Origin of the sequence: Mangrovimonas sp. DI 80, from assembly GCF_001975575.1 — a bacterium.
GTDB classification, from domain to species: domain Bacteria; phylum Bacteroidota; class Bacteroidia; order Flavobacteriales; family Flavobacteriaceae; genus Mangrovimonas_A; species Mangrovimonas_A xylaniphaga.
On the sequence record NZ_MSDT01000003.1, the window covers coordinates 57,672 to 288,357 of the forward strand.

A 230,686-nucleotide genomic window follows, 5' to 3' on the forward strand; every position below is an offset into this window, starting at 1 on the left:
ACATGCTGCTTTGAGTGTCATAAAAATGATCTAGGGCATAATTGGAAAAATCCCTAGCCGAGTTGAGCCATTGATCTTCTAATGTGTTTTCGTATAAACTGATAAAGGCATCTATGGTAAGGGCGTAATCTTCCAAAAAGCCATTGATGGAACTATGGCCATTTTTGTAGTTGTGAAACAAGCCTCCATCTTCTTTTAATTGTTGCTGAAGAATGAAATTGGCATTAGCCTTTGCTATTTCAAGGCACTTTTGGTCTTTTAAAACTCTATAGGCATCTACATAACCCTTGAGCATGATGGCATTCCAAGACGTGAGTGTTTTGTCGTCCAATCGGGGACGTTCTCTCAAAGTCCTTGCTTTCAGTAAGGCTTGCTTCCAATGAAGTTTTTTTGAGTGAAGGTCTGCTTGGCTTAATTCATGTTTTGTGCAGAACTGTACCTCATCAAGTTTTCTTATCAATACATAATTGTCACCTTCCCAATGACCGTAATTGTTTACATTATAATACTCAGAAAATAAAGGAAAGTCCTCATTCAAAAGGTTTTTCAATTCTTCTTTGGTCCAAACATAGTAAGCACCTTCCTCCAAATGCCCTTGGGTATTATTGCTATCGGCATCCAAAGCAGACATAAACGCTCCCTCAGGCGTGGTGAGTTCTGTTTCAATAAAGTTTAGAGTTTCAATTATAATGTCTTTGTAGAGGTCGTTTTTGGTGAGTAGGTAAGCATCGGAATAGAGACTTACCAATTGGCCATTGTCATAAAGCATTTTTTCAAAGTGGGGGACATGCCATTTGTCGTCCACCGAATATCTGGAAAAGCCGCCACCTATTTGGTCAAAGATGCCACCATAGGCCATTTGCGTTAAAGTAAGGTTGACAAAATCAAGGAGAGATGTATTATTGGTTTGATGGGCGTATCGCAACAAAAAATGATAGTTATTGGGCATCATGAATTTTGGAGCTCTTTTCAGGCCTCCATTTTCATAATCGAAAGACTGGGACCATTCCGAAACAATACTGTCAATGTGTGTTAACTTGAAATTAGGAGTCTCTTTATTGATTGCCACTAGATTCATGGATTTGAGCCCTTTTTCCAATTGATCTGCATAATTGTAGAGTTGCTCTGGCTGTTCCTGGAATAGTTTGGAAATTTGTGAAAGGGCACTCATCCATTGTTCCTTTTTAAAATAGGTGCCTCCCCAAACAGGTCTGCCATCGGGAAGCGTAACCACATTCATGGGCCATCCGCCGCTTCCGGTCATTAGTTGTACCGCATCCATATACACTTGATCCACATCGGGACGCTCTTCGCGGTCTACCTTTATGCTGATGTAGTTGGCATTCATCACTTCGGCAACTTTTTCGTCTTCAAAACTTTCGTGTTCCATGACATGGCACCAATGGCAGGCTGAATAACCTACGCTTATGATCATTAGTTTGTTGCCATCTTTGGCTAGTTGAAGGGTTTTGTCATTCCAAGGTTTCCAATCAACAGGATTGTGGGCGTGCTGAAGAAGGTAGGGACTTGTTTCGTGAATGAGATCGTTGGTGAATTGGTGTGTCATGGTTTTGGGAGATTGACCGTTGCAGCTGATTAATGAAATAAAAAGAATGGTGATCAGGTACCTCATATTTCAAAAGTAATGAAATTGCCACAAAAAAAAAGCGCTCCTAAAATGAGCGCCTTTTGTTCGGGATGTAAGCGTTAATCAACTTCAAAGGTAATTTTTACATTCACTCTGTATTCGGTGATTTCATCGCCTTCTACAACAGCACTGTGCGAATGCACAAATACAGATTTGATATTTTTAATGGTTTTGGCAGCATGTTTCACTGCTGATTTTGCTGCGGCTTCCCAACCTTTATCAGAGTTGGCTAAAACTTCTATAACTTTTAAAACGGCCATAATGAGTAACTTTAAATGGTTAAAAATAAACGATGTATAAAGTTACAAATTATATAGGCGAATTTTTGCGTTTTGGATACTGAAAATCAATTTAAATAAATGGTTTTCAGTGTGTTGCATATGCTATCCGTTAATTGCTTCAACTGTTTGAACTTTGTCTTTAAGCATTTCCCTTAACATGTTTTCTATACCATTTTTTAAGGTGAATGTTGAAGACGGGCAGCCGCTGCAAGCCCCTTGAAGGATAACTTTAACCGTTTTTGTATCTGAATTATAAGATTCAAATTGGATATTACCTCCGTCACTAGCCACTGCGGGTTTTACATATTCTTCTAAAATATTGATGATTTCCTTGGAAGTATCATCAAGAGCTTCAAAATTGGCATCCAATTGTTCCTGTGTTTTTTCTAAAACCACATTGGCATTTGAAGCAACAATTTCTTTTCCATTTTCAATATAAGATCTAATGAATTCCCTTAGTTCCATGGTAATGTCATTCCATTCGGCAATGTCGTATTTGCTGATGGATACATAATTTTCATCAATGAACACATTTTTTACAAATGGGAAATGGAACAGTTCTGAAGCCAAAGGAGAAAGTTTGGCCTCATCAATTGAAGAGAATTCAAAAGTTGCAGTTACCAATTTTTTGTTGGCAACAAATTTCATCACCGATGGGTTTGGGGTGCTTTCAGCATACACAGTTACTGGAACTTTTTTTGAAGGGGTCGCTTCTTCAATGACTATGCCGTCAGCGTTGAGATAGTCTTGAATTTGTGTGGCAACTTCTTCTTGAACATCGGCCCATTCTACAATGTTGTAGCGTTCCACTGCAATAAAATTACCAGAGATGTAAACCTTTTTTACAAATGGTAAATAGAATAATTGTTGCGCCAACGGAGAAGGTTTGGCTTCATCAATATTATTAAATTCAAAGCTTTGATGTTGGGTTAAAAACGTATCGGCTTCAAATTTGATAATGGATGGGTTGCTAGTAGCTTGTATTTTGATTGTTATATTTTTCACGGGAATTATTTTTTGCAAAAATACTAAAAGCATTTGGTACGATAATGAAAATGTCTAGTATATAAGTGGTTATTTTTAAACCGCCCATAGTTTGACTTTATTTCAAATTAGTCCCGCCTTTTAATCAATTTTTCTTATTTTTCGCATTTATTAAAAAGCCCTTTTCATGAACCAAAGCCTCATTATTTTTTTTTTGTATTTTTCTGAAAATTAGTGGTTTTCGTTCTTTGTGTATGTTAGATTGTTTTTTAATAAGTTTCCAATTGTTAATTAAGGAAAGTATTTTAAAGATTTCGTTAGTGGATATTTGCAACATTATGAAGAAAATTTACTTAGCTCTAACATTATTGGTGTCACCTAGTGTTTTTTCCGAAAATGTTTGTGAGGTAAATCAGCATTTTGACCTTGATGAGTCTGTATTTTTTTCCGAAAAAGACACAGAAACTACTTATAACTGGATTTTTGAAAAAGGGAACACTCTGGAAGGTGAAGATTTTACTTGTGCAAATCCTGGTTTGGCAACCTTTGCTTCTGTGATAAGTGTAAAGAATGTTTCTGCTGAACAATGTTATAAAATTCAGGAAGTTCCTCTAAATGTTACTAGTACTAATTTAATTGTAGACAAGACAACTTACACTGTTGAAGAATTGGTTACAGATGTTCTGATTGATAATCCTTGTGTAGAAGTATTCAATGTCTCTTATTCTACGGGGACTAATTTTAATAATCCTAATGGTATTGGCTATTTTTCAGGCGGGCAAGGCTTCCCTTTTTCGGAAGGAATTCTTCTAATGTCAGGTGATGTGAGTTTGGCGGAAGGTCCAAATAATAAGCAAATAGCTAGTGGGGGGTATGATTGGCTTGGGGATGTTGATTTAGATGACGTTGCAGGAATCAGTTCTCATAATGCAAGCATTATTGAATTTGATTTTATTCCAATTGCAGATACCATTAGTTTTAACTTTTTAATGGCTTCAGAAGAATATGGGAGTAACCATGGATATGAATGTGATTATTCAGACGCATTTGCTTTTTTATTAACGGATTCTAGTGGAACAACTGAAAATTTAGCTGTAATACCAGGAACTTCTACACCGGTTTCAGTGACTAATGTTCGTCCAGCTAGTGAAAATTGCCCTGCCGTTAACGAAGAGTATTTTGGCGGTCTTACTGGTGTAAACGAGCCTCCAATTGCTTTTGATGGAAGAACAAAGGTATTTACTGCACAGTCTATGGTAAATTCAGGAGAAGTATATCATATTAAATTAGTAATTGCAGATGGAGCGGATACCTCATTGGATTCTGGGGTATTCTTACAGGCTGGAAGTTTTAACTTAGGAGGGGATTTAGGAGAAGACATTACAATTGAAGCTAGAAATACAGTTTGTGAGGGTGAGATTATTACTTTGGATACAAATGTTTCGTCTGTAATTCACACTTGGTATAGGAATGGAGAGGTTATTGAAGGAGAAACATCATCAAATTTAAATGTTACGGAAAATGCTGAATATTCGGTAGATATTAAATTCTCGACTAGTTGTGTAGTCACAGATTCTATTATTGTAGAATTTTACCCTTTCCCAGAGGTTCAGGGGGTCCAAAATCTAAGAGATTGTGCTGCTACTTCAATCGCTGATTTTGATTTAACGATAAATACTCCCTTGATTTTGGGAACCCAAAATACTGACGATTTTAATATAGAATACTATACTAAAGTTGAAGATGCATATAACGGTGAGGGGCTCATTGAAAATCCTGAAAAATATACAGCAGTAGATGGACAAACTATTTTTGTTAGGATTGAAGATGTGTATTCTGAAACTTGTTTTATTGTAAGTGAGTTTTCAATTTCAATAGGGAAACCGGTGGCAAATCAAGTTTTGGATATAGAGATTTGCGATGATAATGCTAATGATGGTTTTGAACTATTTAATTTGGAAGAGCAAACAGGTGGTATATTAGGAGAACAATCGAATGAATTATCGGTTACCTATTATGCAAGCAATTCTGACGCAGATGAAGGTGTGAGACAATTAACCAGTCCATATCTAAATGTGAGTAATCCCCAAATAATTTATGCTAAGATTGAAGATGAAAGCTATCAAGGATGTTTTGATGTGACTAGTTTTCAGTTGATAGTTACATCTATTCCAAATGATATAGAGCCAATATTTTATGAACTATGTGATGATAATTTGGAAGAGGATGGTGATCCTTCAAATGATAAGATTCAGTTTGATTTATCCTTTTTAGATTCTCAGATATTGAATGGGCAGAGTCCTGTAGATTTCGAGGTCACTTATTATGAAACAGAGGAAAAAGCAGAGAATGGTTTAGAATCCTTACCAAATTTATATGAAAATAGGGCCAATCCACAAGTGATTTATGCTAGGGTAAAGAGTAGAATAGCTGAAGCAAATTCAATTTGTTATGAAATTGGAGAGATTACTATCCAAGTAAATTCATTACCAAATTCAGGCCTTAAAGATCGTTATGTATTGTGTTCTCAAACTGATGATTCTGAATATATAGAACAGCCAATTCTAGATACAGGGCTTTCGGAATCAGAGTATCTTTTTGTTTGGTATTTTAATGACCAGGAGATTTTAGGAGCTACCAGTCCTTACTATGTGCCTAATGAAGAAGGGAAATTTAGTGTAACAGTGATTAATATTGCCGACTCAGATGAGACAATGTGTGAGTATACTTATACTGCGGAAGTTGTTGAAAGTGCTCCTCCTGTATTGAATGCGAAGGTAATCACTGAAGCTTTCGCAGAGAATTCTGTTGTTCAAGCGATAGCCTATGGAATAGGTAATTATGAGTATAGCTTGGATGATGGTTCCTGGCAGACAACAGGGGTATTTTATAATGTTTCTTGGGGTGAGCACACTGTAATAGCTAGAGATGTACTTGGCTGTGGAGAAGCTAGTGTAACAATAAATATACTGGATTATCCGTTGTTTTTTACACCTAACGGAGACGGATATAATGACACTTGGAACATTGTTGGATTTAGTGGTCAAACTACCACTAAAATTTATATATTTGACGGGTTTGGAAAATTGATCAAGCAAATTAGTCCTTCGGGAGACGGATGGGATGGTACCTACAATGGATCTCCTATGCCGACAAACGATTATTGGTTCTTAGTAGAGTACCTAGAGTCATCAACAGGACAAAACAAGAAGTTTAAAGCCCATTTTACCTTGAAAAGATAGAATTTATGAATTTAAAAAAGTATTGTTTAATAGCATTTTTAGCATTATTTACAAAATTAGGAACAGCTCAGGAAGGTCTTCCAATCTATTCAGACTACTTAACCGATAATTATTATTTGATTCATCCCTCTATGGCGGGAGTTGCAAATTGTGCAAAAGTAAGATTGACTGCCCGTATGCAGTGGTTTGGGCAGGACGATGCGCCAGCATTACAAACTATGAGTGTTAATAGTAGAATAGGTGAGTCACAATCTGCAATAGGAGCGATTGTATATAATGATAAGAACGGTTACCATTCCCAAACAGGTGCTTACGTGACTTATGCGCATCATTTAATGTTCTCAAGGAATGAAATCGACTTAAACATGTTATCTTTTGGTTTAAGTGTCGGGGCTATTCAATATAGATTAGATGAAACCGCATTTATCAATGAACCTTTTGATCCTATAATAGGGAACAGGAAACAGAGTGCTACTAATTTTAATGTAGATTTTGGGTTTTCATATCACTTTTTGGATTTGTATGCCCATGCAACTGTTAAAAACCTTTTGAATAATGATGGAATTAATTTTAATGAACAAGGGTTGAGCTATGATAATTTAAGAACCTATTTGTTATCTGTTGGAAATGTATTCCATCGATATGGAAGTGAATGGAGTTTCGAGCCTTCAATTTTGTTTATGTATCGCGATGCTACAGAAGAATCTTCATTCGATTTAAATGCTAAGGCTTACAGAGAAATGGATTTTGGTAAAATTTGGGGAGGATTGTCATATAGAAGAAGCTTGGATGGTGCTGAATACTTAGACGGATCTGGAGTTAGCAATCAAAAATTGCAATATTTTACACCATTTGTGGGTGTAGACTATAATAATTTTGTATTCGCCTATACTTATTCTTATCAAGCAAATTCAGTAGTGTTTGATAATGGAGGGTACCATCAAATTACACTTGGTTACAATTTCAATTGTAGAAGAGAAAGATATGAGTGTAACTGTCCTGCGATCAATTAATAATTTCCATAATCACCATAAGAAAACGTCCCGAATTTGGGACGTTTTTTATTTTAGGGCAGCTTATACTCTACCATTGGTAGTTTTTCTTTTTGGCTTGTGTTTTAATGGCAGTGACCATGGCTTCCTCCAAATTTTGACCTTCTTCAGTTTTGTTTGCTTCAATGAATTGCAGTCGCTTTTTGTTGAGTTGCTGTATTTGTTCTTGTATAGCTTTACGCTCCTTTTCCTTTGCAGCAACATAGGCCTTGATTTCTAATGTAGATTTACCTTTTAATTCTTCTGGTAATTCGGAGGATTCTAAATCATCAAGTTTTAATTCTTCATTTGAGACAGCGTCCACCAAATCCCAGTTGGAATTTGTGTAGAGGTGAGTGCTTTTACTCACCATTCGACTTACGCGACTTGCTTCCCCTAAAACAGCTGCATTTGTGTCTTGAATCTTCTGCTCCATTATTTTCTCTTTGCCAATATTGCCATAAGCCACATAAGTTCCATTCAGTTTTTGATTGAGTTGAAGGATTTCACTATCAAATGGAGTGGCTACATACACAGTTTGTCGGTTATGGTCAATAGCCATATAATTGCCATGGCCAACATCGGCGCCCGATTTCCAGTAGGTATTTATTCCTAGGTTATAATCACCACAAAAAATGGTGTTCACCGTAATGTGTTTTTCTATGGCTAATTCAGACGCTTTCTTGTAACTGATAGGGCCTTGGGTAAAGGGTTCGTTTCCTGCAATAAAAATGAGCTTTAAATCATCTTGATTATTGCCCCATTGCAGTTCGCTAAGCGACGTTTGGATAACTTGACCACAATATTCTTGACCTCCATTAGTGCTGAGTGAAAACAGTTGCTTAGAGATGTCATCCAAATCGTCACTGAAGGGAAGAATTTGTCTTATATATCCATTATTAGCATCCAGGTTGTCATTACCATATTCATATAGGGCAATTTGAAGTTTTGGGCTGTTGCCATTGCATTTTGCATAGGAGAGTTCGTTGACAATTTTCCACAATTGTGCTTTGGCCTGGTCGATGAGTCCATCCATGCTGTTACTTGTATCCAGTAACAAGGCCACTTTGATATATTGTTCTTGGTTGAGGGGGGCGGGGTTGTGAAAAGAGACGCTTAAATTATTTGAAATTGGTTTTGAATTTTTGGCATTACAGGAGCACATCACAGCAACACTTGTAGCCAATAGGAAAGGCTTCAGAAATGGTTTCATAATTTTGTTGTTTTTTGATTTGAACTTTAAATCTATGCCCAACTTTTTTCTTATTCAATCTAGAATTAGGGAATTGTATTGTTGGTTGAGTGAGAAGGAACCTTAGGTGAGCAAGTCAATCTAAAAGATGTGTTTTGAATCTTCAATTGGAAGTTTTCAGTTTTAAAAGGCCAATTAAAGTGAGTATGTTTATACATTGAATATTTTTAAATGGCCGCAATTTTTAAATACATTTTTATACTGCTATTTTGTTTGATTTCTTTGTTCACAATTGGTCAAAATCAATTACTACAGGATACACAAACTTTTACTGTTAAAGGGAAAGTGGAAGAAAAGGATACTTACCAACCCATTCCAAAGGTGAATATTGAGGTAAATGGAGGGGGCTATACTAAAACTGACAGTAACGGTGAGTTTAGAATCCAAGTTAAAATTGGCGATGAATTGGCCATTCGGCACAAAGATTTTGAAACGGTCTATTACACCATCGTGAGTCAAGATCGCATCTTGGTACAGGTGGAGCCTGTAAGTCCGTCACTTGTCAGCAGTCGATATCAAAAAAAGGATTCCAAGGCCTTTAAGCAGTTAATTGATTCTGCTAATGTATATGCCAAACAAGATGCCGAAAAGGCCATTCAGTTTGTCGCCGAGGCGCTCAAGGAAAGTTATTCTATAAACCAAAGTGCCGAAGCCTATGAAACCTTGGCAGATATTTACAAAGTTTGGAAGCAATATGATTTAGCTGTGAGTAATTATAGGATTAGTCTTCAAAATTACAAATCGAATGAGGTTCAGTTAAAATTGGCAGATGCCTATCGATTGAATAAGAATTATCAGGAAAGTTTGGAGGTTTATGGAACTATCGATTTTGGCAGTTTACAGGCCTTTCAGAAAGTAGTTTATTATGAAGGATTGGGAGATACTTATTACAACACAAAATCCTATTCCATAGCGATAGAGAATTATAAAAAGGGACTTCAGGTTGCTCAAGAGCATTTAATCACTCCAAAGGTTACGGACTTGAGTTCCAAAATTGCACAGGCTTATAATTCGCAAGGGGAAGTGCAAAAGGCCAAAAAATTATTTGATAATTCATTAAATCTGGCTTCGAAGGAGAATAAGAAAAGAGCGGTGGAAGAGAAAATCACCGTAGCGGAATTCAATAGTGAAAACCAAAACTATTCCGATGAAATTAAGTTGAGAAAAGAGGCTCTCGACGATATTTCGGATATTCAACTTCAAGATTCCATAATAGACAATGAAAGTGCGCTTACACCGCAAAAGCAGAATTATAAGATAGGAAATGCCTATTTTCTTCAGAAGGATTTTGACAGTGCCATTTCCTATTTGGAAAGAAGTATCAAGGAAGCTGATGACAAGGAAGATTTGGTAGTGAAAAAGGATGCTACTCGTAAATTGTCTGATGTATATGCCGATGCGGGAGATTTTGACAAAGCAAGGAAAACTTTTGAAGAGTACACCGCAGCGGTAGATGAGCTTTACATTAAAAAGGAACAGGAGATTTCACAGTTGGCGCGTTTCAACAGGAGTATTATTGAAAAGCAAAATAGGATTAATAGTTTGGAAAGTGACCGACAATTATCTGAAAGTAAATACCAGCTTTCCAACGAGCGCAACAAGCGCCAACAATTGATCATTTATTCCTTGGTGTTTGGAGTTGTATTGCTTTTGGTGACTGCCTATTTCATGTTTAAATATATCAAGCAACAACGTTTGGCCAATAATTTGCTGGCATTAAAATCTTTGAGGAGTCAAATGAATCCACATTTTATTTTCAATGCATTGAACTCGGTAAACAGTTTTATTGCCCTAAATGATGAGCGTACCGCCAACAAGTATTTAAGTGATTTTTCCTATTTGATGAGAGCCGTTTTGGAAAACAGTGAGGAAGACTTTATTCCACTTCAAAAGGAAATTGAATTATTGGAGCTATACACCAAATTGGAGCATTTTAGGTTCAAGGACAAGTTTGATTATAGCATTACTGTGGATGACCAAATTAATGTTGGGGATTATAAAATTCCTCCCATGTTGTTGCAGCCTTATATTGAAAATGCAGTGTGGCACGGTTTGCGCTATAAAAATGAAAAGGGACATTTGTCCATTGCCATAGACAAGGTAAGCGAGGACGAAATATGTATTACCATTGCAGATGATGGCATTGGGAGGGAGCGTTCCAAAGCACTGAAAACGGAAAGACAACAGCAGCAAAAGAGTAAAGGGATGGACAATATCAAAAAGCGAATTTCCATTCTAAACGACATGTACAAGGATAAAATTGATGTAAGGATTGAGGACTTTCAGCAGGAAGAAGATTCAGGGACTAAAGTGGTAGTTACCCTGAAAAAGGATTAAGACGATTAAAGTACATTTCATAAGATATAAAAACAACCAAATTCTAGCATTATGAAACTAAGAGCCATTATTGTTGAGGACGAAGAGACCAGCAGAGAGATTTTAAAGAATTATCTAAAAAAGTATTGTCCTAATGTGGAAGTTTTAGGTGAAGCAGTAAATGTTGAGGAAGCGCTGGTGTTGATAAGAAATCAAGCTTTGGACTTGGTGTTTTTGGATGTTGAAATGCCGTATGGAAATGCCTTCGATTTATTGGATAGGGTAGGAGATATTAATTTTGAAACGGTATTTGTGACCGCTTATAACCATTATGCCATCGACGCCTTAAATGCCCATGCGTCTTATTATTTGATGAAACCGGTTTCTATAGACGAACTCATCAAAGCGGTAGACTATGTTACCGAAGTAAAAACGAAGGAAAATGCACTACAAGATCAGGTGTTGGTTCCTAAAACCAATGGGGTTAATGGGAAGATTACAATACCCCAACAAGATGGGTTTGAAGTTTTAAATACAGCCAATATTTTGTACTGCAAAGCCGATGACAATTACACTGAAATTTACCTTGATAACAACCGAAAAAAACTGGTAAGTAAAACGCTAAAATACTTTGAGGATGCCCTAATAGGTAGTAGTTTTGTAAGAGTCCATAAAAGCTATTTAGTGAATATAAATGAAGTCACTAAATATGTAAAAGGGAAGGGAGGAAGTGTTGTGTTGAGCAATGGTAAGGAAATCATGGTTTCGGCCTCCAAAAAATCAGATCTGCTATCTTATTTCAAATAATTCTACGTTTTTAAACGTCATCAAATAAAAAATTATGCCAGTTATAAAACCCGTAAACGGAAAGTTTCCTCAGATTCCTGAGGATTGTTTTGTGGCCGAAAATGCCACAATTGTTGGAGAGGTGAGCATGGGCTCGCAATGTAGTGTTTGGTTCAATGCCGTAATTCGAGGAGATGTCCATTTTATAAAAATGGGGGATAAGGTGAACATTCAGGATGGCGCCGTAATTCACGCCACGTATAAAAAGTCACCTACAACTATCGGAAACAATGTGTCCATTGGGCATAACGCCATTGTACATGGTTGTACTGTTCACGATAATGTGTTGATTGGTATGGGAAGCATTGTGATGGATGATTGTGTGATTGAAAGTAACAGTATCATTGCTGCTGGTGCTGTGGTGACCAAAAATACGGTAGTTGAATCGGGGAGTATTTATGCCGGTGTTCCGGCTAAAAAAGTTAAGGATATCAGCGAAGAATTAATTTCAGGAGAAATCGATAGAATTGCCAATAACTACGTGAAATACTCTAGCTGGTTTCAAGAAGCCTAAAGTGAAATGTGCTGGACTTTGTAATTCTCTCCTAACAGCGATTCCATGACTTGCGGTGTCCCTGTAGTATAGAAATCGTAGGACGTTTTTGTAGGTTCAGTATTTAATAAATGGTGCTGTTGCAGGATGGCTTTGGTTTGTCTTGCGACAGCTGCACCCGAATCGATGATTTTAACCGATTTAGGAAGGATTTGAAGCAACAAAGGCATCAAATAGGGGTAATGGGTGCAACCTAGCACCAAATAGTCTATATTGGCATCTATCATAGGTTGCAAGTATCCTTTCAATAAGGCTTCCATTTCTTCAGAATCCATCTTTCCACTTTCAATCAATTCAACAATGCCATCTCCAACTTGTTCAATAACATTAATACCATTGCTGTATAGATTGGTAGTGGTATGAAAAAGTTCGCTTGAAAGTGTTCCCTTGGTTGCCAAAATACCAACAGCTTTGGTATGGGTATTTAGCGAAGCAGGTTTGATGGCAGGTTCAATTCCTATAAATGGCACATCAAAAGCACTGCGAAGCAATTTGATGGCATTTGTCGTAGCGGTGTTGCAGGCCACTACAATGAGTTTACTTCCTTTGTTTAATAAGAATTCAGTGTTTTTGATACTTAGATCTATGATCTGTTGTTTGGTTTTGGTGCCATAGGGAGCATTGCTGCTATCAGCCAAATAGATGGTGTTTTCATTGGGCAAGAGCAATTGGATCTCTTTCCAAATAGAAGTTCCGCCAACACCGGAATCGAATATACCAATAGGTTGTTTACTCATCGATACAAAAATAAAAAAGCCGCTTAGGTAAAGCGGCTTTTTTTAATTTTTTTGTGAATGGATTAGAAACCTAATTCTTTCTTAACGTCTGGTAAAAGGTCTTTACCATCAGCAACCAATACGCCTCCACCTTGAGTGGAATCCAACACGTAGTTGAAACCTTGAGCTTTTGCTACTTTTTGGATAGCGGCTTTAGCTTTATCGAAAATTGGCTTCAATAATTCAGCTTCTTTCTTTTGAAGGTCTTGTTGTGCTTGCGCTTGATATTGACGAATGCTTTGCTCCATAGTTTGTACTTCTTGGGCTCTTTTAGCATTCTCTTCGTCTGTTTTGGTATCTACTTCAGCTTGGTATTGCTTCATTTTGTTTTGAAGCTCTGTAGCCATGGTTTTAATTTCAGCCTCGTAAGTCTTAGTTAGCTTTTCAATTTCTGCTTGAGCAGTTTTCATTTCCGGCATTGCTTCAACTAAGTCAGTTGTGTTAATATGAGCAACTTTACTTTGTGCAACTGAGAAACTCGTAGCTCCAACAAAAAGTACGGCTGCAAATAAAAGGGTCTTAAATTGTTTCATTTTTAAAGTATTACGTGTTTAAATATTAATGTTATAGTGGTTAATTTCCTGTACTATCTTTTGCTTTGGTTTGTTCTTCCCGTTCTTTCTTGGCTTTTTCACGTTCAGCCAGAATGCGTTGACGGCGTTCTTCAAGCTCTTTTTGACGAGCTTCTCTTTCGGTTAATTTTTGTTGTCTTTTTTCTTCAGCAATTTGTTCTGCGGTTTTTTCTCCCGTTTCACTTTGCTCACTTCCATTTTCATCTACATTGTCGCTGCCTTCTTTTTGGGCATCACTGTCCTTTTCGGCAGGTTTCCCAGTTTTTGCAGCTCTTATACTATCTCTCTCAGCTTTGGCTTTGGCTCTTTCTTCCAAGATTTTTTGTCTTCTGGCTTCGGCAGCGGCTTCTAGAGAGTCGCGTCTTTTTTGTTGCGCAGCTTTTCGGTCTTCAATTTCTTTTGCTTTTGCGGCCTGTTTGGCTTCCAAGGCTGCTTCACGCTCTTCCAATTCTTCATTGATTTCCGGTACCACCTCTTCATCTTCTGCAGCTCTACGCTCTGCTCTGTTTTGAGCTTGGGTACGTTTGGATGCTCTCGTGATGCTTCGGATGACCAATTCACTGATGTCATACCTTTCGGCAGAGTACAGCATTACCAAATCGGCTGACTTATCAAATACGAAATCGTACTTTTTATTGGCTGCAATTTCCTGAACCGCGGCAAATATCTGGTCTTGGATAGGCTGGATCAATTGGCGCTTTTGCGTAATTAAATCGCCTTCCGGTCCAAAACGTTTTTGTTGATAATCTAAGATTTCCTGTTCTTCAAATGAAATGTCTTCCAAACGTTCTTCGTAAAGTTCTTTGGTAAGAAGGACACGCTCATTGTCGAGTTGTTTCTTTTTTTGATCCACCACATTCAAACGTTGCTCGATTTCGGCTTTCCACTCCTGAGCCTTTTTTTCCAATTGATTTGAAGCTTCTTGATATTCGGGAACGTTTTCCAAGATGTATTCGGTATCTATGTAGGCAACTCTCACACCTCTCTGGGCGTTGGAGACCAAGCTACTTAGACCTATCATTATCATTAAAAAAAGAACTCTATACTTCATCTGTTGTTGTTTTGTGATTTATTGATCTTTTCTCTAAACCTTTAAAATGACAGATTTTGTGTTGATTCCGCCATTTGAATTTAGCTTTTCCAAATTAACGAAATATATTCTGAAAAATTTTAACAGTCATGCTAAATCCTTCTGACAGATATTAGAAAATATCATGCCAAAGTTAAAATTGTTGACCAATAATAAAATGCGTTTCCCAACCATTGCTTCCAGTGGAACCAGGTACTGGATCAAATCCGTAACCGAAATCAATTCCCAACAATCCGAAAGCAGGCATAAAGATACGCAATCCTGCACCAGCAGAACGTTTAAGTTCAAACGGGTTGTAGCTTTGGAATTCACTAAACGCAGCTCCACCTTCGGCAAACATAAGAGCATAGATTTTTGCCTGTGCACCTAAAGTGATGGGGTAACGTAATTCCAAAGAAAACTTGTTATAGATAGAAGCTCCATCATCTGTAATGGAACCATCTTCTTCAACTGGTCTGATAGATTGGTTAGGATATCCTCTTAACTGGATAATTTCTCTACCGTCCAAAGAGTAGTTTCCTAAACCATCTCCACCAAGGAAGAAACGCTCAAAAGGAATAATTCCTCTGTCTTGGTTGTAGGCTCCTAGGAAACCAAATTCCAACCCTGAACGCAATACCAATTTGTCAACGATACGCGTATACCAATCTCCTTTAAACTTGATTTTGTAGTACTCCAACCAATTGAAACGTTGTTGGTCGATTTCAGCAATTCTAGCAGCGTCATCTGAATCTGTTGGATCCAAAGAATCGCGCTCATCTTTAAGTTCTGCATAGTCTACTTTGCTGAATAATGAATACGGAGGAGATAATTTTGCAGTAATGGCAAAACTAGAACCTCCCATTGGGTAGATTGGGTCGGTATAAGTGTTGTTTCGGCTCAAACCAATAGTGTAGGCAAAACCGTTTGAATATCCGTCTCCAAAGGTAAATAACCCCGTGTTGTAATTCTTTAAGTCGTAATGTTGGAAACTTAAAGCTTGAGACAAGTGGAAATAGTCATCCGGAACAGATAAACGCTTAGAAAGTCCTACAGAAACCCCTGTAATGTTAAAACGTTTGTTCTTATCGGCATCTCTTGTTTCATAGTTATACAAGAATTGTTTTGTATGCGAAATAGAGGTGGAGAACTGTAATGGACGTTTTCCTCCTAACCATGGCTCGGAAAATGAGAAGCTATAGGTTTGGTAAAATCTACTGGCTTGTAAACGCAAAGCCAAACTTTGGCCATCTCCCATTGGAACCGGCTTATACGCATCTTTGTTAAAGATGTTTCTCATGGAGAAGTTGTTGAACGATAATCCTAAGGTTCCAATGAAACCTCCACCACCATAACCTCCTTGAAGTTCAATTTGGCTGGATCCTTTTTCTACAACTTGGTATTCTATATCCACCGTACCATCTACGGTATTGAAGTTTTTCATGTTTGGGGTAATCTGCTGCGCATCGAAGAAGCCCAACTGCCCAAGTTCACGGATGGTTCTGATCACATTTTCCTTACTGTACAATTGCCCCGGTTTGGTACGCAATTCACGGTAGATAACGCGGTCATTGGTTTTGTCATTTCCAGATACGGAAACTTCATTGAAATAAGCTGGTTTTCCTTCGGAAATTCTTATTTCCATATCGATGATGTTTCCGTCGGCACTTACTTCAACAGGGTTGATCGTAGAGAACAAATACCCTGTGTTTTGATATTGGTTTGTAATATCCAAACCGTCTGGTTTAGTATCATCGGCAATACGCTTTCTTAATTCCACACCGTTGTAGGTATCTCCTTCTTTAATTCTAAGGATGCTGTGCAATTGCTCATCGGTGTACACACTGTTTCCAACAAAAGTGATTTTTCCGAATTTGTACTGTTCACCTTCTTCCAAATCGATCAATAAGGAAATGGTTTTGTCGTTGTTGTAGATGATGGAATCTGAGATGATTCTTGCATCTCTATATCCATTTTCCTTGTATTTGTCGATTACGCTTACAAGGTCTTCTTTATAATCGGCATCGATAAATTTTGAACGTTTTAACACCCTAACAAAGTTCTTTTGTTTGGTGTTTTTCATTGCTTTTCTAAGCTTTTCGTCCGCAATTTTGTCATTGCCAGTAAACTCAATGCTCTTAACTTTTACTTTTTGGCCCTTGTCGATGTTAACCAACATATCGACACGGCTTTTTTGGATTGAATCCTGAACTTCCTTAGTGATCACGTTCACTTTGGTGTTCAAAAATCCGTCCTTTTTATATTTGGAAGTCAGGTAGTTTCTTGTGGTAGTAATAAGGTTTTCGGTAACCTTAACACCTTTGGTCAACTTGTTTTCGTTGATAACCTCTTCTTTTTTGGATTTCTTGATACCGTTGATAGTAACTTCATTAAGTTCTGGTAAATCCACTAAGTGGATCTCCAAATAGGCTAAATTACCTTCGGTTTTTACTAAATAAATATCAATGCTGCTGAAAAGGTTGGAGTCCCATAGCTTTTTTATGGCTTTAGAGATATTTTCACCAGGAATGGTAACTTCTTCACCTTTTCTTAAGCCAGAATAAGAGATTACGGTATTGGCACTAAAGTTAGTATCGCCGGTTACGGAAATGTCTTCAATGATGTAGGATGTACCAGTGTTGAAATTGTTTTGAGCTGTGTTTACACTTGAACAGAAAAGAAATAGTGCAATAAAAATTGAATGTAGGTATGTTTTCAAAAGTAGTTTCTTAGCTAAGTTGTTCACTGGTTTTTCCAAATCGTCGTTCTCTGTTTTGATAATTGATCAAAGCCTCATATAAATCTTCCTTGCTGAAATCAGGCCACAATATATCGGTAAAATATAATTCGGCATAAGCAATTTGCCACAATAGGAAATTGCTTATTCTCTGCTCTCCACTAGTCCTAATAAGCAGGTCTACATCAGGCAAATTTTGCGTGTAAAGATGCTTATTTATAATTGATTCGTCAATAGTTTCGGGAGAAATTATATTATTTTTAACGTTATCTGCTATTTTTTTTACCACACTCACCAATTCTTCCCTAGAGCCATAGCTTAAAGCCAAGGTAAGGGTCATTCTTGAATTTTCTTTGGTTTTGTCAATAACTTCCAAAAGTTCCGCTTTGGCATTGGTTGGTAGGTCATCCAAATTTCCAATGGCATTAAGGCGTATGTTGTTGTTTTGTAGGGTGTTTATTTCCTTCTTGAGGGACTTAACCAAAAGCTTCATCAGGGTTTGTACTTCCAGTTTTGGTCGGTTCCAATTTTCGGTAGAAAATGCATACAGTGTTAGGTTTTCAATGCCAAGTTCGGCACTAGCCTCTACAACCTGTCGTACCGCTTTTGTGCCGTTTTCATGCCCCACGGCTCTTAAAAATCCTTGTTGTTTTGCCCATCGGCCATTACCATCCATGATAATAGCGACATGTTTGGGAAGTTTGTTGGTGTTTATTTGGTCTTTTCTACTCATTTTAAAAATTACAATAACAAGGTTTTTGCCCAAACGTATAGGTAAGGGTTATTCCTGAAAATACATACCAATCGTTACTGTTTGTATTTCCAAATCCTAGATTGCTGTCATTGTCAAAGTCTGGAACACTACCATCCAATTCATCGGAAAAGGTATAGCGTGCGCCAACTTCCAGGGCTAATACAAAGCTGCTGGTAATGTTGGTTTTTATACCAAGGGTGATTGGGATTCCAAAAGCCCAACTGCTGGTGCCCTCTTCAACAAGGTCGCCGTTGGACAAGAAATAAAAATTATCGTGTTTTGCCACACTCATCCCTGTAAAAAGGTAAGGTGTAATATGTGTGCCACTTTCGTGAAGGTTGAAATCGAAAAAGGTGAATTCCATTCCACCAGCTATTTCCAAAAGTCCGTTGGAGAAAGCAAAACCTCTTTCCTTACGTCTTGGGTCATCCGATTTATTGTCGTCGGCTTCCAAATCGGTATAGATTAATGATAGTCTAAAGGAATGCCTAGGGCTGCGGTTCCACTTTACAATACCCCCAAAAGCAGGTGAATTTGGAGAGATGTAATTGGTTGCGCCAACATCGCCAATAAAGTTGCTGCCTCCCGCAAATACCCCAACCTCATAAATTTGAGCACTTAGGGACTGTGAAAGAAACATGCTTAAAAAAAGGAGAATTAAATACCTCATAGGTTTTTCAAAGTTTGCAAATATAATAAATATGATTAGCCTATAACAATTTGAAACAAATTGTCTTACAGTTAAACAGTATTTACGGGGATTTATTGCCTAATTTCTTTTGTCTTCACCCCAAAGTAATTTTTTCCTTAGGGTGGTTATAAAGCTTTCGTGTACAAGCTCTACCATTTTAATGGTGAAGGGCGCTTTTTTAATGGTTACCACGGTGGAATTATGCAAGGTGGTAATGCGGGAATCCAAGGAAATTAAATAATGATCTTCTCGTCCGTCTACCTTTAATTGGATCTTGGTGTCGTCTGAAATTACCAAGGGCCTTGCGTTAAGATTGTGGGGAGCGATAGGAGTGATTACTAAATTGTGGGCTTCGGGCATGATTACTGGCCCCCCACAACTTAAAGAATATCCTGTGGATCCTGTAGGTGTGGAAATGATCAAGCCGTCAGACCAATAAGAAGTAAGGTACTCATCATCCAAATGTGTTTCCACGGTGATCATGGAAGTGGTATTTTTTCTGCTTACCGCAACCTCATTCAAGGCAAAATTGGTTTCAATTAAATCCTTGTTTTCGGGCTCGGTAGTGACGCTTAACAAAATGCGTTCGGAAATCTTGTAGTTACCTATTAAAATGTTGTTGAGTGCATTTTCTATTTCATCGGTTTGAATGGTTGCCAAAAATCCTAGTCGACCGGTATTGATACCTACAATGGGTATATTGCAATCACGAACATGGGTAATTGCTCTTAGTATAGTGCCATCTCCACCTATGCTGATCAATAAATCGTAGCTATTGTCAAGTGTGGTAAAGGTGTCGAAATTGTAAAGGTTGATATTGTGTTCATTTTGCAACATCTCAAAAAAAGAGTACTCTACATAGACCTCGGCTTTTTTACTTTTTAAAAAATCGAGGAGGGTAGCAATGCAAAATGTGGTGTTGCTATTATAAAACTGACCGTAAATGGCTATTTTCATGCCTTAAATGTTAAGGTATTTGTTTAGGTATTCAGAACGATCCTTAAGGTTTTCGAGGTAGGAGTCTTGTTCGTGTCCTGAAATAATGTTGTAACTGTATCTTCTAAAAGTGTGCATGATGTCGTTAAGACCACCGTGCCCAACTTTTAGCGTTACCTGAACCAAGTCGTTGTCCATTTTAGAGATGAAAGCTCCCAGAAGTTTGCCATCGTTGGACTCTACAATCTGACTGATTTCACTAAAGGAATAATCGTGAATCCCTTTTTCTATAATTAAAATGTTACCAGCTTCAGAAAAAAATGGGGTTTCGTTGAAAAGGTTGATGATGTCATTAAGTTCGTAATAGCCTAAATAGGTATTGTTCTCATTTAAAACAGGCATGATGTTGCTGTCATGTTTGGCAAAAGCCTCAAGGACGTCCAACCAATTGGTACTGGTGCGAACAAAAAAGCCTTCAATGGCATATCTCACTTCCGAAACCAATTTGGAACCTTCAAAACAATGTGCATCCGTTTCAGAAACACATCCTAAATACACGGTGTTATCTTCAATAGGAATATGCGAATAGGTAAGCTCTTTAAATAATAATTTAAGATCGCTGATCTTGTTCTTAAGACTTAAAGGTTTAATATCATTGATTATGTACTGTTCTAAAGACATGGCTCCAAAGTATACTACTGCAAATTAATTAAAAATAACTACAAAAAGCGTTAAGGACTTTGTATTTTTGTTGGTCAAATAAAAAGTAGATGACTAAGTTAAGTGTAAACATAAACAAGATTGCCACCTTAAGGAATTCTAGAGGGGGTGATGTGCCCAATGTAGTGCAATTTGCAAAAGATGTTCAAGAGTTTGGAGCCCAGGGGGTCACTATCCATCCACGACCAGATGAGAGGCATATTCGTTATCAGGATGTGTATGATTTGAAGCCTGTTGTTTATACTGAATATAATATTGAAGGAAATCCCATCAAAGAGTTTATGGATATGGTTTTGGAAGTAAAACCAACCCAAGTGACTTTGGTGCCAGATGCCGAAGATGCCATTACCTCCAATGCTGGGTGGGATACAATAAAGCACAAGGATTTTTTAGTGGATATTATTTCTGAATTCCAACGAAACGGTATTAGAACTTCCATCTTCGTAGATCCAGTGATGGCGCAAATTGAAGGAGCCAAAGCTACGGGGACCGATAGAATAGAGCTTTACACTGAAGCTTATGCGCACCAATATGGATTGGGAAATAAAGACGCAATCAAACCTTATAATGAATGTGCAGTATTGGCCCATGAACTTGGTTTGGGCATCAATGCCGGTCATGATTTGTCGTTGGATAACATTAAGTTTTTTAAAGAGAACATTCCAGGGCTGTTGGAGGTGTCTATTGGTCACGCATTGATTTCGGAGAGTTTGTATTTGGGTATTGAAAATGTAATTCAAATGTATTTACAGCGCTTAAAATAATTCCGGGTAATAATCAAGAAACATTCAAGATGCAGTTACACTCAAATATTATAGGAAGCGGAAGTCCATTTATCATTTTGCACGGTTTTTTAGGGATGGGAGACAACTGGAAAACCCTAGGAAAGAAATTTAGTGACGAAGGCTATGAGGTCCATTTGGTAGACCAACGCAACCACGGCCGTAGTCCTCATGCCGATGCGTTTGACTATGAAATCCTCACTGAAGATTTAAAAGAATATATCACTTCCCACCATCTCTCGGAGGTTGTCTTGTTGGGGCATTCCATGGGAGGGAAAACAGCTATGATGTTTGCCTCAAAATATCCCGAATTGGTATCTAAATTGATTGTTGCCGATATTTCTCCACGTTTTTATCCTGTACACCACGACACTATTTTGGAAGGTTTGAGCCAATTGGATTTTTCTGTGATTTCCAATAGGGGAGAAGCCGATGAAGCTTTGTCTCGTTATATAACTGATTTTGGTATACGTCAGTTTTTGTTGAAGAACCTGTATTGGAAGGAAAAAGGGCAGTTGGCCTTAAGGTTGAATTTGGAGGCGTTGAAAGCTAATGTAGGTGAAGTGGGTGAAGCGCTGCCAGTACATGCTAAATTTGAAAAGGACACCTTGTTCTTGAGAGGTGACAGATCTGAATATATTTCACTTCAGGATGAAGCTTTGATCAAGGCGCATTTTCCTAAGGCCCAAATAGAAACGGTATCCAATGCCGGGCATTGGCTGCATGCTGAAAATCCAAAAGAGTTTTTTGATGACGTTGTTAATTTCGTAGGATAATATTCGTATTTTTAGTAAAAATACGATCTTATGAAACTAGTTCTCAGAATTTTATTGTCGGCGGTTGCCGTTGTGATTTTGGCAAAATTATTGCCGGGAGTTGAGGTTGTTGGCTTCACTTCTGCAATTATTGTCGCCATTGTATTGGCATTGCTCAATGCTATTGTAAAGCCCATCTTGGTAATTTTAACCCTTCCTATTACCGTTATTACACTTGGTTTGTTTTTGTTGATAATCAATGCGTTGATTGTGCTTATGGCAAGCAGCTTTATTGATGGTTTTGGAGTGAGCAGTATTTGGACGGCCATTTTGTTCAGTATCCTTTTGTCTATCTTGGAATCTATATTGTACTCTGTTTTAAATGAGGATAAAAAATAGACTGAATTTCAAGGTCTTAAAACTTTGTTGAGTTGCAAAAAATATGTACTTTTGCAACCCAATTTTTATACGATTCAAGAATGAATATTACAAGAGAAAACATTGACGCATTAAATGCTGTTGTAAAAGTAGACATCTCTAAAGATGACTACAGCGATAAAGTGGAGAAAATCCTTTCAGATTACCGTAAGTCGGCTAACATTCCTGGTTTCAGAAAAGGACATGTGCCAATGACCATGGTAAAGAGACAATATGGTAAAGCTGTCTTGGTGGATGAGGTTAACAAATTGTTGCAGGACACATTGAACAAATACCTTACGGAAGAGAAGCTAGATGTTTTAGGAAATCCATTACCTAAGCCACAGGATGATTTGGATTGGGATGCTGACAATTTTTCTTTTGAATTCGAATTAGGTCTAGCGCCTCAGTTTGACGTAGAATTGAAATCTAAAAAAGCAATTACTCAATACAATATTGTTGCCGACGAGAAAATGTTGGACAACCAAGTGGAATACATCCGTAAGCAATACGGTAAATTGGTATCTAAGGAGGAAGCTTCTAAAGATGATGAAATTACTGGGGTATTCGCTAACGAAGAAAAAGAAATCAACAACACTGCTACCATCACTTTAGATAAAGTAAAAGGTAAAACCAACGAGAAGAAATTTGTTGGCGCTAAAGTTGGAGATGTCATTACATTAAACACTAAAGGATTGTTTAATGACGATCACGATTTAATGCACTTCTTGAAAGTATCTCACGATGACGCTCATGGATTGGATGTTGAAGTAACTTTCACTGTTACTGAAATCAACACTAGAGAATTGGCTGATTTGGATCAAGAATTGTTCGATAAATTATTTGGTAAAGGAGTAGTAACTTCGGTAACTGAGTTGAAAGAAAAAATCAAAGTAGATTCTGAAAAGCAATTTGCTCAGCAAGGTGACCAAAAATTGTTGAACGATGTAACTGAGTATCTTGTAGAGAATACGAAGTTTGATTTGCCAGCTGCCTTCTTACAAAAGTGGATCCAAACTGCTGGTGAAGAGCAATTGGATGCAGACCAAGCTAAAGAAGAGTATGAGAAGTCTGAAAAGAGCATGCGTTACCAATTGATCGAAGGTAAATTGATCCAAGATCACAACCTTCAGGTAACTTTTGAAGATTTGAAAGCTCATGCCAAGGAAATGATCAAGGTGCAAATGGCACAGTTTGGACAAATGGATCCTGCTGATGAAGAATTGGAAAACATTTCAGCGAGAATTTTGTCTAACCAAGATGAAGTGAAGCGTTTGTCAGAGCAATTGATGAGCCAAAAACTATTGGATCTTTACAAAACTGAAGGAAATCTTAAAGTAAAAGAGATTACTTATGACGATTTTGTAAAAGAGTTTTACTCTTAATTGTTACAGAATAAATGATTATATTTAGAGCGTAAAACTGATCGGTTTTACGCTTTTTTTTGACCTTCAAAAATCCAGGTCAATTTCCACCTGTACAGCCTCAGGTTTTATCAATTATTAACAACAATTAGACATATGAATTTCGGAACAGAATTTGAAAAGTTTGCAATAAAAGATCAGGGAGTTAGCAGTACTTACTACAATAAAATTATCAGCAGTATGTACCCAACAAACTTAACTCCAAACATTATAGAAGAACGCCAAATGAATGCCGTGGCTATGGATGTGTTCTCACGTTTAATGATGGATCGCATCATTTTTATGGGAACTGGTATTAATGATCAAGTGGCAAATATCATTCAGGCGCAGTTGTTGTTTTTGGAAAGTACCGATGCTTCCAAGGACATTCAAATATATATCAATTCTCCAGGAGGTAGCGTGTACGCCGGATTGGGAATTTACGATACCATGCAATTGATTAAGCCAGATGTTGCTACCATCTGTACAGGAATGGCGGCGTCAATGGCAGCGGTACTGTTGTGTGCTGGAGCAAAAGGAAAGCGTAGCGGATTGACCCACTCAAGAGTCATGATCCACCAGCCATTGGGAGGTGCGCAAGGGCAAGCTAGTGATATTGAAATCACCGCTCGCGAAATTTTGACCTTGAAAGAAGAACTTTATAAAATAATTAGTAAACATTCGGGACAGGACTACGACAAAGTGTATAACGACAGTGATAGAGATTACTGGATGAAAGCCGATAAAGCTTTGGAGTATGGAATGATTGATGAGGTTTTGGCCCGTAACGTATAAATATCACATTGATATTTAAATTGAATTTTTGAATTTATGGCAAAGGAAGAATTAGAATGTTCGTTTTGTGGTAGGAAAAAGCCAGAAACCAATCTGCTGATTGCAGGATTGGATGCTCATATTTGTGACCGTTGTATCGAACAGGCTCATGGTATTGTTTTGGAAGAGTCCAAGCAAAGTGACAATTCCGAATTATCTACAGAGTTAATGCTAAGAAAGCCTCAGCAGATCAAAGGCTTTTTAGACGAGTATATCATTGGGCAGGAATACACCAAAAAGGTGATGTCTGTTGCGGTATACAATCACTATAAACGTTTATTGCAACCAGCTAGTGAAGATGATATTGAAATCCAGAAAAGTAATATCATCATGGTTGGGCAAACCGGTACAGGAAAAACCTTGATGGCCAAAACCATCGCCAAAATGCTCAACGTGCCCTTGGCTATTGTGGATGCTACGGTGTTGACGGAGGCAGGATATGTTGGAGAAGATGTAGAAAGCATCTTGACGCGTTTGTTGCAAGCGGCCGATTACAATTTGGAGAAAGCTGAAAAGGGCATCGTGTTTATTGATGAAATAGACAAGATTGCCAGAAAGAGTGATAACCCTTCAATTACCAGAGATGTTTCTGGTGAAGGGGTGCAACAGGCCTTGTTGAAACTGTTGGAAGGTACTGTGGTAAATGTTCCGCCAAAAGGAGGACGTAAACATCCAGACCAGAAGTTTATTGAAGTGAATACAGAGCACATTCTGTTTATTGCAGGTGGTGCTTTTGATGGTATTGAGCGCATTATTTCAAAACGTCTCAATATGGCGGCTATTGGTTATAAGGCAGCTCATGACGATGATCAGGTTGATGCCAACAATTTGCTTCAATACATCATCCCAAAAGACTTAAAGGATTTTGGATTGATACCTGAAATCATTGGGCGTTTACCGGTGCTTACCTATATGGATCCGTTGGATGCTGCAACTCTGCGCGCTATTTTAACAGAACCTAAAAATGCCATTATCAAGCAGTATAAGAAATTGTTTGAGATGGATGATATAGACTTCACAATCACTGATGAGGCTCTTGATTATATTGTTGAAAAGGCTATTGAGTACAAACTTGGAGCTAGAGGATTACGTTCTTTATGTGAAGAAATCCTAACGGATGCCATGTTTGAAATGCCTAGCAGCGATGATAACAAGCTAGATGTAACCAGAAGTTATGCTGAGGATAAGTTGAACAAGACGGCTCTTAAAAAGCTTAAGGCCGTATCTTAATCATTATTATAAAATTGAAATAAAAAAGCCGCTCATTATGAGCGGCTTTTTTGCTATTTGGATCAATAATTAATATTCTGCAATACTATTTTTTAAAAAAGGTTCGCCCTTTTGTGAGTTCTAAAATTGCATTGGAATTATGACAATTTTAAGGGAGAATTGTCAACATTATTACTGTAAATATAGTAGCATTTGTGTAAGATAAAAATGACGATACGTTTTATTGGACAAATGCAATTAAATAATCGTTATGCGGATTTTTGAACTGGCGTTAATCGGATTTTTAAGCAAGTTTTAATTTTTAAAAATTCAATTTCAACAATTCATCCATATACTCCCTGTTGTTGGATAACCTTGGCACCTTATGCTGGCCTCCCAATTTGTTGTGCTGTTTTAGCCAATCGTAAAATAAATGCTCTCTCGCAATATTGATTTTGGGCATGTTTAGGGTGATATTATTAAAGCGTTTCGCTTCATAGTCGGAGTTTAGTGATTTAAGGGCACAGTCAAAAAGTTCTCCAAATCGGTTCAGATCTTTCGGGGGTGTTTTAAATTCTATCAACCATTCATGAGAGCCTTTTTCGTGGCCGTTCATGAAAATTGGAGCAGCGGTATATTCCACAATTTCAGAAGCGGTTTGTCGGCAAACATCCTTAAGGGCGTCTTCGGCATTTTCAATAATCAATTCTTCTCCAAAAACATTGATATGGTGTTTGGTGCGCCCAGAAACTTTCACGCGGTATGGTTTAAGAGAGGTAAACCTAATGGTGTCTCCAATTTTATAGCGCCACAAACCGGCGTTGGTAGTAATAACAACGGCGTAATTTTTGTCCTTTTCAACTTCGCTTAAGGGAATGACTTTTTCTTCAGGAGTCCCATAGGTGTCCATAGGAATGAATTCATAGAAAATACCGTAATCCAACATTAGCAATAATTCGTTGGAATTGTTTTGGTCCTGAATGGCAAAAAAGCCTTCAGAGGCATTATAGATTTCATAATACCTGAAATCCTTTTTAGGGAGGATAGCTTGGTACTGGTCTATATAAGGCACAAAGCTCACGCCTCCGTGAAAATACACTTCCAAGTTCGGCCATACATCGGTGATGCTTTTCTTGCCGGTGGTGTCCAATACATTATTTAAAAGTACCAGCATCCAAGAGGGGACGCCGGCCAAACTCGTTACATTTTCATTGATGGTTTCATCTACAATGGCCTGCATTTTATGCTCCCAGTCACTCATTAGCGACACCTTGCTGCTAGGAGTGCTACTGAACTCGGCCCAAAAAGGCATGTTGTCAATCAAAATTGCCGATAGGTCTCCAAACACGGTGCCGTTTTCCTTGTAAAGTTCCTTGCTGCCACCTAATCGAAGGCTTTTTCCTGTGAATAGTTGCGAGTCTTCATTGTTGTTGAGGTACATGCACAGCAAGTCCTTGCTGGCCGCATAATGGCAATCTTCCAAGGATTCATAACTTACAGGAATGAACTTGCTTTTGGCATTGGTAGTACCACTGGATTTGGCAAACCATTTGATTGGGCTGGGCCAAAATATATTGTGTTCTCCCAAACGGGAACGCTCTATCACGTTTTGATAATCCTCATAACAAGAAATGGGAATTCGGTCAGCAAACGTTTGATAGCTTTTTATGGAGTCGAAATCATATTTTTTGCCAAATTCGGTGTCTTTGGCAATGGTAATAAGATCCAATAACAATTCGTTTTGTACTTCGTTGGGGTATTTTAAAAACAGCTCAATTTGATGAAATCGTTTTTTTAAAAACCACGAGGCAATGGAATTTACTAAAGGAATTGGCATATTTGCAGTATCTTTAAAAAAAGTAACTAAAAATAACATTTTTTTTTATGACCTACCAAGGAGTTCTCACAAAAATGGAGACCGAGTATGGCCATCCCATACAATATTATTTGGTGTTTAAAAATGACTTTTTACACCTAAACCAACTGCTAAATAGAACGATAAGCATTCAGTTTGTGAAATATGAATGTTTAAATTGTGGCTTGGATAAGCCAATTTATAGACAGGGGTTTTGTAAAAGTTGCTTTTTTGAAGTGCCTCAGGCTGCAGATTGGATAATGAGACCAGAATTGAGTACAGCTCATTTAGATAAGGAAGACCGCGATTTGGAATACGAAAAGAAAGTGCAGTTGCAACCGCATATTGTGTACCTGGCCAATTCCAGTAGCGTGAAAGTAGGGGTGACCCGCAAAACGCAAGTGCCTACCAGATGGATTGATCAAGGGGCGCATGAAGCCATTGAAATTGTAGAAGTGCCTAACCGATATTTGGCGGGAATTACTGAGGTGGCCTTAAAAGAACATGTGTCTGATAAAACCAACTGGCGTACCATGTTGAAAAATGAAGTGGTAGATGAAAATTTGGTAGAATGGCGGGAACGTCTGTTGCCTTTTGTGCCAGAGGAAGCTAGGGAATACATCATAGAATCCAATACCGAAACAGATTTGGAGTTTCCTGTGTTGCAATATCCTTTAAAACCGAAAAGCTTGAATTTGGAAAAAACACCATCTTATACTGGGAAACTTTCAGGCATCAAAGGGCAGTATCTCATCTTCGAAGATCAAACCGTATTTAACGTACGAGGCAATGAGGGGCTAGTCGTGGACATCACGGTAAGCTAACTTAAAATACATACAGAAAAGATAGGGCTACCATATGGTAGCCCTTTGTATATTAAATGTCTTCTTGGTCTCTTAAGCCTTGGATGTAAGATGCTTTTTGGATTTCACGTCGTCTTCTTACGGACGGCTTCGTGAAAAATTGCCCCTCTCTTAAGTTTTGCATCACTTTGACATTTCGGTGCTTACGCTTGTAGCGTTTTAAAGCACGTTCAATACTTTCCCCTTCTTTAATTACAATTTTTATCATAGGTATTTGAATTTGTTAACCCTCAATGTAATTTTTTAATTGAACTGTGCAAGTAAATCAAGAAAACTTTACATAATTTATATTGAAACTATTTTATAGTGTTTGAATTCAATGGGTTAGATTAGTTGTCTGATTTCTCTTTTTTCTTACCAAACAAGCCGCCCAATACGTCTTTTACGCCTTCGGTAATGGCCTCTTCCGTTTTGTTGCTATCACCAGTAGCATTGCTGGAAGTATCCGGAGTTTCTTCTTTGGAATTGCTTCCCATCAAACCGCCTAATAGGTCTTTTACTTGATCAGACCCTGAATTGATGAGTTTGTTCTTTTGCATTTCCACCAATTGTTTTGTCAAATTGGAAGCGGCACTGGTCAAATCTGTTGAGATTTTGGGACTTGTATAAGTCCCTCCAATATTAGCCGAAACAGGAACGGTCATGTTTTTAACATCCTTGTCATCCATTTTGGTAAGCAATTTGTTCACGTCGCTTCCCAAATATTTCGCAGGGACATTAAAGACCGTGTTGTAGGCTAAAGACATGTCAAATCCATGCGATCCGGAAACTTCAATGTCAATGTCTTCATATTTAATATGGAAAGGTTTTACGTTTACTTTTCCATCGGCAAACTCCAATTTGGTTTTAAGATCCTTTAAATCCAGTTTGTCAAAATCTATAAAGGACATTTCGTTTTTCAGCTTGTTCAGTACAGGGCCTTCTTTTGGCTCTATTTTAGAGGTCAAAAGTTCCATGGCGGCATTTCCCGTTACGGAATTCAGGTCAGGAGCCAAGTCGCTGTTAAGCGCTCCAGAAAGATTGATACTAGAATTCATCTGGCCTTGTAATGCTTTTGCAATTGGAGCCAATGCCTGGAACAATTGCAGGTCATTAAAGGATTGGGCAATGTCAAAATTGGAAGCGCCCAATTTGAAATCGAAGGTCGGGGTCTCCGCTTTGGTAGAAACCGTTCCATCAATTGCCAATTTACCTTGGAAAATATCACTGCTCATATCAGACAAGATGGCCTGTTGGTCCTTTATGGTCAAGGTTCCTTTAACGTTTTTAAGGTTCAGGTTGTCATACACTACAGTATTGGCCTGGGCTGAAATTTTACAATCCAAAAAGTCTGGGATTTTTAAGGTTTCCGTAGTTTGTGGCTCTGTTTGGGTTTCCGTTTCAACAGAAGTGTCTTCTGTCATAAAATCGTTTACCACAAATTTGTTGGAACTCAAATTGAAATTTCCTTGAAGTGTCTTATCGCTAAATACAAATCCCATAAAATTATTTAGAGTTCCAGAGGCCTTGAAATCGGAATTGCCGGTCTTGGCATCAAAGGTATTTAAGGAAACGCTTTGAGGCGAAAATGACAGGTCCGCCTTTGCAATTTCTACAGGGTTCAGCATACTTTTCGAAGAAAATATAACATCCGTGATGTTTAAGTTTCCATTGGCCTTAATGCGTTCGTAGGCATTTGTTTCCAAAGCATTCATATCGAAAGCCGTTTGAATGTTGGCTTTTAGGATCCCGCTTAATTCCTCTTCCAATTGCAGTGGATAAGCCTTGGAGATATTTCCTAAATTCAAGGTGCCCTCTGCTTTGGCATTTACAGCCATGTTTTTGGTCAAGTTTTTAATGGTAGCCGACGATTTGAAGACGTCTTGGTCAATCTTAAAATTCAAAGCATCGATGGCAACATACGTGTCGTCTGGATTACCAGTGCTGTTTTTAACCGTGGTATTTATTTGAATGTTTTCAACCCTTTTTGGTAGGTCAGGATATTTAAAGGACGCATTGTTGGAAATCATGGTAATATCCAAAGTTGGAATCGTGGTTTCGGAAAACTGACCTTTTACAATTCCTGATAATTTGAAATCTCCATTGGTTTCTACACCATTTAAGTCTTTAGCATAAGCTTCAGGAACCAAAGCCAACAAATCCTTGAATGATGAACCTGGATTTTCAAAAGTAATGTCTAATTCCTGAGCATTTTCCAACAGTTTTACATAGCCGTCAAATTGTAATGGTAAAGCGTTGATGTAGCCTTTGTTGTCCTTAAACGTGTACATGTTCTGTTCCAAATCTAGACCAATAACAGCATCAAGTTTCAAATGCATGTTAGACAGGTATTGGGTGCTGTCCATAGCGAAGTTGATGAATAAGTCTGTATTGGTGTCCAGTTGTGAGCGTTCTGCTGAGAACTGCCCTTTTCCTGAGTGGTTAAGGTTGGCAACACGTACTTCTATGTTTGAAGAGGCATTCATATAGTTCAAGTTGGTATTACTGATACTGTAATCCTGAATGTCGATTGTGAAATTTCCGCTGCTTTCTGTGGAAGGGTCTTCGTTTGAAGGGGTGTCGCTTTCTTTGGCAATGTCGTAATTGCTGTTCCCTTCTTTATCGGTTAGAATATTCACCAAAGCGTCATCAATACTAAAACTGCTAATGGCAAGTGGCTCGGTTTCGAAATCCTTAAAAAGTTCCATGATGGACATGTTCAAGGCAATAGATTTTACCGAAGCTAAGGTTTCGCCTTCAAACGGTGCCAAATTGGTAATGGATAAATTGTCAATGGTGACATGAGCCTTCGGAAAGTTGCTGATGAGACTCAGGTTAACATCCTCGAATTCAACCTTGGCATTCAGATTGTCATTTAAGGTTGTTTTGATCATGTCCTTGATTTGGGACTGAAACAGTAAAGGGATGGCAACTAGCAATGCAATGATTACAACAATGATAATTCCAATAATTTTAAATACTTTTTTCATAGGTGTTGAGTAGGTTTGTGTAAAGATATACGTATCTGCTTATAGATTGGTTGGGGATTGAAATGTTTAATAAAACTTTAGGAATTTAAACAAGTTGGAGTTCTTCGTTTAGCTCCAATTGGAACCGTCTTTTCATGATGTAAACGCCTAGATACAAAAATGGGGTGTCGCACAGTGCTACAATGACTTTGAATAAAACGCCTGACACCAATAGGCCTGTAAAATTGGTCCATTCAATGATGTGAAAGGAGCACAAGAGGAATACAATGGTAAAGGTGTCTATGAACTGCGAGAACCAAGTTGAAAAATTGTTGCGCAGCCAAAGATGCTTGCCTTTGGTAAGCCGTTTCCAAAAATGGTACACCTGAATGTCAATAAATTGGGCAAATAAATAGGCGAGCATGCTAGCGCAAACGGCAATGGCCGAATTCCCAAACACATGGGCAAACGTATCATCTTTTACATGCGACCAAGACGTGGCGGGCACTGCATTGGCCACCAAAATAATCAGTAACGAAAATACCGAAGCAAAAATCCCGGTAAGTACCACTTGGTTCGCTCTTTTTTTACCATAAATCTCGCTAATTAGGTCGGTAATCAAAAAGGTGATTGGGTAGGGAAGAATGCCCACCGATATTTCAAAAAGTTTGGTGTTGAACACTTCAATATGGAGTGGATACCAGTAAAAAAACTTCTGAAAAATGAGGTTGGAAACTACCAATGACGTGATAAATAAAGCTGCCAATATCAGATAAATGCGTTGTGCCGCGAGTTTGTCTTTTAAAGTCATATTTTATTTGTGGATAAATACGTTTTGTAAATATAAAGGATTAATATTTCTTTTAGTTACTTTGACCCTGATTATGGATAAAGCGCACACATTTTACATTGCATTGGGCAGTAATACCGGAGACCGTTTTCAACATCTTCAAAAGGCTATTAATGTCATTTTTGAACGTATTGGAAGGGTAGACCGCATTGCCAAAGTGTACAATACACCTGCTTTGGGATTTGAGGGAGACGATTTTTTAAATACCTGTATTTCGGTGGTGTCTAAGATGGCTCCAAAGGAAGTCATGCAAGAATTATTGAGTATTGAAAAAGAGCTGGGACGCACCCGTTTTGAGCAATCGGGGTATGCATCCAGGCCGATAGATTTGGATGTGATTTTAATTGATGATTTAGTTCTGGATTCGGAAAGTTTGATCATTCCACATCCGCGCATGCAGTCACGCCAATTTGTATTGCAACCCTTGAATGATATTGCTTCGGAAGTAATCCATCCAGTTTTGCAACAAAGTGTTGGAACTTTGACTCGTTTATGTGAAGATGATAGTGACGTTCAGTCTATTGACGCTGTTTTGCAGAATCCGATGGAGGCTTATGGATTTTCGTCTAAAAACTATATTGCTATTGAAGGAAATATAGGGGCTGGTAAAACCAGTTTGGCAACCATGATCTCTGAAGATTTTAATGCGAAGCTTATTTTGGAGCGCTTTGCAGACAATCCGTTTTTACCGAAGTTCTATCAAGAACCACAACGCTATGCCTTTGCCTTGGAGATGTCGTTTTTGGCCGATCGCTATCAGCAGATCAGTGATGATTTGTCGCAGTTGGATTTGTTTAGGGATTTTATTGTGAGCGATTACGATGTATTTAAATCTTTGATATTTTCAAAAGTGACTTTGGTGGAGGATGAATTTAAACTGTACCGAAAGCTTTTTTACTTGATGTATAAGGATATTGCCAAGCCTGAACTATATGTTTATTTGTATCAAAAAATAGACAGACTTCAGCAAAATATTCGCAAACGTGGCCGAGATTATGAGCAGCAGATTGAGGATGCATACTTGGAGAAAATCAATGCGGGGTATTTGGAGTTTTTGCGAAATCAAAATGAACTCAACGTTAAGATTATTGATATTACCGATCGGGATTTTGTGGCCAATAGGGCCGATTATCTTTGGTTGTTAAAAGAAATAAACGATGGTATTTAGGATTGTACAACAACCGGACCTAAAGTTGGTAGGGATGCGTACCAAGGTGTCCTTTGAAACCATGGGGCCAGAAACCGCAAGGTTAGGTAGGGAGTTGATGCCAAGGCTGGCTGAAATTTCATCTCGAATTGGCGATTACATGTTGTCGGTTCAGGTTTATGAGTCTTTTAATTTTAAAATCCTGAGTCCTCAAACCCAATTTGAAAAATGGATAGGTGTTGAGGTGGATAATTTTGATAACGTGCCAGAAGGTTTGGAATCTTTAGCAATTAAGGGCGGCAAATACTTTGTGTTCGATTACAAAGGAAGTATAGCCAATTACCCACCCGTTTGGACATCGGTGTTTGAGAAATGGCTGCCCCAATTGGGATATGACGTGGATGACCGGCCGCATTTTGAAAAATTGCCGGCATCTTATAATCCTAGGCAGGAGGTAAATGAAGAGGAAATTTGGATTCCTATTGGATAGTTTTCTTGCGCTTATTTCAGTGCTTTCAGCTTACTAAACACATCCCAAACCACCACACCGCAACTCACGGAAATATTCAAGGAATGTTTGGTGCCGTATTGCGGAATTTCCAATACCATGTCGCTGGCAGAAACTACTTTTTGAGCAACGCCTTTTACTTCGTTACCGAATACCAAAGCATATCTAGTGTTGGCTTCAGGAGTAAAATCATTCAGCATCACAGCATTTTCAGCTTGTTCTATGGAAACCACTTTCACGTTTTTAGCTTGTAGTTTTTCCATGACTTCCATAGTGTCTTTGGCATATTCCCAAGTTACTGTATCGGTACTGCCCAAAGCCGTTTTGTGAATGTCCTTATGAGGTGGGGTAGCCGTAATGCCGCAGAGGTAAATTTTTTCAACCAAAAAGGCATCGCTGGTTCTAAATACCGAGCCAATATTGTTCAAGCTTCTAATGTTGTCCAAGACGATGATGAGCGGTGTTTTTTCTGAGGTTTTAAATTCTTCAACACTCAGGCGGTCCAATTCGCTGTTTTTTAACTTTCGCATGTGCTTACTTTAGGGTCAAAAATCTGTAGGATGAGACTGTTTTTTGTAGGTTCCAAGCAGGGTTTGTTGCATGGAAATTATCAACAGGATGTAAATAACTTCTAAGGGTTCCATTTTAAAAACCATCAAAATATAAGTACATTAGCCATCCTTAATTCTACTTGTTTTCGGTACATTTTCAAGGATGAAAAGACAGGAGATATCTGGTGTTTTCATTGTAATTCAAAATGTATCGAGGATTATGGAGCAAAAATAATACTTATAAATCAATTTACACTTGGCAAAAAAAGCTAAAAAAGAAACCCCGTTAATGAAGCAGTACAACAGTATTAAGGCTAAATACCCTGATGCCCTGTTGTTGTTTAGAGTTGGAGATTTTTATGAGACCTTCGGGGAGGATGCCGTTAAGGCAGCTAAAATTTTGGACATTATTTTGACCAAACGTGGAGCGGGAAGTGAGAGTGAAACAGAGCTGGCTGGATTTCCGCACCATTCTATGAATACCTATTTGCCCAAGTTGGTAAAGGCGGGGGAACGTGTGGCCATCTGCGACCAATTGGAAGATCCCAAACAAACGAAGACCATTGTAAAACGTGGAGTTACCGAACTGGTAACGCCAGGGGTTGCGCTTAACGATGATATTTTGCATTCCAAAACCAATAACTTTTTGGCGGCGGTGTGTTTTGGTAGAAATGTAATGGGCGTGTCGTTTTTGGATGTGTCTACGGGAGAGTTTTTAATCTCGCAGGGAAATGCCGAATATGTAGATAAGTTGCTTCAAAATTTTAGTCCAAGTGAGGTATTGGTGTCCAAGCCAAAACGCAACGAATTCAAAAGTGTGTTTGGAGAAGATTTCCATACGTTCTATTTGGAGGATTGGGTGTTTAAGGATGATTATGCCAATGAAACCCTATTGAAACATTTCAATACAAAATCCTTAAAAGGGTTTGGAGTGGAAGATCTCTATGAAGGCATTGTGGCTTCGGGAGCTATTTTGCATTATTTGGGAGAAACCCAGCACCATAAATTACAACATATCACCTCCATTCAGCGTGTGACACAAAAGGAACATGTATGGATGGATCGATTTACTATTAAGAATCTGGAACTCTACCATTCCACGAACCAAAATGCAGTGACCTTGGTTGAGGTAATTGATAAAACCATTTCCCCTATGGGAGGGCGTTTGCTCAAACGCTGGTTGGCATTGCCGTTGGTGGATTTGGGGAAAATACAGGAACGACATGAGGTGGTGGAACACCTTAAAGACGAGTCGGTGTTACTAGGAAAAGTTCAGGGGCACATTAAGCATATTGGCGATTTGGAGCGTTTGATTTCCAAAGTAGCTACGGGTAAGATCAATCCCCGTGAGGTCATTCAACTAAAAAATGCCTTGGAAGCTGTTGTGCCTATTAGGGCCATGCTTTCTGGAAGTAGTAATGCAGCGCTTGAAAAACTAGGCAATGCCTTGCAGATGTGTGAAGAGTTGCGCCAACGTATTAAAGCGACTTTAAATGAAGAAGCGCCTGTAAATATTTTGAAGGGAAATTCCATTTCCTCGGATTATTCAGCGGAATTGAAAGAGCTGCGAGAGTTGTCCACTTCAGGGAAGGATTATTTGGATAACATGTTGGAGCGTGAAAGCGAGCGTACAGGAATTACATCTTTGAAGATTGCTTCCAACAATGTGTTTGGTTATTATATAGAGGTAAGAAATACACATAAAGATAAAGTTCCTGCGGAATGGATAAGAAAGCAAACGCTGGTAAATGCCGAGCGTTATATTACCGAGGAACTCAAGGAATACGAAGCCAAAATTTTAGGCGCTGAAGAGCGTATTTTGGCCATAGAGCAGCAATTGTTCGCGGAATTGGTAAGTTGGATTGGTTTGTTTATTCAGCCTGTGCAAAAGAATGCCTCGTTGATTGCCCAATTGGATTGCTTGTGCGGATTCGCCCAATTGGCCTTGGAACGCAACTATACACGTCCCGAGGTGAACGATACCCATGTTTTGGATATTAAAAATGGAAGGCACCCAGTTATTGAGCAACAGTTGCCTCACGGCGAAGCTTATATTGCCAATGATGTGTTTTTGGATAGAGACCAACAGCAAATCATCATGATTACGGGGCCTAACATGTCCGGTAAGTCGGCTATTTTAAGGCAAACCGCCCTCATCGTGCTTTTGGCGCAAATAGGAAGTTTTGTGCCGGCCGAAGCGGCCAGTATTGGGCTTACAGATAAGATTTTTACCAGGGTAGGTGCCAGTGATAACATTTCTATGGGAGAATCGACCTTTATGGTAGAGATGAACGAAACCGCTTCTATTTTGAACAATGTGTCCGATCGTAGTTTAGTGCTCTTGGATGAGATTGGCCGTGGAACCAGTACCTATGACGGTATTTCCATTGCTTGGGCAATTAGTGAGTATTTGCACGAACATCCAAGTCGCGCCAAGACCTTATTTGCTACCCATTACCACGAGCTGAACGAAATGGCAGAAACCTTCGAACGCATTAAAAACTTCAACGTTTCTGTAAAGGAATTAAAGGACAATGTGCTGTTCTTGAGGAAGCTTGTAGAAGGAGGAAGTGCTCATAGTTTCGGTATCCACGTAGCCAAAATGGCGGGGATGCCTCAGCAGGTGATCCACAGAGCCAATAAAATTCTGAAACAATTGGAGAAATCGCATTCCAGTGAAGAGCTTACAGACAAGGTGAAAAACCTCAATGACGAGATGCAATTGAGCTTTTTTAATCTTGATGATCCTTTGTTGGAGCAGATCAGGGAGGAGATTGTAACTACCGATATTGATACCTTAACACCAGTAGAAGCCCTAATGAAGCTGAACGATATAAAACGTATGTTGCTGAAAAAGAAACAGGCGTAAAAAAAATAAATATTTTTATTGAAAAAGGCTTTGCATTTCTAAGAATTGTATTAAATTTGCCCTCGCAATTGAGATAGACGTTCTTTTAAATAAATTGCTTTATTGCGAAAGTAGCTCAGGGGTAGAGCATCACCTTGCCAAGGTGAGGGTCGCGGGTTCAAATCCCGTCTTTCGCTCTGAACTATAATGGTAATACGCTGAAGTGGTGGAATTGGTAGACACGTTGGACTTAAAATCCAATGAACATTAGTTCGTGCGGGTTCAAGTCCCGCCTTCAGTACTGCAAAAATCCGTAACATGCTTGTTTGTCAAGAAGTTGCGGATTTTTTGTTTTTGTGTGTTTTTTCAAGTAGCGTGGAATCTGTATTGCTACTATTTATTTATTGGAAAGTTTTTATTTAAGTATCTGTTTTTGCTTGTTGTTTTTTAGGCGGCATGGTGCCAAAAACAATGTCCCAAAGTGGCGAGCTTACCCCATAGGCTTTATCGTCGAATTTGTGATGGTGTAAATGATGGTGTTTCCATAAATACCGAAACCAATTTTTTGGAGGCCTTCGAGCATGGATGATGTAGTGGATATATAGGTAAGCAGCGTATCCAAAAAAGAATCCAGGCCAAAATAAATAGGTGTATTCTCCCATAATTACATAAAATAGAGCAAAGAAGAGTGCTCCAAGAAGTATGGCAAGTGGAATGGGCATGGCCAGTAAGCCTTCGTCTTTAGGGTAGGCATGATGTACGCCATGAACCGTGTATTGCCAATTGGCTTCATTTTTATAATCTTCGCCAGAGTGGTATAAAAATCGATGGGCCAAGTATTCAATAAGGGTAAACAGCAGGAGCCCTAAGATCAAGAGTAAAAGTTTGTTTGCAAAAAATAAGTCAATCTTAAAAAAGCCATAGATTAAAACGGCAAGGGATAATAGCAGGTAAACGCCCACTGCTAACATAGAGTTGGTTTTTACAACTTTGTAAGTCCTATTTTCATTCATGCTACGACATTTTATTTCTTAAAAATAAAACACAAGGGAAGTGGCAAACCTTTGGCTAATTCCCTTTATGTCTAAATGCAAGGCGCATTATTTTGGGGCTAGGTGCTATGGTTTAGCATACAATTTACAAAATTCTTGGATAAGGAGCTTGTTGAGACTTCTTTTGAATGTAAGTGTTCATTTGAAGAGGCGTAAATTTTCAATTTTGAGAAATGGTCTCATTTATTGTTTCTTCAGTAGAATGTTTGTAAAGGAATAGGAATGCTATTGGGTTAATTGGAGCTTGCTTGTTGAGGATGTAGTAAATTATAACCGTAATTTTTTTCTACCTTTCACAGAAACAATTTATTTTTGAGAATATTTCAAAAACCTAAGAACTTTAGGATTCAGTTTAAATTTATGAAATTACGTTGTTTCAAGCTTTCTTTACTATTTTTTGTGGTAGCTATGGCTTCTTCATTTGCGCAATATGCTCCCTATTTTCAAAATTTTTCATTAGCAGAATATAAGGCAGGTAATCAGAACTGGGATGTTTCAAGAGCCGAAGGAGGAAAGGTGTATGTGGCCAACAGTAACGGTCTTTTAGAGTTTGACGGCTTAACTTGGACTCTAAATGAATTGCCCAACAAAACAACGGTACGTTCTGTTTTGGCATACAGGGATGTGGTATATACGGGATCTTACGAAGAATTTGGGTATTGGAAGGCCAATGGAGATGGCAGGTTGCACTATACTTCCCTTTCGGATAATATCAAATCCCAGATATCCAACAATGAGGAAATTTGGCAGATCATTGCCTTTAAGGACCGCGTCATTTTTAAATCCTTTCTTAATTTATATGTCTTGCTTCCTGATGGTGCAATTGATAAAATTAATCCCAGCTCCACCGTTATTTCTTGTAGCGTAGTGGGGGATCAACTGTTTGTAGCCACCCTTAACGATGGTATTTTCGTTTTGGAGGATGACGTGTTGAGACCCTTTTTGAGAGATGACAGGTTATTGGACACCAAAGTAATTAAAATGGAGGCTTACCAAAATGGCGTTTTAATTGCAACTTCATTGAAAGGTTGTTTTCTGTATCGTAACAACCATCTGTTCAAAACCTCATTTGCCATTAACGAAACCCTTATTAAGCATCAATTGAATGACTTTAGCATGCTCAAAGATGGAGGAATGGTGTTTGGAACCATACAGGATGGCGTATATATGACTAATGACAAAGGGAATGTGCTTTTTCATATCAACAAGGAAAATGGCTTGGAGAACAATACTATTCTTAGGCAGCACGTAGATATGGAACAAATGTTATGGTTGGGGCTAGACAATGGATTGGCATCGGTAGATTTGAGTAGCCATAACTATTTTTTCAATGATGTTTCTGGAAGGTTAGGTAGCGTGTATGATGTTATCAATTATCAAAATGTCATTTATATAGGAAGTAATACAGGGTTATTTTATTTAGATGCTCAAAACAAGTTACAATTTATTGAAGGGTCTCAAGGACAGGTTTGGAATTTGGAAGAAGTTGACGGTGAGCTTTTTTGTGGCCACAACGACGGCACCTATATTGTGGAAAACAAACAACTATTTCCTGTTTCTACCTTTACGGGGGGCTATACGATAAAAAAGGTGCCTGAAGCGGAAGATACCTATGTTCAGGGATCCTATACGGGATTGATAAGGTATCATAAGAAATCTGGCGAATGGCAGGTGAAGCACTTGGGCAGAACGACCATGCCTATTCGATTTTTGGTGTTCGAAGATGAGCATACAGCTTGGGCGGCGCATGCCTATAAAGGATTGTATAAAGTGAAATTTGACAATGTATATGACACCATTACAAGTATAGAAAATTACGATGGCAAGGGAATTTGGTCCAATTTTAATGTGAGGGTTTACAAAATAAAGAATGATATCTGTTTTAAGACAAATGAAGGATGGCAAAAGTACGAGCCCATATTAGATAGTATTGTACCCTATAAATTGTTGAATGAGAATTTTGGGAGGGAATCCTACGTCATTTCAGAAGATGATGTAGATAAGGTGGCCCTGAAAACAAAAAATGATGTGATAAGGTTTGTCTCTTTTGAGGATGACGAGGGAGACATGTTTTTGAGTAGCAGTTATTTTAAAAATAGGTTGATAGTTGGAAATGAAAATATATCAAAGATTACCGATTCAACATATGCACTCAATTTGAATGATGGGTTCATGTTGATTGATGATGCTTTGGACATGAGTCGAGAGTTAACCCTGCCGCAGGTGGAGAGTATTGAAATAGATAAGGAACCCGTTGGTATGGATGTGTCGGGTCCCATTGAAATAGAATTTGACAAAAGTGTGGCTATAGCCGTATCTTCTCCAAAGTCCGAAAATCATTTTTTTGAATACAGTTTTCTCAATTTAGATTCCAGCAAATGGTACAGAATGGATAGTCGTAAACTGGAATTGTCCAACTTGTCCAACGGAAATTATCAATTGGGTATAAGGGCTAGTAATGCATTTCAGGAGCATTCCCCCATGCGTGTTTTGGAAGTGTATATCCTACCTCCATGGTATAAGGATACAATGGGATTTGTATTGTATGCCTTATTGATTGCAGCTCTCTTGGTGATTATTTATTTGTACCATAGGCATAAAATAGAAAAGGAACAGCGACTATTACAATTGAAATTTGAAAAGGAGCAGGAAGAGCTGCTTAGAAAAAAGACTCTTGAGAATGAAAAGGAAATAGTACACCTAAAAAATGAGTCCTTGCAAAATGAGTTAAAATTGAAAAGCAAGCAATTGGCCAATACGGCTATGGCATTGGTTAAAAAGAATGAAACCCTTCAGGAAATTAAAAAGGAACTTTCCAAAAGCCAGGAAAGTTTTGATAATTACTATGCCTATAAAAAGATTGTTAAAAAGGTGGACAATTCAATTGAGCATAAAGATGAGTGGAAAATTTTTGAATACAATTTCAATCAGGTGCATGAGGAATTTTTTAATGGATTGAAATCAAAGTTTCCAAAGCTAACTCATAAAGATTTGAAGCTTTCGGCATACATCAAAATGAATTTGACCAATAAGGAGATTGCTCCGCTTATGAATATTTCCGTAAGGGGTGTGGAAACCCATAGATACCGTTTAAAAAAGAAATTTGATTTAGAGAATGACACTTCGTTGACGGATTTTTTGCATAATTTCAAATAAAGCCCCTTCTAAATTATCTAAAACGCACTTTTTTTCTACGTCATTACTACTTCATTTAACGTTTTCGTAAACAACCTTGGAGACTAATTTGTACATTTAGAATACGTCAAACAAGAAATCTTCCCTATCTAAAACCAAATGGCGTATTTAAAATGTAAATGGTTTTTTATAAATCATCCCAATACATTTTACCTTGGAATCAACTAATAATTCTAATTCAAATGTATATGAAAGCAAAAATTATTCTACTAACTTTTTTGTTGTTTTCTTTTGAAGTTTTCTGTCAGGAAATCACAGTTAGTGGTGCAATTACTAGTGCTGAAGATGGCATGCCTCTCATAGGGGTTAACATCATTGTAAAGGGGACTACTAGAGGTGCTACTACAGATTTTGACGGGAGGTATACTATTAATGTATCTAAAGGAGAACAACTCGAATTTACCTCCTTAGGGCTTAAACCTGTCACCATAACCGTAGGCGATGATACTATCATCAACGTGGTTATGGAAGAAGATATTGAGTCTTTGGGTGAAATTGTTGTGGTGGGGTATGGTACCCAGAAAAAATCGGATTTGACCGGTTCCATTTCCACCGTAAAATCAGAGGAAATTGAAAAAACGCCGGCCGCCAATGTTATGCAGTCTATGCAAGGAAAGGTCGCAGGTGTGCAAGTGGTTAGTGCCGGTTCTCCCGGTGACTCTCCAACTATTCGTCTACGTGGACTTGGGAGTTACGATACTAGCAATGCCAATCCTTTATATGTAGTGGACGGGATGTTCTATAACAATATCGATTTCCTGAACTCAAAGGATATTGAGACTCTAACGGTACTAAAAGATGCCTCTTCCTCGGCAATTTATGGTGTAAGGGCAGCCAATGGGGTGGTAATCATTACCACTAAATCTGGGGTGCGTGAGAGAAAACCTCAATTTGAATATGATGGCTATACGGGAGTACAATATGCCCAAAATGTTGTGAAGATGGCTAATGCCGAACAATTTGTGACTATGGCCTATGAATCCGGATCTCAGGCAGATGTGGATTACGTGTTAAATGCTATGGAGCGCTTTGGTAGAAGTAGGGTAAATCCTAATGTGCCAAATGTCAATACCGATTGGTACAAGGAAATTTTAAGACCGGCCACCATCTCCAGTCATAGTATTGGTGTGAGTGGGGGAAGCGAGAATACGACCTATTCGGTGGGGACCAACTATTTTGCCCAGGAAGGGATTTTGGATATGAAAAACGAATATGAGCGTTTTAATATTAGATCCAAAATAGACGTCAATATTACGGATCGCTTCAGAACGGGAGTGAATTCTATTTTCAGTAACGCAACCAAATACAATGCGGAAAATGGGGCCTGGTTCAAAGCGTATTTTGCAGTGCCAATCATGCCAGTATATGATGAACAGAATACCGAAGCAACGCCTATCAGATATTCCAATGCTCAGTTATTGGGTTACCGTGGTACACAAAACCCATTCCCAGATATGAGCTATAACAACAACCAGTTGAAAATACGAAAGTTGTTGACCAATATTTATTTTGAATATGAGTTCGTGCCAGATAAATTGACCTTTAAAACCAGTTACAGTCATGACTTTTCTGCGCTGGATGAGCGTTATGTAGATTTACCATATACTCTTGGAAATAATGTTCAGACCATTTCTTCGATAAGACAAAACCAATTGACTTATTCCAATCAAATTTGGGATAATATCCTAACCTATAACGATAGTTATGGGGATCACAATTTAACCCTTATGGCGGGAACGTCCTACAGAGATGAGGCCAGCCATAAGCTGAATGTGAGAGGGGAGAATATCACAGGTATTGGTTACGAATCTTCTTGGTACTTGAATTTTGCGGAAGATGGGTCGATTGTCTTGGCCGGTGACGGTGACGATGGAGATATTGGAAGACGCTTGTATGGCGTGTCCTATTTTGCAAGAGCCGCTTATAACTATAAAGAAAAGTATTTACTATACGGAACCATTAGAGCGGACGGTTCTTCCAAATTTACCAAAGACCCTTGGGGGTATTTTCCTTCAGTAGGTATTGGATGGGTAATTTCTTCAGAAGACTTCATGAACGAGAATGGTGTTTTCGATTATCTGAAATTAAGAGCAAGTTGGGGAGAATTGGGTAATGACAATGTTGCGGCAAGTTCAGGATCCAATACCATTACAAACATCTCTATTCCAATAGGCGATGTACAAACACCAGGGTTTACCTCAACCTCAACCTTTACCAACAATACATGGGAGGTTATTGAGGAAAAAAACTTCGGGCTTAACTTAAAAACATTCAATAATCGCTTGTCTATCGATGCCGATTATTACATCAGAGATACCAAAAATGCCATCATGCCGGTATTTGTTCCGATTATTAACTCCAACGTATTGAGAAACTCAGGGGTAATCAGAAACCAAGGATTTGAAATTGGGTTGAATTGGGATCAAGCCGTGAATGATGACTTCAGTTATCATATTGGGGCCAACTTTACAACCTTGAAGAATGAAGCGAGAAGCTTAACAGATCCTTATATCGATTCTGGTTCTGCCGAATTCCGTCAAAGAACTATGGTGGGGGAGCCAATTCAGGCCTTTTTTGGATATGAAACTGCTGGAGTATACCAAAACCAAGCGCAAGTTGATGCAGATCCAATTGCCGTTGAAAATGGTTTAGAGCCGGGGGATTTAATTTACCGCGACCAAAATAACGATGGGGTTATCAATGATGATGACCGAGTGGTATTAGGATCCTTTTTACCGTCCTTCATGTATGGTGGAAACATAGGCGTGTCTTACAAAGGCTTTGATTTGTCGGTAGCAGTCTATGGGCAAACAGGTAACAAAATACTCAACAGAAAGAGAGGAGAAATCATCTTTACCCAAGATACCAATATGGATGCAGACCTTGCTATAAATAGATGGCATGGAGAAGGTACCAGTAATTCTTACCCTTCTTCCAAAGGTTTACGCAAGGGGTGGAACCAAAAAATGAGCAATTTTTGGGTAGAGGACGGAGATTTCTTTAGAATACAAAATATTCAATTGTCATATACAATATTGGGTGAAAAATTGGCAGGCAAAAACATGCCGGAAACAAGACTCACCTTTACTGCAGAAAGACCGTTTACATTCTTCAAGTACAACGGATTTGATCCAGAAGTTGCTAATGGAGTGGATAGACAAACCTATCCAATACCAGCAGTATATACAATTGGACTTAACATAAAAATTTAAAAATCGCATTATGAAAAATATAGAAAGATTAATAACAAAAGGTGCCTTGGCATTGTTGGTCTTGGTCGGTTTTCAGGGCTGTAATAGTAAGCTTGACGAGCAGGAAGGGCAGCTTAATACAGGGGATGTGGATTATACAAACACCAGTGATATGATCCTTCCTTTAATTGGTGCTTATCAGGCATTTTATACCAGAGGATGGGAAGAACCACTATTGTTATCTGTTAGAGGAGATGATGTTAATGCCGGTGGTTTGGGAGATCAACAGGATTTTGCAGAGACAGATTTGTTCAATTACAATAAGGACTATTGGATGTACAATTCTCTTTGGAATTTGCACTATTCAGACATTGCAAGTGTGAACAACGCTTCCGAATTGATCCAGAGCTATAAAGATTTCGCTGATGAAAGCTATTATGACGAAGCCGATCAATACATGGCGGAAACCAGAGTGTTAAGAGCCTATTTACACCTAAATTTAGCAAAGGTTTGGGGAGATATATTCATTATCAACACTTCTCAACCCGATGGGGAAATTGCGCAAGGGGTGGCAACAAAAGAAGAAGTGATGCAGTACATTTCAGACATGATGGACGAGGCCATTCCAAATTTGCCGGACATGAGGCCTAACCAAAGAAATGATGTGCATGGAGGGGTTACCCAATATACGGCCTATGCTATCAAGGCGTTAGCAAATCTAGAAATGGAGAATTACCAAGAGGTGGCCAATGCTTGTGGAGCGATTATAAATTCCAATAAGTTTTCACTGTATCCAGATTTTTATCAACTGTTTAAGATACCTGGAGAGCTAAGTGATGAAAGCCTTTTGGAAATGCAGTTCTCAGATTATGGTTCTGGAACAGGAGATACCTTTTACCATACCTATGCCCCTTTTGGACCTCAAGGCTGGACGCCGGCGAGAGCCAATGCCGAAGGCGGTTGGGGATTCTACGAGCCTAGTATGAAGTTTATCAAGTTTATGTTGGATAGAGGTGAAGAGGTTCGTTTGCAAACCAGTGTATTGTTTACAGATCGAGGTTTGGATGAATTGATGGACGACCCTAATTATGCAACACTTCCAAGTTGGATTTCCAATACAACACCAGATGGAGATGTTATTAACGATTATTCTAGAGCCTTATTTGCAAGTGGAAAACATTATTTGCCATCCGTACAGTTAACGGAAGGTAGAAATGCCTATGGGGCAGGGAAAAACATGATTTGCATTAGGTATGCAGAGGTGTTATTAATGTATGCCGAAGCACTTACCCGTGGGGCAAGTGGTAACGGTATGACTGCAGACCAGGCGGTGAATTTAGTAAGAGAAAGAGCAGGATTGTCTTCTCTGTCAGGAGTGACCTCTCAAGATGTAATGGACGAGAAATTTGCAGAATTGGCTATGGAATGGGGGATTCGTTACTATGATATGATCAGGCTAAATGAATACAATGAGTTAAGCTATGATGGAAGAACTTTTTCTGCAGACAAAGAATTGTTGCCTTATCCGCAGGCACAAGTAGATGCCTTGCCATTAGGAAACGGAAACTAAAATGACTTTAAACGAATTTAAGATGAAAAAAATACTAAAATATACCCTAGGGCTTTTAGCCATACTTATGGTGTTTTCCTGTTACGATGGTATCGACCCTATTACCGAAGTAGATCCAGGACCGGATGCAGGAGCCCCTACCGTAGATATTATGAAACCTGCCGATGGATTTTCAATTTCAGATCCAGAACCTATATCGTCTTTGGAAATTGAATTTGTGGCGGAAGATGATATTGAGTTAATTCTAATTACAGTTTCTATAGACGGCAGCCAAATAGCTTCCTATGATAGTTTTACGGATTATCGAGTGGTAAGCAGAGAGTTGGTTTACGATAATGTTGAGGTGGGAGAGCATACTTTGGAAGTGACAGCTACCGATATTGTGGGAAATGTATTTACAAAGACCCATAATTTTTCCAAAGAACCTCCATACGTACCTATGTATGCTACGGAGATTTTCTATATGCCTTTTGATGGTGATTATACCGAGTTGGTATCTTCTACAGCGGCAACTGAAACAGGTGCCCCTGGATTTGCAGGAGAATCTTTTGCCGGATTGAATGCGCTTCAAGCAGCCACTTCAGCGGCACAAGACAATTACGTGTCATATCCAATAGCAGATCTAGAGTTGTCTACAACTATGAGTGGAGCATTTTGGTATAAGGTGGATGCCACAGCTACAAGATCTGGAATCTTGACGATTGGTGCCAATGCCGATGATCGTTTCCAAGGATTTAGATTGTTTAGGGAAGGTAATGACGTGGAGCAACGTATTAAATTAAACGTTGGTACAGGTACAGGTGAAAGTTGGAATGATGGAGGAGTTATTGCCGTGGCCGATAACGAATGGGTTCATGTGGCCTTTACCATTTCTGATACCGAAACCAAGATTTACTTTAATGGGGTACTACAGTTAACAAGCACATTGGCCGCTCCAATAGATTGGACTGGTTGTACAGAGCTTAATATTGGGGCTGGAGGTCCAACATTTAGTTATTGGGATCATTTAGGTGATACTAGTGCTATGGACGAATTGAGATTGTTCAGTTCAGCCTTATCCCAAAATGAAATTATAGAAATGATCGCCCAAAGTGATCAAGTGTTGTACATGCCTTTTGATGGTAGTTTTAATGATGTGGTTAGTGATATCACGGCTACAGAGACAGGAACTCCCGGGTTTGCTGGCGATTTTTATGAAGGAATCAATTCGTTTCAAGCTGCCACTACCACAATGGAAGATAGTTACCTTTCGGTACCTTTTGATGGATTGGGATTGGGAGATGCTTTTAGTGGTACTTTCTGGTATAAAGTAAATGCCACTGCAACAAGGTCTGGGATTTTAACCGTAGGGGCCAATGCTGATGACCGTTTACAAGGATTTAGACTCTTTAGGGAAGGTAATGATGTTGAGCAACGTATCAAGTTGAATGTTGGAATAGGAACTGGCGAGAGTTGGAATGACGGTGGAGTTATTACCGTTGCTAATGGGGAATGGGTACATGTGGCCTTTACTGTATCTCCTACCGAAAGCAAGATTTATTTCAATGGCGAATTGCAATTGACTAGCACGTTCTCTTCTCCTGTAGATTGGACGGGTTGTACCGAACTCAATATTGGAGCAGGTGGTCCTACATTCAGTTATTGGGATCACTGGGGAGATACCAGTGCAATGGATGAACTGAGAATTTTCGATAAAGAATTGAGTCAAGAAGAAATTCAAAGTATGCTCTAAATTAAAAATGAATTGCTCTGGTTATCCTGTAATCAGAGGTGTTATTTGAGTTAGTTTAGTTGTTTTAGCGGCATTTTAATCAAATAAAATGCCGCTAAAATTCTTAATCAACGGGTACAAAAATGAAATCACAAAATTATATCAAGATACTTTTGTTGTTGTCAGTGGTGATGCTGGCATTCAATTGTAAAGAGTCGAAAGAAACCAAAGAAGAAGTAAAAAAAGAGCCAGCTGAAATTTCAGAAACCTTATCTGATGATACGCTTTTGGACACTGTTCAAAAACAAACCTTCGAATATTTTTGGGAAGGAGCAGAGCCCAATTCGGGGATGGCTAGGGAACGTTTGCACATGGACGATGTGTATCCAACCTCTCCAAAAAATACCGTAACTATTGGTGGTAGCGGATTTGGAGTGATGGCCATCTTAGTTGGAGTGCAACGCGGATTCATTACGAGGGAAGAAGCCTTAGAGCGCTATCATAAAATTGTCGATTTTCTGGGGAAAGCAGACCGTTTTCATGGTGCTTGGCCACATTGGTTAAATGGAGAAACTGGAAAAGTGGTGTCGTTCAGTAAAAAGGATGATGGCGGTGATTTGGTGGAAACCGCTTTTTTGGTCCAGGGACTGCTCACGGTATATGAGTATTTCAAGGACGGCAATGAAAGTGAAAAAGACCTAGCGGAAAAAATAGACTATTTGTGGCGAGGAGTAGAATGGGATTGGTATACCAAAGGAGGTGAAAATGTTCTGTATTGGCATTGGTCTCCAAATTTTGGTTGGGATATGAATTTCCCTGTGGGAGGCTATAATGAATGTTTGATCATGTATGTTTTGGCTGCAGCCTCACCAACACACCCTGTTTCCAAATCGGTTTATGATAAAGGATGGGCAAGAAGTGGAGCCATTACTTCTAAGGACTCGATGTACAATCGTGCCTTAGTGCTTGATTATTATGAACATGATGACCATGCCATCGGGCCTTTATTTTGGGCGCATTATTCCTATTTAGGATTGGATCCAAGAGGACTTAAAGATCAATACGCCGATTATTGGGAATTGACACAAAACCATGCCATTATTCACCATGAATATGCCAAGGAAAACCCTAAGCATTTCAAAGGCTATGGTGATAGCTTATGGGGTTTGACCTCAAGTTATTCCATGAAAGGTTATGCAGGTCATAGGCCAGGAAACGACTTGGGGGTTATCTCGCCTACAGCAGCCTTGTCCTCCTTTCCGTATACCCCAAAGGCTAGTATGAAAATGCTGAAGTATATGTACAAGAATCAAGACTCCTTGATTGGGAAATATGGACCTTATGATGCTTTTAGTCTTCAGGAACCTTGGTACTTACCACGGTATTTGGCCATCGATCAAGGGCCTATTCCAGTAATGATTGAAAATTATAGAACAGGACTGTTTTGGAAATTGTTTATGCAGAATAAAGATGTACAACATGGTTTGAAAAAACTGGAGTTTACTGTTGATAGAAATTGATGTAATGAAATTGAAATATTATTTGCAAATATTATTGGTATCCCTTGTGATTTTTTCCTGTGGAAACGATGATGGCCCAGGCTATCAGGAACCTTACGATCCCACAGATGATGATCCCGTTGTGGTAGACCCGTTGCCTGAGAATGAGTTGTTGGACTTGGTGCAAGAACGCACCTTTAAATATTTTTGGGATTATGCCGAAAGTAATTCCGGGGCCGCCAGGGAACGTTATCATCTCAACGATCCTAGCAACGACCAAAATACCGTAACCAGTGGAGGCAGCGGATTTGGTTTGATGGCTATTTTGGTAGGGATTGAAAGAGGATACATTTCGAGAGCTGAAGGGGTAGAAAGATTGACACAAATCCTAAACTTTTTTGAAACAGCCGACAGATTTCACGGTGCGTGGTCGCATTGGATAAATGGTACTAATGGCAATGTCTTGCCTTTTAGTAGCATGGATGATGGAGGTGATATTGTGGAAACTGCTTTTTTGGTTCAGGGATTAATCTGTGTCAAGGAGTATTTCAAAAATGGTTCTGAAGAAGAAATCAATTTGGCCAATCAGGCAGATGCTTTGTGGAAAGGCGTAGAGTGGGATTGGTACACTCAGGAACAGAATGCCTTGTACTGGCATTGGAGTCCAAACCATAACTTCGCCATCAACTTGGAATTGGTGGGGTATAACGAAACTTTAATTGCCTTTATATTGGGAGCCGCTTCACCAGATCATCCTATTTCAGCGGAAGTTTACCACCAAGGCTGGGCCAATAATGGGTCTATTGTATCTTCTGAGACTGATTATGGAATTCCTCTCGTATTAGATCATGTGGGGTCGGGAACGGGACCATTATTTTGGGCACATTATTCCTATTTGGGCTTGGATCCTAGAAATCTTTCCGATCAGTACGCCAATTATTGGACTTTAAATACCAATCACACCCTAATAAATTATGAGCATTGTGTGGATAACTCCGGTAATTATGCTGACTATGGTCCAGATTGTTGGGGATTAACGGCTAGTTATTCAAGAAATACCGATGGTTCTGTAGGTTATAATGCCCATGATCCAGAAAACGATACAGGTGTTATTTCACCTACGGCGGCGATAAGTTCTATTCCCTATACTCCAGAGGAATCCTTAGCAGCCATGCAATATTTCTATGCCAACGATTTACTTGGTCCTGCAGGTTTTTATGATGCCTTTAGTCCGCAATTCAACAATTGGGTAACCGAACGATATTTGGCCATAGACCAAGGGCCTCAAATTATCATGATTGAAAATTATAGAACAGGTTTGCTTTGGGAGTTGTTTATGCAAAATGAAGATGTTCAAAATGGCCTCAATATTTTGGGCTTTAGTTATTAAAATATAATGAAGAATCGATTAAAAGTATATGTGTTTCTATGTTTGTTGCTATCTGCAGGAAGCATATTAGCACAGCAAGAATTATATCAAAAACAATTGTTTATCCGTGGAAATGATACGTTAAAATACCGTATCATGTACCCCAAAGATTTTTCGGAAAGTAAGCAATATCCATTACTGCTTTTTTTACATGGTGCTGGGGAACGGGGAAGTGACAACACTTCTCAACTGGTACACGGCAGTGCATTATTTGCCAATGAAAAAAATAGAGAAGATTTTCCGGCTATTGTCATTTTTCCGCAGTGTCCAAAAGAAAGTTATTGGGCCAATGCCGATGTGGATAGGAGTTCATACCCTATCAGTTTAAAATTCCCAAAAGATGCAGCGCCTACCCCTGCTATGGATATGGTGCTAAAACTTATGGATGAATTCACAATCAAGAACTTTGTTAAAAAAGAACAGGTTTATGTAGGAGGTTTATCCATGGGCGGAATGGGGACCTTTGAAATCCTCTCCAGGAGACCTGATATGTTTGCCGGAGCCATTGCCATTTGCGGCGGTGGTAATACAGAGTTGGCTCAAAACTATGCCACTAAAGTGCCTATGTGGATTTTTCACGGGGCCAATGACGATGTGGTCAGGCCACAATTATCAGTAGACATGGTGAGCGCCATTTTAAAATATGGAGGTAAACCAAATTTTAATTTATACGCCAAAGACAATCACAATAGCTGGGATTCCACATTTGCAGAACCGGGATTGTTGACTTGGCTTTTTTCTCAATCTAAACTTTAGCCATGAAGACATTATCAACCCAATTAAAAACAATTGCAGTAGGAGTATTTGTTGCATCACTTTTAGGATGTAACCAACGGGAATCTAAAACTGAAGAAAGTTTCAGTGTTTCGCGGGAAAACCCTTTTGAATCCAAAGTGGATTCGGTTTTGGGGTTAATGACATTGGAAGAAAAACTAGGACAATTGAACTTGCCTTCTTCAGGGGATATTACCACGGGTCAGGCCCAAAGTTCCAATATCGCTCAAAAGATAGAACAAGGTCAAGTAGGAGGTTTATTTAACATTAAGTCTGTTGAAAAAATAAGGGAAGTGCAACGTATTGCGGTTGAAAAAAGCCGTTTGAAAATTCCGTTGATTTTTGGAATGGACGTGATTCACGGTTATGAAACTACGTTTCCAATTCCATTGGGATTATCAGCCTCTTGGGATATGGACATGATCAAAAAAACGGCTCAAATGGCGGCTCAGGAAGCCACGGCCGATGGAATAAACTGGACCTTTTCACCTATGGTGGATATTTCGAGAGATCCACGATGGGGGCGTGTTTCCGAAGGAAATGGCGAAGATCCTTATTTGGCCAGTGAAATTGCAAAAGCCATGGTAGCAGGGTACCAAGGAGACGATTTAATAGCTAACAATACCATGATGGCTTGTGTGAAACACTTTGCCTTATATGGAGCGCCAGAAGCAGGTCGGGATTACAATACGGTAGACATGAGCCATATTCGCATGTACAACGAGTATTTTCCACCGTATAAAGCTGCTGTAGATGCTGGTGTAGGGTCGGTGATGGCCTCATTTAATGAAGTTGATGGCATTCCGGCCACTGGGAATAAGTGGTTGATGACCGATTTATTACGTCACGATTGGGGTTTCAATGGCTTTGTAGTAACCGATTATACAGGAATCCCTGAAATGATAGATCATGGAATGGGAGATTTACAACAAGTTTCGGCTTTAGCAATCAAGGCAGGTATCGATATGGATATGGTGGGTGAAGGCTTATCGGGAACGCTTAAGAAATCCTTGGCTGAAGGAAAAGTATCCATGGAAGATATTGACACTGCCGTAAAGCGCATCTTGACTGCCAAGTTCAAACTGGGCTTGTTCGAGGATCCTTATAAATATTGCGATTTGGAACGCCCTAAAAAAGACGTATTCACTAATGAAAATAGGGCTTTTGCCAGAAAGGTATCTGCCGAATCGATGGTGCTGCTTAAAAACGACAATAATTTACTGCCTCTTAAAAAATCGGGAACAATTGCTCTTATTGGGCCTTTGGCCAATACTGCTGTTAATATGGCGGGGACTTGGAGTGTGGCAACTAAACAGGACAAATCCAATCCCGTATTGGAGGGGCTTAAAACCGTGGTTGGTGACCAGGCCAATATTCTTTATGCCAAAGGAAGTAATGTAGATTATGATGTGGACTATGAAAAACGCATTACCATGTTTGGGAAGGAAATTCCACGAGATAATAAAAGTGACAAGGAATTATTAAATGAAGCTCTTGCGGTAGCTGCAAAAGCTGATGTTATTGTGGCTGCCATTGGAGAGTCTGCCGAATTGAGTGGGGAAAGCAGTAGCGTGACGAACCTTCAAATTCCACAAGTGCAAAGAGATTTGCTGCATGCCTTATTGCAAACAGGGAAGCCTGTGGTTATGGTGCTTTTTACCGGACGTCCGTTGGCAATTGTTGAAGAAAATGAAAAAGTGCCTGCTATCTTGAATGTTTGGTTCCCGGGGAGTGAAGCCGGATTGGCAATTTCCGATGTATTGTTTGGAGACGTGAACCCTTCAGGTAAGTTAACGGCGACTTTCCCAATGAATGTTGGTCAGGTACCAATTTTCTACAACCATAAAAATACGGGAAGACCTTTAAGTAATAAAGAAGGGAAATTTGAAAAATTCCGCAGTAACTATTTAGATGTTCGCAATGAACCATTGTATCCTTTTGGTTACGGTTTAAGTTATACCAAGTTTGACTACAGTAATTTCAACATAAGTGCAACAAGTCTGGCAATGGGTGGAACTTTGAACGTTTCGGTAGACGTAACCAACTCTGGAGATTATGATGGAAAGGAAGTAGTACAACTTTACATCCGTGATTTGGTTGGGTCTGTAACAAGACCGGTTAAGGAATTGAAAGGCTTCCAAAAGATTGAACTGAAAAAAGGAGAGACCAAAACCGTAAACTTCAAACTAACTGTAGAGGATTTGAAATTCTATAATTCGGAATTGGATTTTGTGGCCGAACCGGGAACTTTCCAAGTGTTTGTTGGTACAGATTCAACAACTGAGATGATGAAGGAATTTGAATTGACAAAATAAAAGCTTAAAGAATAAACGATCATTTTGAAATATGAATAAAATTAAGTTTTTATTGGGTGTCACAATGGTTATGGTATTAGTTCCATTCAAATTGCTAGCGCAGTCAAACGGGAAAACCGAGTGGTTTGATCCTAATCTACCGGCAACAACTTATTGCAACCCAATAAATATAGGATACAATTATACCACTAAAAATCATAATGGGATTCCATTGTCTCGTCGCTCAAGTGCCGATCCTGTAATTATTACGTATAAAGGAGATTATTATTTGTTTGCTACCAATCAGGCTGGATTTTTCTGGAGTAAAGATATGTCTGATTGGAATTTTGTTTATGGCAGTTTTCAAAGGAATCCTGGAGATGACGACCAATGCGCACCTGCAGCTTGGGTGGTAAATGATACCTTGTTTTATGTTGGTTCTACCTGGAAAAGAGATCACCCAGTTTGGAAAACAGCTAATCCAAAATCTGGAAGATGGACAAGGCATGTCAATACAGCAATGCTTCCAACTTGGGACCCTGCCATTTTTCAGGATGACGATGGTAAAGTATATATGTATTACGGTTCAAGTGGAAAATTGCCGCTTGTAGGAGTTGAGGTAGATTATAATACTTGGTTGCCAAAAGGTAATCAAGCAGATTATGAGACATTATACCAAGCAACCGAAGTGGAGGACATTCAGAAGCCATATGGAGAAATAAAAGCTGTTGTAGGTTTGGATCCTTCGGCACATGGTTGGGAACGTTTTGGACCAAATAACGATATGGAACCTGCACCTTGGGGCAATTTTATTGAAGGTGCTTGGATGACCAAGTATAATGGCAAATATTATATGCAATATGGAGCTCCAGGCACTGAATTTAAGGGTTATGCTAATGGGGTTCATGTAGGCAATCATCCATTAGGACCATTTACGTATCAAAAGCACAATCCCATGTCCTACAAGCCAGGAGGCTTTGTGGTTGGTGCCGGTCACGGCAATACATTTGCGGATAATTATGGTAATTATTGGAATACAGGAACCTGTAAAATTTCTGTAAAAGATCGTTTTGAACGAAGAATTGACATGTTTCCAGCTGGATTCGATCAGGATGATATCATGTATTCTATCACCGCCTATGGTGATTTTCCAATTTATCTTCCAACAGAAAATAGAGACCATACAAAAGGAGCATCGGCAGGTTGGATGTTACTTTCTTACAAAAAAACGGTAACAGTATCCACGGTTGAGCAATGCGCAGATGTTGAAACAAATAGAATGGACCATGGAGGTAAAAAAGTATATGAAAGAATCTGTTATGATGCTTCAAATCTAACCGATGAGGATATTCAAACATATTGGTCTGCCACAACGGCTGATAAGGGAGAGTGGCTTCAAGTGGATTTAGGCAGAAAAATGGAAATAAATGCGTTGCAAATAAATTATGCCGATCATAAAGCAACCCAGTACAATAAAGCCATGGACATATATTACAAATATGAAATTTTTATGTCTGACGATGCTGAAAATTGGACCTTGGTGGTTGATAAATCTAAAAACGATAAAGACGTACCGCATGATTATGTAGAATTGACAAAATCAATACATGCGCGTTATATCAAGATGGTGAATATCCATAACGCTTCAGGGTTGTTTGCAGTTTCAGACTTTAGAGTTTTTGGAAATGGATTGTCAGAAAAACCAAAATTAGTTTCTGGTTTTAAGGTGAAAAGAAGTCAGGAAGATTCTCGAAATGCCATGATTTCTTGGAAAAAGCAAGCTAATGCCATGGGCTATAATATTTATTATGGCATAGCTCCTGATAAGCTATATAACAGCATCATGGTTTATGAAGATGATTTTTATGATTTCAGAGGTTTGGATAAAGATACAGAGTACTATTTCACCATTGAATCTTTTAATGAAAGTGGCAAATCTGAACGCACTACAGTAATTAAAGTTTAATTAATCAAGATGAAAAATTTAAAGCAGGCGCTCTTTTCTCTAGCAGTTTTTTTTTATGGGATAGGATCTTGGGGGCAAAATTACGAAGCTCAAGTAGATTCCTTAATTAAGCTTATGACGCTTCAGGAAAAGATAGGGCAAACGGTAATGTACGGTGGAAGTTGGGACCAAACAGGCCCTATTGTTGGGACCGATAATGGGAAGTTGATTCGGGAAGGTAACATGGGCGGTATGCTGAATGCCTTTACGGTAAAGGGTACTCGTGATCTCCAAAAAGTTGCGGTGGAAGAATCCCGTTTGGGGATTCCATTATTGTTTGGTTATGATGTCATTCATGGGCATCGTACCATTTTTCCAATCAATTTAGGAATGGCGGCCAGCTGGGATTTAAACATGATTGAAGAAAGCTGCCGTATTGCTGCTGAAGAAGCTTCGGCGGAAGGTTTGCATTGGACTTTTTCGCCTATGGTTGATGTATCTAGAGAGCCTCGTTGGGGGCGCATTTCTGAAGGAGCAGGAGAAGATGTCTTTTTGGGAAGTGAAATAGCGAAAGCTTATGTCAAGGGATATCAAGGAGACGACTTATCTAAATCCAATACCATTTTAGCCTGTGCCAAACATTATGTGGCCTATGGCGCTGCCCAAGCGGGGCGTGATTACCATACGGTGAATATGGGGGAAGGGGAGTTGCGTAATGTGTTTCTACCACCGTTTAAGGCAACTGTAGATGCTGGTGTTGAAACTTTTATGTCGGCTTTCAACGAATTAAACGGGGTGCCAACCTCTGGAAATAAATTCACCTTAAGGGACATTCTTAGGGGAGAGTGGGACTTTAAAGGTTTTGTGGTTTCCGATTATACTTCCATCAACGAAATGGTTCCTCATGGATTTGCTAAAGATGATAAGGATGCGGCCAGAATTGGTATGAACGCAGGTGTGGATATGGACATGATGGGAGGGGTTTATAAGGATTATTTAAAGGAATTGGTGGAAGAAGGAAAAGTGTCCGAAGCTTATATAGATGATGCTTGCCGACGAATCTTATTAACCAAGTTTAAACTTGGACTTTTTGAGGATCCCTATCGATATATTGATGAACAACGAGAGGAAACTACTAAGTACAAACCAGAATTTTTAAACAAAGCCAGAGAAATTGCAGCGGCTTCATCGGTGTTGCTTCAGAATAAAAATAGTGCCTTGCCACTTTCAACAAGCACAAAGAAGATTGCTTTTATTGGTCCGTTGGTAAAGGATGAATATGATATTCTTGGCAATTGGGCCGCCAAAGGTGATAGGCAGGGAAAAGCAGTAAGTGTGTTTGAAGGGATTTCGGAATATTTGAAACCAAATCAAATTTTATATGCCAAAGGCTGTGAGATTTTAAAAGCAGATACTTCTGGTTTTGAGGAAGCTGTTTCAGTTTCCAAAAAGGCAGATGAAATTGTGTTGGTGATGGGAGAGGGGCACCATATGAGTGGGGAAGCCGCTTCAAGGACCAATTTGAAAATTCCTGGAATTCAGCCACAGCTTATTCGAAAAATCAGAGAAGCCAATCCAAATAAGAAAATCACTTTGGTATTGATGAACGGAAGACCAATAAACCTCTCAGATGAAGTGGATTTGGTGGATGCCATTTTGGAAGTTTGGTTTCCAGGAACCATGGGTGGTGCTGGAACTGCCGATGTATTGTTTGGAACCTATAACCCATCAGGGAAATTAACGGTGACTTTTCCTAGAAATGTTGGTCAAGTACCTATTTACTACAACATGAAAAATACGGGGAGACCAATTCCAGAAAGCAACCCGGGCGAAGATTATAAAAGTAATTACATCGATGCTCCAAATTCGCCGTTGTTCGTTTTTGGACATGGTTTGAGCTATACAACGTTTACGTATTCCAATTTCAAATTGAGTTCCAATAAATTGACCAATTCAGGTGCGATTACAGCTTCGGTAACGATTACAAACGCAGGAAACAAAGATGGACATGAAATTGTACAGTTGTATGTCCATGACAAAGTAGGAAGTGTGACGAGGCCTGTAAAGGAGCTCAAAGGGTTTCAAAAAATCTTTTTGAAAAGTGGAGAAAGCCAAACTGTTTCGTTTACGATTTCAGCAGACGATTTAAAGTTCTATAACAGCGACATGGTTTATGGTTTAGAACCCGGAGCGTTTGAAATAGCCATTGCCCCGAGCTCGGATTTTAAATTTGAAAACGAGTTTGAACTAATTGATTGAAAGTAGATCCATGCTCATCCCAATTAAAAATAATATTGTTCTTTTTCTGGTTTTTCTCATAGGAATTAGTGTTGAAATTCTTGGGCAAACCAAAACGATAAATAGCGGTTGGCAATATTCTGAAGATAAGGTTGAGTGGCAATCGGTAAACATTCCGCATACCTGGAATTTGGAGGATGCGTTTGATGACCAGCCTGGCTACCGAAGAGGTTTAGGGTGCTATAAAAAGCAGGTTTTTATTGCTTCCGAAGAAAAAGAAAAGATTCATTACTTAAAATTTAATGCAGTCAACCAAGAGGCAACGGTATATGTGAATGGGAAAATTGTCGGCAACCATAAAGGAGGTTATACTGCCTTTAGTTTCAATATTACATCACTTATAAATTTCGATGCTTACAACTTGATTGAAGTGGTGGTTGATAATTCCCATAATGAAAACATTCCGCCTTTGGATGCCGACTTTACGTTTTATGGTGGTATTTACAGGGACGTAGAACTCATTACGTTACCCAAGCAACATTTTAGTGTCACGGATTTTGCTTCGGATGGATTTTATGTGAATTATTATGATGTTTCAAAGGAAAAGGGAGGGATTGAAGTAACCGCTATTTTGGAAAACTTGGCTACTGCCAAAACGCAGATTCAACTGAAATTGGAGCTATTGGATTCAGAAGGCGCTAATGTGAAGTCGAGAATTGAATCTTTAAAGTTACATTCTGGAACTTCCAACGAATTCAAAATTAAACTGCCCGAAATCTATAATCCCAAATTATGGTCTCCAGAAACTCCGTATTTGTACCGTTTGAAATTAACGTTATTGGACGAGCAGGAAAATGTCTTAGATTATAAGTGGACCAATGTTGGCTTTCGTTGGGTTTCGGTAGATTCTGAAAAAGGATTCTTTTTAAACGGCAAGCCCATCAAACTTATAGGAGTTAATCGCCATCAGGATTATAAAGGCTATGGCAATGCGGTTCCTATAGAACTTCAGAAAAAGGATATCGAACTCATTAAAAATATGGGGGCAAATGTCATTAGGTTTGCTCATTATCCTCATAGTCGAGAATTATATGATATGTGTGACAAACTGGGGATTTTGGTCTGGACGGAAATTCCAATAGTCAATAAAGTCACCGATTCCAAAGCTTTTTTTGAAACGTCTATTACCATGCAAAAGGAGCATATCAAACAGTATTACAATTTCCCTTCGGTAGTGATGTTTGGTTATATGAATGAGATCTTTTTGAGATTGGCTTTTGACGGAAAATCTTCCGAAGAAGAAAAGAACCAATTAAAAAAAGTTACGTTGGATCTGGCTCAGCAATTGGAAAACTTAACGAGAGATATGGCTCCCAATCATCTTACAGTTATGGCCTGTCATTTGAATGAGGTTTATAATGAAACCGGTATCGCCGACTTGCCCATGATTTTGGGTTGGAATCTATATTTTGGATGGTACGATGCCGAAATTGAAGGGTTAGGGACTTTTTTGGATGACCAGCAACGGAGATTTCCAAAGCGCTCTATGTTATTGTCTGAATATGGGCCTGGAGCTGATGTTCGCATTTACACACGGACTCCAAAAAAGTTTGATTTTTCAACAGACTATCAGTTGAAATTGAACCAATCCTATGTGCAGCAAATAAAAGAGCGACCTTTTATGACTGGGATGACGGCATGGAATTTTGCCGATTTTGGCTCCGAGTTTCGAGGTGATGCCATTCCACATGTCAACCAAAAAGGATTGGTACAGTATGACAGGACTCCAAAGGATATTTATTATTGGTATAAGTCTGTGCTAGACGATGCCGAACCGTTCCTACATATTGCGGCATCCAATTTGTCAGGTTTGACCTTAATTGGAGAAAATACCTACCCAGTAAAAATATTTGGCAACCAATCAAGCGCAACAGTGTATCTTAATGATAGAAAACTTAAGGATATTGTCTTTATGGATGGTGTCGCTGAGGTGGAAATGCCTTTTGTAAATGGAACGAATTGCATAATGGTTGTTTCAGGAAATAGAGAAGAAGTGGAATGTATTGAAGTGGTGAAAGCAAGCTCGTTGAATTTTGAAGGTTTCGATCGTTTTGGAATCAACCTAGGAGCTCATTTTTTCTTTACAGATGAAGCGCAGCAAATCACTTTTGTTCCTGATCAGGAATATGTAAATGGTGAATATGGTTATGTAGACGGCAAGGCCTATGGGATGACCAAAGACAAAAATCAAGGTATGCCGCATAACATCCGAAACACAACTTCCGAACCTTTGTTTCAAACTATGTTGGAGGGGTGTTCTTCTTATAAAGTGGATCTTCCAAATGGCAATTACAGGGTGAAATTATTCTTTGTGGAGCCCCAAATTAAACCTTCGGAAAACATTTATAATTTATCGCAATCAAGAAAGGAAACCCAAAAACAGCAACGTGTTTTTGATGTGTACTTAAATGGTCAATTGATAGAAAAAAGAGTCAATATGGCACAAGCCTATCCTGAAAAATATGGTATTACAATGACCTCGACTTTGGAAATCAATAATAATCAAGGTTTGACGGTTTCCTTGAAACCTGTGGAAGGGACGCCTGTTATTAGTGGTTTGTTAATCGAAAAATTAAACTAAATGAAACATTTAATCACATTCTGTTTTTTATTGCTCGCTTTACCGTTTTTGGCTCAAGTAAAAACCACTTATACCTATGCCATAAAAGGAGACGATACTTTAAAAATGGATGTTTATACACCAAAAAATATCAAATCGGGAAATAAACTTCCAACCTTGTTATGGATGCATGGTGGCGGTTTTGCAGGTGGCGCGCGTGATTTTAAGGACGATGCCCAGCTTTGTGAATACGCAGCTCAAAATGGCTACATAGGAATTTCCATTTCCTATAGATTGTTAAGAAAAGGTACCAAAACAGGGTTTGGCTGCGATTGTCCTAAAGAGGAGAAAATGAACGTATTCAAACAGGCGGCTATCGATTATCTCGATGCGGCTAAATATGTGGTGGATCACGCTGAGAAATTGCATGTGAATACCAATTATATTATTTCCGGTGGCAGTAGTGCGGGAGCGGAAGCCACATTAAATGCGGTGTTTATGCGAGAGTATTTTGCAGATGAATTGGAAAATTATAAAGAAGTAACATTTGCAGGGATGTTTTCCTGCGCGGGCGCTGTGTTGAATGCAGAGTACATCACAAAATCAAATGCAGTTCCTAGTGTGTTTTATCATGGAACCGATGACGATTTGGTGCCTTTTTCATCGGCGCCACATCATTACTGCACTCCTGAAAAACCGGGCTATCTATTATTAGATGGGTCTGAAGTGATTGTGGAAAAGTTAGAAACTTTAGAAACGCCTTTTTATTTCAATATAGTCAAAGGAGGAAGGCATGAAATATCCGCTATTCCATTTGAGGATCTCGATAAGGTTTTTTTCTTTTTTGAAAGTACAGTTTTGAATAACGAAGTCATTCAAACAACAATTATTAAAACCAAAACACCATGAGATATTTAACATATATAGTTTGTATTCTTTTCGTGCTGCAATCTTGTAAGGAAAAGAAAGAGCAAAATGAATTAGTTCAAGAAGATAAAAGGCCTAATATTGTGTACATCATGGCCGATGATCATGCGGAACAGGCCATAAGTGCATATGGACATCCCATAAGCCAATTGGCGCCAACGCCTAACATCGATCGCATTGCCGAAGAGGGAGTTTTGTTTAAAAATAACTTTTGTACCAATTCCATTTGTGGACCCAGTAGGGCAGTGGTGCTGACAGGAAAATTCAGTCATGTCAACGGATTTAGAATGAACGGCGAGCAGTTTGATGGTGGCCAACAAACATTTCCTAAACTATTGCAAAAGGCTGGTTATAATACAGCAGTTATTGGAAAGTGGCATTTGCACGGGAATCCTGAGGGATTTGACTATTGGAATATTTTAACCGATCAAGGAAATTATTACAATCCTGATTTTATTTCGGTGAATAAGGAGACTAAAAAGGTAGATACTACTCGTATTGAAGGTTATGCCACAGATATTATTACTGAAGAAGGTTTGGCTTATTTAAACAGAATGAAATCCGGCAATCAACCGTTTATGCTCATGTTGCAACATAAGGCACCGCATAGAAACTGGATGCCTGCCCTGCGACATGCCAATAAGTTTGATAATGTTAAGTTTCCATTGCCCGACACCTATTTTACAGCTCATGAAGGCTCCTTGGGCTCCAAGCAGCAATTGCAAACCATTTATAAGGATATGTATGAAGGACACGATCTAAAAATGACCAAGGAAAAGGGAAGTCTAGAATTGGCTTGGAATCCTTGGACGACAGATTTTGATAGAATGACAGCAGAACAACGTGCTGCGTGGGATAAGGCCTATCAAGCAAAAAATGACGCTTTTCACGATGCCAATTTATCGGGAAGAGACTTGGCCGAATGGAAGGGACAACGTTACCTTCAGGAGTATTTGGCAACCATAACATCCGTGGATGAAGGTGTGGGTCGTGTGTTGGATTATTTAAAGGAAACGGGGTTGGATAAAAATACCATCGTGATTTACACTACAGATCAAGGGTTTTATCTAGGAGAAAAAGGCTGGTTTGATAAGCGTTACATGTATGAGGAATCCCTAGCAATGCCCTTATTGGTAAAATATCCAGACCATATTAAGGCTGGGAGTGAAATAACTGCCTTGACCCAAAACTTGGATTTTGCCGAAACATTTTTGGATTATGCAGGGGTAGACATCCCTGAAGATATGCAAGGGAAATCACTTCGCCCATTATTGGAAAATACCATGGATGATGCCGATTTTAGAGATGCCGTTTATTATCATTACTACGATTATCCAGCATTTCATATGGTGAAAAAGCATTACGGCATCCGAACCAATCGGTATAAGCTGATGCATTTTTATGATGATATCGATACATGGGAATTATATGATTTGGAAGAGGATCCTAAGGAAATTCACAATCAAATTGAGAACCCTGAATACGACGACATTGAAGCCCAATTAAGAAAGCGCCTAGCGGAATTGGAAGCACAATATCAAGTAACGGAAAAGGAGTTAGAGCAAGCGCCAAAAGAGAAGGTGGAGCGTGCCTACAAACAATTCGAGCGTTTACGAGGTAACACGGGAACTTCCTATGACCCTATAACAGATAAAGACACAAAACTATAAGCTATGAAACACATTGGAATACTGTCATTGGCCTTATTGCTATTGGTTTCCTGTAATTCAGAAAAGAAACAAGAAGCCGTCCAGGAAGCTGTGCCAATTGAAAAAAATGAGCAAAAAGGAGAGGGCGAAACCTATTGCAATCCGTTGAATATTGACTATACCTATATGGTTTACAATTCAAGTAGAAATTTATCCTACCGTTCCGGGGCTGATCCTGCGGTGATTGAATTTCGTGGCGAATACTATATGTTCGTAACGCGATCATTTGGGTATTGGCATTCCAAGGATTTGGTGAATTGGGATTTCATCAAGCCGCAACAATGGTTCTTTGAAGGTTGCAATGCGCCAACCGCCTTTAATTATAAAGACTCCTTAGTCTATTTTGCGGGTGATCCAGCAGGTTACGGAAGTATCCTGTATACAGACGATCCTAAAAAAGGCACTTGGACACCCACACCTTCTATTTCCAATAACATTCAAGATTCGGAATTGTTCATCGACGATGATGGAAAAACCTATCTGTATTGGGGGTCTTCCAATGTGTATCCGCTTCATGTGAAAATGTTGAACAAAGATGATCGCTTTTTGGAAATGGGAGTGAAAAAAGATTTGATCAATCTGGTTGAAGAAGAGCATGGTTGGGAACGTTTTGGTGAAAATAACTTTCATCCAACCTTGAAAGAAGGTTATATGGAAGGAGCTTCCATGACCAAACACAACGGGAAATACTATTTGCAATATGCAGCTCCAGGAACGCAGTTTAATGTGTATGCGGATGGCGTGTATATTGGAGATACGCCGCTTGGCCCATTTACTTATATGAAGAATAACCCTATGAGTTTTAAACCGGGTGGTTTTACAAATGGAGCAGGGCATGGTATCACTGTTAAGCAAACTAATGGGCAATACTGGCATTTTGCAACCATGGCACTAGCGTCCAATGCCCAATGGGAACGCCGTTTGTGTATGTTTCCAACTTTTTTTGATGATGAAGGATTGATGTATTCCAATACAGAATATGGAGACTATCCAAGGTTTGCACCTAATCATCCTACAAAGGCGGGGCAACATAATGGTTGGATGTTACTGTCGTATAAAGGAAACGTGACGGTGTCTTCGTCTTTGAAGCAAATCATGAAATTCACCTCAAATGATGATGAGGTGACCGTGACAGAATTACCGTTGGAAAAGAATGCAAACCAAGCAATTCTTTCAAAAGTACTAACCGATGAAAATCCTAAGACATTTTGGGTAGCCGAAGCCAATAATGATCAGCAATGGATAGAAATAGAGATGTTGCATCCAGGGAAAATTTATGCCCTCCAACTGAATTTCCATGACTATGAAACGGGTATTTATACGCGTGTGGAAGGACTGAGACATCGCTTCAGTATTGAAGTCTCGGAAGATGGTGAAACATGGCAAACTGTTCTAGATCGAAGCAACAGCAATATAGATGCGCCCAACGCTTATATCGTATTGGATACTCCTGTTACGGCAAAGTATGTACGCTACAAAAATGTGGAAGTGCCTGGAGCTAATTTCGCGATGTCCGAGTTTCGGGTGTTTGGTTTGGGATTGGGTGAGTCTCCAAAAATGGTAAATGGATTTACCGTAAAGCGTGAAAAGGATAGAAGAGACGCTGCATTTTCATGGAATCATGTAGAAGGAGCCCAAGGTTATAACATCCGTTGGGGAATTGCTCCGGATAAGCTGTATCAATCTTGGTTGGTCTATGATGTTAATGAGCATTTCATGCGTTGTTTGGATCGTGATACCCCTTATTATTTCTGCATAGAAGCCTTTAATGAAAATGGGATTTCAGAAAAAACAGATGTTATATTTGTGGAATGATGAAGAAAATAGTTACCGCATTAGGATTGTTCATCCTGACTTTTGCACAGGCACAAGACTTAAAAGTGATGAGCTATAACATCAAGTTGGATTATCCAAAGGAAGGAAAGGATAGTTGGGCCAACCGAAAACCATTTTTTATCAATCAGCTTAAGTTTTATGAGCCGGATGTTTTGGGAGTTCAGGAAGCGATGCCCAATCAAATGAAAGATATGGAAAGCCTGTTGCCGGACTATGATTATGTGGGAGTTGGTCGTGATGACGGAAATGATGCAGGTGAGTATTCAGCTATTTTCTATAAAAAGGACGAATTGAAGGTTTTGGAGTCTTCTACCTTTTGGTTGTCCCAAACGCCAGACAAAGTTTCTATGGGATGGGATGCTGTTTGTAATCGGGTTTGTACTTACGCTTTATTTGAAAACAAAACCACCAAGCAAAAGTTTTGGATGTTCAATACCCATTTTGATCATGTTGGGGAAGTGGCTAGAAAAAACAGCGCGATTTTGATTGTTGAAAAAATTAAGGAACTCAATAAAAACAATTATCCTGTAGTTCTATCAGGGGATTTCAACATGGAATCAGGACATGAGAGCATTCAATACATTACAAAAAGTTTGAATGATTCCAAAGCAGTCACTACGGTCGCTTTTGGTCCTGAAGGGACCTTTAATGGATTCCATTTTGAGGAACCGGTTACCAAGCGCATTGATTTTGTATTTACAAGTAAAAATATCACAGTTGAAAAATACGCGGTGTTGAGTGATAATTGGAACCTACAATATCCTTCAGATCACTTTCCTGTATTGGTTGAGATGTTGTTGCCTTAAGGATTTAAAAGTGCTACAATTCGTAAAGGAGCGCCGCTACCACCTTTAATTTTCATGGGGAGGGCAATGATTTCAAAGCCTTGTGCAGGGAGTAAATTTAAATTGGTGAGGTTTTCAAAAGCGGGAATATTTTTGGAAAGCAATATGACATGGCTTTTAAAATATTGCGATTGCCCGTAATCTATACTTGGCGTGTCAATGCCAATGGCGTGAATGTTTCTGTTGGTTAACAGCCACTCTGCCGCTTCAGGGGAAAGTCCAGGGAAATGAAGTTTGGCAACAGCAGATTCACCACGTTCTTCGGTGCCCAAATACTGCAGTTTGTTGGGGTAATATTTTGAAAAACCTGTTTGTAGCAGAACAATGCTGCCGTTAGGGATGGGCTTCCCTTCTTTGGTTTCCCAATCGGTCAGGTCTTCAATGCTGATTAAATAATCAGGATTTTGGAGTGCTTTGAAAGAAACATCAATTTTAATGGCTGGTCCTATAAGGTGTTCCAAAGGCAATTCTTCCACCGATTGTCCGTTTTCAGAGAAATGGATGGGAGCGTCAATATGGGTGCCACCATGTTCCGCAGTGGAAATGTTGAAGGCAGAATAGAAATATCCCTTGTCGGTAGGCCCCATAAATACCGTGTCTTTTTCAAATTCCTTGGCTGTCACCCAATACACCGTTTCCCTAGAATAGTCGTGCGATAAATCTACGATGGTTTTGTGAGTGAAATTACTTTTGGCGACAGTTTTTATAGGTGAAATTTCATTTGACGGTTGTTCTTTACATGTAAACAATAGTATAGGGCAACACATTAATAAAAAAAGGATTTTCATTTGAAATTCATTTTGGATGTTCTTTTAAGTTGTGGTTAGAGGAGGGGAGTCCTAAAGGTAGTGATATTTTCAGTTGGTTGGATTTTAAGAAACGATGATATAAAGATTTTGTTTTTTATAAGTGGTTCAGGGAGTTATGGGAAAAATTTTCTAAATTAGTTGAAAATCAATTTGATACACTATGAAGCCGTTCAAAGCCCTCTTTTTCTTCTTACTTTGTTTTCCTGTTTACAATTTTTCACAGCATACCAATACCTCAACTATCAACAATGACAAAATAAAATCGATGATTACGAGCTATAAAGCAGATGCTAGAGGGCCATATCGTGATATTCGTTGGTTTTGCGAAGATGGAACCATTAACATGCCCAAGGAACCTTGTGAGGGCGAAGGTGTGCAACATGCAAGGTATAAGGAAGAGGTTGTGGCTTTAGGGGAGCAAAGCCATGTGTACTTGGGGCAGATTTTGGCGTCTACCGATGTTGGAGCCTTTTGGGATAAGGCCAATTACCATTCCCGAATCAAGCAGTACATGCTGGAAAAATACTTGAAATCTGTTGATGATGGCTGGATTCATCGAAAATCACAATTTTACAGAGGAGCCATTCAGGCAGAGGATGAAGAGGCTTGGGGAAAGGCTTTTTTTAATGAATTGCTAGGCAACGATAGTTATATTGAAAAGCATTTTTACTTTTTGCGCCAAGCCATAAAAGATGTGCCGCATGCCGGCGATGATAATGTGGCGCAGCTTATGCGCAGTCAATCCAAAGCGGTCGCCGATGCTTATGAGCCATTTATGAATTTAAGAATCAAAATTCACGGCCAACCGGAAGTGTCGGATATCTCCAAGGTTGAAGAATTCAAAAAAAGTCAGGGGAGCAAGCTTACGCCAAGTCTTCAAAAGGATTTGGATGAATTGGTGACAACCATGGAGCGCTTTTTTGAGCCAGTGAAGGTGGCCTCGTTGTCTGACTATTTAAAAGATGTGACTAATAAAGATATCGCTTCATATCTTAATGGATTTATTGAAGGTTATACCGATGTTCCAATCACCGAAACCATCGAAGCGTCGGCTGATGCCATGTGGTTCATTAGGGAGCATATGTTGGAAGAGTCCTCGCCTCAAGGGCGTTTGGCCTTATTTGATTTGTCTTTAAAACTGGAATTGTTAATTACCAAACAGATTGCCGAATATCCCGAGGAAGATTTAAAATCCTTAACCGATAAAATCTGTTATCTAAGCATGGCCTCGGCTGCTTCGGGGTATACAGAACTGTGGGAATGGGACCAGTTGCAAGTGTCTCTTTCAGAAAAAAGTAATAACGAAGCGACTCTGGAAGCCTTGCAGGATCTTTTGATCGCGGCCAGACAACAGTTGGAATGGGGAACTGGAAAGAACAGTGCCGTTTTTGGATCGGTTGTGTCCCTTTATGAAGGATTCGAACCCTTGGCACATGGTTTTTTAGACGACCGGATTAGAGGTTCTGTGGCCTTGTATTTGGGAAATAGTATAGGAAAGTTGGGGAATTTTATCACCGAAGCTTCTTCTTTGAGCAACCACGTTTTGGACCTTAACAATCAAAGTCACATCCATGGTTTGAATCCTGGATACGCGTTTGGGGAATTGGTAGTTGTGGAAGGTTCTGCAGAAAATATGGAAGTCAATCCCAATAATATTTATGTGTTTGGAAGGCCGCCTTCCGATTTAAAACCAGTGGCTGGAATTTTAAATGTTTCCGAAGGGAATCTTGTGTCGCATGTACAATTATTGGCCAGAAATTTGGGAATCCCCAACGCAGCAGTTTCCAGTGCTAATGTGGCCTCTTTTAAAAAACATGCCGGCGAAAAAGTATTTTATGCAGTTTCCAATTCTGGAACGGTGATTATGAAATCGGAAAGTGACATGACCGATGAAGAGCGTAATTTGTTTAGTAAAACAGAACAAAGTCATGAAATGATTACGGTACCTGTTGAAAAAATTAAATTGGATCGTAATACAACGATGAGTTTAAGTGAAGTTAATGCGGCTTCATCAGGTATATATTGTGGACCGAAAGCTGCTAATTTGGGAGAGTTGAAACAAAATTTTCCAGACCATGTGGTGAATGGCTTTGTGATTCCTTTTGGAGTGTTTTTAGAGCATATGAAACAGACGATTCCTGGAAGGGAACAGACTTACTGGGAATATTTGAACAGTATTTTTGCCAATGCACGACAAATGAGTGAGCAGGGAGAGTCAGCTAAAGCTGTCGAAGCGTATCAGTTAAAGGAATTGGCCCAATTACGAAATTTGATCATTGAAATGCCTTTGACGGATGCCTTTGTGGATAATTTGGAGACTTCATTTGCTTCCATTCTAGGAGGTGAATTAGGGACTGTGCCCGTGTTCTTGAGGAGTGACACCAATATGGAAGATCTTAAAAGTTTTACAGGGGCGGGCTTGAATTTGACCTTGTTCAATGTTCTTGAAAAAGAAAAAATCATCAAAGGAATCAAGACCGTTTGGGCGTCGCCTTATACAGAACGCAGCTTTAAATGGCGACAAAAATATTTGACTAATCCAGAAAATGTATATCCTTCTATCGTAGTGATTCCTGGGGTGGACAATGATTTTTCGGGGGTGATGATTACCAAAGGCGTCACTTCTGGAAAAACCGATGAGATTACCGTGGCTTTTAGTTGGGGCGTTGGTGGTGCTGTAGATGGGCAGGCCGCCGAAACTTGGGCCATCGCTTCCAATGGGGGCTATAGTTTAATTGCGCCTTCCCGTGAGCCTTTTTATAAATCACTGCCAAAAACAGGGGGGACTGAGGAGCATGTTACCACTTTTGAAACACCTATTGTAAGTCCTGAGACTAGAAGGCAGGTGAACATATTCAGTAAAACGCTTGTGGATAAAATGGAAGCTCAAGGGATTCAAGGGCCTTATGATGTAGAGCTAGGCTTTAAGGATGGAAAACTGTGGTTGTTTCAGGTGAGGCCATTCGTAGAAAATAAACGAGCCAAGAGCTCTACCTATTTGGAGTCTATTTCTCCTGAAGTAGACATGCAAAAAACACTTTCACTCAATACAAAACTATAAATTATGAAATTAAGATTTGGCATTGGTATTCTCATTATTGTTGTAGGGTTTTCGTTGTCTTCATTTTATCCTATTGACGGGTATGACCGCACGGGAATTAAACGTTTGGTGTATTGGGAGCAGGTTAAAAAAGGGGAGATAGAAAGCAATCGAATTCCGGCAGGTGCCTTTTATCCCATGGATTCCATAAAGTTGAATTTACTGGATAGAAAAGATGAATTTTTAGGCGTTCCTGCGGTAGACGAACCTCTCCAAAAGAAAGTGGATGCTCTTTTTAAAGGCTTGGATAAAAACTATTCCTTAACTGTTTTGGATATGACCAAAGGTCATCCTGTGCGTTATGCACAACATAGGGAAACAGAGGGGTATCAGCCAGGGAGTGTTGGGAAACTGGTTGTGTTGGCTTCATTTTTTGAAGGGCTTTGTCGTGTCTATCCAAACGATTTTGACAAGCGACTAGCCTTGATGAAAGCCAAAACAATAAAGGCAGGAGATTGGGCTTTGTATGACCATCACACCGTACCTGTTTATAATTTGGAAACCAAAAAAATGGTAAAACGTAAGGTGACTGAAAAGGATGTGTTTACTCTGTATGAGTGGTTGGATAATATGGTTTCGGTGAGTAACAATGGAGCAGCTAGTGTAGTTTGGCGTGAAGCCTTGTTGATGCATGTGTTTGAAGATAAATATCCAGATTTGACGTTTGAAGAAGCTGAGACTTATTTTAAGGAAACATCCAAGAAGGAATTGTCTGAATTAGCTATAAAAATTGTTAACCAGCCTTTAAGGGATGTCGGAATTAGTGAGGACGAATGGCGTCTTGGTAAATTTTTCACCAATGGAGCTGGAGAGCATATCCCTGGAACGGGAGGTAGTATAGGGACGCCGATTGGTTTGATGAAGTATATGGTGGCTTTGGAAAAGGGAGCGTTTATTGATAAAGCTTCCAGTTTGGAAATGAAACGTTTGTTGTATTTAACCGATAGACGTATTCGTTATGCAGCCTCAAAAAAATTGGATAGCGCTGCGGTGTATTTTAAATCGGGGAGTTTTTATAAATGCGACCGAGGTAAAAATCCTGGGTGCGGCGATTATGAAGGCAATGTGTATAACTATATGAACTCGGTAGCCATTGTGGAGCAGCCGGATGGCACAAAATATGCGGTTTGTTTAATGTCCAATGTGCTCAATAAGAATTCAGCATATGACCATTTGATGTTGGCTTCCAAAATAGATGCCCTTATTCGGGATTAAGTAAGTGCTTGCAGTTGCTCTTTAATTGTATGCGCTTGTTGTCGAACTGTTTTGCTTTGGTCATTCAATACAATGTCCACTAAAGGGATAAATTTTTTCTGGTTTATTTTTTCTATCAAATACAATACGGCATGCTTGATCTTGATGTCGTGTCGTTGCAGTAATACTTTATAGCACTCGGATTCACTGTAAACCGTAAGGTTCAGTTTGTCGATCATCTCTTCAGAAATTTTATCCGAAATAATTACAGATTCTGCTATTGGAATCAATTCTCTTTTTAAGTGCATGTCCAAGACATTATCCAAAAATTCGATGGCATTGGTACGTTGCTCTTCTTCGCCATTAATGATGATATCCAAAATTGGTTCGATTTCATGAGGCGGATATTTAATCCCTAAAAACTTAAAGATGCGATGCAATTGACGGTCCAATCTCTGTTCCAAGATTCTCATAAGTCCCCGTCTGGCATCGTCAATGGCGGTATGGTCCTTGTGTTCGCTTTTCTCTTTAAAGTCTAGGATGATTTGCGAGTGAATGGACGAAAGGGTACTTTGGTACAAATGGCATTCGTCCAAAATTTTGTCTACCACAAACTGATCCTTGATTTTTAGTGAAGGATATTCCCATTTTAAATGTTGTAATGACTCGATGGCGGCAATGGTCACGGCATGTTCGGTGGTGTCGATTAGTTCTATAAGACCGTTTACAGCCTGCTGCGAAGAAAACGATTCAATGACGGAAGGGATGAAATGGGCATCATCGATAGGGAGATCTTCATCTAAAGTTTTTTGAACCAACACCTCAATGATACTAGGGCCGTAGTTATGCAACACTTCCATGGCAGTCTCTCTAGTTTCCTTTCGAGACAATTGATCTACAATGGCTTCTACATAATCCAAAGACTTGGAGCTTCCCGCTCTTGTAATAGCTACATTGGCAATTTCTGGGTCTTTGTTGTTGAATTCAGCAGTAAGGACATAATCGTATTTTTTTAGTTTGGAATGGCCTATGGCTTCCAAAATAGAAAGTATTTTATGTTTTTTGTAAACAGGGTCTTCACTGTTTTTATATTCTGCAATGGCTTTTTCAAGCCAATTTTCAAATTCAAATTTTTGAAGTAATTGATGTTTGTTCTGAAGTTCTAGAGATAAACTTATGAGCATCGCATTTTTGATGGATTCGTCCTTGCTATTGATATATTTTTCAAAAACGGCTTTTGGATGTTTTCTGTTTTTATGGATAATATATCTCAGGGCATTAGTAGTCAATTCTTGATCTGGATCATAAATCAAAGGCTCGATGGTTGCAGAAAGGTCTTCCTTTTTTAGAAAGTAGAGGTTCTCTATGGCTAAGGCTTTTACTTTTGGGGAGTTATGGTTGAGAAGTCCTTTGGTTGCATCAAAAAAACGTTCGTCGGGTTGTTCCAAAGTTCTGTTCAGCATATGCAAAATTTGTGATTCCGTACCTTGTTCAAACACCCGTTTTACACTGTTGATAATGGAAGTGACGGGGAGTTCTGGTTTTGGTTCGTCTTCCTTGTCGCTTTTAGGATGCGAAGTATCCAATAGTTTTCTGAACGCTAAAATATAGGCTTTTTTTACTTTGAAAATGAAATAGATCCAAGCGCAAATAAAGGCTATGGTGAGTAGACTCACGTAAATGCGGTGCAATTGAAGTCCATTGATAATGAAGATGAGCAAGAATCCGGCAATACCCGTAGCAATACTGTCGATGACCACATCGATAAAGGTTTTTGTTTTTTTCTTGATATCAATAGGGATGGGGATTACCAAAAGTTCGGTAGCGGCTTTGTTGACAGATTGTTTTAAACTTCCGTCGGCAATTTTAATGAGAACTATGACCCAAAGTTCTGGAAGAAACACTAGAAGAATGGAACCAAAAAGAATACCTACAGGTAACCAAAGCAGTGATTTTCCAACCCCAAAAGTTCCTACAATATGTTTGGTAAAGAACAATTGAATAATCAATGAAATAACACTAAGGGTAGACAGCCAAAAGCCAAAAAAAGCAGTAAGCTCTTCTGGGTTTTCAATGAGTTCCGAAGCGTAGTGGTTGTATTGATAATCTACCAATTTGGCCACAATCACACTTATACCAATGACGATTGCCAATAAGGATAAGAGGTGTGATTGCTTGATAAGTTTTAAGGGAGATTGTCCATTTTGGGTGGTTTTGTGTGTGACAAACCGGCTATGGTGTTTAATGATTTCCGAACGCCATAGGTAACGGGTAATCGGGATACAGCAAAACAATAAGGCTGCGGCAACAAACAGTAGGTCTTCCGAGGGCATGAATAGGGAAAGGAGCGAAGTGATGTATCCTCCAGCAATCCCCCCGGCAATAGCCCCTGCGCCAATAAATCCAAAAACGCGTTTAGCTTCCCTAGCATTGTAGAGCATGTTGGCGAAGAGCCAAAATTGAGAGGTAGTCAACAGGCCGTAAATCGCGATAAATACATACGGGATGTAAAGCAAATACCGTAATCCGAGATGTAAATTTAATGCCACACCAAATAGAATTAGTATAAGAACTGAACCTAGAAATGTGCGGTTGATGATTTTTATAAGGGACCATTTTTCGAGAGCCTTGTCATAAAAATAGGAGCCGGCAATGGCGAAAATGGCAGTGAGAATGTAGCCAATAGGAAGTGCTTTGGCAGTAAGCTGTGATAAAAAGATGGAATTAATGGTTGGTTTTACAATGAGAAGGGTGGTAACAATCAAAAAAATATTGAGCTGCAACAACAGTGTTTTTTGCAGTTCGTCTTCATTGATATCAAATACCCTTAGTAGGTAGGCTTTGAGTTCTTTGGTGTTGGGCATAGTTACATCTTTATGGCAGCTTCAACGGGAACGACTAAGTTTCTGATAATCTGTTCTCCAAATTGGTTTTCTACCAAAGCTACTAAAATATATTTTCTTTCTTCACCCCAAACCAAAATAGAATCTGCATGCCAATTTTGCCAAGTCCCAGATTTTCTAAATAGCCTTGCATCAGGGTCAATTCTGTCCAAAGTATTTACAAATTTGTGATGCAATTCGGGGTTTTCCATAATGTCCAACATTTTTTTGGAGCGTTCCCGTGTTACCAATTTACCATTGACCAGCATGTAATAAAAACGGCATACTTGGGTTACAGAAGCTGCATGGCTTAGGTTTTTTAGCGGATCTCTATTGGTTGGGCCAGAGGCAGCATAGCGTTTGCCCACCCATAAGCCTCCACCTTTGTCTTCTTGATACAATTGGTATTTGGGACCTCGCACCACACTTTCAATTTTCTCAAACCCCAATTTGTCTATGAGTCTGGTGGTGGCCTGATTGTTGGATTTGCTTATCATTAACCGCATGTCTTTCAAAATCTCGTCGGTTTCTTCCAATTCTCCTTTTTCAAGGGCATCCTGAGTTGCCAAAAGCACGGCAATTTTTGGTAGACTGGCAGCGTACATCATAACATCCCCGTTGAGAAAAGCAAAACGTGGTTTTTCAGGGTTGTTTAGGTCAACCACACCAACCGACATTTTTTTGTTTTCTATAAGACGTTTCCACTGCGGATTGGCATAGAGTTCTTTTTGTAGGTTGTCGATTAGTTTTTGATTGTAGAAAGTAAGCAACGGTTTAAACTTCTCTTCAGGAATGTTGATGGGTAATTTGGAATAGTCTGATGGGGTGGATGGACTCGAGGGAGATATTACTGAAGCCGCGGTCTTTTGTTGCTTGGTATTGTTTGCAGACTCTGAGCGTTTACATGCAATGGTTAAAATTATGGTGAGAACCAATGAGGAAAAAATGGCATAGTTGCGAATGTTTTGGAGTTTGCCCATTGGTTATTTAATTATTGATTGATATAAAGTTATTTCTGTTGGTGCTGAAAATGAGAACCTTTAACTAGAATTTGTGATTGTTTAGGGTTTGAAAAACACGATTTAAGATAGTGAAAATAGTTTGGATTTTGATGATGGAATCGGGCAAATTTTTTATATAAACCAGAAGTTGAAATCAAGAAAAAAGCGAATAGATTTCTATTCGCTTTTTTCTTTTTCCATATTGATGAGGTGTGCCAATGTGGCCACAATTCGATTGTGCTTTTTTACAAATGGATTGGTTTGGTCCCAAACATAGCCTGCCAAAACCGCACATATTTGTCGTTTCACATCTTGGTTTTCTGGTCTGTGAAAGAATAACGTTTGCAGATTTCCAGTATACCATTCCTTCACATAGGTGGCAAATACGTTCACACCATATTTGATGTAATCGGCATAGTCTACTTCCCAGTTAACCACTTCGCCTTTTAATTCTTTGGAAATCAATTTCGCCGATTGAAGCGCAGATTCCGTGGCAAAGGTGACTCCTGACGAAAATACAGGATCTAGAAATTCGGCACTGTTTCCAGTTAATACAAATCCTTTTCCGTAGAATTTTTTAACAGCTTTGGAATAGTTTCTAATACATACAGGTTCAAATTCAAAATCTAAACCTTCAAATCGGTCATGGTAATATTTGGATAGTTTGAGCATGGCTTTCATCCTTTCGGTGTTGGAACCTTCATAAGTATCGATCAATTCATTTTTGCCTACAAAACCAATACTGGTAATGCCATTTGAGAAAGGAATGACCCAAAACCAGGTGTCTTTGTCTAGAACGTCAAAGGTAATCAGTGTGCCTTCTCTTCCCTCTGGACGTTTGAGGTCTTTTACGTGGGTGAAAATTGAAGAGTGTTCGGGAATAGAGGAGGGCTTATCCAAATCCAAAAGTCTTGGTAATACCCTTCCGTAACCACTGGAATCCACAATGAATTTCGCATTTACAGTATATTCCTTTCCTGTTTCATCTTTTATTATGGTGGTTGAAGTGCCATCTTCTTTAATGTGCACATCAACCACTTCATGTTGAAATTGAATGTCTACACCCCAGCTTTGGATTTCTTGAGCCAATGTATTGTCAAAATCGGCTCGAGGGACTTGCCAAGTCCAGTTCCAACCTTCGGTGTGTTTTTGGCTAAAGTCGAAATTACAAACAATATCATCCCTTAAAAATCGAGCGCCAGCTTTTACCTCAAAATTTTGGGCTTTCAAGCAGTCTAATAGTCCTACTTCTTCAAAGTGGTCCATGCATCTAGGCAAAAGGCTTTCCCCAATCACAAATCGTGGAAATTTACTTTTTTCAATCACCTTGACTTTAATGCCCTGTTTGTGCAAATAGGCGGCTGACACACAGCCTGAAGGGCCTGCTCCTATGATTAAAACATCAACAGTGGTATCGCTCATGTGCTTAGTGGAATAAATTCATTTATTATTTTAAATTTGCTAACCAAAATAACTACTTTCGTTTCAGTTATTAAAATTTAATCATAAAAATAACCTTATACATTTAGATGCTGACATTTGACGGGAAACTAGGAATTGAAGATTTTTATAAAATTATTTTTGAGAACACTCCAATCCAAATCCATCCAACGGTGGTGGAACGTGTTACGAAGAGCTTTAAATTTTTAAAGACGTTTTCTGAAAACAAGGTCATTTATGGAGTGAATACGGGCTTTGGGCCCATGGCTCAATACAAAATCAAGGATTCTGAGCGCATCCAGTTACAATACAATTTAATAAGAAGCCACTCTTCTGGGACGGGGCAACCTATATCACCTATGTATGTGAAAGCTGCCATGGTGGCGAGATTGAATACACTTTCTTTGGGGTATTCTGGCGTACATGTATCGGTTATTGAGTTAATGACCGAATTGATCAATAGAAATATCATTCCTTTAATTTATGAGCATGGAGGGGTAGGAGCTAGTGGTGATTTAGTACAGCTTGCCCATTTGGCCTTGGTGCTAATCGGTGAAGGAGAAGTGTTTTATAAGGGAGAAAGAAGAGCCACCAAAGAAGTATTCGATTTGGAAGGACTTCAGCCTATTTCTGTTGAGCTTAGAGAAGGGTTGGCCTTAATGAACGGAACTTCTGTGATGACGGGGGTTGGTATAGTAAATGTGCTTTATACTAAAAGGTTGTTGGGATGGATTACATCATCTTCTGCGGCCATAAATGAAATTGTGCAGGCCTATGATGATCACTTGTCGGAAGAATTAAATGCTTCGAAACTGCATGTGGGGCAGCGTGAAATTGCTAAAAGGATGCGTGAGCATTTAAAGGATAGCCAATTGACACGAAAACGAGAGCATCATTTGTATACCAATAATGATGATGTCTCCGTATTTAAGGAAAAGGTACAAGAGTACTATTCTTTAAGGTGTGTGCCCCAAATTCTGGGTCCTGTGTTGGATACCTTGAAAGGTGTAGAGAAGATTTTGATAGAGGAAGTCAATTCTGCTAATGACAATCCAATTGTAGATGTAGAAAAGCAGCACGTGTATCACGGCGGAAATTTCCATGGGGATTATGTGTCTTTGGAAATGGATAAACTCAAAACGGTTGTTGCCAAAACAAGTATGTTGGCCGAACGTCAATTGAACTATTTGCTCAATGCAAGGTTGAACGATATTCTTCCTCCATTTGTAAATCTTGGGACTTTAGGACTTAATTTTGGAATGCAGGGCGTGCAGTTTACGGCAACTTCCACAACTGCAGAAAACCAAATGCTGTCCAACCCTATGTATGTGCACAGTATTCCTAACAATAACGATAATCAGGATATTGTAAGCATGGGGACCAATGCGGCCTTGATAACCAAGAAAGTCATCGAGAATGCTTTTGAGGTAATAGGTATAGAAATGATTACCATTGTTCAGGCGATTGAATGCTTGGAATTGCAAAACAAGGTTTCTTCCAAAACAAAACAGATGTATGAAGATATAAGAGCTCTTGTACCTGCATTTAAGGAAGATGTTGCTATGTATCCTTTTGTGAACAAGGTGAAGGAGTTTATCATGACGCACTAAGTGGTCTGATTTTTAACATGCCGAGGGAAATTTGGTTGCAAGGGCTAATTGTTGTTAAGTAAATTATTAATATAAAGCTGTTAATCATGAAAATTAAATCTTTCCTATGGCTGTTTTTATGCAGCATTTGTTCAATGGTGGCGCAGGATCTTGCGTTGGCCAATCAAGATGGTAAATTTGGGTACATCACCAAGACGGGAGACTGGCAAATCAAACCTCAATTTAAAATAGCCAAGAATTTTTCGGGAGATTTGGCAGAAGCCATGACCGATGATAAAAAATGGGGCTTCATTAATCGAAAAGGTGAATGGGCCATTCAGCCCATGTTTGAAAAAACAAAGGCCTTCGATTCTGGAGTGGCAATTGTATTAAAAGATAATCAGTGGATCTATATCAATACTGATGGGGAGCAGATTCTTAAAGACGTTACTACAGATAAACTTTATGATTTTGAAGAAGGTTATGCCATTGTAAGACAGGGCGACAAAGTAGGTTTTATTAATGCCAAAGGCGAAGTTGTGGTTCCTGTAAAATTTTCAAAGGTTTTTGGCTTTGTTAATGGCTACGCCAAAGCTCAGGAGAATGAAAAATGGGGTTTGGTAGATGGGTCTGGGAACTATTTTGTGCCTACAGAGTATGATGGAGTGAGTAATGTATATCACGACAAGGTTATTGTTTCTAAGGGAGGTGTGTATGGGATCATTTCCAATGGTGCTTTTAAAGAAGTAGAAGGAGCCCAAAAAGTATGGGACTTTATGTATAATCCAGTAGTTACCTATGCAGAGAAGGATGGTAAAATGGGATTTGTAAATGCCGAAGGGAAATGGGAAATCGCGCCAGCTTATGAAAAGGCCCGTGCCTTTGTAAATGGCTTAGCACCTGTAATGAAAGACAAGAATTGGGGTTATATCAACAGAGCTGGTGAAGCGGTTATTCCTTTTCAATATAAAGATGCCGAGATATTTAGCAAGGATGGTTTGGCGCCTGTAAAACTTTCTAAATTATGGGGTTTTATCAATACAAAAGGTGATTTGGTGATAGACGATAAATACGATATAACAGCAAGTGGCTTTTCGGTGTTCAAAAGAAATAATGAAAAAGGGTTTATTGATGGCTTGGCTAGGGTAAAGGAAAAGAAGTCCTGGTACTACATCAATACCAATGGAGAAATATTGAAAGATATGGAGTTTGAGAATTTGGAATTATTCCAATAAACCCTATAATTGCAATAAATATCCGCTTAAAAACTAATTAAATGAAGTGTGCCATAATCACAGGTGGTTCCAGAGGAATAGGAAGAGCCATTTGTATTCAATTAGCAAAAGATACCAACTACCATATTTTAATTAATTACAATAGTAATGAAACTGCGGCTCAGGAAACCAAGCAGGCAGTGGAAGCTGAAGGGAATACTGCAGAAATCCTCAAGTTTAACGTAGCTAATGCTGAAGAGGTGGCTTCTGTTTTGGGAGCTTGGCAGGAAGCTAATAAAGAAGCAGTTGTTGAGGTGATTGTTAACAATGCAGGTATTACAAAGGACGGTCTGTTTATGTGGATGCCCCAAAACGACTGGCAGGACGTAATCAATACTTCCTTGAATGGTTTTTTTAACGTGACCAATTTCTTTATCCAAAAGTTGCTCCGTAATCGTTATGGCCGTATTGTAAATGTTGCTTCGGTATCAGGGGTTAAAGGAACGGCTGGTCAAACTAATTATTCAGCTGCTAAGGGAGCATTGATTGGAGCCACTAAAGCTTTGGCGCAGGAAGTGGCTAAGCGAAAAATTACTGTAAATGCGGTGGCGCCAGGATTTATAAAATCGGATATGACGGCAGAACTTAATGAAAAGGAATTGAAAAATATGATTCCTCTAAATAGATTTGGGGAGCCGGAAGAAGTGGCGCATGCCGTAGCGTTTTTGGCTTCAGATAAGGCATCATATATTACTGGGGAAGTTATAAATATTAATGGAGGAATCTACTCCTAATTTTGGTTTTGGATGAGAAGAGTTGTAATTACGGGAATGGGAATTTACTCCTGTATTGGGGAAAATTTAGAACAGGTCAGGGAGGCTCTTTATAAGGGGAAATCAGGTATTGTTGTAGATGAAGACCGTATTGACTTCGGTTACAGATCTCCGTTAACGGGAATGGTTTCTCAACCAAACTTAAAAGGCTTGCTTTCGCGCCGTCAGCGTATTAGTTTGGGGGAAGAAGGGGAATATGCTTATATAGCTACTTTAGAAGCCTTGAAGAATGCCAAAATCGAACAGGACTTTTTGGATCAAAATGAAGTCGGGATTTTGTACGGAAATGATAGTACCGCCAAGTCGGTTATTGAGTCTGTAGATAAAATTAGGGAAAAGAAAGATACTACTTTGGTAGGGTCTGGAGCCATTTTCCAAGGGATGAACTCTTCGGTAACCATGAACTTGTCTACCATCTTTAAATTGAAGGGGGTGAATTTTACCGTGAGTGCCGCTTGTGCCAGTGGTTCGCATTCCATCGGGATGGCTTATCATTTGATAAAAAGTGGTATGCAGGACTGCATTATTTGTGGAGGCGCGCAGGAAATCAACAAAATGGCCATGGCAAGTTTTGATGGTTTGGGTGTATTTTCAGTACATACTGACGAGCCTCAAAAGGCATCGCGGCCATTTGATAAAGATAGGGACGGACTTGTGCCTAGTGGAGGTGCTGCGACTTTGGTTTTGGAAACTTATGAATCTGCCATGAAGCGAGGTGCTACAATCTATGGCGAAGTTTTGGGGTATGGATTTTCTTCCAATGGAGACCATATTTCAACTCCTAATGTAGCAGGGCCTGCCCGAGCCATGAAAATGGCTATTGAACAGGCAGCGATTAAGGTTGAGGATATTCAATATGTTAATGCCCATGCTACCTCAACTCCGGTTGGAGATGCTAATGAAGCAAAGGCTATCTTGTCTGTTTTTGGTGAAAATGGGCCTTATGTAAGTTCTACAAAATCCATGACAGGACATGAGTGTTGGATGGCAGGGGCTAGTGAGGTGATCTATTCTATTTTGATGATGCAAAATGACTTTATAGCGCCCAATATAAACCTTGGTGAACCTGATGAAGCGGCGTCAAAATTAAATTTGGTGGCGGAAACGATAGATAAAAAATTTGATGTATTTTTGTCCAATTCTTTTGGATTTGGAGGGACAAATTCAGCATTAATAATTAAAAAATAAGCGAGAGATAATGGATAAAGAAGTTATCATTGATAAGATAAACAACTTTCTTATTGACGAGTTTGAAGTGGAGGAGGATGACATTTCCGCAGAAGCTAACTTAAAAGAAACCTTAGAGCTGGATAGTTTGGATTTTGTGGACTTGGTTGTGGCTATAGAATCTAACTTCGGAGTAAAACTTGTCGGCGAAGACTTCATTGGCGTAGTGACACTGCAAGATTTTTATAATCTTATTGAACGAAAATTAAGCTAAGCATTTTACGTTAAAATTTTATGGCTACCGAATGGGAGGGTAAATCCAGAGGCACCGTTTTTGGATATAGAATTTTTGTGTTCTTTATGCAGAAATTCGGGGTGCGCTCTGCCTATTTTATTCTTTATTTTGTAGCTGCCTATTACTGTCTGTTTGCATTGGACAGTTCAAAATCCATCTACTATTATTTTAGAAAAAGAAGAGGGTACTCATTTTGGAAGAGTATCCTTTGTATTTATAGAAATTACTATGTATTTGGAAAGACCATCATTGATAAGGTGGCTATTTCTTCAGGTCTAAAAGACTATTTTACTTATCAATTTGATGGGGTTGAGCTTTTGGATGAGGCGCTTAAAAAGAAACAAGGTGGGATTTTAATCAGTGCCCATGTGGGTAATTTTGAAATCGCCGAACACTTTTTTGGAGAACTGGAAGATTGTGCCTCCATCAATTTGTTGACCACAGATGTAGAACACACTGCCATCAAGGAATATTTGGAAAGCGTTACGGTAAAATCCAATATTAAGCTCATCTTGATTCAAGAGGATCTTTCCCATATTTTCGAAATTAATGCGGCCTTGGCTCGAAACGAATTGGTTTGCATTACTGGCGATAGGTATGTAAAGGGGGCTAAATTTATGGAGCATGAGTTGCTTGGGGAAATTGCACAATTTCCGGCAGGACCCTTTGTGCTGGCGTCAAGATTGCGTGTGCCGGTTTTGTTTGTGTATGTTATGAAGGAAACCAACAAACATTACCATTTGTATACACGGAAAGCACAATCCAAGCATAGGGATGCTGTTGGTTTGTTGGATGAATATACCAAAAGCGTGACCTGGATTCTTGAAAAGTATCCCTTACAATGGTTCAATTACTTCGATTTTTGGAAAACCGAAAATGAATCCTAAACTTGATTTTTTTTTTGATTAATTATTCCGTAATTACAGAAAAAATTAATTTTTGAAAAAAGTCCTCGTAATACACTATTCCCAATCGGGTCAACTTACAGAAATTGTCAATAATATTAGTGCTCCTTTAATTTCGGAAGGACATCATGTGGACTTTTTGGAAATTGAAATGGAGACACCGTTTCCGTTTCCGTGGCCAAAAAATAAGTTTCTGGATGCCTTCCCTGAGTCTTTTTTACAAATTCCACAAAAAATAAAGCCAATTCCACTGTCTATAAAAAAAACTGATTATGACTTAGTGATTTTTGGGTATAGTGTTTGGTATTTGACGCCTTCCATTCCTGCTAATTCATTTTTGGAAAGTGAGGAAGGAAAACAGTTGTTGGCCAATGCCAAGGTAGTGACGGTTATAGGTTGTAGAAATATGTGGGTGATGGCCCAAGAGAAAGTTAAAGAGAAATTAAAAGCCATTAATGCAGAGTTGGTGGGGAATATTGTTTTGGTAGATAGACATATTAATCACGTAAGTGTCATCACTATCGTAAAATGGATGTTTACCGGAGAAAAGAAGCGCTATCTTGGAATTTTTCCAAAACCTGGCGTGTCCCAGAAGGATATAGAAGAGTCTGAAAGATTTGGAACTGTTATTTCCAATGCTTTGAAAGTAGACGAATATTCAAGTCTTCAGGAAGGTCTACTTGCAAAAGGCGCAGTTATGATCAAACCATTTTTGGTGGTGGCAGACCAACGTGCCAATGTGTTGTTTTCTAAGTGGGCAAACCTTATTCAAAACAAATCAAATAAGGATTCATCCAAGCGCCCTTTTTGGATTAAAATTTTTAAATATTACCTATTATTTGCCATTTGGATTATTGCCCCTGTTGTTTTTATTCTATTTTTGTTAAGCTATCTTCCTCTATATGGGAAGATAAAGAGAGACAAGGTGTATTTTTCATCTGTTTCATAATATAAGAAGGCCCTAGTTAATATATGAAAGAAGTTTACATAACTAAAACATCAAATTTTTTGCCTAACCGCCCTATCAGCAATGATGAAATGGAGGCAAAATTAGGAGAAATTAATGGGGTGCCATCCAAGGGACGCCGACTAGTTTTGAGAAACAACCAAATAAAGACAAGGTATTACGCGTTGGACGATGAGGGAAATGTGACGCACAATAATGCAGAGTTGGCCAAAGAGGCTATCTTAAATTTATGTGATGAAAATTTTCCGGCTGAAGAAATTGAACTTTTGTCTTGCGGTACCTCCAGTCCAGATCAAATTTTACCATCCCATGCTTCTATGGTACATGGAGCTCTTAAGGGAGGGAATGCTGAAATCAATTCGCCTTCTGGAGCTTGTTGTTCTGGAATGAATGCCCTTAAGTATGGTTTTTTGTCTGTGAAGTCAGGGCAGACCGATAATGCGGTTTGTTCAGGGTCTGAACGAACGTCTTCATGGTTTAGGGCTACCATTTATACTAGCGAAATTGAACATTTAAAGGAGCTCGAGGAAAAGCCCATTATTGCTTTCAATAAGGATTTTTTGAGATGGATGCTGTCTGACGGCGCTGGAGCTTTTTTGTTGGAGAATGAGCCGAAGGGAAATTGCCCTTTGCGTATAGAGTGGATGGAAGGATATTCGTATGCTTTTGAATTGGAAGCTTGCATGTATGCTGGCGGTGATAAAATGACGGACGGGTCCTTAAAGGGATGGAGTGAATATCATTCTGAGGAGTGGAGTCAGCAATCCATTTTTGCTGCGAAGCAAGATGTGAAATTATTGGATCAACACATTCTTAAGAAGGGAGTAGACAGCTTGAAATTGGCCTTGGATAAACATAGTTTAGCACCAGAGGATATCGATTATTTCCTTCCGCATATTTCTTCTTATTATTTTAAAGATTCCTTATACGAACAAATGAAAGCCAATGGGGTCCATATTCCGATGGACAATTGGTTTACCAATTTGGCGACCGTTGGGAATGTAGGATCGGCTTCTATTTATATTATGTTAGATGAATTGGTCAATTCTGGAAAACTGAAAAAAGGCGACAAGATTTTATTGTCGGTTCCAGAGAGCGCCCGTTTTTCATATGCATATGCATTTTTAACAGTGTGTTAATATGGTTGAAAACGAGTTTCCAATTACCGATGTATTGCCATTGATTCCACAACGACATCCCTTTGTGATGGTAGATGCGCTTAAAGAATTTTCTAAAACAGAGGTTGTATCGTCTTTTACTATTTTGAAAGATAATATCATGACGGTTCAAGGAGGGTTTACAGAACCTGGCTTGGTGGAAAACATGGCGCAAACGGTAGCCTTGCATACGGGCTATGATTATTATCGCAGAGGAGAAGAAGCGCCAACGGGATATATTGGTTCCATTAAGAAAACGAGCATAAAAAAGTTGCCAGTGGTAGGTGATACCGTTACTACAAAAGCCATGATTTTACATGAAATTATGGGAGTGACCATGGTGAATGTAAAAGTATATAATGCCGAAGGAGAGGAAATTGCCTCAGGTGAAATGAAAACGGTTATTGCGGGCTAATGGAGGTTTTTAAGGCTTTGGATATTTCTCAATTTTTGCCGCACAGGCCGCCATTCCTGATGGTAGATTATGTGCTTTCAATCAGTGATGAGCATGTGTCTACGTCTTTTGAAATCAAGCCTGAGAATATTTTTGTTGAACAGGGCGTTTTTAGTGAAGTAGGGATGGTAGAGCATGCTGCTCAAACCTGTTCGGCCATTGTAGGGAAAAGTTATTATACCAACCAAGAAGAAGCGAAGCCAGAAAATAAACTGATTGGCTTTATTAGTGCTATTAAAAAGGTAATAATTTTTGAGTGCCCAAAAGTTGGAGAAACCATTGTTTCGGAGGCTGTTCTAAGATCTAGATTTGATTCCGATAATTATAGCATTTGCACTTTTGAATGTAGTGTTTGCCAAGGAGAGAATACACTGCTAATTTGTGAAATGAATTTGTTTATTCAAGAAACAGAGTAGAGGTCATGAAAAAGGAAGAGGTACCCCAGGATGAAAGTAACATTCAGTCTACAAACCAAAAGGAACTGTGCTATGCCGTTGGAGAAGATGGTAAATATACGACGGCCTTAAGTTCTGGTTGGGATCCAAAGACAATTGCCTTGAATAATGCCATTGAGGAAATTCAAAATCGGATTTCGAATGCCAAAGAACGTGTTCTTAACAATCAAACAAGTCCTATAGAGTTTTATATGGAATCCCATAAAATGGACCTATCCATTTTGGCCAGTTATGTTGGGCTTTGGCAATGGCGTGTGAAACGTCACTTTAAACCTAAGGTGTTTCAGGGGCTTTCCAATAAAATGTTACAGCGGTATGCCGAGGTGTTTGATGTATCCGTGGAAACATTGAAAGATATTGCATTATACAAAACTCCAGAGATAAAAAATAATATCCCAGATGAAAATTGAATTTAAGCACCAACAATCGGCACATTGTGAAAATGGTGTGATCTCTAATTTGATGAGGTATCACGGGTTCGATATCAGTGAACCTCTTGCCTTTGGTATTGGTTCGGGGTTGTTTTTTTGTTATGTGCCTTTTATAAAGGTAAATCATGCACCGGCCTTTACTTACCGCGCCTTACCTGGGATTATTTTCAAACGCTTTGCCAAGCGCGTTGGTATTAAAATTAAACGTGAAAAATTTAAGGATCCAAAGTTGGCAAAGGTAAGATTAGATGAAAACCTGAACAATAACAATCCAGTAGGATTACAGGTAGGGGTGTATAACCTCGTGTATTTTCCGGATGATTACCGCTTTCATTTCAATGCCCATAATTTGGTGGTTTATGGAAAGGAAGATCAAACCTATTTGATTAGTGATCCTGTTATGGAAACCGTTACTACCTTAACCGATAGGGAACTTGAAAAGGTTCGGTTTGCCAAAGGAGCTTTTGCCCCCAAAGGTCAAATCTATTATCCTGTAGATTTTCCTGAAAAACTGGAGATTGAAAGTGCCATTGTGAAAGGCATCAAGCATACTTGTAAAGATATGTTGGCACCTATGCCGCTTATTGGTGTAAAAGGTATTCGCTATACGGCAAGGCTCATTAAAAAATGGCCAAAAACCAAGGGTGTAAAACTTGCCAATCACTATTTAGGCCAAATTGTTAGAATGCAGGAAGAGATTGGTACTGGAGGTGGAGGCTTTAGATATATCTATGGGGCATTTTTACAGGAAGCAAGTGGCATTTTGAACAATCCAGAATTGGAAGTGCTTTCCAAAGAAATTACCGAAATAGGCGATTTATGGCGGGATTTTGCATTGGAAGCCTCCAGAATTTATAAAAATCGAAGTGCCCAAGTGGACGCTTATGTAAAAGTAGCTACACAGTTGGAGCATATTGCAGATAGAGAAGAAACATTCTTTAAAAAATTAAAAAAAGCTATTTAGATCAAATGATTTCTATCCAGCACATATCCAAAAAGTACAAAGGAGCCGATAATTATTCGGTTCTTGACTTGGATTTGCACATTGCTGAAAGAGAAATTTTTGGTCTTCTGGGGCCCAATGGAGCGGGAAAAACTACGTTGATTTCCATGTTATGTGCCTTAATAAAACCTACTTCGGGGACGTTCTCAATTGATGATTTAACCTATAAAGAAAACAAAAGAAAATTAAAGCAATTGATAGGTATTGTTCCTCAGGAATATGCCTTGTATCCTTCCTTGACCGCCTTTGAAAATCTTCAATATTTTGGAAGTATGTATGGGTTAAAAGGAAAGGAATTGCATGATAAAATCACTAATTTTTTAGAGCATTTGGGCTTGGGGAAATTCGCTAATAAACGAATCGAGACTTTTTCGGGCGGTATGAAGCGTCGCGTAAACTTGATTGCAAGCATTCTTCACGAACCAAAAGTATTGTTTTTGGATGAGCCAACAGTTGGTGTGGATGTGCAATCCAAAAATGTCATTATTCAGTTTCTTCAAGAGCTTAATGCCAAAGGCACCACAATTATTTACACGTCGCATCACCTTAATGAAGCTGAAAACTTCTGTACTAAAGTGGCCATTATAGACCATGGGAAAATTATAGTAGAAGGAGAGCCTGCACATTTAATTCATACTAACGAAGGCGCTCATAGCCTTGAGGATGTATTTTTAAGTTTAACGGGAAAAGCACTTCGGGACCATGCATAAATTATGGGCAAGCACATATAAAGAGTTTTTGTTGCTCATCAGAGATATGGGAGGGGTGGCCATTTTGTTTGTCATGCCCCTGGTGCTTATCATTACTATCACCTTGATTCAAGATAGCACCTTTCAAACGGTAAAGGATATTAAGATTCCAATTTTGATTGTGGATAACGATCATGGTGACGTAGCAAAAACCATGTTGGAAGGTTTGGAAGATTCCAATTCTTTTGAGGTTATTGAAAAGCAAACCGAAGAGGAAGCCAAAAACTTGGTGTCCAAAGGCGAGTATCAATTGGCTGTAATCATCCCCGAGAAATTGACAGAGGATTTGCATCAAAAAATCAGCAATAATGTGGATGGAATCATGGCGAAAGTGATGGGAGAAGAAGCCGATTCCTTGCCAAAGCCTGATGTGGAAAATAAAGAAGTGAAGCTATATTTCGATCCTGCCACCCAACAGTCTTTTAAAAGTTCGGTAAAAAATGGGATTGATAAAATGATTTCAAAAATAGAGACACAATCTATTTACAAAGCATTTCAAGAGCAGATTTCGGACAACCCTGAGGAAGCCATTTTTGAAACCGAAAATTTTATCACATTTACGGAAATTCTGCCAAAGATTGAAGGACGGGATGTGTTGCCAAATTCGGTACAACACAATGTCCCCGCCTGGACCTTGTTCGCCATCTTTTTTATCATTGTTCCTCTGTCCATCAATATGGTCAAGGAAAAGAGCCAGGGAACTTTTGTGCGATTACGAACCAATCCTGTTTCCTATGCTACGGTATTAGGGGGAAAAACCATTTTGTATTTGTTGGTTTGCCTCATTCAATTTGTGTTGATGTTGTTGGTTGGGGTGTATGTGTTCCCTGCCATGGGGCTTCCAGCATTGGATGTGTCTGGACGTTTGCCCTTGTTGTTTGTAGTGGCTATTTTCTCCGGTTTGGCTGCAATTGGCTTAGGTTTGTTGTTGGGGACCTTAGCGAAAACCCAAGAACAATCGGCTCCTTTTGGGGCGACCTTTGTTGTGATATTGGCCGCAGTGGGAGGTGTTTGGGTGCCAGTGTTTATCATGCCTAAGTTCATGCAGGTATTGTCCAATATTTCTCCTATGAATTGGGGGTTGAATGCTTTTTATGACGTGTTTTTGCGTCAGGCCAGCTTGATGGATATTGTTCCAGAAATAACATTACTTTTTATATTTTTTATTTTAACTACCATAATTGCCATTGTTTATAATGAAAAGAAAAATGCTGTCTAAACAGAAAGAAATTGTGCACGTGAGTGAGGTGAGAGTGCGCTTTGTGGAAACTGATCCCTTGGGCATTGTGTGGCACGGCAATTACATTCAGTATTTTGAAGATGGAAGGGAAGCTTTCGGAAGAGAGCACGGAATTTCATATTTGGACCAAAAAGAGCATGGGTATGCTACACCTATCGTAAAATCTAGTACAGACCATAAGCTGCCACTGAAGTATGGCGATGTGGCCACTGTTAAAACCATATATGTGGATACACCTGCAGCTAAAATGGTGTTTCGTTATGAAATATATAACCAGAACCAGCAATTGGTATGTACAGGAGAAACCATTCAGGTGTTTGTAGATAAGATTGGCGAGGGAGATTTGTCGTTAAACATTCCTCCATTTTTTATGGAATGGAAACAAAAAGTGGGGCTACTGGATGAATAAGGTTTATGTGTCACATAACAATATTGTTTCGGCTTTAGGCTTTGACAGTGCATCGGTGGTTGAAAAGATCAAGTCTGAAGTTACTGGGCTTGGTTTGGTTGTAAATAAAACCTTACACGCCGAGCCGTTTTTTTCGTCTTTGGTGAATGCCGAACAATTACAATCGGCATTTCAGGAATTAAAACCTAAGGAAAAATACACTCGGTTAGAGCAGATGATGATTGTTTCCTTGGACAAGATTATCAAGTCTTCCAAGATTGCTTTGGGTGAACGTGTTGGATTAATTATTTCAACCACCAAAGGCAATATTGACGTATTGGATGATAATAGTCCATTTCCGAAGGAAAGAGCTTATTTAAGTGAACTGGGAAGAAATGTAAAAGAATTCTTTGGATTTAAAAACGATGTCATTGTTGTTTCAAATGCCTGTGTGTCTGGAATTTTATCGGTTGCCCTTGCTAAAAGGTATATTGAACAAAATGTATATGACCATGTATTTGTGGTAAGTGGGGATGTAGTAAGTGAGTTTATCTTGTCTGGATTCAATTCCTTTCAAGCTATGAGCCATGAACTATGTAAGCCCTACGACAAGCATCGAAAAGGCATCAATATAGGAGAAGTAGCGGCGAGTATTTTGGTGACAAAAGATGATGCTGGGTTGCCAGATGAGGCTATGGTGATTTTAGGGGAAGGCTCTTGTAATGACGCTAATCATATTTCAGGGCCATCTAGAACGGGAGAAGGACTTTATAGAAGTATGCAAACCGCATTTAGAGAGGCGAAAATTCAACCAGAAGAGATAGATTATATCTCGGCCCATGGAACGGCAACTTTGTTCAATGATGAAATGGAAGCCATTGCTTTTAACAGGATGGGATTGCAGGAGGCACCATTGAACAGTTTGAAGGGGTATTTTGGGCACACTTTGGGAGCTTCAGGTTTGTTGGAAACTATTATTGGGATGCATTCGGCACACAATAATACCTTGTATAAATCCTTAGGTTTTGAAACAATGGGTGTCACCCAACCAATAAATGTTATAAATTACACAAGACAACATAACATACAGACCTTTTTAAAAACAGCTTCTGGATTTGGAGGTTGTAATACGGCTGTAATTTTTCAAAAACTAGCTCAATAAACCTTAGATTATGGCAAACAATTCAATTAAAGCAATCGACGCCCTCGAGGAAGCTCATAAAATTGCCTTTGCACCCTTTGTATTTCAAGCTGTTGTATCCCTTCGTAAATTGGGGGTCTTTGATAAAATTTTTCAACATAGAAAAAAAGGAGGGATTTCTCTGGAAGCTATTGCGGAAGAGTTGTCTTTGAGTGCTTATGGGGTTGGGGTCTTGTTGGAAATTGCCGAAAGCTCAGATATTGTGGAGAGAAACGAATTGGGGAATTATGAAGTGACTACGACCGGATATTTTCTTACTTACAATGAAACGGTTAATGTCAATATTAATTTTACGCAAGATGTTTGCTATAAGGGGCTTTTTCATTTAGATGAAGCCATTAAAACTGGAAAGCCCGAAGGTTTGAAGGAGTTGGGGAGTTGGAGTACCATTTACGAAGGCTTGTCTAAATTAACGCCACAACAACAAAAGGCTTGGTTTGAATTTGATCATCATTATTCCGATGATATTTTTTCTGAAGCTTTGGAGATGTTGTTTTCCAAAGAACGCAAGCATATATTTGATATAGGTGCGAATACAGGTAAGTTCTCCATTCGTTGCAGTAAATTCAACAACGATGTAAAAGTGACCATGATAGATCTTCCTGGGCAATTGGCGAAAGCAATGGCCAATGCAGAAGATGCTGGTGTTCAGAATCGCGTGTCCGCCTATGAAATAGATTGGCTTTCCAAAGATCCTAAAATTCCAACTGGAGCAGATACTATATGGTTGTGTCAATTTTTGGATTGTTTTTCAAAATCAGAAATAGAAAACATTTTGTCCATCTGTGCCAATGCCATGGACAAGAATGCCGAACTTATCATTGTAGAGACCTTTACCGATCGTCAACGTTTTGATAATGCCAAGTTTATACTAGAGGCTACTTCATTGTATTTTACGGTATTGGCCAACGGCAATAGTAAAATGTACCAGGCCAAAGAATTGTTGGAAGTTGTAGACAATGCAGGTCTTGTAGTCAAAGAAGATAAACCTTTAGGGGAATACCATACCATGTTGGTTTGCCAAAAGAAATAAAATCATGAATGCCTCATTTAATATAAGTTCATATGCCTCCATAAGAGGAGGAAAGGTAACCTTGAACGGTCAACATCTTTATGAAGGCTCCTATACTGAATTTTCAGAATTCATCAAAGCAGCATATAAAGCATTAGGGGGGAAATACCCCAAGTTTTTTAAGATGGATAATTTGAGCAAATTGGCTTTTTTAACAGCTGAGGTACTTCTTAAAAATGAAAACTTAAATCTTGAGGCAGATAACAAAATTGCTATAGTCTTGTCCAATAGAGCCTCTAGCTTGGATACTGATAGAGCGCATCAAGCCTCCATTCAAGATAAAGATAATTATTACCCTAGTCCTGCGGTGTTTGTGTACACTCTGCCTAATATTTGCATAGGCGAGATTAGTATTAAATATAAACTGTATTCTGAAAATAGTTTTTTTATATTTGACAGAATCAATGCCGATCATTTGTTTACTTCCGCATCTAACCTCTTGGAAACAGGAAAGGCAGATCAAGTGCTTTGCGGATGGGTAGATTTTGATTCCGATAGCTATGAGGCATTTTTGTATTTGGTTTCCGAAAAAGAAGGAAAACCCCATACAAATCAACAAATTTTAAAATTATACAATACATAATATGGAAGCTTTAAAACAAGAATTGAAAGAGAACATTATAGAGCAATTAAATTTGGAGGATATGGTTGTTGCAGATATAGCAGATGACGATATGCTTTTTGGCGATGGTTTGGGGTTGGACTCAATCGACGCCTTGGAATTGATTGTGATGCTCGATAAAAACTATGGAATTAAGCTTACCGATCCAAAAGAAGGACGAGCCATTTTTGAATCTATCAATACCATGGCAGCCTACATTTCAGAAAACAGAACCAAGTAATCGTATTTAATGGGGAAAGGGGTAGCCATAACTGGAATGGGTATTGTATCTGCCATTGGAAACAATGTGGATGAAAATTACCAATCTTTGATTGCGGGAAAGAAAGGGATTTCCAGAATTTCCAAAATCGATACTATCCATAAGGATGACATCATGGTTGGCGAAATTGCTACTACAAACCAAGAGTTCATTTCGCAAATGGGACTGTCTCCAGAAAACAATTATTCCCGTACGGCTCTTCTTGGAGCCGTAGCTGCCAAACAGGCCGTGAACAGTGCGGGCATAACGGATATTACCAAATACAAGACAGGTTTGATTTCTGCTACGAGTGTTGGTGGAATGGATATGACCGAAAAATATTATTACGAATATCCAACAAATACAGCTGTTCAAAAGTATATTGATGGCCATCATGCAGGTGATTCTACCCAAAAAATTGCAGAACAGTTGGGCATCGATAAGGGGTTGGTAACCACTATTAGTACGGCATGTTCTTCAGCTGCCAATGCCATAATGTTTGGATCCAGATTGATTAAATCGGGGCAGTTGGACCGGGTGGTGGTTGGTGGAGCCGATTGTCTGTCGAAGTTTACCATTAATGGATTCAAAACCTTGATGATTCTGTCCGATACTTACAATACACCTTTTGATGAACACCGTAAAGGCTTGAATTTGGGAGAGGCTGCAGCGTATTTGGTGTTGGAATCGGATGCAGTGGTTAAAGCTGAAAATAAGCCGGTTTTGGCATACGTAAAAGGTTATGGGAATGCCAACGATGCTTTTCACCAAACCGCCTCATCAGAGTATGGGGACGGTGCAACCTTAGCCATGGAAAAGGCGCTTGAGGTAGCAGGCTTGGAACCTAAGGATATAGATTACATCAATGCCCATGGTACAGCCACAGGAAACAACGATTTGTCGGAAGGCCGTGCCATTATAAGAGTCTTTGGGGATGCCGTTCCGGAATTCAGTTCAACCAAGGCTTATACAGGCCATACTTTGGCTGCTGCTGGAGCTATAGAAGCTGTGTATTCCATTCTGGCACTTCAGCATAATACGATTTTTCCCAACCTAAACTTTAAAACGCCCATGGAAGCTTTTGATATTCGTCCAGAGGTACGTTTAAAATCTAAGGAATTACGTTCGGTAATGTCCAATTCGTTTGGTTTTGGCGGAAATTGTTCCACCGTGATATTTTCAAAAGAAGCCTAATGAAAAATGTATATATCAACAGTGTAGGATCTATTTCAGCACAAAAAACTTATGATAACAATGAGTTTTTAAGTGAGGTGGTCTCTTATCAAGAACAAATACTGCCCGTAGTAGATCCTAACTACAAGGATTATATCCCACCTGCGGCTGCCCGTAGGATGGCAAAGGGCATCAAGATGGGGGTAGTGGCTTCCAAAATAGCCCTTCAGGACGCTGGTTTGGAGGAAGTAGATGCCATTATTACAGGAACAGGGATGGGCTGTTTGAGAGATTCGGAGAAATTTCTCAGCGCGATTCTGGATAATAATGAACAGTACCTTACGCCAACGTCTTTTATACAATCCACTCACAATACGGTAGGAGGTCAAATTGCTCTGGAGCTGCAATGCAAAGGCTATAATTTTACATATGTGCATTCCAGTGTGTCTTTTGAATCTGCCTTGATGGATGCCAAATTGCAGTTGGAATTGGATGAAGCCCAAAATATTTTAATTGGTGGTGTGGATGAAATAGGGGAGTATACTGCAGGGCTTCATAAAATAATTGGTCATATAAAACCGGAGGCAGAAGATGTTTTGCAAGTATTGCAGTCAAAGACCAAAGGAGCTATTTATGGTGAAGGCGCCAATTTTTTTGTGCTATCCAATGAAAGGAATGAGAATTCATATGGAAAGATAAAGTCTGTTTCCATTTTCAATACCTTGTCAAAATCTGAATTGAACAATGAGGCAGAAGCGTTTTTGTCTGCCAATGGTGTGTCGGTTGAAGATATTGATGTTGTTGTGCTCGGGAATAATGGCGATGTAGAATTTGATGGCTATTATGAAACTTTGGCAAATGGATTGTTTCATAATACACCGCAAGTGTGTTACAAACATTTGTGCGGCGAATTCAACACAGCTTCATCTTTTGGGTTTTGGGTAACCGCGAAGATGTTAAAAACCCAAACTTTGCCTGAAGTTTTACGATTCAATGATTTTCCTGTGAAGGAGATTAAACAGGTGTTGTTATACAATCAATATCGAGGAGAGAATCATAGTTTTACCCTGGTGGAGCAATGCTAAACTTCAAAACCGTAAATATAACGGCAGCTGTTGTTTTTTTAGGGTTGTTGATTATTTCGGTTGTTTACGGAATTTCCATTTGGTGGTTTTTTGTGTTCGGTCTGTTGTGGTTAACCGTAATGGGCATGGGTTCGGCATTTATAGGTTGGAATTATCACATTACCTCAATTAATTTTTGTTCGAACACATCCGGAAATCAAATTGCCATCACTTTCGATGATGGTCCAAATCCAGAATTTACGCCCAGAGTGTTAGATCTTTTAGAGGCTCATAAAGCAAAGGCTACGTTTTTTTGTATTGGCAAACACATTGCTTCATATCCAGAGATTTTCCAACGTATTTTGGATGAAGGTCATACTGTGGGGAACCACACATTCTCGCATACCAATGGCTTTGGATTTTTACCTACTGCTAAGGTGGTTTCAGAGTTGTCGCAAACTAATGCAGTTGCCAAAAAGCATTCAGGATTAGTCTTGAATCTATACCGTCCTGCATTTGGCATTACTAATCCAAATATTGCCAAGGCCTTAAAAATTTTGGAAATGCAATCCATTGGATGGAACAAGCGCTCTTTGGATACCACTTCATTAAGCGAAGCACAAATTTTAAGGCGAATTACCAAAGGACTAAAAAGGGGAGATATCATTCTTTTGCACGATACCAGCGAAAAATCGGTAAGGGTTTTGGAACAGTTATTGTTATTTTTACGCCAAAAGAACTTAGAATCTGTCTCTGTAGATTCGCTGTGTAACATAAAAGCTTATGCGTAACCTATTATATATTTTATTTTTTGTGGTTGGAACTGTACAGGCCCAAACCAAAATGACTTCGTCCGAAGCGAAAGCTTTGAAAGAAAAAGTAAAGGCCCTGGCTTTGACGACCAATTCCATAGTGAGCGATTTTACACAATATAAACATATGGACTTCTTGTCGGAGGATATTGTGACCAAGGGAAATATGGCCTTTAAATCACCTGACTTGTTGAAATGGGCCTATGAAGAACCTTTTAAATATCAGGTTATCTTTAAAAATGAAACACTTTATATTGATGATGAAGGCAAAAAAAGTAATGTGGATCTGGGGTCCAATAAAATGTTTAAGGAATTAAATGCCCTTATCGTTAAAAGTGTGAAAGGCGATATGTTTGATGACCAAGCTTTTGATATTTCCTATTTCAAGGTTGATCATCATGATGAAGTGTATTTTGCACCAAAGGATACTCGGTTTTCAAAATTCATCAAAACATTTCAAATCACTTTTAATGAACAAGGCGATGTTGTTCAGGTAAAAATGGTAGAACCTTCTGGCGAATATACCAAAATTGTGTTCAGTAATAAAGTCTTAAATGCCCCATTGGATGACAAGATGTTTGCTCATTAGTTTAGGGTTACTTTTTTTGGTGTCCTGCGGCTCTTATCCAAAAAGGAATGGATTTCAAAAGGATGCCTTGCAACCTTCAAATGAAAATCTATATTTCTCCAACGAAACCAAAGATTATGTTTACAAGGCCAATATAGAGGTGTATGGCAAAACTTTTGGAGGTTTGTTCATTGTTAAAAAACTTGGTGACAATAAGCACAGAGTTGCCTTTACAACAGAAATGGGCAATAAATTGTTTGATTTCTCTTTTGAAAATGAGGAGTTCTCTGTGAACTATATTTTGGAGGAATTGGATAGAAAAATGCTCATCAATGTTTTAAGGGATGATTTTTGGGTGTTGCTTAAAAGTCCATTGGAAGTAGAGGGTGTCTATAGCCAAGATAATTTCCTTATTTTTGAGACCATGTTGGATAGGTATCCCCATTTTTATTTTTTTGAAGATGAGCAGTTGAAAAAAGTTGTCAGGGCAAAAGGAGGAAAAGGAAAAGTTGATTTTTTGTTTGGGGATGCAGAGGGATCAACAGCAAAACAGATTCAAATTATACATCACAATATAAAATTGAAAATTAACCTCAAATCAATTAAATAACCAAGCAAGATTATGAATCACCTAATATTGATGTCGCTGTTTGTTTGCGTGGCTTTCAATTTTAAATAATTTTTATGCTATTAAAAGATTTTTATACCGTCAATGAAATAGCTGTAGCAGAACAATCTGCTACAGCAAAAATTACCATAAACAAGGATCATGAGGTGTTCAAAGGGCATTTCCCAGGAAACCCTGTGACGCCAGGTGTGTGCATGATGCAGATTATAAAAGAATTGACAGAGCAGATAATCAACAAAAAGTTGTTTATGGAATCTTGCAGCAATGTCAAGTTTATGGCCATCATCAATCCTGAAGTCACACCAGATTTGCATTTGGATCTTTCTTTTGCAGAGGAGGACAATGCTGTAAAAGTTAAAAATGTAACCAAATTTAATGATACCGTGGCTCTTAAATTGTCTTCGGTATTTAAAGTTTTGTAAGCATGAAAATACTCTTCCTTTTCGTTGGTGCATTTATCTTATTTCAAGCTTTGGATTTGAAAGAAGTACGCGTAGCCTACAAGGATGCAGCCCATGACTCTGCCAAAGTAGATGGATTTTATAATTCAATGTTGGAGGTTACCAAAGATGATGATGTTTCATTGGTAGCTTATAAAGGCGCAGCCATTGCTTTAAAAGCTAGACAGGCTCAAACCATAAAGGAGAAAAAGGAAGGTTTTATGGAAGGAGTGTCCTTTATTGAATTTGCCATCGAAAAGGCACCTAGTGCTATTGAGCCACGTTTTGTGAGGTTGGGAATTCAGGAGAATACCCCTAAATTGTTAAAATACAAGGAAGATATCGAGGAAGACAAAACAATGATTTTAAATCAATTTGAAACCATTGATTCTCCCAACCTGAAAGGGCATATTAAGGCCTATATTTTGCAGTCCAAAGTCTTTACAACTGAAGAAAAAACAGTAATTTCGAAGCTCTAATAGAATAAGCCTTCATTTAAGTGAATACAGACCTGATTCCACAAAAAATCAAAGACCTAAAGGTTTGTGTGTTGATGCCTACATACAATAACCATCGCACCCTACAGAGAGTCATCGATGGAGTCTTGCAGTATACAGGTGAGGTTTTGATTGTAAATGATGGCTCTACTGATTCTACAAGAACTATACTGCAGTCCTATACCAATATCCAATGTTTACATTTTACGGAAAACAAAGGGAAAGGTGTTGCTTTAAGGGAAGGGTTTAAAAAAGCTGCCCAATTGGGGTATGACTATACCATTACGATTGATTCGGACGGGCAGCATTTTCCGAGTGACATCCCTGTGTTTTTGGAAGCTTTGGAGGAACATCCTACAGGTGAATTGTTGTTAATTGGCGCTCGTAATATGAGTCAAGAAGGGGTGCCGTCCAAGAGCAGTTTTGGGAATAAATTTTCCAATTTTTGGTTTTGGTTTGAGACGGGAATCAAATTGGACGATACGCAATCGGGTTTTCGACTTTATCCTTTGAAACATTTAAAGGCGCTCAATTTTTATACTACCAAATTTGAATTTGAGATAGAAGTGATTGTTAAGGCTGCCTGGAGAGATGTTGAAGTGAAAAATGTCCCTATTCAGGTGCTTTACGATGAAAGTGAACGCGTTTCTCACTTTAGACCATTTAAGGATTTTACCCGAATTAGCATCTTAAATACTTGGTTGGTATTCTTGACTATTTTCTACATCAAACCAAGGGAGGTTTATAGAAAACTTAAAAAAAAAGGGATTAAGCGTTTTTTTGTTGAAGACTTTTTAGGGAGTTATGATTCACCAAGTAAAAAAGCCTTGTCCATAGCTCTTGGAGTGTTTATTGGGCTGTCACCATTTTGGGGATTTCACACTGTATTGGTTATTTTTCTTGCCATATTTTTGAAGTTGAACAAGGCCATTGCTTTTGCGTTTTCTAATGTAAGTTTACCTCCTTTTATCCCTTTTGTTTTATATGCTAGCTCAAAAATTGGTCAATATCTATTAGGAGTGGAATTTTCGTATTCTATGGATGAGGTAACCTCCAATTTTGGTGTGATCAAACATCTGGAAGCTTATTTGGTAGGGAGTTTTGCTTTGGCCGCTCTGATGTCCAGTGTTTTTGGAATATTGGGATTTCTTTTCTTTTCTATTGTTGATAAAAAGAAAGTGATTTTAAAGAATGGCTAAAGTGTTCTACGGGCTATACCAAATTATTGCCAAAAGAAAAACCATCAGTTTTTTTGGAATCCTTTTGTTGGTTTCTGCTCTATTTTGGTTGGCAAGTCACATAACCTTTGAAGAAGACATTACAAAACTTATTCCTGTTGAAGAAAAGGATTCCGATATTCAAAAGGTACTCCAAACTGTCAATTTTGCGGATAAAATCATTGTCCATATTTCAAAGGAATCTTCTGGTTCTGTAGAAGTGCTTACAGAATATGGTGCTCAGTTTTTGGATAGCATTCATACCAATTTTTTACCTTACATAAAGGATGTTCAGGGACACGTTGAGGACGAACAAGCTTTACAAACCTTAGATTTTGTCTATCAAAATTTACCAATGTTTTTGGACGATGAGGATTATGCCGTCATTCAGTGGAAATTGGAGAAGGACAGTATTGAGAAGATCACTAAAAATAACTATAAAACTCTGGTGTCTCCAACGGGGATTGTTGCCAAGCAAACCATTTTAAAGGATCCTTTAGGGTTGTCTTTTATGGGACTGAATAAGCTAAGACAATTGAGTTTTGGTGATGATTTTACCCTGTACAACGGATTTTTACTCAGCAAAGACCAAAACCATCTGTTATTATTTATCACGCCAAATTTCAGTTCGAGTGAAACTGCCCAAAATACCTTGTTTGCCGATAAATTATACAGTCTACAAGAGACGTTGAATTTGGAGTATAGGGAGACAACTGTGCGGAGTGAATATTTTGGAGGAGCTTTAATTGCTGTTGAAAACGCCAAACAAATTAAGAATGATATTCAGTTTACGGTTGGGATTGCCATGACTGTTCTGCTCATTATTCTGATTGTTTTTTATAAGCGCCTTTGGTTACCTATCATACTTTTTGTACCAACTTTGTTTGGAGGTTTGGTAGCCATTGCAGTTTTGTTCCTTATTAGGGAAAAAATATCAGCGGTATCTTTGGGAATTGGCTCGGTGCTTCTAGGGGTGACCTTGGATTATTCGTTACATGTATTAACACATATCAGAAGCAATAGTAACGTGAAAGCCTTGTACGAGGATATCACGAAACCTATTTTGATGAGTAGCTTGACCACGGCCTTAGCCTTTTTGTGCTTGTTGTTTGTGAAATCGCAGGCCCTTCAGGATTTAGGCGTTTTTGCGGCCATTAGTGTTTTGGGAGCTTCGGTATTTGCGCTAATTTTTATTCCGCAGGTTTATAAGGAATCACAAAAACATACAACAAAATCTACTTGGATTGATACTTTGGCATCGTTTCCTTTGCATCGTAAAAAGTGGGCTTTTATTCTTTTGGCCATTGGCTTTGTGATTAGCGTATTCACTTATTCGAAAGTAGAATTTAATCAGGATATCAGCAAGCTTAATTATGAACCACCGGCATTAATGGCCGCTCAAAAACGTTTGGATACGCTTACCAATATTGCATCGAAATCCATGTACTTGGCGGCTTATGGAAATTCTCCTCAAGATGCTATTGCAGCCAACGATTTGGTGTTTGAAAAGCTGAGCACTTTAAAAGAAAAGAATTCCATTATTAATTTTAGCTCCTTGGGCGCTTTGGTGCAATCTAAGGAACAACAACAATCAAAAATCAATAAATGGCGTGTGTTTTGGAATGATTCCAGGATTCATGAGGTGGAAAATAATATTATTGAAAGCAGCAGACCATTAGGGTTTAAGGATGCTACTTTTGATAAGTTCTATGCGCTTTTGAATTCAGATTTTCAACCTTTGTCCCTAGAGGGATATCATGGAATTGAAACTATTCCTTTTGACGATTATATAAGTTCCAAAAATGGTTTTACTACCGTAACCTCTCTTGTTAAGTTAAATGAGGAGCAGGTAGAGGAGGTCCTTGGAGTTTTTGGAAACCAACCTAATGTATTGGTTATTGATAGGCAACAGATGAACGAACGGTTTTTGGGACATCTTAAAAACGATTTCAACAACCTGTTGGGTTACTGTTTTTTGGTAGTAGTACTATTGTTGTTGCTATTTTATAGAAGTGTGTCGCTTACATTGGTTACCATGTTACCAATTATGTTGACATGGTTTTTAACTATAGGTTTAATGGGACTTTTTGGAGTTCAGTTCAATATTTTCAATATTATCATTTCGTCTTTCATTTTTGGATTGGGGATTGATTATAGCATTTTTGTCACCAATGGATTACTGCATCAATACCGCACGGGGGAGCCTATGCTGGTGACCTATAAAACTTCCATAATACTATCGGTAATAACAACAATTTTGGGGGTTGGCGTGATGATTTTTGCCAAGCACCCTGCATTATATACTATTTCCGTAGTTTCCATTATCGGGATTTTATCGGCCATGATTGTGTCGTTTACCATTCAGCCGGCATTATTCTGGTTGTTTATAGGAAGTAAAACAAAGCGACCAATTAATTTGCGTTTATTGTTGCATTCGGTGGTTTCTTTTGGGTATTATGGTTTGGGAGGTTTGTTGTTGTCTTTGTACAGTGTTGCCATTATGCCATTGATTCCTATGAGTAAAAAAGTGAAGATGAAATGGTTCCATAAAGTGGTGTCCAAGTTCATGAAATCGGTGTTGTACACCAATCCCTTTGTAAAGAAAACCATTATTAATCCAAGTAAAGAAACTTTTGAAAAACAGGCGGTAATTATTGCCAACCATACCTCTTTCTTGGATATTTTAGTAATTGGGATGCTCCATCCAAAAATCATTTTTTTGGTAAATGATTGGGTATATAATTCGCCAATTTTTGGAAAAGCGGTACAATTGGCAGGGTTTTATCCGGTGTCTAGCGGTATCGAAAATGGGGTTTCCCACCTAAAGCAAAAAGTAGATCAGGGCTATTCATTAATGGCCTTTCCTGAGGGCACAAGATCAAGAACCAATAAGATTAAGCGTTTTCATAAAGGTGCCTTTTATTTGGCAGAGCAATTTCAGTTGGATGTTGTTCCTGTTATCATTCATGGAAATTCAGAAGTATTGCCAAAAGGTAGTTTTGTTGTTAAGGATGGAGAAATCACCCTTAAGGTTTTACCTAGAATTCCTTATGGAGCAAATAACTTTGGGAAGACAACGAGGGAGCAAACTAAAAATATCAGTGCCTATTTTAAGGCAGAATATGAGGTTCTTAGACAACAATTGGAAGGTAAGGAGTATTTTCATAGTATCGTTTTGGAGGATTTTAAATATAAGGGAGTAGACTTGTATACCAAGGTGAAAAGCGATTTGAAGGTGAATGCTGAAATCTATAGAACCATTCTAGATCAAGTGGATAAACGTGCCACAATCTTGCATTTATCAAAAAATTGTGGACAATTGGATTTTCTTTTATCTTTAGATAGTCCAGACCGAAAAATTATAAGCTGTATTACCGATAAAAATGTGCGTGACATATTAAAAAGTAGTTATATTAGTAACAACAACAGTAAGATAGCTTATGTAGAGTCGGTGGAGGAATTATTAAAAGCACCAGCTGATACATGTATCCTAAACACAGGGGGATATCCAGAAAATGATTTAAGGAAATTGTTGAAAAATTTCACAGGAACTCAACTCGTACTTTTGAATATGGGCACTAAAGAATTTTGCAGTCTAGAAAATTATACAGTACAATTTGAACAAAAGCATCTAGTTATTCTAAACAAAACCTTTACAGCTTGAAATTAAAAGAGTCATATGATATTGTCATTATAGGTAGTGGATTGGGTGGATTGGTGTCTGCCATTATTTTGGCAAAGGAAGGTTATAGTGTCTGTGTGCTAGAGAAAAACAATCAATATGGAGGTAATCTTCAAACCTTCGTAAGAAACAAAACGATTTTTGATACGGGGGTCCATTATATTGGAGGCTTAAGCGAGGGACAGAACCTTTACCAATATTTCAAATATATTGGCATTATGGACGAACTCCAACTGAAAAAGATGGATGAGGACGGTTTCGATGTCATTTTGTTCGAAGGTGATGATAAGGAATACAGGCATGCTCAGGGATATGGGAATTACGAAAAGGTGCTCTTGGAACAGTTTCCAGAGGAAGGCATTGCCATAAAGAAATACTGTAGTAAATTAAGGGAAGTTTGTGCCAAGTTTCCATTGTATGCATTGCAACGAGGGAAGGCGTATTATGATGATGCCGAGATTTTTAATTTGGGAGCCAAAGATTATATAGATTCCTTAACTTATAATGAAACCTTAAGGGCTGTGTTGTCTGGCAATAACTATCTGTATGCCGGCGATGCTACAAAAACGCCTTTTTATGTACATGCTTTATCTGTGAACTCATTTATTGAAAGTTCCTATCGTTGTGTGAATGGAGGAAGCCAAATAACAAAACTTTTGGTGAGAAGACTTTTGGAGCATGGCGGGGAGGTGTATAAGCATCATGAAGTGGAAAAGTTTACCTATCAAGACGGTAAGATAGCCTCTGTAATCTGTACCAATGGAGCTGAGGTGAAAGGCGGTTTGTTCATTTCGAATATAGAACCGAAATTGACCCTTAAAATGGTGGGAGAAGATAAGTTTAGAAAGGCTTACACCAATAGGGTCGAAAATATTGAAAGTACCATTGCAGCCTTCACGGTTTATTTGGTGTTAAAGCCCAATACTTTCAAATATCACAATAAAAATTATTACTTTTTTAAGGATGTCAATAACATTTGGGACACTCAAAATTACACAGAAGAGAGTTGGCCTGAAAGTTATATGATGTCCATGGGGGTGCATAAAAATAATGAGGAATATGGTGATAGTATTGCCATTATGACCTATATGAGATATGAAGAAATGCAACCCTGGGAGAATACCTTTAATACTGTTGCGCATAAAAATGAGAGAGGGCAAAGTTATGAGGAATTCAAAGCCGAAAAGGCCGAAAAGGTGATTGATGAACTTGAAAAGAAATTTCCCAATATACGCGAGTGCATAGAAGAAGTTTATACGTCAACGCCACTGTCTTATCGTGATTATATAGCTTCCAATAGAGGATCGATGTATGGATACGTAAAAGATGTAAACAAGCCGATGCAATCTTTTATTTCCCCAAAAACAAAGGTTGAAAATTTGATGTTTACAGGCCAGAGTTTGAATATGCATGGGATTTTAGGGGTCACTATTGGAGCGGTAATAACCTGTTCGGAGATTTTGGGAAGGGACTATTTACTGGATAAAATTTTGGTAGCAAACAAAAAAGTGCAAACAGTGTAATATGCAAACAATTAAAACATCCCCGGTAGCACGAGTAAAGAATATTACGAAAGAAGATTTCGTCAAACATTATTACAAACCTCAGATACCCGTTTTAATTGAAAATTTAACTCACGATTGGCCTGCTTTTGAAAAATGGAATCTGGATTATATCCAACAAAGGGCGGGTGAGCAAGTTGTAGATTTATACAATAACGAACCTACAAAAGGAAAGCAGTATTCAGCAGAACCTGTTATGAAAATGAAGCTCCATGACTATATGGAGATTTTAAAAACCAAGCCTACAGATTTAAGGATTTTCTTTTATAATATTTTAGATAAAATGCCAGATTTGGCCAATGATTTTGAATATCCGGATATTGGTTTGAAGTTTTTTAAGCGGCTGCCCGTAATGTTTTTTGGGAGTACAGGATCTAAGGTGTTGCCGCATTTTGATATGGACTTGGCCGATTTGATGCATTTCCATTTTCATGGAAAAAAAAGTGTGATGTTATTCTCTCCAGAACAGACCAAATACCTTTATAAAATACCTTATGCCGTCCACAATTTGGAATGTATCGATCTGGACAATCCCGATTTTAATATGTATCCTGCATTAAAAAATCTTAATGGTTTACAAGTCGAGATGAAACACGGTGATGCCCTTTACATGCCAAGTGGTTATTGGCACTATATAAAGTATTTGGATGGAGGGTTCTCCATGACCTTAAGGGCTTTTTCTAGACGACCCAGAACCTTTGCGAAAATGTTGAGCAATGTGTTTGTTATGCGACATTTTGAAAATGTAATGCGCAAACTTAAAGGGCAACAATGGATAGATTATAAAAATGAGTTGGCCATAGCCAAAACTCATAAATTATTAAAAAGGGAAGCTTAGTTGTATGGTATATAAAAAGGGGCTCTTAGCTCTGAATGGTTTGATGTTGGTAGTCATGACCTCCTGTGGTGTTTCAAAGTCATTGCATGACATTCCAAATGTTAGTAGTTTCAATTCTCAAATTCCAGATAGACAAAAAATAGCAGATACGTTGTTTGTGGCAGGAACCAATAGGTTGATGAAAAATCAACAAGGTTTATGGGAGCTTTCGGTGGGAGGAAACCCGTATCAGTTGGGTATGGTTTCTGGAAGTTTGACTCAGGAATTATTTGAAAAACAGGAAGAAGCACTTTTGGGCAAGGTGGAAGAAATGGTGCCTTCCAAATTCAAACAATACATGCTCCGAAAAATATTGGCCTGGTACAATAGAAAAATGTACTTGCATGTACCTGAAGAATACAAGGTTGAAATCTTGGGGCTTTCAAAATATGCAGGGGACACCTATGATTATGTCGCCGATGATTATTTGCGGATTTTATATTTACACGGTGCCCATGATATAGGCCATGCGTTTCAGGATTTGGCTTTGGTGGGCTGTTCTTCTTTTGCCGTGTGGGGAAAAAATACAGAGGATGGGAATTTGGTAATAGGGAGAAATTTTGACTTTTATGCTGGCGATGAGTTTTCTGAAAATAAGTTGGTAGCCTTTGTGAATCCAATAAATGGGTACAAATTCATGTCGGTTACCTGGGCGGGGATGATTGGTGTTGTGTCTGGGATGAATGAAAAAGGTTTGACAGTAACCATAAATGCAGGAAAATCAAAGGTGCCTATGGTGGCCAAAACGCCAATATCCATTGTGACTCGTGAAATTTTACAGTATGCTTCTACCATTGAGGAGGCTATTGCTATTGCCAAAAAAAGAGAGGTGTTTGTGTCCGAATCTATTTTTGTTGGGAGTGCGGCAGACAACAAGGCGGTGACTATTGAAGTGTCTCCAGAAAATTTTGGAGTTTATGAAGTGCCAAATTCGGAAGAATTGATTTGTGCCAATCATTTTCAAAGTGAGGCTTATGCGAATGATGAAGATAATTTAAAGCATATTGCAGAAAGTCATTCCATGTACAGGTATCAAAGAATGGAAGAACTTTTAAATGAGGCTCCTAAAGTGTCTCCTGAAGTGGCTGTGGATATTTTAAGGAACAAGGAAGGGCTCGATGATGAATTAATTGGTTATGGCAATGAAAAATCCCTAAATCAATTGTTGGCACACCACGGTATTGTATTTCAGCCGTCGAAGAGGCTGGTATGGGTTTCTGCACCTCCGTATCAGTTGGGAGCATTTGTAGCTTATGATTTGGATGAGGTGTTTGCAGCGGATAATGAAAAGACAACTTCCCTACAAAATGAAGCGCTTATGATTGAAGCTGATGACTTTCTATATACTGAGGCCTATGCTAATTATGAGAAATACCGAGTGTTGAGTAGAAGCTTGGCAGATGCTATTCAAAATGATGGACATCTGGAACCAGAGTTGCTTTTGGAGTTTCAAAAATCAAACCCTAATTATTGGGAGACCTATTACCTGTTAGGGCAATATTATTACGGAAAAAAATACTATACTGCAGGGCAAAATGCGTTTGAGAAGGCGTTGTCCAAAGAAATTTCAACAGTGCCCTATAAGCAGGATATTCAACATTATATAAAAAAAATAAAACGACAATTACAGTAATGATTCCAAAAATTGAAAAAGCGTCGTTGGCAGACATTAAGTTGTTCCAAGAGGAAAAATTAAGTGAGCTTTTAACTTATCTACAGGCGAACTCTAAGTATTACCAAAAGGTGTTTAAAGAACAGGAAATTGATGTGTCTACCATTAAAACTCTTGAAGACTTGGTAAAACTTCCCTTAACCAGCAAAGAGGATTTACAGAAGTACAATGACGATTTTTTATGTGTTCCAAAGCGCAAGGTGATTGATTATGTGACGACCTCAGGTACTTTGGGGGATCCGGTAACTTTTGCACTTACAGATAACGATTTGGAGCGTTTGGCTTATAATGAGGCTATTTCATTCGCCTGTGCAGGGGTCGCTGAAACCGATGTTCTCCAACTTATGACTACCATCGACAGACGTTTTATGGCAGGGTTGGCTTATTTTTTGGGTGTACGTAAATTGGGAGCGGGAATTATTAGAGTTGGAGCAGGGATTCCGGAATTGCAATGGGATTCCATTTTAAAATTCAAGCCGACCTATCTTATTGCTGTCCCTTCATTCTTGTTGAAATTGATAGAATATGCCAACCAGCATGGCATAGATTTAAAAGAATCAGGTGTGAAAGGCGCCATTTGTATCGGGGAGTCCTTAAGAAATCAGGATTTCACCTTGAATACACTTGCTGAAAAAATTACTTCGAATTGGGACATCAAATTGTTTTCTACTTACGCTTCTACAGAGATGAACACAGCTTTCACAGAATGTGAACATGAGCAAGGTGGGCATCACCATCCAGAATTGATTATTGTAGAGATCTTGGACGATGACAATTTACCTGTAGTAGATGGTGAAGTGGGTGAACTCACTATTACCACCCTTGGCGTGGAAGGGATGCCGCTTTTAAGGTTTAAGACTGGGGATATGGTCAAGGCGCATACCTCACCATGTAAATGTGGTCGAAATACTATGCGTTTGGGGCCTGTTGTAGGAAGGAAAAAACAAATGATCAAATACAAGGGGACGACTCTGTATCCGCCGGCTATGGATAATATTTTAAACGATTTTCAAGAGGTGCAGAGTTATATTGTGGAAATTTCCAATAATTCGATAGGGACGGATGAAATTTGTATTAAGATTGCGGCCAGTAGTCCTTCAGAAGAATTGCAGCAAGCCATTAAGGATCATTTCAGGGCCAAATTGCGTGTGGCTCCCAAAGTTGAATTCCACGATGCTCAAGATATCAGTGCTTTACAGTTTCCAAAAATGAGTCGTAAACCCATTAAGGTAATCGATAACAGAAAATAGGGAATCCATATGCGTTTTAGAATCTGAAAATGTAAAAGGCTAATTTTTCGTTTTTCAAAAATGAGGTGGCTTTTTATTGTGAAAATGTCATGGAATTCCCGTTTCAAGGGAAGTCGTGTTGTAACTTTTTAGTATCTTTCATCCTTGAAATTAACTAACAAATTTAAAAACACTTTATGAATACTTCTTTTGAGTTTTTAGACTATTTTATCTTTGTCGCCTATGCCATACTTATTCTTTCGGTAGGTCTATGGATGTCAAGAGATAAAAAAGGTCATGAAAAAAATGCCGAAGATTATTTCTTGGCAGGTAAGTCTTTGCCTTGGTGGGCTATTGGAGCCTCCCTGATTGCGGCAAATATTTCAGCGGAACAATTTATTGGAATGTCTGGTTCTGGGTTTGCCTCAGGATTGGCAATCGCTTCCTATGAATGGATGGCCGCGCTTACATTACTTATTGTAGGTAAATTTTTTCTTCCAATCTTTATTGAAAAAGGGCTGTATACCATCCCTGAATTCGTTGAAAAGCGCTACTCTACCAACTTAAAGACCATTTTGGCTGTATTTTGGATAGCCTTGTATGTGTTTGTAAACTTGGCGTCTGTACTTTATTTGGGTGCTTTGGCACTTGAGACCATTATGGGAATTCCTATGATGTATGGTGTAATGGGATTGGCTTTGTTCGCGGCAGCTTATTCGTTGTACGGGGGGCTTTCGGCAGTAGCTTGGACAGATGTTATTCAAGTAGTATTTTTAGTTTTAGGTGGTTTGGCCACAACATATTTGGCATTGAATACCGTGTCTGGAGGTGACGGAGTAGTAGCTGGAATCAAAACAGTTTACGAAACTGTTCCGGAGCGTTTTGCTATGATTTTGGATGAGTCGCACCCTGAATTCAAAAACCTTCCTGGAATTGGTGTTTTAGTGGGAGGTATGTGGGTTGCTAACCTGTATTATTGGGGATTCAACCAATACATCATTCAAAGAACCTTGGCGGCAAAATCTTTAAGAGAAGCACAAAAAGGGATTTTATTGGCTGCATTTTTAAAGTTGATCATTCCATTAATCGTAGTAATTCCTGGTATTGCGGCTTATTTAATGGTTAATAATCCTGAAATTTTAGGAAGTTTAGGTGAAGCAGGACTTCAAAACTTGCCTTCAACAGAGCAAGCAGATAAGGCATATCCTTGGTTGCTACAGTTTTTACCGGCTGGCCTTAAAGGTGTGGCATTTGCAGCTTTGGCAGCGGCCATTGTATCTTCTTTAGCGTCTATGTTGAACTCTACGTCTACCATTTTCACAATGGATATTTACAAGCAGTATATCAATAAAGAAGCAAGTTCTAAACAAACCGTAACTATGGGAAGAATCTCTGCTGCGGTAGCTTTGGTTGTGGCTTGTATTATGGCGCCTTTATTAGGAGGTATTGATCAGGCGTTCCAATTTATCCAGGAGTATACGGGAGTTGTGAGTCCAGGTATTTTGGCAGTTTTCATTTTAGGACTTTTCTGGAAGAAAACAACCAACAAGGCTGCTATTGTGGGAGCTTTAGCGTCTATTCCAATTGCAATGTACTTTAAGGTGGCGCCTAAAGGATGGTCTACTAGCCCAATCTTCGTAGATATACCATTCATGGATCAAATGGGGTATACGGCTATTTTAACGATGATTGTAATTATTGCTGTGAGTTTAATGCAGAATAAAGGTGAAGATGATCCTAAAGGTATTCCATTAACAGGAAAACTGTTCAAAACAGGGCCTGTGTTTAATATTGGAGCCTTTGCAGTAATGATTATCTTGGTAGTGCTTTATGCATTGTTCTGGAAATAACAAAAACTGGTTTTATAAGCATATTAAAAGCGGGATCAACGAAAGTTGATCCCGCTTTTGTATGTATAAAAAGGAAGGGAGTCAAGCTTATTCTGAAAGGCATTACACAAAAAAAAGCCTCGCATATTGCGAGGCTTTTTTATAGAGAAGTAATGTGTTTATTCCTTAACAGAAACTTTGATTTTAGGATCAACTTTAGTCAAAGAATCTTGAAGCGCTTTAACTGCAGTTTCTACTTCAGCTTGAGAACCTGTAAAAGTTTTTGTTCCCGTTACCGATTTTCCAGCTACCATATACTCATACTCAACAGTTACAGACTCTACGTCAACTGGAGTGCCTTCTACAGCTTCGTCAATAGCATCCTCAACTGCCTCTTCAGTTGCATCTACCGCTTCTTCAACAGCATCTCCTGTTGCTTCGGCAGCTTCTTCAACAGCGTCAACAGCATCTTCCATAGTGTTTTCTACAGTTTCAGTTACTTCTTCAGTTTTCTCTTTGGTTTCTTTACAAGCTGTAAATGAAATTCCAACAGCAAGTAGAATTAATAATAATTTTTTCATGGTTAATAGTTTTTTAGTGTTAAAAATTACAGCGAAATTAACTACTAAAACGTTAACTAGCAATAGTAATATTGAAAATATTTAACATTTTCAGTAAAAATATTTTAACGTCGCCACTCTATTTACGAATATAATTTAGGATTTGGATGACAGCATCCTTATTTTTTTTTACAAAATTTGTATTCAATGCTCCTAGTTTTTCTCTTCGAAATTCATTTTCAATGAGTTGGGTTAAAGTGCTGTCAAGTTGAGAATGTGAAGAAATTGATTGAACTCCGCCATGCGCAATCATGTTATGGGCCTCAGGGAACTTTTGGTAGTTTTTACCGATGATTACGGGCACTCCAAAAACGGCAGGTTCCAATATATTGTGCAGTCCTGTTTTTCCCATGGCACCACCTACATAGGCAATGTCTGCATAGGCATATATTTTACTTAACAAGCCTATGGTGTCTATAATGAACACGGAATATTCTGAGAGATCCTTGCCTTCTTTTTCTGAAAAGAGAACCGTTTTTACTGTAATCTGTGATTTTAAGTCGGCAATCAAGTTGGTTTTGATGTTATGAGGCGCGATGATGTATTTTACATTTTCAGAAGCATGTGCATTGATGTGCGGAATAAGAAGCGCTTCATCCTCTGGCCACGAACTGCCAATGACCACACAGAGCGCATCTTGCTTAAAGTCATCTATAAATGGCAAATGATTGTCTTGGTTGAGTTGGTCTGAAACGCGATCGAATCTTGTGTCACCTGTAACACTTGTTTGAGTGATTCCTATGGAATCAAGAAGAGTTTTGGAGCTTTCATTTTGAACAAAAATGTGGTCAAAGCTACTTAGAGCCTTTCTCATATACCCTCCGTAAAATTTAAAGTATGACTGTTGAGGTCTGAAGTTGGCCGAAATTAAATAGGCTTTGAGATGGCGTTTTTGCAATTCATTTAACACGTTGGGCCAAATGTCATATTTTACGAATACAGTGATTTCTGGGTGCACCAAATCTACAAATTTTTTGGCCTTGCGTTTAGAGTCTAAAGGAAGGTAAACCACGGTATCCGCGATTTCGGAGTTCTTTCGGATTTCATAGCCGGAAGGTGAAAAGAAGCTTAAAACTACCTTGTGATTTGGGTAGAGTTCCCTTAGTTTTTTAAATACTGGAAGCCCTTGTTCATATTCTCCCAATGAAGCACAGTGAAACCAAAGCGTTTTATCTTCAGGCAGGATGGATTGTTCTAAAACTTCAAAAGTATTGGCTCTTCCCTCAACTCCCAATTTTATTTTTGAATTGAAAAGAGCTATGATTTTTAATACAATTCCCGTGAGGAAAATACCTAAATTATATAATAAATTCACCTGTTAATTGTTTCCGCTAAAATACGTTACTTTACCATAAATTCATTGGCTGTCGTCGTTGAATTTCGTAAATTCGCTCCTTTGTGGCGCATGTGTCAATGGGCCTTTCTACATTTAACGATTATTACATTTCAGATGAAAAAAATACAGATGGTAGACCTTAAAGGTCAATATGCCAAAATAAAAGATGTCGTGGATACTTCCATTCAGGAAGTTTTGGATAATACAGCCTATATAAACGGACCTAAGGTTCATGAGTTTCAAGCCAATTTAGAACAATACCTTAACGTAAAACATGTCATTCCTTGTGCCAATGGAACCGATGCCCTGCAGATTGCCATGATGGGATTGGGTTTAAAGCCAGGAGATGAGGTCATCACTGCCGATTTTACGTTTGCAGCAACTGTTGAGGTGATTGCACTTTTACAACTGACGCCTGTTTTGGTGGATGTAGATCTTGAAAATTTCAATATTGATATTGAGGCCATCAAAAATGCGATTACTCCCAAGACCAAAGCCATTGTACCGGTGCATCTATTTGGACAATGTGCCAATATGGAAGCTATCATGGAAATAGCGAAAGAGCATAATTTGTTTGTGATAGAAGATAATGCCCAAGCTATTGGAGCTAATTATACCTATAGCGATGGAACAAAAGTTAAGGCCGGAACTATTGGTAATGTTGGGGCCACTTCGTTTTTCCCTTCTAAGAACTTAGGATGTTATGGAGATGGAGGAGCCATCTTTACAAACGATGATGATTTGGCCCATACTATTAGAGGAATTGTAAACCATGGAATGTATGAGCGTTACCATCATGATGTGGTTGGTGTTAATTCTAGGTTGGATTCTATTCAAGCGGCCGTTTTAAATGCGAAATTGCCAAATTTGGATGCTTATAATAAGGCAAGGCAAACAGCGGCGATTGCGTATAACAAAGCTTTTGAAGGACAGGCCAATATTATTATTCCAAAAACGGTGAGCGATTGTTGTGAAGGTATCTGTGATGGTTGCGATTGCCATGTGTTCCATCAATATACCTTGAGAGTTTTGAATACAGATAGAGATGCTTTGGCAAAACACCTAAATGAGAACGGGATTCCTTGTGGCGTATATTACCCAATTCCTTTGCATTCACAAAAGGCATACAAGGACGAAAGATATAATGAGGAGGATTTTCCAGTAACCAACCAATTGGTGAAAGAGGTGATTTCTTTGCCAATGCACACCGAATTGGATGCGGAACAAATTGACTTTATTACAACAACAGTTATTAATTTTATAAACAAATAATTTAATGAAAGTACTGGTAACAGGAGGACTCGGGTTTATTGGCTCGCACACAGTCGTAGAATTGCAAAATAAAGGTTTTGAAGTAGTCATTATCGATAATCTTTCTAACTCCTCCATTGAGGTTTTGGATGGTATCGAGGCTATTTCAGGAGTAAGACCTTTGTTTGAAGAAATAGACTTAAAGGAAAAGTCAAGAGTAGAAGAATTCTTCAAAGCGCATAAGGACATTGTTGGTGTGATTCATTTTGCCGCTAGTAAGGCTGTTGGAGAAAGTGTCAATGAACCATTGATGTATTACGAAAACAACTTGAATACTCTAATTTATGTTCTGAAATCAGTACTTCAATTGGATGCTGCCAATTTCATCTTTAGTTCTTCTTGTACGGTATATGGACAAGCTGATGAGCTTCCAATTTTGGAAAGTGCCCCTGTAAAACCAGCTGAGTCACCTTATGGAAATACCAAGCAAATAGGGGAGGAAATTATTGTTGATACTTGTAAGGTAAGACCAAACCTAAATGCTATTTCCTTGCGTTATTTCAATCCAATTGGGGCGCATGCCAGTGCAAAAATTGGAGAGTTACCATTAGGCGTACCTCAAAATTTAGTACCTTTTATCACACAAACGGCAGCTGGCCTTAGAGAGCAATTGGCTGTTTTTGGAGATGATTATCCAACGCCAGACGGTACTTGTATTAGAGACTATATCCATGTGGTAGATTTAGCAAAAGCCCATGTAGTAGCTTTACAGCGCCTTTTGGAGAAGAAGAATCCTGAAAATTATGAAGTGTTCAATATTGGGACTGGTAAGGGAAGTTCTGTTTTGGAGGTTATCCATTCTTTTGAAAGGGTAACTGGTCTTAAATTGAATTATAAAATTGCAGAGAGAAGAGCGGGAGACGTCATCCAAGCCTTTGCAGATACCTCCAAATCCAATGAAGTATTGGGTTGGAAAGCAGAATTGAGCCTTGATGATGCCATGGAGTCTGCTTGGAAGTGGGAAAAGCACATCAGGAACATTTAAAAACCAATATAATGAGACATTTTATTTCCTTGTGCATCCTGTTACTTTCACTTTCGGTAACCGGACAAGACCTCTATTTACATTGTGGGAAGCTGGTAGATACGAAAGCTGAAAAAGTTTTGACCAACAAAACGGTGGTTGTTTCAGGAAATAAAATTGTCTCAATAAAAAATGGTTTTGTAATCCCAGAATCGAAAAAGGATTCGGTGATAGACTTAAAGGACAAAACGGTCATGCCGGGCCTTATAGATATGCATGTGCATATTGAGCATGAAACCAATCCAAAAGCCATTTGGAGCGTTATACCCTTAACGAAGCAGATGTAGCCTTCAACTCTACACAATATGCCAAGGTTACTTTAATGTCGGGTTTTACCACGGTTAGGGATTTGGGTGGCTCGGGAGTGAATGTGTCTTTACGAAATGCCATCAATTCAGGAAAAGTTATTGGTCCACGCATTTTTACTGCGGAAAAAGCTTTGGCAACCACAGGAGGTCATGCCGATCCTACCAATGGAAACAATAGAGAACTTATTGGAAATCCTGGTCCTAAAGAAGGTGTTGTCAATGGAGTTGAGGATGCCAAAAAAGCCGTAAGGCAGCGTTATAAAAATGGTGCTGATTTAATAAAGATAACTGCGACAGGTGGCGTATTGAGTGTTGCCAAAAGTGGACAAAATCCTCAGTTTACGTTAGAAGAAATAAAGGCCATTTGCCAAACAGCAAAGGATTATGGTTTTCATGTAGCAGCTCATGCCCATGGCGATGAAGGGATGCAACGTGCTATTTTGGGAGGTGTTAAAACCATAGAACATGGTACTTTAATGAGTGATGAAACTATGGAGCTCATGAAAAAGTATGATGTATATCTAGTTCCCACAATTACGGCAGGAAAAACAGTTTCGGACAAGGCTAAAATTCCAGGGTACTATCCAGAGGTTATCGTAGGAAAGGCATTAGATATCGGACCGAAAATTCAAACTACTTTTGGAAAAGCCTACAAAAAAGGTGTTGGAATTGCCTTTGGAACGGATGCCGGAGTGTTTATCCATGGCGAGAATGGTAAGGAGTTTGCGTACATGGTAGAAGCAGGAATGCCTGCCATAGAAACTTTAAAATGTGCTACAGTAACCAACGCCATGTTATTAAACATTCAAAACGAATTGGGTCAGATTAAAGAAGGCTATTTGGCAGACATAATTGCTACAAACGATGACCCAACAGAGAACATTGCTGCTATGGAAAATGTAGTCTTTGTTATGAAATCGGGTGAAATCTATAAATCTACAGCTCCCTAAAAAGGTAAAACTTTATCGGGATATACTTGATTAACAAAATTTTAGGATTTTTTTAGGACGGCTAGGAAGCATTAATGAATAACTTTAGTTAGGCTATTCAATCAAAAAATGCATTCTTATCGTAAAATATTACCTTATACCTTATCTGTATATTGCTGGTTCCTAACTTTTTGGATTTGTCTCTTGGGGGCTGTTAGTATGAGCGCTTCTACTTTAAATGGCTCAAATATTGGGGTAACTTCTGTAAATACATCCTATGATTCGGTATTTGGTTTTAAAGAAAAGTCATTGGTTTATGCCAATTTAAATCAGCCATTACCTGCTGTAAATTTCCTTGAAAAATATATTAGAAATTCAGCCGATTTTGAGGCAATGGAATTTAAGGAATACGATTCCATTCGAGACACCAATCTATTTTCAGAATTGGAAGAAGGCTTTACCCCCAAAATGACAGTACTGTCGTTTATTTATCTTTACATTGCTCTGATAGGATTTTTTATTGCGATACTTTTAAATTTTTCCAAAAAGAATGATCGACTAGCTAAAATGCTTATCAGTGCATTTTTGTGTGTGCATTCCCTGTTTATTTTGGAGTTTGTTTTGTATAATACCAATTATCAATATAAGTATGTGCACACTTATCTAATGGCCTCTTCCGTAGCCTTGTTGTATGGGCCATTGTTGTACTTCTATTTTAAACGAATTATCCAAAACTACAACTTTAGAATTGTTGATTTATTACATCTGCTACCAGCTGTAGGATTGCTAGTTGTTTTGGTTCCTATCTATAGCTTATCTGGCATGGAAAAGTTGAGAATTATGCTGGGAACAAGTCCTTTATATGATAAAGTTGATTTTCTATGGATGATTTTTGTTCCAAAATTACTTTCCTTGGTTATTTATGGAGCATTAATTAGAAGATTATATTTTAGCTCCAAACAAAAGGAAAGTATTGCCAACCAGGAATTGGCCACCCAATGGAAGAACAACCTATACCGAATTCATGTGGTGTATGTATTATCTTATTTTATTTATGGAATCAGTATCAGTGGGGTAATTGCCCAAGGGCTCAATATTATATATCATTCACAGGTTATTTCTATGTCCTTAATGGTAATTTACATAGCATCCATGGTTTATATTCAGCCCAAGGTATTTGCTAGCTCCATGTTCAAAAGAAAGGATGTTTCCGTTAAGGATAAATATCAAAAATCAGGTTTGACCTCCTCTTTTTCAAATGAGCTTAAAGAAGCACTTGTAAGGTTGTTGCTTGATGAGAAAATCTACAGGGACAGTTCTCTAAATCTTGAAAAGCTATCCGAAAAATTGGATACTTCCCGTCATAATACTTCTCAAATCATTAATGAGCATTTTAATGAGAACTTCTTTGAATTGGTTAACGATTACAGAATTCAAGAAGCCAAAGAACTGTTGATGATTTCGAATCCAGAATTCAAAATGAATATCAGTGAGATTTTCTATGAGGTTGGCTTCAACAATAAAGTTACCTTCAACAATGCTTTTAAGAAGCGTACGGGGCTCACACCATCACAATACCGAAAGGAAAATTCATGATAATTTTCAATCTTTTCAGTCCTTATAAAAAAGGTTAACCTTTATCGGGGTTACCAAAAATGCAACAAATCTTCTCTTACTTTATGTAGATAAAAGTTTGGCAGACAAGCTACTTTTATTGGAATCCACTAAACTTGTTTTCGAAATCAGTAGTTAAGAAATTTGAATTAGCCTTCTCATTGCGATGCATTTTTTCTTGCGTTGTTGTCTGCCATTCTTATTAAAAAAGGAAAGTAAAAGTGCTACACCGTAGCCTTAATTTAAAAACGAACTTATGAGAAAGATTTACAATTCAGGCCTGCTCCTTGTAATGTTTTTAATCTCCTCTATAAGCTTTGCCCAGCAAAAGCTCATTTCGGGTAATATTATTGATGAGTATGGCATTCCTTTGCCGGGTGTAAACATTATAGTTAAAGGAACTACAGTTGGAACCCAGTCCGATTTTGATGGTAATTTCACCATCGAAGCTCAAGACGGCGATGTTCTGGTGTTCTCTTTTGTGGGGTTAAGGACGGTGGAGTTGCCTGTAACCGCATCTACAATTGACATCAGTCTTACCATGCAGGAGGATGCCAGTCAATTGGATGAGGTAGTCGTGACGGCTTTAGGAATCAAGCGGAATTCCAAAGCTTTGGGGTATTCGGTAAAATCTATCGAATCGGAAGAGATAACAGAAAACTCCGAGCCAGATTTGGTAAGGTCCTTGAATGGTAAGGTGCCTGGGGTTAATGTAAATGTGTCTACAGGGGTAGCTGGGGCAGCCAACAAAATCAACATTCGGGGGATTACTTCCTTTCAAGGAGGTAACCAACCTTTGTTTGTAGTTGATGGAACGCCTTATAGTAACAATGAGGTAACCACTTCAAGTCAAACTACCGGTACAGGTGGTAGTTATGAATCGGGGATTTCTTCTTTAGACCCTAATGATATTGCCAGCGTAGAAGTGCTGAAAGGAGCCGTTGCAGCTGCGTTGTATGGATCGAGAGCTGTTAATGGGGTAATTGTGATTACTACCAAATCCGGAAAATCGGGAGGACTTTCGAATAAGAAATTTGAAGTATCCATAAACTCTGGCTTGTATTTGGAATCCATTGCTAGGTTGCCCGAATACCAAAACACTTATGGAAATGGTACCAATTTCAATTATAACAACGCCAATGGGTCTTGGGGGGCAAGATTTGATTCTCGAGAAACCATCCCAACTTGGCCGAATTTGTTGAATGCCTTTCCGGATATGTTTGGACCAACCGTGCCTTATGTGGCACAACCCAATAATGTGAAGGATTTATTCCGTACAGGTGTGGTTGCCGATAATTCCATTAATGTGAATTCGGCCAATGAGAACTACAACTTCAGTTTGACGCTTTCCAATTTGGATCAGGAGGGGTACATTCCTTACAATACTTATAGAAGAACCAATATTTCTACTGGGGGTAATGTAAGTTTGGAAAATGGTTTAAAAATAGGAGCCAATTTAAGTTATGCGGACAGTGAGCAGGTTGGTGGATTTTTTGGAGAAAATCAATTTGCAGGAGCTGCTTCTTCTTTCGCGAGAGCTTTGGTACTTGGTAGAACCTGGGATTTTACGCTTCCGTATGAGGATCCTGTTACAGGAGCTTCGGTGACGCCTAATGATGGTTACGACCATCCTTTATGGTCTTGGAAGCATAACCAAATCATTACCAGTGTCAATAGAACGGTTTCCAATGTGAGTTTGCAGTATAATTTCAACAGTCATTTGAGTGCGCGTTACCAATTGGGAATCAACAAATATGTTTTAAACCGTGTTGAAATCACAGATAAAGGTTCTAGAGCAGCTGCGGGATTGGGGCAGGTAAGGACAGAAGATTTTTCGAGCGAAGAAATAGAGTCCACATTGGTGTTTACCTATAATCATGATTTAGCCAAAGATTTGAATCTTAATGTGCTGTTGGGGAATAACGTGAACCAGTTTTCAACCTTGGATATTGGTTATACGGGAACAGGATTGATTGCCGATGATATCTTCACCATTAATAATACCTCAAATGTGGTTTCCGATTTTAATGTATCCACCCGTAAGCGCATTGTTGGGGTGTTTACAGATATTGGACTGAATTTTAGAGATTATGCGTTTTTAAATATTACGGCAAGAAACGACTGGTCATCTACTTTGCCAAAGGATAACAATCGGTTTTTATATCCTTCGGTCTCGGCGTCCTTAATCTTTACAGATGCCCTAGGTATTGGAGGAGATGTTTTGGGATATGGTAAAATAAGAGGAGGATGGGCCAATGTGGGGAGAGATGCAAGTCCTTACCAAATTAACAAGGTGTTTAGTTTGGGGGCGGTTTATGCAGGTCAGCCTACCGTTTTTGTGCCAACCATTTTAGGAAATCCTGATTTGGAACCTGAAAATACAGAAGAGTTTGAAATAGGAACCGATTTGGAGTTTTTCAATAAGCGGATTATTCTTGATTTCACCTGGTACCAAAAAACAACTACCGATTTGATTTCGCAGGTAAATGTGCCAACCTCTTCTGGTTATAGCGCTCTTTTAACCAATATTGGTAAAATGGAAAATAAAGGAGTGGAAATAGGTCTTACCATAACCCCTGTGAGAAGTGATAATTTTAGCTGGACTACGTTTACGTCGTTTACCAGAAACAGAAATGAAGTAAAGGAGTTGATAGAAGGACTTGATAGGTTCCCTATTGATGTAGATCAGATTGGTTTTGTTGAGGAAGGGAAGCCTTATGGTGTGTTCTACGGTACTGCTTTTTCAAGAGATGATGATGGAAACTATTTGATTGAAGAAGGTGGCGGAGGGATTATTCAAGCTTTGGAAAATAAAGTAATTGGAGACCCTACACCTGATTTCAAAATTGGATTTACAAATACGTTTCGATTTAAGAATTTAACCCTTCGAGCTCAGATAGATTGGAAAGAAGGTGGGGATATTTCTTCTACCACTTTAGCGTCGTTGCTGGGTAGAGGAGTAACCAAGGATACTGAAGATAGAGAGCACACTTACATTATTCCAGGATACTATGGCGATCCGGATACAGGTCAGCCCATTTTGGACAGCAACGGAAATAAGATTCCTAATGTGACCCAAGTAAGTATGAACAACCTGTACTTTTCACCAACCACCAATAGTAATACGTTTGGGATTAATTCGGTGGATGAAGCGTCTATTTATGATGGAACGGTTTATAGATTGAGGGAAGTGTCTCTTTCCTATGAACTTCCAAAAAAATGGTTAGAGAACAGTTTTATTGGGTCCTTGAACTTTTCGGTGATTGGAAGTAACCTGTGGTATTTTGCTCCAAATGTGCCTAAATATACCCATTTCGATCCTGATGTTACTTCTTACGGTTCTACAAATCTTCAGGGAATAGAAACACAGTCTGCTCCTAGTTCCAAACGCTTTGGGTTTAAGATAAATGTCACTTTTTAATTATTACGGTCATGAGAAATCTATTCAAAATAAAATACCTTAAAATTTCAGCTATTGGGCTTCTTTTCATCTGTATGTATAATTGTAGTGACTACTTAGATATCAATACAGATCCTAATAATCCTACTACAGCGCCTTTGGATCAACTACTCACTAACGTTGAAGGCAGCTTTAATCAGATAACAGAGTTTGAGTTGTTTATGGCTGAAGAACTATCCTGTTACGTACACCAAATAGTGTACAGGGAAGAACAGGATCAATATGGAACCAAACAGGATAATGCAGATGTACAGAATTCATGGGATGTGGCTTATTCGGTATTTACGGAGTCCAATATTATTATTGAACAGGGAACCGCAGACAATGAAATGGTCATGGTTGGGATGGCTCAAATTATTAAGGCCTATACAGCTGTGATTATTGTGGATGTTTGGGGAGATGCGCCCTTTACAGAAGCGGCACTTTTGGAGAGTGGCGTGGTAAGTCCCATATTCGACGATCAAGAGTTTATTTATCAATCGGCCTTGGATATGATTGATGAAGGTTTGGCCAATATCAACAGCGGTGTTGGGCAAAACCCAGGAAGTCAGGATTTGTTTTATGGAGGAAATGTAACCCAGTGGAACCGATTTGTAAATACTTTGAAGTTGAAATTATATAACGAAATCCGTTTGTCCTCGATGTTTAATGCAGGAGATTTAAGTGCGTTGGTTTCCGAAGATAATTTTATGCAAAGTTTGGCAGATGATTTTCAATATCCTTACACATCAACACAATCTCCTGCCGATGAGCGAAACCCATTGTATCGTGATTCCTATTTAACAGGACAAACGTCGCAGTATGCCAGTCCTTGGTTTTATGAAATTCTAAAAGGATGGAATCCCAATATTCATACAGGAGTTCCAGATCCAAGATTGCCATATTATTTTTTCAATCAATTGGTGCCGGACCAACTGCCACCAGATGTTGGAGATCCAACAACGGGCAATCCATTTGCAGATTATTGGGACAGAAATACAGGCTTCCATTCCATTAGGTTTGGTAGTGTAAGTGCTAATAGGGATTTCACCTCAAGAAATTCCTCGACTTATCCTGGGATTTATGTCTGTGGAGGAAAATATGATGACGGCCAGGGAGGAAGTGCCAATGCCAGTGCGGGAACCGGTGCTGCTCCTCATAGAATTTTGACCTATCATGAATCGTTGTTTATTCAGGCAGAACTGATGCAGGTTGGATTGATTCCTGGAAATGCCAGAGGGAAATTGGAAGAAGCCATTATAGCGGCGTTCAGTAAAGTTGATAATGTAGTGGCCAATTCTGAAACTACTCAGGATGTGCCTGTTCTTTCGGGGTCTGGAGCTGCTTCGGAGTTTGTAGAAGGAATTTTGCAGGAGTATGATGGAGCTTCCGCAGAAAAACAAATGGAGATTATCATGACCCAAAAGTGGGTGTCGACCTTTGGAGATCCTTTCGATCAATATAACGACTACCGAAGAACGGGCTATCCTGTTTTGGCTGATCCTAACGGACCTTCACCAGAATATCAATTGGACAATGAAGATGATTGGCCCTTGGTAGATAGTGAAACCACGTTGACAAGATCCTATCAAATTTCACTGTTTTGGCCACAAGCAGAGTTGAATGTCAATCAAAATGCGCCTAGTCAAAAGGATGCGACCACCTATGCTATTTTCTGGGATAACTAATCAAAATTTTACACTATGAAAACAAAATATAACATAATAATTCTCTTGATTTCTATCTTGCTGGGAGTGACGGCCTGTGATAATGACGGTGGAGATTCGGTGATTGAAACATCATATGGGGCGTTGCCTGATTTCAGTATTGTTGAGGGTAGTGCCGATTTTATTGATTTGACAAGTTTTGATGATTTGGTTCTGCAGTTTACAGTTGATGTGGGGTTGGGAAATCCAGAGTCTTTCGATTTGAAGGCATTCTATCTCACAACTGATGGCGACCTTTATGGACCCGCAACATTGGATGCGAATGTTACCACATTTCCAAAGGAATATATGATTACTGGAGCCGATATCATTAATGCCTTTCCAGAACTCAATAGTGCAGATGATGTGCAAGTAGGGGATGTGTTTAAATTGTTTACAGGGTTTACTTTTTCTGATGGAAGTAGCTTTGATATCTTAAATGAAAATGCTGAAGCCAATTACTATGCCCCCGATTTTGATGCCTTTCCAATGTTTACGGCCAAACTGGATTATGTGGTGTCCTGCGCCTCCGATTTAGCTGGAACGCATTCGTTTGTGTCTTCCAATTTGCAGGCGGCCTATGGTTATGGTTGCCCAAGTGGACAGGTTACAGGAACTGTAGTTTGGACCGCTCAGGGAGGAGGAACTTATTTAACCTCCGATCTTGGTTTTGGCCAATACGAATCTTCATGTTGGGGAGATACCCCCGCAACCAGTGGAGGGGCTACCTTTAGTGAAGTGTGTGGTGAAATCATCTCAGGAGGAACAGATCAATATGGGCTCACCTATATATGGGTGATTACGGGAGTAAATGGCTCCGAATTGTCTATGTCATGGTCCAATGATTATGGCGATTCTGGAGACGTAGTGATTACGAGAGAAGGTGGTGCCGATTGGCCGGCACTCTTCACGGAATGATAAGATTGTGTGATGAATAATATCTAAAGAAACCTTCATTTTAATTAAAGTGAAGGTTTTTCATAAAGGCTTATGTGGACAAATAGTTATCATATTTTAAGAATTTTTTCTATCAAAATTACTTTGATATTGTGCTTATTTTCTTGGCAGTTTTATTCGCAAAATACCGTTGGCGTAATTACAAATACAGCAGAAGCCTATAATGGATATACCTTGTTTACCAATCATACCACAACGTATTTGATCAATAATTGTGGTGAGGTGGTCAATCAATGGAGTAGTGAGTATATTGATGGGAAGTCCGTTTATTTGTTGGAGGATGGTAGTATATTAAGATGTGGTTTTGTGGAGAATTCCAATTTTACATTGCCTGGAATTGGAGGCATTGTTCAAAAGATTGATTGGGATGGAACTGTGCTTTGGGAGTATACCTATTCTTCTGAAAACTACTCGCAACACCATGATGTTTTTCCGCTTCCAAACGGGAACGTTCTTATTTTGGCAGTTACCAAGAGAACAGATTCAGAGGCTTTTCAGGCAGGGAGAGACCCTTTGCTTTTGGATGAGGATTCCTTGTATAATGAACAAATTATTGAAGTGGCTCCTGTAGGCTTTGATTCGGGGGAGGTTGTTTGGGAGTGGAATGTTTGGGACCATTTAATTCAGGATTATGATGGTTCTAAGGATAATTTTGGGGTAGTGTCTGAGCATCCCGAACTTTTGGATATTAATTATCTAGGGGTGTCTGTACGGGCATCCAATTGGATGCATGCCAATTCCATTCAGTATAACGAGACTTTGGATCAAATCATTTTAAGCTCTCGGCAGTTGAATGAAATTTATATCATAGATCATTCTACAACTACACTTGAGGCAGCGGGACATACCGGAGGACTTTATGGTAAAGGTGGCGACTTTTTGTATCGGTGGGGAAATCCAATAGCTTATGGCCATGGAGATGAAGAAGATCAGCAGCTTTTTGGGCAACATACGCCTCATTGGATTCCTGAAGGTTTGGTAGATGAAGGGAAGATTTTATTGTATAATAATGGTAATGGTAGGCCTGAATTGTTTTCCAGCGTCGATATTATTGAGCCTCCCGTAGATGAATTCAATAATTATATTTATGAAGCGGGGCAAGCCTATGGTCCCGAGGTGGCGGAGTGGCAATATACCGATACACCCATGACCGATTTATTTTCAAGGATCATGTCTAGTGCGCAACGGTTGCCAAACGGTAATACTTTAATTTGCGATTCGGATTCTGGGTATTTTTTTGAAATCGATTCTGAAGAAAATAAGGTTTGGGAGTACATCAATCCTCAAAAAACTTCAGGGAGTATTTTAAGTCAAGGGGATGTGCCCGAAAGTAATTTGACATTTAGGGCTACCAAATATCCCCCCGACTATGTTGCCTTTGAAGGAAAGGACCTCACGCCTGGGCTGCCTATAGAGCTGAATCCTAATTTGGAAAATTGCAGTATTCTAAATGTTGAAGAAGTTAATCAAAGTGAAGTCAAGCTGTATCCAAATCCTGTGAGGACTTCTCTTTTTGTAGAAACAAGAGATAAACTAGAGGAAATTACCGTACATGATTATACGGGAAAACTAATTTTTAAAGGGCATGAAAATGTGTTGGATTTTAGCGGGTATGGTAGCGGGATGTATACAATCTCAGTAAAAATAAATGGCCATATTTTGCATCAAAAAGTGATTAAGATTTAGACGAAAATAGTAGGTTTTTACTTTAATTTGTACGAATTCGAGATAGTGTATCAAATGCTGCGTATCTTTAAGAAATATTCAGTGATATCCTACAATGTTTGAGGATGTAATATTAATGGGTTGATTTTTAATGGTTTGTTGGTTGTGATTTGGAATTGGTTAATAGGTTGCCTTACTTTGTACCCAATGATAAATGATATATAATGAAATTGATAAGTATAAAAAGGGAAACTATTTCCGAAGAACGATTCACCCCAAAGATGGGATTGTTAAGTACAAAAGTGACATACATTAAAAAGCAATTTTTAAGTATTCCTTTTAAAACCCTCCATAAATATAGGGAGACCTATTATGGAGAAATCAAAGACTGTGAAGATTGTGTTTTAGCACGATAAAAAAATAAAGCCTCAATATTGAGGCTTTATTTTTATGCTGTTTTTACATTTTTCTTATGGAAAAAATTGGCCACAAGTAGCATGATCATTCCTGTGGTTACCGATACATCTGCAATGTTAAAGATTCCGGTTTTTAACATCCCTCCAAAATCAAGATGCAAAAAGTCGGTTACTGATCCATAAACAATGCGGTCGTAAACATTTGCTATTCCTCCTCCAGCAATGCAGCACAGCGCCACAAGGCTAAAGCGGTCCAGTGTTATTGTTTTGAAGATGTAATAGATTAAATATCCTAATACCAACACAGGTAATAGCAACAAGAATATGAGCTTAAAAGTTGGGTTTAAATCGCTTCCCATGCCTAAAAATGCGCCTGTGTTTTCAACATTCATCATTACAAAAACATCGCCAATCAAAGAGATTTGTTCTCTAGGATCAACACTTTGCCTGATGATAACTTTTGAAATTTGGTCCACGGCAATATTGGCCGCAATGAGCAGAACAATTCCTAAACTTCTTGAAATTTTCATGAGCGTTTAGTTATTGGTTTCTAAGGTTGCCGAAACAGTTTCAGAATCTTTGTGGATTTTCTTTACCAAACCTTGCAATACTTTTCCAGGGCCAACTTCGGTGAAATGTGTGGCTCCATCGGCAACCATTTGCTGAACAGATTGTGTCCATCTTACTGGAGCAGTTAATTGAGAAATCAAGTTGGCCTTAATTTCTGCAGGATTGGTTACAGCACTAGCTGTTACATTTTGGTAAATAGGACATTTTGGTTGGCTGAAGGTTGTATTTTCAATAGCGGCAGCCAATTCTTCCCTTGCAGGCTCCATTAAAGGGGAGTGGAATGCGCCTCCTACAGGTAAAACCAATGCTCTACGCGCTCCTTTTTCTTTCAATACCTCACAAGCTTTGTTGATAGCTTCCACTTCACCGGAAATTACCAATTGTCCTGGGCAGTTATAATTAGCAGCAACTACCACACCATCAATAGACGCACATACCTCTTCCACAACTTGATCTTCAAGACCCAATACAGCAGCCATGGTACTAGGCTGTAGTTCGCAAGCTTTTTGCATAGCCATAGCACGTTGAGACACCAAACGCAATCCGTCTTCAAAAGTTAGGGTGCCGTTAGCAACCAATGCTGAAAATTCACCTAGAGAGTGTCCTGCAACCATGTCTGGTTGAAATTTATCTCCCAAAGTTTTGGCTAGGATTACGGAATGTAAAAATATGGCAGGTTGTGTTACTTTAGTTTCTTTTAAGGCTTCAGCACTTCCTTCAAACATGATATCGGTAATTGAAAAACCTAGAATTTGATTGGCTTTTTCAAAAAGTTCTTGGGCTAAAGTTGAGTTTTCGTAAAGGTCTAGACCCATTCCTGTAAATTGGGCACCTTGACCTGGGAATATATATGCATTCATGTTATTAATTTTAGTCATGCAAAAATAGGAATAATATCTTTAAAAGATAGTAGCCTTTATCAGCACTATAAAAGGTTTTGAAACTTAATATTTTAACTTGGATTTGCGTTTTGTAATCTTGTTATAAATTCTCTGTAGCAGCTTCTGCACAACGTTCGCCATCCATGGCTGCGGAAATAATTCCACCAGCATAACCGCCACCTTCACCACACGGGTAAAGATTGGATATTTGAGGGTGTGCAAGTTGTTCGTTTCTAGGGATATTCACAGGTGAAGAAGTTCTAGATTCCACACCAATAACGTTAGCTTCGGAAGTGTAGTAGCCTTTCATTTTTTCTCCGAAGGCTTTAAATCCTTTTCTCAACGAACCACCAATAAGTTTTGGTAATAACGAATGCAATGGTGCCGATTTTAATCCCGGTTGGTAAGAGGTCGGGTTGAGATCGTTTGATAAATTGCCTTCCACAAAATCGGTGAGGCGTTGCGCGGGAGCTGTTTGGGTTCTGCCGCCAGCAGTAAAGGCCAATCGCTCCAAATCTTTTTGATATTCCAAGGCTTTGAATATACCGTGTTTCTCATATTTGTGCAAATCGGTGTCTGCATTTATTTCAACAACAATCCCTGAATTTGCAAATTCATTGTTGCGTTTTGAGGGAGACATTCCGTTTACCACCACTTCTCCATTAGCGGTTGCGGCAGGCACAATAAATCCACCTGGGCACATACAAAATGAATAGACACCGCGATTGTTCACTTGTTGCACAAGACTATAGGCTGCAGCGGGTAAAAGTTCATCACGTTGCCCAGAACAGTGATATTGTATAGAATCGATTATATGCTGAGGGTGTTCTACACGAACGCCCATTGCAAAAGATTTTGCTTTTAAAGCAATGTTTTTGTCGTTCAATAAATAGAAGATGTCTCTTGCGGAGTGTCCCGTAGCAAGAATTACGCGATTCACAGGAATCTCTTCTCCTAGTTGTGTGTGGATGGCCGTGATGGTACCATCCTTAATTGTGAAATCGGAAACACGGGTTTCAAAATGGACTTCTCCCCCGTATTTCAATATGGTTTCACGAATGTTGGTAACCACCTTTGGTAATTTATTGGTCCCAATATGGGGGTGGGCATCCACAAGAATTTGGTCTGTGGCACCATGATACACTAAATTTTCAAAAATTCTGCGAACATCACCGCGTTTCAAACTTCTAGTGTAAAGTTTTCCATCACTATAAGTTCCTGCACCACCTTCTCCAAAACAATAGTTGGAATCTTCATTCACAAAATGTTCTTGGTTGATGGCTCTAAGGTCGCGGCGTCTGTCTTTAACATTTTTACCTCTTTCAAGAACTACAGGTTTAAATCCTAATTCAATACAGCGCAAAGCGGCATACATTCCTGCGGGTCCAAACCCTATAATATGTATGGGTTTGGCATTGGAAACATCTTTGTAATCAAAATGGTATTCTGAAGTTTCAGGAACAGGTTCCTTAATGTATACGGCTATTTTGTAATTAAGAATGATCAGGCGTTTGCGGGCATCAATAGATTTGCGCAACACTTTAATTCCTGAAATGTCTTCTGCCGGAATATCCAAAAATTGAGCTGCTTTAAGAAGCAGAATATCGCTTTGCCTTTCCTCTTCCAGAGTTACACGCAGCTGTATGTCTTTTACCATGTGGCAAAATTACTGAAAAAGTAGCTTTTATTGCGATTTATTAAGCTAGAGAATTACGCGCGTTCGTAAGTTAAAAATGAAAATGAGTAATCGTGTTTGTCGTCTTTTTGGTGGAATTTATTGGCCACTTCCTTCCATTGTAGTGGATTTATTTCAGGGAAATAGGTGTCGCCTTCAAAACTTTCATGGACTCTGGTCAATTCAATTTTATCTGCAATGGCCATAGCTTGTTTGTAAATTTCTCCTCCACCAATAATGTAAGGCTGGGGGTCACTTTGAGAGGCGTCAATGGCATCTTCCAATGAGTGCACCAAAACTACACCGCTAGGGACTTTATAGTCCTGTTGGGTAGTGATGACAATATGGGTTCTGTTTGGCAAAGGTTTTGGGAAGCTTTCAAAAGTCTTTCTTCCCATGATAATGTGGTGTCCGTTTGTTAGGTCTTTAAATCGTTTTAAGTCGTCACTTAAATGCCAGATCAAGTCATTGTCCTTCCCTATTACATTGTTTTCAGCCGCCGCTACAATAATGGTCAATTCACTGTTTTTAGTTGGTTTAGCAGCTGTAACTGTTGGCTCTGGAAGTGTCTTTTTTAGCTCTTCAATTTTTGCTTTCTGTTTGGCAACTAACTTATTTAATTGGTTTTGTTCCCAATCTTTTCCCATAAATCTGTGGGTTACAAACACATTAAAGGTATGGTAGAGTAAAAAGAACAACCAAATAACGATAGGATAGACAAACCAATTCACTCCAAAAGGTTTGACATCTTTGCCAATGCCCATGGCAAGGTTGGCAAGGATTAGAAACACAGCGCCAATTAAGAAAACTACAAAATGGGAGTATAAACGTTTTTTTTGTTTGATACGCTTTTGGGCGTATTCAAGCATTTCCAATTGTTCTTTGTCTATTTGCGGCGTTGGTTTCTTCTTTCCGAACATAGGTTGAATATTAGTTAATGTAAATTTACTCTTTTTAGTGTAAATGGAATAATATTAATTTTTATTCAAGAAGAGAAGGTTTTATGTATTGAAAATGAAACTGATATGCCTGTTTTTGATAAGGATCGGGTTTCAAAACACCAAAAAAGACAAGTTTTTATTTTATTCTTTAAATTATAATGAAGCCATTTTTAAGAAAATGATAAATATTGACTATCAGTCTTAATTTCAGTTTGTTGCTGAAGTTTTCTTTCATAGATTTGAGTATAATTAATTCATTTTACCATGGCAATTTCAAAACAATACCTAAAGAGTAAACCAATTTGTAAAGTTACTTTTTCCTTGCCTGCAGAGGAAGCGAGCAAAGTAGCTTTGGTAGGAACCTTTAATGACTGGGATACTGGAGCTGTTGAGCTTAAAAAGTTGAAAAACGGGACCTTTAAAGGAACCTTGGATTTAGAGAAAGATCATTCGTATGAATTTAGATATGTGGTAGACGGAACCTATGTGAATGACGAACAAGCCGATGGTTACAAATGGAGTGATTACGCTTCGGCAGACAATTGTATTTTGAACCTATAACCTTTTTTAATTCCATATAAAAAGCGCTTTAAGAATTCTTAAAGCGCTTTTTTGTTGAAATATGTTTTAGGTTTTATACGGCTACCACCCCTTTAATATGAGGATGTGGATCGTAACCCACCAATGTAAAGTCGTCAAAAGTGAAATCAAAAATATCCTTGATTTCTGGGTTTAACACCATGGTAGGCAAAGGTCTTGGTTCTCTAGATAATTGCAGTTCCAATTGCTCGTAGTGGTTGCTATAAATATGTGCATCTCCAAACGTATGGATGAAATCACCCGCTTCATAACCGCAAACCTGAGCCATCATCATAGTCAATAGGGCATACGATGCAATGTTGAAAGGTACCCCCAAAAAGATATCGGCACTACGTTGGTAGAGCTGGCAGGAAAGTTTGCCATTGGCTACATAAAATTGAAAGAAAGCATGACAAGGTGGCAATGCTGCTTTTCCATTGGCAACATTGTCACTGAAACTTTTCGAAGTATCAGGAAGCACCGAAGGATTCCATGCGGAAACCAACATACGTCTGCTATCTGGATTCGTTTTTAGGGTTTGGATGACTTCCTTAATTTGATCGATCTCATCACTGTTCCAATTACGCCACTGATGTCCGTAAACAGGTCCTAAATCACCATTTTCATCGGCCCATTCATTCCAAATTCTAACGCCGTTTTCAGTAAGGTAATCGATGTTGGTGTCCCCTTTTAAAAACCAAAGCAATTCGTAAATAATAGATTTTAAGTGTAATTTTTTGGTGGTCACCATCGGGAAGCCTTCGCTTAAATCAAATCGCATTTGGTATCCAAATACACTTTTGGTTCCTGTACCTGTGCGGTCCGATTTTTCATTACCATGCTCCAAAACATGCTTGACAAGGTCGTGGTATTGTTTCATATTCCTAGTTCTGTATCTCTGGGATTTCTTTGTTTTTAGTTGAAAAACATGCCGTAAACTTACATGTCTAAATATGGGGCTAAATTAGAAAAAAGGCAAACAAGAAATTGGTGTGACTTAGAAATGATATTAAAAGTTATCAACTAACCAAGAGCACAATAGATTGCACCTTTCAAAATGGATTAGCCTATAATCATTCCTGCAATTGTTGCAGAAATCAAGGAGGCAATCGTTCCTCCAATTAGTGCTTTTATCCCAAATTCCGATAAGGTTTTTCGTTGGCCAGGCGCCAGGGAGCCAATTCCTCCAATTTGAATCCCAATGGAGGCAAAGTTGGCAAAGCCACAAAGCATGTAAGTGGCCATGATCACAGACTTTTCGTATTTCAGGTGAAGGACATTTCCAATATCTTTTAACTCGGCCAATTGGATGTAGCCTACAAATTCACTAGCCACTAATTTGACACCTAAAAGCTGTCCCATCAAGGCAACATCTTCTTGGGCAACCCCAATGAGCCACATAACGGGAGCCAAAATATAGCCAAGGATAAATTCAAGAGAGAGGCTGTTGTAAATGGTATGGTTAGCAACAACAGTATTCAACGTGGTTATATCTCCAAACCATTGCAAAATACCATTGAGCATGGCTATGAAGGCTAAAAATACCAATAGCATAGCACCAACGTTCACGGCCAATTTCAATCCTTCAGAAGTACCGTTGGCAATGGCATCCAAAATATTGGAGCCAATGTCGTCATGGGTCACTTTTATTTCGGCATCAATGTCTTCAGTTTGGGGATATAAAATTTTGGAAATCACGATAGCTCCAGGAGCTGCCATCACAGATGCTGCCAATAAATGTTTGGCATAAAACAATTCCATTACGGGGTCTCCGCCTCCCAAAAATCGTATGTATGCGGCCAAAACGCCCCCTGCCACGGTAGCCATTCCGCCCACCATCACCAATAACATTTCGGAGCGGTTCATTTTTTCCAAATAGGCCTTGATCATCAAAGGTGATTCTGTTTGTCCCAAGAAAATATTTCCAGCCACACTTAAACTCTCGGCACCGGAAACCTTCAATAATTTGGAGAGTAGCCAAGCCAAACCTTTTACTACTTTTTGAATAATTCCTAAATAAAACAACACCGAGGTTAATGCCGAAAAGAAAATGATGGTCGGTAAAATGGAAACAGCAAACGTTATTAGGGAATCTTCGATTTTATCTGTAATAAAGGATTTGAACAGGAATTCTGTCCCTGCCATGGTAAAATCTAAAATGGAGACAAAAATACCGCCAACCCATTCAAACATACTTTGTATAAAAGGGACTTTTAAAACACCAAAAGCCAAGAGTAATTGAGCTGCCAATCCAATACCAACCGTTCTCCAGTTAATGGCTTTTCTGTTGCTGCTAAAGAGGAAGGCGATTACCAAAAGGGAAACCATGCCCAGAACGCCTCTTCCAAAACTGCCAAATGAAAATCCGTTGCTTTTGATGAGCGTATTGGCTTCAACAAGAGCGGGAGTTTGGGCGGTTGTAGGAACTGGTTCTAGGCGATAAGTAATATCTTTTTCGGAGAATACCAAAGTGGAATCGGTAAGTTCCTTGATGCTGAAATGGCGTATGGTGTCTTTAGGCTGGTTGTAGTACAGTACCAAAACATTGTTTTGATGTACGTAATTTCCAGAATGAAGTCCTTGATTTTCGGCAGACGTTTGATAGGAAAACGAACCGTTTTCCAATTGAAAAAAATCTGAATCAGAAACAGAAGAAAGTGGTTGACCTGTTTTGTTTTCTATAGTTTGAAATTGCCATTTTTTTTCAATGCTTTGCGATGAGAGTGTATTTATTGCAAAAAAAATAGCTGTAAAAGCCAAGAAAAAATATTTCATCTGTTTTGAGTTTATTAGATCATATGTGAGCTACAAAATATTAATTTGAAGCACCCATAACCGTCAAGCAAACACTCATTTTAAACAGCGAAACTAACGTTTGGAGATTTCGTCCCTTATTTTCGCGGCTTTTTCATAATCCTCATTTTTAACAGCTTCTTCCAAGAGTGCATTTAATTCTTGCAAAGATTTGTCCTTGAAACTTTCCTGAATACCAGCTTCAACTTCTTCGGCAACCAAATCATCCACTAGGATGCTGTCACCTTCTTCTTCGCTTTTAGGGTTTACTTTTAAATAAATCCCTGCTTTGTCCAAAATGTTCTTATAGGTAAAAATAGGGGCTTGGAACCTTAGAGCCAAGGCAATGGCGTCACTTGTTCGGGCATCGATAATCTCTTCAATTTTATCGCGTTCGCAAATCAAGCTCGAATAGAATACACCATCAACCAATTTATGAATAATGACCTGTTTGACAATAATGTCAAACCGATCGGCAAAATTTTTGAATAAATCGTGGGTTAGTGGTCTTGGAGGGCGGATTTCTTTTTCTAGGGCAATGGCAATGGACTGAGCTTCGAAAGCCCCTATAACGATAGGTAGTTTTCGGTCGCCGTCAACCTCGTTCAAAATAAGTGCGTAGGCACCATTTTGTGTTTGACTATATGAAATTCCTTTTATGTTAAGACGTACTAAACTCATAATAAAAAACACAAAGAACTGTTTAAATTAGGACTTTAGCAACAACTAATGACAGATTTTGTAAGTCAACTAAATTTAAACAGTCCTTTAAAGATACAAGTTATAAAAAATATTATTGTTGTGCCTTAAATGTCTTCAATTTTTCAATGAGTTTAGGAACAACTTCAAAGGCGTCTCCAACAATTCCGTAATCGGCAGCCTTAAAGAATGGGGCCTCAGGATCGGTGTTGATAACCACTTTTACCTTGGAAGCGTTGATACCGGCCAAATGCTGAATTGCTCCTGAAATTCCGATGGCAATGTACAGGTTGGCAGCCACAGGTTTTCCTGTTTGTCCAACGTGTTCGCTGTGCGGACGCCATCCTAAATCGCTCACTGGTTTTGAGCAGGCAGTAGCAGCTCCTAAAACATCGGCAAGCTCTTCTACCATTCCCCAGTTTTCAGGTCCCTTAAGACCACGACCACCAGATACTACAATCTCTGCATCGGCAATGGTAACCTTACCAGTTACTTTATCCACCGATTGTACATTTACTCCAAACTCCGGAATAGAAGGAGTGAAGTCTTCTGCAGCAGCGGCGGCACTGTTTTCAACAAGACCAAAGGCATTTTTAGAAAGCGCAACCAATTTTACATCGGTATTGATGGTAGTCATGTTGAACGCTTTATTGGTAAATGCTGTACGTTTAACTGTGAAAGGAGCAGTGCTTGTTGGCGCTTCAACTACATTGGAAGCATAGCCTGCATTTAGGTCTACAGCCAAAAGTGGCGCTAAATATTTACTGTCTGCACTTGAGCTTACAATTACTACTTGGCTGCCTTCTTTTTGAGCGGCTTGAGCAATGATACTAGCGTAAGCATTGGCATTGAATTTCTCTAATTGGGAATCACTTACCTTTAATACCTTGTCAACACCATAGGTTCCTAAAACGGAAGTGTCCTCGACGTTAATGGTTACGGCAGTAACGGTAGTGCCCATTTGGTTGGCAACAGCTTTGGCGTAAGACGCTACTTCCAGTGCCACTTTCTTAAATGTTCCTTGTTCTGATTCTGTATATACTAAAACTGACATAAGCTTAATTTGATATATAAAACTAAAATTGAATCAAATTCAATTGGGTTCTATATGTAGGTTATTAAATTACTTTGGCTTCGTTGTGAAGTAGGTTAACTAATTCTTCTACGTTGTCTGGATCGATTAAGGTTACAGCACCTTTAGGAGCTGGTTTCTCAAACTTTACAGATGCTGTTTCGGCAGATGCTTCCACAGGTTCTAGAACTGTTAACGGCTTTTTACGAGCCATCATAATTCCTCTCATATTAGGAATGCGCAAGTCGCTTTCTTCTACCAAGCCTTTTTGACCTCCAATAACAAGAGGGAAAGAAGTAGTAACGGTTTCTTTTCCGCCATCAATTTCTCTTACAGCTGTTACAGCAGTGCCTTCAACTTCAAGGCCAATACAAGTATTTACAAAGTTCGCATTGTTTAAGCGTGCCAACATACCAGGTACCATACCTCCGTTGTAGTCGATAGACTCACGTCCGGCAATTACAAGGTCATAGCCACCATCCTGCACAACTTTTGCCAATTGTTTGGCAACCACAAAACCGTCGGTTGGCTCTGTGTTTACACGAATAGCAGAATCTGCTCCAATAGCAAGGGCTTTTCTTAGGGTAGGTTCAGTTTCAGGGCCTCCAACATTTACAACATCTACAGTTGCACCTTGTTTTTCTTTAAACCACATGGCGCGGGTCAAACCAAATTCATCATTAGGATTGATTACAAACTGCACACCGTTGGTGTCAAATTTAGTGTCGCCTTCGGTAAAGTTAATTTTTGAAGTCGTATCAGGTACATGGCTAATACATACTAATATTTTCATATTGATATTATTATTTAATAAGTACTTTTTTTTCGAGGTTACGAAGTTAAATAAATTCATTTGAATATTTACTATGCATGCATAATATAATTTTGCTTTTTTGAGAGAAATATGGCGTTTATGGTAAAAAAAGTTAAAATATATATGCGCTTTTGTGGTAATTACTTAAAAATAGGAGTGAATTTGGTTTGAAAATAGAATGCTGTTTTATCTCGGGCCTTTTAAAAATTACAAATCGTGGGAAAAGGGGATTATTTTTTTATGAATTATTCCTATTTTTGCTATCCAATTTAAACTTGAAATATAAATGAGAGGAGCCTTATTGTAACCGTAAGTTTTCTACAGGGCAATAGGTGAATTTTATCTGACCATTTAAATAATATACAAATGAAAACAATTCAATTCAGAGAAGCTGTTTGCGAAGCCATGAGTGAAGAAATGCGTAGAGATGAAAGCATTTACTTAATGGGTGAAGAAGTCGCAGAATACAATGGTGCTTACAAGGCATCAAAAGGAATGTTGGATGAATTCGGCCCTAAGCGTGTTATTGACACTCCTATTGCTGAACTTGGTTTTGCAGGAATCGCGGTGGGTTCGACAATGACTGGAACCAGACCAATTGTTGAGTTCATGACGTTTAACTTCTCTTTGGTTGGAATTGATCAAATTATAAACAACGCGGCAAAAATCAGACAAATGTCTGGTGGACAGTTCAAGTGTCCTATCGTATTCCGTGGACCTACAGCTTCTGCAGGTCAGTTGGCTGCAACGCACTCTCAAGCTTTTGAAAGCTGGTTTGCCAATACGCCAGGTCTTAAAGTAGTTGTGCCATCAAATCCTTACGACGCTAAAGGACTTTTAAAATCAGCCATTCGTGATGATGATCCAGTAATTTTCATGGAAAGTGAGCAAATGTATGGTGACAAAGGAGAAGTGCCAGAAGGAGAATACACGATTCCATTAGGAGTAGCTGATATCAAGCGTGAAGGAACCGATGTAACCATTGTATCTTTTGGTAAAATCATTAAGGAAGCTTATATCGCTGCTGATGAATTGGCTAAAGAAGGAATTTCTTGTGAAATCATCGATTTGCGTACTGTACGTCCATTAGATAAAGCAACTATTTTGGCTTCTGTTAAGAAAACAAATAGATTGGTAGTATTGGAAGAAGCTTGGCCATTTGGAAACGTTTCAACCGAGATTACTTATATCGTACAATCTGAGGCATTCGATTATTTGGATGCTCCTGTTGTAAAAATTAACACTGCCGATACGCCTGCGCCTTATTCTCCAGTTTTATTGGAGCAATGGTTGCCTAACAGTACCGATGTTGTTAAAGCTGTAAAAAAGGTAATGTATAAATAAAACGCTTTTTTTTGCGTTATATAAACTTCATTGGCATATTTGTGCTGATGAAGTTTTTTTGCTTATGAACATAAAACTATTTTCTCTATTCTTTTTCTTCGGGCTATTATTGGGATTTTCGCAAACCAAAGTTAGCGGTTATGTAATAGATGAAAACAACCAACCAGTGGCTTATGCCAACGTTATTTTCAAAGGATCTACGGAGGGGACCATCTCCAATGAAGAAGGGCGTTTTTATCTAGAGTCCGATAATAATTGGGATACTTTAACCGTATCGTTTTTGGGCTATGAAACCTTGGAGTTAGCCTTGCCTAAACGTGTCAACTATAACTTGAATCTTGTGCTCAAGGAGGAAGCTGCTTCCTTGGGGGAGGTAGTTATTGTAACCGGTAAACAATCCAAAAAAGAGTCGGAGAATCCTGCCATTGGAATTTTAAAGAAAATCTGGGCTCATAAGCGATCAAACGGACTTCGTATGTTTAAGCAATACGAGTACGATAAATATGAAAAAGTTGAATTTGATATCAACACCATAGACAGTGCTTTTATGGAAAAGAACTTGTTTAAAGGGATGGAGTTTGTCTTTGAGCAAGTGGATACTTCCAATGTCACGGGAAAAACCTATTTGCCAATATTCATCAACGAAGCGGCTAGTAGGGTGTATGGGGACAATGAGATAAAAAAGGAGCGTGAAGAATTAAAAGGGAATAAAAATTCTGGTTTTAGCGATAATCAGGCGCTTATTGATTTTGTGGATGACTTGTATGCCGATTATGACGTGTATGATAATTACCTTAAGTTTTTCGATAAGAGTTTTGTGAGTCCATTGTCAAAAACAGGAATCAATACTTATAACTATGTACTTTCCGATAGTGCTTTTATAGAAAACAAATGGTGCTATAACATTATTTACTACCCTAGGCGTAAAAACGAGTTGACATTTAAAGGGGATTTTTGGGTAGCAGATACCACCTTTGCCATTAAGGAAATCAACATGCAAGCCTCCAAGAGTGCCAACATCAACTGGGTGAAGGAAATCTATATCGAACAGGAATTTGAAGTACTCAATGATTCAGTGTTTTTGATCAAAAGGGATTATTTTATGTCCGATTTTGCCTTTCAGAAAAAGGAAAAAGCCAAAGGGGTTTATGGAAAGCGAACTACTTTGTACAACAATTATGTGTTCGATAAACCTAAGGATCCTAAATTCTATGTAGAGGAGGTTTTCGATTTTAATAAGGAAATCTACAATCGTGATGATGAATTTTGGGAGCAAAACCGTTTGGAATCCCTCAATAAGGATGAGCAGGGTGTCTACAAAATGCTCGACACCTTAAAAACCGTTAAAAAGTTTCAGCGTGTCTACAATACGGTGAGCATGTTTGCCTCGGGGTACAAGGAGTTTCCTGAATTAAACTTTGATTACGGACCTATTTTTTCAACCTTTGGTTATAATGATGTAGAAGGTTTTAGGCTTCGGGCCGGGGGACGAACTTATTTTGGATATAACGATTTGTGGCGTGTTGAAGGATTTACGGCCTACGGTTTTAAGGACAACAAGTTTAAATACGGGATTTCAGGGAAATGGTTGTTGGATAAAAAGAACCGTATCATTATTTCTGGAGGAAACCGTCGCGATGTAGAACAAATAGGGGCGAGCCTTACCAATTCCACCGATGTTTTGGGACGCAGTTTTGCCTCGTCAGCGGTGTTTACCACAAGTGTCAACGATAAATTGACCAATATCAATTTAACCACATTGGCAGCCGAAATTGAGCCTGTAAAGAATTTGGTACTGCGCATTATTGGTGATTATAGAACCTTGCGTTCAGCTTCGGAAACCTTTAGTTTGGACTATTATGATGAAGAATCTCCTTCGGGAATTGCATCTGAAGTCCGTCAATACCAAACCACACTTTCCTTGTCCTATTTTCCAGGGCGAAAAATGACTGGTTTTGGGGTGGAGCGTTCCAGTGCCAACGATACTTATGCTAGTTTATTTGCGCAGGTTAGTAGAGGGGATAAAGTGGTTTTTCAAAGTGATTTTGAGTATACCAAATTACAGTTCTCTTATATCCAACCATGGCAATTAGGTGGCTTTGGACGTTTGACTTCGGTAATTGAGGCAGGAAAGACTTTTGGAGCGGTGCCTCTTGGATTGTTGAGTGTCATTCCTGGGAACCAATCGTATTTTTCAATTTACAACACTTTTAGCTTGTTGGATTATTACGAGTTTGTAACAGATACATATACCTCACTTCACCTTGAGCATAATTTCAATGGACGCTTTTTCTCCCGTATTCCGGTGATAAAGAAATTCAATTTAAGGGCCATTGTTGGTTTTAGGGCGGCATGGGGAAAAATATCCCAAGAAAATAGAGATTTGAATGCTTCCGGACTGGAGTATATATCCCCTACAGATGAACCCTATTACGAGTATAGTTTGGGAGTGGGCAATATTTTTAAGGTGTTCCGTTTAGACTTTAATTTCAGGGGGAATTATCTCGAAATTCCATCAGCAAGGGATTTTGGAATCACAGGAGGGTTTAACTTCCAATTCTAGAAATTTACTTTAATGTAGTTTTTATAAGGATATGACCTTTATTCTTTGCAAGCTAGCCCCGTTTTACACTTTCTTAAACTAAAGTCCAATAGTTTTTAGTTGTCTAAGCATAAAGACTTCCGTATCTTTGCGCCTTTGAATTTCGAAAAAACTAAACATTGTATCTCTTTTTGGAGGTAGAAAAATAAATATTGAATGAGTACGAAAGATGATTTAACCTTTGATGTGTTAATTGAGATCCCAAACGGGAGTCGTAACAAATATGAATATGATTTCGATCTTAAGAAAATTCGTTTCGATCGAATGTTGTTTTCATCAATGATGTATCCTGGTGATTACGGGTTTATTCCTGAAACGTTGGCCTTGGATGGTGATCCACTAGATGTTTTGGTAATGGGGCATCAACCAACATTCCCGATGTGTGTTATGGAAGTAAAGCCAATTGGAGTTTTCCATATGACAGATGAAAAAGGACCGGATGAAAAATTAATCTGTGTACCAGTATCGGATCCTATTTGGAACAAATTAAGTGACATTAGCGATTTGAATCCACATAGACTGGAAGAAATCGAGCACTTCTTCCAAGTGTATAAAGATTTGGAAGAAAAGAAAGTTGACGTTGGTGGATGGGGAGATGCCAAAGAAGCCTATGAAATTTTCAGCAAATGTGTGCAACGTTACCAAGAGAGTGAGCACTTTAAAAAAGGAAGCTTTACCATATAAGTTCCCTTAAAAAATAAATTATTTTCAAAAACCCCTTAATAAAATTAAGGGGTTTTTTATATTCTTTGTTTTTCCTACATTTAACGTAAATTTTTGTAACTTAAAACATTAGGATATGGAATCAAATATGATTTTTGTGCCAATTGCAATGGCAATTTTAGGACTGCTTTTTATGTTCGTGAAAATGGCATGGGTAAAGAAGCAGGCTCCCGGTAATGAAAGAATGCAGGAGATCTCAACGTCTATCAAGGAAGGCGCTCTCGCTTTTTTAAATGCCGAATATAGATTGCTGGCTATTTTTGTGGCGATTGCTTCTGTGGCGCTTTTTGCAATTTCATATTTTGTTCCAACAACACATTGGATAATCATCGTGGCTTTCATTTTGGGAGCCATTTTTTCTGCTTTGGCTGGAAATATAGGGATGCGCATTGCTACCGAAGCTAATGCAAGAACTGCCGAAGCTGCCAAAACCAGTTTGCCACAAGCTTTAAAAGTAGCTTTTGGAGGAGGCACTGTGATGGGATTGGGGGTTGCGAGTTTGGCGGTTTTGGGTTTGAGCCTTTTGTTTTCTATTTTCATAAAAATGTTTATTGTTGGAAATGCCTCTTTTTATGAAGAAATGACCATGGCCTTGGAAGCTTTGGCTGGTTTTTCCCTAGGAGCAGAGTCTATTGCTTTATTTGCTCGTGTAGGTGGAGGTATTTATACCAAAGCAGCCGATGTAGGAGCCGATTTGGTAGGGAAAGTGGAAGCGGGAATTCCTGAGGATGATCCTAGAAATCCTGCAACTATTGCTGATAATGTAGGTGATAACGTAGGGGATGTAGCTGGTATGGGTGCCGATTTATTTGGTAGTTATGTAGCTACCGTTTTAGCGGCTATGGTACTTGGGAATTATGTGATCAAAGATATGTCTCAAGATGCTCCTTTTACGGATGCCTTCAATAATATGGGGCCTATTTTGTTGCCAATGGTAATTGCCGGAATTGGTATTCTAGCCTCTATTATTGGGACATTTTTAGTGAAAATTTCAAGTAATGATGTTAAGGAAGCTCAGGTTCAAAAAGCGTTGGATTATGGTAATTGGGCGGCCATTATTCTAACCTTATTGTCTAGTTTTCTTTTGATAAAATATATGCTGCCGGACACTCTAACCATGAGTTTCTTTGGAGAAGGATACAAAACGGTATCTTCCATGCATGTGTTCTGGGCTACTTTAATAGGACTGTGTGTAGGGGCTTTAATTGCCACCGTTACTGAACATTATACGGCACTCGGGAAAGATCCAGTAAGAGGGATCGTTCAAAACAGTTCTACAGGGTCTGCTACAAATATTATAGCAGGACTTGCCGTGGGAATGAAATCTACTTTCTTTTCTGTATTGTTATTTGCTGTTGCCATTTTCGGGTCGTATGAATTGGCCGGATTTTATGGTGTGGCCATAGCAGCTTCTGCCATGATGGCGACCACGGCTATGCAGTTGGCTATTGATGCTTTTGGGCCTATTGCGGATAATGCAGGTGGTGTGGCAGAAATGAGTGAATTGGATCCTGAGGTAAGAGAACGTACTGATATTTTGGATTCTGTAGGAAATACAACGGCAGCTATAGGAAAGGGGTTTGCCATTGCTTCGGCCGCCTTAACAGCACTGGCCTTATTTGCAGCATATGTAACCTTTACAGGGATAGAAGGTATTAATATTTTCAAGGCAGATGTATTGGCGATGTTGTTTGTAGGGGGGATGATTCCCGTAATTTTTTCTGCATTGGCCATGGAGTCTGTAGGGAAAGCGGCTATGGAAATGGTTAAGGAAGTGAGACGCCAATTCCGTGAAATTCCGGGGATTATGGAAGGAACCGGTAAGCCAGAATATGCAAAGTGTGTGGATATTTCTACCCAAGCAGCATTACGTCAGATGATTTTACCAGGTTTGATTACAATTATTACCCCGATTATTATTGGATTTGTTTTTGGTCCTGAGCCACTTGGAGGGTATATGGCTGGTGTGTGTGTAAGTGGTGTAATGTGGGCTATTTTTCAAAATAATGCCGGAGGTGCTTGGGATAATGCCAAAAAGTCCTTTGAGGCTGGGGTAGAAATAGATGGTGAAATGAGTTATAAGGGGAGTGATGCCCATAAAGCTGCGGTTACGGGAGACACGGTTGGAGATCCTTTTAAAGATACCTCAGGACCATCGATGAACATCTTGATCAAATTGACCTGTTTGGTTGGTTTGGTGATTGCGCCTATTTTGGGAGGGCACTCTTTTCATTCGGCTTTAGGCGAATCTATGGAAAGTCAAGAAATTAAAAAGGAAATAAAAATAGAAATGCAGTCTGTGGAGGCTGAAAATGCCAGAGCGGTGGTAACGACTGTATTTACCGAAGATGGAGAGACAGTAACTGAAGAGGTGGTTTTAGAAGGAAGTTTGGACGAGGTAAAACAGGCCCTTGAAAACATAAAAAAAGAAGAGTAAGACGTTTGGTCTTTTAAGTGTTAATTTGAAGAACCATGCCGAGAGGCATGGTTTTTTGTGTCAACTATTTTTGAAGGAAGAAACTCCCTACGAAGCGCATTTGATTTACTATCTTTAATTTATGAATTACGATCAACTAACCACATTGGGAATTGCCTTTGGACTGGGCCTTCTAGTTGGGGTGCAAAGGCAAAAAAGCGATAATAAAATGGCGGGCGTAAGGACCTTTACCCTTTTGTCTGTGTTGGGCGTAATGGCTGGGTATTTATCCCAAGTATATGATAACCCATATATTTTACCAGCTTTGGGATTATCTATTGCCGCCATGTTTGTGACGGCCAATATGATCAAATATAAGTCTGACGAATCTCATGATTTTGGTCAGACCACCGAGGTAGCTGCCTTATTGATGTTTTCCATTGGGGCTTATTTAGTCTTGGGAGATCAGTTGGTTGGGGTTATTGTAGGGACCTTGATGGCTATTTTGTTGTATGTAAAAGAACGGTTGCACCATTTTATCGACCGTTTGAGTGAAAAGGATCTTTCTGCTATTATGACCTTGGCAGGAATCAGTTTGGTGATTCTTCCCATTCTTCCAGATAAAACCTTTGGTCCCTATGGTGTGCTCAATCCCAGAAATATTTGGTTGATGATAACTTTGATCGTAGGGATAAGTGTAGTAGGTTATTTCATTTACAAATTTGCAGGTAAAAGAGTGGGGGTGATTGCCAATGGAATTTTGGGAGGGTTAATTAGCAGTACGGCTACTACGGTAAGTTATGCGCGAAAAACCAAAAGTACCAGTGATATAAATAAAATGGCGGCATTTGTCATCGCCACGGCATCCATGGTGTCCTTGGTTCGGGTGCTTATAGAAATAACGGTGGTAGTTCCTAAAAAACTCAATTTTATTTTGTTGCCGATATTGACAGAAATTATAGTCTTGGCTCTACTTTGTGCGGCCTTATTTTATTTGGTGAATAAGGATGAAACTGATGATGAAATGCCAGAACCTGAAAACCCTGCTCAATTTAAAAGTGCCCTTTTGTTTGGGTTACTGTATGCGCTTATTTTGTTGGCAGTGGCATTTACCGAAGAGAAATTTGGGAATGAAGCTTTATATTTGGTCTCAATTGTGAGTGGTCTAACCGATGTGGATGCCATTACCTTGTCGATTTCCCAATTGATGAAAATTGATAATATTTCCGTGCATTTGGGATGGAAACTTATTCTGCTAGCAGCACTTTCCAATTTAGTGTTTAAAGGTATTATGGCAATGATGTTAGGCACAAAACAGCTTGCCAAATGGGTAGGTGTAGTGTTTGGGATTGCCTTGGTAGTTGGCCTTTTTATTATTTGGTTGTGGCCAGATTGGTGGCATTTATAAAATGATTTTGTTTCAATGTTTAAAAAAGACCCGCTTCAAATTGTTGTTTTTCAAAGTTACGGGACCAATTCCCATTTGTATGTGAGGGGAAGGGCTTTGGAAGACGAATCGATTGATCTCGATCAGCATCATATTTTTCATTTATTGGTAAATTCATGGAAGCGTTTTGAAAGCGATGAAATTAAATACGCCAACCTTAAAATTACCCTGCCAGATTCAAGAATAATTGAAACCCAAACTGATGACCACGGCTATTTTTTGGTAGATACCACTCTTAAAGATTTACACGCATTGACCAATGAGGAAGGTTGGGTGCATTTTGAGGTGTCCTATAGCGATGACCATCCAAAGCGGAAAATTCAGAACAATAATAGGTTTCAGGGAGAGCTGTTGGTGCCTTCCGAAAAAGAGGATTACGGTGTTGTTACCGATATTGATGACACGCTTTTGCATACTGGTGTGGTATCGTTGTTAAAATGGCGTGTAATTTATAATACCATCTTTAAGAATGCCAAGCATCGGTTGCCTTTAGAAGGAGCTCCTGGGTTTTATCATTTGTTGCATCGGGGAAGATCAGGTGAAAATGCGAATCCTATTTTTTATGTCAGCCATAGTCCGTGGAATATGTATAGATATTTGGAGTTGTTTTTAAGGCAGCATCAATTTCCGAAAGGGCCTATTCTGCTAAGAAGTTTTAAAAATATTCTGCAGAAAAAAAGAGGAGATAAACCACAAAAGCAAAAGGAGATTTTAAATATTTTGAAAACCTACCCTAAGATGAAGTTTATCTTGATCGGGGATAGTGGTGAATTTGATGCCGATATCTATATCGAAATAGCGCAAATGTACCCAGATAGAATCTTGGCCATCTATCTTCGCAGTGTCAAACACAACAAAAAAATGTTAAGGGTTCGCGGTTTGTTTGAAAACTACAAAACTACGCCTGTACTTTTGGTAGAAAGTAGCGAAGAGGCCATAGCCCATGCAAGAGCCAATAAATTTATTAAATAAGGGGTTAAAAGAGACCGTTTATTTGGGCGTCAATTCTATTGATAACTTCACCTAAATCTTCTGGTTTCGACACAAAATCCAATTGGTCTACGTCAATAATCAGAAGGTTGCCTTTATCGTAACCATGAATCCATGCTTCGTAGCGTTCGTTTAACCTGCTTAAATAATCAATACTAATAGAGCTTTCGTAATCCCTTCCTCTATTGTGGATTTGCGATACTAAATTAGGGATAGAACTACGCAAGTAAATAAGCAGATCTGGTCCTTGTACCAAAGATTCCATAAGGTCAAAAAGCGAGCGATAGTTTTCATAGTCCCTATTGGTCATAAGGCCCATGGCGTGGAGGTTTGGAGCGAAAATATGGGCGTCTTCATAGATGGTTCTATCCTGAATAATGTCCTTGCCACTTTGCCTAATTTGCAATACCTGTCTAAATCGACTGTTCAAAAAGTAAACTTGCAGGTTGAAACTCCAACGTTCCATTTGATTGTAAAAATCATCTAGATATGGGTTGTCTACCACATCTTCTAATTGTGGTTCCCAATGAAAATGTTTGGCGAGTAATTTTGTAAGCGTTGTTTTTCCAGCGCCAATATTTCCTGCTACTGCAAAATGCATATGTTAATCAATTTTTAGATGGAATTGTTTGAGGGTTTCCCTATCGTAAATATACAAGGTTTGGTTGGTTACTAAAAACTGTTTTATTAACAATTCGGGAAGGACGATACTTTGGAATTGGCTCTGCCCATTTCCCAAAAAGTAAAGTTGGTTGTCTTTTTTTAGGATAAGGATTTCATTAACAGTACCCATAGCTGTAAAGCCTTCATTTTTTATTTTGGAAAGTAAACTCCCAGTATAGGTGTAGGTGTACAGATAATCTTCGGTAAGTAGCCAGCAGTAGTTGTAATTGCTTTTAAGGTCCAAAACTTTGGATTGGATGGGCATGGCGGCTGCTTTTGTGGTATTGGTTTTGTAATCGTAAAGTTCCAATTGAAGTAAATCCTGATTGAAAATCCATATGTTGTTATCGAAACCAGTGCTTATATGCGAGACATTTTTATAGGGCTGTTTGGTATTGAAATCAATTCTGAAAATTTCTGCCAAACGATTGTCTAAAATAACAACCGTATTAAAGTCTTTATAAAACAAATTAATCTTTAATGGATTGAAAGTATTTGCCGAAGTAAGATTCCCTAATTGCACATTGGCGTAGTTGATATCCTTTCCTTGATATTTCTTATGGAAAGTACTGTTGGAGATGTAGTAGAGGGATTCAAAATTGTCAATAGCAATGATGGTATCTGCCTCAAAAGGTCTTGAATCATCAAAGGTGGCTTTAATAGATGTTTGCGCGTTGGCAAGAAGGCTGTAAAAAAGCAATAAAAAAAGGGAGTACTTCATGGAATTGAAATTACAAAATGCATTTGAAAGTTTGGAAGCGTGGATAGGAAAAAAAAGCAGCTAATTAATTAGCTGCTTTTTTTATTCTGATTCTTCATTTATTTGAAATTCAAGTCCTACGCCTCTCACTCTTCTTACGCTGATATTTTCATCATCCTTAAAAAACTTACGGACGCGGCTAATGAATACGTCCATACTGCGGCCAGAGAAGAAGTCTTTTTTATTCCAGACTTTGGTTAAAATATCTTCTCTTGGAATCAATTGGTTTCTGTAGTTTGAAAAAAAGTATATCAGTTGGGCCTCTCTTTCTGTGAGGGTTTGAATAGAATCTCCTAGATGGAGTTCAAGGTTGTTGAAATCGAAGGTGTATTTGCCTATTTGTATAAGGTCTGAAGTTTGGGTCTCTACCGTTAGCTTTTGTTGTTGGAGAGTTCTTCTAATGATATTGTTTACCCTTAAAATGAGCTCTTCCAATTCAAAAGGTTTCACAATATAATCATCGGCACCTAAACGTAATCCTTTGAAACGGTCATTTTTAGTTTTTCTTGCTGTTAGAAACAAAAAAGGAATATGAGGGTTACTGCCCACCATTTTTTTTGCCAAGGAGAACCCATCCATTTTGGGCATCATGATATCGAGGATGCAAATATCGAAAGTTTGTTGTTTGAACATCTCAAAAGCTTCTTCTCCATTTTGGGCCCAACTTACCTTGAACTTGTTGAATTCTAAATATTGTATAAGAGAAGTGCCAAGGTCTATATCATCTTCAGCTAATAAAATGTGTCTTTCCATAGAGCCTTAGTTTTTTGTCGGGATGCTTTCGAAATTTTCTGCAAAAATAGGCAACTTATTAATGTTATTCAAATGACTAGAATCATTAAAAAATATATGGCTTTATATGAGGGAGAAAAGTTTAGTAAATGAGTTTATACCCAAAACCTCTCACGTTTAAAATCTGAATGTCAGTATCCTCCTTTAATTTTTTTCGAAGTTTGGTGATAAAGACATCCATACTTCTGGCGCTGAAAAAATCGTCATTTCCCCAAAGTTTGTTTAAAATTACGGAACGATCCAAAACCTTGTTTTTGTTTTGGATCAAGTGAAATAGCAAATGGGCTTCCCTGTGGGTTAATTGAATGGAGTTTTCATCAAGGAATTGTAAAGTCTGTTTTGGAAAGTCAAAGGTAAACTTGCCCAACTGAAAGGTTTTAGAAGCTTTTTGAAGTTTAGATCTATTCAGTAAGTTGTGAATCCGTACAATCAGTTCCTCCATACTGAAGGGTTTTTTTAAATAGTCGTTGCCGCCTATCGAAAAACCTTCTACCACATCTTGGGTTTGGGATTTGGCCGTTAAAAAAATAATGGGAATGCTGTCGTCTATGGCTCTAATGTCTTTGGCCAGTGTAAAACCATCCTTTTTTGGCATCATTACATCTAAAACCAAAATGTCTGGATGCTTCAATTTATAAGTGTTCAAAGCAACTTCGCCGTCTGGGCAGAGAAGTACATTAAAATCTCTGGTTTCAAGGCTCTCCTTGATAATTTGGCCCAAAGCAGCCTCATCTTCGGCCAGGAGTATGGTGGTTTTAGGAGTCATTAGGCATGTTAATTTTAAAAGTAGTCCAATCTTTGGTTAGGTCCAATTGAATGGACCCACCATGCTTTTCAATAATCTTTTTGGTATAATACAGTCCAATACCGAAGCCCTTTACATCGTGTGTGTTTCCTTTGGGAATACGATAGAATTTTTCGAAAATCTGGTCTTTATGTGCAGTAGTAATGGTATTTCCGTTATCGGAAATTTCTATGTTGTAACCATTTTGATTTTGGTCTAGTGATACCTTTATTTGGGAACCACCATATTTAATGGCGTTGTCCAAAAGGTTGTTGAGCACATTCTCAAAATGGAAAACGTCTACATGAGCTAACACATCTTTTTGGTTAGGTTGGAAAACTAAAGTTTTGTTTTCAAGCTGAAGTTGATGTTTGTTAATGACCGTTTCCAGGAGTTCCGTGATGTTGGCGGTCTCTTTATTCAGTGGTAAGTTGTCGCTATCCAAAGTGGCAGTTTCCAATAACTTTTCAACCATAGTATTGAGTTTGGAAAGTTGCTGGTTGGAAATGTTTAGATAGGTCTCTGTTTTTTTTGGGTCGTTTTGTATGTTGAAATTTTTAATGCCTTCAATGGCGGCACTAATGGTTGCTATGGGTGTTTTAAATTCATGGGTGATATTGCTGATCAGGTCATTTTTTACTTCAGATAACTGTTTTTGGTGCTTGATGATTTTTAGTAAATAAAACAGGCAGCTGATAACGGCTAAAATTAGGATGGTAGATATAAGAATTCCAGAAAGACTTCGCTGTAGGATTTCTGCTGTTTCATTGGCGAAAAATACCGTGAGATTGTTGCCTCTTGGCAAGTATGAGGATTCCGAAGTTGTGCTTAAGACATGTTGTTTTTTTAGCTTTTGACTCTTTGGTGTGAACGAGAGTTGGTTTAGGGTAATGGTATCATTGTCATTGACATTTTCAGTGAGTTTGTAGTCAATGTCAATATGCTTTCGCAAAAGTTCCTTTTGAAAAAGGGTGTCTATTTTTGGAAGTGAAATACTATCGCTGGACAATGAAATGACCACTTTCGAGGTGAGTATTTCGAAGTTTTTTCGCTTTGTGGAATCTACTTCATTGTTAAAGGCTGCTTCCAATACATGGTCTCCCATTTTTGGTTTGTGAAGGTTTAGGGAGCTTAACATGGAATCGGCTGCTTTGCCCTTAAAAATTGAAACACCGTCTATAGCTTTCAGCTCCAAGGAATCTAAACCTTTGTGTTGTTTGGTAGAAAAATCAATTTGCTTGATAATACTGTCAAAAGCACCGCCATTCTTCATAAATTCATCCTGCCCATCACCATTGAAAGCAAAGCCAATAGTAGTGTTCTCGGCCAACTCGGTATAATAGGCGTCTACAGCGTTGTCCAAACTTATTTGGACTTCATTGATCAATTGCTGCCTGTTGGAAAGATAGTTTTTGTAATTCCAATATACCTGTATGCCAATGGTGCAAAGGATTACCAAAACAATAATGTATAAAATCCAATTGTAGCGTTTATCGTTCATAACTCAAATGTAAATGTTATGCCATTGGAAAACTAATCGGTTAACACACGTTAACACTAGTTAACTGTAATTGCAGAAATTAACAGCCATATTTGTAGTGTCAATTAATCAAAAATCGAACAGTTATGAAAACATTAATTATTGTGTTAGTCACAAGTCTGATGTCTGTTTTATGCTTGGCCCAATCACCAAGCGTAGCAGACTTTGGCGGAAGTGGCGAGGTTAAATTTGAAAGTATTTTCATAAGTATTAATGCTGAATCTATGCAGGACTTGGAGGACTTGAATCTAGAGGAAATACAGGATATCTTTAAAAACTCCGAAGCCAATAAAGAATTGTCATTCCAAATTGTGTGCTATGGCGAACCAATGAAAAACGGAAAGAAGTCGTCTTTGTCCATGAAGGCCGATGGCAATTCCAATGATTTGGAAGCTTTTTGCAATCAAATTAAAATGATACAAAAAATGGCCTTGGGCTATTACCAATAAAAAATCAAAAAGAACTACTTATGAAAACAGTTATTAAAGTTTTTGCAATATTGATGGTATTTACAACCATTGCCAATGCTCAAGATTTTACAGGCGTTGCCACGTATAAAACCAAACGTAAAATCGATATCCAATTGGATAGTAGTCAGGTGAATTCTGAGATGCACCAAAAAATGATGGACATGCTTAAAAAACAGTTTGAAAAGACTTTCATTTTGTCTTTTAACAAGGAAGAGTCTATCTATAAAGAAGAAGAAAAACTGGGAGCGCCTCAAATGGGAGGCATGCAAATGGTGGTAGTAAATACCGGAGGTTCGGATATATTGTATAAGAATACAAAAGAAGAACGCTATACCAATCAAAATGATGTGTTCGGGAAGGTTTTCTTAATAAAAGATCAGTTGAAAAAGGAAGATTGGCAATTTGAATCAGATACCAAAAATATAGGAGAATATACCTGTTACAAAGCAACCATTACAAGGGAGCAACCCAAGCTTGTTAGTGGAATTAGTGTAAATGGCGACAAGGATTTAAGTCAGGAAAGGGAGCCTGAAATGGAGACGGTAACCGTGACGGCTTGGTACACACCCCAAATTCCTATAAACAATGGGCCGGCCAACTATTTTGGTTTGCCGGGGTTGATCCTTGAAGTTAATGATGGCTCAGAAACCATTATTTGTAGCAAGATTGTTATGAATCCTGCGGATAAGGTTGAGATTACAGAGCCTAAAAAGGGCAAAGAGGTAACCCAAGAGGAGTTTGACAAGATCATGGAGAAGAAACTCAAGGAAATGGAAGAACGCTATAATTCCGAGCGGGGTGACGGTCACAACATTGAAATTAAGATTGGTGGATAGTATTTAAGAAAATTTTAACACTTGTAGGGTTAACTATTAAAGATTTCATAAGTCTAATATGGTGTTTAAGAGATAATTTTATCATTTAACAATCAACCACCTTATCATATGAAATCGATTTCTACCAAATTATGCCTATTGTTCATATTTGTCATGACGAGTATGGCAAATGCACAAGAATTTCAAGGCAAAGCCATTTACGAATCCAAAACTACCATCGACATGTCCAATTTTGGAGGTGGCCGGCAATTTACAGAAGAACAAAAAAAGATGATGGCCGAGCGCATGAAACAAATGTTTGAGAAGACATTCATTCTTGTGTTCAATAAAACGGAGTCCATATATAAAGAAGAAGAAAAATTGGAAACTCCCGGTGCAGGAGGACCTATGAGAATGATGGGGAATTTCACAGCGGGACCACAGTATAAAAATGTAAAGGATGCTCAATTGCTACAGGAGCAGGAGTTTTTTGGAAAGCAATTTTTAATCAAGGACGAATTGCCAAAGTTGGAGTGGAAAATGGAAAGCGAAACCAAGCAAATTGGTCAGTATACCTGTTTCAAAGCTACGGCAGTAAAAAAAGTGGATGACATGGATTTTAGGAGTATGAGACCACGTCCACCAAAAGACCGTAGCGAGTTGCAAGACAAGGAAAAAGCCAAAGATTCTACATCTAAAAATGTCATGGATGAGGTAGAGGTTCCGAAGGAAATTATTATTACCGCTTGGTACACACCACAAATTCCAGTCAACCAGGGGCCTGGAGAATATTGGGGATTGCCAGGGTTGATTTTGGAAGTCAACGCAGATAGAACGACCATACTGTGTTCTAAAATAGTATTGAACCCAGACGAGAAGGAAACCATTAAAATACCTTCGAAAGGGAAAGAAGTTACTCGTGAAGAGTATAACGACATTGTGAAAAAGAAAATTGAGGAAATGCGCGAAATGTATGGAGGTAGACGTCACGGTGAAGGCAGACGTTTCTAATCGCAATTTCCATAGTATCAAACATTCCAAACCACTAAAATGAAAAGACTTTTGTTAGCCATGTTGCTATTAGCGACAAGTTATTCTTTTGCCCAAATTAAAGTAGAGGGCGTTGTAAAGGACAGTATCGGGACCCCTTTGGAACTGGCCAATGTTATTGCCATCAACCAAGAGAGCAATACTTTGGAATCCTTCGGGACGACGAACGATAAGGGCCGTTTTAAGTTGAATTTAAAGGCTAATTCCAAGTACAAGATTCAGGTGAGTTACATTGGGATGAAAACCCATGAAGAAATTATTTCAACCCAAGAAGCAGATATTACTAAGGACTTTTCATTGCAAATGGACAACACTCTGGATGAGGTGGAATTGGTGTATGAAATGCCTGTAACGGTAAAAGGGGATACCTTGATTTATAATGCCGATTCCTTTAAAAATGGAACGGAACGGAAACTTGAGGATGTTCTGAAAAAATTGCCTGGGGTAGAAGTTACCGACGATGGGGAAATTGAAGTTGAAGGTAAAAAAGTGTCGAAGGTGATGGTGGATGGAAAGGACTTTTTTGATGGCGACTCAAAATTGGCCACTAAAAATATCCCTTCCAATGCGGTGGATAAAGTGCAGGTGCTTAAAAATTATGCAGAAGTAGGGCAATTGAAAGGAGTGACAGATAACCAAGATAATATTGCCATAAACATTAAGTTGAAAGAAGGTAAGGAGAACTTCTGGTTTGGCCATGTTACGGGAGGTTCCGGCGTGGCCAACGAGGATGGTTTGTATGTGGTGCAGCCCAAACTGTTTTATTACAGTCCTAAATACAGCATCAACCTTATTGGAGATTTGAACAATATAGGGGAAGTAGCCTTTACTAGACGCGACTATTTCAACTTTACGGGAGGCTTTAGAATGCCGAGTAGACAAAGTGGTACCAACATTGATTTAGGAAATAACAACTTAGGCTTTCTAGCATTGCAAAATAATCGCGCCAAAGCTATCAGTACCAAGTTTGGGGCGGCCAACTTTAGTTATTCGCCAAAAAAATCATTAGACTTAAGTGGGTTTGCTATTTTCTCCAACTCCAAAACCGAACTTCAAGAAAACAATTTTGTGCAATACACCAATCCAGAGTTGGGAATTCCGGATGAGCTTACCCAAAGCAATACCATGCAACGAAGTGATTTGGGAATGCTAAAACTGAGTGCCAAGTACAAGCCTAATGTAAATAACCAGTTGGATTATGATATTGTGGGGAGGATGTCCAAAGAGTCGCAAGACCAGTTGTTCAATTCTTCTGTTATAGGAAACACCAACCAGTATGAAGAAACCAGTCCGTATAGCATTAATCAAAATCTGAACTATTACTATACCTTGAATGAGAAGAATATTTTCGCTTTGGAAGTGCAGCATTTGATTCAGGATGAAGATCCATTTTACAATGCTGTTTTAGAGGATAAGGAGAATTATGAGAATACAGCGAACGCTTTGGGGATGAACGCGGACCAGTTGGTGTATGACATAGGGCAGGACAAGCGAATCAAGTCCAATCAAATGGATGCCAAGTTGGATTATTGGAATGTATTGAGCCAACGAAGCGATATCAATTTTACCTTCGGAACCATTTTGAGTAATCAGAAGTTCGACTCAGAGATCTTTCAGGTTTTGGATGATGGTTCGGTTTTTGACCCTACGCCAACCTTTAATGACGGATTGGATACCAATAATACCGATTATAATTTCAGTGATATTTATTTGGGGGTTCATTACCGTTTCAAACGAGGGAAGTTTACCGTGTCTCCTGGATTTTCCACCCATGCCTACAGTACAAAAAATGTGCAGTATGGCGATACGTATAAGGACAACTTCTTCCGAGTACTGCCAGATTTCAATATGCGTATTCAGTTGAAGAAGAGTGAAAATATCAATTTGAATTATAGAATGCAAACCCAATTTACCGATGTGACCAATTTAGCAAAAGGGCTGGTGTTGAATAACTATAATGCCATTTTTGCCGGGGACGAGACTTTGGATAATGCGGTGTCGCATAACGTCAACCTGACCTATTTCAGCTTCAACATGTTTAATTATACCAATGTGTTTGCTATGGTAAGTTACAGCAAGCGCATTGATCAAATTAGGAGTCTGTCTAATTTTGAAAGTGTGATTCGTACAAGTTCCCCTTTTAACTCGTCTTTTGCAGATGAAACGGCTTCTGCCAATGGACGTTTTCAAAGACGTTTTGGGAAATTGCAGGCTTCGGTTATTGGAGGTTTGACCTATTCCAAATTTGCACAATTTATCCAATCGCAGACCTCGGTGAATGAAAACTACACCCAAAATTATAAAGCCGAACTTCGTACCAATTTTAGAGAGGCACCGAATGTGGAACTAAGCTATGCCTATACCATTCAAGATAGTGACCAAGGCGATACTAGAGCTAAGTTTTATACCAGTACGCCATCCGTTGAGTTTGATGCCTACATTTGGAAGGCCATAACTTTTAGAACTGATTTCTCCTATACCAATTTCAGCAATGAAGATGGTACAATCAACGATTATAAGTTTTGGAATGCATCCTTGTCCTATAGAAAAAATCAAGATGCCAAATTGGAGTATGAGCTAAAAGCAACTAACTTGTTGGACACGAGGGCTCAAAACGAAAGTAGCACCAGTGATACTAGTATCAGGGCCAGTGAGTATTATATTCAGCCAATGTATGTTACGTTTAGGTTGATTTATACGTTGTAGAAGGTTAATTCTTTCAGAAGGAAAAATAATTGAGTTCTTTTCTCTTTTTTATTTGCGCAAATGAAAAACTGTAGTATATTTGCGCTCGGTTTTGGGGGAGATACTCAAGCGGCCAACGAGGGCAGACTGTAAATCTGCTGACTATGTCTTCGCAGGTTCGAATCCTGCTCTCCCCACTAAAACAACAGAAGCCTGCAAGAAATTGCAGGCTTTTTGCTTTTTAAATACTTCCTGTTTTAATGGCTTCTCTTTTAAAATTAGGAACTCTATGAGTTCAAATTCCTGCTGATATATGTCATTGTTTTAAGTGTTTAAGTTGTGTAACTTTAGTAGTGGAATCTTGGAGCGAAATTTAAACTGCTTCAACGGTTTCATTGGCAATACCCCTAGATTTTATTGAGAATTAGTTGAGGTTTATTCCTAAGTATAGCAGAAGAAGGGCCCAAAGCGCATGAAAATTAAATTTAAATGTCATGAAAAATATTCTTCTTCCCACCGATTTTTCTGAGAATTCTTGGAATGCCATCAAATATGCCTTGCAGCTTTTTGAACATGAAACCTGCAAGTTTTATTTGCTTAACACTTATACACCTCCAATTTATCAGATAGAATATGCATTGATGATTCCCGACAAACTGGGAATGGTGGATACGGCTAGGTCAAATTCAGTAGAGCAATTGAATGATTTTAAGGACCGGATGCATAAAGAGTTTCGTAATCCTAAGCACACAATTGAGACCATGGCTATTTTTAATACCTTAATTCAGGAAATTATCCTTTTTGTAAAGGAAAAGGCCATTGATTATGTTGTGATGGGAACCAAGGGGGCTTCGGGAACCAAAGGGGTTTTGTTTGGATCCAATACAGTACAGGTGTTTAAAAATGTAAAATGTCCTGTATTGGCAATTCCAGAAAATTTTCCTTTTGAAACACCTCATGAGGTGCTGTTTCCAACCGATTATTCCATCGATTATAAGGAGAGTCAGTTAAAGCCTATCCGCGATATTTTGTCTGCTCATAGTTCTCGGGTGAATATTTTAAATGTGGTTCCGGAAAACGGACTTTCTGAATGGCAAGAAAAGAATAAAGATACCTTGGAGACTTACTTTAAGGACATAGCTCATATATTTCATAGTGTGAGTAATGCTACCGTTGTAAATGCCATCGAAAAATTTCAGATCAAGGCAAAAATCAATTTATTGGTCATGATCAATAATAAGCACTCCTTTTTCGAGAATTTGTTTTTCAAATCCAATATCAATCAAATTGGGTTTAATTTGAAAATCCCATTTTTATTGATTCCTTCAAAATTGCTTAAGGCGTAATTTGGGTATTATTGTTAATTTTCCTTCATATATTTAGTAAATCAAATTCTTAAACGTATGAAAATTGTTTCCTGGAATGTTAATGGAATAAGAGCCATATTGGGTAAAGGTTTTAAAGAGGCGGTAGAACATATGGCGCCAGATATATTGTGTTTACAGGAAACCAAGGCCCAGGATAATGAGGTGCTTAAGGCTTTGGGAGATTTTGAAGAATACACGCTAAAATTCAATTCGGCCAGTAAAAAGGGTTATTCAGGAAGTGCTTTACTATTAAAGTCAGTTCCTTTGGGTGTAGCCAATGATATTGGGGTAGAAGAACATGATGACGAAGGGCGTGTGCAGTGTGCGGAATATGAGGATTTTTATTTGGTGAATGTATATGTGCCCAATTCGGGTCAAAAATTGGATAGGTTGGATTATCGGAAGCAGTGGGACGAAGATTTTCTGAAGTATTTAAAAACTCTAGAGGCTAAGAAGCCTGTTATAGTTTGTGGCGATTTTAACGTGGCACATCAACCCATAGACCTAAAGAATGACAAGGCAAACTATAACAAAACAGCGGGCTATACTCAAATAGAAATAGATGGCATGGATGCCTTTATTGCTTCTGGTTTTGTGGATGCGTTTAGAACGTTGCACCCAGATGAAGTTGCCTATACCTATTGGAGCTACCGTTTTAAGGCCCGGGAGCGCAACGTGGGTTGGAGAATTGATTATTTTTTGGTGAGCGAGGTATTGGTGGATAGGGTGAAATCTGTAACAATTTTGAGTGATGTTTTTGGTTCAGATCATTGTCCGGTACAGTTGGAAATCGAACTTTAATTGTTCATTTGTATTCAACAAGTTTTCCTATGGTGAATTGAATTATGTTGAGTTCAGGGTAAGGCAGTGCTACACCAATCTTTAGTTGGCGTGTCTAGTTGTGTCAAATCAATGTTCCGATTACAGACTTTTCGCAAAGCTGAATACGATTTTTTTAAATGACCGGAAGTTATTTTCAAAGGTGGTAATGCGCTCTTTTATTTTTCTGTGTTCTTCCCTAAAATTGCTATCGGAGATTTGTTGGTCTCCATTTTCAATTTTAGAAAGTTTTCGCTCGTGTTTCATGATTACTTGTTGAAAGTCCTCAAAAAGATCTTTGTGAATTTGGTCTAGTTCCCGTAGCATGTCTGCATGTTCTTTTTGTTGCTCGGTAATAGGAGTTTTTTTAGACAAAAGGTCTTCAAAAAATCGAGTTTCATCTTTCCAAAAGGCCAGGTTTTCGAGCCATTCTTTGCTTTCAAAGTGAAGCACGTTCAGTCCAGCTCCCAATAGAAGCTCGGTTTTTGGGTTTGTATGTGTAGTTTCCATAATGTGTGAATTCAAGGTTTCTAAGAATTATAAATATCTACTTATTAAGCTGTCTCGAATGCTGTTTCTGGCAGTTTGAATCAATTGTATTGCTTTTATGGTTTTCATCCGTTTAAGATCTGCTATTTCGGTTGGGGTAAAATTGTAGTTTGCAAACAAATCGAAGGCAGATTGCATTGGGATTGGAAGTTTTTTGAGTACCATGGCAATGTGCTTTTGAATTTTGGTTTCGTCGAGTTCTTTGTCCAATTTCTCAATGTAGTCTTGCTCGTCATCTTTGATAAAGACATGGTTTAGCAGGTAGTCGTTTTTGTTGTATGAAATATCGTCCAATTCTTCAATCATCAATAAATCGCCGTCGCCATCTGTGCTAAACTGTTCTTCCATTTCATTCCATTCGTCTTTGGTGTACTCATCAATATTTTTGTAGAAGAAGTCGTCAAATTCCTCTTCAACGGTGATGTCTTCGAGTAATTCGTCAGTTTTTTTAAATAACCATAGATAAAAATCATCGGCTTTTTTTACCTCTTCAATATGGTCGTAAACTTCTATGAAGAGTTGGTCAACAATATCGTCCTCGCTGTATTTATTTCTTGAAAAATGTGGGTGGGTGGATAGTGCGGCCAATCTTCCGCGGATATATTTTTTAATACTCGGTAAAATTTTTAGGATAAGATTGTTGAAAGTCTCCCTGTCATCTACTTTTTTTAGGTGGATGAGTTCTGGGAATACTTCGGTAATCATTACCCGAATAGTCCCTTTTTTATAAGTGTCTGTTGCAGTATTCATGACTTTTATGCTTTTATTTATTGTTCGTTTTTGGGGCCGTAATTTTTGTCATTACGACCCTGTTATGAAAGTGTTTTTACATGTGTTTTGAGAGGAACTTGAAGAAATCCGTTTTTAAATCATGATAGATCATTCTTTGGGTTTCCATGCGTTCCCTTAACAGAAAATGTTTTTTTGCCAGATTGAAATTCATCACGTCCTCGCCTTTTTTTTCATGCTCGGTCATGTCTGTTTCATGTACATTGATGTCGTGTTGAAGTGTGTCCATAACTTCTACTTGACGGATAAATTGGTTTTGGAAATGTTCCAATTGTGCTAAAACGCTGTGATTGGTATAGCGTTTTACTAGTTCTTCCAAACGCTTGTTGAAGGATTTCAATTCATCTTCCCAAAAAAAGAGTTCTCTTTCCCATTGTTTGTGCTCAAAATGCAAATCTGAATTTTGGATTATTAGCGTTTCCATGAGTCCTAATTTTTAAGTATTGTTCTCGTTTAACTTGCGGATTATTGTTGTTTGCCAAGATTCCTGCCACAGAAAATGACATTGTAGAACGTTAATAATTTTTATAGGATTTCTTTAAGAGAAGCTTAATCTTGGAGAGATAAAATGAGGAGCTATTGAGCCTTAAATATAAGTTTAAAAAAACAAAATTGAAATGATATTTATCAGTTGGAGGCCTGTGTTTTATGTTAAAGTTTTTGGCGGAAAAATTGATTTTGACCTTGTTTGGAAGCTTCTTACAGGCTGTTGCTTCCATGTGTTAAAATAATTTTATTTTAGAGGTTTTAAGATTGTTGAAAATTCTGAAGATATGGTATGTAATCTGTTTACAAGATGTGTGCTGACGGTGGCAATATTAGTGACTTCCATGAGTTATGCGCAGGAATCCCAAGACATTATTTCTCAAATTGAGCAAGAGGCTAATAATAATTCCCAATTGGAAAATTTGGCACATCACCTTTTGGATGTCATTGGTCCCAGGTTAACAGGAACGCCACAAATGGAACAGGCCAGTGATTGGGTTATGAAAACCTATAAAAAATGGGGCATTGAAGCCAAAAGGGAGCAATGGGGCGAGTGGAAAGGATGGGAGCGTGGCATCACCCACATCGATATGGTGTCACCTCGTGTGCAATCTTTAGACGGGATTCAGTTGGCTTGGAGTCCAACGACTCCTCCAGAAGGTGTGGTTGGAGAGGTGGTGACCTTGCCCGTTGTGAAAGATTCTATACATTTTCAGAAATGGTTAAAGACAGTAAAAGGAAAGTTTGTTTTGACTTCGATGTATCAGTTAACAGGGCGTCCTGATAGTAGCTGGGAGAAGTTTGCTAAGCCTGAGTCTTTTGAAAAATTGAAGAATTCTCGCGATTCCATAACAAGGGCATGGTATCGAAACATAGCAAGAACAGGTTACAAAAGTTCAGATATTGTTAGGTTATTGGAGAATGCCGGTGCTGTTGGTATTATCTCAAGTTATTGGTCCAAAGGATTTGGAGTGAATCGTATTTTTGGATCTAAAACAAAGGGTATTCCAACTCTAGATGTAGAACTGGAAGATTATACCATGCTGTACCGTTTGGCAGAAAGTGGAGAGAAGCCCGAAGTTAGGGTGGTGGCTCGTTCCAAAGATTTGGGCTTGGTGCCTGCGTTTAATACCATAGGAATGATTAAGGGGTCTGAGATACCTGAAGAATATGTCATTTTATCGGCGCATTTAGATTCTTGGGATGGTGCCACCGGAGCAACCGATAATGGAACAGGAACTGTGTTGATGATGGAAGTGATGCGCATTCTGAAAAAAGTCTATCCCAATCCAAAACGTACCATTTTGGTGGGGCATTGGGGAAGTGAAGAACAGGGTTTGAATGGTTCTAGGGCCTTTGTTGAAGATCATCCTGAAATTGTAGAATACGTGCAGGTGGTCTTGAACCAGGATAACGGAACGGGGAGAATCACGGATATCTCGGGGGCAGGTTTTTTGAATTCCTACGAATATCTTTCAAGATGGTTGGCAGCCGTACCTAAAGACATTTCACAGCAGGTGAAAACTACGTTTCCAGGGTCGCCTAGTAGCGGTGGTTCGGATAATGCGTCCTTTGTAGCGGCAGGAGTACCGGCATTTTATTTGGGTGCCCTAAATTGGGATTACAGAGATTATACTTGGCATACCAATAGGGATACTTTTGATAAAATCGTGTTTGATGATTTAAGGAGCAACGTTATTTTAACGGCTATTTTGGCTTATATGGCATCTGAAGATCCTGAAACTGCTTCCCGTGAAAAAATAGTCATGCCTATGGATCCTAAAACAGGTGAACAGCAATTGTGGCCTGAACAGAAATCACCGAAAAGGTTGGGTGGTGTTGATTAGTTTTTAGGCTTCAGTAGTGCGATAAGTCCAAATATAGGACCAATAGCTAACATCGAAAATACGAGAGGCGAATCGAAACGGCTACTTAATTGGGTTAAAAGTTGAATGCTGAATATGGTGATTGCAAAGCCAATACAATTGACAATGGTTAACGCGGTTCCTTTTATTTCTGTTGGGGCATTTTGGGCGACCATGGTAGAAAACATTGGGGAGTCCATGATGACCACCATTCCCCAAAAAATCAAAAATGACACAAAAAGGAAATTTTCAAGTTGAAAAACCAAAGGGAATAGAAGGCAGCATATACCCGAAAGTAAAAGTGCTGTTGAGGCCATTTGTTTGGCTCCTTTTCGTTGGGAAATATATCCAGCCAAAACACAGGACAGTCCACCAATGGCGATTATAGAGAATGCGGTTAAAGGGATGTTGATGTTACTATGGGTTTGTTGGTTGTAATGTTTCAGCATAAAGGGAACAAATGCCCAAAACGCATAGAGTTCCCACATATGCCCAAAATATCCAAAGGCCGCAGATCGGAATTCTCTGTTTTTAAAAACTCTTGAGATGGCTTTAAAATCTAAACCTTTACTAGCTTTTCGGTAAGGGCCGTTTGGCACAAAAACGGCAATGACTACCCCTCCGATGAGGGCCAAACAAGATGTAGCTGTTAATACATAGGTCCAAGAAATGGTTTGCATCGCGCTTTTCAAAAGATGAGGGAGAGCTGTACCAATAACCAGAGCGCCAACAAGAAATCCTAATGATTTGCCAAGTCCTTTTTGATAGTAGTCAGCGGCAATTTTCATGCCTACAGGATAAATGCCTGCAAGGAAGAATCCTGTTAAAAAACGAAATGTCAATAAGGTACTATAGTTGTTACCATTAAAAATCATACAGGAATTGCTAACCGCTCCAAGAATGGCGCAAGTCAAAAAGACTTTGGAGGGAGAAAATCTGTCGGCAATGGTGAGCAAGGCAAAGGTTAAGGTGCCGATTATAAAACCAAATTGTACGGCAGAGGTAAGGTTGCCCAAGGCGGTTTCGGTTAAGTTGAAATTTTTTACCAAATTATCCATGATGCCATTTCCTGCAAACCAAAGTGAGGTACAACAAAATTGGGAGATCACAATAATGGGAAGGATGTGTTTGGCTGGTTTTTCGGAAATAGTCATTCAGAAAAGTGTCAGTTTTTAAAGTTTTGGTTTGTTCTAATTTCGTTTATTTTTTTCTGAATTACATAATGGATGGAAATAAAAATGCCTCGAGAGGTTCTCGAGGCATTTTTTAAAAAAGGATGTTTTTATAATCAATTAAAGTCCAAAAGAGGTCTTTACTGTATCTACATAATCTAGTTTTTCCCAAGTAAATAGTTCAACATCCATTGTGATGTCTTCTCCATTTGGTTGTGAAAATACTTTAGAAACCACTTCATTGGTGCGGCCCATGTGTCCGTAAGCGGCAGTTTCACTGTACATTGGTTGGCGTAATTTCAAACGCTCTTCAATGGCTGCTGGGCGCATATCGAAAATTTGGCCTACTTTCTTTGCAATTTCTCCATCCGTTAAATCCACATGTGAAGTACCGTAAGTATCTACAAAGATTCCCATAGGCTCTACAACACCAATAGCATAACTCACCTGAATCAATACTTCGTCACAAACACCTGCGGCAACCAAGTTTTTGGCAATATGTCTAGTGGCATAAGCGGCACTTCTGTCTACTTTACTTGGATCTTTTCCTGAAAAAGCACCACCTCCGTGAGCTCCTTTGCCTCCGTAAGTGTCCACAATAATTTTTCGTCCAGTTAATCCTGTGTCTCCGTGAGGACCTCCAATTACAAACTTTCCGGTAGGATTGATATGGTACGTGATGTTGTCGTTGAACAATTGTTGAATGTGCTCTGGTTGTTTTGCAATCACACGAGGAATTAAAATTTCCACTAAATCCTTACGGATTTTAGCCAACATTTCATCGTCGCTACCAAAGTCGTCGTGTTGCGTAGAAATAACAATAGAGTCAATGCGTTGAGGCGCATTGTCGTCGCTATATTCTATAGTAACTTGGCTTTTAGAATCAGGGCGCAAGTAAGTTATATCTTGATTTTCTCTTCTTAATTCGGCAAGCTCCTTAAGGATGTTGTGAGATAAATCCAATGCCAGCGGCATATAGTTTTCGGTTTCGTTGGTGGCATAACCAAACATCATTCCTTGGTCACCGGCACCTTGCTCTTCTTTGGAGGCTCTGTCCACTCCTCGGTTGATGTCTTCAGATTGTTCGTGGATGGCAGAAAACACCCCGCAAGAATTCCCATCAAACATGTAGGCGCCTTTGGTGTATCCAATTTTATTAATGGTGTCCCTTGCTATTTTTTGAACATCTAGGTAGGTGTTTGACTTAACCTCACCGGCAAGTACTACTTGTCCCGTGGTTACCAAGGTTTCGCAAGCTACTTTGGAGTCTGGGTCAAACGCTAAAAAATTATCAATAAGAGCATCACTTATTTGGTCCGCTACTTTGTCTGGGTGTCCTTCAGATACACTCTCCGACGTAAATAAATATGCCATAAAATATAAATAAAATATGCTTAAAATGGAGAGATTTGACGGTAGCGTCAAAGGAAGTTATCACTGTCCTTTAGCATTTTTTAATGAGGTTGCAATCAGTCAAATCTTTCCTCTAAAATTCGGCTACAAATGTACTGATTAAATTAAAAGAACAAAACACTTTGCCTTAAAAAGCAACTTAATGAATTGTTAATATATGAATTGGGTGATTTTTTTGAATAAATGGTTAATGTTCAAAAAAAAATGCTATACTATACATTTCAGCAAAGAATCATTAATTTAAGGGTGAAAAACTGAAAATTCTGTATTTCTTTTTAAAACTTATGACTTTTCACGAAGCTTAAGTAATTTTATATCCTCACTCTTACGAGAAAAATTTTATGGGAACACAACCAAAATTAACACGATTTAATCAAGAAGTATTGTCCAAATATCAGATATACAACAGTATATTTATGACCTTACCTTTTGATACCATTTCCAAGACCGGCGTTTTATTGCCGCTGTTTCATGAAACCTGCAAAAAGGGGTTTGAAAGAGGGGATGACCCCACAACTATTGTGGATACCTTTTTTTCAAAGTACCAAGGAAGGCGCAGTAAGGAAAGTCAAATTAATTTGTTGTTTCGCTTCATTCAATATATCGAGCGCCAGGTCGTATTGTTCGATGCTATTGAAGATGCCGCTTTCCCTACAGTAAACAACATGGATGGGATAGGCACCTTGAGAAGTTTGAAGGAATCTGTTACTTCTGAAGGGCATTTGGAGATGTTGCGTCAGTATTTGGAAGAATTTAAAGTACGCATTGTACTTACGGCGCACCCTACACAGTTTTATCCTGGAGCCGTTTTGGGAATCATAACAGATCTTACCGAAGCTATCCAAAACAACGATTTGTTGTTGATCAATGACCTGTTGGCCCAATTGGGAAAAACACCATTTTTTAAGCACACCAAACCAACACCATATGATGAAGCGATTAGTTTGATATGGTATTTGGAAAATGTGTTTTATTATTCCTTCGGAACCATTTACGACTATATCCAGCAGAATATTTTTGATGGAAAACATATAAATAACGATATCATCAATCTTGGATTTTGGCCTGGAGGCGATAGGGATGGAAACCCATTTGTGACTCCAGAAATAACACTAAAAGTGGCCAATAGGCTTAAGATGACCATTCTTAAAAATTATTATAAAAGTGTTAGGACCTTAAGAAGGCGTTTGACCTTCCGTGATGTGGAAGAGCGCATTTCGGCTTTGGAAGCACAACTATATAACGCGTTTGTTGATGTGAATGCCGAGGATAATATTACGTTGGAGCATTTTCAGTCTGAACTGAAATTCATCCTTGATACCATCGAGGAAAAGCATCAATCACTTTATTATAAAGAAGTCAACAGTTTATTGAACAAAGTGCACCTGTTTGGGTTCCATTTTGCCACTTTAGATATTAGGCAAGATAGTAGGGCGCATGACAAGGTGTTTACTGCTATGGTGGATACCTTGATAGAAAGTGGAAGTGATATTTTTCCTATAAACTACAATGAACTTTCCGAACAAGAGCAGGTGAAAATACTTTCTGAAGTGGAAGGTAAAGTTGATTTGTCCTTGATAAAAGACGAAGAAGTGTTAAAAGCCTTGAATACTATCAAGGTGATTAAAGAGATACAAACGAATAATGGTGAGCGTGCTGCAAACCGTTATATCATTAGTAACAACCAAACAACGCTTAATGTTATGCAGTTGTTTGCTATGTTGAAGTTGGTGGCCTTCCAAGATGAATTGACCGTGGATATTGGGCCGTTGTTTGAAACGATTACCGATTTGGAAAATGCTCACCTAGTTATGGAGGAGCTTTATACCAATCCAGCTTACAAAGTACACTTAAAGGCTAGGGGAAATAGACAAACTATCATGTTAGGGTTTTCCGATGGAACGAAGGACGGTGGGTACCTTATGGCGAACTGGGCTATTTTTAAGGCTAAGGAACGCCTTACTGAGGTGTCGCGTAAATATGATGTAACCGTGATCTTTTTTGATGGCCGTGGTGGGCCACCGGCAAGAGGTGGTGGAAAAACGCATCAGTTTTATGCTTCATTGGGGCCAACAATTGAAGATAAGGAAGTACAGTTGACCATACAGGGGCAGACCATCAGTTCTAATTTTGGGACTTTGGATTCTTCTCAATACAACCTGGAGCAGCTGATAAGTTCTGGGCTCAATAATCAGATGCACGAGGATGTTAACCGCATGTCTCCGGACAATGTTGCCGTAATGGATGATTTGGCTAAAATCAGTTTGAAAACTTATATGGATTTCAAAGGGCACCCTATGTTCATTCCGTATTTGGAGCGTATGAGTACCTTAAAATATTATGCGAAGACCAATATTGGAAGCCGTCCATCGAAACGTGGAAAATCCGACAAACTTATTTTTTCTGACTTGAGAGCCATTCCTTTTGTGGGGTCGTGGAGTCAGTTGAAACAGAATGTTCCTGGGTTTTTCGGTGTGGGGACAGCGTTGAAAACTTATGAAGATGCTGGAGAATTTGATAAAGTGAAACATCTGTATAAAAGCTCCAATTTCTTTAGAACCTTAATCGCCAATAGTATGATGTCCTTGTCAAAATCCTTTTTTGACTTAACTAAATATATGGCAGACGATCCTGAGTTTGGGGAGTTTTGGAAAATCATTTATACAGAATACGAAACCACTAAACGCTTGCTGTTGAAATTGACAGGGTTTAAAACCCTAATGGAAGATGAGCCTGCAGGGAAGGCGTCAATTGAAGTAAGGGAATCTATTGTGTTGCCGTTGTTGACCATTCAGCAATATGCATTGAAGAAAATCCAAGAGCTGGAGAAGGCAGAGGTAAGAGATGAACAGCAGATAGAGATCTTTGAGAAGATTGTAACGCGCTCGTTGTTCGGAAATATCAATGCCAGTAGAAATTCGGCTTAGATTAAAAAAAAATATATTTTAAAAAGAAAACCCTCGAAGCATTTGCTGTCGAGGGTTTTTTGTATTTGCAAAGTTAAATTAGTTAATCGTTGTAGGCGTTCATTCCGTGTTCGGTAATGTCCAATCCTTTTATTTCATCTTGTTCTGGAACTCTCAGTCCTATGGTTTTCTTAAGAATGAATAGTACAATGAAAGTGGCTACAATTGCCCAAGCCCCGATACTGAAAACTCCAATGGCTTGAACTCCCAATTGTTTAAAGCCTCCTCCGTAGAACAAGCCTCCATCGGTAGCAAATACACCAACCAATAAGGTTCCTAAGGCTCCAACAACACCGTGTACTGAAATAGCTCCCACAGGGTCGTCTATTTTTAAATTTTTATCGATTACCGCAATAGATACCACTACTGTAAATCCTGAGATGGCTCCAATAAGGGCGGCTCCAACTGGGGAGACAGCTGCACATCCTGCAGTGATTCCTACCAATCCAGCTAAGGCGCCATTTAAGGTCATTGATAAATCAGGTTTACCGTATTTAACCCAAGTTAGGATTAAAGCTGTGACTGCTCCTGCGGCAGCGGCCAAGTTGGTGGTGATAACAATATTGGCAACATTGTTGGCGCTTCCTCCTGAAATGGCAAGTTCAGATCCTGGGTTGAAACCAAACCATCCTAACCAAAGAATAAACACACCTAATGCTCCGTACATCATGTTGTGACCAAGGATTGCGTTTGATTTGCCTCCTGTATATTTTCCAATCCTAGGGCCTATTAATGCTGCAGCTACCAATCCGGCCCAACCTCCTACAGAGTGTACCACTGTGGATCCCGCAAAATCAATAAAGCCTAATTCTGTTAACCAACCATCTCCTTGCCATACCCAGTGGCCTGAGATTGGGTAAATAATGGTGGTCATGATCAGGGAGAAAATAATGTAGGTTGAAAATTTTGTACGTTCAGCTACGGCTCCTGAAACGATAGTTGCAGCGGTGGCACAAAATACGGTTTGGAAAAACAAATTGTGCATGTCTCCTGGTTCGTTATAGAACAATGAAGGGCTTCCAATAAATTTTCCAATGGAATCACCATACATGATGGTGTATCCTATGGCCCAAAACCCTAAGGAGCCTATGCAGAGGTCCATCAGGTTTTTCATTACAATATTGATGGTGTTTTTGGAACGGGTGAAACCAGCCTCAACCAATGTGAAGCCTGCCTGCATAAAAAATACGAAGATACCGGCAACGAGAATCCAAAAAATATCTAGAACACCATTTATTTCAGTTATTTGGTTTGTTAATTCTTCCATGTTAATTATTTCTTTTCTTAATTAGTTTATTTTAAAGTTTCTCCGCCTTTTTCACCGGTGCGAATTCTGTAGCATTCTGCGATGTCTGAAACGAAAATCTTTCCATCTCCAACCTCGCCAGTTTTTGCAGACTCAATGATGGTTTTTACAGTAATGTCTTCAAAATCGTCATTAACAACAATTGAGAGGTAGCGTCTTTGAATGTCGCTGGTACTGTAGGTAATGCTGCGATATACATGGCCTTCTTTTTCGTTACCAAGGCCAGTAACATCCCAATAGGAGAAAAAAACTACTCCCACATTGTGAAGAGCTTCTTTTACTTCTGAAAATTTGGATTTTCTAATGATTGCTTCAATTTTCTTCATTATTAGATAGTTTATTATTTATTAAATGTTGAGCGGATTGCTAGAACGAGTAGATGGCAGCCAATAGGAATGAGCTTAGGCTCTTTTTAGCGTCCAAATCCTTATCCATAAAGGCGTCATCCGATGCGCTGTCCAAACGCAATTCTGGTTTTATGATTAGACTATTGATGGTGTAGCTGCCTGTAAGGGTAGCGGCAAACACGCTAGAATCCTCAACGCCGGTACCAATAGCTCCAAAGTCACCGTCTTCAAGGAAATATTCTCCTCTAAATCCAATAGTGAAGTTGTCGCTTGTCGCAAATTGTGGGTACAGTGCTACTCCAGCAAATCCAAAATCGTCATTATTGTAATAGGCGGCATTGATTCCTAGGAAAACACTGCTAGTTATATCGAAGCCTCCTGTATAGTCAATTTCAAAGGCGCCATCATCGGTAAGGAAGTTAAGAAACTGTCCTTTAAATCCTAGTTGGGCTCCAAAGGCGTATTTGTCTGTTGGGTTGAACTCCGTAAGGTCGGTAGGGTTCATTACGGCTAGCATCAAACTAAAATCGTCTGTAAGAGAGAAGTCTGCTTTCAGTCCGGTGTGACTAAAAGGTCCGTAAGAAAATAAATAGGATGTACTATAGTTAAAGTTGGCTACTGGAGAAATGACTTCGTAGCCAAGGAAAGTGTTGAAGTTTCCAAAGGTAAGTGTCACATTGTCTGAAACATTCCAGTAGGCATAAAGTTGGTTGACAATGTTTCCAGTAGCAGAGTACATAGGGGAAGCAAAAATAGCATCTGTACCTCTTGGTCCAAAAACCAAGTCGGCTACAAAGCCTACTTTTTCGCCTTCATAGGCGGCAACAACATTGGCCATGCCAAGTGCAAATCCCGGTAGGTTGGCAAATGAAGATCCTGGGGCGACAATGCTGCCATCCTCAAGTTCTTTGTTTGGAGCGCCAAAATTTACCCTGTAGTAAGCATCTATACTACCACTTAGGGAAAATTTCTTCTTGTCTTCTGAATCACTTTTTGGGGCTTCTTCTTGTGCATTTACATTGCAAATTGCTGTTAATAGCAAGGAAAGGAAAAAAAGTTTTTTCATACAAAGTTGTTTTGGTTAATTACTACCTAAAACTATGTAAAAAATATATTACACCCTGTAAAAAATAGGGTAGAAGTGAGTATTTTTATGATTTATGTACTTTTTGCCCTTTATTAATTAGGGGTTGTTCTTATTTTTTTAATTTCTTTGAGAATATTTTAATTTGATAAATGTTGAAATCTTAAAAAATTAAGTAAAAAAATGAGGTTAACACATGTTAGTTTGTGTTTATTTGAAGTCTTTTTATTCAAACGATGTTTTTGATAATAAAAATTCATTAAGTAAATTTTAGTTTTTTAAGGGTCTGATTGGATAATTCTAATTATACAGGCTTGAATTTGGTGAAATCGTAATAATGCTAAGTGTTTTATAATTAATGCATTTTCTCTCCTATATTAGTAAATCCAATTCTAAAGATTTACGTTAAAATTTAAGGTTATGTTGAAGAAACAAGGGTTGTATTTGCCGGAATTTGAGCATGATAATTGTGGTGCGGGATTTATATGTAGTTTAAAAGGAATTAAATCGAATGACATTATTCATAAAGCTCTTCAAATACTTGAAAAACTAGAGCATCGTGGTGCGGTAAGTGCTGATGGGAAAACGGGGGATGGTGCCGGTATATTGGTGGATATTCCGCATGAGTTTTTTGTTGCAAATTGTAAGTTTAAGTTGCCTAAGGAACGGGAGTACGCCGTAAGTAATGTGTTTTTACCTAAAAAGGAAAACCAAAGGAAATTCTGTATTTCGGTGTTGGAAAAACATATGGAGGAGCAAGGGCTTAAAGTATTGGGGTGGCGTGATGTGCCAGTTGATGAATCTGTGCTTGGAGAAATTGCTGCAGTAACTCAACCTTACATTAAGCAGGTGTTTGTGGGTAAGGGAGATAAGAATCAAGATGATTTTCACTTTAATGTAAAACTGTTTATCGCAAGAAAAAAAACAGAGCACGAAATTATTGGTTCTAAGATTTCCGAAAGTGCATTTTTCTACCTGCCTAGTTTGTCAACCAAAGTCATAATATATAAGGGCCTTTTAATTCCTGAGGATATCAAATTGTTCTATAGGGATTTGAACGATCCTTTATTGGTGACGCGTTTGGCATTGGTGCACCAACGTTTTTCTACAAACACATTCCCAACTTGGGATTTGGCGCAGCCTTTCCGTTATATGTGCCATAATGGAGAAATCAATACCTTAAGGGGGAATATTTCCCGGATGTATTCTAGGGAAGAATTGATGGAAAGTGAATTGTTTGGAGAGGAAATCAAAAATATTTTACCAATTGTACTCCCGAGAAAATCAGATTCTGCTTCTATGGATATGGTTGTGGAGTTGTTGTTGATGACTGGGCGCTCCTTGCCTGAGGTCATGATGATGTTAGTGCCAGAAGCTTGGGAGAAAAACCCAGAAATGTCTGATAGTAAAAAGGCCTTCTACGAATATAATTCTTGTTTGATGGAACCATGGGATGGTCCAGCATCCATTCCTTTTACGGATGGCGATTATATCGGGGCGGTTTTGGATAGAAACGGCCTGCGTCCATCACGATACTCGGTGACCAAAGATGGTTATGTAATCATGTCGTCTGAAATTGGGGTTATTGAAATTGAGCCTAAAAATGTAGAGCATCACGGACGTTTGGAGCCAGGGAAAATGTTCCTAGTGAATATGAAAGAAGGGCGGATTGTTAACGATGAGGAAATTAAAGAGCGTATTGCAGCCATGCATCCGTATCGCAAATGGTTGGATAATAATTTAATTCAGCTTCGTGATATTCCGTATAATGATTGTCCTGTGTTTTTCAATGAAGAGCCTTTGGACAAACGTAAAGTGGTATTTGGGTATACTCAGGAAGATATCAATACTATCATTTTGCCAATGGCAAAGAATAGTAAAGAGCCTATTGGTTCAATGGGGAGCGATACGCCTTTGGCCGTGTTGTCTGAGCGTCCCCAATTAATTTATAATTATTTCAAGCAGCTATTTGCGCAGGTTACCAATCCGCCTTTGGATGGTATTCGTGAAGAATTGATTACCGATATCAGTCTTACTTTGGGTAGTGATTCCAATATTTTCGAGATTGACGAAAAACATTGTCAAAAGCTGAAAATCCAAAATCCAGTGATTTCCAAACAGGATTTGGATAAAATAAAAAGTTATAGAAATCCTCATTTTAATGTGGAGCAAATTCCAATACTTTATGATGTTAACAAAGGTCATAACGGTTTGGAAGATGCTTTGGAAGATATATTGGCGCAGGTAGCAAATTGTATAGAGGAAGGGACAAACATCATAATTCTTTCCGATAGAAATATAAGTGAACAGAAGGCGCCTATTCCTGCCTTGTTGGCTTGTTCCTATGTGAACAGCGGTTTGTACAAGTTGGGAAAACGTTCCCAGTTAAGTATTATTATAGAGTCGGCCGAACCTAGAGAGGTGCATCATTTTGCAATGCTGTTCAGTTATGGTGCTAGTGCTATTAATCCATATATGGTTAATGAGATTATCGAGGATCAAATGGCCGATTTGAATGATTCTTCCATAGATCCGCTACAGGCCATAAACAACTATAATAAAGCTGTTGGAAAAGGGATTCTGAAAGTGATGAATAAAATAGGGATTTCTACGCTTAACTCCTACAGAGGTGCACAGTTGTTTGAGTGTATCGGTATTAATACGGATGTGGTAGAGAAGTATTTTCCGAAAACAGCAACTAGAATTCAGGGAGTGGATTTGCATCAATTGGAAAAAGAAATCAATAAACGTTATCAAAAAGCATATCAAAGTAAACATATTGCTGCTAATCTAGATTTGGAAATTGGTGGGCAGTATCGTTGGAGAAGAAATGGAGAGCATCATTTGTTCAATCCATTGTCTGTAGCAAAACTGCAAGAGGCTGTGAGAAGTAACAAGCCTAAGACTTACGAGGAATATTCTAGGATTATCAATGATCAGTCTAAGCACTTAATGACCATCCGGGGCTTGTTTGAGTTTGCTAATTATGATCCAATTCCATTGGAGGAAGTAGAGCCTTGGACCAATATTGTGAAGCGCTTTAAAACGGGAGCTATGTCTTATGGTTCCATTAGTAAGGAAGCCCATGAAAATTTGGCGATAGCCATGAACCGAATTGGAGGAAAAAGTAATTCAGGTGAAGGTGGGGAAAATGAAGATCGTTTCTATAAAGATGTAAATGGCGACTGGAAGAACAGTGCCATTAAGCAAGTGGCCTCAGGCCGATTTGGGGTAACCTCCAATTATTTAACCAATGCCCAAGAAATACAGATAAAAATGGCGCAAGGGGCCAAACCTGGAGAAGGGGGGCAATTGCCCGGTCCTAAAGTGAATCCTGAAATAGCTAAAACTAGAAACTCAACTCCTTATGTTGGTTTGATTTCACCTCCGCCACATCACGATATTTATTCTATTGAAGATTTGTCGCAATTAATTTATGATTTGAAATCGGCGAATCGTGAAGCCCGCATCAATGTCAAATTGGTGTCAGAAGTTGGTGTGGGTACCGTTGCTGCCGGTGTTGCGAAAGCAAAAGCTGATGTGGTACTGATTTCTGGCTACGATGGAGGAACAGGGGCTTCACCGTTAACTTCCTTGAAGCATGCGGGGTTACCTTGGGAATTAGGACTGGCAGAAACCCAGCAGACTTTGGTGATGAACAATCTTCGCAATAGAATTGTAGTAGAATGTGATGGTCAGTTGAAAACTGGAAGGGATGTGGCTATTGCTTGTCTACTTGGGGCTGAAGAGTTTGGATTTGCAACGGCGCCTTTGGTAGCTTCAGGGTGTATCATGATGCGCGTGTGCCATTTGAATACTTGCCCAGTTGGGATTGCAACCCAAAATCCAGAATTGCGCAAGAAGTTCAAGGGAAAACCTGAGCATGTAGTCAATTTTATGTATTTCGTGGCTCAAGAGCTTCGGGAAATTATGGCGAAGCTAGGCTTTAGAACGGTAGATGAAATGGTGGGAAGAGTTGAAAAGTTGGATAGAAATAAAGCTATTGATTATTATAAAGCTCATGGCATCGATTTGTCTCCTATTCTGCATAAGGTAGAAGTGGAAGAGGGGACTAAGCTGTACAATACTTGTAAGCAAGATCATCATTTGGAAAAATCCTTGGATTTTGAAATTATCAGTCAGGCGCATCCTGCTTTGTTTAGAAAGGAAAAAACTATTTTGGATTTCAAAATAACTAATGAAGACCGTGCGATTGGCGCCATATTGAGTAATGAAATTTCGAAGATTTATGGGGCTCAAGGACTGCCTGAAAATACTTTGAAAATCAATTTTAAAGGGTCGGCGGGGCAGAGTTTTGGGGCCTTTGCTACCCATGGTTTGAGTTTGATTGTGACCGGAAATACCAATGACTATATCGGTAAGGGACTTTCTGGAGCCAAATTGGTGGTGAAAGTGCCGGATGAAGCGACGATTGTTCCTGAGGAAAATGTGATTGTTGGAAATGTGGCTTTTTATGGAGCTACTTCAGGGGAGGCTTATATCAACGGAAAGGCGGGAGAGCGTTTCTGTGTTAGAAATTCTGGAGTTAAAACAGTTGTTGAGGGTATTGGTGACCATGGTTGTGAATACATGACCGGTGGAATTGCTGTAATACTCGGTGAGGTGGGGCGCAATTTTGGGGCCGGTATGAGTGGAGGTATCGCTTATGTGTATGACAAAAACGAAACCTTTGTAAAAAAATGTAATACCGAAGGCTTGAATTTGGATCCTGTGGTGATTCCTGAGGATATTCAAGAATTGAAACGCTTAATAGAAAATCATTATAACGCCACGCAAAGTGCCTTGGCGCAGCGTATTCTTGAAAATTGGGAGCGTGAATTGCCTAAGTTTATCAAGGTGCTTCCTGAGGAATACAAGCAGGCTTTGATAAGATTGGAAAATGAAAATAACCTTGTAACGAAATAGAATTATGGGAAAGATCACCGGATTTATGGAATTTGAGAGAGAGGTTGAAAAATATACCGATGTTGAGGATCGGGTTAAAAACTATAAAGAATTTACAATTCCTTTAGCGGAGGATAAGTTGAGAAATCAAGGAGCGCGATGTATGGATTGTGGTATTCCATTTTGCCACAGTGGTTGCCCGTTGGGCAATTTGATCCCTGATTTCAATGATAATGTGTATAAAGGGAAATGGAAAGAAGCTGTGAGGATATTGCATGCTACCAACAATTTTCCTGAATTTACAGGGCGCTTATGTCCTGCGCCATGTGAGGAGGCCTGTGTGTTGGGAATCAATGAAGATCCTGTAACTATAGAAAATATTGAAAAAAATATTGTGGAAACCGCTTTTATAGAAGGTTGGATTGTGGCCAATCCGCCTGAGGTGAGGACGGGAAAAAGCGTGGCGGTAATTGGTTCTGGACCATCAGGATTGGCTGCTGCGCAGCAGTTGAACAGAGCGGGGCATAACGTGACGGTTTTTGAGCGTGATGCTAAAGTGGGAGGTTTACTTCGTTATGGAATTCCGGATTTCAAATTGGAAAAATCAATTATCGACAGGAGGATTGCCATTTTGGAAGAAGAAGGAATCATTTTTCAGGTTAATGCACATGTAGGTGATAATGTGAGTGTGGAAACACTTAAAGATGAATTTGATGCCATTCTATTGTGTAACGGTGCTACGGAGAGACGTGGTATTCCTATAAAAGGAGCACATTTAAAAGGGGTGCATCAGGCGATGGAATTCCTGAAAATGAACAATCAATATGTTGACAGGGAGTTGGAGTTCGACGATATATTGAGTGCTAAGGATAAAAATGTGATTGTGATTGGTGGTGGAGATACTGGTTCTGATTGTATTGGAACTTCCAATAGGCATGGTGCCAAATCCGTTGTTAATTTTGAGATATTGAGTAAGCCTTCCGTGGGGAGGCCAGCCAATCAGCCTTGGCCTTATTGGCCTATGAAGTTGAAAACAAGCTCTTCCCACCAAGAAGGAGTGGAGCGTTTTTTTAGTATTTCGACCAAAGAATTTTTAGGGGATAAAAATGGGAATCTAAAAGGTCTTAAAACGGTTGAGGTAGAATGGATTTTTAAAGATGGTGAGCGACCTCAGTTAAAAGAAATTCCAGATACAGAAAAAAAATGGGACTGCGATTTGGTGCTCTTGGCCTTAGGGTTTACGGGGTCAGAAAAAACTTTGGTGGAACAATTTGGTTTGGACACCGATTTTAGAAGTAATATTCAGGCTACGGTTTCTGATTATAAAACCAATGTTCCGGGAATCTTTGCGGCGGGTGATTCCCGTAGGGGACAATCTCTAATTGTTTGGGCGATTTCAGAAGGGAGGCAAGCGGCCCATCATATTGATAAATATTTGATGGGATCTACCGACCTGCCACTAAAGGATGATAGCGATTTGCCGCGAGTTTAAGAAATTAGCCTGAAAACTTGGATTCCTGTTGGATATTTTTGATATTTGATGAACATCATGAACAGAAACGTATTCCATATCATTTCCATTATTATCATCGCGATTATTTCGCGACGGTAGGGAATGCTGTGTTGTCAATATTTAAAGTCAAAGCCTTCCCTGTTTGGGAAGGCTTTTTTTATTGGTAAAATTAAGCCCTTGAACATCATATTGTTGTGCATTTAAATAATTGAAAATCAATTAGTTAAATTATATTTGATTCGCTTGAGTTTAACCTTGGATTACAATCGAAAAAATAACATAAAACACAAACTTTTAATTTAGAACTAATTATTGAGAGAAGTATAATAATAAGAATGAATAAACTTAATAAATACAGTAAAACAGTAACTCAGGATCCTACTCAGCCGGCGGCTCAAGCAATGTTGCACGCCATAGGATTGACGAATGAAGATTTTTTTAAGCCAATTATTGGTATTGCAAGTACCGGCTATGAAGGTAATCCTTGTAATATGCATTTGAATGATTTGGCAAAATTGGTGAAGGAGGGAACTCAGAAAGAAGATGTGGTTGGTTTGATATTCAATACCATTGGGGTGAGCGATGGAATTTCCATGGGAACTCCAGGAATGAGATATTCTTTGCCTTCAAGAGATATCATTGCCGATTCTATGGAAACAGTAGTTCAGGCGATGAGTTATGATGGATTGGTGACAGTCGTAGGTTGTGATAAAAACATGCCTGGAGCTTTAATGGCCATGATTCGATTGAATCGTCCTTCCATTTTGGTTTATGGGGGGACTATTGACTCTGGGTGCCATAATGGTAAGAAGTTGGATGTGGTCTCGGCTTTTGAGGCTTGGGGAAGTAAAGTGGCGGGAACTATGACCGAAACAGACTATCAAAGTATTGTGGAAAAGGCGTGTCCGGGAGCTGGTGCTTGCGGAGGTATGTATACAGCCAACACCATGGCTTCGGCTATTGAAGCCTTGGGGATGACGCTTCCATATAATTCTTCCAACCCAGCATTGAGTCAGGAGAAAAAAGATGAATCAGTTAGAGCAGGTGAGGCTATGCGTTTGCTGTTGGAAAAGGATATTAAACCTTCGGATATCATTACCAAAAAGTCTCTTGAAAATGCCATAAGGTTGGTGACCATTCTTGGAGGTTCCACTAATGCGGTGCTGCATTTCTTGGCAATTGCTAGAGCGGCCCAGATAGAATTCACGTTAGAGGATTTTCAGAAAATTAGTGATAACACGCCTTTTTTGGCCGATTTGAAACCTAGCGGAAAATATTTGATGGAAGATGTGCATGCCGTAGGTGGTATCCCGGCCGTGCTAAAATATTTATTGAAAAAAGGATTACTTCATGGGGATTGTTTGACGGTGACCGGAAAAACACTTGCAGAAAATCTTTTGGACGTACCAGATTTATCTCCCGATCAGGATGTCATCAAACCTTTGGAAAGTCCTATAAAAGTTTCAGGACACTTACGTATGCTTTATGGCAATTTGGCTTTAGAGGGAAGTGTGGCAAAAATTACAGGGAAAGAAGGCTTGAGTTTTGTAGGGAAAGCTAAGGTGTTTGATGGGGAATATGCTGCCAATGACGGGATTCGAGATGGTAAAGTTGAAAAAGGTGATGTGGTGGTGATTCGTTATGAAGGTCCTAAGGGAGGGCCTGGTATGCCCGAAATGTTGAAACCGACAGCTGCTATTATCGGTGCTGGATTGGGGAAAGATGTAGCGTTGATTACCGATGGAAGATTTTCAGGTGGAACCCACGGTTTTGTAGTGGGGCATATCACCCCTGAAGCCCAAGAGGGGGGGAATATCGCTTTAGTTAAGGATGGTGATTTGATTACAATAGATGCCGAAACCAATGCCATTATGTTGGAGGTTTCGGAAGAAGAATTACAAGAAAGAAGAAAACAATGGAAGGCACCTAAGTTAAAATTTGATAGAGGGGTGCTGTATAAATATGCAAGAACCGTATCGTCTGCTTCCAAAGGATGTGTGACCGATGAATTTTAGTTTCCAAACGGGTCTTTTTTAACATAAGTTGAGACTATGAATACAGAAACATTGAAAGAACAAAAAGTAACCGTAGCAACTACGGAGCGTATTTCTGGCTGTGAAGCCATTGTGCGCTGTTTGTTGGAGGAAGGCGTGGATACAATTTATGGGTATCCTGGAGGGGCAATCATGCCTGTGTATGACGAATTATATAAATACAGAGAGCAACTTCATCATGTCTTGACTAGGCACGAGCAGGGTGCTGCCCATGCGGCGCAAGGTTATGCGCGTATTTCAGGAAAAGTTGGTGTTGCCATGGCGACCTCTGGTCCCGGTGCAACTAACTTGATTACAGGAATTGCCGATGCACAAATTGATTCTACCCCTATGGTGTGCATTACGGGGCAGGTGGCTTCGCATTTGTTGGGAAGTGATGCGTTTCAGGAAACTGATATCATTGGGATTTCCACACCTGTAACCAAATGGAACCATCAGGTGACAAGGGCAGAAGATATTCCTGAGGTTTTGGCCAAAGCCTTTTATATTGCTAGAAGTGGACGTCCAGGACCTGTATTGATAGATATTACCAAAGATGCACAATTCGCAGAATTTGATTTCAAGTATAAAAAATGTACTGGAATAAGAAGTTATACACCAATCCCAAAAATGGATTTGGAACAGGTGAAGGCTGCCGCTGAATTGATCAATTCAGCCAAAAAACCAATGATTGTTTGGGGGCAAGGGGTAATCCTTGGTCAAGCGGAGGAGGAGTTTAAGGCTGTTGTTGAAAAGTCAGGTATTCCTTCGGCGTGGACTATTTTGGGGGCTTCGGCCATTCCTACAGACCATCCGTTAAATGTGGGCATGGTGGGAATGCATGGCAATTATGCGCCCAATAAATTAACCAATGAATGTGATGTACTGATTGCAATAGGGATGCGTTTCGATGATCGTGTTACCGGTAACTTGGCTACCTATGCAAAACAAGCTAAGGTCATTCATTTTGAAATTGATCCTGCCGAAGTGGACAAGAACGTTAAAACAGATGTTGCTGTTTTGGGAAATGCCAAAGAAACTTTAGCGGCTTTACTTCCTTTATTGGATCAAAAGAATCATGAGCAGTGGCATGATGAATTCAGAAAGCTTCATGTTGTGGAGTTTGAAAAGGTGATAAAAAAAGACCTATATCCTACAAAGGAAGGGTTGACTATGGGAGAGGTGTTGAAAGAAATTAATGAGCAGAGTAAAGGAGATGCGGCAATAGTAAGTGATGTTGGGCAGCATCAAATGATTGCCTGTCGCTATGCGAAATTCAATAAATCCAAAAGCAATATTACTTCAGGCGGTTTGGGAACTATGGGGTTTGCGCTTCCTGCGGCCATTGGCGCTAAAATGGCGGCGCCAGAAAGAGAGGTTGTAGCTATTATTGGTGATGGCGGTTTTCAGATGACCATTCAGGAGTTGGGAACGATATTCCAACAGCGTTTACCTGTAAAAATTGTGGTGTTGAACAATGAGTTTTTAGGAATGGTAAGGCAGTGGCAGCAATTGTTTTTTGATAAGCGTTATGCATCCACAGAGATGATCAATCCGGATTTTATCTCTATTGCAAAAGGTTATTATATAGAAGCTAAAAAAGTCACTAAACGGGAAGAGTTAAAGGATGCAGTTGCTGAAATGATGGGTAACGCAGGGCCTTATTTCTTGGAGGTTTGTGTGGAAAAAGAGGATAATGTATTCCCAATGATTTCTACTGGAGCTTCAGTGTCGGACGTAAGATTAAGTTAATTATGGAAAAAACAATTCATACATATACAGTTTCAATTTATACCGAAAACAATATTGGCTTGCTCAACAGGATTTCGGCCATTTTTCAACGAAGACATGTCAATATTGAGAGTATAGTCTCTTCGGTTTCTGAAATCAAAGGGGTATCTCGGTGGACTATTGTGGTCAAAGTTTCAGAAGAGCAGATCAAGAAAATTGTTGGACAAATTGAAAAGCAGGTAGAGGTTATCAAGGCCTATTACCATAAGGATGAAGATACCATTTATCAGGAATCCTGCTTGTTTAAAATCAAATCGGATTTACTATTTGAGGAGCGCGAAATCCAAAACATTATCAAGGATAGCGGTGCCAATATTGTCACTGTGAACAAGAAGTTTTTTGTACTAGAAAAATCTGGAAGGCGCAATGAAATTGAGGAAATATACAATCAATTAATTCCTTATGGAATCATGCAATTTGTCCGTTCCGGAAGGATTGCCGTAACCAAAGACGAAATGAAAATATCAGAAATGCTAGCAGCATTCAGCAATTAAAACATACAAAACAATGTCAAATTATTTTAACACACTTTCATTAAGAAAACAATTAGAGCAATTAGGAAAATGTCGTTTTATGGACGCCTCAGAGTTTGAGGATGGCGTAAACGTTTTAAAAGATAAAAAAGTAGTGATTGTGGGCTGTGGAGCTCAAGGATTGAACCAAGGGTTGAACATGAGAGATTCTGGGTTGGATATTTCTTATGCCTTAAGACCGCAAGCGATTGCTGAAAAGCGTGCTTCGTATAAACAGGCTGTGGAAAATGGATTTACCGTAGGAACTTATGAAGAGCTTGTTCCGGATGCCGATTTGGTCTTGAACCTAACACCGGATAAACAGCATACCAGTGTAGTGAATGCGGTGATGCCATTGATGAAGCAAGGAGCGACGTTGTCTTATTCACATGGGTTTAATATCGTGGAAGAAGGCACTCGGGTGCGTAAAGATCTTACCGTAATTATGGTGGCGCCAAAATGTCCAGGAACTGAAGTTCGCGAAGAATATAAAAGAGGTTTTGGGGTACCGACACTTATAGCAGTGCATCCTGAAAATGACCCAGAAGGAAAAGGTTTGGCCCAGGCAAAAGCTTATGCCGTGGCAACTGGAGGGCATCGTGCCGGAGTTTTGGAATCGTCCTTTGTGGCTGAGGTAAAGAGTGATTTAATGGGGGAACAGACCATTTTGTGTGGCGTACTGCAAACAGGTTCAATTTTATGTTTTGATAAAATGGTTGAGGAAGGTGTTGATGAGGAATATGCCGCAAAATTGATTCAGTATGGTTGGGAAACCATAACGGAGGCATTGAAACACGGAGGGATTACCAATATGATGGACCGTCTTTCCAATCCAGCCAAAATTGAAGCTTACAGGTTGTCTGAAGAATTGAAAACCATCATGAAGCCTTTGTTTGAAAAGCATATGGATGATATCATTTCTGGCGAATTCTCGAAAACCATGATGGAAGATTGGGCCAATGATGACGTAAATCTTTTGAAATGGAGAGCGGCCACAGCTGAAACAAATTTTGAGAAAACACCATTAACGCCTAATCATATTTCTGAACAAGAATATTTTGATCATGGAACCCTAATGGTGGCTTTTGTGAAGTCAGGGGTTGAGTTGGCCTATGAAACTATGGTGAGTGCCGGTATTATTGCAGATTCTGCTTATTATGAGTCTTTGCATGAATTGCCATTGATTGCCAACACCATTGCAAGAAAGAAATTGTATGAAATGAACCGTGTGATTTCTGATACTGCTGAATATGGTTGTTACTTGTTTGACCATGCGGCAAAACCTCTGTTAAAAGGGTTTATGGAGACAGTTTCAGTGAATGTGGTAGGGAGACCATTTTCAAAATCTAATGTAGTTGATAATTTAGAGCTTATTGCGGTTAATGACGCGATTAGAAACCATCCAATTGAAGCGGTTGGGAAAAGATTGAGAAGTGCCATGACGGCCATGAAAGTGATAAAGACAGCTGAAGTCAATGAAGCAGTGTTGTCTTAAGTAGAATGTAAGTAGAATGTAAGCAGAAATTAAAAGTATGGAAAATACAGCCACAACCTATTTCCCAACATTGGAAGCGGTAAAAGCGGCGGCAGATAAATTACAATCTGTCGTCCATCACACGCCGCTTACTTCCAATATGTTTTATTCAAGGGAATTCAGGAGCGATATATTGTTTAAAAGAGAGGATTTACAGTTGGTGCGTTCCTATAAAATAAGGGGAGCTTACAATAAAATGGCGCAACTCAAGGATTCTGAAATTGAAAACGGGGTGGTTTGTGCAAGTGCTGGTAACCATGCTCAAGGAGTCGCCTTGTCCTGCAGATTGTTGAAAATTAAAGGGAGCATTTTTATGCCTGCCCCTACACCAAAGCAGAAAATCGATCAGGTTAAAATGTTTGGTGAGGATTATATCGAAGTGGTGTTGGAAGGCGATACTTTTGATGATGCCTACGCTGCGGCAATCCAAGAACAGGAGCAGTCGAACAAAACATTTATACATCCTTTTGATGATGAAAAAGTCATTGAAGGACAGGCTACCGTTGGTTTGGAAATCATTCAGCAGGCAAAAGAACCCATAGACTATGTGTTTGTGCCTATTGGTGGTGGTGGATTGGCTTCAGGTTTGTCAAGCGTTTTTAAGAAATTGTCACCAAATACCAAAATCATTGGTGTAGAGCCAGAAGGAGCCCCTTCCATGTCGGTTTCATTGCGGAATAATAAAAATACCAAGCTTAAACATATTGAGAATTTTGTGGATGGCGCTGCCGTAAAAAAAGTTGGTGATAAAACCTTTGAAATCTGTCGGCAGAATTTAGATGATGTTATCACAGTTCCTGAGGGGAAAATTTGTCAAACCATTTTGGAACTTTACAATAAAGAAGCTATTGTAGTGGAACCTGCAGGCGCCTTGAGTATTGCTGCTCTCAGTTTTTATGCCGATAAAATAAAAGGTAAAAATGTGGTGTGCGTGGTGAGTGGAAGTAATAACGATATCACCCGTATGGCCGAAATTAAGGAGCGCGCCTTGTTATATTCAAATTTGAAGCATTATTTCATTGTGAAATTCCCTCAAAGGGCAGGTGCACTTAAGGAATTTGTGGTAGATATTTTAGGTCCTGGCGATGACATTACGCATTTTGAATACACTAAAAAATCCAATCGTGATAATGGTTCTGCAGTCGTGGGGATTGAGTTGAAATCTCCTCAGGATTTGGAGCCCTTGATTACCAAAATGAAACTACATAAATTTTATGGCGATTACCTCAATAACAAGCCGGATTTATTTCAGTTTTTAGTATAGCTTAATAACTTTTAAGTAATGCTTGGAAGTGTACTTTGTTGTATCTTTATGCAAAGCATTCTTCATTAAAAAACTATTGTATTATGACGTCTACGTTTACAGAAATTCCAGAACAATATCAAATTAAAAATCTCGTACATCAAAACACATATTTGGTAGGGGGCGAGTTAAAAAAATGGAATGGTGAAACGTCAAATGTGTATTCTACCATTTCTTCCACCGAAGATTATCAACCTACCTTATTGGGGGGCATTCCAACCTTAGGAAAAACGGAGGCTTTGGAAGCTCTTGACGCTGCTTGCGATGCCTATGGTAAAGGGCAGGGGCTGTGGCCTACTATGAAAGTAGCCAATCGTATTGCTTGTATGGAAAAGTTTGTTGAGCAAATGAAAACCAAGCGCGACGAGGTGGTTAAACTATTGATGTGGGAAATTGGAAAGAATTTACCGGATTCCCAAAAGGAATTTGATAGAACTGTGGAGTATATCTACGATACCATTGAAGACTACAAGCAAATGGATCGGGATAGTGCCAAGTTTGAAAAGCACGATGGCGTTCATGCCCATATTCGTCGGGGGCCTTTGGGAATCGTGTTGTGTTTGGGCCCGTATAATTATCCTTTGAATGAAACGTTTGCCTTGTTGATTCCCGCCATTATGATGGGAAATACCACCATATTTAAACCCGCCAAGCATGGAGTTTTGTTGTTGTCGCCGCTGTTGGAGGCTTTCCAAAATAGTTTTCCGAAAGGGGTGGTAAATATTATCTATGGGCGTGGCCGTACTGTGGCTACTCCAATTATGGAAACTGGCCGAATTGATGTCTTGGCCTTGATAGGCAACAGTAAATCCGCAAATGCATTGCAAAGCCATCACCCAAGACAGAACAGATTACGATTGGTATTAGGCTTAGAGGCTAAAAACCCTGCAATTATTTTAAAGGATGCCGATTTGGATTTAGCTATTTCAGAGTGTATTTCAGGGACTTTGTCGTTTAATGGGCAACGTTGTACAGCCTTGAAAGTGCTATATGTACATGAAGATATCGTGGAAGAATTCAATAAGCGATTTTCTAAAAAAGTGGATGCCCTCAATTTTGGAAACCCATGGGATAAAGGCGCGCAGTTAACACCGCTTCCAGAGCCTGAAAAACCACAATACATCCAAGAATTGATAGATGATGCGCTTGAGAAAGGTGCGGAAATTGTGAATGCCAAAGGAGGGGAAACCACTCCAAATTATATTTTTCCAGCGGTGCTGTATCCAGTAAATAAAGAGATGCGGGTATTTGAAGAAGAACAATTTGGTCCAGTAATTCCGGTGTTATCTTTCAAGGATATTGAAGAGCCAATGAGTGACATTGCCGATTCCAATTATGGACAGCAGGTAAGTTTGTTTGGAAGTGATGTGAAAACATTAGCACCACTTATCGATACCTTGGTGAATTTAGTATGCCGTGTGAATTTGAATAGTTCCTGCCAAAGAGGACCAGATGTATATCCATTTACGGGTAGAAAGGATTCGGCGGTAGCCACTTTGAGTGTGCACGATGCGCTCCGTTCGTTTTCCATCAGGACTTTTGTAGCCTCAAAGGATAACGACTATAACAATGCGATATTGAACAATTTATTAGACTCCAAAGCTTCCAACTTTGTGAGTACAGACTATATTCTTTAATGCTTTGAAAAAAGATTCTGTCCCTTTGGGATGGAATCTTCGTAATGTTTGCCCCTTTTAATCAAAAAAATCATAATAATTCTTAAAAATTAAGGGGCAAATGAATACGGTATTGAATAATGTTTTAAATTTGGACCATGCAAAAATTAAAAAATAATAATGGTGTGATTGGTAGGTGTTTGCCCTATAGCAAACCCCGCCGTGTTTAGTATTTTCTTCATTCTATAGACTAAGCATTCACTCATTAATTATTTTTTAAATTGAAAAAAACAGCACAAATAAGATCCTTTACAAATTCTATTATTGCTTTCAATAGCAATCCTAGACTACGTGTTGTTTTTAACCGCCGCCCGTAGGGGTGTGTGTCCTATTCTTGGAATTTTAGGTGAGTCCGATTCCGCTTTCAAAACATTTATTTAATATTTTTAATAAAAAGAAAGGCAATGAAGATTGTTATAGCAGATAAATCTCATGCGGTTTACGCACCATTAATATGCGAAACCATTTCAGAATCAGCAAAAGTTAGAGGTACTGGTATTGCTAAACGTACCCCAGAATATATCATTACCAAAATGGAAAATGGTAATGCCGTTATTGCTTTAGACGGCGATAAATTTGTTGGTTTTTGCTATATCGAGGCCTGGGGCCACGGTAAATTTGTAGCGAATTCCGGTTTGATTGTCCACCCAGATTATAGAGGCTTGGGGATGGCCAAAAAAATTAAAGCAAAGATTTTTGAGCATTCCAGGACCAAATTTCCAGACGCAAAAGTATTTAGTATAACCACTGGTTTGGCTGTCATGAAAATGAACAGTGAACTGGGCTATAAACCTGTGACCTTTTCGGAATTGACAGATGATCAAACTTTTTGGAATGGTTGCCAAACCTGTAAGAACTATGATGTTTTACAACGAACTGAGCAAAAAATGTGCTTGTGTACAGGAATGCTCTACGATCCTAAAAAACAAGTAGAGGAAAAAAAGCAGATCAAAACAAAGGTGTATAAAAGGTTAAAGAGCATTAAGGAGAACCTGTTTTTAAAAAAGGAGAAATAATGAGTAAGAAGTTAGTAATTGCGTACAGCGGTGGGTTGGACACATCCTACTGTGCAGTAAGTTTGTCAAAGGCGGGCTATGATGTGCATGCCGTAAGTGTGAATACGGGAGGTTTTACAAAACAGGAAATTGAGCATATTGAAGCCAATGCCTATAAAATGGGAGTGTCTACCTATAAAAATATTGATGCTGTTGCCACCTTTTATAACAAGGTTGTGAAATATCTTGTGTTTGGAAATGTGTTAAAGAACAATAGCTACCCGCTTTCTGTGAGTGCCGAAAGAATTATTCAGGCCATTGAAATTATTGAATATGCCAAATCCATTGGAGCCAAATACATTGCCCATGGAAGTACTGGCGCTGGAAATGACCAAGTGCGTTTTGACATGATTTTCCAAACCTTGGCTCCAGAGATTGAAATCATTACACCTATCAGGGACCAAAAACTATCAAGACAGGAAGAAATCGATTACCTGAAAAGTAATGGTATTGAAATGTCTTGGGAAAAGGCTAAATATTCGGTGAATAAAGGGCTTTGGGGGACGAGTGTTGGTGGCGAGGAAACCTTGACTTCAGGCAAGCCATTGCCAGAGCATGCCTATCCTTCGCAGTTGCAAAAAGAAGGTGAACAAAAAGTAGTCTTGACGTTTACAAAAGGGGAATTGACTGCTGTAAATGGAAAAGAAAATACACCTGAAAAGAATATTCAAATATTGAATGATTTGGCAGCGCCTTTTGCTATAGGAAGAGACATTCATGTTGGAGATACCATTGTGGGAATCAAGGGGCGTGTAGGCTTTGAGGCTGCAGCAGCTTTAATTACCATTAAGGCGCATCATTTGTTGGAAAAGCACACCTTGACCAAATGGCAGTTGCAACACAAAGAGTATTTGGCAAGTTTTTATGGAATGCATTTGCATGAAGGCCAATATTTAGACCCGGTGATGAGAAACATTGAAGCTTTCTTGGAAAGTAGTCAAGAACAGGTGTCTGGAGATGTTACTGTAAGTTTGAAACCATATCATTTTACCTTGGACGGAATTGAATCTGCTCATGATTTAATGAATGCCAAGTTTGGAAGCTATGGCGAAATGAACAAGGGATGGACTGCAGATGACGCCAAAGGATTTATCAAAATCTTCGGTAACCAAAACAAAATCTATCACCAAGTAAATTCAGAATCATGATTAGAACCGGAATTATTGGTGGCGCAGGGTATACAGCAGGAGAACTCATCCGGTTGCTGTTGAACCATTCGGAAACCAAAATCGATTTTATTTATAGTACATCCAACGCAGGTAACCCTATTAGTACCGTTCACCAAGATTTGTTGGGCACCACGGATTTGAAGTTTTCAAGCACCATCAATCCTGAAGTAGATGTGTTGTTCTTGTGTTTGGGGCATGGGAATTCTAAGGCGTTTTTGGAAAACAATCAGTTTGCCGATCATACAAAGATTATTGATTTAAGTAATGATTTTAGATTGGAAGCCGACAAGACCTTTCAAGGGAAAACCTTTGTGTATGGACTTCCAGAATTAAATAAAGCAGACATTAGAAAAGCGGATTATATTGCTAACCCGGGATGTTTTGCTACCGCTATTCAATTGGCATTATTGCCTTTGGCCAGTGCAGGGAAATTGCATGATGATGTGCATGTAAATGCGGTAACAGGGGCAACTGGAGCAGGAACTTCATTGTCCAATACCACACATTTTACATGGAGAGACAACAACTTTTCATATTATAAACCTTTTACACATCAACATTTGGGGGAAATCAACCAGTCGGTAAAACAGTTGCAATCCAGTTTTGATTCCAATATTTTGTTTATGCCTAACAGAGGGGATTTTTCAAGAGGAATTTTCGCTACGGCCTACACCAAATTTGATGGTGATTTGGAAGAAGCCAAGGAGCTGTATGAAGCCTGTTATAAGGACGATGCCTTTACTTTCGTATCCCAAAATCCATTGCACCTAAAGCAGGTAGTAAATACCAATAATTGTTTTGTGCATTTGCACAAGCACGATGGTATGCTGTTGGTGACAAGTATCATTGATAATTTGCTGAAAGGCGCTTCGGGTCAGGCAATCCAGAATATGAACTTGATGCATGGATTTTTTGAAACCGAAGGATTGAATTTAAAAGCCAATTATTTTTAAACATATAAGTCTATGAAATTAGCCGTTATTGGATCAGGTAATTTAGGGCAATCTATTGCCAAAGGGTTAATCACTACCAATGCCGTTACAACTTTGTATTTAACACGAAGACATGTAGAGGCCATTTCAGAATTTGAAGGATACAAAGGAGTTACCACCACCAACGACAATGTGTTGGCAGTGAAGCATTCCGATATTCTCATTTTTGCAGTGCAACCGTCCCATTTGGAAGCAATTTTGAAAGAAGTAGCTCCCTACCTGACTGAAAAACATGTGTTAATTTCAACCATCACAGGTTACACCATTTCTAGGATTGAAGCCATTGTAGGAGAGAATCAATTTATCATTAGAGCTATGCCTAATACGGCCATTGCTGTTGGGAAATCCATGACCTGTTTGTGCAGTAACGAGCAAGGTGCCAAGCGTATTAAAGTGGCCGAAGCCATCTTTAAAAGATTGGGACATACTTTGATCATTCCAGAAACCCAAATGCAGGCGGCCACCGTGGTTTGTGCTAGTGGAATTGCCTTTTGGATGCGTTTGATACGCGCTACTACCCAAGCAGCCATTCAATTGGGGTTTGATGCAGAAGAGGCTCAGGAGTTGGCCATGTTTACCTCAGAAGGAGCGGCGAGTTTGTTGATTAACAACGGACATCATCCAGAGGAGGAAATCGACAAAGTAACCACGCCAAGAGGTTGTACTATTGAAGGCTTGAACGAGATGGAACACAAAGGCTTGAGCTCCTCTTTAATTCAAGGTATGGTAGCCTCATTTAACAAAATCAACAATATTAAAAAAGAACAAATATGAGTTTGTTTAAGGTATATCCGTTGTTCGACATCACACCAGTTAAGGCGAAGGATGTTCTTGTATATGATGACAACGGTACCGAATATTTAGACCTTTATGGCGGTCACGCTGTAATTTCCATAGGGCACTCTCACCCCGAATACGTATCGGATATTTCCAATCAAGTGGCACAATTGGGCTTTTATAGCAATGCCATTCAAAATCCATTGCAGGAGGAATTGGCGGAAACATTGGCAAGGATATCCGGATGTTCAGATTACCAATTGTTCATGTGCAATTCAGGGGCAGAGGCAAATGAAAATGCTTTGAAGTTGGCGTCTTTCCTTAACGGCAAAGAACGAATTTTAGCTTTTAGAAATTCCTTCCACGGAAGAACTTCGGCAGCGGTTGCAGCCACAGACAATCCTAAAATTGTAGCGCCATTAAATGCGCAACACCAAGTGGATTTTGTCGAGTTGGGAGATTTGGAAGCTGTAGAAGCCATTCTAGCTAAAAATGAAACCTGTGCTGTGATTGTTGAATGCATTCAGGGTGTTGGGGGATTGGACGAAAGCACCACTGAGTTTTATCTAGGACTTGAAAGCTTGTGTCAACAATACAATACGCTTTTTATTGCCGATGAGGTGCAAAGTGGCTATGGAAGGACAGGCGATTTCTTCGCGTTCCAAAAACACGGGATAACTCCAGATGTCATTTCATTGGCGAAGGGAATGGGGAATGGCTTTCCTGTTGGAGGGATATTAATCCATCCAAAAATTGAAGCGTCTTTTGGAATGTTGGGAACCACTTTTGGTGGAAATCATTTAGCTTGCGCGGCTTCTTTGGCAGTATTAAAGGTATTGGAGTCTGAAAATTTGATGGCCAATGTAAAAGAAGTTTCGGACTATTTTATTGAACAAGCACAATCTTTGAAAGGTCTAAAGAATATCAAAGGAAGAGGTTTGATGCTTGGCTTGGAGTTCGATTTTAAAGTGGCCGATTTGCGCAAACAGTTGATTCATAAACATAAAATTTTCACTGGAAGTGCGAATAATCCAAACTTGATCAGGATTTTGCCGCCACTAACGGTGCAAAAACAACATATCGACCAGTTTTTAACTGCTTTGAAAAGCGAATTATAGATGAAAAAGTATACCGAAATAAGCGATATCACTGACCTTGATAGTTTGATAAGAGAAACCATTTTGTTGAAAATGGCACCTTTTGAATATCATGGTTTGGGAAAGCACAAGACCTTGGTAATGCTATTCTTCAATGCGAGCTTAAGGACGCGTTTAAGTACGGAAAAGGCAGCTAGGAATCTTGGTATGGAAGTTATGTCGCTTAATGTTAATGAGGCTTGGCAGTTGGAGTTTGAGGACGGAACGGTAATGGATGCCAATACATCAGAGCACGTTAAGGAAGCTGCTCAAGTGATTTCGCAATACGCTGATATCATTGCCGTGAGAGCATTTCCAAGTTTGACCAATAAAGCCAAGGATCAGTCGGAATATATTTTAAAAAGTTTTGAAAAGTACGCCACGGTACCAATTGTCAATATGGAGAGCGCTATGGCACATCCCCTGCAGGCTTTGGCTGATGCCGTGACTATTTCGGAATTTACAGAAACAAAACGTCCCAAAGTGGTCTTGTCTTGGGCGCCACATCCCAAAGCTTTGCCTCAAGCGGTGGCCAATTCATTTGCATCTATGATGCAGCGAATGGATGTCGATTTTCAAATCACCCATCCAGAAGGTTATGAATTGGACCCAAACATCACTAAAGATGTTCCAATTATCTATGATCAGGAAGAAGCTTTAGCCGATGCCGATTTTGTGTATGTAAAAAACTGGAGCAATTTTAATGACTACGGAAAAGTGCTAAATACAGACCCTAATTGGATGATGACTGCAGAAAAACTTGGTAAGGCCAAGTTTATGCACTGTCTACCAGTACGTAGAAATATGGTGGTTGAAGATGCTGTTTTGGATGGTGGGCAATCCATTGTGATGCAACAAGCCAATAACAGAACTTTTGCCGCACAAATAGTATTGAAACAAATTTTAGAAAATCTGAAATAATGGAAACGCTTAAAATTGTAAAAATAGGAGGAAACATTATAGACGATTCTAAAGCTTTGGATGCATTTTTAGAACAATTTTCCGAGATGGAATCACCAAAACTCTTGGTGCATGGAGGAGGGAAATTAGCTTCTCAATTGGCTCAAAAGATGGAGGTGGAAGTGAAGATGGAGCAAGGCAGACGTATTACGGATGCTGAAACATTGGACATCATCACGATGGTATACGGAGGAAAAATCAATAAAAATATTGTTGCAAAACTTCAGGCTCTTCAATGCAATGCCATTGGATTTACAGGTGCTGATGGAAATACTATTGTGTCTGTAAAACGTCCTGTAAAAGATATTGATTATGGATTTGTAGGCGATGTTGAAATCGTAAATACTGAAATTTTAGAGTTGTTGATGGGGCAAGATATTGCTCCAATATTTTGTGCCATTACCCATGATGCACAGGGGAGTTTACTCAACACCAATGCCGATACTATTGCTTCGGAATTGGCCATAGGCTTTGCTGAAAAGTACAATGTAGAACTGTATTACTGTTTTGAAAAAAATGGCGTGCTGCGTGATGTGAATGATGATGATTCTGTAATTGAAACCATCACCGAACCAATTTATCAAAACTTGCTTTCCGAAGGGGTTATTGCCGATGGAATGCTGCCTAAATTAAATAATTGTTTTCATGCAATTAACAAGAATGTAACCAAGGTTTGCATTGGTAAACCAAACATGTTAACCCAAGCTGCCACAAAATTTACAACAATTACCAAATGATTCAAGAACTGACACAGCATGCCATAAATTTGTTAAAACAGCTCATTGCCACTCCTTCTTTTTCTTCGGAAGAGGACCAAACGGCAGCGCATATAGAGAATTGGTTCAAAGGGCATGATATTCCTTATAAGCGATATAATAATAACGTATGGTCTATCAATAAATATTTTGATGAGAGCAAACCAACCTTATTGCTTAATTCCCATCACGATACCGTAAAACCTAATAATGCCTATACCAAAAATCCTTTTGAAGCCATTGTGGAGGATGGGAAGCTTTTCGGTTTGGGAAGCAATGATGCTGGAGGTTGTTTGGTGTCACTTTTGGCAACCTTTACATATTTCTATGCCAAAGAAGATTTAAAATATAACTTGGTGATTGTGGCTTCTGCGGAAGAAGAAAGTAGTGGACCTAATGGTTTGAATAGCATGCTGGAAATCATTCCGGAGGTGGATGTTGCAATTGTAGGCGAACCAACACTTATGAATTTAGCTATTGCAGAAAAGGGTTTGGTGGTGTTTGATGCCGTGGTAAAGGGGACTCCAAGTCATGCTGCGCACCCAAATGATGATAATGCTATATACAATACTATTAAGGTTTTGGAATGGTTTCAAGAGTTTCAATTTGAAAAAGTGTCCGAAACTTTAGGAGAGGTGAAATTAACCGTTTCTCAAATTAATGGAGGGAAACAACACAATGCCATTCCTGCCAATGTTGATTTAGTGGTGGATGTGAGGGTGAATGACCAATACACCAATCAGGAAGTTGCAGATATTTTGATGAAGGAAGCACCATGCGATAGCATTGTTCCGAGAAGTTTACGATTGAATTCTTCTTCCATTCCTGTAGAACATCCTTTGGTGAAAGCAGGAATCGCTTTGGGAAGGGAAACCTATGGGTCACCTACGTTATCGGACCAAGCTGTACTGTCATGTCCATCTTTAAAATTGGGACCTGGAGACAGTACGCGCTCTCATTCTGCCGATGAATTTATTTATCTGCACGAAATTGAAGAAGGAATTAAGATTTATATTGAATTGCTAAACAACGTATTATGAAGCTCTGGGATAAAGGCTTGGCCATTGATAAAAAAATAGAACAGTTTACTGTAGGAAACGATAGAGAAATAGATTTGCATATTGCAAAATATGATGTTCAGGCATCTCTGGCCCATGCAAAAATGTTACAACATGTTGGGATTTTAAATGAAGTAGAGCTTGGCCAGTTGGAAGAAGGATTGCAACATTTGAAGGAACAAATAGAAGCGGGAACATTTGTAATTGAAGACCAGTTTGAAGATGTGCACTCCAAAATAGAATTTGAACTGACCAAAACTTATGGAGAAGTTGGAAAAAAAATCCATACAGCACGTTCTAGAAACGATCAAGTTTTAGTGGCCTTACAGTTATATTACAAGGAAAATATTCAAGAAATTCTATCAAAAACAGAAACGTTCTTTTTATCACTTTTAGACTTGGCTAATACCCATAAGGATAAACTGTTGCCTGGCTACACGCATTTGCAGGTGGCGATGCCGTCTTCCTTCGGATTATGGTTTTCTGCCTATGCCGAGATTTTGGCTGATGACAGTTATCTATTGCAGGCGGCCTTAAAAACGGTGGATCAAAACCCGTTGGGCTCGGCTGCTGGTTATGGAAGTTCCTTTGCAATTGACAGGGGATTTACCACCAAAGAGCTTCAATTTGAAACTCTAAAATACAATGTTGTTGCTGCCCAAATGAGCCGCGGTAAGAGTGAAAGAACCATCGCGGCTGCTTTAGGAGGTTTAAGTAACACCATGGCGCGTTTTGCAATGGATATTTGTTTGTATATGAGCCAGAATTTTGGTTTCATTTCATTTCCGGATGAATTGACCACGGGAAGTAGCATAATGCCTCATAAGAAAAACCCTGATGTTTTTGAATTGCTTCGAGGCAAATGCAACAAAATTCAAGCGCTTCAAACCGAGATGACTTTAATTACCAATAACCTTCCGAGTGGTTACCATAGAGACTATCAATTGTTGAAGGAATCTATCATAGGAGGAATAGAGGATGTAAAGGATTTGTTGGATATTTTCAACTATGCCATCAATCAGGTGGAAGTAAAGGATATCGATTTGAATGATGCTAAATATCGTTACCTTTTTACGGTAGACAATATGAATACCTTGGTTGAAAGCGGGATGAGTTTTAGAGAAGCGTATCAAGTTATTGGTAAGCAGGTACAGGAAGGAACTTATACACCAGACACTTCCAAACAACATACTCATGTTGGAAGCATGGGGAATTTGCGTTTAGAGGATATCAAGGCTAAATTCGCAAAGTAGCTTAATAGGTTTTTGGAATTTGGTGTGTGGCAGCACAAGCGGCACCTATAATGCCAGCATGGTTTCCTAAATGGGCAGGAACAACAGGCGTTTCAATAGTAATGTACTTTTTGAATTTATCAAAATCGTCTGATGTGCCTCCTCCAAGAATAATTAAATCGGGGCACACCAATGTTTCAACCAAACCAAGGAAGATGTTGAAGCGTTTGCCCCATTTCTTAAAGCTTAAATTCTTGTCCTTTTTTGAAGAAGCGGCAGCCCACTGTTCAATTTTTTCATACTTTTTATAAGGGATTTGACCTAATTCAAAATTAGGAATCAATTTACCGTCATAAAAAGCACCGCTACCCAAACCAGTACCTATGGTAATGGTTAGGACTAACCCAGGTTTTCCTTGGCCAATGCCATAATTCATTACCGCATATCCAGCTGCATCAGCATCATTAATAACCGTAACGGGTAAATGAACTTCTTTCGAAAATAACTCCTCTACATTGACGTGATCCCATTCTTCATGGAGGTTTCCGGAAGCTTTACAAATTCCATGTTTGATTATGCTGGGAAACCCGCAACCAATAGGGCCCGAATAGTCAAAATGTTTTACTATCTGTGCAAACACTTTTGCCATGTCTTCCGGTTTTCGCGATGGAGGTGTTGGTATTCTATATCTTTTGGTGACAAGTTCTCCTGTGATGGTATTCACTAATGCTCCCTTCATGCCCGATCCGCCGACATCGATTCCTAAAATTTCCATAGAATTAAATTTTCTGAATGTTAAAATTAATAAATCTATTAGAGAACCCCTCGTAAAAAGTGAGTCATAATTATTAAGAACGGATAGTTTTTTAAAGAGTATGAAAGCAAAAAGCACTCAATTGAGTGCTTTTTTATATCCTAAAGAAGACATAGTTTTCTTAAACGTTTCAGATTATTGTAGACTGACCCAAATGGATGTTAGTGAAATTAATATTACTGTCTTTAGGATTGTTGATGAAATCCTCAATGAAATCACCAACCTTAGCAGTTGTTATGTTGTTATATTTTGAATTCAAATCAGGGGTCATTATTTCTAATTGAACCGATTTTTCTACGGCATTCCTAACCATATCCGCTTCATCATGCAAACCAAAATGATCTAGTAACATAGCGGCGGATAGAATAGATGCAATTGGATTGGCGATGTTTTTGCCTTTTGCCTGTGGATAGGAGCCATGAATAGGTTCAAACATGGCGTGTTTATTACCTACAGACGCCGAGGCCAAAAGCCCAATAGACCCTCCAATAACACTGGCTTCATCACTGATGATGTCTCCAAACATGTTTTCGGTTAAAATAACATCAAACTGTTTTGGATTGAGAATCATTTGCATGGCAGCATTATCTACAAACAAGAAATCTAAAGTTACATCAGGGTAAGAGGTGGAAAGCTCGGTCACTACTTTTCTCCATAAACGGGAAGATTCCAAAACATTGGCCTTGTCTACCAAGGTGAGTTTCTTGCTTCTCGTTTGAGCAGCCTTAAAGGCTAAGTGGGCAATGCGTTCAATTTCTTCCCGTGTATACAAACAAAGATCAGAAGCAGTGTTGCCATCATCACTTAAATATTTGTCTCCAAAATAGATGCCTCCAGTCAATTCACGGTAGATACTAATATCGGTTCCTTTTATGTTTTCTTCCTTAAGTGGTGATGCCCCTACAAGACTGTCGTAAGCTTTTACAGGTCTGATATTGGCAAACAATCCCAGCTCCTTTCTAAGTTTAAGCAACCCCTGTTCGGGACGCACTTTTGCTGAAGGGTCGTTATCATATTTAGGATCGCCAATAGCTCCAAATAACACGGCATCACTATGTTTGCAAATGTCTAAAGTGGCATCTGGTAAAGGGGAACCTGTTTCGTCGATTGCAATGGCTCCAACAAGAGCCGACTTGAATCTAAAGCTATGGTTGAATTCCTGTGCGATGGCCTTTAATACCTTAATTGCCTGATCGGTCACCTCTGGACCAATTCCATCTCCTGATAAAACAGCAATATCTAATTTCATTTCTTTATGTGAAGGACCATTTGTAGCCTTCTCTACTTGTTAGTTTGTTCTACTTAATTCAAAAGCCTCAATGGCTTCTTTTTTACTTAATAAATAATCAATATCATCATACCCATTAATCATGCAGGTTTTTTTGTAAGCGTCAATCTCAAAACTTTCCTGTTGGTCGGTACCTTTAATGCCAATGGTTTGATTTTCTAAATCAACAATGAGTTCGGTTTCTGGATTTGCCTTAATGGTATTCAATAAAGTTTCTAGATAGGCTTCACTCACCTGAACCGGCAGCAACCCATTGTTCAAAGCATTTCCTTTAAAGATATCAGCAAAAAAACTTGAAACGATTACTTTAAAACCATAACCGACCAAAGCCCATGCAGCATGTTCGCGACTGGAGCCGCATCCAAAATTATCTCCGGCAACCAAAATGCTTCCCGTGTATTTTGAGTCATTTAAAGGGAATCCTGTATTGAGATTTCCATGTTTGTCGTAACGCCAATCCCTAAAGGCATTGTCGCCAAATCCTTGCTTGTCTGTTGCTTTTAAAAAGCGAGCAGGAATGATTTGATCGGTATCTATATTTTCAATGGCCAACGGAATGGCTCTTGACTGTAATGTTGTAAACTTTTCCATATTTGATTCCTTTCCGTTGAAAGGTTTAGCTCATTAATTCTTTTTCAAAAGCATTTTCAAAGGCTTTTGATACATCAACTATTTTTCCTGCAACTGCTGTAGCTGCTGCCACCAATGGACTTGCCAAAATGGTTCTGGCACCCTGGCCTTGACGTCCTTCAAAATTTCTATTGGAAGTAGAAACGCAGTATTCGCCCTGGGGTATTTTATCATCGTTCATAGCCAAACAAGCAGAACAACCTGGTTGTCGCAATTCGAAACCGGCAGTTTCAAAAATATCTTTTAAGCCTTCTTCTATAATTTGGGCTTCTACTTGCTTACTTCCAGGAACCAACCACGCAGTGACGTTGTCGGCCTTATGTTTGCCCTTAATGTAATTGGCAGCTACTCTAAAATCTTCAATTCTAGAATTGGTACAACTACCAATAAATACATAGTTGATAGGTTTGTCTATCAAGGATTCTCCTTTTTGGAAATCCATATATTCCAAGGATTTTTCAAAAGAAGCATCATTCAAAATAGGGATTTGTTCAGAAATTTTAATACCCATACCAGGATTGGTTCCGTAGGTAATCATGGGTTCAATATCTTGGGCATCAAAAACGTATTCTTTGTCAAAGGTCGCATTGGCATCTGTAGGCAATGTTTTCCAATAGGCAACTTTGTTTTCGAATTCCTCGCCTTTAGGCGCAAATTCTCTGCCCTTGATGTATTCAAAAGTGGTTTCGTCTGGGGCAATCATACCGCCTCGAGCACCCATTTCAATACTCATATTACAAACGGTCATCCGACCTTCCATACTCATGTTTTCAAACACGTCTCCCGCATATTCGCAGAAATAGCCTGTCCCTGAATTGGTGCCCAATTTTGAAATGATATAAAGAATGACATCTTTGGGTAGGACGCCATTCTTTAACTTGCCATTAACCGTTACACGTAAACTTTTAGGCTTTGTCAATAACAAACATTGACTTGCAAATACCTGTGCTACCTGACTGGTCCCAATACCAAAGGCAATGGCACCAAAAGCTCCATGGGTAGAGGTGTGCGAATCGCCACAAACCATGGTCATACCTGGTTGTGTGATGCCTAGTTCAGGAGCCATAACATGGACGATGCCATTGTATTGATGTCCTAAATCGTAGAGTGTAATATTATTTTTATGACAGTTTTCGGCGAGCTGTTTTAACTGATTTCTGGACAGCTCATCCTTAACCGGTAAGTGTTGATTTTTTGTAGGAGTGTTATGGTCTGCGGTGGCCACAATTTGGTTTGGCCTAAATATTGGAATATCTCGTTCTTCAAGTTCGTTAAAAGCCTGTGGGCTGGTAACTTCATGAATTAAGTGTTTGTCAATATATAATATTTGTGGTCCATCCTGAATGGAGTCCACAACGTGCGCATCCCAAACTTTATCAAATAAGGTCTTTCCCATTACGCGCTAATTATTTGTTGATATACATTACTAGTTTCGATGATATGGTGAATATCACTGTCATCGACTTCTTTTTTACTATCGGCAAAATTTAAGAAACTGGCATAGATTTCATCCAATTGCAATTTGGTTAATTCGTAGCCGATGTTTTTGGCTCTATAGGCCAAGGCAGCTCTCCCGCTTCTGGCCGTTAATACAATGGCAGATTCAGTAACGCCTACGTCTTTAGGATCGATGATTTCGTAGGTTTCTCTGTTTTTAATGACGCCATCTTGATGAATTCCTGAGCTGTGTGCAAAGGCATTGGAGCCTACGATGGCCTTATTAGGTTGGGTGTACACGCCCATTTGTTCAGATACCAATTGGCTGATACCGTATAACTCTGGAGTTTTAATGTGGGTATCCAAGTTTAAGTACGGGTGTTGTTTTAAAATCATGACGACTTCTTCCAAAGCGGTGTTTCCTGCGCGTTCGCCAATACCGTTGATAGTACATTCAATTTGGCGTGCTCCATTGATGACTCCTTCTATGGAATTGGCTGTGGCCAATCCTAAATCGTTATGGCAATGGCAAGACAAGATGGCCTTTTCAATACCTTTTACATTTTCTTTTAGGTATTTGATCTTTGCTCCATATTCACTAGGCAAACAATAACCCGTTGTATCAGGAATATTTAAAACGGTAGCACCAGCTTTAATGGCCATTTCACAAATACGAGCTAAATACTCATTGTCTGTTCTTCCCGCATCTTCGGCATAAAATTCAATATCTTCAACAAAGGATTTGGCATATTTTACGGCTTCGTAGGCCCGTACCAAAACTTGTTCTCTGGTAGAGTTGAATTTAAATTTTATATGGGAGTCGGAAGTTCCAATACCTGTATGTATTCTAGGTCGTTTAGCATACTTCAAGGCTTCTGCGGCAACTTTAATATCGTTTTCAACAGCTCTAGTCAAACCACAAACTGTAGCATTTTTTACTAATTTGGAAATGGCCTCAACAGATTCAAAGTCGCCAGGACTGGAAACCGGAAATCCTGCTTCAATAACATCTACTCCTAGTTGGTCCAACTTTTTGGCAATAATCAACTTTTGGGTTGTATTTAGCTTACACCCAGGAACCTGTTCACCATCTCTTAAGGTGGTGTCAAAAATTTGTACGTGCTCTTTAGACATTTATAGAAATATATTTTTGTATTGTCTTACGAATTTATACTTTGGTTATACATTATACTTCGGTTTTTAATATGTATTACGATGTTCAACTGTTGTTTTGCGTTGTAAAACGCTGTAAAATAAGTATTTAACGTTTATTTTTGTTCGATGACTAAGGATTTGAAAGACAATTTGTTTCTACTGGTGAAGTCCATGACAAAATCGGAAAAACGCCAGTTTAAACTGTATGTAGGACGGTTGGGAGTTAATGAGGATTCCAAGTTTTTGAACCTGTTCAATATCATGGATAGGCTTTCTGTGTATGATGAGGCTATTATCCTAAAAAGTGGAGTGGTCAAAAAACAACAATTGGCCAATGTTAAGGCTCATTTATACAAACAAATACTGATTAGCCTTAGATTGAACCCATCTCACCAAAACACAAGATCACAATTAAGGGAACAATTAGATTTTGCTTCTATTTTATACCATAAAGGACTTTATAAACAAGCCTTGAAAATATTAGATAAGTCCAAGGAATTGGCTATTCAAAGTGAAGAAAAGAATTTAGCTTTTGAAATTGTGGAGCTTGAAAAAATCATCGAATCACAATACATAACAAGAAGTATCAGTGGGCGAGCCGATGAGTTGACCATTCAGGCGAAAGAACTGAGCAAGGCCAATGTTATAGCAAGTAAACTTTCCAATTTATCCTTGCAGCTTTATGGCTTGTTTCTAAAGATAGGTTACGTTAAAAATGAAGCCGAAGCCAAGCAAATAAGGGATTATTTTCAAGCCCGTTTGCCAAAGTATGATATCAACGAACTGGGATTTAGGGAGCGTTTATGGCTTTATAAGGCCAACTTATGGTACAGCTTTTTACTTCAGGATTTTTTGAATTGCTATAAATATGCCTTACGTTGGGTAAAGCTTTTTGAGCAGCACCCAGACATGGTAGACTTAAATCCCGTGTTTTTTATTAAAGGAAACAATTACCTATTGGAAGCCTTGTTCTACACCAAAAACAAGCGCAAGTTTGACCATTATTTAAGAAAGTTTGAAAGTATTGTAGCGGCAAAGTCCTTTCCTAAAGATGAAAATGTGGAAGCGCTTACGTTCCTGTATTTGAATGTTAACAGACTTAATTATTACTTCATAGATGGCAGTTTTCAGGAAGGTTTGTATCTAATCCCCATAATTGAAAAGGATTTACAGTCTTATAAAGATCGTATCGACGAACATCATACTATGGTGTTTTATTACAAGTTTGCGAGTATGCATTTTGGAGCAGGAAACAACAAGGAATGTATTGCGTATCTAGACAAAATTATCTCTAATAAATCACTTTCCATGCGTGAAGATTTGCTCTGTTTTTCAAGAGTATTGAACCTAGTTGCTCACTACGAAGGCGGGTATGATTATCATATTGAAAAGCTCTTGAGGAGCACGTATAAATTTCTGTTGAAGATCAACGATCTTTACGAAGTCCAAAAAGAAATGATTAAGTTCATTAAAGGGCTTCAGGATGTGTACCCCCAAGATATTAAGAAAGCTTTTATAGAACTTCATAAAACCTTTAAAACTTATGAAAATGATCCCTATGAGCGACGTGCATTCCTTTATTTAGATATTGTTTCTTGGTTGGAAAGCAAAATTTACAACAAGCCTGTAGCCCAAATTATCAGGGAAAAGTATTTGGCCGAATTTTCATGATAAAATCATAAAAAATTCAAAAAGTGGAGAATAAATTTGGATTTTAAGTTTTTCTAACTGAATATTTGCACTCACAAAGTTCACTCACTTATTGAAAATGTTATCAAGAAAGGTGGAGGGATTAGACCCAACGAAACCTTAGCAACCCTTTAGCAATAAAGAAGGTGCTACATTCTACTAAAAGCAACGTGTTTTTGGATAGATAACCCAACGAGAATTACAGTCTGTAATTTTCTATAAATTCTTTGTAACATATTCTATTTAGGTATGCCCAATTGGGCTCGAGCTTTTTGTTTTTAAATTTTTAATTTTGAAATGAAAGCACTTAAATTCATACAACTGGATAATTTTACTCTTGAAAGCGGAGTAGAATTGCCAATACAATTATCTTATCAAACATTTGGGCTACCGCTTCATGAAGCCCCAATAGTAGTGGTAAATCATGCTCTTACAGGAAACAGTAATGTTGCCGGAGACGATGGCTGGTGGGGAAGCTTGATTGGAGACGATAAAATTATCGATACCAAAAAATTCACGGTGCTAGCCTTTAATATTCCAGGTAATGGGTACGACGGATTCCTAATTGAAAACTATAAGGATTTTGTAGCGCGTGATGTTGCCAAATTGTTTTTAAAAGGTTTGGAAGAACTAAACATTCAACAGGTGTTTGCCTTGATAGGCGGTTCGCTAGGAGGTGGGATTGCTTGGGAAATGGCCGTTTTGAAACCTAATCTAGCCGAGTATTTAATCCCGGTGGCAACCGACTGGAAATCGACCGATTGGTTGATTGCCAATTGTCAAATTCAAGAGCAGTTTTTGGTGAATTCCAACAATCCAGTACATGATGCCCGAATGCACGCCATGCTATGCTACAGAACACCTAAGTCGTTTAAGGAGCGTTTCCAAAGAAGTATTAATAATGAATTGGAAATTTTTAATGTAGAGAGTTGGTTGTTACATCATGGTAATAAGTTGCAGGAACGTTTTCAGTTGTCGGCCTACAAATTGATGAACCAGTTGCTGAAAACCATTGACGTTACCAAAGGAAGAGAAGCCAACGAAAATATATTGGACATCATCAGTTCCAAAATTGCCATTGTAGGGGTGGATTCCGATTTATTTTTTACAGCGGAAGAAAACAGGGAAACCCAAAAACAGCTGGCCGCAACGCATCCAAATGTGACCTATCACGAAATCCATTCAGATCATGGTCACGATGCATTTTTAATAGAATTTGAACAGTTAGAAAAAATTATAGAGGGCATTTTTAGCCCAGATACAAAACACAAGAGAATGAAAATATTGAAGTTTGGCGGGAAGTCTTTAGGAAATGGAGAAGGTCTTACAAGAGCCCTTGAAATCATAGAGAAAAAGGTTAATGATGGCGAAAAAATAGCAGTGGTTGTATCGGCTAGGGGGAATGCCACGGACGAATTGGAAGCTTTGCTTGAAAAAGCTTCTAAGAAGGAAGTGTACAAACCCGATTTTGAAGCTTTCAAAGCCTATCAAGTAGAGCCACTGCCAAGTATTGATTTTACAGGTGAGTTTTCGGCTTTGGAAAATATTTTCGAAGGGGTGGCTTTGCTTGGGGATTACAGTGAAAAAATCAAAAGCCAAGTATTGGCTTTCGGGGAATTATTGTCTGCAAAAATTATTGCAGAAATATTAAAAGGAAAAGGCATTAATGCTAATGCAACGGACTCGAGAACCTTGATAAAAACCGAAGGGGACTTTGGAAACTCTCAGCCTATTCAAAAGATTTCCAAAGAGAAAGTTGTGGAGCATTTTAAGAAATTCAATGGCTCTACGGTGAATATTGTTACAGGGTTCATTGCATCGAATTTGGATGGAGAAACTACCACTTTGGGACGTAACGGAAGCAACTATTCTGCTTCTTTGTTGGCCAATTTCTTGGATGCAGAAGAATTGCAAAATTACACACATGTAAATGGTATTTATACGGCCAATCCAGATTTGGTTGCCGATGCCCAAAAAATTAGAGAGCTGTCCTTTAGCGAAGCGAATGAATTGGCAAACTTTGGAACCAGTGTACTGCATGCTAAAACCATCATTCCATTGGTGGAAAAAAATATCAATTTAAGAATCTTGAACACCTTCAATTCCGATGGGGAAGGTACCTTGATTACGGCCAAACCAAGCAATAAGGAAGTAACTTCATTGTCGGTTTTGGATAATGTGGCGCTATTGAATTTTGAAGGAAGAGGTCTTTTAGGAAAAGTTGGTGTGGATGCCCGAATTTTTAAAGCCTTGAGTGATCAAAATATTAGTGTAAGCATTGTGTCGCAAGGATCTTCGGAAAGAGGAATTGGTTTGATCATAGATGCTTCAAAAGCAACGCAAGCTGTGGTGGCCTTGGAGCGTGAATTTGAAAATGATTTTTACACTCAAGACGTTAACAAAATTGGCGTGGTAGATGATGTGTCGGTAATTTCTATTATTGGGATTGAGTTGAGCTCGTTCCACAAGCCATTCAATGCCTTGATCAAAAACCAAATTACACCGCTATTGTTTAACAATACGGTGACTGGTAGAAATGTGAGTTTGGTGGTGAAAAAGCATCAATTGCATAAGGCTGTCAATGTTATTCATGGAGAGATTTTCGGGATTTCCAAGAAAATCAACATTGCCATTTTTGGCCACGGATTGGTTGGAGGTGCTTTGATCAATCAGATTTTGAAATCAAAAGATGAGATTGAAAAGCGTAAAGGAATTAGTTTGAATGTATTCGCTATAGCCAATTCAAAACAGGTGATTTTAGATAAAAATGGTGTTGATGAAAATTGGAAAGAAGCCTTAAAAGCTGAAACTTCAGGATATCAACTTCAGGATATAGTGGATTTTGCCAAAAAACACCATTTGGAAAACTTGATAGCTGTGGATAATACTGCAAGCGGGGTGTTCCATGAAAATTACAAGCCATTGGTGGAAGCGGGATTTGATTTGGTGTCGTCCAATAAAATTGCCAACACTATTTCCCACGATTTTTACACCGACTTGAGAGAACATTTAAAAGAGCACAACAAACAATACCTTTACGAAACTACGGTAGGTGCTGGATTGCCATTAATTGACACCATCAAGTTATTGCACGAATCTGGTGAAAACATTACTAGAATTAGAGGGGTGTTTTCGGGAACCTTAAGTTACCTGTTCAATAACTTTTCTGTTCAGGACAAACCGTTCAGCGCCATTGTTCAGGAAACTATCGATAAAGGATTTACGGAGCCAGATCCAAGAGAAGATTTCTCTGGGAATGATGTAGCACGTAAATTATTAATCTTGGCTCGCGAGTTGGATTTGCATAACGAATTTGAAGATGTGTCGGTTCAAAATTTAATCCCTGAAGCTTATAGAAATATTTCAGTTCAGGAATTTTTGGGGCAATTGGATGTGCTTGATGAGGAATTCCAAAAAATCAAAGAACAACAGGAACCGGGCCATGTGTTGAGATATGTTGGAGATTTGTTTGGTGACCTGTCTCAGGAGAAGGGTAATTTGGAAGTAAAACTGGTTTCTATTCCAGAAGACAGCACTTTGGGTCATGTAAAAGGTTCCGATGCCATTTTTGAGATTTTCACAGAATCGTATGGAGAGCAGCCAATCGTAATTCAAGGGGCAGGCGCAGGTGCCGAAGTAACCGCAAGAGGTGTCTTTGGTGATATTTTGCGATTGTCTAAACACATTAACTAATAAGAAAACACAATTCCAAAATTCAATTTGGAACACAAAACACCTATTGTCATGAGTCAAAAACATTTCGAAACTGAAGCTATCAGAACACAGTTGGAGCGTTCGCAGTTTTCAGAGCATTCAGCGCCTTTGTATCTCACCTCAAGTTTTAAATTTGATGATGCCGAGGACATGCGTGCCTCCTTTGCAGAGGAAAAGGAACGCAATATTTACAGCCGTTTTACCAACCCAAATACTTCGGAGTTTGTGGAGAAGATCTGCAAATTGGAGGGTGCTGAAGCAGGTTATGCTTATGCCACGGGAATGTCGGCAGTGTTTTCAACTTTTGCGGCTTTGTTGAATGCAGGAGATCATGTGGTGTCCTGCCGAAGTGTATTTGGTTCTACACACGCTTTGTTTACCACCTATCTTCCAAAGTGGAATATTGAAACTACCTATTTTAAGGAAAGCGAAGTTGATAAAATTGAGGAATTGATTCAGCCTAACACCAAAATTCTATATGCTGAAACGCCTACCAATCCAGCGGTAGATATTCTGGATTTGGAGTTATTGGGCAAGATTGCGAAGAAACATAACATCCTATTGGTTATTGATAATTGTTTTGCCACACCTTATTTGCAAAACCCAATTAAGTTTGGTGCCGATTTGGTAATTCATTCAGCAACTAAATTAATCGACGGACAAGGTCGCGTGTTAGGGGGAGTGACTGTTGGAAGTAAGGAGTTGATTAGAGAGATTTATTTGTTCTCAAGAAATACAGGGCCGTCTTTGTCGCCATTTAATGCTTGGGTGTTGTCCAAAAGCGTAGAAACCTTGCCTGTTCGCGTAGACAGACATTGCGAAAATGCCTTGAAGGTGGCAGAATTTTTAGAAAGCCATGACAATGTCAATTTTGTGAAATATCCATTTTTAAAATCACATCCGCAGTATGAAATTGCCAAAAAGCAAATGAAGCAAGGCGGGAATATTGTAGCTTTTGAAATTAAAGGAGGCGTGGAAGCTGGGCGTAAGTTTTTGGATGCTCTAAAAATGGCCTCACTCTCAGCTAATTTGGGAGACACGAGAACGATTGTAACGCATCCGGCCTCAACAACACATAGTAAATTAAGTGAAGCTGACAGATTGGAAGTTGGGATTACCGATGGATTGGTAAGGGTTTCTGTAGGTTTGGAACATTTTGAGGATATTATTGCCGATTTAAAACAGGCCTTAGATTGATATTAGAATTTGGTTATATTTGAGCAATGCTTTCAAAGAAAACCAAATACGGTCTTAAGGCACTAACATTCTTGGCGAGACAGGAGAATTTTAGTCCAGTACAAATAGGGGTAATTTCCCAACATGAAAATATTTCCCAAAAGTTTTTGGAGAGTATTCTATTAACATTGCGGAAAAATGGTTTCTTGGGATCCAAGAAAGGTAAGGGCGGAGGCTATTACTTACTTAGGGATCCCAAGGATATCAAAATGTCTGCCGTAATGCGTATTTTGGAAGGTCCCATTGCCATGGTGCCTTGCGTAAGTTTGAACTTCTATGAGAAGTGTGAAGACTGCCCGAATGAAAAAACGTGCTCGGTCCATAAATTGATGATGGAAGTAAGGGATAGCACGCTTAATATCTTCAACAATAAGTCCTTGGCGGACATAATTTGATTATTTAACATTAAAATTCACAGCACTTTAAATTATTTTATATACTTTTGTTTTTAAATCCTACTATTCCGATGGGGTAATGGGGATTAAAATTTAAATTATGATTGGACATACCATTGATATCGCATATTGGAATCAAGTATTGCGAGACAAAACACCAGATGAAATTATTGACTGGGCTTTAACTGTATCAGAAAACCGAATTGTCACTACTAGTTTTGGAGTGTATTCTTCAGTATTGTTGAGCACCATGGTCAGGAAGGATAAGGGCATTAAGGTGATTTGGTGTGATACCCTTTATAATGAAAACAGTACGTATGAGCATGCCTCAAATTTGATTAGACAATACAATTTGAATATCTATAGGTATCAGTCCCTAAAAAGTAAGGCTGAAATTGATGCCACTATTGGTTTACCCGGATTGGAAGATGATAATCATGCTGAATTTTCGGAAGTTGTGAAATTGGAGCCGTTCAGAAGAGCGCTTAAAGAACATCAGCCGGACTTGTGGTTTACCAACATTAGAGTAAGACAAACAGAACTTAGAAGCAAGAAGGATATTTTGAGTTTGAGTAAGGACGGTATTTTAAAGGTGAGCCCCTTTTATTATTGGACGGATGCAGATTTAGACAATTATTTGGAAGTCCACGGACTGCCCAAAAACCATGATTATTTCGATCCTATAAAGGCATTGAAAAACAGAGAGTGTGGTATACACTTGCAATAACAGCAAATAGGCATTATGCAAAGTTTTAGAACAGAAATAGAAAATCCGGTTGTAGAGAGGGACATTATTGAATTGGCTAATAAGATTGAGCTGTTCCATAATGGCAAGATCGATGAGGAGAAATTCCGAAGCCTGCGTTTGGCTCGTGGAGTTTATGGGCAACGCCAACATGGGGTGCAAATGATTCGCATCAAATTGCCTTACGGGAAAGTATTGAGCAAGCAGTTGCGAAGAATTGCAGATGTATCGGATGAATATTCTAGAGGGAGATTACACATTACTACGCGTCAGGACATCCAGATCCATTATGTGGATTTGGATAGAACCCCAGAACTTTGGGCTGAATTAGAGCGTGATGAGGTGACCTTGCGTGAAGCTTGTGGCAATACAGTAAGAAATGTCACCGCGAGTGAAACAGCGGGAATTGACATTGGTGAACCTTTCGATGTGTCGCCTTATGCCGATGCTGTGTTCAAATTCTTTTTGAGAAATCCTATCTGTCAGGAAATGGGGCGCAAGTTTAAGGTGTCATTTTCGGCTTCCGATGCTGATACAGGACTGTCTTACATGCACGATTTGGGCTTCATTGCCAAAATTCAAAATGGTACTAGAGGTTTTAAGGTAATGCTGGCGGGTGGTTTGGGTTCCCAACCACGTCATGCCGATGTACTATATGAGTTCTTGCCTTCAGATAAAATTATTCCTGTGATGGAAGGTGTTCTGAGAATTTTTGATCGCCATGGAGAGCGTAAAAGTCGCGCCAAGGCACGTGTCAAATTCTTAGTAAAGGATATTGGCTTGGAGGCTTTCAAACAATTGGTGGATGAGGAGCAAGCTGCTATAGAATACAAATCGGTGCCTATTGATACGAATTCGTATCCAATATCAAAGCCTGTTGAAGTTGCTATCCCAAATGTTGAATTGGTTGATGTGGCAACCTTTAATAAATGGAAGGCTACTAACATTGTTCCTCAAAAACAGGAAGGTTATGTGGCTATTGGTATCAAAGTATTGTTAGGTGATTTTTATACGGATAAAGCCAGATTGCTCGCAGATTTGGTAGAGACTTTTGCTGCCGGTGAAATCAGGTTGACCTTACGTCAGAATATTTTAATTCCCTTTGTGAAGGAGGAATTGTTGCCATTCTTTTATCAAGAGTTGAGCAAGTTAGGCTTTACCGAACTTGGTTATAATAAAGCTGTAGATATCACCGCATGCCCAGGAACAGATACTTGTAATTTAGGAATTGCTAGCAGTACTGGAATTGCCGAAGAGTTGGAGCGTGTCATTAAGGCCGAATATCCGCAATATTTGGATAATGAAGATTTGATTATCAAAATTAGTGGTTGTATGAATGCTTGTGGACAGCACACTATGGCCAATATAGGATTTCAGGGAATGTCCATTCGTACGTCTGATAAATTGGTGGCACCGGCATTGCAAGTATTGTTAGGAGGTGGTAACAAAGGAAACGGGAATGGGATTTTCGCTGATAAAGTGGTAAAAGTTCCGAGTAGACGAGGGCCTGAGGCCTTGCGTAGAATCTTGAATGACTATGAAGCCAATGCTAAAGGAAAGCCTTTTGTGGACTATTATTTGGAGCAGGGACAGAAGTATTTCTACGATTTCTTGACTGATTTGTCTGATGTTTCCAACCTAACCCAAGAAGATTTTATTGATTGGGGAACGAATGAAAAGTATGTGAAAGCTATTGGGGTTGGAGAATGTGCTGGTGTGGTCATCGATTTGGTATCGACACTGTTTTTGGAAAGTGAGGAAAAAATTGAATTGGCAGAACAGTCCTTTGAGGATAAAGTGTATTCGGCGGCAGTGTATCACGCTTACAGTTCCATGGTGAACTCGGCAAAAGCAATTTTAATTTCCGAAGATATTTCAGTGAATACCCAAGCAGGGATTATTTCTCAATTCGATGCTGAATTTGTGGAAACGAATCGAGTGCGTTTGGGAGTGACATTTTCAGAATTGGTATATCAAATAAAAAATAATGCCCCTACTAAAGAATTTGCAGAGAATTATATTGAAAGCGCCAAAGTGTTCTTGTCCAATGTGAAAGTGTTTAGGGCAGAAACACAAAAAGTGGCCAGTTAAATGAACAAATCAAGTGGGGATGGAAAGATTAAGATCAAGATTGACAGTTGTGGGAGCAGGTCCGGGAGATCCGGAATTGATCACCCTAAAGGCAGTAAAGGCTATTGGTTCGGCCCAAGTCATTTTGTACGATGCGTTGATAAATAGTGCTTTGTTGGAATATGCAGCGCCGGAAGCTGAACTCATTTTTGTGGGAAAACGAAAAGGGTGCTATGCTTATCAACAGGAGCAAATCAATGAATTGATTGTGGCAAGAGCCAAAATTCACGGACATGTTGTGCGGTTAAAGGGAGGCGATCCATTTGTGTTTGGTAGAGGAGCCGAAGAATTGGAATATGCCCAGAGGTTTGGTGTGGAAGGCAATGTGGTGCCCGGGATTTCATCGGCTATTGCAGTGCCCGCTTACCAAGGCATTCCTTTGACGAAGCGAGGAAGTTCCGAAAGTTTTTGGGTGATTACAGGGACTACCAAAGACCATCAAATGTCCAATGATATTCCTATTGCGGCCAAATCTACGGCCACAGTGGTTATTTTGATGGGGATGAGCAAGCTGCCTCAAATCATGGAGGCTTTTCAAAAGGAAGGGAAAGCTGAAACACCGGTAGCAATCATTCAAAATGGAACTACAAAAGAAGAAAAAATAGGCATTGGTACAGTTGCCACCATTTGTGAAATCGTGGAGCAAGAAAAGTTATCCAATCCAGCCATAATTATTGTGGGTGAAGTGGTCAACGACCGAGTGCATTTGACTTCGATACGCCAAGAAATTCAACAGTTTTCATAGAATAAATAGAAACAAAATTTTTTAAAAATCATTGATTTTACGGGATAGCTATATCCAAAATCAACTAAAAATTGAGACCATGATAAAAACAGATATATTGATTATTGGAGCAGGACCAACGGGGTTGTTCACAGTTTTTGAAGCTGGATTATTGAAATTGAAGTGTCATTTAATTGATGCGTTGCCGCAACCGGGAGGACAATGCTCGGAGATATATCCTAAAAAACCAATCTATGATATTCCAGGATTTCCGGAGATATTGGCTGGAGATTTAACCAATAATTTGTTGGAGCAGGGCAAACAATTTGAACCTGGGTTTACCTTGGGAGAACGCGCAGAAACCATTGAAAAATTGGAAGACGGAAGTTTCATTGTAACCACCAATAAAGGGACAAAACACCATGCTCCTGTGGTTGCTATTGCGGGAGGTTTGGGGTCGTTTGAGCCTAGAAAACCATTGATTGAAAATATTTCTTATTACGAAGATAAAGGTGTGGAGTATTTTATCAAAGATCCAGAAGTGTACCGCAACAAAAAAGTGGTGATTTCAGGAGGGGGAGATTCTGCTTTGGATTGGAGTATTTTCTTGGCAGATGTAGCCGAAGAGGTCACTTTGGTCCATAGACGAAATGAATTCCGTGGCGCCTTGGATTCCGTAGAAAAAGTACAAGAGTTAAAGCTGTTGGGGAAAATCAATTTGGTGACTCCAGCAGAGGTGACTGCCTTGCATGGCAATTCCAAATTAGAGGGCGTAACGATTCTCAAAGACGGTGAAAAAATATTACACGAAGCCGATCATTTTATTCCTTTGTTTGGTTTGTCTCCAAAATTGGGGCCAATTGGTGATTGGGGATTGGAAATTGAAAAAAATGCCATAAAGGTGGATACCTTGGATTACCAAACCAATATTCCTGGAATCTTTGCCATTGGAGATGTAAACACTTACGAAGGTAAATTGAAGTTGATACTTTGTGGGTTCCATGAAGCGACTTTAATGTGTCAATCTGCTTATAAAATCATCAATCCGGGTAAAAAGTATGTATTGAAATATACTACCGTAAGTGGTATTGATGGTTTTGACGGCACGAGAAAAGAAGCTCCAAAAGCAGTAGTGCAGGCTATAAATTAACGGTTATTTAGAATACAGTTTAAATTGTAATCCCTAAATTTAGATGTTTGAAATAACAACTATGGCATATAAACTTCGCTTAAAGGACGATATCGCGACTTTTACAAAACGGCTCTTCTATGCACTATTTGATGAGGAAGAAGTTCAGCAAAAAGAATTGAAAGTTTTAAAGCAGGTCTTTTTGGATGTGGTATCGCAATTGAATGTTCAAAATGGAAATGAAATTTGGGACGCCTTTTCAAATAAGATTCCATCCATTAAAAAACGCATTGAATTGGATGCTTTGGCAACCGAAAAAAACGATCCGGCTTGTAAAAGTTTGGAAGAGATTTATTTGGCCTATCCAGGATTTCACGCTATTGCCATTCATCGTTTGAGTCATGAACTTTTTAAGTTGAATGTACCTGTCGTAGCAAGAATGATGAGTGAGTGTGTTCACGGGAAAACAGGCATTGATATCCATCCGGGAGCCACTATTGGAGACTCCTTTTTTATAGACCACGGAACAGGAATTGTGATTGGGGAAACTTCTATCATAAAAAAAAATGTAAAGATTTATCAAGGGGTAACACTTGGAGGGATTCAGGTGAAGAAGAGTTTGTCCAATACCAAACGTCACCCGACCATTGAGGATAATGTCACCATTTATGCCAATGCCACAATTTTGGGGGGAGACATCGTGATTGGTGCCAACAGCATTATTGGTGCCAATGTTTGGATTACCCAATCGGTTCCGGAAAATTCGTTGGTGACCTATCAGTCAGAAATTAAAATCAGTACACGCAACAAATGATTCAAAGTAAATCCATAACCGATTTAATCGGGAATACACCACTTATTGAAGTCAAACGAATCATTTCCAAACCAAACGTGCGGTTATTTTTGAAGTTGGAAGGAAAAAATCCAGGAGGCAGTGTGAAGGATCGAGCCGCTTTCAATATGATTTCTGAAGCATTGAAACGTGGTGATATTTCGGAGGGAGACACTTTGGTTGAGGCTACCAGTGGAAATACGGGGATTGCTTTGGCTTTTATAGCTCAGTTATTGGATTTGAATATGGTATTGATCATGCCTGAAAACTCTACGGAAGAACGTATCAAAACCATGCGTGCCTATGGAGCGGAACTTATTCTGACACCTGCTGCTGATGGCATAGAAGGTTCGCGTGATCTGGCTGAAAAACTTCAAAAAGAAAAAGGCTATTCCATGCTCAATCAATTTGCCAATGATGACAACTGGAAAGCCCACTACAAAACCACAGGTCCGGAAATTTGGAAAGATACGGATGGGCAAGTGACGCATTTTGTTTCGGCAATGGGCACTACCGGGACTATCATGGGAGTATCCACTTATCTGAAAGAAAAGAATGAAGCAGTAACCATTGTAGGTGCCCAACCAACCGATGACGCGAAAATCCCAGGGATTAGAAAATGGCCAGAGGCCTATTTGCCCAAGATTTTCGATCGCTCCAAAGTAGATCGAATTATAGAGGTAAGCGAAGAAGATGCCCGAACTGTGGCCAACAGATTGGCCAAAGAAGAAGGGGTGTTTTGTGGTATGAGCAGTGGCGGAAGCGTGGCTACCGCATTAAAAATAGCCGATGAAATTGAAGAAGGCCTTATCGTCGCCGTAATTTGCGATATAGGAGATCGTTACCTTTCTTCAGATTTGTTTCAATAAAAATTGGTTATAAACTATTTATCCTGTAATTTCGCAGCCTAGTTCATAAACATATAAAATGTTATCACGAAAGGCAGAGGGAATAGACCCGTTGAAGCCTTAGCAACCCTTTAACTTTAAAGAAGGTGCTAAATTCTACTAGTTGAATACTACTCAATTGGACAGATAACCTCGAGTAATTTCTTTTACTTTCTTGATGACATTTTAATATAAACACAATAAAATGTCAAATATTAATCAGGTTTTACAAGACCGAATTTTAGTTCTGGATGGTGCTATGGGGACCATGCTGCAACGGTATAATTTTTCTGAAGAGGATTTTCGTGGGGAGCGTTTTAAAGATTATCCGTCTCCGTTGAAGGGGAACAACGACTTGTTGTCGCTTACGCAGCCCCAAGCTATTGCCGAAGTACATCGTAAATACTTCGAGGCTGGTGCCGATATCGTGGAAACCAATACGTTTTCGGGAACTACCATTGGTATGGCTGATTATGATATGGAAGATTTGGTGTATGAACTGAATTATGAGTCTGCTAAGATTGCCAAAAAAGTAGCCGATGAATTTACAGCTGCCAATCCTGATAAACCTCGTTTTATTGCCGGAAGTATTGGGCCTACAAACAGAACGGCCAGCTTATCTCCAGATGTTAACCGTCCTGAATTTCGTGCCGTAACTTTTGAAGAATTGCGTGTTGCTTACAAACAACAAGTAGAGGCCTTGATTGATGGTGGCGTAGATTTATTGTTGGTGGAAACTGTATTTGACACTTTGAATGCCAAGGCAGCATTATTTGCTATTGAAGAAGTAAAAGAGGAGAGAGGTATCGATATTCCGGTCATGGTATCCGGAACGATCACGGATGCTTCGGGAAGAACCCTTTCTGGGCAAACTGTGGAAGCATTTTTAACTTCCATTTCCCATATTCCATTGCTAAGTGTAGGGTTTAATTGCGCGCTTGGAGCCGATCAGTTGCAACCTTATTTGAGACGTTTGGCAAATGAAACCGAATTTTTCACCTCTGCCCATCCAAATGCGGGACTTCCAAATGCCTTTGGAGAATACGACCAAACTCCTGCGCAAATGCAAGTACTTATTGAAAATTATCTTAAAGATGGTTTGATCAATATTATTGGAGGTTGTTGTGGAACAACTCCAGAGCATATTACGGCTATTGCTGAGGTGGCTTCTAAATATAAACCACGCAAAATTGAAGTGTCTGCATAGGGACAGTTTTTGAAAAGAATTACAATGTCAGAAAAACATACAAAATATTTAAAGCTTTCAGGTTTAGAACCTTTAATAGTCACTCCTGAAAGTAATTTTATCAATGTAGGAGAGCGAACCAATGTAACGGGGTCTCGCAAGTTTTTAAGGTTGATAAAGGAAGAAAAGTACGAGGAGGCCCTAGATGTGGCCAGAGATCAGGTGGAAGGTGGTGCCCAAATCATCGATGTGAATATGGATGAGGGAATGCTGGATGGTATGGAGGCCATGGTAACTTTCTTGAATTTAATTGCTTCGGAACCTGATATTGCCCGTGTACCAATTATGATCGATAGTTCCAAATGGGAGATCATTGAAGCTGGTTTGCAGGTGGTACAAGGGAAATCGGTGGTGAATTCCATCAGTTTAAAAGAAGGAAAAGAAACTTTCGTGCATCATGCCAAATTGGTAAAGCGCTATGGAGCTGCGGTGATTGTGATGGCATTTGATGAGGAAGGGCAGGCTGATACTTACCAAAGACGTATCGATATCTGTAAACGTTCCTATGATATTTTGGTGAATGAGGTGAATTTCCCGCCAGAAGATATCATTTTCGATCCTAACATTTTCCCTGTAGCAACGGGGATGGAAGAGCACAGGTTAAATGCGTTGGATTTTTTCAATGCCACAAAATGGATTCGTGAAAACTTACCATATGCGAACGTTTCGGGAGGGGTGAGTAACGTGTCCTTTTCTTTCAGAGGAAATAATGTGGTGCGTGAAGCCATCAATTCAGCATTTTTATTCCATGCCATCAAGCACGGAATGAATTTGGGTATTGTGAACCCAACGATGTTGGAGGTGTATGACGAAATTCCAAAGGATTTATTGGAACACGTCGAAGATGTATTGTTGGATAGAAGAGATGATGCCACGGAGCGTTTATTAGATTTTGCAGAAACCGTAAAAGGTGATAAAAAGGAAGATGTCGCCAAAGTTTTGGAATGGCGAAGTGATAGCTTGCAAGACCGTATCACTCATAGTTTGGTGAAAGGAATTGACACTTTTATCATCGAGGATGTCGAGGAAGCAAGATTGACAGTTGAAAGACCGATAGAGGTTATTGAAGGTCACTTGATGATTGGGATGAATGTGGTTGGAGATTTGTTCGGAAGCGGAAAAATGTTCTTGCCTCAGGTGGTGAAATCGGCTAGGGTGATGAAAAAGGCAGTAGCCTATTTACAACCATTTATTGAAGCAGAAAAGGACGGAAAGCAAGAGTATGCTGGAAAGATTTTGATGGCGACCGTAAAAGGGGATGTCCACGATATTGGTAAAAATATTGTAAGTGTGGTATTGGGGTGTAACAATTATGAAATTGTAGACCTTGGAGTAATGGTGCCACCAGAAAAAATTATAGAAACGGCAAAAGCCGAAAAGGTGGATGCTATTGGTTTGAGTGGATTGATTACACCGTCTTTGGACGAAATGGTATATCTGTCTAAAGAGATGGAAAAACAGAAATTTACGATTCCATTGCTTATTGGTGGAGCAACTACATCTAGAGCGCATTCCGCTGTGAAAATTGCGCCAAATTACACACATGCTGTGGTGCATGTGAATGATGCTTCCAGAGCAGTAACTGTGGTTGGGAATTTATTGCAGAAGGACAATGCAGTCTACAAAGAGCAGATTCGTGAGGAGTATGAGAAATTCCGTGAACAGTTTTTAAAGCGCGGGAAAAAGAAGGATTACGTCACCATTGAAGAAGCTAGAAAGCGCAGATTCAAAATTGATTGGAATGCTGCTGACATTGTAAAGCCAAAGCAACTGGGGGTTCAGGTGGTAGAAGATTTCGATATCACCAAATTGGAAGCCTATATAGATTGGAGTCCATTTTTTAGAAGTTGGGATTTACACGGGAAATATCCTGAAATCTTGAAAGATGAGGTGGTTGGACAGCATGCTTCTGAATTGTATGCCGATGCGCAGGTATTGCTAAAACGCATTTTTGATGAGAAGTTATTGGGGACCAAAGCAGTTTTTGGATTGTTTTCTGCCAATACAGTGAATGATGATGATATTGAAGTGTATGATGAATCTGGAGCTGTAGAAGCAACGTTCTTAACCTTACGTCAGCAATTGGATAAGCGTGAAGGCGTGGCAAATTTTGCCTTGTCTGATTTCGTGGCGCCTAAAGAGACAGGAAAACAGGATTATATAGGTTGTTTCTGTGTGAGTACTGGTTTTGGAACGGCTGAATTAGCGAAACAATTTGAGGATAACCATGACGATTATAGTTCTATCATGATCAAAGCCCTTGCCGATCGTTTGGCAGAAGCTTACGCTGAATATTTGCATAAGGAGGTTAGAACAGATATTTGGGGTTATGCGCAAGGCGAGAATTTATCCAATGAAGAATTAATCAAAGAAAACTATAAAGGGATCCGTCCAGCGCCGGGATACCCTGCATGTCCAGACCACTTGGAGAAGAAAACCATATGGAAATTGTTGCAGGTGAAGGAAAACATCGGGGTAGAATTGACCGATAGTTTGGCTATGTGGCCAGCCGCTAGTGTAAGTGGTTACTATTTTGCCAACAAAGACGCCAAATATTTTGGGTTGGGTAAAATAACCGAAGACCAATTGAAGGATTATGCGAAGCGCAGGGGGATTTCAAATGATGAGGCCGAAAAATGGCTAAATCCAAATATGGCTGATTAATTTAGAAGCCGTACTTAATAAAAATAGACAGTAATTAAACACTTTTCCAACTTAGGGAAATATTATGAAAGTAACAGATCATATCAAACAGGCCAAGGGCAAAACATTGTTTTCATTTGAAATCATACCTCCAAAAAAGGGGAGCAATATTCAGGAGCTATACAACAATATTGATCCTTTAATGGAGTTTAAACCGCCATTCATTGATGTCACTACATCTCGTGAAGAGTACGTGTATATTGATAGAAATGGTTTGTTGGATAGAAAGATTACAAGAATGCGTCCAGGAACGGTTGGAATCTGTGCATCGATAAAACATAAGTACAATGTCGATACGGTACCTCACGTACTCTGCGGTGGATTTACAAAGGAAGAAACAGAATATGTTTTGGTAGATTGTCATTATCTGGGGATTGAAAATGTCATGGCGTTACGTGGCGATGCCATGAGTCACCAAAAGTATTTTGAGCCTGCTAAAGGAGGTCATACTTATGCAAGTGAATTGGTAAAACAGATTCAGGATTTGAATGAGGGGAAATACCTTCATGATGTTATTGAAGCCGACGATAGAGCTGATTTTTGTATTGGTGTAGCTGGTTATCCAGAAAAACACATCGAAGCACCTTCACTTCAAACCGATTTGAAGCGTTTAAAGGAAAAGGTGGATGCCGGTGCGGATTATGTGGTGACACAAATGTTCTTCGATAACAAGCGTTATTTCGAATTTGTAAAAGCTGCAAAAGAAGCAGGCATTGATGTGCCAATCATTCCGGGAATCAAACCTATTGCCGTGAAGCGCCATTTACAATTGTTGCCACAGGTATTCAAAATTGATTTGCCGGAAGAGTTGATTTCGGCAGTCGAAAACAGTAAAGACAATAAGGCGGTACGTCAAGTTGGAATAGAATGGGCCATTCAACAATCCAAGGAATTATTGGAAGCAGGAGTGCCTGTGTTGCACTATTATTCTATGGGGAAAAGTGACAATATAAAGGCTATTGCAGAACATTTGTTTTAATTATTCTGCTATTTTTGCCCCAGAATCCAGCCTATGAAGTATCTATTTTCCTGCCTATTTTTTTTATGGATCGGAGTTCTTTTTTCTCAAGAAACTGAGTCCAAGTCTTCTACTGTGGAAGTCAATTATTTTAAAGGGAACATAGCGCTTCATAACAACAGCATTCTACATTTAATCAAGGGACATCCCGAGGGTTTTATTGTCAGTTGGAACAAGAAAACCTTTGGGTTCAATGATTGGGAACAGCGCTATAATTATCCAGATTATGGTGTGTCCTTTGCCTATCAAAATTTAAAGAATGATGTTTTGGGGAACAACTATTCCCTATATGCCCATTATAACTTCTACTTTTTTAAGCGTAATTTAATGTTGCGAATTGGTCAAGGATTGGCCTATACCACAAATCCTTATGATAAGTATGATAACTTTAAAAATGTGGCCTTTGGGTCGCATGTGTTGAGCAGTACTTATTTGATGCTGAATTACAAAAAAGAACGCATTTTTGATAGATTTGGAATTCAGGGAGGTTTGAGCTTGATTCATTATTCCAATGCCAATGTAAAGGCGCCCAATACTAGCGTGAATTCCATGACGTTAAATGTAGGGGTGGTTTACAGTTTGGAGGAAAGTGATCCTGAGTATATCGACGATTTAACAAAGGAGAAATTTACTGAACCCATTAAGTATAATTTGGTGTTTCGAACAGGAATCAATGAAAGCGACGTTATAGACAGTGGCAGGTTCCCGTTTTATGTGCTGTCTGCTTATGCCGATAAACGTTTAGGGCATAAAAGTGCTATTCAGTTAGGAGCTGATGCGTTTTTCTCAAAATTTCTAAAGGAATTGATTTACTACCAATCGGTAGCTTTTCCAGAGGAAAATGTTTCTGGGGATGAAGATTGGAAACGTGTGGGGATTTTTGCAGGTCACGAATTGTTCATCAATAAAATGTCGGTGGTAACCCAAGTAGGATACTATGTGTATTATCCTTTCGATTTTGAGGGGCGCACCTATTTTAGAGTGGGATTAAAGCGTTATTTTGGAGATAAAATATTTGCCGCTTTAACATTGAAGTCGCATGGAGCTAAAGCAGAAGCCGTTGAACTAGGAGTTGGAATTCGATTATAGGTATGAGAAAGTTAATTTACATTTTCGTTTTATTATTGATAGTTGCTTGCGACAGTGAAAATGCCAATGATTGTTTCCAAACTTCAGGAAGCATCATTCAGCAGGAGTTTGAAGTGTCCGAATTTGAACGGATTTTGGTGAATAGGGATATAGAAGTGATTCTGGCCGAAGGTGATTTTCAGGTTCTGGTTGAAACGGGAGAAAATCTTATCAACGATGTATCTGTAAAAGTAGTGGATGGAGAGTTGCAATTAGCCGACAATAATACTTGTAACTATGTGCGGGACTATGGTGTGACCAAGATTTATGTAACGGCACCAAATATTAAAACCATCAGAAGTTCTACCCAATACGATATTTCTTCGGAAGGGACCTTGAATTTTCCGATTCTTCAATTGCTGTCAGAAGATTACAATGCACCTGATAGTTTTACGACTGGAGATTTTAAGTTGGATGTCAATGCTTCTGAAGTGAAAATTGTAGCCAACAACATGGCGTCTTTCTACATAACAGGGCAAACCGAAAATTTATTCGTTGGTTTTTATGCTGGAGCAGGACGTTTTGAAGGTGAAGCCCTGATTGCGCAACATGTGGATATTTATCACCGCGGGAGCAATGATATGATTGTAAATCCGCAACAGTCACTATCAGGAAAAATTCTTGGTCCTGGAGATGTGATTTCTCTAAACGAACCTTCAGAGGTTACCTTGGAAACCCTGTATACTGGAAATTTGATTTTTCAGAACTAGAAGAGCATTCCTTTATTTATTGGTCAATTCCCTGAACAGACTTTCCAAACTTTCATTCTTTTGGTTCAGTTGAAGGATTTTGAGTTCATTGTCATGGGCAAAATCAAACACATGAGAACGCATGTCCTTCGTTGTGGAAAACGTGATTTCATACACAAAATCATGAACATTAACTACCGATTTCACATGAGGCAATTTTTGTAAAAAGGCTTCTTCCACGCGATAATCAAATTCAACAATCACGGTTTGGTCTTTCCCTTCCCTAAGTTCAGAAAGGCGTTTGTCTGCTACAATTTCACCCTTGTTGATAATGATTACTCGGTCGCACATAGCTTCCACTTCTTGCATGATATGCGTAGATAGAAACACGGTTTTTTCCTTTCCAACATTTTTAATCAATTGCCTGATGTCTACCAATTGGTTGGGATCCAATCCTGTGGTAGGTTCGTCCAAAATCAACACATCTGGGTTGTGAAGGAGTGCATTTGCCAATCCAACACGTTGGCGATATCCCTTTGAGAGCTGACCGATTTTTTTGTGGGCTTCGGGTGTCAATCCTGTAAGTTCAATCACTTCAGCGATTCTTTCTTTACCCACATTATAGACACCCGCATTAAAATGGAGGTATTCCTTTACATACATTTCCAGATAAAGCGGATTGTGTTCTGGTAAATAGCCAACATGTTTCTGTACCTCTTTAGACGCGGAGTTCACATCAAAATCACACACTTTAGCTTCCCCGCTGCTGGCTTCGATATAAGTGGTCAAGATTTTCATCATGGTTGATTTTCCAGCACCATTGGGCCCTAAAAAACCAACAATTTCACCTTTTTTCACTTGAAAAGAAACATCGTTCAGGGCCTTTTGCGTACCATAAACCTTGGATATGTGGGCAACTGCTATTGACATATAGAGAATTGTTTGTCCAAAAATAGTAATTATATAGTTTAAACCTTCTATGGAAGTAAATTCGTGAAAAAAAATGGAAATGAATAAAAAAATAGAGGCGAGTACTTTGATTTGTGGAAATATTAATTACTTTAGCAATTCGTAAATACAATGAACACAAATAATTATACATATTTTAACTGGTTTTATTTCTTTTTTAGCAAAAGGAACGAGACTCTGTATGTATAATTTATAGCCATAAATTTAATATATAAGTCTCGATGAAAATCGGGACTTTTTTTTTACATGATAAAGTCAGTTGCAATACAGGGAATAAAAGGCTCTTTTCATCATATTGTCTGCCAACAATATTTTGATGATGATGTCATCATTGATGAATGTTTGTCTTTTGATAAAGCGGTAAACAGTTTGCTTACCGGTAAAAGTGATGCGGTAATTATGGCCATAGAAAACTCCATTGCGGGTTCTATTATTCCTAATTACGCTTTGATTGATACCCACAACTTACATGTTATTGGAGAGCATTATTTAGATATTCAGCATCATTTAATGGCCCTGCCAAATCAGTCCATCGAGGAGATTCACGAAGTGTATTCACATCCTATGGCCTTGCTGCAGTGTAAGGAGTTTTTTAAAAAACATCCGCACATCAAGTTGATTGAAGACAAGGATACGGCAGAGGTAGCTGAGCGAATCAAAACCAAGGGGCTTAAAAATGTGGCGGCCATTGCCAGTAGGTTGGCGGCGGAATTATTCGAGCTTCAAATCTTGGGGGAAAGTATCCAAACGATCGCTCATAACGAGACCCGTTTTGTGATTGTGAAAAAGCAAAATTCTGAAATTCCGAAAGAGGAAATCAATAAAGCGTCTTTAAAGTTTGAATTGGACCATAAACGTGGTAGCTTAGCTACAGTGCTTAATGTGATGAGCGATTGTAAATTGAACTTAACCAAAATACAGTCCTTGCCAAAAATAGAGACGCCATGGAAGTATGCCTTTTTTGTAGATGTCACTTTTGAAGCTTATGCCGATTATGACAAGGCGAAGTCTATTTTAAAAATCATGTCTCAGGACCTAAAAATATTGGGCGAATATAAAAACGCTAAACTATGATTACAGTAGCTGACAGGTTACATACAGTGGAGGAATATTATTTCTCGAAAAAACTGAAGGAAGTGGCATTGCTAAAGGCACATGGCAAGCCTATTATCAATTTAGGCATTGGAAGTCCAGATTTGGAGCCGCCCATGAAAGTGTTGGCAGCTATTACAGATAGTCTGTCTGATCCTTCGGCGCATAAATATCAAAGCTACTATGGTTTGCCAGAGCTGCGGGAAGCCATTACGGTGTTTTACCGAGAGAGGTTTGAAGTGGCTTTAAGCCCGACAACGGAAGTGTTGCCGCTCATGGGAAGTAAGGAAGGAATCATGCATATTTCCATGGCTTTTTTAAATGAAGGCGATGAGGTGTTGATTCCCAATCCGGGATATCCAACCTATACGTCGGTAACCAAATTGGTAGGTGCTGTGCCTGTGTTCTACGATTTAAATGAAGACAGTAAATGGTTGCCGGACTTAATTGAGTTGGAAAAAAGGGATTTGAGTAAGGTGAAGTTGATGTGGCTAAGCTATCCGCACATGCCAACTGGAGCTGTAGCGCCAAACAAGTTTTATGATGATGTGATTGCTTTTGCCAAACGCAACAACATTTTATTGGTGAATGACAATCCGTATAGTTTTATTTTGAATGAACATCCTAGAAGTATCTTGAAATACAAAGGCGCGAAGGATTGCTGTTTGGAATTGAATTCATTGAGCAAGACCTTTAACATGGCCGGTTGGCGTGTGGGAATGGTTTTGGGAAAATCAGATTACATTAATGCCATTGTTAAGGTGAAAAGCAATATGGATTCTGGCATGTTTTACGGCATTCAGAAAGGTGCCATTGAAGCCTTAAAATGTTCTGAAATGTGGTATGTAAGCCTTAATAGTGTTTACGAAAAACGTCGAGAGTTGGTTTGGAAATTGGCAGAAGCCCTTAACTGTACATTTGATAGAACTGCCACAGGAATGTTCGTTTGGGCAAAGTTGCCCGATTTTGTAAAGGCCGAAGAATTTATAGATGTATTGTTGAAGAACAATTCCATTTTTATTGCCCCAGGCACTGTTTTTGGAACCAATGGAGAAGGCTATATTCGGTTTTCATTGTGTGCCTCGATTGAAGATATAGAAGAAGCGATAGCTAGAGTTAAGTAGTATGAAAAATATTTACATCATAGGAATTGGATTGATTGGCGGAAGCATTGCCAAAGATATTAAGCGTTTGACCCCGGACTCAGTGATTTATGGTATTGACCATAATCCAAAACATTTGGGCCAGGCCAAGGAATTGGGAATTATAGATGAAAAGTCCACTTTGGAAACATTATCCCAAGCAGATATTGTTATAGTGACTGTGCCTGTGGATGCGACCGTAAAACTTTTGCCTGAAGTCTTAGATTTGGTACATGACGATGCCTTGGTAATTGACGCCGGTTCCACCAAGAATGACATTTGTAAAGTGGTGGAAAATCATCCAAAACGAAGAAATTTTTTGGCCACCCATCCCATTGCGGGAACCGAGTTTTCTGGGCCTTCGGCTGCTATTGAAGGGTTGTTTGTTGGGAAAACCAATATTATTTGTGAGGTGGAAAAAACGGCCTTCAAACTACAGGAGTTGGCATTAAATATTTTCAAAATTATGGGCATGAGGATTCGGTATATGAATCCAGAGGCGCACGACAAACACATTGCCTATGTATCGCATTTGTCGCATATCAGTTCTTTTATGTTGGGGAAAACTGTGATTGAAAAGGAAAAAAATGAGCGTGATATTTTTGACTTGGCGGGAAGTGGATTCGAGAGTACGGTGCGTTTGGCTAAAAGTTCACCAGAAATGTGGACTCCAATTTTTAAGCAGAACAAAGTCAATGTCATTGAAACTTTGGAAGAGTATATAGACAACCTCACAAGATTCAAGGAGTTTATGAAGGCAGATGAGTTTGATGAAATTTACAATGAAATGAAAAGTACCAATCATATTAAAGACATATTAAAAGGAATCGTTTAAAACAAAGCATTATGGAAAACAAGAAAGAACTTAGATCGTGGTTAGACAACTTCGGATTGGAGCATCCGTTGGTAATTGCAGGGCCATGTAGTGCGGAAACAGAGGAGCAGTTGTTGAAAATTGCACATGAATTAAAAGATAGTGATGCTACGGTATTGCGAGCAGGCATTTGGAAGCCAAGAACAAGACCTGGCAACTTTGAAGGTGTGGGAGCTTTAGGGCTTAAATGGTTGCAAAAGGCAAAACAAGAAACAGGAATGTTAACCACCACCGAGGTTGCCAATGCCCATCACGTTGATTTGGCCTTGGAGCATGATGTAGACATTTTATGGATTGGCGCCAGAACGACGGTGAGCCCGTTTATAGTTCAGGATATTGCCGATGCCCTTAAGGGAACGGATAAAACGGTGTTGGTAAAAAACCCCGTAAACCCAGACTTGTCCCTGTGGTTGGGGGCTGTTGAACGATTCTATACGGCCGATATTAAAAACTTAGGGGTAATCCACAGAGGATTTTCAACCTATGAAAAGACAAATTATAGAAACAACCCTGAATGGCAAATTGCTGTTGATTTGCAAAACCGTTTTCCAGATTTGCCACTTATTTTAGATCCGTCACATATTGCAGGAAGGCGAGACATCATTTTTGATCTTTGCCAGACTGCCTTGGATTTAAATTATGATGGTTTGATGATAGAAACCCATTACGATCCAGATAATGCATGGAGCGATGCCGCGCAACAAATCACACCAAAGACCTTGATTCAGATTACCAAAGATTTGAAGATAAGAAAGGAGTTTGACGATGCTGCTGAGTTCAATAATAAAATCAACATGATGCGAACGCAAATAGACCTTATTGACCATCAACTGATTGAAATTTTGGGTAAGCGTATGAAGATTGCCGATGATATTGGGGCGCTTAAGAAGTCTAAAAACGTAGCTGTATTACAGTCTAAACGATGGAATGAGATTTTAGGTAAAATGATTCTTCAAGGTGAGGAGAAAAATTTAAGCGAGGAATTTATTTTGCGAGTATTTAAAGCCATTCACCAAGAGTCCATTAACCATCAAGAGAAGATTATAAATTCATAAACCGATGGTATCAATAAGTTTACTCATTCAAACGATGAGTTAACTCATTTTAGATTTTAGGATTCCTTCTATAAAAGTAGGTTTGTTTCATAACTTTTAAAATATGAATTATGAAACAGATGCTACTTTTTTTAGTTTTAATGACTTGGTCATTTTGCTCGTTTGCTCAATCAGAAGAAAAGGTTTCAGAAGAAATTGAGGTTTCCATGGTAATGTTGGATACAGTTGTATTGAATTGTTACAGTTATACTAGAACTTGTCGTACATATACATGTGGTAGTTGTGTTGTGAAGATTGAGGAGGGATCTCAAGAAGAAAGTCAGGAAGGACTAGAAATTGAAACCTCAGAGTTGGCTGTGAAGCAAAATGTACTTTATCCTAATCCTTCGTCAACTGGAATTTTTAATATAAAGTTGGCCAAGGATTATGAAACACTCGAGATGCATGTTTATGCAATTACAGGGCAAAAAGTCCTTTCCCAAAATTTGAAAAGACTAACTGAAAATATCAGTCTTGATTTGTCACGTTTTCCATCTGGTGTATACCTCGTAAACTTGGTTGGTGATGGAGAAAAGTTACCTGTTAAAAAAGCGGTTTTTCACTGAGTAAATTCAATAAATTCCTTAATTTGTCGCCTCAATTTTATGGATGACAGGAATCGTATATAAATCTACAGGAAGTTGGTACACCGTTAAAACAGAGCTCGGTGCATCCTATCAATGTAGGATGAAGGGGAAGTTTAGAATTAAGGGAATTAAGAGTACCAACCCCATTGCCGTGGGTGATGTGGTGGACTTTGAATTGGAGACCAACAATGATGAAACTACTGGGGTTATTCATCATATCAAGGATCGCAAAAACTATATTGTTAGGAAATCGGTAAACCTTTCAAAACAAACACACGTAATTGCCGCCAATATTGATGTGGTATTCTTGTTAGTGACCATTGATAATCCGCCAACTTTCACAACTTTTATCGATCGCTTTTTGGTGACTGCCGAAGCATATTCGGTACCTACGGTTCTTCTGTTCAATAAAATTGATACTTACGATGAAGATACATTGAACGAGGTGCGGTATTTGGCCCATGTGTACAGAAAAATTGGGTACGAATGTATTGGTATTTCGGCAGCGACTGGGAAAAATATCGATAAGGTAAAGTCATTAATGAAGGACAAAGTATGTATGTTTGCAGGCCATTCTGGAGTGGGGAAATCTACTTTGGTAAATGCCATTGAGCCAACTTTGGATTTAAAGACCAAGGAAATTTCCATGCAGCACATGCAGGGACAGCATACCACAACTTTTGCCGAAATGTTCGATTTGGAGTTTGGGGCAAAAATCATCGATACTCCAGGAATCAAAGGGTTTGGAGTGGTAGATATGGACAAAGAAGAAGTGGGAGACTATTTTCCTGAGTTTTTTGAACTGAAGCAACACTGCAAATTCAATAATTGTATCCATGTGGATGAGCCAAAGTGCGCCGTTAAGGAGGCTTTGGAAAATGATGAAATTGCCTATTCACGATATAGAAGTTACCTTCAAATTTTGGAAGGCGAAGACGAATCTTACCGTACCGATAATTACTCCAAAGAATAATATTTTACACTACAATGAAAGCAGTCATTCAAAGAGTATCGCAATCTAGTGTAACTATTGAAGGTGAGCAAGTAGCCAATATTAATACAGGCCTTTTGATATTATTGGGAATTGTGGATGAGGATACTCAAGAGGACATAGACTGGCTTTCCAAGAAGATTGCCAACCTTCGAATTTTTCCAGATGAGAATGAGGTGATGAACAAATCTTTGATTGATGTAAATGGGGATGCCATTGTTGTGAGCCAGTTTACTTTGCATGCCAGTACAAAAAAGGGAAACCGTCCTAGTTATATTAATGCTGCGAAACCAGATATTGCCATTCCATTGTACGAATCTTTTGTGTCTAAATTTGAAGCCGATTTAGGTAAAACCGTTGGAACGGGAGAGTTTGGTGCCGATATGAAAGTTGCCTTGGTAAATGATGGTCCTGTAACCATTATTATCGATACAAAAGATAAAGTGTAATGGCTTCACTATTTGGTCATGGAATGCTAGCCTTTACTATTGGTAAAGTTGCCTCCAAAAAAGTGTCAAAATCTTTAATATTTCTAGCAGTTTTGTCAGCCATAATTCCAGACGCTGATGTGTTGGGATTTATGTTTGGGGTTCCATATGAGTCACCTTGGGGACATCGTGGTTTTACACATTCCATTGTGTTTGCAGTTATTTGGACCTTGTTTCTAACCTTGGCTTTTGGTAAAAAGCAGAAGCCTCTTTATGCCATTGTAATTTTATTGAGCACTTTGTCCCATGGTCTTTTGGATGCTTTAACTACTGGCGGCAAAGGTGTGGGCTTTTTTATCCCATTCAACAATCATCGATATTTTTTTCCTTGGAAGGTTATCAAAGTGTCACCAATTGGTGTGGAACGCTTTTTTTCAGAATGGGGTGCTAAAGTAATAATGAGCGAGTTGCTTTACATTTTTGCGCCGTGTTTTATTGTTTTGATGTTCAATTGGTTAAAGAGTAAACGGGCGTAATCTTTATAGATTTCTCCTTTAATTTGGAGAATTTTATTAGATTTAAAGACCAAAAACCAACCCATGACTACCAAAATATTATCCTTTTTAGGGGTGTTCTTCATTGCCTCTATAGTATATTCTCAAGAAGAACTTTATTCTGCCGCGACTATTCCCTCGGAATTGAAATCTAAGGCTAATGCTGTTGTAAGATATAATGATCAAAAAATTGAAATTAAAGCCTATAATGAAATTTTGGTTACTCAAAAAAGAATTGTGACGGTTTTAAGTAAAGCAGGGAATTCTGATATTGATGCTGTATTTCATTATGGAAGGGGGATTGATATTAAAAATTTGGAAGTGAAGATTTTTGATGCTTATGGAAAAGAGTTGAAAAAAATTAAGGAGAAGGATTTTCAGGATGTAAGTGCTGTTAGTGGAGGGACTTTGTATTCCGATAGTCGGGTTAAGTATTTGGACTACACTCCTATAAGTTATCCCTATACGGTACTGTTGGATGCTGAAATAGAATATAATTCCACGGCATTTTTGCCTGGTTGGAGACCCATTGAAGGTTTTTATGTAAGTACGGAAAATAGCGAGTATGAAATTATAAATTCTTCTGAAGTTGAAGTTAAAATTAAGACTCAAAATTTTGAAAACTATAATATTACAAAGCTCAATAATTTTCATTACAAAGCAAATGATTTAAGCTCATTAAAGCCAGAAGCTTATAGTCCTCCTTTTAAAACCTATGCCCCTGTTTTAAAGGCAGCTTTAGTTGAGTTTGATATGGTTGGGGTGAAAGGTGTTAATAATAATTGGTCAGATTTTGGTAAATGGATGTTTGAGGACTTATTAAATGGAACTGATCAATTGCCAGATCAAGTAAAACAAGAGATAAAAGAATTGACAAAAGATAGTTCAAATGATTTGGAAAAGGCAAAAATCGTCTATAAGTATGTGCAAGATAAAACTCGCTATATAAGTGTACAGGTTGGTATTGGTGGTTGGAAGCCTATGTTGGCAACCGATGTTGATCGCTTGGGCTATGGAGATTGTAAAGGCTTGTCTAATTACACCTATGCTTTGCTGAAAGAGGTAGGAGTTGATGCTAATTATGCCGTTATTTATGGGGGGAGAAATATAAGAAGTATAGATAAAGAATTTTCTTCTACACAAGGAAATCATGTAGTGTTATATTTACCAAATCATGAGAATGGAGTATGGTTGGAATGTACTAGTCAAACAAATCCTTTTGGTTTTATTGCAGGTTTTACAGATGATAGAGATGCTTTGATTGTGACACCTGAAGGAGGTGAAATAATCCACACAACGACATATCCTAAAGAGAAAAGCACTCAGGTTACTAAAGCTAGAGTAAAACTGCTTAATGATGGATCTTTAAATGGGGAAGTAACCATTAAAACCCAAGGATATCAGTATGCTCTGCATGAGGGGATTCAGAATGAAGAACCCAGGAATCAGGACTTACATTTTAAAAACTATTGGGATTATGTCAATAATTTATCAATAACCGAAATGGAGTTTGAGAATGAAAAAGATAGTATTCTATTTACTGAAAATATTAAGGTTTCCGCACAGAATTATGCCTCAAAAACAGGAAACCTTTTATTGGTTAGTCCTAATATATTCAATAGGGAAACTCACATACCTACACGATATAGAAATAGAACTTTAGATTTTGAAATTGAAAGGGGCTTTGTTGATACTGATGAGTTTATAATTGAAATTGACGAATCCCTAAGTTTTGATGCTTTACCAGATGCGGTAAGCATTGATACTAAGTATGGTTTCTATCAATTTTCAATAATGGTGCTTAATGAGCATGAAATACTTTACAAGCGGACTTATAGCCTAAATAAAGGAAATTATCCTAAAGAAGAATATGCCAGATTTAGAGACTTTGTGGCCTCTGTGGCAAAAAATGATAAAGCTAAACTGGCATTAACTTTAAAACTCTAAAAAGTAATGAAAAAGGTTCTTACAACATTATTGATTTTGTTCTTGGGCTATGTGCAATATGCTCAAGATTATGATTTTGGGAAAGTTTCAAAACAGGAACTGGAAGGGGAAATCTGCCCCCAAGACTCTTCAGCTAATGCTGTAGTGTTATATAAGAATGAAAAAATAAGTTTTGAGTATATTCAAGGAGAAGGATTTATGCAGAATAGGGAAGTTCATGAACGTATTAAAATCTATAATAAAGAGGGTTTTCATTGGGCAACAAAAAAGATTAGACTGTATAATAGCTCAGCATCAAATTCAGAAAATTTATCTTCTTTAAAGGGGTATACTTTCAACCTTATTGATGGTAAGATAGAAAAAGAGAAGTTGAAAAAGGAGAGTATATTTGAAGAGGAGGCCAATAAGTATTGGAAGTTTGAGTCTTTTACGATGCCAAATGTAAAAGATGGCTGTGTAATAGAATATGCCTACCGAATTAAATCACCTTATTTGCAAATTGATGATATTAATTTTCAGTATACCATTCCAATTTTAAAGTCTGATTTAAAGATAAGTACTCCAGAATATTATATTTATAATAAATTACTCAACCCTAAATCTAGTTACATTCCAAAACTCAATTTAACAAAAGAACATAATAGTTTTACTATCAATAGTAAGGCAAGATCAACTACGGGGGGATTGACTGCGACTAAAACTGAGTTTAGTCAATCTAAGACTGACTATATGGATAACGTTATAACCATAAATGAGGTAAATATTCCTGCATTAAAAGATGAACCATTGGTTGGTAATATAGATAATTACAGGGCAAAACTAATTTTGGAATTAACGGCTATTAAATATCCTAATAAACCTTTGGAGTCTTTTTCTTCTAGTTGGGAGAAAGTAACCAAAACGATTTATGATAGTGATGAGTTTGGTATTCAGTTGGATAAAACAGGGTATTATGAAGAGGATCTTGAGAACCTAATTGCAGGAGAGACTAATGTTTCAAATAAGATAACCTTAATTTATAATCATGTAAAATCAAAAGTGAAGTGGAATGGGTATTATGGGTATCGAATAGATAATGGCGTACGTAAAGCTTATAAAGAGGGAACAGGTAATGTTGGAGATATAAATTTAATATTGGTATCTATGCTTAGAAGTGCAGGTGTTAAAGCAAATCCTGTTTTGATAAGTACTAAAAATAATGGAATACCTCTTTTTCCAACTAGAGACGGCTTTAACTATGTTATTTGCATGATAGAAGATGTGAATTTTAATGTTTTATTGGATGCTACAAATGACTATAGTACCGTAGATATATTGCCAACAAGAGCTTTGAATTGGCAAGGAAGAGTGATTAGGGAAAATGGAAGTTCGGCATGGATTGATTTACAACCTAAGGTTAAATCAGAGGAGACAGTGCTTTTAAACATTGCAATTAATACTGATTTAACGGTTGGAGGGAAAGTGCGTGAAAATTATACAAATTATATGGCTATGCAGCATCGAAATAGATATGCCAATATAAGTCCTGATGATTTGATTAAGATATTCGAAAAAAACAAAGGTGAGATTGTTATCGAAAATCTAGAAATTAATAATGCTAAAGATGTTGAGAAACCACTGCAAATTACCTATGAATTTCAATCGAATGATGCAGTTGAAGAAATAGCAGGGAAACTTTATTTTGCACCAATGTTATTTTTGGCAACATCTGAAAATCCTTTTAAACAAATTAAGAGGAATTACCCTATAACCATGGATTTTCCAGTTTCAACAAAGTATATGGTAAATGTTATGATCCCTGAAGGGTATGAGGTTGAAACACTTCCGGAAAGCAGTGCTGTAGATTTTAATAATGGAGGAGCAAAATTAACTTATGTCGTAAAGAAAAGTGGTAAATATCTTCAATTACTTGTAAATCTTGATTTAAATACTACTTTAGTGCTTCCAGAAGATTATGAGTATTTTAAAGGCTTTTTTAAATCTAGTATAGAAAAGCATAATGAAAAGGTAGTACTTAAAAAAATAATATAATGAATATTGAAAATGCCCAAAAGGTAGTTGATGATTGGATCCAAGAGCACGGGGTAAGATATTTTAATGAGCTGACCAATATGGCGCAGCTTACAGAGGAAGTTGGGGAAGTGGCCCGTATTATTGCCAGACGCTATGGGGAGCAGAGTGAAAAGGAAAGTGACAAGGATAAGGATTTGGGGGAAGAGTTGGCAGATGTAGTATTTGTGGTGTTGTGTTTAGCCAATCAAACAGGTATTGACTTGCAGGCGGCATTCGATAAAAAAATGGACAAAAAAACCAAACGCGATCACGATAGGCACCATAATAATGAAAAATTAAAGTAAATTGCTCAAATAAGTAATTTACAAATCATTGCTATGAATATCCAACTCCGTAAATCGGTTGTTGAACAAACGTCGAGTGTTACCATTACCGGGTCTAAGAGCGAATCCAATAGGCTGCTGTTATTGCAGGCCTTATTTCCCGAAATATCAATAGAAAATTTATCGGAATCTGATGATTCCAAGGTGATGCAAAAAGCCT

184 protein-coding genes, 3 tRNA genes, 1 pseudogene and 2 riboswitches (2 of these 190 only partly in view) are annotated in these 230,686 nt (G+C 38.9%); of the genes and pseudogenes, 136 read left to right on the top strand and 52 right to left on the bottom strand.

Features of this window, described 5'->3' with window-relative positions; all coding sequences use genetic code 11:
- From BKM32_RS06550 to BKM32_RS06560, 3 genes are all read right to left on the bottom strand, one after another.
- Positions 1-1,567: the 5' portion of a thioredoxin domain-containing protein gene (locus BKM32_RS06550; RefSeq protein ID WP_076663313.1), read on the bottom strand. Its footprint begins 470 nt before the window's first position; only the first 1,567 of its 2,037 coding nucleotides appear in the window; its start codon is at positions 1,565-1,567; the stop codon falls past the left edge of the window.
- A 140-nt stretch (positions 1,568-1,707) separates the two neighbouring features.
- Positions 1,708-1,908 (bottom strand): dodecin family protein, encoded by a 201-nt coding sequence (locus tag BKM32_RS06555; RefSeq protein WP_053978140.1) that lies wholly within the window; start codon positions 1,906-1,908, stop codon positions 1,708-1,710.
- A 123-nt stretch (positions 1,909-2,031) separates the two neighbouring features.
- Positions 2,032-2,934, bottom strand: coding sequence for a NifU family protein (locus tag BKM32_RS06560; protein WP_240472280.1), 903 nt, complete (start codon positions 2,932-2,934; stop codon positions 2,032-2,034).
- Between the two features lie 350 nt (positions 2,935-3,284).
- On the opposite strand from BKM32_RS06560, the gene BKM32_RS06570 reads away from it, so the two are divergent.
- Together BKM32_RS06570 and BKM32_RS06575 are read left to right on the top strand one after the other, a co-directional pair.
- Entirely contained in the window at positions 3,285-6,155 is a 2,871-nt protein-coding gene (locus BKM32_RS06570) for a T9SS type B sorting domain-containing protein (RefSeq protein WP_171971848.1), read from the top strand.
- Positions 6,156-6,160: 5 nt separating this feature from the next.
- Positions 6,161-7,168: a type IX secretion system membrane protein PorP/SprF gene (locus tag BKM32_RS06575; RefSeq protein ID WP_076663109.1), complete on the top strand. Its 1,008-nt coding sequence runs from the start codon at positions 6,161-6,163 to the stop codon at positions 7,166-7,168.
- 70 nt (positions 7,169-7,238) lie between these two features.
- Here BKM32_RS06575 and BKM32_RS06580 read toward each other — a convergent pair whose 3' ends face one another.
- Complete coding sequence (locus BKM32_RS06580; protein ID WP_076663111.1) at positions 7,239-8,399, bottom strand: VWA domain-containing protein; 1,161 nt, start codon at positions 8,397-8,399, stop codon at positions 7,239-7,241.
- Between the two features lie 210 nt (positions 8,400-8,609).
- Between BKM32_RS06580 and BKM32_RS06585 the strand changes: the two genes are divergently transcribed.
- Genes BKM32_RS06585 through BKM32_RS06595 form a run of 3 tightly spaced genes read left to right on the top strand, consistent with a single transcriptional unit; the run spans position 8,610 to position 12,114 of the window.
- Positions 8,610-10,775 (top strand): histidine kinase, encoded by a 2,166-nt coding sequence (locus BKM32_RS06585; protein WP_076663113.1) that lies wholly within the window; start codon positions 8,610-8,612, stop codon positions 10,773-10,775.
- A 51-nt stretch (positions 10,776-10,826) separates the two neighbouring features.
- Positions 10,827-11,561, top strand: a complete 735-nt coding sequence (locus BKM32_RS06590; RefSeq protein WP_076663114.1) for a LytTR family DNA-binding domain-containing protein — start codon at positions 10,827-10,829, stop codon at positions 11,559-11,561.
- Between the two features lie 34 nt (positions 11,562-11,595).
- Complete coding sequence (locus tag BKM32_RS06595; RefSeq protein WP_076663115.1) at positions 11,596-12,114, top strand: gamma carbonic anhydrase family protein; 519 nt, start codon at positions 11,596-11,598, stop codon at positions 12,112-12,114.
- Here the strand turns inward: BKM32_RS06595 and murI are convergent.
- The 8 genes from murI to BKM32_RS06635 form a co-directional block, all read right to left on the bottom strand.
- Positions 12,111-12,890, bottom strand: a complete 780-nt coding sequence (murI, locus tag BKM32_RS06600) for a glutamate racemase (RefSeq protein WP_076663116.1) — start codon at positions 12,888-12,890, stop codon at positions 12,111-12,113. The genes BKM32_RS06595 and murI overlap by 4 nt on opposite strands.
- 62 nt (positions 12,891-12,952) lie before the next feature.
- Entirely contained in the window at positions 12,953-13,462 is a 510-nt protein-coding gene (locus BKM32_RS06605; RefSeq protein WP_053978150.1) for an OmpH family outer membrane protein, read from the bottom strand.
- Positions 13,463-13,502: 40 nt separating this feature from the next.
- Entirely contained in the window at positions 13,503-14,552 is a 1,050-nt protein-coding gene (locus tag BKM32_RS06610; protein ID WP_076663118.1) for an OmpH family outer membrane protein, read from the bottom strand.
- A gap of 172 nt (positions 14,553-14,724) precedes the next feature.
- On the bottom strand, positions 14,725-17,328 hold the full coding sequence (gene bamA, locus BKM32_RS06615; protein WP_076663119.1) for an outer membrane protein assembly factor BamA: 2,604 nt from the start codon (positions 17,326-17,328) through the stop codon (positions 14,725-14,727).
- Complete coding sequence (locus BKM32_RS06620; RefSeq protein ID WP_076663314.1) at positions 17,300-18,040, bottom strand: isoprenyl transferase; 741 nt, start codon at positions 18,038-18,040, stop codon at positions 17,300-17,302. Before BKM32_RS06620 ends, bamA begins: the two co-directional genes overlap by 29 nt.
- 1 nt (position 18,041) lies before the next feature.
- Complete coding sequence (locus BKM32_RS06625) at positions 18,042-18,731, bottom strand: DUF6089 family protein (RefSeq protein ID WP_076663120.1); 690 nt, start codon at positions 18,729-18,731, stop codon at positions 18,042-18,044.
- A 99-nt stretch (positions 18,732-18,830) separates the two neighbouring features.
- Positions 18,831-19,709 carry an NAD kinase gene (locus BKM32_RS06630; RefSeq protein ID WP_076663122.1) on the bottom strand — a complete coding sequence of 293 codons (879 nt, stop codon included), beginning with the start codon at positions 19,707-19,709 and terminating at the stop codon, positions 18,831-18,833.
- A gap of 3 nt (positions 19,710-19,712) precedes the next feature.
- Complete coding sequence (locus BKM32_RS06635) at positions 19,713-20,369, bottom strand: CBS domain-containing protein (protein WP_076663123.1); 657 nt, start codon at positions 20,367-20,369, stop codon at positions 19,713-19,715.
- Between the two features lie 89 nt (positions 20,370-20,458).
- Here BKM32_RS06635 and BKM32_RS06640 point away from each other — a divergent pair, with 89 nt between their 5' ends.
- From BKM32_RS06640 to clpX, 6 genes are all read left to right on the top strand, one after another.
- On the top strand, positions 20,459-21,172 hold the full coding sequence (locus BKM32_RS06640; protein ID WP_076663125.1) for a pyridoxine 5'-phosphate synthase: 714 nt from the start codon (positions 20,459-20,461) through the stop codon (positions 21,170-21,172).
- A 29-nt stretch (positions 21,173-21,201) separates the two neighbouring features.
- Positions 21,202-21,966 carry an alpha/beta fold hydrolase gene (locus BKM32_RS06645; RefSeq protein WP_076663126.1) on the top strand — a complete coding sequence of 255 codons (765 nt, stop codon included), beginning with the start codon at positions 21,202-21,204 and terminating at the stop codon, positions 21,964-21,966.
- A 30-nt stretch (positions 21,967-21,996) separates the two neighbouring features.
- Entirely contained in the window at positions 21,997-22,344 is a 348-nt protein-coding gene (locus BKM32_RS06650; RefSeq protein ID WP_076663127.1) for a phage holin family protein, read from the top strand.
- An 80-nt stretch (positions 22,345-22,424) separates the two neighbouring features.
- Positions 22,425-23,747, top strand: a complete 1,323-nt coding sequence (tig, locus tag BKM32_RS06655) for a trigger factor (protein ID WP_076663128.1) — start codon at positions 22,425-22,427, stop codon at positions 23,745-23,747.
- A gap of 135 nt (positions 23,748-23,882) precedes the next feature.
- The gene (gene clpP, locus BKM32_RS06660; RefSeq protein ID WP_053978160.1) at positions 23,883-24,560 is read left to right on the top strand and encodes an ATP-dependent Clp endopeptidase proteolytic subunit ClpP; all 678 of its coding nucleotides are present in this window, start codon (positions 23,883-23,885) and stop codon (positions 24,558-24,560) included.
- Between the two features lie 36 nt (positions 24,561-24,596).
- A complete protein-coding gene (gene clpX, locus BKM32_RS06665) occupies positions 24,597-25,829 on the top strand; it encodes an ATP-dependent Clp protease ATP-binding subunit ClpX (RefSeq protein WP_076663129.1) in 1,233 nt (410 codons plus the stop codon).
- Between the two features lie 301 nt (positions 25,830-26,130).
- Here the strand turns inward: clpX and BKM32_RS06670 are convergent, their stop codons facing one another.
- Positions 26,131-27,645: a GH3 auxin-responsive promoter family protein gene (locus BKM32_RS06670; RefSeq protein ID WP_076663315.1), complete on the bottom strand. Its 1,515-nt coding sequence runs from the start codon at positions 27,643-27,645 to the stop codon at positions 26,131-26,133.
- A gap of 47 nt (positions 27,646-27,692) precedes the next feature.
- Here BKM32_RS06670 and BKM32_RS06675 point away from each other — a divergent pair, with 47 nt between their 5' ends.
- Positions 27,693-28,487, top strand: a complete 795-nt coding sequence (locus tag BKM32_RS06675; protein ID WP_076663130.1) for a DUF2797 domain-containing protein — start codon at positions 27,693-27,695, stop codon at positions 28,485-28,487.
- A gap of 52 nt (positions 28,488-28,539) precedes the next feature.
- On the opposite strand, the gene rpsU is transcribed toward BKM32_RS06675, so the two are convergent.
- The 3 genes from rpsU to BKM32_RS06690 all read right to left on the bottom strand — a co-directional run bounded on the left by rpsU (position 28,540) and on the right by BKM32_RS06690 (position 32,285).
- Positions 28,540-28,734 (bottom strand): 30S ribosomal protein S21, encoded by a 195-nt coding sequence (gene rpsU / locus BKM32_RS06680; RefSeq protein ID WP_076663131.1) that lies wholly within the window; start codon positions 28,732-28,734, stop codon positions 28,540-28,542.
- A gap of 121 nt (positions 28,735-28,855) precedes the next feature.
- Positions 28,856-31,495 (bottom strand): AsmA family protein, encoded by a 2,640-nt coding sequence (locus tag BKM32_RS06685; protein WP_076663132.1) that lies wholly within the window; start codon positions 31,493-31,495, stop codon positions 28,856-28,858.
- An 85-nt stretch (positions 31,496-31,580) separates the two neighbouring features.
- Positions 31,581-32,285, bottom strand: coding sequence for a queuosine precursor transporter (locus tag BKM32_RS06690; protein WP_076663133.1), 705 nt, complete (start codon positions 32,283-32,285; stop codon positions 31,581-31,583).
- A 73-nt stretch (positions 32,286-32,358) separates the two neighbouring features.
- On the opposite strand from BKM32_RS06690, the gene folK reads away from it, so the two are divergent.
- Together folK and BKM32_RS06700 are read left to right on the top strand one after the other, a co-directional pair.
- Complete coding sequence (gene folK, locus BKM32_RS06695) at positions 32,359-33,492, top strand: 2-amino-4-hydroxy-6-hydroxymethyldihydropteridine diphosphokinase (RefSeq protein ID WP_076663134.1); 1,134 nt, start codon at positions 32,359-32,361, stop codon at positions 33,490-33,492.
- A complete protein-coding gene (locus BKM32_RS06700) occupies positions 33,482-33,961 on the top strand; it encodes a GyrI-like domain-containing protein (RefSeq protein ID WP_076663135.1) in 480 nt (159 codons plus the stop codon). Before folK ends, BKM32_RS06700 begins: the two co-directional genes overlap by 11 nt.
- A gap of 11 nt (positions 33,962-33,972) precedes the next feature.
- Here BKM32_RS06700 and BKM32_RS06705 read toward each other — a convergent pair whose 3' ends face one another.
- Complete coding sequence (locus BKM32_RS06705; protein ID WP_076663136.1) at positions 33,973-34,509, bottom strand: RNA methyltransferase; 537 nt, start codon at positions 34,507-34,509, stop codon at positions 33,973-33,975.
- A gap of 277 nt (positions 34,510-34,786) precedes the next feature.
- Here BKM32_RS06705 and mutS point away from each other — a divergent pair, with 277 nt between their 5' ends.
- From mutS to BKM32_RS06720, 3 genes are all read left to right on the top strand, one after another.
- Positions 34,787-37,399, top strand: coding sequence for a DNA mismatch repair protein MutS (gene mutS / locus BKM32_RS06710; RefSeq protein WP_076663137.1), 2,613 nt, complete (start codon positions 34,787-34,789; stop codon positions 37,397-37,399).
- A 104-nt stretch (positions 37,400-37,503) separates the two neighbouring features.
- A tRNA-Gly gene (locus BKM32_RS06715) sits at positions 37,504-37,575 on the top strand.
- Positions 37,576-37,595: 20 nt separating this feature from the next.
- Positions 37,596-37,679 (top strand) — tRNA-Leu (locus BKM32_RS06720).
- Positions 37,680-37,797: 118 nt separating this feature from the next.
- Here the strand turns inward: BKM32_RS06720 and BKM32_RS06725 are convergent.
- Positions 37,798-38,391 carry a sterol desaturase family protein gene (locus BKM32_RS06725; protein ID WP_076663138.1) on the bottom strand — a complete coding sequence of 198 codons (594 nt, stop codon included), beginning with the start codon at positions 38,389-38,391 and terminating at the stop codon, positions 37,798-37,800.
- Between the two features lie 399 nt (positions 38,392-38,790).
- On the opposite strand from BKM32_RS06725, the gene BKM32_RS06730 reads away from it, so the two are divergent.
- From BKM32_RS06730 to BKM32_RS06800, 15 genes are all read left to right on the top strand, one after another.
- Complete coding sequence (locus BKM32_RS06730; protein ID WP_076663139.1) at positions 38,791-41,586, top strand: LuxR C-terminal-related transcriptional regulator; 2,796 nt, start codon at positions 38,791-38,793, stop codon at positions 41,584-41,586.
- Between the two features lie 227 nt (positions 41,587-41,813).
- Complete coding sequence (locus BKM32_RS06735; protein ID WP_076663316.1) at positions 41,814-44,837, top strand: TonB-dependent receptor; 3,024 nt, start codon at positions 41,814-41,816, stop codon at positions 44,835-44,837.
- Positions 44,838-44,847: 10 nt separating this feature from the next.
- The gene (locus tag BKM32_RS06740) at positions 44,848-46,386 is read left to right on the top strand and encodes a RagB/SusD family nutrient uptake outer membrane protein (protein ID WP_076663140.1); all 1,539 of its coding nucleotides are present in this window, start codon (positions 44,848-44,850) and stop codon (positions 46,384-46,386) included.
- A gap of 22 nt (positions 46,387-46,408) precedes the next feature.
- Positions 46,409-48,118 (top strand): LamG domain-containing protein, encoded by a 1,710-nt coding sequence (locus BKM32_RS06745; RefSeq protein ID WP_076663317.1) that lies wholly within the window; start codon positions 46,409-46,411, stop codon positions 48,116-48,118.
- Positions 48,119-48,240: 122 nt separating this feature from the next.
- On the top strand, positions 48,241-49,617 hold the full coding sequence (locus BKM32_RS06750) for a glucoamylase family protein (RefSeq protein WP_076663141.1): 1,377 nt from the start codon (positions 48,241-48,243) through the stop codon (positions 49,615-49,617).
- A gap of 4 nt (positions 49,618-49,621) precedes the next feature.
- A complete protein-coding gene (locus tag BKM32_RS06755; RefSeq protein WP_076663318.1) occupies positions 49,622-50,986 on the top strand; it encodes a glucoamylase family protein in 1,365 nt (454 codons plus the stop codon).
- A gap of 6 nt (positions 50,987-50,992) precedes the next feature.
- Positions 50,993-51,781, top strand: a complete 789-nt coding sequence (locus BKM32_RS06760; protein WP_076663142.1) for an alpha/beta hydrolase-fold protein — start codon at positions 50,993-50,995, stop codon at positions 51,779-51,781.
- A gap of 2 nt (positions 51,782-51,783) precedes the next feature.
- Positions 51,784-54,114, top strand: a complete 2,331-nt coding sequence (gene bglX, locus BKM32_RS06765) for a beta-glucosidase BglX (RefSeq protein ID WP_076663143.1) — start codon at positions 51,784-51,786, stop codon at positions 54,112-54,114.
- Between the two features lie 31 nt (positions 54,115-54,145).
- Positions 54,146-56,059, top strand: coding sequence for a discoidin domain-containing protein (locus BKM32_RS06770; protein WP_076663144.1), 1,914 nt, complete (start codon positions 54,146-54,148; stop codon positions 56,057-56,059).
- Positions 56,060-56,068: 9 nt separating this feature from the next.
- Complete coding sequence (locus BKM32_RS06775; RefSeq protein WP_076663145.1) at positions 56,069-58,297, top strand: glycoside hydrolase family 3 N-terminal domain-containing protein; 2,229 nt, start codon at positions 56,069-56,071, stop codon at positions 58,295-58,297.
- A gap of 10 nt (positions 58,298-58,307) precedes the next feature.
- Complete coding sequence (locus BKM32_RS06780; RefSeq protein WP_123812081.1) at positions 58,308-60,917, top strand: glycoside hydrolase family 2 TIM barrel-domain containing protein; 2,610 nt, start codon at positions 58,308-58,310, stop codon at positions 60,915-60,917.
- Entirely contained in the window at positions 60,918-61,805 is an 888-nt protein-coding gene (locus tag BKM32_RS06785; protein ID WP_076663146.1) for an alpha/beta hydrolase, read from the top strand.
- Complete coding sequence (locus tag BKM32_RS06790) at positions 61,802-63,493, top strand: sulfatase (protein WP_076663147.1); 1,692 nt, start codon at positions 61,802-61,804, stop codon at positions 63,491-63,493. Before BKM32_RS06785 ends, BKM32_RS06790 begins: the two co-directional genes overlap by 4 nt.
- Before the next feature lie 3 nt (positions 63,494-63,496).
- Positions 63,497-65,347, top strand: coding sequence for a family 43 glycosylhydrolase (locus BKM32_RS06795; protein WP_076663148.1), 1,851 nt, complete (start codon positions 63,497-63,499; stop codon positions 65,345-65,347).
- Entirely contained in the window at positions 65,344-66,174 is an 831-nt protein-coding gene (locus BKM32_RS06800; protein ID WP_083702122.1) for an endonuclease/exonuclease/phosphatase family protein, read from the top strand. The genes BKM32_RS06795 and BKM32_RS06800 overlap by 4 nt, the downstream gene beginning before the upstream one ends.
- Here the strand turns inward: BKM32_RS06800 and BKM32_RS06805 are convergent.
- Positions 66,171-67,001 carry a cyclase family protein gene (locus tag BKM32_RS06805; RefSeq protein WP_253187430.1) on the bottom strand — a complete coding sequence of 277 codons (831 nt, stop codon included), beginning with the start codon at positions 66,999-67,001 and terminating at the stop codon, positions 66,171-66,173. The two genes, BKM32_RS06800 and BKM32_RS06805, sit on opposite strands and share 4 nt — an antisense overlap.
- Before the next feature lie 181 nt (positions 67,002-67,182).
- Here BKM32_RS06805 and BKM32_RS06810 point away from each other — a divergent pair, with 181 nt between their 5' ends.
- On the top strand, positions 67,183-70,083 hold the full coding sequence (locus tag BKM32_RS06810; protein ID WP_076663150.1) for a PEP/pyruvate-binding domain-containing protein: 2,901 nt from the start codon (positions 67,183-67,185) through the stop codon (positions 70,081-70,083).
- A 3-nt stretch (positions 70,084-70,086) separates the two neighbouring features.
- Entirely contained in the window at positions 70,087-71,337 is a 1,251-nt protein-coding gene (locus BKM32_RS06815) for a serine hydrolase (RefSeq protein ID WP_076663151.1), read from the top strand.
- On the opposite strand, the gene BKM32_RS06820 is transcribed toward BKM32_RS06815, so the two are convergent.
- The 3 genes from BKM32_RS06820 to BKM32_RS06830 all read right to left on the bottom strand — a co-directional run bounded on the left by BKM32_RS06820 (position 71,334) and on the right by BKM32_RS06830 (position 76,621).
- On the bottom strand, positions 71,334-74,180 hold the full coding sequence (locus BKM32_RS06820) for an NTP/NDP exchange transporter (protein ID WP_076663152.1): 2,847 nt from the start codon (positions 74,178-74,180) through the stop codon (positions 71,334-71,336). The genes BKM32_RS06815 and BKM32_RS06820 overlap by 4 nt on opposite strands.
- 2 nt (positions 74,181-74,182) lie before the next feature.
- On the bottom strand, positions 74,183-75,178 hold the full coding sequence (locus BKM32_RS06825) for a serine hydrolase (protein ID WP_083702123.1): 996 nt from the start codon (positions 75,176-75,178) through the stop codon (positions 74,183-74,185).
- A 198-nt stretch (positions 75,179-75,376) separates the two neighbouring features.
- Complete coding sequence (locus BKM32_RS06830) at positions 75,377-76,621, bottom strand: NAD(P)/FAD-dependent oxidoreductase (protein ID WP_076663153.1); 1,245 nt, start codon at positions 76,619-76,621, stop codon at positions 75,377-75,379.
- A gap of 107 nt (positions 76,622-76,728) precedes the next feature.
- Between BKM32_RS06830 and hutH the strand changes: the two genes are divergently transcribed.
- From hutH to BKM32_RS06995, 33 genes are all read left to right on the top strand, one after another.
- On the top strand, positions 76,729-78,249 hold the full coding sequence (hutH, locus tag BKM32_RS06835) for a histidine ammonia-lyase (RefSeq protein ID WP_076663154.1): 1,521 nt from the start codon (positions 76,729-76,731) through the stop codon (positions 78,247-78,249).
- Positions 78,250-78,335: 86 nt separating this feature from the next.
- Positions 78,336-79,463, top strand: a complete 1,128-nt coding sequence (locus BKM32_RS06840) for a WG repeat-containing protein (RefSeq protein WP_076663155.1) — start codon at positions 78,336-78,338, stop codon at positions 79,461-79,463.
- A 41-nt stretch (positions 79,464-79,504) separates the two neighbouring features.
- The gene (fabG, locus tag BKM32_RS06845) at positions 79,505-80,236 is read left to right on the top strand and encodes a 3-oxoacyl-ACP reductase FabG (RefSeq protein WP_076663156.1); all 732 of its coding nucleotides are present in this window, start codon (positions 79,505-79,507) and stop codon (positions 80,234-80,236) included.
- A gap of 12 nt (positions 80,237-80,248) precedes the next feature.
- A complete protein-coding gene (locus BKM32_RS06850; protein WP_076663157.1) occupies positions 80,249-81,463 on the top strand; it encodes a beta-ketoacyl synthase in 1,215 nt (404 codons plus the stop codon).
- Positions 81,464-81,473: 10 nt separating this feature from the next.
- Complete coding sequence (locus BKM32_RS06855) at positions 81,474-81,716, top strand: phosphopantetheine-binding protein (RefSeq protein ID WP_076663158.1); 243 nt, start codon at positions 81,474-81,476, stop codon at positions 81,714-81,716.
- A 20-nt stretch (positions 81,717-81,736) separates the two neighbouring features.
- Positions 81,737-82,624, top strand: a complete 888-nt coding sequence (locus BKM32_RS06860; RefSeq protein ID WP_076663159.1) for a lipid A biosynthesis acyltransferase — start codon at positions 81,737-81,739, stop codon at positions 82,622-82,624.
- A gap of 52 nt (positions 82,625-82,676) precedes the next feature.
- Positions 82,677-83,591 (top strand): flavodoxin family protein, encoded by a 915-nt coding sequence (locus BKM32_RS06865; protein WP_076663160.1) that lies wholly within the window; start codon positions 82,677-82,679, stop codon positions 83,589-83,591.
- Positions 83,592-83,614: 23 nt separating this feature from the next.
- Complete coding sequence (locus tag BKM32_RS06870; RefSeq protein ID WP_076663161.1) at positions 83,615-84,748, top strand: beta-ketoacyl-ACP synthase III; 1,134 nt, start codon at positions 83,615-83,617, stop codon at positions 84,746-84,748.
- Position 84,749: 1 nt separating this feature from the next.
- Positions 84,750-85,181, top strand: a complete 432-nt coding sequence (locus tag BKM32_RS06875) for a hypothetical protein (RefSeq protein WP_076663162.1) — start codon at positions 84,750-84,752, stop codon at positions 85,179-85,181.
- Entirely contained in the window at positions 85,181-85,636 is a 456-nt protein-coding gene (locus BKM32_RS06880) for an ABC transporter permease (RefSeq protein WP_076663163.1), read from the top strand. Before BKM32_RS06875 ends, BKM32_RS06880 begins: the two co-directional genes overlap by 1 nt.
- 5 nt (positions 85,637-85,641) lie before the next feature.
- Entirely contained in the window at positions 85,642-86,085 is a 444-nt protein-coding gene (locus BKM32_RS06885; protein WP_076663164.1) for a hypothetical protein, read from the top strand.
- On the top strand, positions 86,075-87,070 hold the full coding sequence (locus BKM32_RS06890) for a BtrH N-terminal domain-containing protein (RefSeq protein WP_076663165.1): 996 nt from the start codon (positions 86,075-86,077) through the stop codon (positions 87,068-87,070). Before BKM32_RS06885 ends, BKM32_RS06890 begins: the two co-directional genes overlap by 11 nt.
- A gap of 5 nt (positions 87,071-87,075) precedes the next feature.
- Entirely contained in the window at positions 87,076-87,819 is a 744-nt protein-coding gene (locus tag BKM32_RS06895) for an ABC transporter ATP-binding protein (RefSeq protein ID WP_076663166.1), read from the top strand.
- Positions 87,812-89,077 carry an ABC transporter permease gene (locus BKM32_RS06900; protein WP_076663167.1) on the top strand — a complete coding sequence of 422 codons (1,266 nt, stop codon included), beginning with the start codon at positions 87,812-87,814 and terminating at the stop codon, positions 89,075-89,077. The genes BKM32_RS06895 and BKM32_RS06900 overlap by 8 nt, the downstream gene beginning before the upstream one ends.
- A complete protein-coding gene (locus BKM32_RS06905; protein WP_123812082.1) occupies positions 89,055-89,507 on the top strand; it encodes a thioesterase family protein in 453 nt (150 codons plus the stop codon). Before BKM32_RS06900 ends, BKM32_RS06905 begins: the two co-directional genes overlap by 23 nt.
- A complete protein-coding gene (locus BKM32_RS06910; RefSeq protein WP_076663168.1) occupies positions 89,500-90,648 on the top strand; it encodes a beta-ketoacyl synthase N-terminal-like domain-containing protein in 1,149 nt (382 codons plus the stop codon). Before BKM32_RS06905 ends, BKM32_RS06910 begins: the two co-directional genes overlap by 8 nt.
- Before the next feature lie 10 nt (positions 90,649-90,658).
- Complete coding sequence (locus BKM32_RS06915) at positions 90,659-91,720, top strand: class I SAM-dependent methyltransferase (protein WP_076663169.1); 1,062 nt, start codon at positions 90,659-90,661, stop codon at positions 91,718-91,720.
- A gap of 4 nt (positions 91,721-91,724) precedes the next feature.
- Positions 91,725-92,342: a 3-oxoacyl-ACP synthase gene (locus tag BKM32_RS06920; RefSeq protein ID WP_076663170.1), complete on the top strand. Its 618-nt coding sequence runs from the start codon at positions 91,725-91,727 to the stop codon at positions 92,340-92,342.
- A 1-nt stretch (position 92,343) separates the two neighbouring features.
- A complete protein-coding gene (locus BKM32_RS06925) occupies positions 92,344-92,601 on the top strand; it encodes a phosphopantetheine-binding protein (protein ID WP_053978220.1) in 258 nt (85 codons plus the stop codon).
- 9 nt (positions 92,602-92,610) lie between these two features.
- Entirely contained in the window at positions 92,611-93,813 is a 1,203-nt protein-coding gene (locus BKM32_RS06930; protein WP_076663171.1) for a beta-ketoacyl-[acyl-carrier-protein] synthase family protein, read from the top strand.
- Entirely contained in the window at positions 93,813-94,877 is a 1,065-nt protein-coding gene (locus BKM32_RS06935) for a beta-ketoacyl synthase N-terminal-like domain-containing protein (protein WP_076663172.1), read from the top strand. The genes BKM32_RS06930 and BKM32_RS06935 overlap by 1 nt, the downstream gene beginning before the upstream one ends.
- Positions 94,871-95,647, top strand: a complete 777-nt coding sequence (locus BKM32_RS06940; RefSeq protein WP_076663173.1) for a polysaccharide deacetylase family protein — start codon at positions 94,871-94,873, stop codon at positions 95,645-95,647. Before BKM32_RS06935 ends, BKM32_RS06940 begins: the two co-directional genes overlap by 7 nt.
- On the top strand, positions 95,640-96,257 hold the full coding sequence (locus BKM32_RS06945; protein ID WP_076663174.1) for an outer membrane lipoprotein carrier protein LolA: 618 nt from the start codon (positions 95,640-95,642) through the stop codon (positions 96,255-96,257). The genes BKM32_RS06940 and BKM32_RS06945 overlap by 8 nt, the downstream gene beginning before the upstream one ends.
- Positions 96,235-96,846 (top strand): hypothetical protein, encoded by a 612-nt coding sequence (locus BKM32_RS06950; protein WP_083702124.1) that lies wholly within the window; start codon positions 96,235-96,237, stop codon positions 96,844-96,846. The genes BKM32_RS06945 and BKM32_RS06950 overlap by 23 nt, the downstream gene beginning before the upstream one ends.
- A gap of 74 nt (positions 96,847-96,920) precedes the next feature.
- On the top strand, positions 96,921-97,286 hold the full coding sequence (locus BKM32_RS06955; protein ID WP_076663176.1) for a 3-hydroxyacyl-ACP dehydratase: 366 nt from the start codon (positions 96,921-96,923) through the stop codon (positions 97,284-97,286).
- 2 nt (positions 97,287-97,288) lie between these two features.
- On the top strand, positions 97,289-97,783 hold the full coding sequence (locus tag BKM32_RS06960) for a hypothetical protein (protein ID WP_076663177.1): 495 nt from the start codon (positions 97,289-97,291) through the stop codon (positions 97,781-97,783).
- Between the two features lie 74 nt (positions 97,784-97,857).
- Positions 97,858-99,000 (top strand): DUF2062 domain-containing protein, encoded by a 1,143-nt coding sequence (locus BKM32_RS06965; RefSeq protein WP_083702131.1) that lies wholly within the window; start codon positions 97,858-97,860, stop codon positions 98,998-99,000.
- Positions 98,993-102,682 carry a 1-acyl-sn-glycerol-3-phosphate acyltransferase gene (locus BKM32_RS06970; RefSeq protein WP_076663179.1) on the top strand — a complete coding sequence of 1,230 codons (3,690 nt, stop codon included), beginning with the start codon at positions 98,993-98,995 and terminating at the stop codon, positions 102,680-102,682. Before BKM32_RS06965 ends, BKM32_RS06970 begins: the two co-directional genes overlap by 8 nt.
- On the top strand, positions 102,679-104,223 hold the full coding sequence (locus BKM32_RS06975; RefSeq protein WP_076663180.1) for an NAD(P)/FAD-dependent oxidoreductase: 1,545 nt from the start codon (positions 102,679-102,681) through the stop codon (positions 104,221-104,223). Before BKM32_RS06970 ends, BKM32_RS06975 begins: the two co-directional genes overlap by 4 nt.
- Position 104,224: 1 nt before the next feature.
- The gene (locus tag BKM32_RS06980) at positions 104,225-105,100 is read left to right on the top strand and encodes a cupin-like domain-containing protein (protein WP_076663181.1); all 876 of its coding nucleotides are present in this window, start codon (positions 104,225-104,227) and stop codon (positions 105,098-105,100) included.
- A gap of 4 nt (positions 105,101-105,104) precedes the next feature.
- On the top strand, positions 105,105-106,772 hold the full coding sequence (locus BKM32_RS06985; RefSeq protein WP_076663182.1) for a C45 family peptidase: 1,668 nt from the start codon (positions 105,105-105,107) through the stop codon (positions 106,770-106,772).
- The gene (locus BKM32_RS06990; protein ID WP_076663183.1) at positions 106,772-108,061 is read left to right on the top strand and encodes a phenylacetate--CoA ligase family protein; all 1,290 of its coding nucleotides are present in this window, start codon (positions 106,772-106,774) and stop codon (positions 108,059-108,061) included. Before BKM32_RS06985 ends, BKM32_RS06990 begins: the two co-directional genes overlap by 1 nt.
- 176 nt (positions 108,062-108,237) lie before the next feature.
- Positions 108,238-109,890, top strand: a complete 1,653-nt coding sequence (locus tag BKM32_RS06995; protein ID WP_076663184.1) for a sodium/sugar symporter — start codon at positions 108,238-108,240, stop codon at positions 109,888-109,890.
- A 158-nt stretch (positions 109,891-110,048) separates the two neighbouring features.
- Here the strand turns inward: BKM32_RS06995 and BKM32_RS16545 are convergent, their stop codons facing one another.
- Positions 110,049-110,450, bottom strand: coding sequence for a hypothetical protein (locus BKM32_RS16545; RefSeq protein ID WP_076663185.1), 402 nt, complete (start codon positions 110,448-110,450; stop codon positions 110,049-110,051).
- Between the two features lie 118 nt (positions 110,451-110,568).
- Positions 110,569-111,804: a 3-deoxy-D-manno-octulosonic acid transferase gene (locus BKM32_RS07005; protein WP_076663186.1), complete on the bottom strand. Its 1,236-nt coding sequence runs from the start codon at positions 111,802-111,804 to the stop codon at positions 110,569-110,571.
- 135 nt (positions 111,805-111,939) lie between these two features.
- Between BKM32_RS07005 and BKM32_RS07010 the strand changes: the two genes are divergently transcribed.
- The 9 genes and pseudogenes from BKM32_RS07010 to BKM32_RS16560 all read left to right on the top strand — a co-directional run bounded on the left by BKM32_RS07010 (position 111,940) and on the right by BKM32_RS16560 (position 125,194).
- Entirely contained in the window at positions 111,940-113,097 is a 1,158-nt protein-coding gene (locus BKM32_RS07010; RefSeq protein WP_076663187.1) for a DegT/DnrJ/EryC1/StrS aminotransferase family protein, read from the top strand.
- A 4-nt stretch (positions 113,098-113,101) separates the two neighbouring features.
- The gene (gene galE / locus BKM32_RS07015; RefSeq protein ID WP_076663188.1) at positions 113,102-114,121 is read left to right on the top strand and encodes a UDP-glucose 4-epimerase GalE; all 1,020 of its coding nucleotides are present in this window, start codon (positions 113,102-113,104) and stop codon (positions 114,119-114,121) included.
- An 11-nt stretch (positions 114,122-114,132) separates the two neighbouring features.
- Positions 114,133-115,418 (top strand): annotated as a pseudogene (locus BKM32_RS07020) (amidohydrolase family protein).
- A 198-nt stretch (positions 115,419-115,616) separates the two neighbouring features.
- The gene (locus BKM32_RS07025) at positions 115,617-116,993 is read left to right on the top strand and encodes an AraC family transcriptional regulator (protein ID WP_076663189.1); all 1,377 of its coding nucleotides are present in this window, start codon (positions 115,617-115,619) and stop codon (positions 116,991-116,993) included.
- A 274-nt stretch (positions 116,994-117,267) separates the two neighbouring features.
- Complete coding sequence (locus tag BKM32_RS07030; RefSeq protein WP_076663190.1) at positions 117,268-120,432, top strand: SusC/RagA family TonB-linked outer membrane protein; 3,165 nt, start codon at positions 117,268-117,270, stop codon at positions 120,430-120,432.
- An 11-nt stretch (positions 120,433-120,443) separates the two neighbouring features.
- On the top strand, positions 120,444-122,138 hold the full coding sequence (locus BKM32_RS07035) for a SusD/RagB family nutrient-binding outer membrane lipoprotein (RefSeq protein ID WP_076663191.1): 1,695 nt from the start codon (positions 120,444-120,446) through the stop codon (positions 122,136-122,138).
- Between the two features lie 15 nt (positions 122,139-122,153).
- A complete protein-coding gene (locus tag BKM32_RS07040) occupies positions 122,154-123,074 on the top strand; it encodes a hypothetical protein (protein WP_076663192.1) in 921 nt (306 codons plus the stop codon).
- A gap of 129 nt (positions 123,075-123,203) precedes the next feature.
- Positions 123,204-124,799, top strand: coding sequence for an aryl-sulfate sulfotransferase (locus BKM32_RS07045; RefSeq protein ID WP_171971849.1), 1,596 nt, complete (start codon positions 123,204-123,206; stop codon positions 124,797-124,799).
- A 203-nt stretch (positions 124,800-125,002) separates the two neighbouring features.
- A complete protein-coding gene (locus BKM32_RS16560; protein ID WP_053978243.1) occupies positions 125,003-125,194 on the top strand; it encodes a hypothetical protein in 192 nt (63 codons plus the stop codon).
- A gap of 32 nt (positions 125,195-125,226) precedes the next feature.
- On the opposite strand, the gene lspA is transcribed toward BKM32_RS16560, so the two are convergent.
- The 4 genes from lspA to BKM32_RS07070 all read right to left on the bottom strand — a co-directional run bounded on the left by lspA (position 125,227) and on the right by BKM32_RS07070 (position 129,240).
- Positions 125,227-125,724: a signal peptidase II gene (lspA, locus tag BKM32_RS07055; RefSeq protein WP_076663194.1), complete on the bottom strand. Its 498-nt coding sequence runs from the start codon at positions 125,722-125,724 to the stop codon at positions 125,227-125,229.
- Positions 125,725-125,730: 6 nt separating this feature from the next.
- On the bottom strand, positions 125,731-126,624 hold the full coding sequence (gene fabD / locus BKM32_RS07060; RefSeq protein WP_076663195.1) for an ACP S-malonyltransferase: 894 nt from the start codon (positions 126,622-126,624) through the stop codon (positions 125,731-125,733).
- Between the two features lie 121 nt (positions 126,625-126,745).
- Positions 126,746-128,302: an NAD(P)/FAD-dependent oxidoreductase gene (locus tag BKM32_RS07065; protein ID WP_076663196.1), complete on the bottom strand. Its 1,557-nt coding sequence runs from the start codon at positions 128,300-128,302 to the stop codon at positions 126,746-126,748.
- Positions 128,303-128,355: 53 nt separating this feature from the next.
- A complete protein-coding gene (locus BKM32_RS07070; protein ID WP_076663197.1) occupies positions 128,356-129,240 on the bottom strand; it encodes a dihydrofolate reductase in 885 nt (294 codons plus the stop codon).
- A gap of 285 nt (positions 129,241-129,525) precedes the next feature.
- Between BKM32_RS07070 and BKM32_RS07075 the strand changes: the two genes are divergently transcribed.
- On the top strand, positions 129,526-129,822 hold the full coding sequence (locus BKM32_RS07075) for an isoamylase early set domain-containing protein (protein ID WP_053978247.1): 297 nt from the start codon (positions 129,526-129,528) through the stop codon (positions 129,820-129,822).
- Between the two features lie 73 nt (positions 129,823-129,895).
- Here BKM32_RS07075 and BKM32_RS07080 read toward each other — a convergent pair whose 3' ends face one another.
- From BKM32_RS07080 to BKM32_RS07100, 5 genes are all read right to left on the bottom strand, one after another.
- Positions 129,896-130,720, bottom strand: coding sequence for a thymidylate synthase (locus tag BKM32_RS07080; RefSeq protein ID WP_076663198.1), 825 nt, complete (start codon positions 130,718-130,720; stop codon positions 129,896-129,898).
- Positions 130,721-130,902: 182 nt separating this feature from the next.
- Positions 130,903-132,615 (bottom strand): nucleoside transporter C-terminal domain-containing protein, encoded by a 1,713-nt coding sequence (locus BKM32_RS07085; protein ID WP_076663199.1) that lies wholly within the window; start codon positions 132,613-132,615, stop codon positions 130,903-130,905.
- Positions 132,616-132,708: 93 nt separating this feature from the next.
- Positions 132,709-133,314, bottom strand: coding sequence for a bifunctional nuclease family protein (locus BKM32_RS07090; protein ID WP_053978527.1), 606 nt, complete (start codon positions 133,312-133,314; stop codon positions 132,709-132,711).
- A gap of 112 nt (positions 133,315-133,426) precedes the next feature.
- The gene (locus BKM32_RS07095; RefSeq protein WP_076663200.1) at positions 133,427-134,386 is read right to left on the bottom strand and encodes an electron transfer flavoprotein subunit alpha/FixB family protein; all 960 of its coding nucleotides are present in this window, start codon (positions 134,384-134,386) and stop codon (positions 133,427-133,429) included.
- 64 nt (positions 134,387-134,450) lie between these two features.
- Entirely contained in the window at positions 134,451-135,197 is a 747-nt protein-coding gene (locus tag BKM32_RS07100; RefSeq protein WP_076663322.1) for an electron transfer flavoprotein subunit beta/FixA family protein, read from the bottom strand.
- A gap of 387 nt (positions 135,198-135,584) precedes the next feature.
- On the opposite strand from BKM32_RS07100, the gene BKM32_RS07105 reads away from it, so the two are divergent.
- From BKM32_RS07105 to BKM32_RS07130, 6 genes are all read left to right on the top strand, one after another.
- Positions 135,585-136,562, top strand: coding sequence for a pyruvate dehydrogenase complex E1 component subunit beta (locus tag BKM32_RS07105; protein ID WP_076663201.1), 978 nt, complete (start codon positions 135,585-135,587; stop codon positions 136,560-136,562).
- A 64-nt stretch (positions 136,563-136,626) separates the two neighbouring features.
- A complete protein-coding gene (locus BKM32_RS07110; protein WP_076663202.1) occupies positions 136,627-139,125 on the top strand; it encodes a DUF5686 and carboxypeptidase-like regulatory domain-containing protein in 2,499 nt (832 codons plus the stop codon).
- Positions 139,126-139,320: 195 nt separating this feature from the next.
- On the top strand, positions 139,321-139,848 hold the full coding sequence (locus BKM32_RS07115) for an inorganic diphosphatase (protein WP_076663203.1): 528 nt from the start codon (positions 139,321-139,323) through the stop codon (positions 139,846-139,848).
- A 115-nt stretch (positions 139,849-139,963) separates the two neighbouring features.
- Positions 139,964-142,324, top strand: coding sequence for a sodium-translocating pyrophosphatase (locus BKM32_RS07120; RefSeq protein ID WP_076663204.1), 2,361 nt, complete (start codon positions 139,964-139,966; stop codon positions 142,322-142,324).
- Positions 142,325-142,445: 121 nt separating this feature from the next.
- Positions 142,446-143,711: an MgtC/SapB family protein gene (locus tag BKM32_RS07125; protein ID WP_076663205.1), complete on the top strand. Its 1,266-nt coding sequence runs from the start codon at positions 142,446-142,448 to the stop codon at positions 143,709-143,711.
- A gap of 15 nt (positions 143,712-143,726) precedes the next feature.
- Positions 143,727-144,722 (top strand): App1 family protein, encoded by a 996-nt coding sequence (locus BKM32_RS07130; RefSeq protein ID WP_076663206.1) that lies wholly within the window; start codon positions 143,727-143,729, stop codon positions 144,720-144,722.
- A 4-nt stretch (positions 144,723-144,726) separates the two neighbouring features.
- Here BKM32_RS07130 and BKM32_RS07135 read toward each other — a convergent pair whose 3' ends face one another.
- The 5 genes from BKM32_RS07135 to BKM32_RS07155 all read right to left on the bottom strand — a co-directional run bounded on the left by BKM32_RS07135 (position 144,727) and on the right by BKM32_RS07155 (position 149,240).
- On the bottom strand, positions 144,727-145,341 hold the full coding sequence (locus tag BKM32_RS07135; RefSeq protein ID WP_053978518.1) for a deoxynucleoside kinase: 615 nt from the start codon (positions 145,339-145,341) through the stop codon (positions 144,727-144,729).
- Positions 145,342-145,344: 3 nt separating this feature from the next.
- Complete coding sequence (locus BKM32_RS07140; RefSeq protein WP_076663207.1) at positions 145,345-146,124, bottom strand: hypothetical protein; 780 nt, start codon at positions 146,122-146,124, stop codon at positions 145,345-145,347.
- An 81-nt stretch (positions 146,125-146,205) separates the two neighbouring features.
- Complete coding sequence (locus BKM32_RS07145) at positions 146,206-146,916, bottom strand: response regulator transcription factor (RefSeq protein WP_076663208.1); 711 nt, start codon at positions 146,914-146,916, stop codon at positions 146,206-146,208.
- Positions 146,917-147,037: 121 nt separating this feature from the next.
- The gene (locus BKM32_RS07150) at positions 147,038-147,721 is read right to left on the bottom strand and encodes a response regulator transcription factor (RefSeq protein ID WP_076663209.1); all 684 of its coding nucleotides are present in this window, start codon (positions 147,719-147,721) and stop codon (positions 147,038-147,040) included.
- Positions 147,711-149,240 (bottom strand): sensor histidine kinase KdpD, encoded by a 1,530-nt coding sequence (locus BKM32_RS07155; protein ID WP_076663210.1) that lies wholly within the window; start codon positions 149,238-149,240, stop codon positions 147,711-147,713. The genes BKM32_RS07150 and BKM32_RS07155 overlap by 11 nt, the downstream gene beginning before the upstream one ends.
- A gap of 125 nt (positions 149,241-149,365) precedes the next feature.
- Here BKM32_RS07155 and BKM32_RS07160 point away from each other — a divergent pair, with 125 nt between their 5' ends.
- The 7 genes from BKM32_RS07160 (at position 149,366) to BKM32_RS07190 (ending at position 156,467) form a co-directional block, all read left to right on the top strand.
- Positions 149,366-149,728: a hypothetical protein gene (locus tag BKM32_RS07160; RefSeq protein ID WP_076663211.1), complete on the top strand. Its 363-nt coding sequence runs from the start codon at positions 149,366-149,368 to the stop codon at positions 149,726-149,728.
- 20 nt (positions 149,729-149,748) lie between these two features.
- Positions 149,749-150,585: a GLPGLI family protein gene (locus BKM32_RS07165; protein ID WP_076663212.1), complete on the top strand. Its 837-nt coding sequence runs from the start codon at positions 149,749-149,751 to the stop codon at positions 150,583-150,585.
- Positions 150,586-150,693: 108 nt separating this feature from the next.
- The gene (locus BKM32_RS07170; protein WP_076663213.1) at positions 150,694-151,575 is read left to right on the top strand and encodes a GLPGLI family protein; all 882 of its coding nucleotides are present in this window, start codon (positions 150,694-150,696) and stop codon (positions 151,573-151,575) included.
- Positions 151,576-151,614: 39 nt separating this feature from the next.
- Complete coding sequence (locus BKM32_RS07175; RefSeq protein ID WP_076663214.1) at positions 151,615-154,320, top strand: carboxypeptidase regulatory-like domain-containing protein; 2,706 nt, start codon at positions 151,615-151,617, stop codon at positions 154,318-154,320.
- Positions 154,321-154,414: 94 nt separating this feature from the next.
- Positions 154,415-154,496: transfer RNA gene (locus BKM32_RS07180), tRNA-Tyr, on the top strand.
- Positions 154,497-154,793: 297 nt separating this feature from the next.
- A complete protein-coding gene (locus tag BKM32_RS07185) occupies positions 154,794-155,645 on the top strand; it encodes a universal stress protein (protein WP_053978509.1) in 852 nt (283 codons plus the stop codon).
- 57 nt (positions 155,646-155,702) lie between these two features.
- Positions 155,703-156,467: an exodeoxyribonuclease III gene (locus BKM32_RS07190; RefSeq protein ID WP_076663215.1), complete on the top strand. Its 765-nt coding sequence runs from the start codon at positions 155,703-155,705 to the stop codon at positions 156,465-156,467.
- Positions 156,468-156,587: 120 nt separating this feature from the next.
- Here BKM32_RS07190 and BKM32_RS07195 read toward each other — a convergent pair whose 3' ends face one another.
- The 3 genes from BKM32_RS07195 to BKM32_RS07205 form a co-directional block, all read right to left on the bottom strand.
- Positions 156,588-156,995 (bottom strand): hypothetical protein, encoded by a 408-nt coding sequence (locus BKM32_RS07195; protein ID WP_076663216.1) that lies wholly within the window; start codon positions 156,993-156,995, stop codon positions 156,588-156,590.
- Positions 156,996-157,022: 27 nt separating this feature from the next.
- Positions 157,023-157,784: a hypothetical protein gene (locus BKM32_RS07200; protein WP_076663217.1), complete on the bottom strand. Its 762-nt coding sequence runs from the start codon at positions 157,782-157,784 to the stop codon at positions 157,023-157,025.
- Between the two features lie 76 nt (positions 157,785-157,860).
- Positions 157,861-158,247, bottom strand: coding sequence for a hypothetical protein (locus BKM32_RS07205; RefSeq protein WP_053978505.1), 387 nt, complete (start codon positions 158,245-158,247; stop codon positions 157,861-157,863).
- A 349-nt stretch (positions 158,248-158,596) separates the two neighbouring features.
- On the opposite strand from BKM32_RS07205, the gene BKM32_RS07210 reads away from it, so the two are divergent.
- Positions 158,597-160,156: a M20/M25/M40 family metallo-hydrolase gene (locus BKM32_RS07210; protein ID WP_076663218.1), complete on the top strand. Its 1,560-nt coding sequence runs from the start codon at positions 158,597-158,599 to the stop codon at positions 160,154-160,156.
- Here the strand turns inward: BKM32_RS07210 and BKM32_RS07215 are convergent.
- Both BKM32_RS07215 and metK read right to left on the bottom strand, forming a co-directional pair.
- Positions 160,153-161,328 carry an MFS transporter gene (locus BKM32_RS07215; RefSeq protein ID WP_076663219.1) on the bottom strand — a complete coding sequence of 392 codons (1,176 nt, stop codon included), beginning with the start codon at positions 161,326-161,328 and terminating at the stop codon, positions 160,153-160,155. The two genes, BKM32_RS07210 and BKM32_RS07215, sit on opposite strands and share 4 nt — an antisense overlap.
- A gap of 138 nt (positions 161,329-161,466) precedes the next feature.
- Positions 161,467-162,720 carry a methionine adenosyltransferase gene (metK, locus tag BKM32_RS07220; protein WP_076663220.1) on the bottom strand — a complete coding sequence of 418 codons (1,254 nt, stop codon included), beginning with the start codon at positions 162,718-162,720 and terminating at the stop codon, positions 161,467-161,469.
- A gap of 380 nt (positions 162,721-163,100) precedes the next feature.
- Between metK and BKM32_RS07225 the strand changes: the two genes are divergently transcribed.
- Entirely contained in the window at positions 163,101-165,686 is a 2,586-nt protein-coding gene (locus BKM32_RS07225) for a phosphoenolpyruvate carboxylase (RefSeq protein WP_076663221.1), read from the top strand.
- An 82-nt stretch (positions 165,687-165,768) separates the two neighbouring features.
- Here the strand turns inward: BKM32_RS07225 and BKM32_RS07230 are convergent, their stop codons facing one another.
- The 3 genes from BKM32_RS07230 to BKM32_RS07240 are packed head-to-tail and all read right to left on the bottom strand — an operon-like array spanning position 165,769 to position 168,444.
- Positions 165,769-166,992 carry an ammonium transporter gene (locus tag BKM32_RS07230; RefSeq protein WP_076663222.1) on the bottom strand — a complete coding sequence of 408 codons (1,224 nt, stop codon included), beginning with the start codon at positions 166,990-166,992 and terminating at the stop codon, positions 165,769-165,771.
- Positions 166,993-167,018: 26 nt separating this feature from the next.
- Positions 167,019-167,357 (bottom strand): P-II family nitrogen regulator, encoded by a 339-nt coding sequence (locus BKM32_RS07235; protein ID WP_053978499.1) that lies wholly within the window; start codon positions 167,355-167,357, stop codon positions 167,019-167,021.
- 40 nt (positions 167,358-167,397) lie between these two features.
- Entirely contained in the window at positions 167,398-168,444 is a 1,047-nt protein-coding gene (locus BKM32_RS07240) for an outer membrane beta-barrel protein (RefSeq protein ID WP_076663223.1), read from the bottom strand.
- Between the two features lie 438 nt (positions 168,445-168,882).
- On the opposite strand from BKM32_RS07240, the gene gltB reads away from it, so the two are divergent.
- From gltB to argH, 17 genes are all read left to right on the top strand, one after another.
- On the top strand, positions 168,883-173,388 hold the full coding sequence (gltB, locus tag BKM32_RS07245; RefSeq protein WP_076663224.1) for a glutamate synthase large subunit: 4,506 nt from the start codon (positions 168,883-168,885) through the stop codon (positions 173,386-173,388).
- A gap of 4 nt (positions 173,389-173,392) precedes the next feature.
- The gene (locus BKM32_RS07250; RefSeq protein WP_076663225.1) at positions 173,393-174,859 is read left to right on the top strand and encodes a glutamate synthase subunit beta; all 1,467 of its coding nucleotides are present in this window, start codon (positions 173,393-173,395) and stop codon (positions 174,857-174,859) included.
- 356 nt (positions 174,860-175,215) lie between these two features.
- Positions 175,216-176,895, top strand: coding sequence for a dihydroxy-acid dehydratase (ilvD, locus tag BKM32_RS07255; RefSeq protein WP_076663226.1), 1,680 nt, complete (start codon positions 175,216-175,218; stop codon positions 176,893-176,895).
- Between the two features lie 36 nt (positions 176,896-176,931).
- On the top strand, positions 176,932-178,665 hold the full coding sequence (gene ilvB, locus BKM32_RS07260; protein ID WP_076663227.1) for a biosynthetic-type acetolactate synthase large subunit: 1,734 nt from the start codon (positions 176,932-176,934) through the stop codon (positions 178,663-178,665).
- Positions 178,666-178,667: 2 nt separating this feature from the next.
- Positions 178,668-179,198, top strand: coding sequence for an acetolactate synthase small subunit (gene ilvN / locus BKM32_RS07265; RefSeq protein WP_076663228.1), 531 nt, complete (start codon positions 178,668-178,670; stop codon positions 179,196-179,198).
- Positions 179,199-179,211: 13 nt separating this feature from the next.
- Positions 179,212-180,711, top strand: a complete 1,500-nt coding sequence (gene ilvC / locus BKM32_RS07270; RefSeq protein WP_076663229.1) for a ketol-acid reductoisomerase — start codon at positions 179,212-179,214, stop codon at positions 180,709-180,711.
- A gap of 37 nt (positions 180,712-180,748) precedes the next feature.
- Positions 180,749-182,014, top strand: coding sequence for a threonine ammonia-lyase IlvA (gene ilvA, locus BKM32_RS07275; RefSeq protein ID WP_076663230.1), 1,266 nt, complete (start codon positions 180,749-180,751; stop codon positions 182,012-182,014).
- 83 nt (positions 182,015-182,097) lie between these two features.
- A complete protein-coding gene (locus tag BKM32_RS07280; protein WP_076663231.1) occupies positions 182,098-183,690 on the top strand; it encodes an NADP-dependent glyceraldehyde-3-phosphate dehydrogenase in 1,593 nt (530 codons plus the stop codon).
- Positions 183,691-184,133: 443 nt separating this feature from the next.
- Positions 184,134-184,745 carry a GNAT family N-acetyltransferase gene (locus tag BKM32_RS07285; RefSeq protein ID WP_053978489.1) on the top strand — a complete coding sequence of 204 codons (612 nt, stop codon included), beginning with the start codon at positions 184,134-184,136 and terminating at the stop codon, positions 184,743-184,745.
- Complete coding sequence (locus BKM32_RS07290) at positions 184,745-185,932, top strand: argininosuccinate synthase (protein WP_076663232.1); 1,188 nt, start codon at positions 184,745-184,747, stop codon at positions 185,930-185,932. The genes BKM32_RS07285 and BKM32_RS07290 overlap by 1 nt, the downstream gene beginning before the upstream one ends.
- Positions 185,929-186,906, top strand: a complete 978-nt coding sequence (gene argC / locus BKM32_RS07295) for an N-acetyl-gamma-glutamyl-phosphate reductase (RefSeq protein WP_076663233.1) — start codon at positions 185,929-185,931, stop codon at positions 186,904-186,906. The genes BKM32_RS07290 and argC overlap by 4 nt, the downstream gene beginning before the upstream one ends.
- A gap of 12 nt (positions 186,907-186,918) precedes the next feature.
- The gene (gene proC, locus BKM32_RS07300) at positions 186,919-187,719 is read left to right on the top strand and encodes a pyrroline-5-carboxylate reductase (protein WP_076663234.1); all 801 of its coding nucleotides are present in this window, start codon (positions 186,919-186,921) and stop codon (positions 187,717-187,719) included.
- Positions 187,716-188,840 (top strand): aspartate aminotransferase family protein, encoded by a 1,125-nt coding sequence (locus BKM32_RS07305; RefSeq protein WP_076663235.1) that lies wholly within the window; start codon positions 187,716-187,718, stop codon positions 188,838-188,840. The genes proC and BKM32_RS07305 overlap by 4 nt, the downstream gene beginning before the upstream one ends.
- Entirely contained in the window at positions 188,841-189,779 is a 939-nt protein-coding gene (locus BKM32_RS07310) for an acetylornithine carbamoyltransferase (RefSeq protein ID WP_076663236.1), read from the top strand.
- On the top strand, positions 189,779-190,555 hold the full coding sequence (argB, locus tag BKM32_RS07315; protein WP_076663237.1) for an acetylglutamate kinase: 777 nt from the start codon (positions 189,779-189,781) through the stop codon (positions 190,553-190,555). The genes BKM32_RS07310 and argB overlap by 1 nt, the downstream gene beginning before the upstream one ends.
- Positions 190,552-191,613: a M20 family metallo-hydrolase gene (locus BKM32_RS07320; RefSeq protein WP_076663238.1), complete on the top strand. Its 1,062-nt coding sequence runs from the start codon at positions 190,552-190,554 to the stop codon at positions 191,611-191,613. Before argB ends, BKM32_RS07320 begins: the two co-directional genes overlap by 4 nt.
- On the top strand, positions 191,610-192,884 hold the full coding sequence (gene argH / locus BKM32_RS07325) for an argininosuccinate lyase (protein WP_076663239.1): 1,275 nt from the start codon (positions 191,610-191,612) through the stop codon (positions 192,882-192,884). The genes BKM32_RS07320 and argH overlap by 4 nt, the downstream gene beginning before the upstream one ends.
- 1 nt (position 192,885) lies before the next feature.
- Here argH and ppgK read toward each other — a convergent pair whose 3' ends face one another.
- The 5 genes from ppgK to BKM32_RS07350 all read right to left on the bottom strand — a co-directional run bounded on the left by ppgK (position 192,886) and on the right by BKM32_RS07350 (position 198,166).
- A complete protein-coding gene (gene ppgK / locus BKM32_RS07330; RefSeq protein WP_076663240.1) occupies positions 192,886-193,638 on the bottom strand; it encodes a polyphosphate--glucose phosphotransferase in 753 nt (250 codons plus the stop codon).
- 169 nt (positions 193,639-193,807) lie between these two features.
- Positions 193,808-194,926, bottom strand: coding sequence for a 3-isopropylmalate dehydrogenase (gene leuB / locus BKM32_RS07335; protein ID WP_076663241.1), 1,119 nt, complete (start codon positions 194,924-194,926; stop codon positions 193,808-193,810).
- 39 nt (positions 194,927-194,965) lie between these two features.
- Positions 194,966-195,556, bottom strand: a complete 591-nt coding sequence (gene leuD, locus BKM32_RS07340; RefSeq protein ID WP_076663242.1) for a 3-isopropylmalate dehydratase small subunit — start codon at positions 195,554-195,556, stop codon at positions 194,966-194,968.
- Positions 195,557-195,581: 25 nt separating this feature from the next.
- Positions 195,582-196,991 (bottom strand): 3-isopropylmalate dehydratase large subunit, encoded by a 1,410-nt coding sequence (gene leuC, locus BKM32_RS07345; protein ID WP_076663243.1) that lies wholly within the window; start codon positions 196,989-196,991, stop codon positions 195,582-195,584.
- On the bottom strand, positions 196,991-198,166 hold the full coding sequence (locus BKM32_RS07350) for a 2-isopropylmalate synthase (protein WP_076663244.1): 1,176 nt from the start codon (positions 198,164-198,166) through the stop codon (positions 196,991-196,993). Before BKM32_RS07350 ends, leuC begins: the two co-directional genes overlap by 1 nt.
- Before the next feature lie 147 nt (positions 198,167-198,313).
- Between BKM32_RS07350 and BKM32_RS07355 the strand changes: the two genes are divergently transcribed.
- The 15 genes from BKM32_RS07355 to BKM32_RS07425 all read left to right on the top strand — a co-directional run bounded on the left by BKM32_RS07355 (position 198,314) and on the right by BKM32_RS07425 (position 218,473).
- Complete coding sequence (locus BKM32_RS07355; protein ID WP_076663245.1) at positions 198,314-199,858, top strand: hypothetical protein; 1,545 nt, start codon at positions 198,314-198,316, stop codon at positions 199,856-199,858.
- A gap of 97 nt (positions 199,859-199,955) precedes the next feature.
- A riboswitch (SAM riboswitch) is annotated at positions 199,956-200,067 on the top strand.
- 106 nt (positions 200,068-200,173) lie between these two features.
- Entirely contained in the window at positions 200,174-203,569 is a 3,396-nt protein-coding gene (thrA, locus tag BKM32_RS07360; RefSeq protein ID WP_076663246.1) for a bifunctional aspartate kinase/homoserine dehydrogenase I, read from the top strand.
- A gap of 51 nt (positions 203,570-203,620) precedes the next feature.
- Positions 203,621-204,787: an O-succinylhomoserine sulfhydrylase gene (locus tag BKM32_RS07365; RefSeq protein ID WP_076663247.1), complete on the top strand. Its 1,167-nt coding sequence runs from the start codon at positions 203,621-203,623 to the stop codon at positions 204,785-204,787.
- Between the two features lie 26 nt (positions 204,788-204,813).
- The gene (locus BKM32_RS07370; protein WP_053978473.1) at positions 204,814-205,221 is read left to right on the top strand and encodes an Rrf2 family transcriptional regulator; all 408 of its coding nucleotides are present in this window, start codon (positions 204,814-204,816) and stop codon (positions 205,219-205,221) included.
- Positions 205,222-205,321: 100 nt separating this feature from the next.
- A complete protein-coding gene (locus tag BKM32_RS07375; RefSeq protein WP_053978472.1) occupies positions 205,322-205,948 on the top strand; it encodes a phosphoadenosine phosphosulfate reductase family protein in 627 nt (208 codons plus the stop codon).
- Positions 205,949-205,963: 15 nt separating this feature from the next.
- Positions 205,964-208,057 carry a HEPN domain-containing protein gene (locus BKM32_RS07380; protein WP_076663248.1) on the top strand — a complete coding sequence of 698 codons (2,094 nt, stop codon included), beginning with the start codon at positions 205,964-205,966 and terminating at the stop codon, positions 208,055-208,057.
- A gap of 19 nt (positions 208,058-208,076) precedes the next feature.
- A complete protein-coding gene (cobA, locus tag BKM32_RS07385) occupies positions 208,077-208,841 on the top strand; it encodes a uroporphyrinogen-III C-methyltransferase (protein ID WP_076663249.1) in 765 nt (254 codons plus the stop codon).
- A 79-nt stretch (positions 208,842-208,920) separates the two neighbouring features.
- A complete protein-coding gene (locus tag BKM32_RS07390; protein WP_076663250.1) occupies positions 208,921-209,970 on the top strand; it encodes an NAD(P)/FAD-dependent oxidoreductase in 1,050 nt (349 codons plus the stop codon).
- A 61-nt stretch (positions 209,971-210,031) separates the two neighbouring features.
- Positions 210,032-210,763 (top strand): serine O-acetyltransferase EpsC, encoded by a 732-nt coding sequence (gene epsC, locus BKM32_RS07395; RefSeq protein WP_253187431.1) that lies wholly within the window; start codon positions 210,032-210,034, stop codon positions 210,761-210,763.
- Positions 210,760-211,650, top strand: a complete 891-nt coding sequence (cysM, locus tag BKM32_RS07400) for a cysteine synthase CysM (RefSeq protein WP_371328829.1) — start codon at positions 210,760-210,762, stop codon at positions 211,648-211,650. The genes epsC and cysM overlap by 4 nt, the downstream gene beginning before the upstream one ends.
- A 58-nt stretch (positions 211,651-211,708) precedes the next feature.
- Positions 211,709-211,822, top strand: a riboswitch (SAM riboswitch).
- Positions 211,823-211,873: 51 nt separating this feature from the next.
- On the top strand, positions 211,874-212,875 hold the full coding sequence (locus BKM32_RS07405; protein WP_076663252.1) for a homocysteine S-methyltransferase family protein: 1,002 nt from the start codon (positions 211,874-211,876) through the stop codon (positions 212,873-212,875).
- Between the two features lie 24 nt (positions 212,876-212,899).
- Positions 212,900-215,578: a methionine synthase gene (gene metH / locus BKM32_RS07410; RefSeq protein ID WP_076663253.1), complete on the top strand. Its 2,679-nt coding sequence runs from the start codon at positions 212,900-212,902 to the stop codon at positions 215,576-215,578.
- A gap of 64 nt (positions 215,579-215,642) precedes the next feature.
- Positions 215,643-216,596 (top strand): methylenetetrahydrofolate reductase [NAD(P)H], encoded by a 954-nt coding sequence (metF, locus tag BKM32_RS07415; RefSeq protein WP_076663254.1) that lies wholly within the window; start codon positions 215,643-215,645, stop codon positions 216,594-216,596.
- A gap of 33 nt (positions 216,597-216,629) precedes the next feature.
- Entirely contained in the window at positions 216,630-217,724 is a 1,095-nt protein-coding gene (locus BKM32_RS07420; RefSeq protein WP_076663255.1) for an acyloxyacyl hydrolase, read from the top strand.
- Between the two features lie 2 nt (positions 217,725-217,726).
- Positions 217,727-218,473, top strand: coding sequence for a head GIN domain-containing protein (locus tag BKM32_RS07425; RefSeq protein WP_076663256.1), 747 nt, complete (start codon positions 217,727-217,729; stop codon positions 218,471-218,473).
- Between the two features lie 12 nt (positions 218,474-218,485).
- On the opposite strand, the gene gldA is transcribed toward BKM32_RS07425, so the two are convergent.
- Entirely contained in the window at positions 218,486-219,382 is an 897-nt protein-coding gene (gene gldA, locus BKM32_RS07430) for a gliding motility-associated ABC transporter ATP-binding subunit GldA (protein ID WP_076663257.1), read from the bottom strand.
- Between the two features lie 285 nt (positions 219,383-219,667).
- On the opposite strand from gldA, the gene BKM32_RS07435 reads away from it, so the two are divergent.
- The 12 genes from BKM32_RS07435 to BKM32_RS07490 form a co-directional block, all read left to right on the top strand.
- On the top strand, positions 219,668-220,495 hold the full coding sequence (locus BKM32_RS07435) for a prephenate dehydratase (RefSeq protein WP_076663258.1): 828 nt from the start codon (positions 219,668-219,670) through the stop codon (positions 220,493-220,495).
- The gene (locus BKM32_RS07440; protein WP_076663259.1) at positions 220,492-221,637 is read left to right on the top strand and encodes a pyridoxal phosphate-dependent aminotransferase; all 1,146 of its coding nucleotides are present in this window, start codon (positions 220,492-220,494) and stop codon (positions 221,635-221,637) included. The genes BKM32_RS07435 and BKM32_RS07440 overlap by 4 nt, the downstream gene beginning before the upstream one ends.
- Position 221,638: 1 nt before the next feature.
- Positions 221,639-222,490 (top strand): prephenate dehydrogenase, encoded by an 852-nt coding sequence (locus BKM32_RS07445; protein WP_076663260.1) that lies wholly within the window; start codon positions 221,639-221,641, stop codon positions 222,488-222,490.
- A gap of 11 nt (positions 222,491-222,501) precedes the next feature.
- Positions 222,502-223,584, top strand: coding sequence for a bifunctional 3-deoxy-7-phosphoheptulonate synthase/chorismate mutase type II (locus BKM32_RS07450; protein ID WP_076663261.1), 1,083 nt, complete (start codon positions 222,502-222,504; stop codon positions 223,582-223,584).
- A 110-nt stretch (positions 223,585-223,694) separates the two neighbouring features.
- Positions 223,695-224,189 (top strand): T9SS type A sorting domain-containing protein, encoded by a 495-nt coding sequence (locus BKM32_RS07455; protein WP_083702127.1) that lies wholly within the window; start codon positions 223,695-223,697, stop codon positions 224,187-224,189.
- Positions 224,190-224,232: 43 nt separating this feature from the next.
- Positions 224,233-225,183, top strand: a complete 951-nt coding sequence (gene rsgA / locus BKM32_RS07460) for a ribosome small subunit-dependent GTPase A (protein WP_076663263.1) — start codon at positions 224,233-224,235, stop codon at positions 225,181-225,183.
- 14 nt (positions 225,184-225,197) lie between these two features.
- Positions 225,198-225,650 carry a D-aminoacyl-tRNA deacylase gene (gene dtd / locus BKM32_RS07465; RefSeq protein WP_076663264.1) on the top strand — a complete coding sequence of 151 codons (453 nt, stop codon included), beginning with the start codon at positions 225,198-225,200 and terminating at the stop codon, positions 225,648-225,650.
- Positions 225,650-226,165, top strand: a complete 516-nt coding sequence (locus tag BKM32_RS07470; RefSeq protein WP_076663265.1) for a metal-dependent hydrolase — start codon at positions 225,650-225,652, stop codon at positions 226,163-226,165. The genes dtd and BKM32_RS07470 overlap by 1 nt, the downstream gene beginning before the upstream one ends.
- Positions 226,166-226,327: 162 nt before the next feature.
- Positions 226,328-228,130 (top strand): DUF3857 domain-containing protein, encoded by a 1,803-nt coding sequence (locus BKM32_RS07475; protein WP_253187432.1) that lies wholly within the window; start codon positions 226,328-226,330, stop codon positions 228,128-228,130.
- A gap of 6 nt (positions 228,131-228,136) precedes the next feature.
- Positions 228,137-230,161 carry a DUF3857 domain-containing protein gene (locus BKM32_RS07480; RefSeq protein ID WP_076663267.1) on the top strand — a complete coding sequence of 675 codons (2,025 nt, stop codon included), beginning with the start codon at positions 228,137-228,139 and terminating at the stop codon, positions 230,159-230,161.
- Positions 230,161-230,487 (top strand): nucleotide pyrophosphohydrolase, encoded by a 327-nt coding sequence (locus BKM32_RS07485; protein WP_076663268.1) that lies wholly within the window; start codon positions 230,161-230,163, stop codon positions 230,485-230,487. Before BKM32_RS07480 ends, BKM32_RS07485 begins: the two co-directional genes overlap by 1 nt.
- A gap of 33 nt (positions 230,488-230,520) precedes the next feature.
- Positions 230,521-230,686 carry the beginning of a 3-phosphoshikimate 1-carboxyvinyltransferase gene (locus BKM32_RS07490; RefSeq protein ID WP_076663269.1) on the top strand. 1,058 nt of this gene lie beyond the right edge of the window, so 166 of the gene's 1,224 nt are visible here — the first part of the coding sequence; its start codon is at positions 230,521-230,523; its stop codon lies off the right edge, out of view.

Excerpts from the sequence above, each read along its gene's own strand:
- BKM32_RS06555 (WP_053978140.1), bottom strand. The coding sequence starts at position 1,908 with ATGGCCGTTTTAAAAGTTATAGAAGTTTTAGCCAACTCTGATAAAGGT.
- BKM32_RS06575 (WP_076663109.1), top strand. The coding sequence starts at position 6,161 with ATGAATTTAAAAAAGTATTGTTTAATAGCATTTTTAGCATTATTTACA.
- BKM32_RS06580 (WP_076663111.1), bottom strand. The coding sequence starts at position 8,399 with ATGAAACCATTTCTGAAGCCTTTCCTATTGGCTACAAGTGTTGCTGTG.
- BKM32_RS06585 (WP_076663113.1), top strand. The coding sequence starts at position 8,610 with ATGGCCGCAATTTTTAAATACATTTTTATACTGCTATTTTGTTTGATT.
- BKM32_RS06590 (WP_076663114.1), top strand. The coding sequence starts at position 10,827 with ATGAAACTAAGAGCCATTATTGTTGAGGACGAAGAGACCAGCAGAGAG.
- BKM32_RS06595 (WP_076663115.1), top strand. The coding sequence starts at position 11,596 with ATGCCAGTTATAAAACCCGTAAACGGAAAGTTTCCTCAGATTCCTGAG.
- murI (WP_076663116.1), bottom strand. The coding sequence starts at position 12,890 with ATGAGTAAACAACCTATTGGTATATTCGATTCCGGTGTTGGCGGAACT.
- BKM32_RS06605 (WP_053978150.1), bottom strand. The coding sequence starts at position 13,462 with ATGAAACAATTTAAGACCCTTTTATTTGCAGCCGTACTTTTTGTTGGA.
- BKM32_RS06610 (WP_076663118.1), bottom strand. The coding sequence starts at position 14,552 with ATGAAGTATAGAGTTCTTTTTTTAATGATAATGATAGGTCTAAGTAGC.
- BKM32_RS06620 (WP_076663314.1), bottom strand. The coding sequence starts at position 18,040 with ATGAGTAGAAAAGACCAAATAAACACCAACAAACTTCCCAAACATGTC.
- BKM32_RS06625 (WP_076663120.1), bottom strand. The coding sequence starts at position 18,731 with ATGAGGTATTTAATTCTCCTTTTTTTAAGCATGTTTCTTTCACAGTCC.
- BKM32_RS06630 (WP_076663122.1), bottom strand. The coding sequence starts at position 19,709 with ATGAAAATAGCCATTTACGGTCAGTTTTATAATAGCAACACCACATTT.
- BKM32_RS06635 (WP_076663123.1), bottom strand. The coding sequence starts at position 20,369 with ATGTCTTTAGAACAGTACATAATCAATGATATTAAACCTTTAAGTCTT.
- BKM32_RS06640 (WP_076663125.1), top strand. The coding sequence starts at position 20,459 with ATGACTAAGTTAAGTGTAAACATAAACAAGATTGCCACCTTAAGGAAT.
- BKM32_RS06645 (WP_076663126.1), top strand. The coding sequence starts at position 21,202 with ATGCAGTTACACTCAAATATTATAGGAAGCGGAAGTCCATTTATCATT.
- BKM32_RS06650 (WP_076663127.1), top strand. The coding sequence starts at position 21,997 with ATGAAACTAGTTCTCAGAATTTTATTGTCGGCGGTTGCCGTTGTGATT.
- tig (WP_076663128.1), top strand. The coding sequence starts at position 22,425 with ATGAATATTACAAGAGAAAACATTGACGCATTAAATGCTGTTGTAAAA.
- clpP (WP_053978160.1), top strand. The coding sequence starts at position 23,883 with ATGAATTTCGGAACAGAATTTGAAAAGTTTGCAATAAAAGATCAGGGA.
- clpX (WP_076663129.1), top strand. The coding sequence starts at position 24,597 with ATGGCAAAGGAAGAATTAGAATGTTCGTTTTGTGGTAGGAAAAAGCCA.
- BKM32_RS06670 (WP_076663315.1), bottom strand. The coding sequence starts at position 27,645 with ATGCCAATTCCTTTAGTAAATTCCATTGCCTCGTGGTTTTTAAAAAAA.
- BKM32_RS06675 (WP_076663130.1), top strand. The coding sequence starts at position 27,693 with ATGACCTACCAAGGAGTTCTCACAAAAATGGAGACCGAGTATGGCCAT.
- rpsU (WP_076663131.1), bottom strand. The coding sequence starts at position 28,734 with ATGATAAAAATTGTAATTAAAGAAGGGGAAAGTATTGAACGTGCTTTA.
- BKM32_RS06685 (WP_076663132.1), bottom strand. The coding sequence starts at position 31,495 with ATGAAAAAAGTATTTAAAATTATTGGAATTATCATTGTTGTAATCATT.
- BKM32_RS06690 (WP_076663133.1), bottom strand. The coding sequence starts at position 32,285 with ATGACTTTAAAAGACAAACTCGCGGCACAACGCATTTATCTGATATTG.
- folK (WP_076663134.1), top strand. The coding sequence starts at position 32,359 with ATGGATAAAGCGCACACATTTTACATTGCATTGGGCAGTAATACCGGA.
- BKM32_RS06700 (WP_076663135.1), top strand. The coding sequence starts at position 33,482 with ATGGTATTTAGGATTGTACAACAACCGGACCTAAAGTTGGTAGGGATG.
- BKM32_RS06705 (WP_076663136.1), bottom strand. The coding sequence starts at position 34,509 with ATGCGAAAGTTAAAAAACAGCGAATTGGACCGCCTGAGTGTTGAAGAA.
- BKM32_RS06725 (WP_076663138.1), bottom strand. The coding sequence starts at position 38,391 with ATGAATGAAAATAGGACTTACAAAGTTGTAAAAACCAACTCTATGTTA.
- BKM32_RS06730 (WP_076663139.1), top strand. The coding sequence starts at position 38,791 with ATGAAATTACGTTGTTTCAAGCTTTCTTTACTATTTTTTGTGGTAGCT.
- BKM32_RS06735 (WP_076663316.1), top strand. The coding sequence starts at position 41,814 with ATGAAAGCAAAAATTATTCTACTAACTTTTTTGTTGTTTTCTTTTGAA.
- BKM32_RS06740 (WP_076663140.1), top strand. The coding sequence starts at position 44,848 with ATGAAAAATATAGAAAGATTAATAACAAAAGGTGCCTTGGCATTGTTG.
- BKM32_RS06745 (WP_076663317.1), top strand. The coding sequence starts at position 46,409 with ATGAAAAAAATACTAAAATATACCCTAGGGCTTTTAGCCATACTTATG.
- BKM32_RS06750 (WP_076663141.1), top strand. The coding sequence starts at position 48,241 with ATGAAATCACAAAATTATATCAAGATACTTTTGTTGTTGTCAGTGGTG.
- BKM32_RS06755 (WP_076663318.1), top strand. The coding sequence starts at position 49,622 with ATGAAATTGAAATATTATTTGCAAATATTATTGGTATCCCTTGTGATT.
- BKM32_RS06760 (WP_076663142.1), top strand. The coding sequence starts at position 50,993 with ATGAAGAATCGATTAAAAGTATATGTGTTTCTATGTTTGTTGCTATCT.
- bglX (WP_076663143.1), top strand. The coding sequence starts at position 51,784 with ATGAAGACATTATCAACCCAATTAAAAACAATTGCAGTAGGAGTATTT.
- BKM32_RS06770 (WP_076663144.1), top strand. The coding sequence starts at position 54,146 with ATGAATAAAATTAAGTTTTTATTGGGTGTCACAATGGTTATGGTATTA.
- BKM32_RS06775 (WP_076663145.1), top strand. The coding sequence starts at position 56,069 with ATGAAAAATTTAAAGCAGGCGCTCTTTTCTCTAGCAGTTTTTTTTTAT.
- BKM32_RS06780 (WP_123812081.1), top strand. The coding sequence starts at position 58,308 with ATGCTCATCCCAATTAAAAATAATATTGTTCTTTTTCTGGTTTTTCTC.
- BKM32_RS06785 (WP_076663146.1), top strand. The coding sequence starts at position 60,918 with ATGAAACATTTAATCACATTCTGTTTTTTATTGCTCGCTTTACCGTTT.
- BKM32_RS06790 (WP_076663147.1), top strand. The coding sequence starts at position 61,802 with ATGAGATATTTAACATATATAGTTTGTATTCTTTTCGTGCTGCAATCT.
- BKM32_RS06795 (WP_076663148.1), top strand. The coding sequence starts at position 63,497 with ATGAAACACATTGGAATACTGTCATTGGCCTTATTGCTATTGGTTTCC.
- BKM32_RS06800 (WP_083702122.1), top strand. The coding sequence starts at position 65,344 with ATGATGAAGAAAATAGTTACCGCATTAGGATTGTTCATCCTGACTTTT.
- BKM32_RS06805 (WP_253187430.1), bottom strand. The coding sequence starts at position 67,001 with ATGAAAATCCTTTTTTTATTAATGTGTTGCCCTATACTATTGTTTACA.
- BKM32_RS06810 (WP_076663150.1), top strand. The coding sequence starts at position 67,183 with ATGAAGCCGTTCAAAGCCCTCTTTTTCTTCTTACTTTGTTTTCCTGTT.
- BKM32_RS06815 (WP_076663151.1), top strand. The coding sequence starts at position 70,087 with ATGAAATTAAGATTTGGCATTGGTATTCTCATTATTGTTGTAGGGTTT.
- BKM32_RS06820 (WP_076663152.1), bottom strand. The coding sequence starts at position 74,180 with ATGCCCAACACCAAAGAACTCAAAGCCTACCTACTAAGGGTATTTGAT.
- BKM32_RS06825 (WP_083702123.1), bottom strand. The coding sequence starts at position 75,178 with ATGGGCAAACTCCAAAACATTCGCAACTATGCCATTTTTTCCTCATTG.
- BKM32_RS06830 (WP_076663153.1), bottom strand. The coding sequence starts at position 76,621 with ATGAGCGATACCACTGTTGATGTTTTAATCATAGGAGCAGGCCCTTCA.
- hutH (WP_076663154.1), top strand. The coding sequence starts at position 76,729 with ATGCTGACATTTGACGGGAAACTAGGAATTGAAGATTTTTATAAAATT.
- BKM32_RS06840 (WP_076663155.1), top strand. The coding sequence starts at position 78,336 with ATGAAAATTAAATCTTTCCTATGGCTGTTTTTATGCAGCATTTGTTCA.
- fabG (WP_076663156.1), top strand. The coding sequence starts at position 79,505 with ATGAAGTGTGCCATAATCACAGGTGGTTCCAGAGGAATAGGAAGAGCC.
- BKM32_RS06850 (WP_076663157.1), top strand. The coding sequence starts at position 80,249 with ATGAGAAGAGTTGTAATTACGGGAATGGGAATTTACTCCTGTATTGGG.
- BKM32_RS06855 (WP_076663158.1), top strand. The coding sequence starts at position 81,474 with ATGGATAAAGAAGTTATCATTGATAAGATAAACAACTTTCTTATTGAC.
- BKM32_RS06860 (WP_076663159.1), top strand. The coding sequence starts at position 81,737 with ATGGCTACCGAATGGGAGGGTAAATCCAGAGGCACCGTTTTTGGATAT.
- BKM32_RS06870 (WP_076663161.1), top strand. The coding sequence starts at position 83,615 with ATGAAAGAAGTTTACATAACTAAAACATCAAATTTTTTGCCTAACCGC.
- BKM32_RS06875 (WP_076663162.1), top strand. The coding sequence starts at position 84,750 with ATGGTTGAAAACGAGTTTCCAATTACCGATGTATTGCCATTGATTCCA.
- BKM32_RS06880 (WP_076663163.1), top strand. The coding sequence starts at position 85,181 with ATGGAGGTTTTTAAGGCTTTGGATATTTCTCAATTTTTGCCGCACAGG.
- BKM32_RS06885 (WP_076663164.1), top strand. The coding sequence starts at position 85,642 with ATGAAAAAGGAAGAGGTACCCCAGGATGAAAGTAACATTCAGTCTACA.
- BKM32_RS06890 (WP_076663165.1), top strand. The coding sequence starts at position 86,075 with ATGAAAATTGAATTTAAGCACCAACAATCGGCACATTGTGAAAATGGT.
- BKM32_RS06895 (WP_076663166.1), top strand. The coding sequence starts at position 87,076 with ATGATTTCTATCCAGCACATATCCAAAAAGTACAAAGGAGCCGATAAT.
- BKM32_RS06900 (WP_076663167.1), top strand. The coding sequence starts at position 87,812 with ATGCATAAATTATGGGCAAGCACATATAAAGAGTTTTTGTTGCTCATC.
- BKM32_RS06905 (WP_123812082.1), top strand. The coding sequence starts at position 89,055 with ATGAAAAGAAAAATGCTGTCTAAACAGAAAGAAATTGTGCACGTGAGT.
- BKM32_RS06910 (WP_076663168.1), top strand. The coding sequence starts at position 89,500 with ATGAATAAGGTTTATGTGTCACATAACAATATTGTTTCGGCTTTAGGC.
- BKM32_RS06915 (WP_076663169.1), top strand. The coding sequence starts at position 90,659 with ATGGCAAACAATTCAATTAAAGCAATCGACGCCCTCGAGGAAGCTCAT.
- BKM32_RS06920 (WP_076663170.1), top strand. The coding sequence starts at position 91,725 with ATGAATGCCTCATTTAATATAAGTTCATATGCCTCCATAAGAGGAGGA.
- BKM32_RS06925 (WP_053978220.1), top strand. The coding sequence starts at position 92,344 with ATGGAAGCTTTAAAACAAGAATTGAAAGAGAACATTATAGAGCAATTA.
- BKM32_RS06930 (WP_076663171.1), top strand. The coding sequence starts at position 92,611 with ATGGGGAAAGGGGTAGCCATAACTGGAATGGGTATTGTATCTGCCATT.
- BKM32_RS06935 (WP_076663172.1), top strand. The coding sequence starts at position 93,813 with ATGAAAAATGTATATATCAACAGTGTAGGATCTATTTCAGCACAAAAA.
- BKM32_RS06940 (WP_076663173.1), top strand. The coding sequence starts at position 94,871 with ATGCTAAACTTCAAAACCGTAAATATAACGGCAGCTGTTGTTTTTTTA.
- BKM32_RS06945 (WP_076663174.1), top strand. The coding sequence starts at position 95,640 with ATGCGTAACCTATTATATATTTTATTTTTTGTGGTTGGAACTGTACAG.
- BKM32_RS06950 (WP_083702124.1), top strand. The coding sequence starts at position 96,235 with ATGACAAGATGTTTGCTCATTAGTTTAGGGTTACTTTTTTTGGTGTCC.
- BKM32_RS06955 (WP_076663176.1), top strand. The coding sequence starts at position 96,921 with ATGCTATTAAAAGATTTTTATACCGTCAATGAAATAGCTGTAGCAGAA.
- BKM32_RS06960 (WP_076663177.1), top strand. The coding sequence starts at position 97,289 with ATGAAAATACTCTTCCTTTTCGTTGGTGCATTTATCTTATTTCAAGCT.
- BKM32_RS06965 (WP_083702131.1), top strand. The coding sequence starts at position 97,858 with ATGCCTACATACAATAACCATCGCACCCTACAGAGAGTCATCGATGGA.
- BKM32_RS06970 (WP_076663179.1), top strand. The coding sequence starts at position 98,993 with ATGGCTAAAGTGTTCTACGGGCTATACCAAATTATTGCCAAAAGAAAA.
- BKM32_RS06980 (WP_076663181.1), top strand. The coding sequence starts at position 104,225 with ATGCAAACAATTAAAACATCCCCGGTAGCACGAGTAAAGAATATTACG.
- BKM32_RS06985 (WP_076663182.1), top strand. The coding sequence starts at position 105,105 with ATGGTATATAAAAAGGGGCTCTTAGCTCTGAATGGTTTGATGTTGGTA.
- BKM32_RS06990 (WP_076663183.1), top strand. The coding sequence starts at position 106,772 with ATGATTCCAAAAATTGAAAAAGCGTCGTTGGCAGACATTAAGTTGTTC.
- BKM32_RS06995 (WP_076663184.1), top strand. The coding sequence starts at position 108,238 with ATGAATACTTCTTTTGAGTTTTTAGACTATTTTATCTTTGTCGCCTAT.
- BKM32_RS16545 (WP_076663185.1), bottom strand. The coding sequence starts at position 110,450 with ATGAAAAAATTATTATTAATTCTACTTGCTGTTGGAATTTCATTTACA.
- BKM32_RS07010 (WP_076663187.1), top strand. The coding sequence starts at position 111,940 with ATGAAAAAAATACAGATGGTAGACCTTAAAGGTCAATATGCCAAAATA.
- galE (WP_076663188.1), top strand. The coding sequence starts at position 113,102 with ATGAAAGTACTGGTAACAGGAGGACTCGGGTTTATTGGCTCGCACACA.
- BKM32_RS07025 (WP_076663189.1), top strand. The coding sequence starts at position 115,617 with ATGAGCGCTTCTACTTTAAATGGCTCAAATATTGGGGTAACTTCTGTA.
- BKM32_RS07030 (WP_076663190.1), top strand. The coding sequence starts at position 117,268 with ATGAGAAAGATTTACAATTCAGGCCTGCTCCTTGTAATGTTTTTAATC.
- BKM32_RS07035 (WP_076663191.1), top strand. The coding sequence starts at position 120,444 with ATGAGAAATCTATTCAAAATAAAATACCTTAAAATTTCAGCTATTGGG.
- BKM32_RS07040 (WP_076663192.1), top strand. The coding sequence starts at position 122,154 with ATGAAAACAAAATATAACATAATAATTCTCTTGATTTCTATCTTGCTG.
- BKM32_RS16560 (WP_053978243.1), top strand. The coding sequence starts at position 125,003 with ATGAAATTGATAAGTATAAAAAGGGAAACTATTTCCGAAGAACGATTC.
- lspA (WP_076663194.1), bottom strand. The coding sequence starts at position 125,724 with ATGAAAATTTCAAGAAGTTTAGGAATTGTTCTGCTCATTGCGGCCAAT.
- fabD (WP_076663195.1), bottom strand. The coding sequence starts at position 126,624 with ATGAATGCATATATATTCCCAGGTCAAGGTGCCCAATTTACAGGAATG.
- BKM32_RS07065 (WP_076663196.1), bottom strand. The coding sequence starts at position 128,302 with ATGGTAAAAGACATACAGCTGCGTGTAACTCTGGAAGAGGAAAGGCAA.
- BKM32_RS07070 (WP_076663197.1), bottom strand. The coding sequence starts at position 129,240 with ATGTTCGGAAAGAAGAAACCAACGCCGCAAATAGACAAAGAACAATTG.
- BKM32_RS07075 (WP_053978247.1), top strand. The coding sequence starts at position 129,526 with ATGGCAATTTCAAAACAATACCTAAAGAGTAAACCAATTTGTAAAGTT.
- BKM32_RS07080 (WP_076663198.1), bottom strand. The coding sequence starts at position 130,720 with ATGAAACAATACCACGACCTTGTCAAGCATGTTTTGGAGCATGGTAAT.
- BKM32_RS07085 (WP_076663199.1), bottom strand. The coding sequence starts at position 132,615 with ATGAAATATTTTTTCTTGGCTTTTACAGCTATTTTTTTTGCAATAAAT.
- BKM32_RS07090 (WP_053978527.1), bottom strand. The coding sequence starts at position 133,314 with ATGAGTTTAGTACGTCTTAACATAAAAGGAATTTCATATAGTCAAACA.
- BKM32_RS07095 (WP_076663200.1), bottom strand. The coding sequence starts at position 134,386 with ATGTCAGTTTTAGTATATACAGAATCAGAACAAGGAACATTTAAGAAA.
- BKM32_RS07100 (WP_076663322.1), bottom strand. The coding sequence starts at position 135,197 with ATGAAAATATTAGTATGTATTAGCCATGTACCTGATACGACTTCAAAA.
- BKM32_RS07105 (WP_076663201.1), top strand. The coding sequence starts at position 135,585 with ATGAAAACAATTCAATTCAGAGAAGCTGTTTGCGAAGCCATGAGTGAA.
- BKM32_RS07110 (WP_076663202.1), top strand. The coding sequence starts at position 136,627 with ATGAACATAAAACTATTTTCTCTATTCTTTTTCTTCGGGCTATTATTG.
- BKM32_RS07115 (WP_076663203.1), top strand. The coding sequence starts at position 139,321 with ATGAGTACGAAAGATGATTTAACCTTTGATGTGTTAATTGAGATCCCA.
- BKM32_RS07120 (WP_076663204.1), top strand. The coding sequence starts at position 139,964 with ATGGAATCAAATATGATTTTTGTGCCAATTGCAATGGCAATTTTAGGA.
- BKM32_RS07125 (WP_076663205.1), top strand. The coding sequence starts at position 142,446 with ATGAATTACGATCAACTAACCACATTGGGAATTGCCTTTGGACTGGGC.
- BKM32_RS07130 (WP_076663206.1), top strand. The coding sequence starts at position 143,727 with ATGTTTAAAAAAGACCCGCTTCAAATTGTTGTTTTTCAAAGTTACGGG.
- BKM32_RS07135 (WP_053978518.1), bottom strand. The coding sequence starts at position 145,341 with ATGCATTTTGCAGTAGCAGGAAATATTGGCGCTGGAAAAACAACGCTT.
- BKM32_RS07140 (WP_076663207.1), bottom strand. The coding sequence starts at position 146,124 with ATGAAGTACTCCCTTTTTTTATTGCTTTTTTACAGCCTTCTTGCCAAC.
- BKM32_RS07145 (WP_076663208.1), bottom strand. The coding sequence starts at position 146,916 with ATGGAAAGACACATTTTATTAGCTGAAGATGATATAGACCTTGGCACT.
- BKM32_RS07150 (WP_076663209.1), bottom strand. The coding sequence starts at position 147,721 with ATGACTCCTAAAACCACCATACTCCTGGCCGAAGATGAGGCTGCTTTG.
- BKM32_RS07155 (WP_076663210.1), bottom strand. The coding sequence starts at position 149,240 with ATGAACGATAAACGCTACAATTGGATTTTATACATTATTGTTTTGGTA.
- BKM32_RS07160 (WP_076663211.1), top strand. The coding sequence starts at position 149,366 with ATGAAAACATTAATTATTGTGTTAGTCACAAGTCTGATGTCTGTTTTA.
- BKM32_RS07165 (WP_076663212.1), top strand. The coding sequence starts at position 149,749 with ATGAAAACAGTTATTAAAGTTTTTGCAATATTGATGGTATTTACAACC.
- BKM32_RS07170 (WP_076663213.1), top strand. The coding sequence starts at position 150,694 with ATGAAATCGATTTCTACCAAATTATGCCTATTGTTCATATTTGTCATG.
- BKM32_RS07175 (WP_076663214.1), top strand. The coding sequence starts at position 151,615 with ATGAAAAGACTTTTGTTAGCCATGTTGCTATTAGCGACAAGTTATTCT.
- BKM32_RS07185 (WP_053978509.1), top strand. The coding sequence starts at position 154,794 with ATGAAAAATATTCTTCTTCCCACCGATTTTTCTGAGAATTCTTGGAAT.
- BKM32_RS07190 (WP_076663215.1), top strand. The coding sequence starts at position 155,703 with ATGAAAATTGTTTCCTGGAATGTTAATGGAATAAGAGCCATATTGGGT.
- BKM32_RS07195 (WP_076663216.1), bottom strand. The coding sequence starts at position 156,995 with ATGGAAACTACACATACAAACCCAAAAACCGAGCTTCTATTGGGAGCT.
- BKM32_RS07200 (WP_076663217.1), bottom strand. The coding sequence starts at position 157,784 with ATGAATACTGCAACAGACACTTATAAAAAAGGGACTATTCGGGTAATG.
- BKM32_RS07205 (WP_053978505.1), bottom strand. The coding sequence starts at position 158,247 with ATGGAAACGCTAATAATCCAAAATTCAGATTTGCATTTTGAGCACAAA.
- BKM32_RS07210 (WP_076663218.1), top strand. The coding sequence starts at position 158,597 with ATGGTATGTAATCTGTTTACAAGATGTGTGCTGACGGTGGCAATATTA.
- BKM32_RS07215 (WP_076663219.1), bottom strand. The coding sequence starts at position 161,328 with ATGACTATTTCCGAAAAACCAGCCAAACACATCCTTCCCATTATTGTG.
- metK (WP_076663220.1), bottom strand. The coding sequence starts at position 162,720 with ATGGCATATTTATTTACGTCGGAGAGTGTATCTGAAGGACACCCAGAC.
- BKM32_RS07225 (WP_076663221.1), top strand. The coding sequence starts at position 163,101 with ATGGGAACACAACCAAAATTAACACGATTTAATCAAGAAGTATTGTCC.
- BKM32_RS07230 (WP_076663222.1), bottom strand. The coding sequence starts at position 166,992 with ATGGAAGAATTAACAAACCAAATAACTGAAATAAATGGTGTTCTAGAT.
- BKM32_RS07235 (WP_053978499.1), bottom strand. The coding sequence starts at position 167,357 with ATGAAGAAAATTGAAGCAATCATTAGAAAATCCAAATTTTCAGAAGTA.
- BKM32_RS07240 (WP_076663223.1), bottom strand. The coding sequence starts at position 168,444 with ATGAAAAAACTTTTTTTCCTTTCCTTGCTATTAACAGCAATTTGCAAT.
- gltB (WP_076663224.1), top strand. The coding sequence starts at position 168,883 with ATGTTGAAGAAACAAGGGTTGTATTTGCCGGAATTTGAGCATGATAAT.
- BKM32_RS07250 (WP_076663225.1), top strand. The coding sequence starts at position 173,393 with ATGGGAAAGATCACCGGATTTATGGAATTTGAGAGAGAGGTTGAAAAA.
- ilvD (WP_076663226.1), top strand. The coding sequence starts at position 175,216 with ATGAATAAACTTAATAAATACAGTAAAACAGTAACTCAGGATCCTACT.
- ilvB (WP_076663227.1), top strand. The coding sequence starts at position 176,932 with ATGAATACAGAAACATTGAAAGAACAAAAAGTAACCGTAGCAACTACG.
- ilvN (WP_076663228.1), top strand. The coding sequence starts at position 178,668 with ATGGAAAAAACAATTCATACATATACAGTTTCAATTTATACCGAAAAC.
- ilvC (WP_076663229.1), top strand. The coding sequence starts at position 179,212 with ATGTCAAATTATTTTAACACACTTTCATTAAGAAAACAATTAGAGCAA.
- ilvA (WP_076663230.1), top strand. The coding sequence starts at position 180,749 with ATGGAAAATACAGCCACAACCTATTTCCCAACATTGGAAGCGGTAAAA.
- BKM32_RS07280 (WP_076663231.1), top strand. The coding sequence starts at position 182,098 with ATGACGTCTACGTTTACAGAAATTCCAGAACAATATCAAATTAAAAAT.
- BKM32_RS07285 (WP_053978489.1), top strand. The coding sequence starts at position 184,134 with ATGAAGATTGTTATAGCAGATAAATCTCATGCGGTTTACGCACCATTA.
- BKM32_RS07290 (WP_076663232.1), top strand. The coding sequence starts at position 184,745 with ATGAGTAAGAAGTTAGTAATTGCGTACAGCGGTGGGTTGGACACATCC.
- argC (WP_076663233.1), top strand. The coding sequence starts at position 185,929 with ATGATTAGAACCGGAATTATTGGTGGCGCAGGGTATACAGCAGGAGAA.
- proC (WP_076663234.1), top strand. The coding sequence starts at position 186,919 with ATGAAATTAGCCGTTATTGGATCAGGTAATTTAGGGCAATCTATTGCC.
- BKM32_RS07305 (WP_076663235.1), top strand. The coding sequence starts at position 187,716 with ATGAGTTTGTTTAAGGTATATCCGTTGTTCGACATCACACCAGTTAAG.
- BKM32_RS07310 (WP_076663236.1), top strand. The coding sequence starts at position 188,841 with ATGAAAAAGTATACCGAAATAAGCGATATCACTGACCTTGATAGTTTG.
- argB (WP_076663237.1), top strand. The coding sequence starts at position 189,779 with ATGGAAACGCTTAAAATTGTAAAAATAGGAGGAAACATTATAGACGAT.
- BKM32_RS07320 (WP_076663238.1), top strand. The coding sequence starts at position 190,552 with ATGATTCAAGAACTGACACAGCATGCCATAAATTTGTTAAAACAGCTC.
- argH (WP_076663239.1), top strand. The coding sequence starts at position 191,610 with ATGAAGCTCTGGGATAAAGGCTTGGCCATTGATAAAAAAATAGAACAG.
- ppgK (WP_076663240.1), bottom strand. The coding sequence starts at position 193,638 with ATGGAAATTTTAGGAATCGATGTCGGCGGATCGGGCATGAAGGGAGCA.
- leuB (WP_076663241.1), bottom strand. The coding sequence starts at position 194,926 with ATGAAATTAGATATTGCTGTTTTATCAGGAGATGGAATTGGTCCAGAG.
- leuD (WP_076663242.1), bottom strand. The coding sequence starts at position 195,556 with ATGGAAAAGTTTACAACATTACAGTCAAGAGCCATTCCGTTGGCCATT.
- leuC (WP_076663243.1), bottom strand. The coding sequence starts at position 196,991 with ATGGGAAAGACCTTATTTGATAAAGTTTGGGATGCGCACGTTGTGGAC.
- BKM32_RS07350 (WP_076663244.1), bottom strand. The coding sequence starts at position 198,166 with ATGTCTAAAGAGCACGTACAAATTTTTGACACCACCTTAAGAGATGGT.
- BKM32_RS07355 (WP_076663245.1), top strand. The coding sequence starts at position 198,314 with ATGACTAAGGATTTGAAAGACAATTTGTTTCTACTGGTGAAGTCCATG.
- thrA (WP_076663246.1), top strand. The coding sequence starts at position 200,174 with ATGAAAGCACTTAAATTCATACAACTGGATAATTTTACTCTTGAAAGC.
- BKM32_RS07365 (WP_076663247.1), top strand. The coding sequence starts at position 203,621 with ATGAGTCAAAAACATTTCGAAACTGAAGCTATCAGAACACAGTTGGAG.
- BKM32_RS07370 (WP_053978473.1), top strand. The coding sequence starts at position 204,814 with ATGCTTTCAAAGAAAACCAAATACGGTCTTAAGGCACTAACATTCTTG.
- BKM32_RS07375 (WP_053978472.1), top strand. The coding sequence starts at position 205,322 with ATGATTGGACATACCATTGATATCGCATATTGGAATCAAGTATTGCGA.
- BKM32_RS07380 (WP_076663248.1), top strand. The coding sequence starts at position 205,964 with ATGCAAAGTTTTAGAACAGAAATAGAAAATCCGGTTGTAGAGAGGGAC.
- cobA (WP_076663249.1), top strand. The coding sequence starts at position 208,077 with ATGGAAAGATTAAGATCAAGATTGACAGTTGTGGGAGCAGGTCCGGGA.
- BKM32_RS07390 (WP_076663250.1), top strand. The coding sequence starts at position 208,921 with ATGATAAAAACAGATATATTGATTATTGGAGCAGGACCAACGGGGTTG.
- epsC (WP_253187431.1), top strand. The coding sequence starts at position 210,032 with ATGGCATATAAACTTCGCTTAAAGGACGATATCGCGACTTTTACAAAA.
- cysM (WP_371328829.1), top strand. The coding sequence starts at position 210,760 with ATGATTCAAAGTAAATCCATAACCGATTTAATCGGGAATACACCACTT.
- BKM32_RS07405 (WP_076663252.1), top strand. The coding sequence starts at position 211,874 with ATGTCAAATATTAATCAGGTTTTACAAGACCGAATTTTAGTTCTGGAT.
- metH (WP_076663253.1), top strand. The coding sequence starts at position 212,900 with ATGTCAGAAAAACATACAAAATATTTAAAGCTTTCAGGTTTAGAACCT.
- metF (WP_076663254.1), top strand. The coding sequence starts at position 215,643 with ATGAAAGTAACAGATCATATCAAACAGGCCAAGGGCAAAACATTGTTT.
- BKM32_RS07420 (WP_076663255.1), top strand. The coding sequence starts at position 216,630 with ATGAAGTATCTATTTTCCTGCCTATTTTTTTTATGGATCGGAGTTCTT.
- BKM32_RS07425 (WP_076663256.1), top strand. The coding sequence starts at position 217,727 with ATGAGAAAGTTAATTTACATTTTCGTTTTATTATTGATAGTTGCTTGC.
- gldA (WP_076663257.1), bottom strand. The coding sequence starts at position 219,382 with ATGTCAATAGCAGTTGCCCACATATCCAAGGTTTATGGTACGCAAAAG.
- BKM32_RS07435 (WP_076663258.1), top strand. The coding sequence starts at position 219,668 with ATGATAAAGTCAGTTGCAATACAGGGAATAAAAGGCTCTTTTCATCAT.
- BKM32_RS07440 (WP_076663259.1), top strand. The coding sequence starts at position 220,492 with ATGATTACAGTAGCTGACAGGTTACATACAGTGGAGGAATATTATTTC.
- BKM32_RS07445 (WP_076663260.1), top strand. The coding sequence starts at position 221,639 with ATGAAAAATATTTACATCATAGGAATTGGATTGATTGGCGGAAGCATT.
- BKM32_RS07450 (WP_076663261.1), top strand. The coding sequence starts at position 222,502 with ATGGAAAACAAGAAAGAACTTAGATCGTGGTTAGACAACTTCGGATTG.
- BKM32_RS07455 (WP_083702127.1), top strand. The coding sequence starts at position 223,695 with ATGAAACAGATGCTACTTTTTTTAGTTTTAATGACTTGGTCATTTTGC.
- rsgA (WP_076663263.1), top strand. The coding sequence starts at position 224,233 with ATGACAGGAATCGTATATAAATCTACAGGAAGTTGGTACACCGTTAAA.
- dtd (WP_076663264.1), top strand. The coding sequence starts at position 225,198 with ATGAAAGCAGTCATTCAAAGAGTATCGCAATCTAGTGTAACTATTGAA.
- BKM32_RS07470 (WP_076663265.1), top strand. The coding sequence starts at position 225,650 with ATGGCTTCACTATTTGGTCATGGAATGCTAGCCTTTACTATTGGTAAA.
- BKM32_RS07480 (WP_076663267.1), top strand. The coding sequence starts at position 228,137 with ATGAAAAAGGTTCTTACAACATTATTGATTTTGTTCTTGGGCTATGTG.
- BKM32_RS07485 (WP_076663268.1), top strand. The coding sequence starts at position 230,161 with ATGAATATTGAAAATGCCCAAAAGGTAGTTGATGATTGGATCCAAGAG.